A 230686-nucleotide genomic window follows, 5' to 3' on the forward strand; every position below is an offset into this window, starting at 1 on the left:
GGGGGAACCGGGAGGGGGTGTCGGCGGCTTTGTCCCCATATTCCAGGAGACACAGTATGCGCGCCATCGGCTACACCACATCGCTCCCGATCGACGATCCGCAGTCGCTCGTCGATCTCGACCTGCCCAAGCCGGAGGCGACCGGCCGCGACCTGCTCGTCGAGGTGAATGCGGTGTCGGTGAACCCGGTCGACACCAAGATCCGCCAGCGCCGCGCGGATCCCGACGGCACGCCGCAGGTGCTCGGCTGGGACGCGGCCGGGACCGTCGTTGCGGTCGGCGATGCGGTCACGGAGTTCGCGGTCGGCGATGCCGTCTTCTATGCAGGCGCGATCGACCGGCCGGGGACGAACGCCGAATATCACGTCGTCGACGACCGCATCGTCGGCCATAAGCCGCAGTCGCTCGACTGGGCGCAGGCGGCGGCGCTGCCGCTGACGTCGATCACCGCGTGGGAAACGCTGTTCGATCGGCTCGACGTGCGCAAGCCGGTGCCCGGTGCGGCGAACGCGATCCTGATCATCGGCGGTGCCGGCGGAGTCGGCTCGATCGCGATCCAGCTCGCGCGGCAGCTCACCGACCTGACCGTGATCGCCACCGCCTCGCGCGACGAAACGCGCAGCTGGGTCGAGAATCTCGGCGCGCACCACGTGATCGACCACCGCAAGCCGCTCGCCGAACAGGTCGAGGCGCTCGGCCTCGGCGCGCCGGGCTTCGTCTTCTCGACCACGCATACCGACGAGCATATCGCCGAGATCTCGACGCTGATCGCACCGCAGGGCCGGCTCGCGCTGATCGACGATCCCGAGACGCTCGATATCAGCCCGCTCAAGCAGAAGTCGATCTCGGTCCATTGGGAGCTGATGTACACGCGCTCGCTGTTCCAGACCGCGGACATGGGCGAGCAGGGCCGCATCCTCGACGAGGTCGCGCGGCTGGTGGACGCGGGGACGGTGCGGTCTACGCTGGCGGAGAATTTCGGGCGGATCGACGCGGCGAACCTGCGCAAGGCGCATGAGCGGATCGAGAGCCACACCGCCAAGGGGAAGATCGTGCTCGAGGGGTTCTGACGCCGTCGTGGGAGCGATCTCTCCCGCGTCATACCACCCCAACGGAGGCCGGGGCCCGATTGGGGAACAGCAGTAACGGCTGACAGCGCGTCATCATTGCCACCTTTCCAGTTGGGCCCCGGCCTGCGCCGGGGTGGGGCGTAAGTCGGCTTGCCGATCGCCACTACCTCACGATCCTCCCCCGCAAGGGGGAGGTGGCAGGCGCAGCCTGACGGAGGGGGCGGTAAGCGACTACGCCCGTTGCGTGTCCTCCCCCTCCGTCACCTTCGGCGACACCTCCCCCTTGCGGGGGAGGATCGTGATATCCGCTCTGGCGCTCTGGCCAGCACAATATACGCTGCGCATCATGCTCCGCCCGTTGATCCTCGCGCTCGCTCTCCTCCCCGCGGCGGCGACGAATCGCCCCCCGCCGGCCGACCCGCTCACCGCGACGATCCAAACCGAAGACGCCGACCGCTTCGCCGCCCTCTTCGCCAAGACCAAGGGCAAGCCGACCGCCGCGCAACTCAAACGTGACTATCTCGACAAGGGCAGTTTCGGGATCGGCGTCTTCACCCCCGGCCGGATCGGCGACGCAGACAGGCTCGCGCGCGCGATCGCCGCCAACCCCACCCGCTACGCGCAGGCGATCAGGACCTGCCTGCCCGCCGCCAAGGCCGCCACCGCCGATCTCCGATCGATCTATCTCGGCCTTCGCGGCGCGCTCCCCGACGCGAAACTCCCGCAGGTCTATATCGTCTTCGGCGCGGGCAATTCCGGTGGCACGGCGGGCCCCGGCGCACAGGTGCTCGGCCTCGAAGTCCTTTGCCGCCTGTCGCCGACGCCTGAGAAACTGCGCCAGACGCTGCGCCATTTCTTCGCGCACGAGACGGTGCACGCGATCCAGGAGGATGCCGGCATGACGCTGGCCCGCGATCCGTTGCTCACCGCGATCCTCGTCGAGGGCGCGGCGGACTTCATCGCCCAACTCGTCACCGGCGAGGAACCCGACGCCGCGCGCGCCGCCTGGGCGACTCCGCGCGAAGCCGAACTCTGGCGCCAGATGCAGGCCGACATCGCGCTCACCCGCAGCCTGACCGACAAGGACGACCCGGACGAGGGCTCACCCGAAGCCAAGGCCTATGCGCGCTGGATCGGCAACTACTCCACGCCGCCCGCCGGCTGGCCGCCCGAGCTCGGCTATTGGATGGGGCTGCGGATCTGGCAGCGTTATTATGCCGCCGCGCCCGACAAGCACGCCGCGCTCAGGGCGATGCTGGCGGTCCGCGATCCGCGTGCCATTCTGGCCGCCGGAACATACAAGCGCCGCGGAGGTTCCCTCTAAAGGCGACGAAATGCCGCTGCATCTTCCCGCGCCGCAACAATTACGCTATGGCGCGCGCCAACCCCGTTCCTCGTTTCAAGAGAATACATTCATGAGCCTCCGCAACGTGGCGATCATTGCGCACGTCGATCACGGCAAGACGACGCTGGTCGACCAGCTCTTCCGCCAGTCCGGCACCTTCCGCGACAACCAGCGCATCGAAGAGCGCGCAATGGATTCCAACGATCTCGAAAAGGAGCGTGGGATCACCATTCTCGCCAAGCCGACCTCGGTCGACTGGACGCCCCCGGGCGAGAGCGAGAGCATCCGCATCAACATCGTCGACACGCCCGGCCACGCCGATTTCGGCGGCGAAGTCGAGCGCATCCTGTCGATGGTCGACGGCGTCGTCCTGCTGGTCGATTCGTCGGAAGGCGCGATGCCGCAGACCAAGTTCGTCACCGGCAAGGCGCTGGCACTCGGCCTCAAGCCGATCGTCGTCGTCAACAAGGTCGACCGTAACGACGCGCGCATCCAGGAAGTGCTCGACGAAGTGTTCGATCTGTTCGTGTCGCTCGACGCGAATGACGAGCAGCTCGATTTCCCCGTGCTCTACGCATCGGGTCGCAACGGCTATGCCTCGACCGACATGGACGCGCGCGAAGGCACGCTGATCCCGATGTTCGAGACGATCGTGAAGTATGTCTCGCCGCCGGCCGTCGAAGTCGCCGGTGTGCCGTTCACCTTCCTCGTCACGCTGCTCGATCGCGATCCGTTCCTCGGCCGCGTCCTCACCGGTCGCGTCAATTCGGGTACCGTGAAGACCAACCAGCCGATCCACGCGCTGAACAACGACGGCAAGATCATCGAGACGGGTCGCGCGTCCAAGATCATGTCGTTCCGTGGTCTCGACCGCGTGCCGGTCGACGAAGCCAAGGCTGGCGACATCATATCGCTCGCAGGTCTTTCGGTTGCGACCGTGGCCGACACGATCGCCGACATCACGGTGACCGAGCCGCTGCACGCGCAGCCGATCGATCCCCCCACGCTGTCGATGCGTTTTGCCGTGAACGATTCGCCGATGGCGGGCCGTGAAGGCACCAAGGTGACGTCGCGCATGATCCGCGAGCGCCTGTTCCGCGAAGCCGAGTCGAACGTCGCCGTGAAGGTGACCGAGGCCGCCGACAAGGACAGCTTCGAAGTCGCCGGCCGCGGCGAGCTTCAGCTGGGCGTGCTGATCGAGACGATGCGCCGCGAAGGCTTCGAGCTCGGCATCTCGCGTCCGCGCGTGCTGTTCGGCGAAGACGAGAACGGCAAGAAGACCGAGCCGTACGAGACCGTCATCATCGACGTCGACGAGGAGCATTCGGGCACCGTCGTCGAGAAGATGAACACCCGTAAGGCCGAGATGACCGACATGCGTCCGTCGACCGGTGGCAAGACCCGCATCACCTTCTCGGCGCCGAGCCGCGGGATGATCGGCTATCATGGCGAGTTCCTGTCCGACACGCGCGGCACCGGGATCATGAACCGGCTGTATGAGAAGTACGGCCCGCACAAGGGGCCGATCGAGGGTCGCAAGAACGGCGTTCTGATCTCGAACGGGTCGGGCGAAGCGAACAACTACGCACTGGGTCCGCTCGAAGAGCGCGGCATCCTGTTCGTGGGTCACGGCGAGGCTCTGTATGAGGGCATGATCGTCGGCGAGAACGCCAAGCCGGACGACCTCGAGGTCAACCCGATGAAGACCAAGGCGCTGACCAACTTCCGCGCTTCGGGCGGCAAGGACGACCAGGTCCGCCTGTCCCCGCCGAAGCGCGCGACGCTGGAGCAGGCGATCGCCTACATCGACGACGACGAGATGGTCGAAGTCACGCCGAAGTCGATCCGTCTGCGCAAGCGCTTCCTCGACGCGAACGAGCGCAAGCGGGCTAGCCGCGCTAAGCAGAGCGCCTGAGGCCAGCTCGGCGAAGCCGGCTGAGCCTAAGGCGCTCGGCCGGCCTCGCTGAAGCGAGGTCCGACGACGCGGCTTCGCCGGGTCGCGCTACGTGAAATGAGAACAGGCCGGGGGGAAACCTCCGGCCTTTTTCGTTGTGTGACAGAAGTCCCGAGTAAACCCGTTCCCCCGCGAAGGCGGGGGCCCAGGATCACAAGCGATACCGCCCAAGACCCTGGACCCCCGCCTCCGCGGGGGAACAAGAGTGAGACGTGAGCGGCCATCGCGAACCCGCCGTCCCCGTCATCCTGACGAAAGTCAGGATCCAGAGCCACGAAGGTCGCCGGCCGTTACTCTGGATCCTGACTTTCGTCAGGATGACGGGGGTTATTGCGATGGCGTAGGTCGATCAGATCCGCGACAATCCGCGCTCGCCCCGCACCTTCAAGCAGCCGTAATCCGCCCGCCCCGCTCCAACATCTCGCCACTCGTAACGATCACCCGATCCCCCAGCTTCACCTGCCCGAAGATCAGCTTGGCAAACGCGGTCGGCACGCCCACGCAGCCATGCGTGGCGTACTTCCCCTCCATCAGCTTGCTGCCGTGGATCGAGATCCCGTCATTGGTCAGCCGCAACATGTACGGCATCGGCGCACCGTAGAGGTTCGACACATGATGCGCGTCCTTCTGGGTGATCTTGAAGACCCCCAGCGGCGTCGGCTTCTCGTCCGCGCCATAGATCACCGCGGCCGTCCCGATCTCGTACCCCGCACGAAAGATCGATAGGGTCTGCGCGACCAGATCGACGGTGATGACGATCGGCCCCTCGGGCACACCGGCAGTGTCCCAGTAGTAGTCGCCATGCCGAAGGGGCTCGGGCACATCCAGCACGCGCTTCACGACATAGCCGTCGTCCGGCTCGGCGACGGCAACGTCAGGGCCGGCCATGACAGACACGGGTTTCGGCACGATCGTCGGAACAGGCAGCGCGACCTGCGCCTTGACGACCTGCGCCGGTGCTTGTGTCGCGCGCACCTTCACCGGCGATCCCGACAAGGCGAGTCCGCCGATCAGCACGGCACTGCCCCCTAGAACGGCAAAGGCGATCGTTCGCGTCGTCATGGTTTTGCGCATTCCCCGATCCTAGCCGATATTCGTGAACAATGCCCAGCCGGGTGGGTGCTGGTTGAGTCCCCGCGCGGGACCGCCGCCGCCAGCTATACCGTGGGTTAACAACCCGTTCCGAACCAGTTCAGACCGAATCGTCTAGACGCTGAAACACGGTCGGACACTTATGCGTTTGTCCCACGCGGACCGGGCGTAACTAGTAACGGAGTTCGGATGATGAACGGATTTTTCAAGAAGGCAGGTTTGGGGGTAGCTCTTGCCGCGACTGCGCTGACCGCAGCCGTGCCAGCCGACGCACAGCGTTGGGGCCGGGGTTATGGTCGCGGCTATGGCGGCGGCTGGCATCACCGCGGCGGTGGCAATGCGGCGGGCGCAGCGGTTCTTGGCGGCATCCTCGGCCTGGGTGTCGGCGCAGCAATCGCGAGCAGCAACAATCGCAACCGCGGCTATTACGACGACGGCTATTATGCAGGACCGCCGCCGCGTGCCTATTACGCACCGCCGGTCCGGACCTATTACCGCGAAGATTATCGGCCGCGGTGCTGGAACGAATGGCGGGTCGATCCCTATTATGGTGACAGGGTATCGGTGCAGGTTTGTAGCTGAACCGATAAAAGTCCGAGACGATAGCGGCGTCGGGAGAAATCCCGGCGCCGCTTTTTTGTGGCGGAGCGACCGTCCTTGCCGCTAGACGCGCGACCATGACCGACACGCCAAACACACCCGAGACCGAAGCTGCCGCCACCCCGGCCGCGACCGGCGACACGCCCCCCGATCGCCTGTCGATCAATCAGCGCAGCCCGTTCTTCAAGCAGGAGCTGCTCGAGCGCGGCATCGGCATCCGCTTCAAGGACGCCGTCCGCCACGACGTCGAGGAATATTGCATCTCCGAGGGCTGGATCCGAGTCGCACTCGGGAAGAAGGTCGACCGCATGGGCAACCCGCTGACGCTGAAGCTGGTCGGCCCGGTCGAGGCCTGGTTCGAGCGCCCCGCGGCGAGCGACGCCGACGAGGGCTAAGCCTCTCGTACACGCATCCTGACATCTACCCCGTCATCCTGGGCTCGTCCCAGGATGACGGGGCGAAGTTTAAGCCGCCACGCCCTCCAACGCTTCGCTAGCCTCGAGCCACTTCGCCTCGCTGGCCTCCAGCTTGGCATTCACCTCGGCCCGACGCTTGCTGAGATCCCCCATCGACATCCGCGAGAAGCGCGGCTCGGCCGTCGCCGGATCGACCATCGCGCGGTCGATCGCGTTGCGCTCCTTGGTGAACTTGGCGGTCTGCTCCTCGACCTCGCGCAGCGTCTTGCGCAGCGCCGCGTCGTTGCTCTTGGCCTCCGCCGCGGCCTTCTTGCCCGCCTTCTTGTCGGCCTTCGACGCCGCATCGCCCTTGCCGCCGTCGCCCTTCAGGACGAACGCGATATAGTCGTCGAGGCTGCCGTCGAACTCCTTCGCCGTCCCGTCGTCGACCAGCACCAGCCGGTCGGCGGTCAGCTCGAGCATGTGACGATCATGGCTGACCAGCACGACGGCGCCGGTATAGGCGTTGAGCGCCTGCACCAGCGCCTCGCGCGCATCGACGTCCAAATGGTTGGTCGGCTCATCGAGGATCAGCAGATGCGGTGCGTCGCGCGTGATCAGCGCCAAGGCGAGCCTTGCGCGCTCGCCGCCGGAAAGCTTGCCGACTCGCGTCGTCGCCTTGTCGCCCGAGAACCCGAACCGCCCGAGCTGCGCGCGCACCGCCGCTGGCGTCGCACCCTTCATCAGGTGCGACATATGCTCGATCGGCGAATCGGTCGGATCGAGTTCCTCGACCTGATACTGGGTGAAATACCCCACCTTCATCTTGCCCGACGACGACATCTCGCCGTCCATCGGCGTCAGCTGCGCGGCCAGCAGCCGCGCGAGCGTGGTCTTGCCGTTGCCGTTGCGCCCGAGCAGCGCAACCCGGTCGTCGGGATCGAGCCGCATGTTGAGCCGCTTCAGGATCGGCACGTCGGCATAGCCGACCGTCGCCATGTCGAGCGTGATCAGCGGCGGGCGCAGCTCGGTCGGGTTGGGGAAGCCGAACGACAGCGTCGGATCGTTATAGCTCTCGGCGATCGGCTGCATCTTCGACAGCATCTTCTGGCGCGACTGCGCCTGCTTGGCGGTCGAGGCGCGCGCGCTGTTCTTGGCGATATATTCCTGCAGCTTCTCGCGCTGCACCGCCTGGTTGGCACGCGCCGCCTCGATCTGCGCCAAACGCTCGGCGCGCTGGCGCTCGAACGCGTCATAACCGCCGGGATACAGCGTGATCTTGCCGCCCTGCAGATGTAGGATGTGATCGACGACGTTGTTGAGGAAATCACGCTCGTGGCTGACGACGACGATCGTCGCCTTGTAGCCCTTGAGGAAGTCCTCGAGCCACATCACCGCTTCGAGATCGAGATGGTTCGACGGCTCGTCGAGCAGCAGCAGGTCCGGCTGCGAGAACAGCAACGCGGCAAGCGCCACGCGCATCTTCCAGCCACCCGAGAAGCTGTCGAGCGTCCGCGCCTGCATATCCTCGTCGAAGCCGAGACCGAGCAGGATCTGCGCGGCGCGTGCGGGCGCGGTGTAGGCGTCGATCGCGATCAGCCGCTCGTACACGTCGCCGAGCCTTTCGGGGTCCTCGCTCGTCTCGCTCTCGATCATCAGCGCGGCGCGCTCCAGATCGGCTTCGAGCACGGTCTCGAACGGCGTCTTCACGCCGTGCGGCGCTTCCTGCGCGAGGTAACCGATGCGGGCGCCCTTGGGCATGTCGGCCGAGCCGTCATCGGGTTCGAGCTGGCCTGCGATCACGCGCACCATCGTCGACTTGCCCGCGCCGTTGCGCCCGATCAGCCCGACGCGGCTGCCCGGCGGCAACGCGGCCGTGGCGCCATCGAGGATAACGCGTCCGCCCAGGCGCACCGTGATATTGTTCAGGTTCAGCATGCGCGTGCCGTTAGCAGATGCAGCATGGTTTTGCGAGAGTGGGGAAGGGGCGGCGCTCGTGCGCGTTTCCCCAGTCCGATGCCGTCTCGATCCTCCCCCTGGCGGGAGGGATGGAGTGGTGATCCACCCACTCCAAAGCACCACCCCGGCGAAGGCCGGGGCCCAAATGGAGAGGTCGTCGTAACGGAGTACCGCCCGCCCTCAGTGACGTTTCCCAATTGGGCGCCGGCCTCCGCCGGGGAGTGGTGTGGATGTGCTAGGTCTCGTCCGAGACGACCGCATCCAAACCCTCGCCACCGCCAACCGCGGGAGACGCCCGCCCGCCAACATGAACCCGAACGCCCGACACCAACCGAGTCTGCACGACCCCCACGCTCGCCACCGTCGACACCGAGCGGGCCACCCCCCGGTGAACCGTCACGCCATGCACCGCATCCGCCGGCGCCGCGGCCACGCCCGCATCCACGTCCGCAACGTCATCCCGATTCCCATAATGCACCGAAACCCCGGCAATCTGCGCCGCAACCGCCGTAACGCCACTTCGCGCGGCACTCCCGCCACCCCGCCAAGCCGGCTCCACCCCGGCATAGGCCTGCCGAAACGTCAGCGCCCGCTCCAGCGCCCCCTGCCAGCGATAGAAGACATGCGCCCCGACCGTCGTGATCCGCGCGAGGCTCGACGCCCACCATGGCAGGATGCTCGTGGTATGAAACGACGTCGCCGCCCCGACCGGCGCGTACACGCTCCCGCCAAGCGCCGCCGCCGCAACTGAACGCGCGCGCTCCCAGGCGCCCGGCTCCCGAGTCCGCGCCATCGACCCGTCGCAGGTAAAGCTGAACTGGCACCCCGTCCGCCGCTCCGCACCCTGATAGACGACGCCGCACACGCTGTTCGGGAAGGCACGGTCGCGCACGCGGTTGAGCACGACCTGCGCGACGGCGCGCTGGCCGTCCTCCGACTGCGATCGCGCCTCGTAATAGACCGCCGCGGTCAAACAGTCGGTCGCCCGGCTCGCATCATCGGCGGAGCGCGCGGTCAGGAAGGGCGGGGCCACGAACGGGGCTGCGGCGGCAAGCGGCGCATCAGGCGCCGTCGTCGCGATCTTCGCCGAGATGTCGTCGGGCACATGCAACGCCATCCGGCCCAGCAGCGCGCGCGCGTTGCGCTCGGGCTGGACGCGCGCGATCGCCACAGGCCGGTCCGCCGGCACGCACGACGTCGCCAGCACCAATGCGGGCAGGCTGATCAGCGCATGCGGATAAAGGCCGTAACCCGACGTCTTCATCCCCCCGCTCTACGCGCGCGGGTTTAGGGACTGGTTAACGCGGGGCGCTCTTGAAAGCTTGCACACCCGCCGAGTTCGTCATCCTGACGAAAGTCAGGATCCAGAGTAACGGGCGGGGTCCTCAATGGCTCTGGATCCTGACTTTCGTCAGGATGACGGGGGGAGGGAGCCCTAACTCAGTGAACGAACCGCGCCACCACGTCGCGATACGACCGCGACACCTTCACGCTCGCCCCCGAGTTGAGCACCAGGAAGCACTCGCCATTGGTATGCGGCTTCACCTGCTTCACCAGGTCCAGGTTCACGATCGTCGAGCGATGCACGCGCTGGAACCGGCGCGGGTCGAGCCGCTTTTCCAGATCCTTCATCGTCTCGCGCAGGATCAGCGTGTTGTCGCCGGTATAGATGCACATATAGTCGCCCGCCGCGTCGATCCGCTCGATCGTGTCGACGTCGACGCGGAAGATCTGGCCGCGATCCTTGATGTTGATGAGCTTCTCGAACCGGTTGGCCGATACCGCGTCGCCGTCGGGCATGTCGGCCGCCGCATCGGGCGCGACGTCGGCAAGCACTTCGCGCAACCGGTCGACTTCCTCGACACCGCGCTTTTCGCTCAGCCGCTGGCGGACTCGCTCGATCGTGTCGGCCAGCCGTGATTCCTCGACCGGCTTCATCAGGTAATCGACCGCCTGCGCCTCGAACGCCCGCAGCGCATGGTCCGAATAGGCGGTGACGAACACGAACAGCGGCGGCTCGACCTCCATCAACCCCTGCACGACGGAGAAGCCGTCGAAGCCCGGCATCTGGATATCGAGGAAGACGAGGTCGGGCTTGTGCGTCTTGATCGCGCGAATCGCCTCGCGGCCGTTCGAGCATTTTTCGATGATCTCGACGTCTTCATGCGCCTGGAGGCGGAGCTCGAGCCCCTGGATCGCCAGCGGTTCGTCGTCGACGAGAATGGTACGGATGGTCATGCGGCCTCTCTGTTCACGTCTTCAAGCTGATACGGAATCTCGATCTCGACCGAGAAGCCGCCAGCGGGCGTGGAGCGGGTTTCGAAACGGTGGTCGGGGCCGTATGCCTGAACCAACCTGTCTCTAATATTAGCGAGCCCCACGCCTGTGGATTGGCTTGAACCGATCCGGCCCTCGATCAAGCCCGGACCGGTATCGGATACGGCGATCTGCACGCGTTCCCCGGCGAGCCGCACTTCGACGCAGATATCGGCGCCTTCTTCCTGCGGCGTGACGGCATATTTGATCGCGTTTTCGACCAGAGGTTGCAGCAGGAGCGAGGGCAGGCGGGCGCGTTCGGCGCGCGGGTCGATGTCGAATTTGGGGCGCATCCGGTCTTCGAAGCGCATCTTCTCGATCTCGAGATACAGCTTCAGCTGGTCGACCTCCTGCGCGACGGTGACGTGCGCGGTCGGCTCGTTCGCCAGCGTATAGCGCAGGAACGACGACAACCGGCTGAGCATCGCGTTCGCCCGCTCGGTCTGTTTGAGCAGCACCAGCGTCGAGATCGAGTTCAGCGTGTTGAACAGAAAATGCGGGTTGAGCTGATAGCGCAGCATCGCCAGCTGTGCCGACGACGCCTGGTTCTCCAGATGCTCCATCTGGTCGATCTGTTGCTCGACGATCAGGTAGAAGTTGATCCCGAAATACAGCGCCGACCAGCCGAACAGCACGGTGAAGGTCACGTACACCGACCCCAGCAGCCGCGTCAGCGTGACGCCCGGCGTCGCGGTCGCAATGAACGAGAAGGTGAACGCGTCGAGCACCGCGTACAGGAACGTGGCGGCGGCCAGCGTCGCGATCGTCAGGAAGATCCCGACCAGCCGGTTCATCCGCCGATACTGGCCGTACATCGTCGAGAGCAGCAGCGTGATGCAATAGCCGACGATCGCCTCGACGATCACCGGGATCACCCCGTCGAGCGACAGCCCGTTCGAGATCGACACGACACCGCGCAGCAAGAGGTAGCCGCTCCACCCGACCGCCTGCAGGATCCAGAACGCGCGCGCCTTGTTCTCGAAGAACGGCCGCGCGGTGAAGGGCAGGCGCCGGGCCGAATTGAGGGCGGAGGGGCCGGATAACGGGGCAGGAGAATTAGCCATTGGCCCGCGGTCTTACACGCGGGCGGCGGCAGGCGCAAAAGCTGCGGCCTACGGAGCGCGACGCATTACCCCTTCTTCCCCCCTTCCATGAAAGGGGAGGGGCCGGGGGTGGGTCGGTTTCCGCAACACCGATCGCTCGCGACTCAAGCGGGCCAACCCACCCCCGACCCCTCCCTTTCAGGGAAGGGAGATGCTTCGGCGCTCCGCCTCCAACGCTTGCGCGACGCAACACCCCCCGGACCAAACGTCCACTTGCCGCGCTCGCCCGCTCGGCGCACACCGCCGCCAGCATGGCCGCCCTCCGCATTCTGACCGCGACGCATCGCCGTTGGCTGTTGCTGCTGTTCGCCTGCGCCATGCTCGTCCGCGCGCTGATCCCGACCGGCTGGATGCCGATCACCGACGCGCAAGGCTTCCACATCGTGCTCTGCTCCGGCACCGGCCCGGCGATGCTCTCGACCGGGCCCTCAGCAAAGGCGCCGATGAACCATGCCATGGCCGGCATGCATCACGAGAAATCGTCCGATCATCACAGCCAGGGCCCCGAGCACCCGTGCGCGTTCGCCGGGGTCACCCCCGCGATCGACGCGCCCACGCTCGCCGCTCCGCTGCCCCTCGTCCGCATCCGCGCAACGCCGGCCCTTGCCCGCGCGCTCGTCACGATCGGCCACGGCCTCGCCGCGCCCCCACCGCCGCAGACCGGTCCGCCCACCTTCGCCTGACGCCGCGCGCTGCCGCCAAGCAGCGCCGCCACGCCCGGAATCGAAGGATATGCAATGCCAATGCTCCACAGCGCGCGAACCCGCGGGTTCGCCTGCGCGTCGCTGATCGCGCTCGCCACCCCGGCGCGCCCCGAAGATACCAAGACCCAGCCCGACATCCTCGTCCTCGCGGCCAAACAGGCGCAATCGATCGAGAATGCCCCCGCCACGCAGGCCAGTATCGACGCCGCGACGATTGCCACCACGACCAACGCGATGAACGCCGAGGACAGCCTCAAATACCTGCCGAGCCTGCTCGTCCGCAAACGCCATATCGGCGACACGCAGGCCCCGCTCGCCACGCGCACCAGCGGCGTTGGCGCCAGCGCCCGCAGCCTGATCTACGCGGACGGTGCGCTCCTGTCGGCGCTGATCGGCAACAACAACACGAATGCCTCGCCGCGCTGGGGCCTTGTCAGCCCGCAGGAGATCGCGCGCGTCGATGTGCTCTACGGACCGTTCTCCGCCGTCTATCCGGGCAACGCGATCGGCGCGGTCGTGAATATCACCACGCGGCTGCCGGACGCGCTGGAGGCCACGATAACCGCCGGCACCAACGTCCAGCGCTACGAGCAATACGGCACGCGCGACACGCTGCCCGCCTATCAGGTCGGCGCGACGCTCGGCGACCGGTTCGGCCCGCTCAGCCTGTTCGCCAGCTACGACCACGTCACCAGCAACAGCCAGCCGGTCCTGTTCGTCACCGCCCCGCGGCCTACCACGATTAGCACCACCGGCACGCCCGTCACCGGCGGCTATGACGCCGTCAATCGCACCAACGCGCCGATCCGCGTGCTCGGCTCGAGCGGGATCGAGCATCAGCGTCAGGATCGCTTCAAGCTGAAGGCCGCGCTCGACGTCACGTCCGGCATCCGCCTGACCTATGTCGGCGCGCTGTTCCTCAACGACACCGACGCGGTCGCGCAGACCTACCTGACCGACGCGACCACCGGCCAACTCGCGTACGCCGGCAGCTTCAACATCGACGGCCGCGCCTACACGGTCGCACCGAGCGCCTTTTCCGGCGGCACCTACGCGCAGGACCAGCGCCACTGGAGCCATTCGCTCTCCGCCACCGGCACATCGAAAGCGGTCGACTGGCAGGTCACCGGCACGCTCTACGACTATGCCCGCGACGTCCAGCGCGTCCCGACCACCGCGCTTGCCCCGATGCCGACTGGTGCACAGACCGGCGGGGCAGGGACGATCGCCCGGCTCGACGGCACCGGCTGGGCGACGCTCGACGCCAAGGCCGCATGGCATGGCGGCAACCACGTCGTCAGCGCCGGCGCGCATCTCGATCGCTTCGAATTGAACAGCAACCGCTACGCAACCACCGACTGGATTTCAGGCAGCGAAGGCGCACTCAACCTCCAGTCGAAGGGCAAGACCCGCACCGCGGCGCTATGGGCGCAGGATGCATGGACGCCGATCCCCGACGTCACGCTCACGCTGGGCGGTCGCTACGAATGGTGGCGCGCCTATGACGGCCGCAACTATTCGCTGAGCCCGGCGATCGCCCGGACGCAACCCGAACTGGACGCCGCGCGCTTCTCCCCCAAGGCGTCGCTGGCGTGGACCGCGACCCCGAACTGGACCGCCCGAGCCTCGTTCGGGACGGCGTGGCGCTTTCCCACCGTCGGCGAACTCTACCAGATCGTCACCACCCCCGTCGCCGCCGTCCCCGATCCAAACCTGAAACCCGAACGCGCACGCTCCGAGGAGTTCAGCGTCGAGCATCACGACGACCGCGGCACGCTCCGCGTCTCGCTGTTCAACGAATCGATCAGGGACGCGCTGATCTCGCAGACCGGCCCGCTCAACGGCACCACGACGCTCGCCACTTTCGTCCAGAACGTCGACCGGACGCGCGCGCGGGGCGTCGAGGCCGCCGTGCAACGCACCGACATCGTGCGCGATTTCGATCTCTCCGCCAGCGTCACCTATGCCGACGCCACCACGCGGGCGAACCCCGCATTCCCCGCCTCGGTCGGCAAGCGCCTGCCGCAGGTCCCCGCATGGAAGGCGACGTTGGTCGGCACCTGGCGCCCCGCCGCCGGCGTCGCGCTCACCGCCGCCGGTCGCTACGTCAGCCGCTTCTACGGCACGCTCGACAACAGCGATGTCGTCGGCAACACCTATCAGGGCTTCTACAAATATCTCGTCGTCGATCTCCGCGCGCAGGTCCGCGTCAGCGAGCATTACACGCTCGGGCTCGGCGTCGATAATGTCGGCAACGACCGGTATTTCCTGTTCCACCCGTTCCCGCAGCGCAGCTTCCAGGCGGACCTCACATGGGCCTTGTGACCAAACCGGGCACGTCCTGGTACAACGCGGTCTGGCGCTGGCATTTCTATGCCGGGCTGTTCTGCCTGCCGTTCATCCTCTGGCTGTCGGTCACCGGCACGATCTACCTGTGGAAGCCGCAGATCGAGGCGTGGCAGGAGCGCGCCTACGACCATCTCGCCATAACCGCCGTCCGCGCGCGCCCCGACCAGATCGTCGCCACCGCCCTCGCCGCGCAGCCGGGCGCGCGCTTCGCCAAATACGAACGCCCCGAAACGCCGACCCAGGCCGTCCGCGTCCTCATCGCCAGGGACGGCGTCGACACGCGCGTCTATGTCGATCCCTACAGCCTGCGCGTCCTTGGCAGCGTCCGCGAAGACTCGCGCCTGATGAAGACGATCTCGTCCCTCCACGGCACGTTGCTCGCAGGGAAGTTCGGCAGCTGGCTCGTCGAGATCGCCGCCTGCTGGACGATCACGATGTTGCTCACCGGCCTCTATCTCTGGTGGCCGAGGGGCGCGAAGGGCCTGGCCGGTGTCCTCTACCCGCGCTGGCGCAGCGGCCGGCGCCTGTTCTGGCGCGATACGCATGCGGTCGCCGGCATTTGGGTCAGCCTTGCCGCGGTGTTCCTGATCGCCACCGGACTTCCCTGGGCCAACGCCTGGGGCAGCTATCTCGGCGCGATCCGCACCGCGACCGCCACCACCGACGGCCCGGTCGACTGGATGATCGCCGGCAAGTCCGCCGCCCAGCCCCCCGCCAAGCCAAACCCGAAGACCGACGAACACGCCGAGCACAGGGGCATGGCGATGCCCGCCGCGACGACACGGCCCGGCGATCTCGACCGCATGGTCGCGGTCGCCGGGCGGCTCCCGCTTGCCGCCCCGGTCCTGATCGCGCCGAAGCCGGGCACCGCGACCTGGACGATCGGCTCCGAGTCCGCCAACCGCCCCGAACGCACCCGCCTGACCCTCGACGGCGCCACCGGCCGCATCCTCGACCGCCGTGATTTCGCCCAACGCCACTGGATCGACCGCGCGATCGGCTACGGTATAGCCATCCACGAAGGCGCGTTCTTCGGTCTGGCGAACCAGATCCTCGGGACGCTGGTCACGACGCTGCTGGCGACGCTCGCCATATCCGGCACCATCATGTGGTGGCGCCGCCGCAAGCCCGGCACGCCCGGCGCCCCAATCAAGCTCAGCCGTCCCCGATATGGGGCCATACTGATCGCAAGCATCACCGCACTCGCCATCGCCATGCCGATGTTCGGCGCGACCTTGCTCGCGGTCCTGGCAATCGACAGCCTCCGCCCCCGCTAGAAACGAAAAAGGCCGCCGCTCCCCGAAGGAAACGGCGGCCATTTCAAGCTGCGGTATCGAAGGCTCAGAAGCCGACGATGAGCGACCCGCTGATCGCCCGCGGCGAACCGAAGTTCACGAACGCGCCGGTGCCGGCCTGCGACAGGCTGCCGCTAAAGGAGCCGACATAGAACTCGTCGAAGAGGTTGCTGACGTTCAGCTGCAAGTACGTCTTCGCCAGCCCTGCACTTGCCAGTGAGTAGCGGATGTCGAGGTCGACGACCGTATAGCCGCCAAACTTGACCGTGTTGGTATCGTTCAGGAAGCGACGACCCGTGTACTTGACCTGTGCGCCAAGATCGAGATCGCCGATGCTGCCCTGAAGACGTCCGCCGGCGAGCCAGTTCGGTGCTGCGCGCTCGTAGTTACCCGCCGTGGCGGCGAAGGTCGTTGCCCCGGTGGCGACGTTGTCCTGGATTTCCGACTTGATGTACGAACCGAAGACATAGGCCAGGACCTGCGGAACCGGACGAACCGATACGCTGGCATCAAAGCCATATTTCTTCACTTCGCCCAGATTTGTATCGACCGAGCAATCGCAATCGAGGTCATAAGCCGACACGATGCGGTTTTTATAGGTCGAGTACCAACCGGTCAGTGCTGCCTGAACGATGCTGCGCTGGTAGCGCAGGCTCAGATCGTAGCTGTTTGACGTTTCGGGCTGCGGCTTGGCTGCGGAGTTGGTCGCGGGCACGTACAGCGAGTTGTACAGCGTATCCGTACCTGGAACCGAAAGGTTCTGGGCAAAGCTTGCCGCGACGCTGACGGCTGGCGTGAGGCGGAACGTCGCGCCCACGTTCGGCAGGATCTTGTCGTACTTGTACGTCCGCACCTGCGGTGGTGCTGCACCCCGCGGTGCTCCGGTTGCCGTCGTCGTGTACGGATTGGCCGCCTGGAAGGCAGCGGCGTTGCCGCCGGCGACGCAGTTGACGTTGCCGCTGAGCGACGTGGTGTAGCAATACTGATTGAGGTCGCGCTTGTAGAACGGTGCGCTCACGCCGAGCAACAGCGTCAGCTTCTCGTCGATGAACTGGCCGCGATACTCAGCAGCGACCTTGTTCAGTGTAGCGAATGACTTGCGGTTGCGCTTTTGAAGAACGTTGCCGGCGCCATCGGTCAGCGGATTGTTGACGGGGAACACGTCGGACGGCTCGCCGCCAATATCCAGCGCACCGGTCTCGCCAGTCTGGCGATGGCGGGCCCGGTCATACGTATACGACAGACGGACGCGGTTGTTAGGGTCCAAGTCGTACGCAAGGTTGGCAACGCCGGTATAGCGGTTGGTCTGCGTCTGGCTTGGCTGCAGGACGGTCACCCGACCGGTTGGGCTGATGATGCCGTCACCGTTGAGATCCGCGTTATAATATGGGATTGGCGCGCCGGTATTGCCGATCGCCGACGGGAAGTAGCCGGTGAAGCTCTGGCCGTTTTGCGTGAATGCGCTCTCGCGGGCCGACACGGTCCCACCGCCGTTTGCCTTCACATACTGATATGCGCCGTCCAGCGACAGGATCAGACCTTCTGCCAGCGTGTAGCGCGAGTTTATGCGCGCATTGCCGTTGTTCGACGGGTTATACCGACGCTCGAACGACGTGCCGCACGTGTTCGGCGTACCGTTCAAGCTGACGTTGCAGGGAATGCCGCCGGGAATGTCGTAGAACCGCACCGACTTGTCGCTACCGAACGACGCGGCGTTCAGCGGCGAACCGCCAAAGTTGTTCCGGTTGACGTTGTAGTTGCCTGCCAGCGAGATGAAGTCGCCGTTGTTGCCGATGTCCTGACGGATCTTGGCGTTGTACTGCGATTTCTGGACGACGCCGTAGTTCGCAAATGCCGCTTCGTTGTGCGCGTTCGATGCCGCGAACCAGGCCTTGGTGCCATGGCCGGTTATGTCGCCGGTCTGGATCAGGCCGAAAATGCGCGTGTAGGGGCGGTCGCCTGCGCCGTCCGCAACGATGTTGCCGTAGCTGGCGACAGCCATGCCGCTCAGTACTTCGCTCGGGTTCAGCGTATTGATGTTGACGGTGCCACCGACTGCCGACGCGGTCGGGCTGTCGACGTCGGTCGCGCCCAGGTTGACGTTGACGTTCGAAATCAGTTCGGGGTCGACCTGCTGATTGGTATAGATAGCGTAGTTGCCCGAGTCATTCAGCGGAATGCCGTCGAACGTCTGCGAGATGCGCGACGAATCAAAACCACGGATCGTGAACGAACCGCCTGACGAACCCCAGGGGTCATTGTTCGTGAAGCTGACGCCGGGGACAAGATTGATGATCTCGTTGACCGATTGGCCCGGGCGCTGACGCTGGATCAGCTCGCTGGTGATGACGACCTTAGGCTTCGGCGAGTCAGGAATCTCAACGCCGCCGACGGCCTTGTCCTTCTTGCCGCTGACGACGATTTCGCTCGATTCATCGAACGACTGGGATCCGGTCGACTGAGCGAAGGCCGCGGCCGGAATCATGAGCGCGGCGAATGCAACGCCGCAAGCAAGCATGGTACGCATCTGAATAATGTCCCCTTAGAGCCCCTAGCTCTGGATGTCGGCTTTTCCACCGCACATCCGTGCCCCTGCACGTGGGATATTTCGGTTGTGTGACATTGGCGAGTCGGGAAGTGTCACGAACGCACTCCGTTACGCTGCGTTGCAAAAAAGCCACGCCCTGCAACCGTTTTGGCCGGGATGGAACCGATGCGACCGGGTCCTGCCCCAACCGCCTCAACTCGCGGCGACGATCTCCGCCCATTCGGCTTCGGTGATGACGCGGATGCCGAGTTCGGTGGCTTTCTTCAGCTTGGAGCCCGCGCCTGGGCCTGCGATCACCAAGCCGGTCTTGCTCGATACCGACGCCGCAACGCGTGCGCCCAACGCCTCCGCCTGTGCCTTGGCTTCGTCACGGCTGAGGGTTTCGAGGCTGCCGGTGAAGACCAGGATCTGGCCGGTCACCGGCGAATCGCGGGTTTCGTGGACGACGTCGGCGGGCTTCACTTCGCGCAACAGGTCGAACACGACTCGGCGGTTGTGCGGCTCGGCGCAGAAACCGACCAGCGCGCTCGCGACCTCGGGGCCGATTCCCGCGGTCTCGATCGCGCCGACCAGCAGCTTGTCGCGGCGGAGCACGAATTTCCGCTCAGGTTCGCCGATCACCGGCTCGATCCGGCCGCGCAGGAACACCGCGTGACGCAGCACCGTGCCCAGCGCACGGGCCGACACATAGCGTCGCGCCAGGTCACGCGCGGTGATCTCACCGACGTGGCGGATGCCGAGCGAAAACAGGAACCGGTCGAGCGGGATCGTCCGCTTGGTCTCGATCGCCGCGATCACCTTCGCCGCCCAGACCCGCCCGTCCTTCTTGCGCGCGGCGAGCTGCTCCTCGGTCAGGCGGAAGATGTCCGCGGGCGACTCGATCAGCCCGTCGTGGAAGAACGCCTCGATCAGCGTCTGGCCGAGCCCGCCAATGTCGAACGCGTGGCGCGAGGCGAAGTGGATCAGCCGCTCGACCCGCTGCGCCGGGCAGATCAGCCCGCCGGTGCAGCGATAGACGACCTCGCCCTCCTCGCGCTCGGCGGCCGATCCGCATTCGGGGCAGACATGCGGGAAGACATACGCCTCGCGTGCGGCGTCGGGGGTGAGGTTCTCGACGATCTGCGGGATCACGTCGCCGGCGCGCTGGACGAGCACGCGGTCGCCCGGCCGCACGCCGAGCCGCTCGATCTCGTCGGCATTGTGCAGCGTCGCGTTGGTCACCACGACGCCGCCGACGGTGACGGGCGACAGTCGCGCGACCGGCGTCATCGCGCCCGTCCGCCCGACCTGGATGTCGATCTTCTCCAACACCGTTTGCGCACGCTCGGCGGGAAACTTGTGCGCGATCGCCCAGCGTGGCGCCTTGGCGACCTGCCCCAGCCGCGCCTGCCAGTCGAGCCGGTCGACCTTGTAGACCACGCCGTCGATATCGAACGGCAGGTCGGCGCGCTCGGCCTCGATCCGGCGATACACGTCGAGCGCGGCGTCGGTCCCCTCGACCCGCGCGAACCCTTCGGCGATCGGGAAACCCCAGCCGCGCAACGTGTCGACGACTGCCGCCTGCGTCTCGCCCGGCACCACGCTTGCCTCGCCCCAGCCATGCGCAAGGAACCGTAGCGTCCGGCTTGCGGTGACGCTCGCATCCTTCTGGCGCAGCGATCCGGCCGCCGCATTGCGCGGATTGGCGAACTGCCGCGCCTCCTTGCCCGTCGCCTCTGCTTCGGCAAGCAACCGCGCATTGAGCGCGGCGAAGTCGTCCTTCGCCATATACACTTCGCCGCGAACCTCGAAGATCGCGGGGATGCCCTTCCTCTCTTGTTCCCCCGCGAAGGCGGGGGTCCAGTCTGGGCTCTCGCCTTCGCGGGAGAACAAGGTTTCAGGGATGTCGCTGATGGTACGGACATTGGCCGTCACATCCTCGCCGACCTGCCCATCTCCCCGCGTGAGCGCCTGCACCAGCCGCCCGTCCTCATAGCGCAGCGAACAGGACAGCCCGTCGATCTTCGGCTCCGCAGTGAGCGCGACGGGTTGGTCGTCCGCCAGCTTCAGGAACCGGCGCACGCGCGCGACGAACTCCTCGACCTCCTCGTCCGCAAACGCATTGTCGAGGCTCATCATCGCCTTGGCATGCGCGACCTTCGCGAGATGACCGGCAGGCGCCGCGCCGACCGTCCGGCTCGGCGAACCGCTTCGCACCGCCGCCGGAAACGCCGCCTCGATCGCCGCATTGCGCCGCACCAGCGCGTCGAACCCGGCATCGCTGATCTCGGGCGCGTCGTCGGTGTGATAGCGCGCATTATGATACGCGATCTGCGCGGCGAGCGTCTCCAGCTCGGCGGCGGCTTCGGTTTCGGTCGCGGGAAGATCAGGCATCGCGCCGGGTTAGGGGAGGGGCCCCGCTTTCGACAAGACCTGGATCAACATGGCGTGAACATTCGCTCCACTTAAGCGCTGACATCCCAAGACAAAATTTCCGGGACACGCCAATCATGACCGACACCAACCGCCGCGACCTCTTCAAGGGCGCCGCCGTCACCGGGCTCGCGGCCGCCGCGACGCCCGCCTTCGCGCAAGGGAAAGCCCCGCTCGCCGATCCGCAGACCCGCTTCACCTCGGCGCCATTCCCCGAACAGCGCCAGAAATGGCCCGCGCTCCAGCGCGACATGCGCCCCGTCCCCGATTGCGGCGAGGCGACCTACCGCGGCTCGGGCCGGCTCGCGGGTCGCAAGGCGCTCGTCACCGGCGGCGACTCGGGGATCGGCCGCGCGGCGGTCATCGCCTTCGCGCGCGAGGGCGCCGACGTCGCGATCAACTATTACCCGACCGAGGAACCCGACGCGCAGGACGTCGCCAAGCTGCTCCGCGCCGAGGGGCGGAAAGTCGTGCTGATCCCCGGCGACCTGACCGACGCGAAATTCTGCACCGACCTGATCGCGCGCGCCAACCGCGAGCTCGGCGGGCTCGACATCCTCGTCAACAATGCCGCCTATCAGCAGTCGAAGGCGTCGATCGCCGAGATCAGCGCCGAGCAGTTCGACCGGACGATGAAGACCAACGTCTATGCGATGTTCCACCTGTGCAAGGCGGCAATCCCGCTGATGAAGCCGGGCGCGTCGATCATCAACACGGGCTCGGTCAATTCGGTCGATCCGGGCGAGGAACTGCTCGACTACGCGACCACCAAGGGGGCGATCCTGATCTTCACCAAGGGGCTGGCGAAGCAGCTCGGCAAGAAAGGCATCCGCGTCAACATGGTCGCGCCGGGTCCGGTCTGGACGCCGCTCCAGGTCGCCGGCGGTCAGCTTTCCGGCACGATGGGCGAGTTCGGCCAGAAGACCCCGCTCGGCCGCGCGGGCCAGCCCGCTGAGCTAGCGTCGCTGTTCGTGACGCTGGCGGAGACGGGCACGAGCTTTACCAGCGGCAGCGCCTTCGCGGCAACGGGTGGCAGCGGGGTTTTGTAACGCGCCTATCGGCACCCTTCCGATCCTGCGCAGCGTGAAGGAATAGCAACCGTTCCGTTCTCCCGCGAAGGCAGGAGTCCAGGAATCACGAACGGTGTCGCGCGTAACCCTGGCCCCCCGCCTCCGCGGGGGAGCAGGAAAGCCGAGCAGGCCGGCTCCAGCCTAGCCCAACCTCAAGCCCTCTCCAGCAACCGTTCCGCCTGCGCGCGCGCCTCATCCGTAATCTGCGCCCCCGACAGCATCCGGGCGATCTCCTCGCGCCGCTCGTCCTCGGACAAGGCCCGCACGCCGGTCCGCGTGACCGTCCCGTCGCTGCTCTTGGCGATCAGCAAATGCTTGGCACCACGCGCCGCGACCTGCGGACTGTGCGTCACCACCAGCAGCTGCGTACTCAGCGCCAGTCGCGCCAAGCGCTCGCCGATCGCGCTGGCCACCGCGCCGCCGACGCCGCGGTCGATCTCGTCGAACACCATCGTCGACGCACCGCCCTCTTCCGCCAGCGCGACCTTCAGCGCGAGGATGAACCGCGACAATTCGCCGCCCGACGCGATCTTGGTCAGCGCCGCGAACGGCGCCCCCGGATTGGTCGAGATCTCGAACTCGACACGGTCCTTGCCCGCCGCCGACCAGCCCTCTTCGCCAAGCGCCGCGACGACGGTCTGGAACCGCGCCGCATCCAGCTTCAACGGCGCCAGCTCGCCGGCGACCGCCACATCGAGCCGCTTCGCCGCTGCCAACCGCCGCTTCGTCAAGGCATCGGCGGCAACATCAAACGCCTTGCGCGCAGACGCCACCCGCGCCTCGATCACCGCGATCCCGCCTTCGCCCGCATCCAGCCGCTCCAGCCGCGCGCGCATCTCGTCCGCCAGCGCCGCCAGATCGTCGGGCTGCACGCGGTGTTTGCGCGCCATCGCCCGAAGCTCGAACAGCCGCGCCTCGTCATCCTCCAGCGCCCGCGGATCATACGCCATCTCGGCGCGCGCATCGCGCAGGCTCTCTTCCGCCACCGACGCCTCGATCACCGCACGGTCGACCGCCGCCAGCGCATTGCCCAGCGCCTCGTGATCCTCCGCGATCCGCTCCAGCACGCGCGCCGCCTGGCGCAGCTTCGCCATGCCGCCGTCCTTGCCCTCGAGGAAATCGTCGATCGCCGCCAGGTCGTCGGCGATCTTCTCTGCGCGCTGCATCGACCGCCGCGTGTCCGCCAGCGTCTCCTCCTCGCCCGCGACCGGCGCCAGCGCGGTCAGCTCGGCGACCGTATGCTCGAGCCATTCGCGATCCCGCGCCGCCGTCTCGATATCCGCACGCGCTGCGGCAAGCTCCGCCTCGGCCGCACGAAATCCCGCATAGGCCTTGCCCGTAGCCCCCGGCTCGGTCCGTCCGAAGATGTCGAGCAGCGCGCGGTGACCCCGCGCATTCAGCAGCCCGCGCTCGTCATGCTGGCCGTGGATCTCGACGAGATGCGGCGCCATCTCGCGCAGCAGTCCCGCCGACGCCGGCTGGTCGTTGACGAACCCGCGACTGCCGCCATCCGCCTTGACGATGCGCTTCACGATCAACGGCTCGCCGCGCTCGATCTCCAGCCCGTTCTCGTCGAACAACAGCGCGAGAGGAGATTCGGGGGCAGGGGCATCGAACGTCGCGGTCACGACGGCTTGTGCCGCGCCATGCCGCACCAGCCCGCTATCGCCGCGTCCACCGAGCGCCAGCCCCAGCGCGTCAAGCAGGATCGACTTGCCCGCGCCAGTTTCGCCGGTGAGCACGCCGAGCCCTCCGCCGAATCCCAGATCCAGCGCTTCGATCAGCACCACGTCGCGAATGGAAAGTTCGGTCAGCATAGTAAGCCCGCCTTAGACGAACGGGCGCGCAATGCGATCCCCCTATGTTCCAACCCGACGACCCGCCGCCCTATGGTCCGACGACGCGCGTCAGCTTCCGGTGTTGGACGGCTGCCCAGCCGACCGTGGTGCGGGCGCGCGTTGTGCCGGGCCGGTCGGGGTCGAACCCGGCTCGTCCAGCTCGACCATCACCGACGGCGTACCCTTGGTCCCCACCGGCACCACCTGCTCGCCCGGCTTAAGCGGCGGCACGGCCGGAACCTGGTTCTTCTTCAGCAGGTCGTACGCATGCTGATACCAGTCGGTCCCGGGGTAATTGCGCCCCAGCACCGCGCCGGCCTTCTCGGCTTCGACGGGAACGCCGAGCGCCAGATACGTCTCGGTCAGCCGCATCAGCGCCTCGGGCGTGTGCGTGGTCTGCTGGAACTTGTCGATCACGGTGCGGAAGCGGCCGTTCGCCGCCAGCCACTGGCCGCGCGTCTCGTAGAAGCGCCCGATCTCCATCTCCTTGCCGGCGAGATGGTCGTTGACCAGATCGATCTTCAGCCGTGCATCCGACGCGTAGCGCGTGTTCGGATAGCGGCGCATCAGCTCGCCGAGCGAATCGAGTGCCTGACGCGTAATCTTCTGGTCGCGCGTCACGTCGGTGATCTGCTCGTAATAGCCGAGCGCGATCAGGTAATAGGCGTAAGGCGCATCGCGATTACCCGGATGCACCGCCAGGAAGCGCTGCGCCGAGCTGATCGACGCGGTGTAGTCCTTGGCGAGATAATAGCTGAACGCCGACATGATCTGCGCGCGGCGGGCCCAGATCGAATAGGGATGCTGGCGCTCGACCTCGTCGAACAGCTGGGCTGCTTCCTTGTAGCGTCCCTGGTCGAGCCGCTGCTTCGCCGTCGAATACAGCGTACCCACGTCGCGTGCGACATAGGGCAGATCGCCCTTGGACGCGCGACCGCTCGCACAACCGGCCATGGGGAGCGCAAGCGCGGCGATGAGCGTGACCGCGAGGGCACGAGACTGGGGGATACGCATTGGCGTTGTCCTTAGCGTATGCGGGGGTTGGCGAACAATCCCTTTCGCCAAACGCCGCATGGGGGTTCACGGGAGGCGGATCGCACGGCAAGGGTGGTGCGTTGCGAACATGCCCTTTCAGTCCGAGGATCATCCCATGCCGGCCACCCTGTTGCAGACCCACCGCGTCGAAAAGCCCTGGGGTCGCGACACGCTTTGGCCCGGGTTCGACGATCCCGCGCCCGGCTCGCCGCCGATCGGCGAGGTCTGGTTCCAGGAGCCCGGCAACACCACGCCCGACCTGCTGATCAAATACCTGTTCACGAGCGAGAAACTGTCGGTGCAGGTTCATCCGAACGACGAGCAGGCGCACGAGCGTGGCCTGCCGCGCGGCAAGGACGAATGCTGGACGATCCTGGCGGCCGAACCCGATTCAACGATCGCGGTAGGCACCAAGGAGCCGATCTCGAAGGACGTGTTGCGCCAATCGGCGATCGACGGCACGATCGAGGACAAGCTCGATTGGAAGCCGGTCAAGCCGGGTGATTTCATGTACTGCGCCTCGGATACGATTCACGCGATTGGCGGCGGCGTGACGGTGATCGAGGTTCAGCAGAACTCCGAGACGACCTATCGCCTCTACGACTACGGCAGCGACCGCGAACTCCACTTGAAGGACGGAATCGAGGTAGCCGATCCCACCCCGTACGTGCCGGTCGCGCCGCCGATCGAGATCGAGACGGGCCGCACGATCATGGTCGAGGGACCGAAGTTCGTGCTCGAACGCTGGAAAGGCGGCGACCACGTCGTCAACCTGCCCGAGGGCACGACCGGCTGGGTGATCCCGGTCACCGGCTCGGGCGATGTCGCCGGCGTGGCGTTCAAGGCTGGCGAATGCGCGACGATGACTGGCAGCGAGACGGTGTCGACCAGCGCCGACGCCGACGTGCTGTTCGCGTATCCGGGTGCCAAGCGCATCTGAGGGCACGCGCCCAAGTTTATCGCCCCGCCGCTTAATGTTCTCCCGCGAAGGCGGGAGCCAAGTCTGGGTCCCCGCCTTCGCGGGGAAACAAATTGGGTAGGCGATCCCTTGCCAAACATTGGCACCACCCCGGCGAAGGCCGGGGCCCAGTTGGGAAGGTGGCAGTTGGTTGCTGCCGACCCACGTCATAGTCGTCCCCCAACTGGGCCCCGGGTGCCGCCGGGGAGGCGCAAGCTGAATGGCTCCCGTTTCCCAAACCCACAAAACGCACCCCGTTAACCCCGACGCGCTATACCCAACCCATGCTACGCGTCCTGACCCTTTCCAGCCTGTTCCCCGACTCCACCCGCCCGAACTTCGGCGGCTTCGTCGAGCGCCAGACCTTGGGACTCGCCGCGCATCCTGACGTGGACCTGAAGGTCGTCGCTCCGATCGGCCTTCCGCCCGGACCCCTTGGCCGCTTCCGTCATTACGCGCCCCTCGCAACACTCCCCCGCCGCGAAAGCTGGAAGGGCGTCGACGTTCACCGCCCCCGCTTCACCGCGCTTCCGTTCACCCAGGGCCGCTACCACGCCGCCGCGCTGGAACGCGCGCTTGTGCCGCTGCTTGATACTCTCCGCGAAACCTTCGCCTTCGACGTGATCGACGCATCGTTCTTCTTCCCCGAAGGCCCCGCCGCAGTCGCACTGGGCAAGCGCTACGACGTGCCCGTCTCGATCAAGGCGCGCGGCTCGGACATCCACCACTGGGGCGAGGCGCCCGTCACCGCAGCGCAGGTCCGCAAAGCAGGGCAGGGCGCCGCGGGTGTGCTCGCCGTCAGCCAGGCAATGAAAGCCGACATGGTTGCGCTCGGCATGCCGGCCGAGCGGATCACCGTCCATCATACCGGTGTCGACCAAGACCGTTTCCGCCCCGCCGACGACCGTGCCGCGGCCAAGGCCAAGCTCGGCGTGCACGGTCCGCTGGTCATCGCCATTGGCGGGCTCCTGCCGCGCAAGGGCCACGACATCGTCATCGAGGCCGTCGCGGCATTACCCGGGGTTACCCTCCTGATCGCCGGGCATGGACCCGCGCGCGCCAGCCTCGAATCGTTGATCGCCCGGCTCGGCGTCGGCGACCGCATCCGTCTGTTGGGCGCGGTGCCGCACGCCGAATTGCCGCAATTGATCGCCGCCGCCGATGTTGGCGCGCTGGCTTCCAGTTCGGAAGGACTCGCCAACGTCTGGGTGGAGTCGCTGGCCTGCGGTACGCCGATCGTCATCACCAATGCCGGTGGCGCATGCGAGGTCGTGACCGCACCCGATGCCGGCCGCGTGACGATCGGCGATCCGCTGGCGTTCGCGGCCGCGATCGGCGACCTGCTGGCGGACCCGCCGCCCCCCAACGCGACGCGGGCGATGGCCGCTGGATTCACCTGGGAGAGAAATACTGCGACGCTCTACGCGCATCTGGCGGCGCTAGTCGCGGATCACCCTTCGAGAGGGTAGAGCGCCGCCACGATCCAGCGACCTTCGCCGCGCAGCACCGCCCAGGCGCGCGCGGCGGCACGGCTGTCCATCGCCTCGATCCCGAACCCGCGCGCCTCGACTGCGCGCTTGAACGCGAGGGGAGGCTGGCGCAGCGCCGAACCCGTACCCAGCAACAGGAACTCCGGTGGCGGATCGAGCGCGAGCAATGCTGCGACGTCCGCCTCACCCAGCGCCTGGAACGCCGGCGGAGCCCAGCCGTCCGCGCGCTCAGGGCTGATCGCCAGCGCCGTGTAATAGCCGTCGTCGACCTTGAACCCACCGCGACCGATGGCCGAGATCATCGGCCCATCGGTCTTCTCGCGGTCCATCCTCAACGCTCGACCTTCGGACCCACCCGCTCGGCGCCGTCCTGAACGCCGCCCTTGCGCGGTGCAGGATCGGCGCGCAGCCCCAGCGTTATCAGCAGCGACGACGACACGTAGATCGACGAGTAGGTTCCGACGACAATGCCCAGGATCATCGCCGCAGTGAACCCGCGCAGCACATGCCCGCCCAGCACCAGCATCGCGACCAGCGCCAGCAGGATCGTCACCGACGTCATCACCGTGCGCGGCAGCGTCTCGTTCACCGACAGGTCGATGATCTCGCGCATGTCCATCTTCCGGTACCGGCGCATATTCTCGCGGATACGATCGTCGATCACGATCTTGTCGTTGATCGAGTACGAGATGATCGTCAGCACCGCCGCGACGATGTTCAGGTCGACCTCGAAATAATCCCGCATCAGCGCGAAGAAGCCGAGCGTCATCAACAGATCGTGGACGATCGCGACGACGGTCGAGACGCCGAACTGCCACTCGAACCGGACCACGGCGAACAAGGCGATGCCGAGGATCGCAAGCCCGACGGCCAGCAAGCCCTTGGTGATCAGTTCGTCCGAAACCTTGCCCGAGATCGTGTCATATTTCGAAAACGTCGAGCCCGGGAATTTCGCCACGATGTCGTCCGACACCTTCTTCACCAATCGGTTGGTTGCACCTTCGTCGCCGCTTTCTGGCAATGGCAGTCGGATCGACAGCGTCCTGGGATCACTGAACGACTGGATCGACGCCTCCCCGACGCCAAGCCGATCGACCTCGGTCCGGACCGCTTCGATCGAAGGCGCCGTCGCGAAGTTCTGTTCGATCAGCACGCCGCCGACGAAATCGACGCCCATGTTCAAGCCGCGGAATGCGACAAGGCCGACCGCGAGAAGCGAGAGGATCAAAGTCAGCCCGAACGCCCATTTGCGGAGCGAAACGAACTTCAGGTTCGTGTTGTCGGGTACGAGTTTCAGCAGGCGCATGGTTGTCTCCCGCCTCAAATATTGATCGTGGTGGGGCGGTTCTTCCGCAGCCACAAGGCGACCATCATCCGGGTGAACGTGACGGCGGTGAACACCGACGTGCAGATCCCAATCAGCAACACGACCGCGAACCCCTTTACGGGGCCCGAGCCCAGCAGCAGCATGATCACGCCGGTGATGGCGTGGGTCACGTTCGCCTCGAAGATCGTCCGCGACGCTTCCTTGTAGCCGAGCTCGACCGATTGGACGACGCTACGTCCGCGTCGCCGCTCTTCGCGAATACGCTCGTTGATCAGCACGTTGGCGTCCACCGCGGTCCCGATCGTCAGCACGAAGCCGGCGATACCGGGCAAGGTCAGCGTCGCGTTCAGCATCGCCATGACGGCGACGATGACCAGGATGTTGATGACCACCGCGAGGTTCGCATACAGGCCGAACCGGCCGTAGGTGACGAACATGAACACGATCACGAGCAGCGCGGCGACGATCGATGCCAGCACGCCGGCGCGGATCGAATCCTTGCCGAGGTCGGGGCTGACGGTGCTCTCTGCGATCGTCTTCAGATTGACCGGCAGCTTGCCCGACCGCAGCGAGATCGCCAGCGCGTTCGCCGACTCGACGGTGAAGTTGCCCGAGATCGACGCGCGACCGCCAAGGATCGGCTCGTTGATGTTCGGCGCGGAGATCACCGAATTGTCGAGGATGATCGCGAACGGCTTGTTGGTATTCTCGGTCGTGACCTTGGCGAAGCGCCGACCGCCGACCGCGTCGAACGTGATCGCAACCTGCGGCGCATTGGTCTGCGGCTCGAACTCCTGGCGCGCATCGGCGAGCTGATCGCCCGAGATGATGACCGAGCGCTTCACCGCGATGAACGGAATGCCCTGCGGATTGCCCGGATACGGCAGCACCTGGCTACCGATCGGCGCAATGCCCTTGGCGAGGTCGGCCGGGTTCGCGGTCTCATCGACCAGCTTGAACTCGAGCTTGGCGGTCTTGCCGATCAGCTCCTTCAACGCCTGCGGGTTTTTCAGGCCCGGTACCTGAACCACGATCCGCGTCGCGCCCTGGCGGATGATCGTCGGCTCCTTGGTGCCGAGCGCGTCGATACGACGACGCACGACTTCGGTCGCGTCCTTCATCGCCGTGTCGATCGCCTGCGTCAGGCCGGCCTGGGTCGGCTTGAGCACGAACCGGCTCGTGTCGACGACGTTGATGTCCCACTCGCGCTGGCCGCTCATGCCCGCGCCACCACCGGTGATCGCCAGCAGGCGCTCGCGCGCCGCGTCGACCTGCGACGGATCGCGCAGCAGGAAGGTCAACTGGCCGCCGCGCGTCGAAATGTCACCGATCTCGATCCGCGGCGTGCCGTTGCGCATCGTCCCCGCCACGCTGTCGCTCATCGCCTCGATCCGCGTTGCGGCAAGGTCGGCGGTATCCGCCTCGAGCAGCAGATAGCTGCCGCCGGCGAGATCCAGCCCGAGATTGATGTGCGGATGGGGAATACTGCCCCATTTGCTCGTGGTGCTCTCGGGGAGGAAACTCGGGATCGCCAGCAGGCAGAGTGCCGCCAGCAACGCGATGATCGACCCGACCTTCCAGCGCGGAAAATCCAACATCAGTCGTTGGCCGGTTTCGTGTTCGGGCTGGTGATGTCGGTCAGCGTCGCCTTGACGACGCGCACGCGCACGTTCGGTGCGATCTCGACCTCGACGACATTATCCTCGACCTTGGTCACCTTGCCGAGAATCCCGCCGGCGGTCACGACGCTGTCGTTCTTCTTCACCGCGGCGACCGACGCCTGCAACGCCTTCATCCGCTTTTGCTGCGGGCGGATCATCAGGAAGTAGAACACGACGAACACGAGGAAGAGCGGCGCGAGGCTCAGGAACGAGGCGATCCCGCCCCCGGCCGTCGTGGCGCCGTCTGCGGCCTGGGCGTATGCTGGTGAGATGAACATCGAGTTCCGTATCTGCTGCGCCGTCGCTGGCTGAAGGCCAAGTCCGGCTTGAAGGATGGGTCGGGCCGGACGTCGCGCGTCGCGCCCGCATTGGTCCGCCCGCTATCATCGCTTGGAACCTCGCGCAACAGATCGCCACAGGATGAGACGTGGGAGTCATGCGACCGAGTACGTCTGATTGCGCCGCCGATATCGCCGCCGATATCGCCACCGCGTTCGGGGCCGTGTTCGCCGCCGTGTTCGGGCTTGCATCCGGCGCGCGCGCCGCGTAGTGCGCCCCCCTCGGGTCGCCTTGCGGCTCGTTCGGTCGGAGCGTAGCGCAGCCTGGTAGCGCACCACACTGGGGGTGTGGGGGTCGCAGGTTCGAATCCTGTCGCTCCGACCATTTTCTTACAGCGATGGAAGACGGCGTGTGCTGTCCTTCTTGTTCTCCCGCGAAGGCGGGAGCCCAGGATCACGGACGCTATAGTCTGCGGCTCTGAACTCCCGCCGCGGGGGAACTGAATCGGGGTCGGCGTGAGCCCGTTACGCCATCCCGACGAAACATCGTCGTCCCCGCGGACGCGGGGACCCATAAGCTCTGACGTTGCGGCAATACTGCGAGCTTTGCCAGTATGGATCCCCGCCTGCGCGGGGATGACGGAATCAGGGGAGGGGGCTACTATCCCGTATCGGTCCCCAGCCCCCCTTACGCCGTCTCGCTAACCGTCGCCGCATGCCCCACCGCGATCGCGCTTAAGTTCACGATCCCGCGCGCGGTCACGCTTGGCACCATCATCTGGAGCGGTTTCGCCAGCCCCAGCAGCATCGGCCCGAGCGGCGCCGACTCGGTCGATGCCGACAGCAGCGACACCGCGATGTTCGCCGCGTCGATGTTCGGCATCACCAGCAGGTTGGCCGAGCCCGTCAACGGGCTGTCGTTCACCAGCCGCCGCCGCAACGCCTCCGACAGCGCGGCATCGCCGTGCATCTCGCCGTCGAACTCGAACCCCGGCGCCATCTCCTTGAGCAACGCGTGCCCCGCGCGCATCTTCTGCGCCGACGGCGATCGCGACGCGCCGAAGCTCGAATGCGACAGCAGCGCCGCCTTCGGCTCGATCGCGAACGCGCGCACCGCTTCTGCCGCCAGCATCGTCATCTCGGCGATCTGCTCGGCGGTCGGGTCGACCGTCACATGCGTGTCGCAGAAGAACAGGCTGCCGGTCTGCAGGATCACCGCCGACATCGCATACAGCCGCGACACGCCCGGCATCCGCGGCAGCAGTGGCATGACGTACGTCATCTGCGTCCACCAGTCGCCGATGCCGCCGCACAAGGCTGCATCGACGCGGCCCTCGCGCAGCAGCATCGCCGCCGCCACGCTAGGCCGCGTCCGCAGCGCCCGCTCGGCGCTGTCGGGCGGCGTACCGCGGCGGCCGACCAGCGCGCTGTACCCGGCGAGCAACGGGTCGAACACTTCGCGGTCGGTGCCCGGATCGAGCACCTCGACATCGTTACCGATCGTCATCCGCAGCCCGCTGGCCTCGATCCGCTGGCCGATCACGTCGCGTCGCCCGATCAGCACGGGCCGGCCGATCCCCTCGTCGATCACCGTCTGCACCGCGCGCAGCGTCCGCGGGTCCTCGCCCTCGCCATACGCGATCGAGCGCCCGGCCTGCTTGGCGCGCGCGAACACCGGGCGCATCAACTGGCCCGATCGGTACACGAACACCTCGAGGTCGCGCAGATAGGCGTCGAAATCCTCGATCGGCCGCGTCGCCACGCCCGAGTCCATCGCCGCTTTGGCGACGGCGGGCGCGACATGCAGGATCAGCCGCGGATCGAACGGCTTGGGGATGATGTAGGTCGGCCCGAACACCGGCGTCGCGCCGCCGTACGCGCTGACCACGACATCCGACGCGGTCGCGCGCGCCAGCGCCGCGATCGCATCGACCGCCGCGACCTTCATCGCCTCGTTGATCTCGGTCGCGCCGACGTCGAGCGCGCCGCGGAAGATGAACGGGAAGCACAGCACGTTGTTGACCTGGTTCGGGAAATCCGAACGACCGGTCGCGATGATCGCATCGGGCCGCGTCGCATGCACCAGCGCCGGCTGGATCTCCGGCTCGGGGTTCGCGAGCGCGAGGATCAGCGGATCGGGCGCCAGCAGATGCAGCCATTCCTGCTTCAGCACACGCGGCGCCGACAGCCCGAGGAAGATGTCCGCCCCCTCCAGCACGTCCGGCAAGGTCCGCGCATTGGTCGTGCGGGCATAGCGCGCCATGTTCGGCGGCATGTTCTCGTCACGGCCGGCATGCACGACGCCGCCGATATCGGTCAGCGTGACGTTCTCGGGATTGAGCCCCATCGACACCAGCAGGTCGACCGTCGCCAGCGCCGCCGCGCCCGCGCCCGACGTCACCAGCTTCATCTGGTCCAGTCGCTTGCCGCGCAGTTCGAGCACGTTGCGGACCGCCGCGGCACACACGATCGCGGTGCCGTGCTGGTCGTCGTGGAACACCGGGATGTTCATCAGCGCGCGCAGCTTCGTCTCGATCTCGAAACACTCGGGCGCCTTGATGTCCTCGAGGTTGATCCCGCCGAACGTCGGCTCCAGCACGCGCACCGCGTCGATGAACGCCTGCGGATCGAGCTGGTCGATCTCGATGTCGAAGCAGTCGATCCCGGCGAATTTCTTGAAGAGCACCGCCTTGCCCTCCATCACCGGCTTCGACGCGAGCGCGCCGATCGCACCGAGCCCGAGCACCGCGGTGCCGTTGGTGATGACCGCGACGAGGTTGCCGCGCGCGGTATAGTCGCGCGCCTTGTCCGGATCCGCGGCGATTTCCTCGCACGCGGCGGCAACGCCCGGCGAATAGGCGAGCGCCAGATCGCGCTGCGTCGCCATCCGCTTGGTCGCCTCGACCGAGAGCTTCCCCGGCTTTGGATAGCGGTGATAATCGAGCGCGGCTTTGCGGAAATCGTCTTCCATGGTCTTCCTAACCTGTCGGCCGCGGCGGCGACCGGGTGGGCGCGCGGGCAAAGCTCGCGGCGAATGTTCAGGGGAGCGCATAGCCCTAGGCGTACCGATCCGCCAACCCCGCGCAGACGTAGCGTCCGCGTGGCCGCCAGCTGGTGCCATCGTGACTTCGCACCACAGCACCTCCCCGGCGAAGGCCGGGGCCCAGTTGGAACGTCCGACGTAACGACGCGCTGCCCTCCGTTGGCGACGTCCCCCAACTGGACCCCGGCCTCCGCCGGGGAGGTGGAGAAGGTGGGGGAGGGGTGAGGGGCCCGCCCCATAAATCCACCCCGGCGAAGGCCGGGGCCCAATTGGCAAGGCCAATGCAACGACGCGCAGTCCTCCGTTCGCGAAGTCCCCCAATTGGGCCCCGGCCTTCGCCGGGGTGGTGCGGCGGGGCGGGATCGGGCCCCACTACCCACGGTGGCGCAGTGGCGCGCACTCCAAGAATCCCCTGTCCTACAACGAACCAATATGGTTCGCTCGCTCTCTGAACCGGGCGGGAGCACCACCATGACCATCGACACCCTGATCGACACCGTCATCGACCGCGAAGGCGGCTACACCAACCACCCCGCGGACCGAGGCGGCCCCACCCGCTATGGCATCACGCAAGGCGTTGCCCGCGCCAACGGCTACGCCGACGACATGCGCGCCTTCCCCCGCGAACAGGCCGAAGACATCTACCGCCGCCTCTACTGGACCCGCCCGGGCTTCGACCAGATCGCTACCCGAGCCCCCAGGATCGCCGCAGAACTCTTCGACACCGGCGTCAACATGGGCCCCGCCGTCGCCGCCGCCTTCCTCCAGCGCGCGCTCAACGCGCTCAACCGCGGCGCCACCGATTATCCCGACATGACCCTCGACGGCCGCATCGGCCCCGCCACGCTCACCGCGCTCGACGCGTTCCTCGCCCGCCGCAAACCGGGCGGCGAAACGGTCCTGCTAAAGGCGATCGAGGCGCTCCAAGGCGAACGCTACGTCGCGCTCGCCGAGACCCGTCCCGGCAACGAGGCCTTCCTCTACGGCTGGCTCGCGAACCGCACCTGACGCGCGAACCGAAATGCTCCCAGCGTCTGCACTTTCTATACTTCACTCTGCCCGGAGATCGCGCATGACCCCGCAACCCCCTGATTTCGCCCATGATCCCGCCCCGACCGACGCTTGGGTCACCCGAGCTCGCCCGACCTTCCTCTACGTCATGTACACGCTGTTGCTCGGCGCGATCCCGGCGGGCCTGATCGCCGCGGTCCGCCCGCAGACGGCGCAGGCGATCGCCGCGGGCATGTCCGCCTATCTCAACGCGATCCCCGAACCGCTCTACGCGCTCTTCGGCACGGGCTATCTCGGCTACACGGTGGCGCGGGAATGGGGGAAGGGGCGGTGAGCCCCAAACCTTCTCCGTCATTCCCGCGGAGGCGGGAACCCATATTGGCTGACCTCGGCGATGACGCGACACGGTCGCCAGTCTGGATCCCCGCCTGCGCGGGGATGACACAGGACGGGAAGCGGGCAGAGGCGTTGCACCCCCGAAACCGCACCCTACATCGCTGGCATGAGCAACGATCCCCACGCCATGCCGGTCTGGCACGGCACCACCATCCTCTCGGTCCGGCGCGGCGGCAAGGTCGTCGTCATCGGTGACGGCCAGGTCTCGATGGGCCAGACCGTCATGAAACCCAATGCGCGCAAGGTCCGCCGCCTCGGTGACGGCAGCGTCATCGGCGGGTTCGCCGGCGCCACCGCCGACGCCTTCACGCTGTTCGAACGTCTCGAACGCAAGCTGGAGGCGCATCAGGGCCAGCTCCTGCGTGCCGCAGTCGAGCTCGCCAAGGACTGGCGCACCGACAAGTTCCTGCGCAACCTCGAGGCGATGATGATCGTCGCCGACAAGGACGTGACGCTGATTCTCACCGGCAACGGCGACGTGCTCGAACCCGAAAACGGCGTCGCCGCGATCGGCTCCGGCGGCAACTACGCTTTGGCGGCCGCCCGCGCGCTCGTCGAATACGAGACCGACGCTGAAGTCCTCTGCCGCAAGGCGATGGGTATCGCGTCCGAACTCTGCGTCTACACCAACGACCGCCTCACGGTGGAGACGATGGACAGCACGACCTGATCCCTTCTCCCCCTCCCGCAAGCGGGAGGGGGCAGGGGGTGGGCGCCCGCTCACCTCCAGCGCTACCGTTCGAGGGAAGCGCGAGCCCACCCCCAGCCCCTCCCGCCTGCGGGAGGGGAGCGAGAGAACCATGAACGACCAGCTCACCCCCAAGGCAATCGTCGCCGCCCTCGACGCCCACATCATCGGCCAGGCCGCCGCGAAACGCGCGGTCGCGGTCGCGATGCGCAACCGCTGGCGCCGCCAGCAGCTCGACGAAGACCTTCGCGACGAGGTCACGCCCAAGAACATTCTGATGATCGGACCGACCGGCTGCGGCAAGACCGAGATCAGCCGTCGTCTGGCCAAGCTCGCCGACGCCCCGTTCGTGAAGGTCGAGGCGACCAAGTTCACCGAGGTCGGCTATGTCGGCCGCGACGTCGAACAGATCGCCCGCGACCTCGTCGAGGAAGCGATCCGGCTCGAAAAGGAACGCCGCCGCATCGCGGTCAAGGACAAGGCCGAGGAGGCGGCGATGGCTCGCCTGCTCGACGCGCTGGTCGGCAAGGATTCGAGCACCGCGACGCGCGAAAGCTTCAAGCAGCGGTTTCTCGACGGGCATCTGAACAGCGCCGAGGTCGAGATCGAGGTCGAGCAGACGCCGACCACGCCGTTCGAGATCCCCGGCGGCGCGCCGCAGATGATCAATCTCGGCGAGATGATGAAGTCGTTCGGCGGCGGTCAGCAGCTCAAGCGCCGCAAGCTCACCGTCACCGCGGCGTGGGACAAGCTCGTCGAGGAAGAGGCCGACAAGCGTCTCGACCAGGACGAGGTCAGCCGCGTCGCACTCGCCGATGCGGAGGCCAACGGCATCGTCTTCCTCGACGAGATCGACAAGATCGCGGTCGCCGACGGCCGCGGCGGCTCGATCAGCCGCGAGGGCGTCCAGCGCGACCTGCTCCCGCTGATCGAGGGCACGACGGTCGCCACGAAGTACGGCCCGATGAAGACCGACCACATCCTCTTCATCGCGTCGGGCGCGTTCCACGTCGCAAAACCCAGCGACCTGCTCCCCGAATTGCAGGGCCGCCTGCCGATCCGCGTCGAGTTGAAGGGCCTCACCGAGGCCGATTTCGTCGCGATCCTGTCGGACACCAAGGCGTCGCTGCCGCTCCAGTACAAGGCGCTGATTGCCACCGAAGGCGTCGGCATCGAGTTCACCGAAGACGGCATCGCCGCGATCGCGCGCATCGCCGCCGAGGTGAATGCGGAGATCGAGAATATCGGCGCGCGCCGCCTGCAGACGGTGATGGAAAAGCTGCTCGAGGAAGTAAGCTACAACGCGGAGGACCGCGGCGGCTCGAACGTCGTGATCGACGGCGCGTACGTCGACAGCCAGCTCAAGGAAATCGCCCGCAACACCGACCTGAGCCGCTTCGTGCTCTAACCGTTTTCCTGCGAACGCAGGAATCCAGGGTAACAAAGCGCAAGGCTCGTAACCCTGGGCTCCTGCGTGCGCAGGAGAACAAAATAGAAGAGGGGGAAATCATGGACGTGACCGAAGCCATCGCCGCGCGCCGCTCCGTTCGGGGCTTCCTCGACACCCCGGTCGACCCGGCGCTCCTCCGCAACCTCGCCCTGAAAGCCGCCCGAGCAGCAACCGGCGGCAACCTCCAACCCTGGCACATCGCCATCGTCCACGGCGAACCCCTGGCCCGCCTCAAGGCGACAATGACCGAAAAGATCGCCACCGGCGCGACCGAAACCCCGGCCTACGACATCTACCCGAAAGACCTCACCGCCCCCTACAAAGACCGCCGGTTCGCGGTCGGCGAAGCGATGTACGCCCACATCGGCATCTCCCGCGACGACAAGGCCGCCCGCCGCGACTGGTTCGCCCGAAACTTCGCGTTTTTCGGCGCGCCCGCGGCCTATTTCTGCACGGTCGACAAGCGCATGGGCCCGCCGCAATGGTCGGACCTCGGCATGTACCTTCAAAACCTGATGCTGCTCGCAGTCGAGGCGGGACTCGCCACCTGCCCGCAGGAATGCTGGGCGATGTATCCGGACACCGTCGGCGCGGCGATCAGGATACCCGAAGACCGGATGCTCTTCTGCGGCATGGCGATCGGCTATGAGGACAAGAATGCCCCCGCCAACGCTCTGCGCACCGAGCGCGCGGATGAGGTGGAATGGCTGACGGCGATCGGCTAATTTAAGCCCTCACCATAAACCCGAAAACGCCACCCCAGCGAAGGCCGGGGAGGTGTGTGCGTTATGAGCGTTCACTCAAACGCCAAGCTTGTTCACCCGCGAAGGCGGGTGCCCAGACTGGGTCCCCGCCTTCGCGGGGAAACAATATTTATAGAACCACCGTCTGCGGCTTCGCGCCCCTGATCCCCGCAAGGATCATCGCTTCCCACACCGCCGGATCGCCCGCCGCCGCCATCGCCTTGTCAGGCTCGCGCAACGTCTTCAGCACCGCCAGCGCGTCAGGCAGGTAATCCGGCCACGCATCGTCGATCAGCCGAGACGCCGATTCGGCATCGCCGCCGGCGTTGCAACTGATCCGCTGCCCGGCCAGCACGCGTGCGACGCGCTCGGCAACGGGGGTAGTCGAAACGTCCATGATCGCTCTCCTCGCGGGTCAGCGTACAGCAAACCCGCGAGGCGAACGAGAGGCTTAGCGCGCCGGACCCGACCCTGCGCCACGTGCCGGACCCCGGCCACCGCCACCGGCCGGACGACCGCCGCCAGCCGGACGACCACCGCCCTGGCCACCGGGACGACCACCACCCTGGGGGCGACCGCCGCCGCCACTTTGGCCGCCACGGCTCGCACCCGCATAGTTGCGACCGTTGTTCCCCGTCGGATTGGCCGAATGCGTTGCGCGCGGACGTGCCGGATCGCGCGGACGGTCGATCCGGACTTCGGGGTCGGCACCCATCGTCTTGACGCGCGTCTGCTTGATCTGGTTCGACAGGTTGACGAAATCGGCCGGCAGCGGCTGGACCGTCACCTTCTGGCGGGTGATCCGCTCGATATCGCGCAGGTACGACTTCTCGTCATCCGCGCAGAACGCGACGGCGATGCCGCTGGCGCCCGCACGCGCGGTACGACCGATGCGGTGGACATATTGCTCGGCGACGTTGGGCAGTTCGAAGTTGATGACGTGCGAAACGCCCGAGACGTCGATGCCGCGCGCGGCGATGTCGGTCGCGATCAGGACCTTGACCTTGCCCTGCTTGAACTCGCCCAGTGCCCGCTCGCGCTGGCCCTGGCTCTTGTTGCCGTGGATCGCGTTGCTGGCGATGCCGTTGCCGGCCAGCAGCTTCACGACGCGGTCGGCGCCATGCTTGGTGCGCGTGAACACGAGCGCGCGGTCGATCGCCGGATCGGCCAGCGTGATCGTCAACAGCGCCTGCTTCTCCGACTGGTTGCAGAAGGTGACATACTGGTCGACGCGCTCGGCGGTCGTCGCGGCCGGCTTCACCGACACGGTCTTCGGGTCGAGCAGGAACTGGCTGGCCAGCTCGCGGATCGCGACCGGCATCGTCGCCGAGAAGAACAGCGTCTGGCGCTTCTTCGGCAGCATGCGGACGATCTTCTTCAGCGCGTGGATGAAGCCCAGGTCCATCATCTGGTCGGCTTCGTCGAGCACGAGGATCTCGATCATCGACAGGTTGCAGAAGCCCTGCTCGATCAGATCGATCAGGCGGCCCGGCGTGGCGACGAGGATGTCGACGCCGCGGCTGAGGTCCTGGCGGTTCTTGTTGATGCTGGTGCCGCCGAACACGGTGGTCACCGACATCTTGCTGAACTGGCCGTAGGCGCGCGCGCTGTCGGCGATCTGGCTGGCGAGTTCGCGCGTCGGTGCGAGCACCAACATGCGGCAATGCGTCGGCAGGACGCGCTTCTGGTTTTCGGTCAGACGCTGGATCGAGGGGAGCACGAACGCGGCGGTCTTGCCGGTGCCGGTCTGCGCGATGCCGAGCAGATCGCCGCCCTCGAGCAGGATCGGGATCGACTGTGCCTGGATCGGAGTCGGCTCGGTATAGCCCTTGGCTTCGAGCGCACGGACGAGCGGCTCGGCCAGGCCGAGGTTTGCAAATGACATGAATGGTCTCTCAATAGATGCCGGGCTCGCGAATCCACACAAGGACGCGCGAGGGGCGGTGGTGTTTTGACACCCCGCGTGAAAAGGGAAGCCCGTTGGAAACGACCGAGGCGGAGCCAAGACCTGTAAAGGTCCAATCACGCTGCATTACGCTTCGATGAGCGCCATCTGGCGTATCGCCGTCGAAAAGTCAACCTGAAGCAAGGTTCGGGACTCGTGGCGGGGTCAGCCGCGGATCTGGCTGAGGTGCAGATAGCGCTCGTTGAATTCCGCCGCGTCGCGCAGCCCGGGCCAGTCGACCACGCTGACCTGACGCTTTTTCCGCGCGATCAGCCCATCGGTCTCGAGCGATTTCAGCACGCGGTTGACATGCACCGGGGTCAGCCCGAGCGCGTCGCCAAGCTGTTCCTGCGTCATCGGCAACTCATAGGCCATCCCGCCGACCAGCGCCGAACTCCTGAATCGCACGGAGAATTCGCACAGCAGATGCGCCAGCCGGCTCCGCGCATTGCGCCGCCCGATGTTCAGCAGCCACTCGCGGTGGATCGACGCCTCGACCAGCGCATCGATCCACAGCGCCTGACCCGCCGTCGGGCATGATTCGACGAACAGGCGCAGCGCCGGAATTGGTACCTCGGCCAGCGTCAGGCGGGTCAGCGCCTGGATATCGTGATCGGATTCGTCGAGGAACAAATTCTGCAGATCGACGAATTCGCCGGGCATCAGGATCGACACGATCTCGCGCTCGCCATTGGGCGTCAGCTTCTGGCGATAGGCGAGGCCGTCGAGGATGAACGCGCACCGCACCGGGCGCTGACCCTCGCGCAGCATGTAGGTCGACGCGTCGATCGTCCGTACCTTGAACGGCAAGGCGGCAATCTGCGCGCGGTCTTCCGCCCGCAGCTTCATCCGCGACTCGAACTTTCGTATAACCTGTTCAGTCACGGCGGACATATCCACGTGCACTCTCCGCATCCAGGGCAGGAGCACTCGTTTCTCGCTGTCGCCCTCTCTGGGATAGCGCGTCGTTGCGTCGCGCACCTTATCCCAGGATTGAACGGACTGACAAAACCCATGTTATGAAAGATTGTTGAACGACCGATCGTTTCCGATCGCCTGCCGACCCGCATTATCCGCGGTCGCACCGGCTCATGCGTGCGGTCGGGCAGGCTCCTCGATCGTGACGACGGTAGTGAGCAGCACATGCCCCTGACCGTCTCGGACCGCGACGCGAAAGCGCGTACCATCGCGCACGATCGCTGGATGTTCGCTCAGGTAATCACCCGCGAAGATCACCGCCTGGACGCGGGCTTCCTCGTCGTTGGCCAGATCGGTGCCGTCGTCGTCGCTGACATGTTTGTGATCGTCGATGTCGAAGAAGTATCTGGGCATGCTCGACTTCCTCAACCGCTACGCACGCCCGGTATAACAGGCCGGAAATCGCCCCGCTCTTACCAAAATCAGTTTTGTCGTGTGCGGCGTGCTCGACTTGAACCGCGCGGCGGGCGTAGAATGCCTGCAAACACAAAGAGGATCCGCTGCATGAAACTGGCCAGCCTGAAGCATCCCGACGCCATCAAGGGCCGAGAGCGCGGACGAGACGGCAAGCTCGTCGTCGTCTCGAACGATCTCGCCTGGTACGCCGATGCGAGCCATATTGCGCCGACCTTGCAGGCCGCGCTCGACGACTGGGACCGCGTGTCGCTCGACCTGAAGAACCTGTCGACCGATCTCGAGCACGAGATGATCCCGATGCGGCGGTTCCACGAGCATGACGCCGAGTCGCCGCTGCCGCGGGCGTATCAATGGGCCGACGGTTCCGCCTATGTGAATCACGTCGCGCTGGTCCGCCAGGCACGCGCGGCGGAGATGCCCGACAGCTTCTGGCACGATCCGCTCATGTACCAGGGCGGCTCGGACGGATTCCTCGGGCCCCGCGATCCGATCGCACTCGGCGACGAGGCCTGGGGCTGCGACATGGAGGGCGAGGTCGTCGTCGTCACCGGCGACGTGCCGATGGGCGCGACCCGTGACGAGGCATTGGCGGCGATCCTGCTCGTCGGCCTCACCAACGACGTCAGCTTACGCAACCTGATCCCCGGCGAACTCGGCAAGGGCTTCGGCTTCTTCCAGTCCAAGCCAGCCAGCGCGTTCTCGCCCGTCTTCGTCACGCCCGATTCGCTCGGCGACTGGTGGCAGGGTGGCAAGCTGCACCGCAAGCTGATGGTCGATCTCAACGGCCAGCCGCTCGGCCGCGCCGAGGCCGGCGAGGACATGACGTTCGATTTCGGCACGCTGGTCGCGCACGCCGCCAAGACGCGCAAGCTCGGCGCGGGTACGATCGTCGGTTCGGGCACCGTCTCGAACCGCGGTCCCGACGGCGGCCCGGGCAAATCGATCGCCGAAGGCGGCGTCGGCTATTCCTGCCTCGCCGAAGTCCGCACGATCGAGACGATCACCGGTGGCAAACCCGTCACGCCGTTCCTCAAGAAAGGCGACGTCGTCCGCATCTGGGCCGAGGACGACAAGCACCACCCGATCTTCGGCGTGATCGAACAGACCGTCGAGTAAGGTCGGCCTGTGCCCCATCCTTGTTTCCCCGCGCAGGCGGGTGCCCAGACTGGGTTCCCGCCTTCGCGGGAGAACAAGGATGTGGCGGAGCGGTTGATGTAGGTGTCTGAGTTAGGCTGAAAAACTGGCCCGCTCGAAAATACCCTCGCAATCGCCGTTGAAATTTAATAACAAGCTTCGGTAAGAGTGTTCCGCGGTCACAGCGGCCTCATGGAGATGGAATGACGATGGCAAGCGAGAATCCGCGCGCCAATTTGCAGCCGCTTACGCTGCATATCCCGGAGCCGAAGTTCCGCCCCGGCGACGCGGTGGACTTCGCCGAAGTCGATGTGCCGCCCGCGGGCGAAGCGCGCCGCCCCGACACCGCGGACAAGGCGTCCGACTTCATCGATCTCGCCTACACGCTGGTCCGCGTGCTCGACGACGACGGCAACGCGGTCGGCCCCTGGGACCCCAAGCTTTCGCCCGACGTGCTGCGCCGCATGTTGCGCAGCATGGCGCTGCTCCGCGCGTTCGATGAACGCATGTTCCGCGCGCAGCGTCAGGGCAAGACCAGCTTCTATATGAAGGCGCTCGGCGAGGAGGCGGTCGCGGTCGCCGCGGCCTATGCGCTCGATTACGAGGACATGTGCTTCCCCTCGTACCGCCAGCAGGGCCTGCTGATCGCGCGGGGCTGGAGCCTCGTCGACATGATGAACCAGATCTATTCGAACACGGCCGACAGGCTTGGCGGCAAGCAGCTGCCGATCATGTATTCGGTCAAGGAAGCCGGCTTCTTCTCGATCTCCGGCAACCTCACCACGCAATATCCGCAAGCCGTCGGCTGGGCGATGGCGTCCGCCGCCAAGGGCGACACGCGGATCGCCGCAACGTGGTGCGGCGAGGGCTCGACCGCGGAGGGCGACTTCCATTCGGCCTGCACCTTTGCGGCGGTCTACCGCGCGCCGGTGATCTTCAACGTCGTCAACAACCAGTGGGCGATCTCGAGCTTCTCCGGGTTCGCCGGCGCCGAGGCGACGACCTTCGCCGCGCGCGCGGTCGGCTACGGCATCGCCGGCCTGCGCGTCGATGGTAACGATGCGCTCGCAGTCTACGCCGCGACCGAATGGGCCGCCGAACGCGCGCGGACCAACCAGGGCCCGACGCTGATCGAGCACTTCACCTACCGCGCGGAAGGCCATTCGACGTCGGACGATCCCGGCCAGTACCGCAGCGAGGGCGAGCCCAATGCCTGGCCGCTCGGCGACCCGATCAAGCGCCTCAAGGACCACCTGATCGCGATCGGTGAATGGGACGACGAGCGGCACGCCGCGCAGGACAAGGAGCTCGCCGAGCAGGTCAAGGCCGCGCAGAAGGAAGCCGAGAAGAACGGCATCCTCGGCCACGGCCTGCACCAGCCGCTCGAGTCGCTGTTCGACGGCGTGTTCGAGGAACTGCCGTGGCATCTGAAGGAGCAGCGCCAGCAGATGCTCGACGAGGAATCCGCGAGCGGCCGCCCCTGGGACCACAAGGCATGAGCGACATGATCGAAGCACCCGGCTCCGAAGCAGCGGACGGCGGCGAAACCACCCGCATGAACATGATCCAGGCGATCAACTCCGCCATGGACATCATGATGGCCCGCGATCCCGACGTCATCGTCATGGGCGAGGATGTCGGCTATTTCGGCGGCGTCTTCCGCGCGACCGCCGGGCTCCAGGCGAAACACGGCAAGACCCGCGTGTTCGACACGCCGATCACCGAATGCGGGATCATCGGCGTCGCGGTCGGGATGGGTGCCTATGGCCTGCGCCCCGTCCCCGAGATCCAGTTCGCGGACTACATCTATCCCGCCCTCGACCAGCTCGTCTCCGAGGCCGCGCGTCTGCGCTACCGTTCCGCCGGCGAGTTCACCTCGCCGATCACGGTGCGTTCGCCCTTCGGGGGCGGCATCTTCGGCGGCCAGACGCACAGCCAGTCGCCGGAGGGGCTGTTCACCCACATGTCGGGCATCAAGACGGTCATCCCGTCGACGCCCTATGACGCCAAGGGCCTGCTGATCGCCGCGATCGAGGACAACGACCCGACGCTCTTCTTCGAGCCCAAGCGCATCTACAACGGCCCGTTCGACGGCTATTGGGATCGCCCGTCGCAGAACTGGTCGAAGCACCCGGCCGGCGAAGTGCCAACGGGGTACTACAAGATCGAGCTCGGCAAGGCGAAGATCGTCCGCGCCGGTGAGGCGCTCACCATCCTCGCCTACGGCACGATGGTGCACGTCTGCACCGCGGTCGTCGCCGAGGCCGGGATCGACGCGGAGATCGTCGACCTGCGCACGCTCGTCCCGCTCGACATCGAGACGATCGAGGCGTCCGTGAAGAAGACCGGGCGCTGCATGATCGTCCACGAGGCGACCCGCACCAGCGGCTTCGGCGCGGAGCTGTCGGCGATCGTCCAGGAACGCTGTTTCTACCATCTCGAAGCGCCGATCGAGCGCGTCACCGGGTTCGACACGCCGTACCCGCACAGCCTCGAATGGGCGTATTTCCCGGGGCCGGTCCGCATCGGCGAGGCCCTGAAAAAGATCATGAAGGACGCATAATGGCGCCTTCACCCACCCCCGTTCGCTTCGAGCGCAGTCGAGAAGCCTCCGGTATCCCTCACGCAAGTTTCTCGACTTCGCTCGAAACGAACGGAATTTTTTGATGGCCCGCTTCACCTTCAAACTGCCCGACATCGGCGAAGGCATCTCCGAGGCCGAGATCGTCGCCTGGCACGTCGCCATCGGCGACCGCGTCGAGGAGGATTCGCCGATCGCCGACATGATGACCGACAAGGCCACCGTCGAGATGGAATCGCCGGTGACCGGCGTCGTCGTCGAACTGGCGGGCGAGGTCGGCGACCAGGTGTCGATCGGCGCCGCGCTGGTCGTGATCGAGACCGATGCGGTCGAGGGCGCGGGCGAAGTGGTGGTGGCTCCATTGACGTCGGCGCAGGCCGAGACGGCCGAGCAGTACGAAGCCGAAAATCCCGGTGTCGAGGAGGTGGCCGACCTCAGGCAGTCCACCACCCCGGCGGAGGCCGGGGCCCAATTGGGGGGCGCAGGTAACGAAGCGCAGTCCGATATTACGACCACCTCTCCACTTGGACCCCGGCCTTCGCCGGGGGGGATTGAGGGGCAGGGCGACGCCTCCAAAACCCACGCGCTAGCCTCCCCCGCAGTCCGCGCTCGCGCGCGTGACCTCGGCATTGATCTCGCCTCGGTAAAGACCGACGCCGACCGAGTCCGCCACGCCGATCTCGACGCCTACCTCCGCTACGGCTCGGGCGAAGGCTACCACGCCCCGCACGCCAGCCGCGCCCGCGAAGACCAGCCGATAAAAGTCATCGGCATGCGCCGCCGCATCGCCGAGAACATGGCCGCCTCGAAGCGCGCGATCCCGCACTTCACCTATGTCGACGAGATCGACGTCACCGCGCTGGAGGCGATGCGCGCCGACCTCAACGCCAACCGCGGCGGCCGCCCCAAGCTCACCATGCTGCCGCTGATGATCGTCGCGATCTGTAAAGTCATCCCCGACTTCCCGATGATGAATGCGCGCTACGACGACGAAGCCGGCGTGGTGACTCGCCACGGCAGCATCCATCTCGGCATGGCGGCACAGACCGACGCCGGGCTCACCGTCCCCGTCATCCGCGACGCCCAGGACCGCAACGTCTGGCAGCTCGCGACCGAGATCACCCGCCTCGCCGAAGCCGCCCGCGCCGGCAAGCTTGCCCCCAACGAAATGGGCGGCGGCACGATCACCGTGACGTCGCTAGGCCCCCTCGGCGGCATCGCGACCACCCCGGTCATCAACCGCCCCGAAGTCGCGATCATCGGCCCCAACAAGATCGTCGAACGCCCGGTCTTCCGTTCTGATGGAAAAGGCGGCGACGAAGTCGTCCGCGCCAAGCTGATGAACCTGTCGATCAGCTGCGACCACCGCGTCGTCGACGGCTGGGACGCAGCAAGCTTCGTCCAGGGCCTCAAGAAGTATCTCGAAACCCCGGTCCTTCTGTTCGCCGACTAAGCAGACGAAGGCCTTAAAACCCCCTCTGCCTTAGGGGAGGGGTAAGTGGCCCGCCCGGCCCTTGCCGGGTGGGATGGGTGAGGGCACGACGCAGAGCACCCGAAATTTCACTGCCCCCAATTACCACCCCGGCGAAGGCCGAGGCCCAATTGGAAAGGTGGAAATAACAGAGCGCGATGCCCCGTTATCGTCGTCCCCCATTTGGGCCCCGGCCTCCGCCGGGGCGGTGGCGATGGCAAACCTCAAACGATCTCGAACAACCCCGCGGCCCCCATGCCCCCCGCGGTGCACATCGACACGACGACATAGCGCACCCCGCGCTTGCGACCCTCGATCAGCGCATGCCCGACCAGCCGCGATCCGGTCATCCCGAACGGATGCCCGACCGCGATCGCGCCGCCATTGACGTTGTATTTCTCCGGATCGATCCCGAGGAAATCGCGGCAATACAGGCACTGCGACGCGAACGCCTCGTTCAGCTCCCACAGCCCGATATCGCCCACCGACAGCCCGGCGCGCTCCAATAACTTGGGGATCGCGAACACCGGTCCGATCCCCATCTCCGCCGGACTGCACCCCGCCGCCTGGAACCCGCGATAGATACCGAGGATATCCTTGCCCTCGGCCTCCGCCGTCCTGCGATCCATCAGCAACTGCGCCGACGCCCCGTCCGACAACTGGCTGGCATTCCCCGCCGTCACGTTCGATCCCGGCCCCGAAAACTCGCCGCCTGGCCACACCGTCTTCAGCCCGCGCAGCCCCTCCAGCGTCGTGCCCGCACGGATTCCCTCGTCCTGCGACAACGTGACGCTCTCGATTCCCGCATGCGCGCCCTGCTTGTCGAACAGCGCCTTCTCGACCGTGATCGGCACGATCTCCTCGGCAAACGCACCGCTGGCGAGCCCCGCCGCCGCGCGCTGCTGGCTCATCGCAGCATAGGTGTCCTGCGCCTCGCGGCTGATCCCGTATTTCTCCGCGACGATCTCGGCGGTCTCGATCATCGGGATATAGGCGGCGGGCTCCTTCGCGATCACGCTCGCATTGACGTAGCGCGGCGCGTCCTTGGTCACGGTGAAGCTGATCGACTCCATCCCGCCGGCAAGCGCCACGTCGGCTTCGTCGCACATGATCGTCCGCGCCGCGAGCGCCACCGCGGTCAGTCCCGATCCGCATTTCCGGTCGAGCGTGAACGCCGGCACCGACTCCGGCAGTCCGCCCGCAAAGATCGCCATCCGCCCCGCATTGCCACCCTGCGTGCCATGCTGGTTGCCGACACCCCAGAACACCTCGTCGATCCGCGCCGGATCGATCCCCGCCCGCTCGACCACCGCGTTCATTACGTGGCCCGCGAGCACCGGCGCCTCGGTCGCGTTGAAGGCGCCGCGATACGCTTTGCCGATGGCGGTACGGGCGGTCGAGACGATGGCGGCTTCACGCATGCTGGAACCTTTCGAGGATCGGGTATGTCGATCCTCTAAGCCGTTACGTGCCTTCGCGAAACCCCCGTCAGGGAACGCGCGCCAGCCACCCGCCGGTAAATCCGGCACGATCCAGCCCGCGGCGGATATGCGGGTTCTTCCGCATCGTGTTCCACACCATGCCGGTCCGCCAGTTCTCGATCATTGCCACGATCGGCCCCTGGTCGATGCCGAGATAGTCGCTGTCGACCCAGCCGACGTCGGGAACGATCCGGCCATGCTTCAACGGTTCGCCCATCTCGGTCAGCGTCGGGTTGAACGCGTCGAAGAACCCGTATTTGCCGTAGATGCCCTTGCCGTAGCGATCGTGCATCGCGGTGATCGCCGGAATGACGAGATCGGGCGCAAACACGATCGATCCGACCGCGGCGGTCGGCGCCAGCGTCCCGTCGTCGCGCGCGCCGGGGCCGCGTTCGGAATAGCTGAAGAATTCGCGTTGCCGCCCGCCGATCGTCGCCTTGAAATCGCCCGGCCCGTCGCACGCGGTCAGCCCCCAGATGTCCGGTCCATAGCCCGCGAACCCGGCGCCGTTGGTGCCGCCGTTCGCGATCGCATAGTCGCGCTGCGCGATCGTCGCGCGCTTGCTGTTCTCGAAATAATCGATCCCCTTGGTCGCGATGTACGGATCGCGGATCCCGCGGAAATCGACCCAGACATGGCTGTACTGGTGCACGAACATCGGCGGATAATGGAGGTGATCGCCCTTCCACGACGGCTCGAACTTCTCGGTCAGCGCGCCCCAGGTCGACGGCGGCAGCGGATGCGTCGGCGAACCCAGCGCGAGCAGGTACATCAGCATCCCCTCGTTGTAGATGTTCCAGTCGCTCGCGATGAACCCGCTCTCGGGACGCCAGCCCATCGACAGGAACGGCGCGCGCGGCGTGATCCAGGTCCAGTCGACCGCGCCGTAGATCTGGTCGGCCAGCGCGCGAATCCGCTGTTCCTCGGGATGATCGCCATCGAACCAGCTCTGTGCGAACAGAATCCCGCCCAGCAGCAGTGCCGTATCGATCGTCGACAATTCCGCGCGCGCGAACCGCTGCCCCTTGGTGATGCCGAGGAAGTGGTAGAAAAATCCCTTGTAGCCACTGTTGCCGGTCGGCTCGGGACCCATCGGCGCGATCGCGAAGAACTCCATCGTCGCCAGGGTGCGTTTGCGCGCCTGCTCGCGGGTCACCCAGCCATTGACCACGCCGATCGGATAGGCCGTCAGCGCGAAGCCGACCGCGGCGATCGACGAGAAGGACGGTGTCGGCCAGCGATCGAGTGCGAGCCCGGTCACCGGATTCGTCGTATCCCAGAAATACAGGAACGCGCGCTCCTGCAGATTGTCGATCAGCGGGTTGGCGGACGGTGATGGCGCCGGCACCGGTGGCGCGGCCCCCGTCATGCCCTCGATCGCCTGGACCAGCGGCCGCCCGACCGATGTGCATCCCGCGGTAAGTCCACCGAGCGTCATCGCGCTGGTGCCGAGAAACTGCCGTCGATCGAGCATTCGAACTCCTGGTCAAGGTCACCGCCATGACCGTCAAGTCTGGCGAGCGGCCGGGGGCCGCTCGCCTTTACCGCATCAGAACCTGTAACCTACCCTGAACTGCACGCGACGCGGCAGGGTCAGTGTGCTGGTGCCGATCCGCGCAGGGTCGAGCGGGTCGGTCGCCTGCCCGGTCGCGGGATCGATCGTGTTGTTGAACGAAGCGTCGAAGCCCTCGAAGTTCTTGTTGTTGAAGGCATTCAGCAGATCGACGGCGGCCTCGAACTGATCGTCCCTGCCGAACACGCGGAAGCGCTTGGCGAGCGTCAGGTTGATCTCGCAATACGCGAACAGGCCCTTGATGCAGTTCTTCTGCGGATAGCGCGCGGTGAACCGGTTGAAACCCGAATCCGCGCCGTTGGTGGCATCGGTCACCTGGAATGCCTGGCCGCTGCCAAGCGTGTTCAGCATCGAGAACTGGAAGCCGAGTGGCAGATCGACCGTGCCCGATACGACCACGCGATGGCGCTCGTCGCCGGCCCGCGGACGCCAGCCATAATCGTCCGGTGTCACCGCATCCAGGCTGAACAGGTCGCCGCCATTCTGCTCACCCTTTGAGAAGGTGTAGGCGATGTTCAGGCCCCAGCCGGACGATTTGGTGTAGTTCTTGTCCAGCGTGAAATAGATCGCCTTGTAGCGCGTATCGAGTCCGTCGAAGCCGATCAGCGCATTCGCATAGCCGAACGGCAGCAGTGGCGCGGTGTTGCAGCAGGCGCCAAGCCCGTTGGCATTACGCGTGGCGAAAATGTTGGTGTAGCCGTTGCGCCCGCGAATATAGGATCCGGTGAGCGACGTCTGGAAGATGCCGACTCTTTGGCGGATGCCGATGCTGGCCTGGTCGTTGACGGGCGGCCGCGCGTCGTTCTTCACGGCATACAGCTCGGGCAAACCCTGCGTCGAGCTGGCGGCGAGTTGCAGCAGTCCATCACGCGTCAGATAGACCGGGTCCCAGGGAACCGTCGGCAGGTTCTGGCGCGGTGCGCCATTCGTCGAAAAGCGGAATACGCCGGTCGGGTTGATCGTGCGACTAAGCTCGTCGACCGTATTGTTGAAGTTGTTGCGATCGTAATAGCGACCGACCCCGCCGAAGATGACCGTAGACTGGTCGCCTTTCACATCATACGAAAAGCCGAAGCGCGGCGCGATCGCGCCGGCGAACGGGCTGCGGTTGCTGCCGTCTGTGATGTAGTTTTCGGGGTCGAAATACGACGTGCTGGGCAGTGCCCGCAACGCATTCGCGGCATTGCCGGGCGTGCGGTATTCGTTGTTGAAGCCGTTGGTCTCGTAGTCCCAGCGGACGCCGACGTTGAGCTGGAGCTTGCTCGTCACGTTCCAGTCGTCCTGCGCATACAGCCCGATCTGCGTGTTCGACGCGAGGATCTTGCCGTTGCCGAGGCCCAGCCGAGCTTCGGCGGGAAACGCGAATGTCAGGCCGTTCTGCGGCTCGCGGCGATAGGTGTAGCGCGGCTGGATGAACGACTGGTTGTCGAACTCGATATCGGTGACCTCGACCCGCGCGCCGACCTTGAACGCATGGTTCTCGAGGCCCGTATAAGTAACGTCGTCGCGCAGGGTATAGCCCTGCTGGACTTCCCGCCGGGTCGAATCCTTGCCGCCGAAAATGATCACGCCGTCATAATCGAAGGTCGCCAGGTCAGGGTTCAGCGAGGTCGGATTGAACGTGTAGCTCAGATAGTTGGCATTGAATTCGTTGATGAAATCGCTGCCGGTATAGGTCCATTTATACAGATAGGTATCGACGACGTTGATCTTGTTCTCGGCGTTCTCGAACGACACGTTGCCACCGAAATTCTGGATATCGGTTTCCTGGCGGCGGCTGAACGACAGGTCCATCACCTGGTTGCTGTCCGGCGTCAGCGTCAGTTTGCCGAAGTAGAAATCGCCGCGGAACGGGCTGACGAACGCGCCTTCGAAATCGCTCAGTCGACGCCCCGAATTGGCCTCGAAATCGGCAACCGCCACGGCCGACCCGGTGCTGTCGACGTTGAACGCGCGGTCCTGGTCGTTGCCTTCGTAGGTGGCGAAGAAGAACAGCTTGTCCTTGATGATCGGGCCGCCCAGCGAGACGCCGTATTGCTTGCGCTTGAACGCGGGCTCGGGGCGGTCGTTGCGCTTGTCGAGAAACGCCTTCTCGGTCAGGCTCTTGTCGGTGTACTGGCCGAACACTTCGCCGTGGAATTCGTTGGTGCCCGACTTGGTCACCGCGGTGATGATCGCCGCGCCGGCCTGTTCGTACTCGGCCTTGTAGTTCTGCGTGAGGACGCGGAATTCCTGCACCGCCAACTGGCCGAAGGGATTGCCACGGCTGTTCTGCTGGCCGGCGACGCCGCCCTCGCGCAGCTTGTTCTTGAGGCTGACGCCGTCGATGAACACGTTGACCTGGCTGGCCGTGGACGCGCCCGACTGAAAGCCCTTGTTCGTCTCGCTATCATTGTATTTCACGCCGGGCGCGAGGGCCGCGAACGACAGGAAGTTGCGATCGGTCTGCGGCAGGTTGCGGATCTGCTGCTGGCTGACGTTGGTCGCGACTTCGCTGGTCTTGGTCTCGACCAGACGGCCTCCGGTGACGACGATTTCCTGGTCCTCACCCGTGGCGGGCGCAGCATCTGCCGTGGCAGCGCCCGCAGCACTGGCAGGGGCAGCGGGGGCCGGCGGAGCGAGCGTCGCGTCGACCGTCGCGGACTGGCCGATCGACACGATGACGCGCTGGACCGACGTTTCGCCGTTCGTACCGGTCACGGTGATCGTGTACTGCGCCGGCCTCAGCCCGTTCAGGATATAGCTCCCGTTCTCCGCCGAGACGGTGCGAAACGTCTGGTTGGTCCCCCCGTTCACCGCCACAACGGTTGCGCCGGCAACCGCCGCACCAGCCGCATCGCGCACCTGCCCGCGGATCGCCGCGGTCGTCGTCTGTGCCGTCGCCGCAGTCGTGAAAGCCGCAGCCGATCCGAGGATCGTCGTCGTCACCAGCGCAGCGCGCAGCGCCGCGACCATCATGGTCTTCATGTCGAAAAATCCCCTGCGTTGGATCGCGGATCGGCAAATGGCGTGGATACGATCGTGGCGGTCCTGCCCGAAGCTGGGGCAATGCCGGATCGTAGTGTTCGCGACGGTCGCGACCCCATGCCCTGGACCTCTCCGTTAACCGCTCCCAATGGAGTCGGTTGGGCAGCACGCATGTTTGCATGGCCGCCGGGAGGGAGCCTCTACGCCCGGTTTCCGATGTCTGCCAATCACTGTTCCGCATGAAGGACCGATTCGGCGACAGTCCGTGTCATTATCGCCACAATCCATGTTTGCCGGGTAGCATTTCGATTAATAACGCCGCCGTAACGACTATCGACGCCTCGGAGAATCGCGGGTTGAATATTTCCATATCAGCCGCTGCGAACGCAAGGAATTCGTAGCGGCACTGAACGCCATCTTGGCAGAGTTTCGCCAAGGAAAAATAGTTATTTTCCCGAGCGAATACCGTGTCTTATTTCATCAACACGAGCTCTTCCGCCATCGTCGGATGCAGCGCGACCGTCGCGTCGAAGTCCGCCTTGGTCAGTCCCGCCTTCACCGCCACCGCGGCAGATTGCAAAATCTCCGGGCAGTCGGGACCGATCATGTGGATACCCACCACCCGATCGGTCTCGCCATCGCAGATCATCTTGTACAGCGACCGCTCGTTGCGCCCCGCCAGCACGTTCTTCATCGGCCGGAAGTCCGACGTATAGACCTTCACCGACCCCAGCGCCTGTTTGGCCTGCGACTCGGTCATGCCGACGCCAGCCATCGGCGGATGGCTGAACACCGCGGCGGGGACGTTGGCGTAATCGACCCGCGTCGGCTTCCCACCGAAGAACGTGTCCGCGAACGCCTGCCCCTCACGGATCGCGACCGGGGTCAGCTGGATCCGGTTGGTGACGTCGCCCACCGCGAAGATCGATGCGCAACTCGACTGGTTGTCCGCATCGACGATCACCGCGCCCGCCGCGTCCATCTCGACCCCCGCACTTTCGAGTCCGAGCCCCTTGGTGTTCGGCAACCGTCCGGTCGCAAACATCACGAGGTCGACGGTGATCGGCTCATGCCCGCTCATCCGGACGGTGAGGCAACCGCTCGCATCCTTCTCGATGCTCTCGAACGCCGCGTGGAACCGGAAATCGATGCCCTTGCTCATCGAAATCTGGAGCAGCCGGTCGCGGATCGACTCGTCATACCCGCGCAGGATCACGTCGGTCCGGTTGACCAAGGTCACGTGCGACCCGAACTGGTGGAAAATGCCCGCGAACTCGTTGGCGATATAGCCCGCGCCTGCGATCAACACGCGCTTTGGCACCTCGTCGAGATGGAACACCTCGTTCGAGGTAATGCCGTGCTCGGAACCCGGGAAGTCGGGGACCAGAGGATGCGCGCCGACCGCGATCAGGATCTTCGCCGCCGTCTTCACGCTGCCATCCGCCAGCGTCACTTCGTTCGAGCCGGACACGACCGCGCGCTGGTGAATGATGTCGACATGGTTGTTCTCGAGCGTGGTCGTGTACGCGCCGTTGATCCGGTCGACCTCCTCCATCACGTTGTCGCGCAGCACGCGCCAATCGAACGCGCAATCGTCGGGCACCTGCCAGCCGAAGCGTTTCGCGTCCTTCAGATCCTCAGCAAAATGCGCGCCGTAGATCAGCAGCTTCTTCGGCACGCAGCCGCGGATGACGCAGGTCCCGCCGACCCGGTATTCCTCGGCGACCGCGACGCGTGCGCCGTGCGCGGCGGCGACGCGCGACGCACGCGTCCCGCCCGAGCCTGCACCGATGACGAAGAGGTCATAGTCGAATGTCGAGTCAGTCACGAGTCTTCCTTCATCGTCACCCCGGACTTGTTCCGGGGTCCACCGTGCCACCGGTTTGCCTGCCACTTGGGGCACGGTGGATGCCGGAACAAGCCCGGCATGACGATGAGTGTGATGCGTCGGCTTAGCGTCGGCCCGCCCGGCGCATCGGCATGGCGTCGATCGTCTGCTCCAGCGCGGCAGCGGGGAACGGCTTGTCGCTCCGCAATTTCTCGCCACCGTCCTTGCCGATCAGGATCGCGGTGAAGGCGGCGGGAAGACGGTATTTGCGGCGGATCGAAGCGGCCGTGTCGCCCGCGCCGCGGACCCGGTCGCCGATGACCTCGACGATGGTGAGGTCGCGGTCGTCACTCTTCGCCTTCCAGTTCGCGAGAATACGACGCTGCTCGGCGAGCGCCGCGTCTCCGCCGGAGGCAACAGCCACGATCAACACGCGCCGCTCCCACTTCATCTGCGCGAGGGTAGGGGAGGCGGCGAGCGCGACGGCGAGAAGGATCGACATCCCATATCAACGCGCGAGTAAAGCGACCGCTCCCCCTCAATACCACCCCGGCGAAGGCCGGGGCCCAATAGGAAAGGCTGGGGTTTAATCCACCACCGTTCACCCAATTGGGCCCCGGCCTCCGCCGGGGGGGGCGGCTGGGGCGCACTCAGCGCACGCCCCATCTCCTTACCCAAACGCGCGCTTGATCAGATCATCCGTCGAAGGATCGAACGTCTGTCCGCCCTTCTCCGCGGCCTTCGCCATTTCCTTCCCCAGCTCGACCCCGAACTGGTCGAACGAATTGATCCCCAGCAGCACGCCGTTCACGAACACCCGGTGCTCGTAAAACGCGATCAGCGCGCCCAGCGTCCGCGCATCCAGATCGTCGAGCAGCAAAGTCGACGACGGCCGATCGCCCGAATAGCTCCGCGCCGGATCCTCGACCTGCTTGCCCGCCATCAACGCCGCACCCTGTGCGAACGCGTTGAGCAACAGCGCCTTGTGATGCTCCTCGGGCAGCGTGTCGCCGGCCTCGATCGACGCGACGAACTCGACCGGCACCAGATGCGTGCCTTGGTGGAGCAGCTGGAACACCGCATGCTGCGCCTCGGTGCCGACCCCGCCCCAGGTGATCGCCGCCGACGGCCGTCCAAGCGGCTCGCCATCCGCGGTCACCGACTTGCCGTTCGACTCCATCTCCAGCTGCTGGAGATAGCTCGGCAGCAGCCGCAACCGCTCGTCATAGGCGAACGTCGCGCGCGTCTCGGCATGGCGGATCTGCGTGTAATACAGGTCGGCGAACGCCGCGAGCGCCGGCGCATTCTCGTGCAGCGCGGCGAGGCGGAAATGGCGATCCATCTCGGCCGCGCCCTCGAGCAGCTCCTCGAACCGGTCCCAGCCGAGCCCGATTGCCGCGGGAAACCCGATCGTCGACCACAGCGAATACCGCCCGCCGACGCTCTCCGAAAACGGCAGGATGCGCGTCTCGTCGACGCCCCACTCCATCGCCTTTTCGGGCGCGGCGGTCAGCGCGATCACCCGGCCGTAAGGGTCCTCGACATTATGCTCGGTCATCCATTGCAGCACCGCCTCGGCGTTCATCAGCGTCTCGGTCGTGGTGAAGGTCTTCGACGCGACCACCAGCAACGTCGCCGCCGGATCGAACTTCGCGAACACGTCCTCCAGCGCCACGCCGTCGACATTGGCGACGATCCCGACGTCGTACCGCTTGTCGTCACGCCCGAGCGAATCGACCAGCAACTGCGGCCCCAGCGCCGACCCGCCGATCCCGACATGCAGGATATGCCGCACCGGCCCCAGCGCATCCGCCTCGATCGCGTCGATCAGCGTGCGCATCCGCTGGTGGCTCGCCTGCGCGATCGCGACGCTCTCGGGCTTGCCCTCGCCGCGTTCGGCGGTGTGCTCGACCGCGCGGCCCTCGGTCACGTTGACGATCTCGCCCGAAAACATCGCCTGGCGCTTGCCGGCCAGATCCTGCGCCTTGGCCATCGCCTCGAACGCGGTGATCATGTCGGTCGTCAGATGCGTCTTCGACCAGTCGAAATGGATGCCCGCGACGTCGAGGCTCAGCTTCGAAAGCCGCTCCGAATCCTGGGCGAACAGGTCGGTCAGCGTGGTGGCGGGCAGGGCTTCGATCTTGGACCAGTCGGCGGTCATGCTACTTCTCCGAATAGACGTGCGCGCCGGTCATGCTGCAAGCGCGAGACGGCGACAACGCTCTTTCGGTAACAGGTATCCTCCGCACGCTTGACGACGCGCGCGGTCTGCGCAAACCCGCAGCCATGGCAAATGACACGAAGACCAAACCGGCGCGGTCCGAAACTGCAGAGACGTTCCGCTTCCTGCTGAAGCTGGCGGTGGTCGTGCTGATCCTGCGCAGTTTCATCTTCGCGCCGTTCAGCATCCCGTCCGAATCCATGCTGCCCCGCCTCCTGATCGGCGACTATCTCTTCGTGTCGAAATGGAATTACGGCTATTCGCGCTGGTCGCTCCCCGGCGGCGTACCGCTCATCCCAGGCCGTATCTTCGGCAGCACGCCGACGCGCGGCGACGTCGTCGTCTTCCGCGCACCCGAAGTGCTCGATCACGACGTCATCAAGCGCGTCATCGGCCTGCCCGGCGAGACCGTCCAGATGCGCCAGGGCGTCGTCTACCTCAACGGCAAGGCGATCCCGAAACTCCGCATCGCCGACTTCACGATCCCGCTCACCGCCAATTTCGACGCCGAGAAATGCGGTGCGCCGTTCGTCGATGTCGCGAACGGCGTCCAGATCTGTCGCTACCCCCGCTTCCGCGAAACGCTTCCCGGCGGCCGCAGCTACGAGGTGCTCGACCAGGCCGAACTCCCCGATCGCGACGATACCGGGCTCTACACGATCCCCGCGGGCCATATCTTCGTGATGGGCGACAACCGCGACGACAGCGGTGACAGCCGCTTCCCCGCGCCGAGCGGCATGGGCTATGTCCCGCTCGAGAATGTCGAGGGCAAGGCGGTCGTCAACTTCTTCTCGACCGACGGCAATGCCGAATGGCTCAAACCCTGGACCTGGGTCAGCGCCGCGCGCTGGAGCCGCATCGGGGAAGGCTTTTGAGCGATCTCGCCGGCTGGCTGAAGACGCTCTTCGGCCGCACACCGAACAACATCGCCCCCTATGAGCGCGCGCTGACGCACGGCAGCCAGGCCGCGGCGAACTACGAGCGACTCGAATTCCTCGGCGACCGCGTCCTCGGCCTGATCATCGCCGAGTGGCTGTACGAGCTGTTCGCGTCCGACCCCGAGGGTTCGCTGTCGAAGCGTCTTAATGCGCTCGTCACCGGCCCCGTCTGCGCCGACGTCGCCCGCGAACTCGGCGTCCGCGCGCATCTGAAGCTCGGCAAACAGGCGCGCGACGACGGCGCGAGCGACAGCGACAACGTGCTCGGCGACGTGATGGAGGCGCTGATCGGCGCCTGGTATCAGGAAGCCGGCCTCGACGCCGCGCGCGCCTTCGTCCGCGGCGCCTGGGGCGACCGCGTGCAGGCCGGCGCCAAGGCCCCCCAGCACCCCAAGTCCGCGCTCCAGGAATGGGCCGCCGCGCATAACCGCAAGCCCCCCGAATACACCGTCGTCGAGCGCTCCGGCCCCGGCCACGCGCCCAAATTCACGATCCTCGTTTCGGTCGGCAAGCTCGCCGAAGCGACCGCCATGGGATCGAGCAAACAGGAAGCCGAAACCGCGGCGGCCAAGGCGTTGCTGGAGAAGCTCAGCTAAGAAGAATGGTTCACGCGGAGACGCGGAGCCGCGGAGGGGGCTGCAAGTGGAACTCCGGTCCTGCCCCAAACGACTCCGAGTGGATCGACGGCGTATGATCGAAGCGGGCGCGATCCCCATCCACACCATCTCCGCGCCTCCGCGTCTCCGCGTGAACAAAACTGCCTTCTCGCGACGCGATGACGGACAGCCGTTTTCCCTGTACAGGTGCAAGCAACACCAGTTCGAAAAGAGCATATGTGACTGAAACGAATACCACGCCCAATACCAGGCATTGCGGCCTAGTCGCCATCGTCGGCGCCCCGAACGCGGGCAAGTCGACGCTCGTCAACGCGCTCGTCGGCCAGAAGGTCGCGATCGTCAGCCCCAAGGCGCAGACCACGCGCGCCAAGCTGATGGGCGTCTCGATCGAAGGCGACACGCAGATCCTGCTCGTCGACACCCCCGGCATCTTCGAGCCCAAGCGCCGCTTCGACCGTGCGATGGTCGCCGCCGCCTGGGGCGGCGCGGAAGGCTCCGACATCATCGCGCTGGTGGTCGACGCCAAGGGCGGGATCGGCGGCAAGGTCACGACCATCGTCGAGTCGCTGGTCGGCCGTACCGAGCCGATCTGGCTGATCCTCAACAAGGTCGATCTCGCCGACAAGACCAAGCTGCTGATCCACGCGGAAAAGCTCAACGCGCTGCTCCCCTTCGCCGAGACGTTCTTCATCAGCGCGGGCACCGGCGACGGCCTCGCGCACTTCAAGACGCAGCTCGCCAAGGCGATGCCCGAAGGCCCGTGGCATTATCCCGAAGACCAGGTCTCCGACTCGACCGAACGCGCGCTCGCGTCCGAAGTGACGCGCGAGCAGCTCTATCTCCAGCTCCACGCCGAGCTGCCCTACGCCAGCACGATCGAGACCGAGCAGTATATCGAGCGACAGGACGGCTCGCTGGAGATCCACCAGCAGATCCTCGTCGAACGCCCCACCCAGCGCGCGATCGTCCTCGGCAAGGGCGGCCAGCGCATCAAGGAAATCGGCGCGCGGGCTCGCATCGAACTCGCCAGCATCACCGGCAAGCCCGTCCACCTCTATCTGCACGTCAAGGTCAAACCCGGCTGGGACGAAGACCGCGAAACCTACCGCGACCTCGGCCTCGACTGGGTCGACTAATGCCAATCCTCCCCCGCCAGGGGGAGGTGGCGCCGAAGGCGACGGAGGGGGCGGGCACGGAGCCGGCGTTATCCTTTCCGCCCCCTCCGTCACGCTCCGCGCGGCACCTCCCCCTGGCGGGGGAGGATAAGCTTTACCCCAAAACCGCCTCAACCCACGCCGGCACCAGCACCCCAGCCGCCCCGATCCGCGTCTCCCCAAAGAACACGCTCCCCATCGAAGGCTCCAGGTTCAGCTCCAGCGTCGCGGCCCCATGATACGCCGCGGTCTGCACGAACCCCGCCGCTGGATACACCGCGCCCGAAGTCCCCACCGAAACGAACAGATCGGCCCGCGCCAACGCCGCCTCGATCCGCTCCATCTGGTACGGCATCTCCCCAAAGAACACGATGTCCGGCCGCAACGCCCCCGCACCGCAAGCCCCGCACACCGCCCCCTCCGGCAAAGCCCCGGCCCAGTCCTCCCGCGCCCCACACGCCGCACACAGCGCCGACAACAGCTCCCCATGCATATGCAGCATCCGCCCCCCACCGATTGGCGCCCCCGCGCGCTCATGCAGGTCGTCGACATTCTGCGTCACGATCAGCAGTTCGCCCTCCCAGGCCGCATCCAGCCGCGCCAGCGCCCGGTGCGCGGCATTGGGCGCGACGCCAGTCAAGGCCTCCCGCCGCAGATCATAAAACCGGTGCACCAGTTCCGGGTCCGCCGCGAGCGCCTGTGGCGTGCAGACATCCTCGACCCGATGCCCCTCCCAAAGCCCACCCGGCCCCCGAAACGTCGCAATCCCGCTCTCGGCGGAGATGCCTGCCCCGGTAAGAACGACGATGTTTTCGATCTTCTGCATCGCCACAGGATAAGCGGCGTTCGTCGCATACGAAAGTGGGCGGAACGCAGCCGAAAGCCGACGCCGAACCTGTTAACGCGACGTTCTCTCCCATTTCCGCCCGCCAGGCCTATGATAGGCCATGCGCCGTTATGAAAAGCGCCAGCGTCTGCTGGCAATCGGGCTCGCCGCGCTGGCGGGATTCGTCGATGCGCTGGGGTTTCTGAAGCTGGGTGGCCTGTTCGTATCGTTCATGAGCGGCAATTCGACGCGGCTGGCGGCGGGGCTCACCGGCGTCGTGCCGGGCAGCCTGTTCGCGGGTGCCCTGATCGCGGCGTTTGTCGGCGGGGTCATGGCCGGCGAAACCGTCGGGCGACTGGCGGGACGACGGCGGAAGCAGGCGGTACTGGCGTTCGTGCTGGTCGCGCTGGCGATCGCCGCAGCGACCGCGACGCACGATAACGACCTGGTCTTGGCGCCGCTGTTGATGGCGGTGGCAATGGGATCGGCGAACGCGGTGTTCCAGCGCGACGGCGAGGTCAGCGTGGGGGTCACCTACATGACCGGCACGCTCGTCAAGATCGGCCAGCACCTCACGGCCGCTCTCGCCGGCGGTCCCCGCTTTGCCTGGGTGCCCTATCTGTTGTTGTGGATCGGGCTGATCGGGGGCGCGGCCGCTGGCGCCGCACTGTTTCCCGCGCTGGATCTGAAAGCGCTGTGGATCGCAGTGACCCTCGCCGCGCTCCTGCTCGCCGCCGCGCTGCTGATCGGGAGTGCCGCCACGGTGGGGGCTTCGCAAGAGGAATTGCGGTAAGCGGAATGACCGGGTGGGGGAGGAAAGCGGACTGGCGGCTTTCTGGAACGTGCTGGCGATAGCCGGCATTCTGTGGCGTTGCCCCCTTTTTGCAGGAGGATCCCTCGTTATATTCACACGCTCGGCGGTCTGCTGCGATCGAGCTCCATTTTGAAGGTTCCGTCAGACCTCAAAACATAGGTGCAATGATGCCAATCTTCCTGACACTCTTTAAGCATGTCACGCCTTAAGGCGGATAGCGCATCATTGACGGATCGGTTCATGGTTCTCTCACCTTCCACCCCCTCAACAAGCTTACCGTTGCGCACGACATCGTAACGCCTCTGTATCCAGTCGTCATGAACTTCCGCTACGACCCAAACCTCGGACACAGAGGTCGCTAGCATTGGGGCAATTGCGAGGGCGATACTCTCCAGCTGACGGCTACTTTCCATTTCTGCATTCACCTCCAATGCCAGACTATATTAGCACAATCGCTTTCGCGATCTATTTTAGCGTGCTCGCCCAGTGGCCGTAACTGGACAGCTTTACCAATTCCGGCGCCCCGATTGCAACTCATGTCTGGAAAGTGCCCCGTAATCGCAATGAACGAATGGCAACTACCGGGGCCCCGAGTTACCAACCCGAGCGTCCGGGTGTGGGCGTAAGCCGTCATTCTCCGCTGTCCTACACGCCAACTCGGTGTCACGCTCACCTTTCGGCTCTTTCAAACCGTCGATCACAGCCCTGACGCCAAGCCGGTCATGCTTTGCGCGGCCTGGCCGTATGCGCCTTCCGCGAAAGCGTTCGTAGGTGTGACTTTATCGTAACCTTTGGCCGCCTCGCCCTCCTCATCGTCGCACCCAGTCTTCATAAATCGGCCGAACGCCGCTATGCCGCCAGCATCCTCCCCTTCGAAGGCGCCGCATGACCGTCATCACCGAAGCCGACCTGATCGAAAGCGTCGCCGACGCGCTCCAGTTCATCAGCTATTACCACCCGATGGATTACATCCGCGCGCTCGGCGTCGCGTACGAGGCCGAACAGAGCCCCGCCGCCAAGGATGCGATCGCGCAGATCCTGACCAACAGCCGGATGTGCGCGGAGGGCCATCGCCCGATCTGCCAGGATACCGGCATCGTCACGATCTTCGTGAAATGGGGCCAGGACTGCCGCCTCGATTCGACGCGCAGCCTGCAGGAGGTCGTCGATGAAGGCGTCCGGAAAGCCTATCTCAACCCCGAGAACAAGCTGCGCGCCTCGATCCTCGCCGACCCCGCCTTCACGCGGCGGAACACCAAGGACAACACGCCGAGCGTGATGCATGTCGAGATGGTGCCCGGCAACACCGTCTCGTTCGACGTCGCGGCCAAGGGCGGCGGCAGCGAGAACAAGTCGAAGTTCAAGATGATGAACCCGAGCGATTCGATCGTCGACTGGGTGCTGGAAATGATCCCGCAGATGGGCGCCGGCTGGTGCCCGCCCGGCATGCTCGGCATCGGCATCGGCGGCACCGCCGAAAAGTCGATGCTGCTCGCCAAGCAATCGCTGATGGGCGCGATCGACATGGCGCAGCTCAAGGAACGCGGCCCCAAGAACGACATCGAGGCGCTGCGGATCGAAATCTACGACAAGGTCAACGCGCTCGGCATCGGCGCGCAGGGGCTGGGCGGGCTGTCCACCATCCTCGACGTCAAGATCTTCGACTGGCCGACGCACGCCGCGTCGAAGCCGGTCGCGATGATCCCCAACTGCGCCGCCACCCGCCACGCGCATTTCGTGCTCGACGGCTCGGGCCCGGTCTATCTCGAAGCGCCCAAGCTCGAGGAATGGCCGGATGTGAACTGGACGCCCGACAAGGCCGCGATCCGAGTCGATCTCGACACGCTGACGCCCGAGGTCGTGCAGACGTGGAAGCATGGCGACCGCCTGCTGCTCAACGGCAAGATGCTGACCGGGCGCGACGCCGCACACAAGCGGATCGCCGACATGCTCGCCAAGGGCGAGGAACTGCCCGTCGATTTCCGCGGTCGCGTGATCTATTATGTGGGCCCCGTCGATCCGGTTGGCGACGAGGTGGTCGGCCCCGCGGGCCCCACCACCGCGACCCGCATGGACAAGTTCACGCGCATGATGCTCGACCAGGGCCTGCTCGCGATGGTCGGCAAGGCCGAGCGCGGCGCGGACGCGACCAAGGCGATCGCCGAGCGCAAGTCCGCCTATCTGATGGCGGTCGGCGGGGCTGCGTATCTCGTCGCGCGCGCGATCAAGGGCAGCAAGGTCGTCGGGTTCGAGGATCTCGGCATGGAGGCGATCTACGAATTCGAGGTCGCCGACTTTCCCGTGACCGTCGCGGTCGATTCGGCGGGCGAGAACGTCCACCAGCTCGCGCCGCTCGTCTGGCGCGAGAAGATCGCGCGCGAAGGGCTGCTTGTCGGCGCCTGAGGCGACGACGCGGAACGGACGCGCGCGGGCGGGGTTGGCTCTACAGCACAGGAGCTATGACCATGTTGAAGACGCTTACCCCGCTGATCCTCGCCGCCAGCCTCGTCTCGGCCGGCACCGCGACCGCGCAGACCACGCGCACCCCGGCCCCCTCGACCGCGCCGGCCGATCGTGGTGGCGGATTGGGCGATAGTCTGGGTGGGCTCGGGGGTGACCTGGGTGGATTGGGCGGCGGATTGGGCGGCCTGCTCGGCGGCGCGATGCCCAGCGTCGGATCGATCGGCGCCGGTAACGCTGCCGGGCTGCTCGGCTATTGCCTCAAGAACAACCTGCTCGGCCAAGGCGGTCTACAGGGCGGTGGGCAGGGCCTCGGCGGGATGCTGGGCGGCCTGACCGGCCAGTCCGCCGCGACCCCACGCACCGCCGCACCCGCGACCGGCGCGCAGTCGATCCTCCAGCGGCTGACCGGCCGACGCGACGTCCAGACCTCGCCCGGCTATGCGGCAGGGCAGGCGGGGAAGGTGCAGGCGGGCAATGGCCAGAGCCTGTCGCTCGGCAATCTGGGCGGGCAGGTGAAGACCAAGCTATGCAGCCTCGTCCTCAATCGCGCCAAGGCGTTCCTGTAAGTCGCTGTCGCACACTGCGCATCGCAAATGAAAAGAGCCCACAAATGAAAAGAGGTTGCCGGATCGTCTCCCGACGATCCGGCAACCTCCTGACATGGTCAGCGGCCGGAGAGCTCCAGCCCGGAGGACCATGCGTACCACCTAGCCTATGACATACGCGTTGACTGGGAGAGGATACTCCCCACGCATGCCGGCGGCGTTAGCGGTGCGTCCCCCGAACGAACCGAACCGAACTCACTGCTGAACCATGAGACATCGGATCACCTCCTTTCGCTTGTGGAAAAAACGCGGCCAAGCCTGACCGCACCCGCAATGTGTGGCGATTGCCGCTGCGATACAAGCCTTGTTTTTCGTAAGATTTCAGCCGATCGTCTTTGGCTGTCGTCCTGTCGGAATCAGCCGCGACAATCCTCGGTCACGCGTTCGATCTCGGCCCAGGCGGGCACCACCAGCGGTGCCGATCCGGCCTGTTGTACCACGAACCGACCACGACTGAACCCCATCGCCTCCAGCAGCGAATCGTTCGGCATCAGCGCCGCCGCGACATAGGGCGGTGTGCCACCGGTCGGCTGGACGGACAGGGCCCGCATTGCGCTGGACGTGCGGATCGTCAGCGGGGTGGCATTGGTGCCAGCGCGCGACAAATACACCCGCCGCGTGGCGGTATCGCAGCGCAGCGTCAGCGACGCGTCGGCGTTCGCTGGACCGAACAGCGCGATCGATCCACGTGCATCGCGGCGATACACCCAGGTCCCCGGCGAATACGGCCAGTCGCGCCAGTCCGCCGCGATCGGGGCAGGGCGCGGCGCGGGGAGGGGCGCCGCGACGCGTGGTGGCGGCGGGGGAGGCGGCGTTTCGGGCCGCGGCGGCGGGACGCAACCGGCGACCAGCGCGAGCAAAGTGAGGCCGGCAAGCGATCGACCGTGGCGGACGAGAGGGGAGATGACGCGCATCCCCCAGCGTATGGGGCAGCGCCGACGCACGCTCAACCCGCGACCGTGCATCAATGGCGGGAACCGGCGCACGCTGCTACCGGTTCAGCGTCCGACCATCGTTCAAGATTTTTGGAGACCCTGCATGTCCGACACCGCCGCACAGACCCCGACCCAATTGCTCGTCCAAGCGAACATCTCCGGCACGATGAAGGTCGAGAGCCGTGACGGCGACCATGTCGGTTCCGTCCACGCCTTCATGGTCCACAAGGGCACCGGCCGCGTCACGCATGCCGTGCTGAGCCTCGGCGGCTTCCTCGGCATGGGCAAGAGCTTCTACCCGCTGCCGTTCGCGCTGCTCCAGTTCGACGCGGTCCGCGACCTCTACGTCGTGACGATCGACAAGCGCGTCCTCGAAGGCGGCCCGAGCTGGTCGAACAACGCACCCGTGTTCGACCAGGCCTATGCCGACCGCGTCGCCAGCTATTACGGATCGAGCACCGAAGACCTCGTCGTCGGCTGACCCAAATGAGGCGATGCAGGTTTACCTGCGTCGTCTCGATCGGTCACCGCGACCGCGATCCCCCCATTCGCATCTTCTGGCTCTTTCCGTAGCGCGTCTTCCGCGTGCCCGGCTTGCCCTCGTTAGACCGCCCCATCACCGGCGCCTTCTGCTGGTCGACCGGCAACCCCAGTTCTTCGTTCTCCAACTGCCGAATCTCGTCACGCAGCCGCCCGGCGGTCTCGAACTCGAGATCGCTCGCAGCCTTGCGCATCTGCTTCTCCAGATCCTCGATATACGCGCGCAGATTGTGGCCGACCATGTGCGGCCGGTCCTCGTCGATCGGGATCGTCACCTGATCCTGGCTTGCCACATGCGCGATGATGTCGCCGATGTTGCGGCGGATCGTCGTCGGCGTGATGCCGTGTTCGGTGTTGTACGCGACCTGCTTTTCGCGACGCCGCGACGTCTCGTTCATCGCGCGCTCCATAGAGCCCGTGACGCGATCGGCGTACAGGATCACGCGCCCGTCGACGTTACGCGCCGCGCGCCCGATCGTCTGAATCAGCGAGGTCTCGGAGCGCAGGAATCCTTCCTTGTCCGCATCAAGGATCGCGACCAGCCCGCATTCGGGGATGTCCAACCCCTCGCGCAACAGGTTGATGCCGATCAGCACGTCGTACACGCCCAGCCTCAGGTCGCGGATCAGCTCGATACGCTCCAGCGTCTCGACGTCACTGTGCATATAGCGGACCTTGATCCCCGCCTCGTGCATATATTCGGTCAGATCCTCCGCCATCCGCTTGGTCAGCGTCGTGACCAGCGTCCGATAGCCGAGCGCAGTCGTCTTGCCGACCTCGACGATCAGGTCCTGGACCTGCTCCTCGACCGGCTTGATCTCGACCGGCGGATCGATCAGCCCGGTGGGACGAATGACCTGCTCGGCAAACACGCCGCCGGTCTGCTCCATCTCCCAACTGCCCGGCGTCGCCGAGACATAGGTCGTCGGCGGGCGCATCGCGTCCCATTCGTTGAACCTGAGCGGCCGGTTGTCGATCGCGCTCGGCAGGCGGAAGCCATATTCGGCCAGCGTCAGTTTGCGACGGTGATCGCCCCGCGACATGCCGTTGATCTGACCGATCGTGACGTGACTCTCATCGACGAACAGCAGCGCGTTGTCGGGCAGATATTCGAACAGCGTGGGCGGCGGCTCGCCCGGCATGCGGCCGGTGAGGAAGCGCGAGTAATTCTCGATCCCCGCACAGCTGCCGGTCGCCGCGATCATCTCGAGATCGAAGTTCGTCCGCTGCTCCAGACGCTGCGCCTCGAGCAGCTTGCCCTCGAGCACCAGCTCCTTCAGCCGCTCCGCCAGCTCATGCTTGATCGCCTCGCCTGCCTGCTTGAGCGTCGGGCCGGGGGTCACGTAATGCGAGTTCGCATAGACGCGCACCGAATTGAGCGACGCGACCTTCTTGCCCGTCAGCGGGTCGAACTCGGTGATCTCCTCGATATCGTCGCCGAAGAACGAGATGCGCCACGCGCTGTCCTCGTAATGCGACGGGAAGATCTCGAGCGTGTCGCCCTTCACGCGGAAGTTGCCGCGCTGGAACGCCGCGTCGTTGCGCTTGTACTGGAGCGCCACGAGCTTGCGCACGATCTCGCGCTGGTCGACCGTCGTGCCCTTTTTCAGGTCGAAGATCATCGCCGAATAGGTCTCGACCGAGCCGATGCCGTACAGGCACGAGACCGACGCGACGATGATCACGTCGTCGCGTTCGAGCAGCGCGCGGGTGGCGGAATGCCGCATCCGGTCGATCGACTCGTTGGTCGACGACTCCTTCTCGATGTACGTGTCCGACCGCGCGACATACGCCTCGGGCTGGTAATAATCGTAGTAGCTGACGAAATATTCGACCGCGTTTTCCGGGAAGAACGACTTCATCTCGCCGTACAGCTGCGCCGCCAGGATCTTGTTGGGCGCGAGGATCAACGCGGGCCGCTGCACGCGATTGATGACGCTCGCCATCGTGAAGGTCTTTCCCGAGCCTGTGACGCCGAGCAGCACCTGATCCTTCTCGCCGTCGCCGATCGCGGAAACGAGCTCGGCGATCGCGGTCGGCTGGTCGCCCGCGGGTTCATATTCGCTGACGAGCTTGAACGCCTTGCCTCCCTCGACCTTGCTCGGGCGCGCGGTGGGGCGGTGCGGGACGAAGCTCTCGCCGGTTTCGGGCTCGGCGAGACTGGTGCGGATCTGAATGGCCATCGAGGGGGAATATGGGGAACATGCAGTGAGTCGGCAACGCCTGGGATGGTCACCAAACCTGTCGCTCTCCTGCGAACGCAGGAGCTCAGAATTACGAGAGATGCCGCCCGCGACCCTGGGCTCCCGCGTTCGCAGGAGAACGCGGATGATGGCCCCGGTTTGCCTCGTCCCAAGTTTAGCTGTTGTTGACCCATGCCGCGCACGCCAATACTGCGACCGTTTCGCAAGCATTGACCCGCCAGCGCGATTCTGCGCGGCCGAAGGAATAGACGCATGACCGCCCCGATCGTCGAAGCCACGCGCGCCCCCGTGCTGATCCCCGAGACCCCCGCGTTCCTCAACGCGAAGGTACTGTGGGTGCGTCACTGGAACGAACATCTGTTCAGCTTCGCGGTCGAGCGCCCATCGACCTTCCGCTTCCGCTCGGGCGAGTTCGTTATGATCGGCCTCCCGCAGGAAACCGGCAAGCCGATCATGCGCGCCTATTCGATCGCCAGCCCACATTATTCGGAGGAGCTGGAGTTCCTGTCGATCAAGGTCGAGGACGGCCCGTTGACCTCCAAGCTCCAGCTCGTCCAGCCCGGCGACGAAGTGTATCTCGGCAAGAAGCCGACCGGCACTTTGGTGCTCGACGCGCTGCTACCCGGCAAGCGGCTCTTCATGTTCTCGACCGGCACCGGCCTCGCGCCGTTCCTCAGCCTGATGCGCGATCCCGATGTCTATGCGGCGTATGAGCAGGTCATCGTCGTGCACAGCGTGCGCCGCGTCAGCGATCTCGCCTATCACGACGAGATGGTCGGGCTGCTCGCCGAGGACCCGCTGATCGCCGACGAGGCGCAGACGCAGTTCCACTATATCCCCACCGTGACGCGCGAGCCGTTCCGCACCACACGGCGGATCGGCGCGCTGATCGAGGATGCGTCGCTCTTCGGCCACCCGGTGCGCGGCGAGCAGAAGCTCAACCCCGAGACCGATCGTGCGATGCTGTGCGGCTCGACCGAGATGATCAAGGAATTCGCGGTGATGCTCGAGGCGCACGGCTTCGAGGAGGGCGCGAATTCGAAGCCCGGCACCTTCGTGATCGAGCGCGCCTTCGTCGGCTGAGTCGCCGTCATCCTGACGAAAGTCAGGATCCAGAGCCACATAGTGCGAGCATCGTGGCTCTGGATCCTGGGTCGAGCCCAGGATGACGGATCAGGTGGCGGGCCAAGCGCATTGTCTCCGCCGCGGAACCGGTCGATATGCCTCCTCAAACACCAAGAGGAGAGACCCATGATTGGCTACGCAACGCTCGGCACCAACGATATCGACGCCGCGCTGACCTTCTACGACGCGCTGCTCGCGACCGCCGGCGGCAAGCGGCTCATGCAGATGCCCGACGAGCGCAAGCTGACTTTCTACGGCGCAGGCGCGGACAAGCCGATGCTCGTCGTCGGCAAGCCCTATGACGGCCAAGACGCGACCGCGGGCAACGGCACGATGGTCGCGCTGGCGGCGGATTCGCGCGCGCAGGTCGACGAGGTCCATGCCAAGGCGATCGAACTTGGCGGCGCGGACGAAGGCGCCCCCGGCATGCGCGGTCCAGATGAAATGGGCTTTTACGGTGCCTATTTCCGCGATCTGGACGGCAACAAGCTCTGCATCTTCAAGATGGGGTGAGGGGCGTGCACGATTGAGCGATTAACACCTCGAATGAGTTGCCACCCCGGCGAAGGCCGGGGCCCAATTGGCAAGGTGGCAGTAACGAAGCGCTGTCCACTGCCAGCAGCCTCCCCCAATTGGACCCCGGCCTCCGCCGGGGTGGTGGCCTTATCGGACGCGGCGGCTATCCGAGGCCGATACTCCGGCCTACCGCAAAGCCCGAACGTCCGCGGTATCGAGGCACTTCAGCAAAGCCGTCCGCGGCATCGGCGTCCCCGTCGCCGGCTTGGCATACCCCGCAACCTCGACCGGCCGGCCGATCGCCACCGGCGTAAACCCGCTCTGCCCGGTACACCGCATCGCCGCCGCCAGCAGCTTCGGCGGCGTGTCATACCCCTCGAACGACAGCCGGAACGTCCCCCAGTGAATTGGGATCGCGTGCGCCGCGCCCAGCCGACGGTAGACCTCGACCGCATCGACCGGCCCGATATGGCTGCCCGACTCCATCTGCCCCGCGACGAACCGGAATGCACCGATCGGGATCAGCGCCAGCCGGATCGGGCCGAGCGCCGCAGCCTCGACCGGCCACTGACCGTCGCCCATCCCGGTATCGCCCGCGAAGAACACGTTCCCGCTCGGCAGCGTCACGACGAAGCTCGACCACAAGGCGCGGTTGCGATCGGTGAACCAGCGGCTGCCCCAATGATGGTTGCGCGTCACGGTGACCGCGACACCGGGCTTGATGGCCACGCTCTGGCCCCAGTCGAGCGCGGTAGCCTTGGCGCCGGTCTGGCCGATCACGCTGTCGTTCCCCAGGCTGGTGACGATCCGCGGCCGATCGCGCTGCCAGATCCGCGCGAGCGTCGCCTTGTCGAGATGGTCGTAATGATCGTGGCTGACCAGCACGAGATCGATCTTCGGCAGCGCATCGAACGCGATCCCCGGCTCGGCGACCCGGCGCGGGCCGGTGCCGAGCGGCCCCGCCTGCTCCGCCCAGATTGGATCGGTGAGGATGTTCAGCCCCTGCGTCTGGATCAGCACGCTCGCATGCCCGACCCACGTCACGACCATCCGCTGGCCCTCGACGCGCGCGGGCGGTGCGATCCGCTGGACGGCGACCGACTTAGGCCATGCCGGCCGCCCGTCGCTGCCGGTGAAATAGCGCCAGAAAAACCCCGCGCGACCGCCGCCACGGCCTGCCGGCTGAATCTGCTGCGTGTCGGCATCGTTGTCGGGGTTGGCGAAGCGCACGCCGTCGAAATGACCGGTCGCGGGGCCACGGTAATAGATCCGATCGAGGAACTTCGGGACGATCGTCACGGCCAGCGCGACGACCACGACCGTCAGCAGCATGACACCCCCGACGATCTTCAACACCACCCGCACGTCGTTCCCCTATCCGTTGCGGGTTCGTAACGCATCGTCGCCTCCATCGTTCAGACTGCGCCATCGTTCAGACCGCTTGGCGCAAGGCCGCAACCTCGATAGCCTCGCGCCAAAGGGGAATCGCAAAAATGCATAAGGTTATCATCGGGCTGTTGCTCGCCACCGCGCTCCCGACAGCGGCGAGCGCGAAGACGGTCGCGGTCGAGGAACAGTCGATCGACCAACTCCAGGCGATGATGACCGCGGGCAAGGCGAGCAGCGTCGATCTCGTCCGCGCCTATCTCGCGCGGATCGCGGCGATGGACCGCAAAGGGCCGGCTCTGCGTGCCGTGATCGCGCTCAACCCCGATGCGCTGGCGCAGGCGAAAGCGCTCGACGCCGAACGCCAGGCGGGGCGCATCCGGGGGCCGCTCCACGGCGTGCCGGTGCTGATCAAGGACAACGTCGAGACCGCCGACGCTATGCCGACCACCGCGGGCAGCCTCGCGCTCAAGGACAATCTGACGCGTCGTGATGCGCCCGTCGTGGCGCAGCTCCGCGCGGCGGGGGCGGTGATCCTGGGGAAGACCAACCTCAGCGAATGGGCGAACATCCGCTCGACCCGGTCGATGAGCGGCTGGAGCGCGGTCGGCGGTCTGGTCAGGAACCCCTATGCGCTCGACCGCACCGCGTGCGGCTCGTCGAGCGGCTCGGGCGCAGCGGTCGCGGCAAGCTTCGCGGCGGCGGCGATCGGCACCGAGACCGACGGCTCGGTGGTGTGTCCGTCGTCGCTCAACGGGCTGGCCGGGCTGAAGCCATCGATAGGCCTCGTCAGCCGCACGCATGTCGTGCCGATCAGCCACAGCCAGGATACGCCCGGCCCGATGGCCCGCAGCGTCCGCGACGTCGCGACGCTGTTCTCGGCGATGATCGCCGCCGATCCGGCGGACGCGGCGACCGCTGGGGCAGGGGCGTACAAGCGCGACTATGCGGCCGGGCTGTCGACGAGCGCACTCTCGGGCTTGCGCATCGGCGTGATCCGGCCCGAGATGACCGCGGACCTCGCGGCGAAATACCAGGCGGCGCTCGATGTGCTGAAAGCGGCGGGCGCGGTGCTGGTCGAGGTGAAGCAACCCAAGCTCGACGGGCTCGGCGAGGCGGAACTGCTCGTGCTCCAGACCGAGCTGAAGGCCGACCTCGACACCTATCTCGCGACCACGCCCGCGGCGGTCCGCACGCGCACACTCGATCAGGTGATTGCCTTCAACACCGCGAACGCAGCGAGCGAAATGCCGTTCTTCGCGCAGGAGACGTTCGACGCGGCGGCCAAGACCAAGGGGCTCGCCGATCCCGCCTACAAAGCGGCGCGCGCGAAATCGCTGCGGTTGGCGGGCGCGGAGGGGATCGACGCGATGCTCAAGATGGCGGGCGCGACACTGCTGGTCGAGCCGAGCTACGGCGCGGCTTGGCTCAGCGACCCGGTGTACGGCGATCAATATGGCGGCCCGAGTGCGAGCGAATTGCCGGCGGTCGCGGGGTATCCCAATTTGACCGTGCCGATGGGCCTCGTCCGCGGCTTGCCCGTCGGCCTGTCGTTCATCGCGACCAAATATGGAGAAGCGGCAGTGCTCGGCGCGGGTTATGCGTATGAACAAAGGGCCAAGGCACGCAAAGCCCCGCGTTACCTGCCCTCGGCCGACGCCGGTCCCGGCTTGGAAGGAACCCGATAGACCCCCGTTCTCCCGCGAAAGCGGGAGCCCAGGAACCACAAACGATGCGCCCCGTAACCCTGGACCCCCGCCTCCGCGGGGGAACAGCTAGTGAGCCGCCCGCTTCGCGAAATTCCACTGCCACAGCATCAGCAACGGCACGACCACTGTCTCCATCGCCAGCCCGAGCACATGCCCCTGCGACGGCACGCCTACAGCCAGCAGCGAAACTCCGCGCGAGAGGCCACCGATAAAGATCAACCCGCCCAGCAACCGAAACCGCGCCCCTTTCCGCTCGATATTCGGAATACAGCTCAGAAACCCGAGGCCAGTCGCGAAGAAGATCCCCGAAATATACCGGAAATGGCTGTCCAGATCGCGCGGCACGTCGTTCAGATGCCCGAACGGCGCCGGCCCATGCAGCACGCCCTGACCGCCGACGATCAGCGGCAACAGGCACGCGACCGCAATCACGGCCTGCAACAGGCGCTTCTCGATCATGGCAGGTCCCGCAGCAATTCCGGCCGGATCCGGAAGGCCCGCAACGACATCCGGACCTCGAAGATAAAGGATACCAGCGCCGCGATCAGCAGGATCATCGCGAGGATGAAGCACAAGGCGACCGCCGTGCCGAAATGCAGCTTGGCGAGCTCGGCGATGAACAGCAGCGCGATCAGGACGCACGTCATGATCGCGCTCGACACCGCCAGGAACAGCGCGGCGTTGATGATCGTCATCCGCCGGTCGAGCAACCGCAGCTCCCAGCCGTAGCGGGTCCGCTCGGCCGCCGAAAAATTGGGGTGCATCTGCTCCAGTTTCCGCGCCCGGTCGATCACGCGAGACAGCCGTCCCGCGAGCACGTTCAGCAACTGGCCGATGCCGGCGAGCATGAACACCGGCGCGAGCGCGAGCTGGATCGTCTGGGCGATGGTCGAGATGGCGGGGATGATCGGCATGCCGCCACCATGATGGGGAATGCCGGATTGCAAAAGGGGGCGATTGCAAAACAGCATGCAATCGTAACCTTAGGGAGAGTATCGCGGACGGATGTCCAAGCCGATGCTCCTGGCCGACTTCGTGCGGCTGCCGCCCAACGTCCGCGGCGATGTGGTCGAGGGGCTTGCCGCTGCGATCGACATCGTCGCGGAGCGAGGCGCGCAGAGCCACCGTTTCCTCCGCTTCGGCTGGTACGCCGCTGCGCTCGCCGCCTATGGGGGACAGGCGCGGACGCTGGTGGTCGAGCAGGACGACGCGCCCGTCCTGACGCTTCCGTTCGTGCCGCTGGGTCCGCGCATGTTCGGGATGGCGACGATCCCCGGGTGCTACTGGCCGTTCCGCAGCTTCGGCATCGCGCTCGAAGCCGGCGAACCCGCGCTGAAGACCGCGCTGTCGACGCTGGCGAACCACGTCAACGGCCTCAGGATCGGCCCGGTCTACGATACCGATCCCGCCGCCAACACGCTGATCGCCGCTGCCCGCGCGCAAGGCTGGACCGCAATCGATCGCACGATCAGCGACAGCTGGTCGCTCGACGTACCACGCGCGAAAGACGGCCAGCCCTGGCCGCGCAACTCGACGCTACGCAAGAACCGCTTCCACGAAAAGCATCTCGCCGAGCATGGTGCGCTGGACTGGCGTTTCCTGTCGGGAGCGGACTGGCCCGCCGCGTTCGTCGCTCTCGGCACGGTCGAGCAGACGAGCTGGATCGCGCACGCCACCGATCGCACCGGCATGAAGTTCACCGCCGACGGTCATCTCGCCTTTTGGCAGGCTGCGGTCGCCGACCCAGTCCTTGCCGGGATGTTCCGCGCCGCGTTACTTACGGTCGACGATACGCCCGCCGCCTTCTCGTTCGACATCGACACCGGCGAACTGCTGTACGCGATCGCCAACAGCTACGACCCACGCTTCGCCAAGCATTCGCCGGGCAAGCTGCTTTACTGGCGTAACCTGGTCGCGGCTCAAGCGCGCGGAATCCGTCGGGTCGACTGGGGCGGCGGCGACAGCGGCTACAAGCAGGTCATCGGCGCCACGGTCGACGCGCCGATCCGCGACTGGCTGCTATTCCGCCCCGGCCTGCCCGCGCTCGCCGGGCGTCTGTTCGGCTGGGTCTGGCGCCGCAGCGCTACATCCTGAGCGCGCGGTCGTAGCCGGTGAGCTCCAGATAGCCACGCCCGCCGCGCGTTCGTACCGCTCCCTCCCAATAGACCGGCATGCCGCTGCGCCGCGTGTCGAGTTCCTGCGCGGCGAACATCGGCACCAGTCGCCACCGCTGGACGCGACCCTCGGCGCGGACGCTCAACTCCTGCGATACCGGATATACGGCGCCGGTCGCCTTGCTCCGCCACGTCGCGAACGTGCGGAACGCGACGTCACCGGGTGCGAACACCGTCGTCCGGCCGTCGGGGTGACGCAGCGATCCGCCCGCCCACACCGTCCCGCCGCCCTTGCGCCGGATACGGAACGCCATCAGCGCGGAGCCATCGTCGAAGTTGAGCCCGGTCCAGTCCCAGCCCTGTGCAGCCGGCGCGAGATAATCGGACGACCATTCGCGATCGAGCCACGCTTCGCCTGTCACCGGGACCGTCTTGCCGGCACGCGTCACCCGGCCCCGCACACGCAGATGCGGCACCGAATAATAATAGCTCGCCTCGTCGGGACGCGGCCCCTTGCGACTGTAACCGCCGCGACCCTGCGGCAGCGGGGGCTGGGTCGGCTCGAGCGACAGGTCGAGTCCGAAGTCCTGCGCCGTCACGCGCGTCGCCCAGCGCCCATCGCCCGTGCGTCGCAACCGCCAATCGCGGATCGACACATCGGCATCGCCCGTGCGCGCGCCGGCCAGTCCGAAGCCGGCCCGGGCCGCCCGCTCGCTGTGCGACAATTTGCCGGTGGCGGGATCCGACAACGCCGCATGCGCGAACAGCACCTGCCTGGCCGCGAACCGGCTTGGATTGCGTGGATCGACCGGCGGGCGGGTCCGGAAGAACGTCACCTGGAAGCCCAGATCCTTGCCGTCCGAGGTCCGCAACCACCCGGTGAAATACCACCACTCGGTGCGAAACGCGGGATGCGCGCCATGATCGGCGGGAAAGCTGAGCGTGATACCGGGCGCCACCACTGGATAGGAAACGGCCGGGGTGGCGGCAGGCGCGATCGCCGCAACCGCCGCGATCCAGCCAAGCGCAATCCAGGAACGCGACATCACCAATCCTCCCGCACCGATTGCACCGCGCTTTTCGCGGTGGCGCGCCGCCCGGCGAGGACCGCGGTCGCCGCCGCCGCACCGGTCAGCGCCGCGGCCACACCGATCAGCGTGCCGATCGGCACCAGCGTGGTCATCGTCCAGTTGAACGACTGCGGGTTGATCACGTGGATCAGCACCTGGGACAGCAGCAACCCGAGCCCGATCCCGGCCAACGCCCCGGTCAACCCGACGATCGCGCCTTCGGTCGCCAGCATCGTCGTCAATTGTCGCCGGGTCAGTCCGAGATGCCGCAACATCCCGAACTCGCGCTCGCGCGCGATCGTCTGCGCCGACATCGTCGCCGCCACGCCCGCAAGTCCGACCAGGATTGCGACCGCCTCCAACAGGTAGGTCACCGCGAAACTGCGGTCGAAGATCGTCAGCGCGAGCCGCCGCAGCGTCGCCGGTTGGCTCACCTCGACCTGATCGCGCAACCCCGGCGGCAGCTTGGCGGTCATCGCCCGCGCAACCTGAGCAGCATCCCGGCCGGGCGCGATCATCGCGGAAATCTCGTCGCGCGCGTCATCGCCGGTCAGCCGCTGGTAATCGCCCTCGTCGATCAGCACCGCCCCCGCCTGGCGCCCGTAATCGCGCCACACCCCGGCGACCACGAAGTCCGTCGGTCCGGCAATCGGTAGCGTGATGCGCTCGCCGGGGTCCCAGCCATACAGCCGTTGCGCCGGTTCGGAGACCCACACCGGCAACGCAGTCTTGGGGAGCGGCGGACCGGTCTGTATCAGCACCAGCAACGGATCGCGGCCGCCGCGTTCGGGTCGCGCGATCAGGCTCACCGGCGGCCGATCGGCGGTGATGGTCAGCGGGATCTGGCGGCTGAAGGCGAGCCGCTCGATCCCCGGCGTCGTCGCCAGTCGCGTCCGCGTGGCGGGATCGAAACTCGCGCCCGCCGTGGTGCGCAGATACAGGTCTGCGCCCAGTACTTGGTTCAGCCACTCGTCGACCGCGCCGCGAAAGCTCGTCACCATCGTCGCCATCGCGATCATCAGCGCGGTAGAGGCGACGATCCCGCACAGCGCGGTGGCGGCCTCTCCGGGCGCGCCGTGTAGATGCCGCATCGCAAGCAGTCCGGGGACGCTGCCCCGCGTTCGTCTCGCCAGCGGTGTCAGCAGCATGCGTGCGAACCACGGCACGCCGGCGACACCGCCCGCGAGCATCAGCGCCATGCCCGCAAAGCCGAACATTGGCAGGCCGCCGACCGCAGGCAGCATCGCCGCTGCTCCCCCCGCGGCCAGCAACGCGACCGCCGGCCACCACGCCACGCGCCGCCGCGGATCGAGCACGTCGCCCGCGTTCTTCAGCGCGGCGGCAGGCGCCGCGCGTGCCGCGACGCGCGCTGGCAAGGCGCTCCCCAATATCGATGCGAGCAGGCCGAGCGAAAAGAAGCCGAGCGCCGCGAGGGGCTGGATCACGACGTGCGCGGTGGCGCCGCCGAAATACCCGGCGCCCAGATCGCCGCCGAACCAGTGCAGCGCGCCCCACGCCATCGCATACCCGATGACCAGCCCCGCCGATGCGCCGACCAGCCCGATCGCGAGCCCCTCGACGACAACCGCTGCGATGATCCCGCCGCGGGGCATGCCCAGTGTCCGCAGCAACGCGAAGGCACGCTGGCGACGCACCACCGACAGCGACTGCGCCGAATAGACAAGGAACCCGCCGGTCAACAGTGCGACCAGCGCCAGCATGTCGAGATTGACCCGGTACGCGCGCGAGAGCGAGTCGCCCTGCGCGTTCTGAGTCTCGGCGGTCGACAGGATCGCGTCCGCCGGCAACATCGCCTGCAACGCCGTCTCGGCCGCAGCGCGGTCCGACAGCGCCAGATCGAGCCGATCGATCCGGCCGAGACGACCGAAGCGCCACTGCGCCGCGGCGATGTCCATCACGCCGACCGCGACCGCGGCATCGGTCGCCGGCAGGGTGCCCGCGATCCGCAGCGAAACCGACCGCCCGTTCGCCACGACAGTGACCTGGCTGCCTATTTTGCCATCGACCAGTTTGAGCGCGGCGCGCGACAGGAACAGCGTGTCTTCGTCGAAGACGGCGTCGTTGCCCGTGTCCGCACCTTGCGGGCGGGCGCCGATCAGCGAGGGCGTTACGACGGCTGCGCGGACCACGTCGACACCAAGCAGCGTCAGGCGCTTGCTACCGATCCGCGCATCTAGGCGGACGACCGGGCTTGTATCGGCGACACCGTCGATCCGTGCGACACGGGGATAAAGACGTTCGTCGAAGCCGAGCGGACTGGTCGCGCGCACCGAGAGTTCGGCCGCGCCGCTGACGCCGCGCATCGCACCGTCGAACGACGCCAGCGCGGATCCGTTGACCAGGTGGACCGCGAACCCCAGCGCGACTCCGACCGCGATCGCCACCGCGGTCATGACGAAGCGGGCAGGGTGGAATCGCCACTCGCCGGCGATCAACCAGCCCAGCGCCACCCGCGCCGACCAGAGCCGGGGCTCCAGCGGGCGAGGAGCAGCGGGGCGCGCGTCAGCGATCACGGCGCTCCACCAGTCCGTCGCGACCGAGCGTCAGCACGCGATCGGCGATCGCCGCGCTGGCGTCCGAATGCGTCACCATCACGCCTGCCGCCTTGTTGTCGTGCACGGCGTCGGCAAACAGCGACAGCACGCGCGCAGCGGTTTCGGGATCGAGATTGCCGGTCGGCTCGTCCGCCAGGATCAGCGCAGGCCGGTGGACGAGCGCACGGGCGATTGCGACGCGCTGCAACTCGCCGCCCGACAGATCACGCGCATAGCCATCGCCGCGCCCACCTAGCCCTACCGCCTCAAGCATAGCCTCCGCCCGCGTGCTGGCCGCGGCGGCGTCGGGCGAGACCAGCGTCAACGGCAACGCGACATTCTGTTGCAGCGTCAGATAGGGCAGGATGTGGAAGGCCTGGAACACGAAGCCGATCCGCTCGCGCCGCAACCGCGTCCGTGCGGTTTCGTCGAGCGTCCCCACCACCGCCCCATCGATCGCGACGCTCCCTTCGTCGGCCTCGTCGAGCCCGGCGAGGATGTTGAGCAACGTCGATTTCCCGACCCCGGACTCGCCGATGATCGCGACAAGCTCCCCCGCGCGGACATCGAGGTCGAGCCGCTGGAACAGCAACCGGGGGCCGGGGACCGATTTGTCGAGCCCGCGCACCGCGAGAAGGGTCGTACCGCTACGCATTCAGAGTTCCGCCCCTATCCGCCGACCGACCATCGCCCGTCTTGAGCGCGATCACCGGCATGTGTGGATAGCGGACGCCGACATCAATGCGGTCCGTGTTCAGACCATGCCCGTTTCAGCCGACGTCGACGGCCTTCGTAACGATGATCGTCGGTCTGGCGGCAGCGAGGTCGCGCGCGGCGAGGCCGAACGCCTTGAAGTGATCGGACGCCATATGCTGCTGAACCGCGGCGTCGTCGGCGTAGAGCTCATTGAACACGAAGCGGCGTTCGCCTTCGCTCTCTTGCCACAGCTCGTAGTGGAGCACGCCTGGCTCGGCACGTGACGCGGCGACGCAGATTTTTGCCGCCGCGACGAACGCCTCGTCCTGGCCGGGCTTGACGCTAACCAGTGCAACTACCTTGACCGCCATGTTCTCTAATCCTCGCAAAACGGATGATGCCGACGCTTTACCCCAAACATCATCCCGTGGCGATCAGTCCGGTTGCGGCCTGCAGATCGACCGAGACCAGCCGGCTGACCCCGCGTTCGATCATCGTCACGCCGAACAGCCGGTGCATCCGGCTCATCGTGACCGCGTTGTGCGTGACCACGAGGTAGCGCGTGTCGGTGTCGCGGGACATGCGGTCGAGCAGGTCGCAGAAGCGCTCGATATTGGCGTCGTCGAGCGGCGCGTCGACCTCGTCGAGGACGCAGATCGGCGCGGGGTTGGTGAGGAACAGCCCGAAGATCAGCGCGACGGCGGTGAGCGCCTGTTCGCCGCCCGACAACAAGGTGAGCGATTGCAGGCGCTTGCCGGGCGGTTGCACCATGATCTCGAGGCCCGCCTCCAGCGGATCGTCCGAGTCGATCAGTTCGAGATGCGCGCTCCCGCCATCGAACAGCGTGGTGAAGAGCCGCTGGAAATGGCCGTTCACCGCCTCGAACGCGGCGAGCAGGCGCTGGCGGCCCTCGCGGTTGAGGGTTCCGATCGAACCGCGGAGGCGGTTGACGGCCTGGCCGAGTTCGTCGCGTTCGACGGCGTTGCCGCGCGATGCGTCTTCAAGGGCGGCGAGTTCGGTTTCGGCGACGAGATTGACCGGGCCGATGCGTTCGCGGTCGGCGGTGAGGCGGTCGTGCGTCGCCGATTCGTCTGCCGGCGCGCGGACGTCGGCGACTGCGAAGCCGAGGCGTTCGGGGAGGACGGGGGCAGGGCATTGGAAGCGCTCGCCGGAGAGTTTGCCGAGGTCGAGCCGGCGCGCTTCGTGGTTTTCGGCGCGCGCGATCGCGCCGGCGCGGGCTTCGCGGGCCTGGGCGAGCGCTTCGGTGGCGGCGCGGTGCGCGTCGTCGGCGCTGCGGGCGGCGGCTTCGGCGGCGTGTTCGGTGGCGAGCAGCGCGTCGGCGGCGGTGCGGGCGTCGCGGTGTTCGGCGTCGAGCGCGGCGATCTCCGCGTCGAGCGCGGCGGGGCGGCCGGCGATCGCGGCAAGGTCCGCGTCCAGCGTTGTTTCGCGGGCGTCCATGTTGGCGATGCGCTTGGCGGCTTCCCCCGCCCGCGCGCGCCAGCTGCGGGTGTCGGCTTGGGCTGCGGACAGGCGTTCGCGGTGCGTGGCGATCGTGGAATCGAGGCCGATGCGATCGGCGCGCGCCTGTGCGACGGCGGCGCGGCCGCGTTCGGCGTCATATTGAAGCGATGCCACCTGGCGGGCGTTGGCGGTGCCGTCGGGGACGGCGGCCATTGCGGCCTCGGCGCGGGTGCGTTCGGCGTGCGCGTCGGCGACGTCGTCGGCGATGCGGTGCGCGCGGACGTCGAGGTCGGCGCGCTGCGTGGCGAGGCGTTCGAGGGCTGCGGTGGCGCGGTCTTCGTTGCGGGTCGCATCGCGGGTGTCGGTTTCGGCGCGTTGCAGAGTGGCGCGCGCGGTTTGCGACTGGCGGCGGGCGTCCGCGATCTGGTGGTCGACTGTGGCACGCGCGGTTTCGGCTTGGTCTAGCGCGGCGGCGGCGGCGGGGCGTGCGGCCTGGAGCGCGGTCAGGCGGTTGCGACGGACGAGGCGTTCGGCGGCGGCCGCGCCGGTGCCGGTCGCGGTGAAGCCGTCCCAGCGGCGCAAGGTCCCGTCGCGCGTGACGAGCCGCTGGCCGACCGCGAGCGACTGGCCGGCGTCGGTGTCGACGACGAAGACCTGGGCGAGGCGTCGTGCGAGCGCGGGGGGGGCGTCGACATGCGCCGTCAGCGGGTCGGCATCGGCGGGCGCTGCGGGGTCGTCGGCGCGGGGCGTGGCGCCCGCCCAGGCGTCGAGCGCGGTGTCGAGATCGTCGCCGAGCGCGGCGGCGAGCGCGCGCTCATAGCCGGTGGCAGCCGCGACGTGATCGAGCAACCGGTCGCGGCCGGAGCGCTGCGTGGCCTTGGTGAGTGCGGCCGTCTCGCTGTCGATCGCGGCGAGGTCCGCGCGGGCGGTGGCGCGGGCGGTTTCGGCGGCGTCGCGCGCAGCGGTGGCGGCGGCTTCGTCGACGTCGGCGCGGGCGATGGCGTGGCGGGCGGTGTCCGCGGCGGTGGCGGCGGTCCGGCGGGCTTCGGCGGCGGCGTCGCGCTCGGCGATCAGCGGCGCGGTGTCGCCGAGGGTGCGGAGCGCGGCGGCGATCTGTGCGGCGTCGCGATCGGCGCGGTCGGCGCGGGTGCGCGCGGCGGCGAGCGCGGCGCTGGCGACGCGGACCTCGGCGGCGTCGCGCGCCTGCGTAGCCAATGCTTGGGCGAGGGCGACTTCGGCATCGCGGGCGGCGCGTTCCGCGTCGGCGAGCGCCGTGTCGAGAGCGGGGGTCGCCGCGTTGGTGTCGGCGATCGCGGTGTCGAGTGCCTTGGCCTCATCGGCAAGGCGGGCGAGGGCTGCGGCGGCATCGTTCGCGAGCGAGCCTTCGCGGGCGCGGTCGTCGGCGATGCGGGCGCGGGCGTCGCTGAGGTCGGCGATCCGGCGCGCGATGGCGGTCTTTTCGGCGGTGAGCGTCGCGAGGCGGTGCGCGAGCTCGCCGACATGATCGCGTGCGGCAAGCGCGGCGGTGCGGGCGGTGGCGACGGCTTCGACCGCGCGGTGTTGGTCCTTTGCCGCGGCGCGCTCGGTGTCGGTGGCGGCGCGGACCCGTGCTTCGGCGGCGGCGGCTTCGGCCTTGGCGGCATCGGCGGCGGTGGCGGCGTCGCGCCAGCGGGCGAAGAGCGTACGCGCTTCGGCGACGCGGATCTGCGCGGAGATCACCCGGTAGCGTTCGGCGGCGCGCGCCTGTCGCTTGAGCGTCGCGGCGCGCGCGTCCTGATCCGAGATGATCTCGTCGAGCTTGGCGAGATTGGCTTCGGTCGCGCGCAGCTTGCCCTCGGCATCCTTGCGGCGGACGTGGAGCCCGGCGATTCCCGCGGCGTCCTCGAGCATCGCGCGGCGGTCGGCGGGCTTGGCGGCGATGACCGCGCCGATCCGGCCCTGGCTGACGAGCGCGGGGCTGTGCGCGCCGGTGGCGGCGTCGGCGAAGAGGAGGCCGACGTCCTTCGCGCGGACGTCGCGGCCGTCGATCCGGTAGGCGGAGCCAGCGCCGCGCTCGATCCGGCGAACGATCTCGCGTTCGTCGCCCGCCACCTCGGCGAGGATCGAGACTTCGGCGAAGTCGCGCGGCGGGCGGGTCGCGGTGCCGGCGAAGATGACGTCGTCCATGCCGGCGCCGCGGAGCGACTTGGCGCTGGCCTCGCCCATCGTCCAGCGCATCGCCTCCAGCAGGTTGGATTTGCCGCAGCCGTTCGGGCCGACGACGCCGGTCAGGCCGGGTTCGATGCGCAGGTCGGCAGGGTCGACGAAGCTCTTGAACCCGGTGATGCGGAGGCGTTTGATCTGCATTCCGGCGCCTCCCCGACGGTTAGGGTGTCGATCCTAGTCCCGGCCGCGGCGCCGGTGTTTGCCCGCGAAGGCGGGGATCCAGACTGGGCTCCCGCCTTCGCTGGCGAACAGTGAGGGTGCGCTAGGTCAACGCGCGTTGCTCCCCCCCGGCGGAGGCCGGGGCCCAATTGGGGGACGGTGCTAACGGAGGTCGCGCTTCGTTATATCCACCTTTCCAATTGGGCCCCGGCCTTCGCCGGGGTGGTGCGTCGCGCGGGGGGGGGCTTACGCCCCCGCCGCCTTCAGCGCCTTCTCCATCTGGTCCCAGCTCACGACCTGGTCGAGCTTCTTGTCGTTGATCAGGAAGGTCGGCGTGCCCGTCACGGTGCCGGCCTGCATCGCATTTTCGGTCGGCTTGGCCATCACCTCGAGCTGCTTCTGGTCGGCGAGGCAGGCGCGCGCCTTGGCTTCGGGAATGCCGCGCTGCTTGACGAAATCGATCGCGCCCATCTGCTCGGCGAGCTTGGTGGCGACCACCGTCGGCGGCTGGTTGGCGAGGCCCTGCTGCTGCGCGGGCGTCATCGCCTGGAGCTTGTCGAGAAAGGCGATCTGGTTGCCGTACATCTGTTCGAGCAGCGGGAAGAACGGCGCGACGCCGCCGCACTGGCCGAGCAACGTCAGCGCCACATCGGGTGCGCCGTGGACGAGGAAGTCGCGGAATTCGAAGCTCACCTTACCGGTCGAGACGTATTTCTCGGTCAGCGGCTTGTACGACTCGCGCGCGAACGCGCCGCAGGTCGGGCACGAGCGCGCGCCATATTCGACGAGCTTGATGGGCGCGTTCGGGTTGCCCATCAGATAGCCTTCGGAGGTCTTTACCACCGTCTCGGTCCAGTTCTGGCCGGCGGGGGCGGCGGCGGCTGCAACGGGCGCGGCGGCGGGCGCGTCGACATTGGCGGTCGAATCATTCTTCGAGCAGGCGGCGAGCGCGAGCGGCAGGACGGCGAGCGTGGTCAGGAACTTCATCGGGTTACTCCAGTGTCTCACGTGAAATAGCGGGGAATTTAGCGGGCGCCGGCCTTGCGGAGCGCGGGTTCGAGCTGCTCCCAGCCGACATGGGGCACGATCTTGCCGTTGACGTAGAAGGTCGGCGTCGAATCGATTTCCTTGGGCGCGTCGGCGGTCAGTTTGACGATGCGGTCGATCTCGGGCTGGTTGGCGAAGCACGCGTCGATCGCCGCGTCGGACAGGCCGCGTGCCTTGACGAGCGCGGTTAGGCCCGAGCCGTCGGCGTTGGCGCGGATCTGCGCGGCGGTCGGGTACATGGCGAGGCGGGCGGCGTTCCCCTGCTGATACTCGATGCCGCGTTGCAGCCATTGCGGCTGCGCGGCGAAGATCGCCGACGAGGTCGCGGCGAACCCCTTGGCGCCGGCGCAGCGCGCGAGGATCGCGGCGGCGAGATCGAGCCGGTCGCGGATGAAGCTGTGGAATTCGAGGCTGGTCGAGCCCGAGGCGATCATCTGGCGCTTCAGCACAGGCTCCGACTTCACCGAGAAATCGGCGCAGTGCGAGCAGGTGTAGCTGCCATATTCGACCAGCTTCACGCGCGCGGCGGGGTTGCCGATCAGGTACGCACCCGAGGGTAGAATACGCGCGGTCTGCGACCAGTCGCGCTTGGGGGCGGCGCCGGTGAGCAGGCACAAGGCTAGGAAAGCGAAGAGGACGCGCATCAGGTGATCCTGGGAAGGCCGTGCGTCGAGGCGACTCCGGCGGCGAGGGATTCGAGGACGGCGCGCAGTTCCGGATCGGCGATGCCCTTCAGGCTCTGGCCGAGATCGACGGGAACCGGGCGGACCGAGGGCGGCGCTTTCCGCGGCACGGGGGCGGCGACTTCGCCCTGCCGGATCGCGACCTTCACGATCGCGGCGTAACCGAAGAAGCGGTTCACGCGCTCGATGATCTCAGGGGCGATGTGCTGCATCATCGGGGCATGCGCGCCGCGGACGGTGAGGGTCAGGACACCGTCCTGCTTCTTGCCGACCGGGAAGCGGATCGATTCGGGGATGCTCGCGCCCGCCAGTTTCGCGCCGACGATGTCGGGCCAGCGGCTGACGATCGACGACTGGACGAAGCCGAATCGCCGGAACGCCGCGCCGCCGATCGCGGGCAACAGCTCGGCGACCGCGCGCGAGCGGTTTTCCCGCGGGGCGTCCGGGTCGGTCTTGCCTTTCACGCGGCGCTTGGGCGTCGCAGCTTTGGGCAGGGAAACGGGCGGCTTGCTCATCTGCGAACCCATGCCATAGGCGACGCGTGAACGCCAAGCGCTCTTCGGTCTCGACGGCCCTGCTCGACTGGTATGACGCGCATCGCCGCGATCTGCCGTGGCGGGCCAAGCCCGGCGAGGCGGTCGATCCGTACCGGGTGTGGCTGTCCGAGGTGATGTTGCAGCAGACGACGGTCGCCGCAGTGACTCCGCGGTTCCTGGCGTGGACCGAGCGGTGGCCGGATTTCGCAAGGCTGGCGGCGGCGGACGATGCCGATGTGATGGCCGCGTGGGCTGGGCTCGGCTATTATGCGCGGGCGCGCAACCTGGTGAAGGCGGCGAAGGCCGTTGTCGCCGAACATGGCGGCGTGTTTCCGGGGACCGAGGCCGAATTGCGCGCACTGCCGGGGCTGGGCGCGTATACCGCGGCGGCGGTGGCGGCGATCGCGTTCGGCGAGCGCGCGGTGGTGGTCGATGCGAATGTCGAGCGGGTGGTCGCGCGGCTGTTCGCGATCGAAACGCCGTTGCCGGCGGCGCGGCCGGCGATTCGGCGCGCGGCTGATTCGATCACGCCCGATCCCCGCGCGGGGGATTTCGCGCAGGCGATGATGGATCTGGGCTCGGGGATCTGCACGACGCGCAGTCCGAAATGCCTGCTCTGCCCGATCCGCGAGCATTGCGAGGGGTTCAGGCAGGGCGCGCCCGAGCGGTTGCCGGTCAAGGCGAAGAAGGCGGCCAAGCCGCAGCGCTTCGGCACGATCTTCTGGCTGGAGCGAGCGGGGCAGGTGCTGTTGGTGCGGCGGCCCGATACGGGGCTGCTCGGTGGGATGCGCGCGTTTCCGACGGGGCCGTGGGGCGACGGCCCACCGGGGTTCGAGGACGCGCCGGCACAGGCGGACTGGCGGATGCTGGGCGCGACCGTCGCGCACGGATTTACCCATTTCGATCTGCAACTGACGCTTGCGGTGGCGACGGTCGAGGCGCATCAACCTCGCGTTCCAGCCGGAAGCGAATGGTGGCCGATCGACGACCTGGATAGCGCCGGGCTGCCGACCGTGTTCGCCAAAGCCGGCAAAGCCATACGCAACTAGGCCAAACGGAGAGCTGCATGAAACTGGTGCACTGGATTTCGACGGGCGGCCTCGCCGCGCTGGCTGCTGCTACGGCCTACGCCCAGCAGGCGCAGCCCCGACCGCAGATATCCTCCAGCCCGCGCGTCTCAAGCGTAAAGTCTGGCGACATCGTCGTCACTGAAATGCCAGGCGATCCAGCGCGCGCCGCGTTGCCAAACGTCGAGCGCTTGTTCGATGGATATGTTCGGAACGGAGCGATGCCAGGCATCGTAGGCGCCTTTGGCTTTGGTGAACGACCGACCCTGTTCCTTGCCAGCGGCACCATAGCCGATGGCGAAAAACAACCCTTCGCCGGCCCCGACTCGCTGTGGCGGGTCTACTCCATGAGCAAGCCGATCACCGGCATGGCGGCGATGATGCTGATCGAGGATGGCAAGCTCAACCTCGACGATCCGGTCAGCAAGTATATCCCGGCGTTCAAGGACATGAAGGTCGCGACCAGCCCCGACACGTCGCTCGCCACGCGGCCGGCGACGCGGCCGATCACGATCCGCAACCTGCTGACGCATACCGCAGGGCTCGGCTACACGATCGTCACCAAGGGGCCGCTGCTGAAGGAGTATGAGCGGCTCGGTATCCTGCCGCTGTCGGTCAGCGCGGCGATGGAAGAGAAGATGCGGCCCGTGCGGCCGAAATCGCTCGAGGAATTCGCAAACCGCGTGGCCACGCTGCCGCTGATCGCGGAGCCGGGAACCAAGTGGAGCTATTCGATCGGGCTCGACGTGATGGGCCGCGTGATCGAGGTCGCGAGCGGCATGAGCTTCGAGCGGTTCGTGCAGACGCGATTGTTCGATCCGCTCAAGATGAAGTCGAGCTTCTGGCAGGTGCCGCAGAGCGAGATCGGGCGACTTGCGACCAACTACGCGTTCGTCGGCGATACGCGGACGCCGCTCGATCCGGCGGCGAACTCGGTGTTCGCGCAGAGGCCGAGCTTTCCGTACGGCGGCGCTGGCCTCGTGATGTCGGCGCGTGATTACGACCGGTTCCTGCACATGATCCAGGACGGCGGCACGCTCGACGGTGTGCGCGTGATGAGGCCCGAGACGATCGCGCTCGCGACGTCGAACCTGTTGCCCACGGGCGTGACCTATGGTGGCGTGAGCAGCGGTACCGGCGGTACGAAGGGGAGCAACATGGGCTTCGGCGCGGGCGGATCGGTGGTGCTGGAAACGACGCCGAACGGTCCGGGCAAGGGCACCTATGCCTGGGGCGGCGCGGCGGGGACGATCGCGTGGGTCGATCCGCTGAAGCATTCGCGCGGTACCGTGATGGTCAATTACTTCCCGGCAGACCGCATTCCCCTGCGCGAACAGGTGGTCGCAGCGCTCATGCAGGATGCGGCGAGGTTGCGCCGATGAGCGTGAAGGAGGCGCCGGGCTTCACCGGCGGGACGCTCGACCGGGTCGATGCGATGCGGCACGACCCGGAAGCGCTGGCGGCGGCGCGTTGCGACTGGCGCGCGCGGCTGCTGGTGCTCGACGGGTTGCTGCCGGGGGTGACCGACGACGGGCGGCTGGCGTGGACGTCGATGGTGGACTTGCCCGACGATGCCGCGCCGATCCTGCTTGGGCTGGACGAGAGCGGGCGGCCGCACTTCGCGGCATTGCTGGCGGGGATGCGCGTCGATACCGCGCCGGCGATGCGTTCGCCCGCGCTGATGGCGGTGCTGGCGTCGCTCGCGCCGGGTGAGGCGGCGACCTACGCGGGCGCGCGGAGTGTGATCGACTGGCATGTGCGGCATGGCTTTTGCGCGAAATGCGGGTCGCCGACCGACGTGTTTCGAGCCGGATGGGCGCGGAAGTGCCCGAACTGCGCGGCCGAGCATTTTCCGCGCGTCGATCCGGTGGTGATCATGATCGCCGAGCATGACGGGCGCGCGCTACTCGGGCGCGGCAAGGGGTGGCCGCCGGGGCGCTATTCGGCGCTGGCCGGGTTCCTCGAGCCGGGCGAGTCGATGGAGGAAGCGGTCGCGCGCGAGATCGTCGAGGAGGCGGGCGTCCGGGTCGGCAAGGTACGCTATATCGCGAGCCAGCCCTGGCCATTCCCGTCGTCGCTGATGATGGCGTGCGTCGCGGAGGCCGAGGACGACGCGATCACGCTCGATACCAACGAGCTGGAGGACGCGATGTGGGTGCCGCGCGAGATGGTGCGCGCGGTGCTGCGGGGGGAGGAGGGACCGTTCCTGCCGCCGCCGCCTTATGCGATTGCGTATACGTTGTTGAGGGAATGGGCGGGGGAGTAGGTCGCCCCTTCCCGTCATCCTGACGAACGTCAGGACCCAGGGTTACGAACGCCGTCCTGCTTGGCTCTGGGTCCTGACTTTCGTCAGGATGACGGAATAGAAGAGCGGACCTACGCCGCGATCTTGAGGTCCTGCATCACGTCGGCGGTGATCGACAGGCTCCGCTTTCTAGCCTCGTGATCGTAGATCGCGCTGGTCACCATGACCTCGTCCACGCCGGTCCGCGCGACGAACGCGGCGATGCCGCGGGCGACCTTGGCCGGGCTGCCGACCGCCGAGCATTGCAGGACGTGATCGAGGATCTGGTTGCCCTGCGCGCCGAGCGACTCGCGGTAGCCGGCGAGCGGCGGCTTCATCTTGCCCGGATTGCCGGTGCGCAGCGCCACGAACGACTGCTGCTGCGAACTGGCGAGCAGTTCAGCCTCGGCGTCGGTTTCGGCCGCGAACACGTTGAAGCCGGCCATCACGTGCGGCTTGGCCAAGCGCGCGGACGGGCGGAAATCGCGGCGGTAGATCGCGAGCGCGGCGTCGAGCGCGTCCGGCGCGAAATGCGAGGCGAAAGCGTAGGGCAGGCCCAGCGCGGCCGCCAATTGCGCGCCGAACGTGCTGGAGCCGAGGATCCACATGTCCACTTCCGCGCCCGCGCCGGGGGTCGCGACGATGCCGGTCTGGCCGTCGTTCGCGAAGTAGCTCTGCAGCTCCATCACGTCCTGCGGGAAGGCGTTGGCGTCGGTTTCCAGCGTGCGGCGCATCGCGCGCGCGACACGCTGGTCCGAACCGGGCGCGCGGCCGAGGCCGAGATCGATGCGGCCGGGGAACAGCGCATCGAGCGTACCGAACTGCTCGGCGATCGTCAGCGGCGCATGGTTGGGGAGCATGATGCCGCCCGAACCCACGCGGATGGTCTTCGTGGCTGCCGCGATGTGCGCGATCACGACCGCGGTCGCGGCCGACGCGATGCCGGTCATGCCGTGATGTTCGGCGACCCAGTAGCGCTGGAAGCCGATGCTTTCGGCGTGGCGCGCCAGATCGGCGGCGTTGGCGAGCGATTGGGATACGGTGCCGCCTTCGACGACGGGGACGAGATCGAGCAAGGAATAGCGTGTCATCCGTCGGATATAGGTACCGAACGGTAGCTTATCCACCCTCGATGCCGATGATCGCGCTTTTCCTTGCCAGGGTCGCAGCCCATCCGGCTTGTCGCCACGTGCCGCGATGCCTAGAGGTTCGCGCCATGCTTGCCAGCCTAAACCATGTCCGCAACTGGATCTTCGATCTCGACAACACGCTGTACCCGGCGAGCGCGAACCTGTTCGCGCAGGTCGATGCGCGGATGACCGGGTTCATCCAGGATCTGCTGGGCCTCAACCATGACGAGGCGCGGCGCGTGCAGAAGGGGTATTTCCACAATCACGGCACGACGCTGTCGGGGCTGATGACCGAACATCACGTCGACCCCCACGCGTTCCTGGAGCATGTCCACGATATCGAGATGGATGTGCTGGAGCATGACGCGCCGCTGGTCGCGGCGATCGCGAAGCTGCCGGGGCGCAAGCTCGTCTTCACCAATGGCGACACGCCGTATGCGCTGAAGATCCTAGACCGTCTCGGGCTCAGCGAGAGCTTCGAGGCGATCCACGACATCCACGCGATGGACCTGATGCCGAAGCCGCATGCGTCGGCCTATGCAGGCTTCTGTTCGGCGTTCGATCTCGATCCCAGGGAGTCGCTGTTCGCCGACGACATGACGCGCAATCTCGCGCCCGCCAAGGCGATCGGCATGACAACCGTGTGGATCGACAACGGCTCCGAACAATCGCCCGACGCCGCGCGCGATCATATCGATTTCACCGTGCCCGTGCTCGCGCCGTGGCTCGAAACCATCCTGGAGACATCATGACCTTGCAGACCATCATCGACGCCGCCTGGGACGATCGCGCCAACCTCGGGCTCGACACCAAGGGCGAAGTGCGCGACGCCGTCGAGTCCGCGCTGGCGATGCTTGATGCGGGCACTGCGCGCGTTGCCGAGCCGATCGCTGATGGCTGGCAGGTCAACCAGTGGCTCAAGAAAGCCGTGTTGCTCTCGTTCCGGCTCAACGACAATGTCGTGATCGACGGCGGTTCGGCCGGCGCGCCGGCGTTCGACAAGGTGCCGTCGAAGTTCGCGGGCTGGGGCGATGCGGAGTTTCGTTCGGCGGGCATCCGCGTCGTGCCGGGTGCGGTCGCGCGCCGCGGCAGCTTCATCGCCAAGGGCGCGATCCTGATGCCGAGCTTCGTCAACATCGGCGCCTATGTCGGTGAAGGCACGATGGTCGACGCGTGGGCGACGGTCGGCAGTTGCGCGCAGATCGGCAAGAACGTCCATCTGTCGGGCGGCGCCGGAATCGGCGGCGTGCTCGAGCCGCTCCAGGCCGACCCCGTCATCATCGGCGACGGCGCGTTCATCGGCGCACGCGCCGAAGTTGCCGAGGGCGTTCGCGTCGGCGAGGGCGCGGTGCTTTCGATGGGCGTGTACCTCGGCGCATCGACCAAGATCATCGACCGCGCGACCGGCGAAGTCTTCAAGGGCGAAGTGCCGCCCTATGCGGTGGTCGTGCCGGGCTCGATCGGCGGCGGAGACGGCAAGCCTGCGCTGTATTGCGCCGTAATCGTCAAACGGGTCGACGCACAAACCCGCTCCAAGACCAGCATCAACGACCTGCTCAGGGACTGATCGGGTCGACAATCGGACGGCCCCTGCCTATCCGGGGCGAACCATTTTCGAGGAGAAATATTTTGACCGCTGCCGCCAGCCAGGTTCTCGACCGCGTTCTCGTCCTCGAAATGGTCCGCGTGACCGAGGCGGCGGCGATCGCTGCCTCCACGCTCGTCGGGCGCGGTGACGAGAAGGCGGCGGATGCGGCCGCGGTCGAGGCGATGCGCGAGGCGCTCAACTCGCTGTACATGGACGGCACCGTCGTGATCGGCGAGGGCGAGCGCGACGAGGCGCCGATGCTGTTCATCGGCGAGAAGGTCGGCTCGGCGATCGGCAAGGGCCCGAAGATCGACATCGCGCTCGACCCTTTGGAAGGTACGACGATCTGCGCGACCGCAGGGCCGAACAGCCTCGCCGTGCTGGCGATCGCCGAAGAGGGCGGCCTGCTCAACGCGCCCGACGTCTACATGGACAAGATCGCGGTCGGGCCGGGCTATCCCGAGGGGATCATTGATCTCGACAAGACGCCGACCGAGAACATCAACGCCGTCGCCGCCGCCAAGGGTGTGCCGGCGCGCGACCTGATCGTGTGCGTACTCGATCGCCCGCGTCACGAGAAGCTGATCGCCGAACTGCGCGCGGTCGGCTGCGGGATCATGCTGATCGGTGACGGCGACGTCGCCGGCGTGATCGCGACGTCCGATCCCGATACCACGATCGACGTGTACATGGGCTCCGGCGGCGCGCCCGAGGGCGTGCTGGCCTGCGCTGCGCTGCGTTGCGTGGGGGGGCAGTTCAAGGGCCGGTTGCTGTTCCGCAACGACGACGAGCGCGGGCGTGCGGCGAAGTGGGGGATCACCGATCTCGACAAGCAATACGACCTGTCCGAGCTGGCGAAGGGCGACTGCATCTTCGCGGCGACGGGCGTGACCGACGGATCGCTGCTGGCGGGCGTGAAGCGGAAGAAGGGCAAGATGACCACCGAGAGCGTCGTGATGCGCGCGTCGTCGGGGACGGTGCGCTGGGTCAAGGGCGAGCATCGGACGGATTGATTTGGCCGGCTGGCGTATGGATGTCGCCAGCTGGCACCACCCCGGCGAAGGCCGGGGCCCAATTGGGAAACGTTGCTAACCGAGTACGGCGCTTCGTTACGCCGAACTTTCCAATTGGGCCCCGGCCTCCGCCGGGGTGGTATTCAGGACAGGCGTCAGCGCTACCCAAAAGAGTGTTTCCCCGCGGAGGCGGGGACCCAGACTGGGCTCCCGCCTTCGCGGGAGAACAAGGAAAGGAGGTGTTCGTGTGATCCTTCCGAACGCCCTCCTTCTTGCCAGCCTCATGGCGTTGCTCTGGTTTCTCAAGGGCGACCTCCTCGGCTACCGCCGCATCAAGCGTCTCCCCGACACCGCCTCGCGCCAGAAGACCTACCGCCTCTGGATCGCCAAGGCCGGGCTCGCCTTCGTCCTGCCGGCGGTGATAGGGCTGGCGCTGCTGGGTCGGCTCGATGCCCTCGTCACCATACCACCCGAGTTCGACGCGATCCGCGGGCTCCTGCCGAGCCTCGCCGGTGATAGCCGCGCGGAGATGCTCGGCCTGATCGGTGGCAGCGCGCTTGGCGGGCTGGTCATCGGCGCGGTGCTGGCGACGCGACGCAACTGGCGAATCCTCAAGACGATCGGCAATGTCGGATCGCTCCTCCCGCGCAATCGGCCGGAGATCGCGCACGCCGCCGCCATGGCGATTGCGGCCGGCGTATCCGAAGAAATCGCCTTCCGCTTGTTCCTGCCGCTGCTGATCGCGCTCATAACCGGCAACGCCTTCGTCGCGTTCGGCGTGGCGATCGCGGTGTTCGGCGCGATGCACCGCTATCAGGGGCGGGTAGGCGTGATCGCCACGTCGCTGGTCGGCGCGCTGATGGCGGCGATCTACCTGATGACCGGCGAGCTGTGGCTGGCGATGCTCCTCCACGCGCTGATCGATCTCAACTCGCTGGCGCTGCGACCGGCGCTGACCGGAGCGTGGCGCGCGGCTTGACTTCGCGAGCGCAGGTTCGTCCAATCGTCGCACGGTTTACTAAGGGAAAGTCCATGTCGCGCCACGCCCTCCTGCTTGCACTCGCGATCCCGGCCGCGATCCCGGCCGCGATCACCGCCGCGGTCCCCGGCGCGATCAACGCCGCGGTGCCCGGGGCCATCGCCGCGCAGACAGGTATGCAGGCCGCACCGCAGTCTCCGTTCACCTATCAGGAGGTGATGGTGCCGATGCGCGACGGGGCGAAGTTGCAGACCACCATCATGCGACCGCGCGGGATGACCGGGCCGCTGCCGATCCTGCTCCAGCGTACGCCGTACGGCGTGCCGGACGCGCCGTTCCCCAGCGCAGACCGCCTCGGTCCGCTGATGAAGGACGGCTATGTCTTCGTCTTCCAGTCGATGCGCGGGCGGTTCAAGTCGGACGGCGTCTTCACGCTGTCGACCGCGGTGCATCCCGGCGATCCGAAGGCGGTCGACGAGGCGACGGATGCGTACGACACGGTCGGCTGGTTGGTGAAGAACATCCCCGCGAACAACGGCAAGGTCGGAATGTGGGGCGTGTCCTACCCCGGTTTCGCCGCCGCCGTCGCGCTCGCGCATCCGCATCCCGCACTGAAGGCGGTTTCCCCGCAGGCGGCGTGGATCGATTACTGGCAGTCGGACGACCTCCACCGCAACGGCGCGCTGCGGCTGAGCTATGCGACCGATTGGGTGTCGTCGCTGCAACTCGATAAGACCAGGAATTCCGACTTCGCGTATCCGAGCGATACGTACGACTATTTCCTGAAGGCGGGCTCGGCCGAGGCGATCGACCGCAACGTCTTCAAGGGGCGCGTACCGATGTTCACCGCGCTGCTCGATCACCCCAATCACGACAGTTTCTACACGTCCCAGCGCTGGACCGACACGCTCGGCAAGACGACCGTGCCGACGCTCAACGTGGCGGGGTTCTGGGATCAGGAGGATCCGTGGGGGTCGTGGCAGATCTATGCCCGGCAGAAGCGCAACGATCCGGACAATCTCGCGCAGATGGTCGCGGGGCCGTGGCGGCATGGCGGGTGGCAGGGCATTGCGGATCATCTCGGGCCGATCCCGCTCGGTACGGCGAGCGGCACGCAGTTCCAGGAGCAGATCCAGGCGCCGTTCTTCGCCTATTGGCTGCACGGCAAGGGCGCGCGGCCCGACTTCGCGGCCAAGATGTTCCAGTCGGGCTCGAACGTCTGGAAGACCTACGCGGCGTGGCCGCCGACCGGGGCGAAGCCGACCGACTTGTATCTCCACGCGGATGGCAGCCTGTCGTTCACCGCACCGGCGGCTGGCGAAGGATGCCGCGATTACGTATCCGATCCCGCGAACCCGGTGCCGTTCCGCCGGCGACCGATGTCGGCGACCTATGCGAGTCCGGATTGGTCGTGGTGGGAGTCGGACGATCAGCGCTTCGTCGATCACCGGCCCGACGTGCTCGGCTATGTGTCGGAGCCTTTGACCAGCGACCTCACCGTGACCGGCGCACTGTCGGCGACGTTGCAGGCGTCGACGAGCGGTACGGACAGCGATTTCGTGGTGAAGCTGATCGACGTGCTGCCTGACGATACCGAGACCTTCGACAAGTCTCAGGCGAAGCCCGGCGACTATGCGAAGACGCTCAACGGGTATCAGCTGCCGATCGCGATGGAGGTACGGCGCGGACGCTTCCTGGCGAGCGACACCGCGCCGCAGCCGCTGGTACCGGGGAAGGTCGTGGCGTGGGACGTGCCGCTGCGCGATCACGATCATGTGTTCAAGACGGGGCACCGGGTCATGGTGCAGGTCCAGTCGACGTGGTTCCCGATGATCGACCGAAACCCGCAATCGTTCGTCGCGAACATAGCGCGGGCGAAACCGGGGGATTACGTGAAGGCGACGCAGAGGGTTTGCGCGGGTTCGCGAATTACGTTGCCGGTCATGCGGTAGGGGGTGCAAGATACACCACTCCGGCGAAGGCCGGGGCCCAATTGGGGGACGCCGATAATCAGGGATAGCGCTTAGTTACCGCGGCCTTACCAATTGGGCCCCGGCCTTCGCCGGGGTGGTGACTGCTGCGCCCTTAGTTCTTCATCCGCCAGCCGGTCTTGAAGATCGCGGCGATGATCGCGAGGCACAGGATCAGGAAGCCGGCGGTCACCGCCAGGCTTACCCCGACCGCGACGTCACCTTGCCCGAAGAAGCTCCAGCGGAAGCCGCTGATCAGATACACGACCGGGTTGAACAGGCTGAGCGTGCGCCACGGTTCGGGCAGCATGTCGATCGAGTAGAACGCGCCGCCTAGGAAGGTCAGCGGCGTGATCAGCAGCGCCGGCACGAAGTTCAGTTGCTCGAAGCCATCCGCCCAGACGCCGATGATGAAGCCGAACAGGCTGAACGTCACCGCGGTCAGGATCAGGAATGCGATCATCGCCATCGGATGTTCGATCCCGAGCGGCACGAAGAACGCCGCGGTCGCCAGGATGATGAGGCCGATGATCACCGACTTGGTGGTCGCCGCGCCGACATACCCGATCACCATCTCCATCGCCGATACGGGCGCGGAGAGCAGCTCGTAGACCGTGCCGGTGAATTTCGGGAAGTAGATTCCGATCGACGCGTTCGAGATGCTCTGCGTCAGCAGCGACAGCATGATCAGGCCGGGGACGATGAAGCTGCCGTAATCGACGCCGCCGACCTGTTGCATGCGGCTGCCGATCGCGCCGCCGAAGACGATGAAATACAGCGACGTGGTGAGCACGGGGGTGACGAGGCTCTGCCACAAAGTGCGCAGGCCCCGCGCCATTTCGAAGCGATAGATCGCCCAGATGCCGTGCCAGTTCAGGAACGGCGTCGTGATGGGGGACGTGGTCATGCGCGCTCTCCGACGAGATCGACGAAGATGTCTTCGAGGCTCGATTTGCTGGTTTCGAGATCCTTGAAGCCGATCCCGAGATCGCCGAGCTTGCGCAATAAAGACGGTATGCCGGTATGATCGGCCTGCGCGTCGAACACATAGCGCAGGCGCTTGCCCTCGTCCTGTAGCGACAGGTCCCAGTCCGCGAGCTCCGGCGGGATCGTCGTCATCGGATCCTGCAGCGCAATGTCCAGTTCGCGCTTGCCGAGCTTCTTCATCAGCGAGGACTTGTCGTCGACCAGCAGCAGCTTGCCCTTGTCGATGACGCCGACGCGGTCGGCCATCTCCTCGGCCTCCTCGATATAATGCGTCGTCAGGATGATCGTCGTGCCGCCTTCGCGCAGGCGGTGGACGAGCTTCCACATGTCGCGGCGCAGCGCGACGTCGACCCCCGCGGTGGGCTCGTCGAGAAACAGGATTTCGGGTTCGTGGCTCAGCGCCTTGGCGATCAGCACGCGGCGTTTCATCCCGCCCGACAGCTCGCGGATCTTCGCGTGACGCTTGTCCCAGAGCGAGAGGTCGCGCAGCACCTGTTCGATATAGTCGCTATGACCGGAGCGCCCGAACAGGCGGCGGCTGAAGGTGACGGTGGCGAGCACCGTCTCGAACATGTCGACGTTCAGTTCCTGCGGCACCAGGCCGATGCGGCTGCGCGCCTGCTTGTAGTCGTGGATCGCATCGAAGCCGGCGACGGTGATGGTCCCCGCGCTGGGCGTGACGATGCCGCAGATGATGCTGATGAGCGTGGTCTTGCCGGCGCCGTTGGGGCCGAGAAGCGCGAAGATCTCACCCTTCTTGATAGCGAGGTCGACGGGATGGAGCGCGGTTGTCCCGCTCTTGTAGGTTTTGGTGACGCCCGCGACGGACAGGATCGGTTCGGTCATAGGCACCCCTTTTTCGTGAGCCGGATGTGGGGTGCGGGGGGCAGGAATGATAGGTCTCCTGCTCCTTCTTGTTCTCCCGCGAAGGCGGGAGCCCAGGCTGGGTCCCCGCCTTCGCGGGGAAACAAGGGGGGTGAGGATGGCATCGATAGGGGGGCACCTCATTCCCGTCATTCTGGGCTTGACCCAGGATCCAGAGCCATACGCGCTCCGGTCGTGGCGCTGGGTCCTGACTTTCGTCAGGATGACGGAGTGGGTGGGTCAGCCCGCCCGCGCGGCAGCTACCGCTTTTTGCAGGTCCTCCAGCGGCAGCGCGCCCGACAGGACTCGGTCGCCGACGACCCAGCTGGGGGTGCCGGTCATGCCCAGCTTGGCAGCGGTCTCCATGTTCTTGGCGATCTCGGCGTCGGCGGTCTTGCTGAAGCCCGCTTGGTTGATATCGACTCCGGCCTTGCTCGCTGCGGCGGCGATCGTCGCGTCGCTGACCTGTCCGCCCGCGTAGAGCGCGTCGTGGAATGCGCCGAACTTGCCCTGTTGCGCCGCCGCCAGGCTCGCGCGCGCGGCGATGCGGCTCTCGGCGCTGAGGATCGGGAGTTCGCGGAAGACGACGCGGACCTTGGGATCGCTGGCGATCAGCTTGGCGATCATCGGCAGGCTCGCTCGGCAATATCCGCAATTATAGTCGAAATACTCGACCAGCGTCACGTCGCCCTTGGGGTTGCCGGCCCAGGCGCTGCCGAACGGCGTGACGATCGCGTCGCGATTGGCGGTAACGGTCTTGCCGGACTCGCGGTCGCGCAGTTTCTCCATCGCCTCCGGCAGGATCTCGGGATGCGAGAGGACGTAATCGTGGACGATCGACTCGACCTGCGCGCGCTCGACGGCACCGCCTTTGCGATCAAAACCCCAGACCGCGAGGCCTCCGATGACGGCGCTCGCGACGGCGATTGCCGGAAATGTGAACTTGCTCATTTGCGGCGCTTATACTGCTTGGGATTATCGTCCATCTCGTTCTGCGCGGCCATCGCGATATCCTGTGCGCGAATCCAGTCGGTCGTGTTCGCGGGGATGTTCGCCAGTGCATATTGCGCGCTCGCCGACGCGGTCCGCATGTCGCCGCCCATGCTGGCGCGCTCGGCGGTCGCGAGTGCGGCGCGCGCGGTGTCGCCGGTCAGTTCGTAGACGGTGCCGAGCTGCATCCAGGCGAACGGGTTCTGGTCGTCGCGGCCGACGGCGGTACGCAACACCTTGGTCGCTTCGGGGTAGTTCGCCTTGTTCTCGGTCGCGATCAGCGCGTGGCCGAAGGTCGTGGCGATCAGCGGGTTGTTGCGAGATCCCTCGGTCGCCTCGCGCAGCGGCACGAGCGCGTCGGTCGGCTTGCCGGCCTCGAGCAGGATCTGCCCCTTGATCTCGAGGAAATAGGGGTCGGTCGGCTCGGCCCTCACTAGCGCGTTAGCCTCGGCGTCGGCTTTGTCGGGGTAGCCGGCCTTGTGATAGGCATAGGCGCGGGCATAGTGCGCGTAGATCGTCTGGTCGCCCGGCGGATAGGCCTTGAGCGTCTGGTCCGCGGGCATGACGTAGCCGGCGAGCTTCGCCTTCACGCGGCGGAAGCGTTCCTCCAGCGCCGCGTCGGGCTTGTTGGCCCAGGCGGGCGAGGCTTGCAGATCGGCGGTGAGAGTCGCGACGCGCTCACCCGAGAGAGGGTGCGACTGCATGAACGGATCGATATTGGCGGTGCCATAGCGATATTCCTGCTGCTGCAGTTTCTTGAAGAAGCTGAGCATGCCGCGGCCGGAGATGTTCGATTGGCGGAGAAATTTCGCGGCGGTCGCGTCGGCGGTGGATTCCTGGACGCGGCTGAACGAGAGGTAGCTGCCCATCGCCGCCTGCTGGCCCGCGGCCATGATGCCGGCACCCGCCTCGCCGCTGCCGGCCGCCATCGCGGCGAGGCCCAGCACCATCGATAGCAGGTACATGCCCATCGCCGGCTTGGTGCCGCGATCGGCAAGGACGACGTGGCCGTCGGCGATGTGGCCGAGTTCGTGCGCGATGACGCCCTGGACTTCGTTGGCGTTGTCGGCGGCCTGGATGAGGCCTGAGTGGACGTAGACGATCTGCCCGCCGGCGACGAAGGCGTTGATCGACTCGTCGTTGATGAGGACGACCTTGACGTCCCGCGTCGACAGCCCGGCGGCCTTGACGAGCGGGTTCGACATCTCGGCGAACATCGACTCGGTCTCTGCGTCGCGGAGAATCGACTGGGCTTGCGCGGGTTGCGCCCAGAGCAGGAGGGCGGTGGTCGCGGCGGCTACGAAGCGCTTCATATTGCGCGGTATCGTCGATTGGGGGCGGGGGGGCAACCGTCGTGCGGCGGGGTGCGGTGGAGTGAGGTATGGGCGTGACCCAAGACCGTCATCCCGACGAAAGCCGGGATCTCGCTGTTTGGCGGGTGCCCCGAGCCCCGTGGGAGACCCCAGCGTTCGCTGGGCGACGGGTTATGTTGCGGCAACGGTTTTCCGGCCAGCGATACTCTTGGCACCACTCCGGCGGAGGCCGGGGTCCAGCTGGGCGACGTTGCTGATTGAGGGCAGCTCGTCGTTACTACGATCTTTCCAACTGGGCCCCGGCCTCCGCCGGGGTGGTGGCCTCCGCCGGGGTGTGGGCTTGGTTGGTGTGATGCGCTTGGTCGGTGTGGTGGGGGGATTGCCCATTTCTGATCCGCCCGGCCTTCTTGTTCTCCCGCGAAGGCGGGAGCCCAGTCTGGGTCCCCGCCTTCGCGGGGAAACAATCTTGCTTATTGGATATGCTCTCCCCCCTCAAAACGAAAACGGGCGCGGCCTTTCGGTCGCGCCCGTTCACTGGTGGTGTGCCTCCGGCGTTAGCCGAAGGTGCGCTGCCACCAGCCGCGGCGGGGGGCGCCGTCGGGGTCGTCGTTGCTGTCCGAGGTCTGCAGGTCCTGCGGCTGGACCTCGACCTGTGGCGGCGTCGTCTCGATCGGCGCAGCGAGCGCATCGCTGGTCGGTGCTGCATCGCCGGCCTCGACCACGGCTGCTTTCCGCGGGCGACCGCGCGGCTTGGCGACCTTGGCGGGTGCTTCCTCGACGGGTGCCTTCTCCGCGACCGGAGCCTCCACCGCGGCATCGCTCGCCTTGCGACGCGCGCGCTTGGGCTTTGGTGCCGAGGCTTCGATGGTCTCGGCGGGGGTCGCGTTCACCTCCTCCATCGTCGCGTCGGCAACCGCAGCGCGGCGGCGACGGCCGCCCTTGGGGGCTGCTTCGGCAACCACCGGCTCAGCCGCAACCGGCTCGGCGACAACCGGCTCCGGTGCGACCGGCGCTTCCACCTCGGCTTCGACCGCGCGTGGCTTGCGACCACGACGCGACTTCGGCGCTGCCTCGGAGACCGCCTCGGCGATATTCGTCGCAGCGGCCGCAGCGCGGGCACGCGGACGACGACGCAGCTTCGGCGCATCAGCAACCGCAGGGGTGGCAACTGCCGGGGCGGGCGCTTCGTCGAAGTCCGGCTCGGCATAGGTCGACTCGACCGGCTCGTACGGCTCCGGCTCGGGCGCCTCGGCGATCAGCTGGGCATCGTCGATGCTGCTGACGGCGACGCCGGTATCGGACCCATTGCCCTGCTCGTTGCGGCGACCGCCACGACGACCGCGACGGCCGCGACGACGACGGCCTTCGCCATCCGCGCCGTTGGCCGGCTCGGCTGCTGTCGCGCCTTCGACCACACCGCCAACTTCGACGATGTCGCCCTCGACCTCGTCGATTTCCTCGACGTTGGTGTCCGACTCCTCGAACGAACCGTCCTCATTGGTGCCTTCGACCGCACCCTCTTCACCGGGACGTGCGCGACCGCGACGCCCACGGCGACGGCGGCGCTTCTTGCCGCCTTCACCGTCGGCTTCGCGAGCCTCACGCGGCGCGCCCTGTTCGCGGCCACCCTGGCGACGCGGCTGTTCGGCCTCGGCCTCCTCAACCTCGTCCTCTTCGATCTCGTCTTCGATCTCCTCGGGGAGGTCGTCCTCGTCTTCCTCGATGATCTGGACGAACTTGGGCGGGTGCGCGGGCGGCGGGCCGCTGGCCTCGACCGTCATGTGCGCACCCTCTTCGTCCTGGCCGGGGATGATCTCGACGATCACGCCGTAGCGATCCTCGATCTCCGAGATGTCGGCCCGCTTGCGGTTGAGGATGTAGACCGCGGCCTCCTGGCTCGCGCGCAGCGTCAGCAGAGAACCGCGACCGCGCGCGGCCTCGTCCTCGATGAGACGCAGCGCGGAGATACCCGACGACGACGCGGTGCGGACCAGCCCGGTGCCTTCGCAATGCGGGCAAGGGCGCGTCGACGCTTCGAGCACGCCGGTGCGCAGCCGCTGGCGGCTCATTTCCATCAGGCCGAACGACGATATGCGGCCGATCTGGATGCGCGCGCGATCGTTCTTCAGCGCCTCCTTCATTGCCTTCTCGACCTTACGGACGTTGGAATTGTTATCCATGTCGATGAAGTCGATGACGACGAGCCCGGCCATGTCGCGCAGACGCAGCTGGCGGCCGATTTCCTGTGCGGCCTCGAGGTTGGTCGCGGTCGCGGTCTGCTCGATCGAATGCTCGCGCGTCGAGCGGCCCGAGTTGATGTCGATCGAGACGAGCGCCTCGGTCGGGTTGATGACCAGATAGCCGCCCGACTTCAGCTGGACGACGGGATGGTACATCGCCGACAGCTGATCCTCGACGCCGGCGCGCTGGAACAGCGGCACGGGATCGGCGTAATGCTTGATGCGACGCGCGTGCGTCGGCATCAGCAGGCGCATGAACTCGCGCGCCTGGCGATAGCCGTCCTCGCCCTCGACGATGACCTCTTCGATTTCCTTGTTGTAGATGTCGCGGATCGCGCGCTTGATCAGGTCGCTGTCGCCGTAAACGAGCGCGGGCGCCGACGCCTGCAGCGTGGCCTCGCGGATACCGTCCCAGAGCCGTGCGAGGTAATCGAAGTCGCGCTTGATCTCGACCTTCGAGCGCTGGAGCCCGGCGGTGCGGACGATGCAGCCCATCGAGGGCGGCAGCTGCATGTCGGCCATGATCGACTTCAGGCGCTTGCGATCGCCGGCGTTGCTGATCTTGCGCGAAATGCCGCCGCCGTGGCTCGTGTTGGGCATCAGCACGCAGTAGCGGCCGGCGAGCGACAGATACGTGGTCAGCGCCGCGCCCTTGTTGCCGCGCTCCTCCTTGACGACCTGGACGAGCAGCACCTGGCGGCGATGGATCACGTCCTGGATCTTGTAGCGGCGGCGCAGATTCATGCGACGTTCGCGCAGGTCCTCGACCGCGGCATCGTCGCTGCTCGACTTGCGCTTGCGGCGCGGGGCGTCGCCCGCTTCGCCGCCTTCGAGTTCCTCGGCGACGTCGGGATCTACCCCGCCATCGTCCTCGAAGCGCTCGATATCGTCCTCGTCGTCACCCTCGTCTTCGTCCGCGTCATAGTCGGCGCGCAGGGCTGCCTCCTCGGCGGCATGCTCGGCTTCTTCGCGGAGCAGCGCGTCGCGGTCTTCCTTGGGGATCTGGTAGTAATCGGGGTGGATTTCGCTGAACGCGAGAAAGCCGTGGCGATTGCCGCCGTAATCGATGAACGCCGCCTGGAGCGACGGCTCGACCCGCGTGACCTTGGCGAGGTAGATATTGCCTTTCAGCTGCTTGCGTTCGGCACTCTCGAAATCGAATTCCTCGATCCGGTTACCTTTGACGACGGCGATCCGGGTTTCTTCCCGGTGGCGTGCGTCGATCAGCATACGCGTTGTCATAATAGATTCTCCGCGCGCGCGCCGGGCCTGTCGGCAGCCGTCGCGCGCTTAATGGTGGTGCGGTCGGGCACGGACGCCCGGACTCGCGGATGGTGTGCGAAACTGCCTCTGCTCGACGTGCATGTCGCGGGAACTCTCCCTGCGGCGCCCGCACGACCGCGGGTCCGTCGGCGAAAGCCGGTCGGAGTGCGGGGCGGGGGGAATGCGTCATTCGAGCGTCAACCTGAAGTGCCGCGCCGGCGAAGGATCCGCTGGCGGGCGTGGAGACCAGCGCGTCGCTGGTGAAAATCCAGGCGACACACGGCTATACGACAGGACTAGCACTGCATACCCGATCTCGCAATGCGCCACATAATGTCGGCAAACCGCCCGCAAACGCGCGCACTTCGGCCCGAAACGAGGGCGGCGAGGCGCGAAATTGCCGGGTCGGCAACGCCTTGCCGGCAAATCTATGGCAAACGGCAAATTAACCGCACCCTGCAACGCGCTCTTGGGACGTGGGGGCTTACCTATCGCTGCAGTGATCGGATGTATCGATCGAAGGGGTGTAGCATGGCTTTTCGCTGGACCGGCGGCAGTTCCGCACGGCATGGACGCGGGATGTTCGCGGTAATCGCCCTCATGGCCGGCTGGCTGACGAGCGTCCCCGCCTGGGCGGCGACCGTGCAGAGCGTGTCGATCAAGGGCGGGCAGGTCGTCATCCGCTTCGACGAAGCGGTCGGCAATGCCGCCAGCCAAATTCTGACCGGGCCACAGCAGATCGCGGTGGACGTGTCGGGCCTCACGCCGGGGCGCGATTTCGCGGGGCGCGGCGTGGTGACCAGCGTGACGCAGGTGCGCCGCGACACGGGTGCCCGGATCGTGTTCGATCTGGCCGCGCCGGCGATCGTCACCGATGGCGGGTTCGACTCCGAAGGTCGCGAGCTCACGCTGGCGCTGCGCAAGGTCGACGACACCCAGTTCGTGCAGGCGGGGATTGCCGGGCCGCTCAACTTTTTCCCGTTCACGTTCGGAGCGAGTGCAAAGCCGAAATACAAGGTGTCGATCGCGGTACCGCCCAAGGCGCGGGGGATGAAACTGCCGCGCGTGCAGGGTGACGACACGCGGCCGCTGGTGGTGATCGATGCGGGGCATGGCGGCGTCGATCCGGGCGCGATCGGGCCGAACGGGCTGCGCGAGAAGGACGTGACGCTGAAGGTCGCGCGCGCCATTCGCGACGAGCTGCTCGCATCCGGGCGCGTGCGCGTGGCGCTGACGCGGGACGACGACCGGTATCTGGTGCTGCGCGAGCGCTACGGCGTGGCGCGGCGACTGAAGGGCGATTTGTTCATCTCGATCCACTGCGACAGCACCGGCTCGGAATTTGCCACCGGCGCGACTGCGTACACGCTGTCCGAGGTGGCGTCGGACAAGGAGGCCGCTCGGCTTGCCGCGCGCGAGAACAAGGCAGACGTGATCTCCGGCGTGAACCTCGGGGAGGCGCCCGCGGACGTGTCGTCGATCCTGATCGACCTGACGCAGCGCGAGACGATGAACGCCTCGGCGACGTTCGCGCGGCTGCTCGGGCGCGAGGCGAAATCGTTGATGCCGCTCAAGGCGAACTTCCACCGGATGGCGTCGCTGATGGTCCTGAAGGCGCCGGACATGCCGTCGATCCTGTTCGAGACGGGGTATATCTCGAACCCGCAGGACGCGGCATTCCTCGACAGCGCCGATGGTCGGAACCGGATCGCGGAAAGCGTGACTCGCGCGGTCGAAGTGCATTTCGCGCGGCGGATGGCGGCGCGGTAGGGGCGGGTTGGTTCGCGGGCTCGCGGACAACTATGGGAAAAGCGCTGTTCTCTCCCCCCCGTCACCCCGGACTTGTTCCGGGGGCCACCGTGACGCAAACCAACGGCCGGTAGATCAAGCGGCACGGTGGATGCCGGAACGAGTCCGGCATGACGGTGGGGGTGATCGCCCGCGCTTCCTTGTTCTCACGCCTTGGCGGGAGAACACACTAGTGACGGTCGATACGGTTTCCTCTGGCCGCGCATCATGCCACAAGCTCTCAAAATTCATTGAGGCGGACTACATGAACGACGCGACACGGGGCGTAACCGGGACGGGCGCACCCGAAACGAGCATGCGCGAACTTACCTTCCGGGGCGTCGTACTCGGCGGGATCATCACGCTGCTCTTCACGGCGGCGAACGTCTATCTCGGGCTCAAGATCGGGCTGACCTTCGCGACGTCGATCCCGGCCGCGGTGATCTCGATGGCGGTGTTGCGGGCGTTCAAGGATTCAACGATCCTCGAGAACAACATCGTCCAGACGATCGCTTCGGCGGCGGGGACGCTGGCGGCGATCATCTTCGTGCTGCCGGGCCTCGTGATGATCGGCTGGTGGCAGGGCTTTCCGTTCTTCACCACCGCGGCGATCACGATGTTCGGCGGCGTGCTCGGCGTGCTGTTCTCGGTGCCGCTGCGGCGTGCGCTCGTCGTCGACACCGTGCTGCCGTATCCCGAAGGTCGCGCCGCAGCTGAGGTGCTCAAGGTCGGCGCGGGCAGTCGTGAGGGGGGCGAGGAGAGCGCGCGCGGGCTCGGCATCATCGTCGTCAACGCGGTCGTCTCGGCCGGGTTCGCGATCCTGACGCAGACCAAGCTGGTCGCCGCCGAGGCCGCGACGTATTTCCGGGTCGGCGCGGGTGCGACCGGGATCTCGGGCGGACTGTCGTTCGCGCTGCTCGGCGCGGGGCATCTGGTCGGCATCTCGGTCGGGATGGCGATGTTCGCCGGCGTCATCATCGGCTGGTGGATCGTGCTGCCGATCCTGACGTCTGGCGGGAGCATCACGGGCACCGCAGAGGTCATCGCGACCACCGTGTTCCGCTCGGACGTGCGGTTCTTCGGCGCGGGCGTGATCGGCGTTGCGGCGATCTGGACGTTGCTCAAGATCGCCGGGCCGGTGGTCGGCGGCGTGCGCTCGGCGCTGGCGGCATCGGCGGCCAAGCGCGGCGGCGTGGTGCTGGCGCTGGAGGAGCGCGACATTCCGATCGGGATCGTCGGGATCGCGTCGCTCGCGATGCTGGTGCCGATCGGCATCCTGCTCTGGACCGTGTTGCAGGGCGGGCCGTTGGAGGCGTCGGCGGTCGGACTTATCGCGGGCAGCCTCGTGTTCATCCTGGTCATCGGCCTCGTGATCGCGGCGGTGTGCGGGTACATGGCCGGGCTGATCGGTGCGTCGAATTCGCCGGTGTCGGGGATCGGCATCCTCGCCATCCTCGCCGCCTCGATCCTGCTGGTGTCGTGGTTCGGCCGCGCGGTCGAGCCCGGCACGACGCAGGCGCTGGTTGCTTACGGGCTGATCGTGACGGGGATCGTGTTCGGGATCGCGACGATCTCGAACGACAATCTGCAGGATCTGAAGACGGGCCAGCTCGTCGGCGCGACGCCTTGGAAGCAGCAGGTCGCCTTGCTGATCGGCGTGGTGTTCGGGTCGATCGTCGTGCCGCCGGTGTTGAATTTGCTGGGCAGCACGCTCGGGTTTGCGGGCGCGCCTGGGGCAGGGCCAAATGCGCTGGCGGCACCGCAGGCGGCGCTGATCTCGGCTCTCGCGAAGGGTGTGCTCGGGGGCAATCTCAACTGGGCGATGATCGGCTATGGCGCGCTGACCGGCGTGGTCGTGATCGCGGTCGACGAATTGCTCGGCAAGGCGGGCAAGCTGCGGTTGCCGCCGCTCGGTGTCGGGCTCGGCGTATATCTGCCGATGTCGGTGACGTTGCCCGTCACGATCGGCGCGGTCGTCGGCTATATGTACGACCGCTGGGCGGACCGCGCGCGCGACCCCGAGCTGGCCAAGCGGATGGGCGTGCTGACCGCGACGGGGATGATCGTCGGCGAGTCGCTGTGGGGCGTCGGGTTTGCGGGGATCGTGTACCTTACCAACAAGGAGACGCCGCTGGCGCTGGTCGGCGACGGGTTTGCGAGCGTTGCGCTGGTGGGCGGGACTCTGTTGTTCGCGGTGCTGACGTGGGTGATGTACCGGCGGACGATGGCAGCTTCGCGGTAGGGTCTAGAGCATAGAAAGTTTGTTTCCCCGCGAAGGCGGGGATCCAGACTGGTCTCTTGCCTTCGCGGGAGAACAAGATTTAAGCGTGACCCTGGTTTTATGCGTCTCCCCGGCGGAGGCCGGGGTCCAGTTGGGGGGCGATGCTAACTGAGCGATGCGCTTCGTTACTGCGACCTTGCCAACTGGGCCCCGGCCTTCGCCGGGGTGGTGCGTTGTGATGGGGTATGGGCTAACTCTTCCCCCTCACGCCATAGCGGCGAGCATGTCCTTGATCGGCACGAAGGCAAACCCCACGGAACTATCCGCGATCCCGTACGGCATGAAGATCGTGTCGCCATGCTTCAGCGCGCCGCAGCTATAGACCACGTTGGGGACATAGCCCTCGCGGTCCTGGTCCTTGGCGGCGAGGATCGGCTGCTTGGTGCGGCCGATCACCTTCGACGGGTCGTCCTTGTCGAGCAGCACCGCGCCGATCGAATATTTGCGCATCGCACCGACGCCGTGCGTCAGCAGCAGCCAGCCCTGGTCGAGCTCGATCGGCGGGCCGCAATTGCCGATCTGGACCAGCTCCCACGGATATTCGGGCGTCAGGATCTTCTCGCCGTCGTCCCAGTCGGTCAGCGTGTCGGACTTGAGCAGAAACAGGTTCTCGCCGTCCTGCCGGCCGATCATCATATACTGGCCGTTCACCTTGCGGGGGAACAGCGCCATGCCCTTGTTGCGCGCGGCCGGGCCGGTCATCGGCACCAGATCGAACGCCCGGAAATCGCGCGTCCGCATCAGCTCGGACTGGATCACCGAGCCGTTATACGCGGTGTATGTGCCGATCCACTCATAGTCGCCGTTCTCGTGCTGGAACCGGACGATGCGCAGATCCTCGAGGCCCTTCGACTGCGCCTGCGTGATCGGGAAGATCACCGTGCCGCTGAGCGTGCTGTCGCGGTGGCGATAGACGGTGACGGGGCCCTCGGGCATCTCGTCCTCGCCACTGCCGACCGCATCGGTCGCGGTCGCGAACGGCGGCTCGGGGGCGAGCTTCATCTGGTTTTCGCAGGTGATGATGCCCTCGCGGAACGCCACCGACGAGATGTGACCTTCGCCGACCGCACGCAGCGACATGAGGATACGCATCGACCCCGGCGGCATGCCCGACTGGTCGAAATGCGGCACCGCGCTGGGGTTCATCAGCGCGGCGGCGGCATAACTGTACTCGTGGCAGAAATACGCGCCGATCAGCTGGCGCTTCTCGTCGCCGATCTCGGCGCCGTCGAGCCCGAGCATGTCCTCAATCTGGTCGTAGCGGGTCATGAACACGCGCCGCGTCTGCCAGTGACGGGCCTCGAAATCCTTCAGCACGACTTCGAGCTGCGCGCGCGCCTGGGCGGGCGACATCTCCAGCACTTCGCCGACGAGCCGCTCGGTCCGGCTCGGCGCGCCGCCATTGCCCGCCCACGCTATGTGGAACGGCCGCACGACGACACGCGAAGGGTCCGCGTGCAGCCGCAGCTGGTGGTTGAACAGATCCATCGTAGCAGTGCCCCGCGTCGTTCCACTCAGCGCATCGCGGCGAGCGGGGCTGTGAACAGTCCGCTAGGCGACGACGCGGGTCGCTCCTGCCACGCTTTGCGCTGCCTTTGATACCCCCGAAATCGCGCAACTTGCGAGTTGCAGCGCCAAAATCGACTCCGCGCCCTGATTTCGGTTGAGCCCGGTCGGCATCAGGCCGTCGTAACAGCCACCATCGGCGACGCTGGCGAGCGGCAGGTCGAGGTCGTTCGCGCCGAGGAACCAGCCATAGGCGCGCTGCGCTTCGTCATGCCAGCGCATGTCGCCGGTTGCCTCGAACGCCGCCGCGCATGCGTCGACCGTGGCCTGCGCCTCCAGCGGCTGCTGATCGAACTGCAACGGATCCGCATAAGGCCGGTTGAAGCTCTCCGACCCGACCGCGCGGAAACGGCCCTCGGGCGAAGTCTGCTTGGCGACGATCCAGTCGAGCGTGGCGAGCCCGCAATCGATCAGGTCATGCCGGTCGAGCGCTTGCCCGGCCCGGATCAGCGCCTGCGGAAGACGCGTGTTGTCATAGGCGAGAACGATCTCGAACCACTGCCATTCCGGGCGGCGTGCCTTGGCGAGCAGGTCGAGATGCACCTTGGGGAAGGCTTCGAGGATCGACAGCGACAGTTGATGGCCAGGCTTGGCCTCCAGCATCGCCGCCGCGCCGAGCATCGCGAACGCCTGCGCGCGGAGGCTGCCGAGTTCGAGCGCCATCGACGCGGTCGAATCGAACATCGCCGTCGCCCAGTCGCGGTGCTTGGCCGCCTGCGCATCGCGTGCGGTAACGCCGAGCGACCAGAGCGTGCGACCGTTCGAATCCTCCGAACCCGCATCCTCGCACCAAGTGCGATCGAAGTTCATGAAGTTGCGGAAACGGCGCGTGTCCGGGTTCCAGGCGTATTGCACGAACGACGCATAGATCGTCATCCACTTGTCGCGCGTCACCCCATCGATAACTGAGTCGAGATCGGGCAGCGCGCTCATCAGCATCAGCGCGCGGCAATTGTCGTCGATGCAATAGCCGTGGCGACGATCGGGGATCGAATAGATCGAATGCTGGAGCATGCCGGTCGAATCGCTCATCCGCTCGACCGCGGCGAAGTCAGGGATCAGCGGCTTGAGGGGCGCCGGCACCGTGGCGAGGCGAAAAGGGCGCGCCGCCACGATCGCACGGATCTCCGCCATCATCGCCTCGGCGAGCTTCGGCCAGATCATCGTCCGGCCACGCGCATAGGCGCGCTCGGCCAGACGGTTGCGATCGCGATCGTTCGACATCAGCGCGTCGATCTCGCGTGCAAACGCATCGACGTCGCCGAACGGCACGAGCACGCCGTGACCATCCGCGAGGATCTCGGTCGCATGGACATAAGGCGTCGAGATGACCGGCTTGCCGACGCCGATCGCATAGCTGAGCGTCCCCGACGTGATCTGCGCAGGGTTGGTGTAAGGCGTCACATAGACGTCCGCCGCCTGGAGATAGTCGAGGAGTTCGCCATGCTCGAGAAATGCGTCGACGAACGCGATATTGCCGGCAACGCCCTTCTCGGACGCAAGCGCCTTCAGCTTGTCGCGATACTTCTCGCCTTCATGCGCGACGAGGTTCGGATGCGTGGCACCGAGCACCACGTACAGCAGGTCGGGATGCTTCGCGATCACCGCGGGCAGCGCGTTGATGACCGTCTCGATGCCCTTGTTGGGGGCGAGCAGGCCGAACGTCAGCATGACCTTGCGGCCCTGCCAGCCGAACTTGCCCTTGAGCGCGGCAGGATCGAGCAGATCGCGATCGGGCACGCCGTGCGGAATCATGACGATCTGGCGCGAGTTGGCGCCGTAGACGCGCTGCAGGATCTCGCGGCCGCGCTCGGCCATCACCACCACGCGCGCTGCGCGGCGGAGCAGGCCTTCGAGTACGCGACGCTGGTCCGCGTTGGGCTTTTCGAGGATCGTGTGCAGCGTGACGATCACGGGCAGCGTCGTGCGATCGAGCAGCGCGAGGATATGCTCGCCGGCGGGGCCGCCGAAGATGCCATATTCGTGCTGGAGCCAGATCGCCTGCGCGCCGCTCGCCTCGATCTTGCGCGCGGTGTCGATATACGCGGACAGATCGGGCTCGGGAATCGTCCCGGTGACTTCGGCCGGATAGTCGTATTTGCCGGGGTGATCGTCCATCGCGTAGACGTCGACGGCGATCTCGGGATAGCGCGCACGCATGGCCGTGAAAACGTCGGTCGTGAAGGTGGCGAGCCCGCACTGTCTCGGCAGGAAATTGCCGATCAGCGCCAGTCGCGCGATATTCCCACCGTCCGCCGGTTTCACCATACCCTGTCCCTCGTTTGAGCGCGTAACCGGGGCATACCCAAGTCGCGTATCTATTCGAACGGTTCAGGTAGCATAAAGTTTCGCTACATACTGCAGTGCAGCATGGGATTAATGGTAATCTCCATCAATATCGCCTTATCAGCGACTTAGCCGCGCCCACGATACGAGGCGACGCCCTGGTCGGGCAGCCACAGATCGTGCGGCGGTGCACTCGACTGCCAGAACACGTCGATCGGGATCCCGCCGCGCGGATACCAGTATCCGCCGATGCGCAGCCACACCGGTTTCATCTCGTCGAACAGGCGCTCGCCGATGCCGACGGTGCAGTCCTCGTGGAAGCCGGCATGATTGCGGAAGCTGCTGAGGAACAGCTTCAGCGACTTGGATTCGACGATCGTCTCGCCCGGCACATAGTCGATCACGAGGTGCGCGAAGTCGGGCTGTCCGGTGACCGGGCAGAGCGACGTGAACTCGGGCGCCGCGAACCGCACCAGATACGTCCGGCCCGACCGGGGGTTCGGGACGTAGTCGAGCACGGCCTCTTCAGGAGAGGCGGGGAGGGCGCTGTTCTGGCCCAGATGCAATGGGTTGGCGGGTGCGGTCATGATGCGCCATGTAGGACGCGATTCGGATGACGCAAAGTGGGTGATACTTCTTCCGTCATGCCGGGCTCGTTCCGGCATCCACCCGTCCGCGGACTCCACGGGCGGCGGGTATGCGGAACGGTGGACCCCGGAACAGGTCCGGGGTGACGGAGGGTTTTGGACAATGACAATCACGACGCTCGTGCCGATCCTCGGCGACCAGCTCACGATCGACCTCGCCTCGCTGCGCGACCGCGATCCCGCGACGACGATCGTGCTGATGATGGAGGTCGCCGACGAGACGACCTATGTCCGTCACCACAAGCGCAAGATCGCCTATATCCTGTCGGCGATGCGACATCATGCCGAGGCGTTGCGCGCGGCGGGCTGGACGGTGGAATACACGCGGCTCGACGATCCCGACAATGCGGGCAGCTTCACCGGCGAGATCGCGCGCGCGGTCGAGCGGCATGACCCCGAGCGGATCGTCGTCACCGAGGGCGGCGAATGGCGCGTCATGGCAATGCTCGAAAGCTGGGAGACGCTGTTCGGCATCCCCGTCGCGATCCGCAGCGACGACCGCTTCCTGGCCAGCCATGCCGATTTCGAGACCTGGGCAGCGGAGCGCAAATCGCTGACGATGGAATGGTTCTACCGCCAGATGCGGACGCGCACCGGGCTGTTGATGACCGACGGCAAGCCCGAGGGCGATCGCTGGAACTTCGACAAGGAGAACCGCAAGCCTGCCAAGAACGACCTGCTGATGCCGCGCCCGCTGGTGTTCGCGCCGGACGCGATCACGCAAGACGTGCTGGCGCTGGTGGCCGACCGGTTCGCCGACCATCCGGGGAGTCTCGATGGGTTCGACTATGCGGTGACCGCGCCGGATGCCGAGCGTCAGGCCGCCAATTTCTTCCGCCACGCGCTGCGGCAGTTCGGCGATTACGAGGATGCGATGCTGACCGGCGAGCGGCATCTGTGGCACTCGATCCTGTCGCCCTACATCAATTCGGGGCTGCTCGATCCGCTCGATTTGTGCAGGCGGGCGGAGGCGGAATATCGCGCGGGCCGCGCGCCGCTCAACGCGGTCGAGGGCTATATCCGCCAGATCATCGGCTGGCGCGAATATATGCGCGGGATCTACTGGCGCGAGGGGCCCGACTATGTCGAGCGCAACTTCCTCGACCACCACCGCGAGCTCCCCGGCTGGTACTGGACCGGCGAGACCGACATGCATTGCCTGCGCGAAGCGATCGGCCAGACACTGGAGACCGCGCACGCCCACCATATCCAGCGGCTGATGGTGACAGGCAATTTCGCGCTGCTGATCGGCGCGGACCCGGCCAAGGTCCATAAATGGTACCTCGAGGTGTATGTCGACGCGTATGAATGGGTCGAGCTGCCCAACACGCTGGGCATGAGCCAGTTCGGCGATGGGGGGCTGCTCGGGTCCAAGCCGTATATCTCGTCGGGCGCGTATATCGACCGGATGTCCGATTATTGCGGGCAATGCCGGTACAAGGTGAAGCAGCGGATCGGGCCCGATGCGTGCCCGTTCAACGCGCTCTACTGGGATTTCCTCGCGCGACACGAGGACAAGCTCGGGCGCAACAACCGGCTCGCGATGCCGTATCGCAACTGGCACAAGCAGACCGAGGCGGACCGGGACGCGACGCGCGCGCAGGCAGCTGGATTCCTCGCCTCCCTCGACGCGAGCGGCGAGGCTGGGTACTGACTCGGAGCATACTCACGGAGGGCTTGGCATGGACGCGTTGGTGACCACCGAATGGCTGGCGAGCGAACTCGGCGCGAGCGATCTGCGGATCGTCGACGCGACCTACGCCGAGGGACGCGATGCGGCGGCGGAATATGAGGCGGCGCATATCCCCGGCGCGGTGTTCATGAACCTGGCCGAGTTGCGCGATACCGACAGCGACCTGCCCAACATGCTGCCGTCCGCCGACAAGTTCGCGAGCCGGATGCAGACGCCGGGCCTCGGCGATGGCAGCCGGATCGTGCTGTACGACACATCGCCCTGGCATACGGCGGCGCGCGCGTGGTGGATGCTGCGACTGTTCGGCGCGCACAACGTCGCGATCCTCGATGGCGGGCTCACCAAATGGCAGGCCGAGGGGCGCAAGATCGCCAGCGGCAAGGAAACGCTACGGCATCGGCATTTCACCGTGTGGGCCGATCTGAACGGCGTGCGCGATCTCGACCAGATGAAGGCGAACATCGACAGCGGCGCTGAGCAGGTGCTCGACGCCCGCTCTGCGGCGCGCTTCACCGGCGAGGAAAGCGACCCGCGGCCGAGCATCGCGGCGGGGCATATCCCGGGGGCGAGGAATCTGCCCTACGGCGCGGTGTTCGACGCCAACGGGACGTGGAAGACCGGCGATGCATTGAAGGTCGAATTCGAGAAGGCCGGAGTCGACCTGTCCAAGCCGCTCGTCACCACCTGCGGTTCGGGGATTACCGCCTCCGTGCTCGCGTTCGGCGCGCATCTGCTCGGCAACGAGGCGGCGTTGTACGATGGCAGCTGGTCCGAATGGGGCGGCGATCCGTCCACGCCTAAAGCGACAGGACCTGCATGAGCGATATCGACAAGCCGGTCGGCGATGCGACCAAGGTGGTCAACGCCGGACGCCGCCCCGAATGGACGCAGGGGATTGTCAGTCCTCCCGTCTGGCGCGCCTCGACGATCCTCTACGATTCGGTCGGCCATCTCCGCGAAAGCGCGTCACGCGATACGCATCACCGGCTGTTCTACGGGCGAAAGGGCACGCCGACGCAGTGGAGCCTCGCCGACGCGCTGACCTCGCTGGAGCCCGGCGCGGAGGGGACGTTCCTCTATTGCTCGGGCGTCGCGGCGGTCGCGGCGGCGTTGCTGTCGGTGCTGTCGCCGGGCGACGAGCTGTTGCTGGTCGACAGCGCCTATGACCCGACGCGCGGGATCGCCAACGGGCTGCTCAAGCGGTTCGGGATCACGACGCGCTATTATGACCCGCTGATCGGTGCGGGCATCGTCGACCTGATCGGCGAAAACACGCGCGCGATCTTCATGGAAAGCCCGGGCTCCTTGAGCTTCGAGGTGCAGGACGTTCCCGCGATCGTCGCCGCCGCGAAGGCTGCGGGCGTCACGACCCTGCTCGACAACACCTGGGCGACGCCGCTGTTCTTCCCCGCGATCGAACACGGCGTCGACCTCACGATTCTCGCCTGCACGAAATACGTCGTCGGCCATTCGGACGTGATGCTCGGCTCGGTCACCGCCGGCCCCGGCCATTTCAAGAAACTGCGCGAGACGAGCTTTCAGCTCGGGCAGGTGGCCAGCCCCGACGATTGCTGGCTGGGTAGCCGCGGCCTGCGGACGATGGCGATTCGCTTGGCCCAGCACCAGTCGAGCGCGCTGACGATCGCCAAATGGCTGCAATCGCGCCCCGAAGTCGCGCAGGTCCTTCACCCCGCGCTTCCGGAGTGCCCCGGCCACGACCACTTCGTCCGCGACTTCAAAGGCTCGAGCGGCCTGTTCTCGTTCGTCTTGAACGGTGGAGACGAGGCGGCACGCGCCGCGCTGATCGACGCGCTCGACCTGTTCGGCATAGGCTATAGCTGGGGCGGCTTCGAAAGCCTCGCCATCCCCGCCGACCCGCACCGCCACCGCACCGTCACCGAGCGCGCCGCCGCCGGCCCCATGGTCCGCCTCCAGATCGGCCTCGAAGACCCCGCCGACCTGATAGCCGACCTGGAGGCAGGGTTAGCGGCATTCGCAACCGTCCGAGGCTAGGGCCCGCCACGGCATATAGCTGCCGTTCAGGACCCTCGGTCTAGGAGGCTCGTCCCACGTCGATGTCCGGGAGGCGAGTGTGAACTATACGGCGTTCATCGTTCTGGCACTGGTTGCCACAGGGGTCGGCGCGCAGCCTCCGAGACAGGATTATCCCGGTTGCAACCTCGCCGAACAGCACCGCGTGACGGGCGAGATCGGGGGATCGATCATCGACGCGCGGCAAGCCCATATCTCGGTGCGTGCGAACATCCTGCAGGCCGATATCGGTACTGCTCGCAAGGCCCGTCGGCTGACGGAATCCCAGTCAGACCGACTCTGGCGGCGGGTGGATGGGGTTCGCAAGGCGGCGGACGGCTACGTCCACAGGCAGGACTTCCTGAGCGCTGCCGAACGCGCAAGCTACGACCGCGAGCTCGACCGGATCGCACGGCCCGTTTGCCGGTAACGCAGAATCGACCGTTTGCGCATCGGGATGCACTGCCTTCGCGACGCGCAACACAGCACGGTGTGTCTGTTGCGCAACATGTGTGGTGTCAAACCTGGATTGTACGCAAGATTCGCTTGTGCGTCACACCATGGACTGTCACACATTCGTCACCGCAGGAAAGACCGCACTCGGAGGCTGATGCCTCGATAGATGCGGCGTCCGCGGTTGCAGGCGGGGACATCGACTTTCCAGTATCGAAAGGGAAACGATGCGCTTCACCACACTTCTTCTCGGCGGCATCGCATTGGCCGCTGCTACCCCCGCGTTCGCACAGGACGAGGCTACCGCACCGCCTAAGGACGTTACCGTCTCGGGTTCGGTCGGGCTCGTCAGCGATTACCGCTTCCGCGGCGTATCGCAGTCGGACGAGAACCTCGCCATCCAGGGCGGCATCACCATCGCGCACAAGAGCGGCCTGTATATCGGCACCTGGGGATCGAACCTCGCCGGCTGGGGCACGTTCGGCGGCGCCAACATGGAGCTCGATCTGATCGCGGGCTACAAGGTCCCGGTCGGCGGCGGTACGCTCGACGTCGGCGCGACGTGGTACATGTACCCGTCGGGCTTCAACAACACCGACTTCATCGAACCCTATGCCAAGCTGTCGGGCACCGCCGGCCCTGTCGCGCTGACCGCGGGCGTCGCCTATGCCCCCAAGCAGCAGGCGCTCGGTCCCTGGTATAGCAGCGGTGCTTCGGTGGCGGTCGGCTATGACCGCGTGAACGCCAAGGATTCGAACCTGTATCTGTGGGGCGACGTCAGCAGCGGCGTTCCCAATACCGGGCTGACCGTGAAGGCCCATGTCGGCTATTCGAACGGCAATAAGGGCCTCGGGCCGTTCGCGACCAGCGTGTCGCCGACCGGTGAATATTGGGACTGGCTGTTCGGCGCGGATTACGTGATCCCGTCGACCCCGCTCACGCTGGGCGTGGCGTATGTCGATACCGACATCGGCAAGGGCGAGTCGGCCTACCTCCAGCCAAGCTTCAGCCGCGGCCAGGACGGCAACGGCTCGATCGCCAACGGCAAGGTGCTCGTCTCGCTGACCGCGGCGTTCTGATCCTGGGCCGAGACAGTCCGGATAGCTCCGGACTGTCTCGTCACGGGATTGCACGCCAAATCTTGTTTCCCCGCGAAGGCGGGGACCCAGACTCGGCTTCCGCCTTCGCGGGAGAACAAGGAACGTGGATAGTAACGAAAAAGGGCGGCCCCGTGAGGAGCCGCCCTTTTCGTCGGTCGGTAAACCCCGATCAGTTCGCGGACGTGCGCGCGTCCTGGCCGTCGCCCTCAGGCGCCGCGACGATATCCCGCGTCGTCGAGCCCTTGTCGACCACGGTCGTGCCCGGATCGCCGACGCTCGAGCGGATGCCCGGGTCGTCGCTGTCCGCCCCGGCATCGTTCAGCACACCGGTCTCGGCCGCACTGCGCGCCGCGGTGCCGCCGAACAGTGCGTCGAGCGTCTGGGCGTTGGCGGCGGTATCCTGCGGGCGGGCGGCGCCGGGCTGCGGCGGCACCAGCGCGAAGTCGGGCGGGATCACCAGCGGTGCCTGGCGCGCAACGGCGAACTCGTCCGGGCGCGCGCGATCGAGGCTTCGGCCTGCACCGCACCCCGAAAGGAGGGCGACGCTCGCCAGACCGGCAGCCAGGGGCACAAACTTACGCATGGGAATTCTCCACAGGGGGCTTCTCGCGCACGAGCAGCGCCCGAACAAGCAGGACGAGCACGCCGACAGTAATCGCTGCATCGGCGACATTGAAGACCAAAAACGGACGCCACTCGCCGATATGCAGGTCAGCGAAATCGACGACATAGCCGAGCCGGATCCGGTCGAGGATATTGCCGACCGCGCCGCCCAGCACAAAGCCTAGCGCGACCTGGTCGGCGGGGTTCTTCTCGCGCGTCATCCACACCCCGACGCCGACCGCGATCGCGCCGGTCAGCAGCACCAGTGCCCAGCGGGTCAGGTGACCGTCGGCGGGGAGGAGGCCAAGCGAGATGCCGATGTTGGGCACGAAACGCAGGTCGAAGAACGACGTGAGCGTCCGCGCATCGCCCAGCGAATCGATTCCGAGCGGCCCCGTGACCGCCCATTTACTGAGCTGATCGGCGAGGAAGAGCGCAATCGCCGCGCCGAAACCGGCCTTGGGGAGGTTACGCATGCGCCACGACCTTCTCGCACCGGTCGCAGAGATCGCCGTCGACCGTCACCTCGGGGAGGTGACGCCAGCAGCGGCCGCATTTGTGGAAGTCGGTGCGGGTGACCGTGACACCGTCGCCCGGCGTGACCTTGGCGACGATGAACGCCTCGGCCAGCGCGTCTGCGTCGAGCAGCATCGAGGGCACGGTGATCTCGGCCTCGAGGCTGGAGCGCACGGTCTTTTCGCGGCGCAACGGCTCGATCGCCTCGGTGACGGCCTCGCGCAACTGGCGGATCTCATGCCATTTGCTGCCAACGACGTCGTCGGCGTCGAGCGACGGCAGCGCCGGCCATTCGAGATAGTGCACCGAGCTGTCCTCGCTCGGGAAGCGCGACTGCCACACTTCCTCTGCGGTGAAGCACAGCACCGGCGCGGCGTAGCGGACCAGCGCGTGGAACAGCACGTCGAGCACCGTCCGGTACGACCGGCGCTTGATGTCGCTCGGGGCGTCGCAATAGAGCGAGTCCTTGCGGATATCGAAAAAGAACGCGGACAGGTCCTCGTTCGCGAAGTCGGTCAGCAGGCGCGTGTAGCGGTTGAACTCATACGCCTCGGCCGCCTGGCGCAGCTCGGTGTCGATCATCCGCAAGCGGTGGAGGACGTAGCGCTCCAGCTCGGGCATGTCGGCGACCGCGACGCGCTCGGAGTCGTCGAAGCCTTCGAGTGCGCCGAGCATGTAGCGGAACGTGTTGCGCAGTTTGCGATACGCATCGGAGGCGGTGGCGAGCACCTCCTTGCCGATCTTCACGTCGTCGAAATAGTCGGTCGACGCGACCCACATGCGCAGGATGTCCGCGCCGGACTCGCCGATGATCTTGAGCGGATCGACCACGTTGCCGAGCGACTTCGACATCTTCCGGCCCTGGCCGTCGAGCGCGAAGCCGTGGGTGAGGACCGCGTCATACGGCGCCCGCCCGCGTGTGCCGCAGCTTTCGAGCAGCGACGACTGGAACCAGCCGCGATGCTGGTCCGAGCCTTCGAGATACAGGTTGGCGCGGGTGCCCTCGCCGTAGCGTTCCTCGACGGTGAAGACGTGCGTGCAGCCGGAGTCGAACCAGACGTCGAGGATGTCCTTCACGACCTCGTAATCGGCGAGGTCGTAGTCGGGGCCGAGCAGCGCCTGGTGACCGTCGGCGTACCACGCGTCGGCGCCGTGTTCGCGGAAGGCGGCGATGATGCGCGCGTTGACGGCAGGGTCGTTGAGATACTGGCCGGTGGCGCGGTTCACGAACAGCGCGATCGGGACGCCCCAGGCGCGCTGGCGCGAGATCACCCAGTCGGGGCGGCCCTGCACCATCGCCGTGATCCGGTTCTCCGCGCGCGCGGGGATCCAGGTGGTCGCGGCGATCGCGTCGAGCGCGATTTCGCGGAGCGTGGCGCCGTTGCCTTCTTCTGCTCCTGCTCCCCTCCCGCTTGCGGGAGGGGTTGGGGGAGGGGAGGCGTCGAGCGCAGCATTTGCGGCACTGCCCTCCCCTAACCCCTCCCGCAAGCGGGAGGGGGACTCGGTGTCGCTCCGGTCCATCGGGATGAACCATTGCGGGGTCGCGCGGAAGATCACCTTGGCCTTCGACCGCCACGAATGCGGATAGCTGTGCTTGAAGTCGTCGCTCGCCGCCAGCAACGCGCCGGCTTCGCGCAGGTCCGAACAGATCGGGCCGTCCGCACCCACGAACTTCTTGTTGATGACCGAGCCTTGCCCGCCAAGCCACGCCCAGTCGGCGCGGTACATCCCCGCGCCGTCGACCGCGAAGACCGGGTCGAGGCCGTATTGCTTGCAGAGTTCGAAATCGTCCTCGCCGTGATCCGGCGCCATGTGGACGAGCCCGGTGCCCGCGTCGGTCGTAACGAACTCACCGGGGAGGAACGGGCGCGGCTTTGCGAAGAACCCGCCGAGGGCGTGCATCGGGTGACGCGCGGTTGCGTCGGCGAGGGCAGAACCCTTTCCGCGCCAAAGGATGGCAGCGCCACCCTCTTCCCCGTCACCCCGGCGGACGCCGGGGCCCACGTCGCCAAGGTCTCCCGCGTGGGTAAGTGGGTCCTGGCTTCCGCCGGGATGACGGGAGGGTAGGGTACGGGCAGAAAAGCTTTCGATCAGCGCCTCTGCGATCAAGAAACGACGATCGCCGTCCGCGACCAGCACATACTCGATCTCGGGCCCATAGCTCAGCGCCTGGTTCACCGGGATCGTCCACGGCGTCGTCGTCCAGATCACCGCATGCGCGCCGACCAGTTCGGGTGCGTTCGGCGCCTCGACGATCTCGAACGCGACGTCGATCTGCGTGGACACGATGTCCTCATACTCGACCTCGGCCTCGGCGAGCGCGGTCTTTTCGACCGGCGACCACATCACGGGCTTGGCGCCGCGGTACAGCTGGCCGCTCTCGGCGAACTTCAGCAGTTCGCCGACGATCGTTGCCTCGGCGTCGTACTTCATCGTCAGGTACGGATCGGCCCAGTCGCCCATCACGCCGAGCCGCGCGAACTCGTCCTTCTGCACGGCCACCCATTTCTCGGCATAGGCGCGGCATTCGGCGCGGAACTGGTCGACGGGGACGTCGTCCTTGTTCAGCTTCTTCGCGCGATACGCTTCCTCGACCTTCCACTCGATCGGCAGGCCGTGGCAGTCCCAGCCGGGGACGTAGGGCGCGTCCTTGCCCATCAGGGTCTGCGAGCGGACGATGATGTCCTTCAGCACCTTGTTCATGGCGTGACCCATGTGGATGTCGCCGTTCGCGTAGGGCGGGCCGTCGTGCAGGATGAACCGCTCGCGCCCGAGCCGCTGTTCGCGCAACCGGTCGTAGATGCCGAGCTTGGCCCAGCGCTCGAGGATCGCCGGCTCCTTGGCGGCGAGGCCCGCCTTCATCGGGAAGTCGGTCTTCGGCAGGAAGACGGTGTCGCGGTAATCGCGGGCGGGCGTGGGAGCGTCGGTCATAGGTGGGGCGGGCTGTAGCGCGTCCGGTGTTGCGCGTCACCCCGGCCGTTGTGCGCACCTATGCTACACTCCCGAGCCTCCCACTTCCGTCACCCCAGCGAAAGCTCGGGTCTCGCGCGGCAAGGGTGCGCTTTCGTTACGGGGATACCCCAGCTTTCGCTGGGGTGACGGGATCAGAGACCGAGGATCGCCCGAGCGCGCGCGCAGTCGGCGTCCATCTGCGTGATCAGCGCGTCGAGGCTGTCGAACTTCGCCTCGGGCCGGAGATAGTCGATCAGCGCGACCTCGATCGTCTGGCCGTACAGATCCTCCGAGACGTCGAAGAAATGCGGCTCCAGCAATTCCTTTGGCGGATCGAAGCTCGGGCGGATGCCGAGATTTGCCGCGCCCTTCAGCACGCGCCCGTCTTCCAGCCGGCCGGTCACCGCGTAGATTCCGTACGCCGGACGAAGGTAATTCCCCATGTCGATGTTCGCGGTTGGATAGCCGATCGTGCGGCCGACCTTGTCGCCGTGCTGCACGACGCCCTCGATTGCGAACGCCCGCGTCAGGAGGCGCGTCGCGGTGGCCATGTCGCCGGTGCGCAGCGCGTCGCGGATGCGGGTGGAGGATACCGTCTCGCCGTCGAACGCGACCGCCCCGACCGTCTCCGCGCGAAAGCCGTGCGCAGGCCCGCGCGATGCGAGCGTATGGACGGTGCCGCTCTTGGCATGGCCGAAAGTGAAGTCCTCGCCGGTCACCACGCCGCCGATCCGCAGGTTGCGTTCGAGCCGGTCGGCGATGAACTGCTCGGCGGTCAGCGCGGCAAGATCGCCGTCGAAGTGGAACACCACCATCGCATCGGCGCCGGCGTCCGCGAACAAGCGCTCGCGCTGGTCCAGCGTCGTGAGGCGGAACGGCGCGGTATCGGGGCGGAAATGGCGGACCGGATGCGGATCGAACGTCGCCACCAGCGCGGGGCGACCTTCGGCCTTGGCCCACGCGATCGCGCGCGCGACCACCGCCTGGTGACCAAGGTGAAATCCGTCGAAATTACCGAGCGCGACGATCCCGTTCGCAAGCTGCGGGGGGATGGGCGCACCGCCGTCTAGCCGCTGCATGGGGCCGGGCTATACGGGTGTGGCGAGGGCGGCGCTACACCTCTTGTTCTCCCGCGAAGGCGGGAGTCCAGTCTGGGCTCCCGCCTTCGCGGGAGAACAATCCTAGCGGCGGGTGAGGGTGACGAAGCTGTAGGCGGGCCGATCGGCTTCGGCGGGGTGATCTTCTCGCGCAATTTCGGTCCAGCCCTCAAACGCGGAGACGGTTGCGTCGCCCTCGGGTTCGGTCTGGACTTCGGTCAGTTCGATGCGGTCCGCGTGGGAGAGCAACTGCGCATAGATCTGTGCACCGCCGATCACCGCGACATCGTCGCCTGCCATTGCCAGCGCCTCGTCGACCGAGTGTGCCACCTCCGCACCCTCCGCAGTCCAGTCGCCGCGCGTGAGGACGATGTGGCGGCGGCCGGGGAGGGGTCTCGGGAAGCTCTCGAACGTCTTGCGCCCCATGACCATCGGCTTGCCCATCGTCAGCGCCTTGAAACGCTTGAGATCGGCGGGGATGCGCCACGGCAGTTGCCCGTCGCGGCCGATCACGCCGTTGCTGGCGCGGGCGAGGTAGAAGGTGATCATCGCGGCGTCATGCCGGATTCGGGGTTTGAGAGCTACAGGTACCTCCGTGCCCCCCCTCATGCCGGACTTGTTCCGGCATCCGCGGTTCCGCGATCTCCAAGCGTTCGAGTGGGCGGAACGGTGGACCCCGTAGCAAGTCCGGGGTGACGGGGGAGGAGTGCCCGCGTTGTGCGGTCTTACGCCGGCGCGGTACCGGTTAAATCAGTCCGCATGCTCCGTCACATACGCCTCGGGATCCTTGTCCACGACCTTCACCCCGTTCAGATGGTTGGCCTCGAATGCCGCGAACCGCACACCCAACTCATGCCGTTCTTCCAACGTAGCGTGCTTGCGGAAATCGGTCAGGCCCTGGCGTTCTTCCTCGGCGAGGTGATCGCTGTTCGCCTTGTTGCACTCGCCAACCGCCTCGAACCACGCGTCCGAGCCGACCGGGTGCTTGTCGACTGCCTCGCCCGTGTCGCGGATATCGTTGTGATCCTCGATCGCGTCCTCGGTCTCCTCGGCGGCCGAGTCGGCGTCGTTGCCGCCGGTGCCGATCTTCATCAACCGGGGGTAGAAGAAGCGCTCTTCCGCCTCGGCATGCGCGTCGAGCAGGTTCTTGAGGCGAGTCCAGAGCGCCGACAGCGCTTCGGTGTCCTTGGCGTCGATCGAATCGATCTGCGCGAACAGGGCGCGCTGCTGCGCGTGTTCGTCGAGGATGAGCTGGGTGATGTCCATGATAGGCCTTCCGAATAGGTTCGGACGGTCAACCGGGCGCGCTGCTGCAAGTTCCTATTGCGATTCGCTCTCTGTTCAGACCGCGACCGGCGCCTTGATATGCGGTTGCGCGACGTAGTCGTGGAGCACGAAATCCTCATATTCATAGGCATCGATCGACTCCGGCCTGCGCAGGATTTCGAGTCGCGGGAGCGGACCGGGGGAGCGCGTCAGTTGCAGTTGCGCCTGCTCGAGATGGTTCGAATAGAGGTGGCAATCGCCGCCGGTCCAGATGAACTCGCCGACCTCCAGCCCGCATTGCTGCGCGAGGATATGCGTGAGCAGCGCGTAGCTGGCGATGTTGAACGGCACGCCGAGGAAGATGTCGCCCGAGCGCTGGTAGAGCTGGAGCGAGAGCTTGCCGTTCGCAACATGCGTCTGGAACAGGCAGTGGCACGGCGCGAGCGCCATCGCGTGCAGGTCGCCCGGGTTCCACGCGCTGACGATCTGGCGGCGCGAGGCGGGGTTGGTCTTGATCTGGTCGATCAGCTCGGCGATCTGGTCGATATGGCGGCCGTCCGCGGTGATCCAATCGCGCCATTGCTTGCCGTAGACCGGGCCGAGATCGCCGGTCTCGTCCGCCCATTCATCCCAGATCGCGACCTTGCGCTCCTGCAACCAGCGGACGTTGGTGTCGCCCCGCAGGAACCACAGGAGTTCGACAATGATCGAGCGGAGGTGGAGCTTCTTCGTGGTGAGGACCGGGAAGCCCTGAGCGAGGTCGAACCGCATCTGCGCGCCGAACACGCTGAGCGTGCCGGTGCCGGTGCGGTCCATCGTCTCGACGCCGGTCGAGAGCACGCGGTCCATGAGGTCTAGATATTGGCGCATCATCGGTGCGTAGTCGGGTGTGCGGGCGGGCTCAAGCGGATGTAGTTGCGCGTGCGGTGGCCAGTGCCGCGGGGCAGGCGGGTATGTGCTGCCGTTACCCGTCCCTCGCCGCCCTATCGCCGACTTGGCCGAGGCGCGCGCCTTGTTCGCGGGATTGGGCGGGGCCGGCGTGGAGATGGTCGCGGTCGCGTATCTTGATCCGAATCGGAGGCTTCTCGGGATGCGGCATGTCGCAGGCGGGAGAGACCAGGTGGCGGTCTCGATCCGTCGAATCGCGGCGGATGCGCTGACGTTCGATGCGGTCGGAGTGGTGATGGCGCACAACCACCCCAGTGGGGATGCGACGCCGAGTGCGCGGGACCTGGCGTTTACGCGGGCGCTTGCGGCGGGGTTGCGGACGTTGGAGGTGGTGTTGCTGGATCACCTCGTGATCGCGGGGGAGCGGGTGACGAGCCTGCGGGCAATGGGGGTGGTGTGAGAGGTCGTGCTCCTCCCTGCTACCACCCCGGCGGAGGCCGGGGCCCAATTGGAAAGGTCTATGTAACGGCAGTCAGCGTTCTGTCAGCAGCGTGTGCCAATTGGACCCCGGCCTTCGCCGGGGTGGTGCATCTGGAAAGGCCATAACTAGGAACCGAAATTCACCCCAGCCGGCACGCCCGGATCGCCTCCGGCGCCGGCCTCGGCCCGGTCGCCTTGAACGTCGCCAGATACCCCCCAGCCGAGGGCATGTCGTCCATGTCCACCTGCGTATACCCGACCGCGGCGAACTCGCACTTCAACAGCGCGGGCGGCGTGCCGTGGTCCTGCGTCCGGCGGTTCGCATCGACCACCACGACCAGCCCATCGGGCTTCAACGACGGCCGCAACCGCCACAGGAACTCGTAGGGCTGCTCGATCTCGTGATACATATGGACCATCACGACCCGGTCGAAGCTCGCATCGGGCAGCTTCGGATCGTTCGCCTCGCCCAGCTTCACGCTGACGTTCGCCAGATCCTCGCGCGCGACACGTTCCGCCAGCGTGTCACGCACGCTCGCGACGATGTCCTCGGCCAGCACGCGCCCGTCCTTGCCGACGCGCGCGGCCATGCGGATCGTATAGTATCCTTCGCCCGCGCCGATATCCGCGACCGTCATGCCCTTGCGGATATCCGCCTTGTTCATGACTTCGCCGGCTTCGTTCAGCCGGTCGCGCGCCTCCTCGTTCGACCAGCGGGCCGAGACGATCGACGCGACCGGGCGGTCCGCGGCGGGGAACATCGGTTCCTTCGCCTCGCGCTTGATCAGCGGCTTGGTCCCGTCACACGCCGCGAGCAGGAAGACCGGCGACAGCATCAGGGCAAGGGCACCCCTCAGTTTCAATCGACGTCCTCCACCTCGACCGCCTCGCCGGTCACGCGCTGCGACAGGGCCGCGGCCATGAACATCTCGAGGTCGCCGTCGAGCACGTCCGACGGGCTGGTCGACACGACGCCGGTGCGCAGGTCCTTCACCATCTGGTAGGGCTGCAACACGTAGCTGCGGATCTGGTGGCCCCAGCCGATATCGGTCTTGCCGGCGTTCTCGGCGTTCGCGGCGGTTTCGCGGATTGCCAGTTCACGCTCGTACAGACGCGCGCGGAGCTGGTTGTACGCCTCAGCCTTGTTCTTGTGCTGCGATCGCTGGTTCTGGCACTGCACGACGATACCCGTCGGGATGTGCGTGATGCGCACCGCCGAATCGGTCGTGTTGATGTGCTGCCCACCCGCGCCCGACGCGCGATAGGTGTCGATGCGCAGGTCGCTCTCGTTGTATTCGACCTCGATATTGTCGTCGACGACCGGATACACCCAGACGCTCGCGAACGAGGTATGGCGCCGCGCCGCCGAGTCGTACGGGCTGATCCGGACGAGTCGGTGGACGCCGCTCTCGGTCTTGGCATAGCCGTACGCATTCTCGCCCTTGAGCAGCAGCGTGGCGGACTTGATGCCTGCCTGTTCGCCCGAATGCTGGTCGACCAGCTCGACCTTAAGCCCGTGGCGTTCGCCCCAGCGCGAATACATCCGGCTGAGCATGCCGGCCCAATCCTGGCTCTCGGTCCCGCCGGCGCCCGCGTTCACCTCGATATAGGTGTCGTTGGCATCGGCCTCGCCCGCAAGCAGCGCCTTGATCTTGTCCTTGTCGGCGCGCGCGGCGAGCTCGGCGAGTGCCTGGACGCCGTCGGCTTCCATTTCGAGGTCGCCCTCGGCCTCGGCCATCTCGATCAGCTCGGCGGTGTCGGACATCTCGCTCTCGATCGAGCGGGTCGCGCTGATCGCCTCGTCGAGACGACGACGCTCGCGCATCACCTCCTGCGCGGCCTTCGGGTCCGACCAGAGCGCCTGATCCTCGACGCGCGCGTTCAGCTCGTCGAGACGACGCAGCGCGCGGTCCCAGTCGAGGAAGCGGCGCAGCAGCGCCAGCGCGTCGTTGATGGTGTCTACGTGAGCCTGCGCTTCGGCGCGCATGATATTCTCCAAAAATTCCGTCATCCCAGCTGTCGCCGGGAAGACGATATAGGGTCTGCGCTAGTAGATTCCGCCTTGTCTTTGCAAGAAATCGCTGTCGCGCGGAGTCTCGGCCTTCTTCACCGCGGTCGTGGTCGCGGCGGCGGCGGGCGCGGCATCGGACCGTCGCGCGGCACGCCGCGGTTCGCTCTCGGGCTTGAACGCTTCCCAGATCACCGCGGGTTTCGGATCGTCGGTGTTGGGCCAGGTGCCATAGACCGGCCGCCCGCTGCCACGATCGATGCGGACCATGCGGATGCCGGGCGGTGCGCGGAACGGCAGCTTGGGTAAATTCTCATACGCCTTCACCGCGAACTGCTTGAAGATCGGTGCGGCAAGCGTGCCGCCCTGCGCCGCACCACCAAGGTTCCGCGGCGTATCATACCCTATGTAGAGCCCGCCCACGAACTGCGGCGTGCCGCCGATGAACCACACGTCGGTCGGCCCATTGTTGGTGCCGGTCTTGCCGAACATCGGTCGATCGAGATCGCGCAGCGTCACTGCGGTGCCGCGCTGGACGACGCCCTCGGTGATGTGGACCATCTGGTAGGCGGTCATCGCGTTGAGCACCTGGCGCTGGCGCGTGATCGGGCGAGGCATCGGCTTTCCGTCCCAGTCGGGCGCGTTGCAGCGGTCGCAAGGGCGCCAATTCTCCGGCCAGATCACCTTGCCATGACGGTCCTGGACGAAATCGATCAGCGAGGGCGGGCCGCCTTTGCCGTTGTTGGCGAGGATCGAATAGGCGTTGACCATGCGGCCCACCGTCGTCTCGCCAGCGCCGAGCGCGAACGAGAGGTACGGGGAGTAATCGCCGACGCCCATTTTCTTGATGGTCGCGACGACCTTGGGCATGCCCGTCTGTGCGGCGGTCCGCACGGTCATCAGGTTGCGCGATTGCTCGATGCCCCAGCGCATCGTGTGGGGACCGGCACCGCGTGAATTGCCGAAGTTGCGGAAGCATTTCTGCCCCAGCCGCGCGCCCTGATAGACGCAGAACGGCCCGTCGACGATGATCGACGCTGGCGTCATACCGTTGTCGAGCGCCGCGGAATAGACGATCGGCTTGATGGTGGAGCCCGGCTGTCGCATCGCCTGCGTCGCGCGGTTGAACGCCTGCAACCGGTCGTCGAAGCCGCCCTGCATCGCCAGCACGCGGCCGCTCGCCGGCTCCTCGACGACGAACGCGCCCGATACCTTCGGAACCGCCCTGAGCGCGAACGCGCCGCCTTCGGGTGCGACCGCGATGATGTCGCCAGTCTTGATCGCGCCGAACGCGTTGCCGCCCTTGCCGCGCACCGGCATCTGCGCGGCATAGCGCGGCAGCGTGCCGGTCTTGCCGGTGCGGAAGCCGAGGCTCCACGCGTTGCCGTCCTTGGCCGTCACGATCGCCGCGACCCAATTCTCGTAATCGAGCGCGATATTGCTGTTGAGCAACGGCTGTAGCCAGTTGTCGTCCTCGATCTCGACATGGCGGATCGGCCCGTTCCAGCCGCGCCCGCGATCGAACCGGATCAGCCCGTCGCGCAAAGCCTTCTGCGCCAGGTCCTGCAACCGCGCATCGAACGAAGTCCGCACCCACAGCCCGCCCGAATAGACGCTGTACGGGCCATCCTTCGCGTTCTCGCCGAACTTCGCCATCAGCTGGCGACGGACTTCCTCGACGAAATAGCCGCCGACGCTCTCGAACTTCGGCGTGCGACGCAGCACGGCGCCCAGCGGCTCCGCATTCGCCTGGTCATGCTGCGCGCGCGTGATGAAGCCGTTGTCGAGCATCCGGTTCAGCACGTAATTGCGCCGGATCATCGCGCGCTCGGCGTTCCGTACCGGGTCGTAATTCGACGGGCCCTTGGGCAGGATCGCGAGATACGCCATCTGCGCCAGATCGAGCTGGTCGAGTTCCTTGTCGAAATAGGCGTGAGACGCCGCCTCGACGCCGAACGCGTTACGCCCGAGCGCGATCTGGTTGAGGTAGAGTTCCAGGATCTGCGGCTTGGTCAGCGTATCCTCGATCTTGTACGCCAGCACCGCCTCGCGCAGCTTGCGCGACGGCGAATAGGCGTTGCCGATGAGCAGGTTCTTGGCGACTTGCTGCGTGATCGTCGAGCCGCCCTTGGCGCGCTTGCCGGTGCCGAGCTTGGTCACGTAATCATACACCGCACCGGCGAGGCCGGGATAGTCCACGCCGTGATGCTCGAAGAACGACTTGTCCTCGGCGGCGAGGAACGCCTTCACCAGCAGCGGCGGATATTCGGCGTAGCTCAGCTCGACGCGGCGTTCACGCGCGTAGGAATGGATCGGCTCGCCATCGATGCCGCGGACGTTGGTCGGCAGCGGCGGCTCGTAGGTGCGCAGCGTATCGACCGACGGCAGGTCGCGCATGACGACCAGCCAGAACGCGAAGATCGCGACGATGCCGAGCACGGCGAGCGCAAGCGCAGCCTTGGTCCAGCGGCTGGACCAGGCACGCGCAATGCCGCCGCGCAGCCGGTCGGTCGTGCGGCGCATCGCCGTCGTCGGGGTGTGGGAGGGATCGGAAGCCATAAATACTGGCGCCGCATCTAGCAGGTTCGCGCGCGCTTGCCAGCGGCCTTCGGTGGGGTGGTGGTTGGGAGCGGGCGGGGAGGGGGAGACCGCCCCGTTCCACACCACCCCGGCGAAGGCCGGGGCCCAATTGGGGGACGGCAGTAACCGCGGACGGTCCGTCGTTACATCCACCTTTCCAATTGGGCCCCGGCCTCCGCCGGGGTGGTAGTATCGCGAGGGCCCGGCGCGAGACTCATGCCCCTCCAGTTCCCCCGCTTCCGCGGCGGAACGGTTAGCGACCGGACGCAAAGCTGTCCCCACGGCGCACCTTGTGGCAGCAGACCTTGATGACCGCGCCACCGCTCCCGATCCTCGCAGTCTTACCCGACCTGCTCGCCACCCTCCGCGACCGGACCTCGGCGGTGCTGGTCGCCCCTCCGGGCGCGGGCAAGACCACCGCGGTCGCGCCAGCGCTCCTCGCCGAACCCTGGTGCACCGGCGAGATCCTGCTCCTCTCCCCCCGCCGCCTCGCGGCGCGCGCCGCGGCCGAACGCATGGCCTCGACCGCAGGCGAACCCGTCGGCCAGACCTACGGCTACGCGACGCGCATGGACAGCAAGCGCTCCGCCGCCACCCGGGTCACGGTCATCACCGAGGGCATCTTCGTCGCCCGCATCCAGGCCGATCCCGAATTCGCGGGCGTGTCCGCGGTGCTGTTCGACGAAGTCCACGAACGCAGCCTCGACGGCGATTTCGGTCTCGCGCTCGCGCTCGACGTCCAGGCCGGCTTCCGCCCCGACCTGCGCATCGTCGCGATGTCCGCAACACTCGACGGCGCACGGTTCGCAGCGTTGATGGATGGCGCGCCGGTGATCGAAAGCGAAGGCAGGAGCTATCCGCTGACGCTCCGGCACATCGGTCGACAGGCGGAGCTGCGGATCGAGGACTCGGTTGCGTCCGCCGTTCGGCAGGCGCTGGCCGAATCGGACGGCGGCGTGCTCGCGTTCCTCCCCGGCGTCGCGGAGATCGAACGGACCGCGGACCGGCTCGCGAACCTGCCCGACGATATTGTCCTGCACGAACTCCACGGCAGCCTCGATCCCGCAGCCCAGCGCGCCGCGATCCTGCCCGAGCCTGACGGCCGGCGAAAAATCGTGCTCGCGACCAGCATCGCCGAGACCAGCCTGACTCTCGACGGCATCCGCATCGTCGTCGACTCGGGCCTTGCGAGGCGCCCGCGCTACGACCGCGCCGCAGGGATGACCCGCCTTGTGACCGAGCGCGCGAGCCAGGCGGCGGTGACGCAGCGCGCTGGCCGTGCCGCGCGGCTCGGGCCGGGCGTGGCATATCGCCTGTGGGAGGAAGCGGCGACCGCTGGCCTGCCGCGCTACGATCCGCCCGAAATCCTCGAGGCGGACCTGTCCGCGCTGGTGCTGGCGTGCGCGCTGTGGGGCGTCGGCGATCCGCGCGACCTGCGCTGGATCGACCCGCCCCCCGCCGCCGCGATCGACGAGGCGATGGCCCGGCTGGCGACGCTGGAGGCGATCGAGGACGGCCGCCCGACGGCGCACGGGCGCGCGATCGCGACACTGCCGATGCCGCCACGCCTCGCGCATATGCTGTTGCGGGCATGGGAGCGGGGGCTGGCCTCGATCGCGTCGCAGGTCGCGGTGCTGCTCGGCGAGCGCGGCATAGGCGGACAGGACGTCGATCTCGAAACGCGGCTCCGGAGATGGAAAACGGAACGCGGAGCCAAGGCGCAAGCGGCGCGCGCAATGGCCGAGAGATGGGCCAAGCTCGCCCCCCCTCCCGCTAGCGGGAGGGGGCCGGGGGGTGGGCGCGCGCCATCCACGTCGCGCGACGTCGAGAGCGGGCGCCCACCCCCCAACCCCCTCCCGCCTACGGAAGGGGGAGCCGAAGTGTGCGTTGCGCTGGGTTTTCCCGACCGAGTCGCGCGCCGCCGCGATGCGTCCGGCGAGACCTGGGCTTCGGTCGGCGGGCGTGGGTTCAAGCTCGATCCAACCTCACCGCTCGCCCGATCCGAATGGCTCGCGGTTGCCGATACGCAGGGCTCGGCTGCCGGCGCGCGCATCCTGTCCGCGGTCGCGATCGAGCAGGCGACCGTCGAAACCCTCTTCGCCGATCGCATCGACTCGCGCCGTTCTGTCACGTTCGACCCCACGACCGGCGGCATCCAGGCGCTGCGCGAACGCCGGCTCGGGGCGATCCGCCTGTCGAGCGGCCCCGACAGCGGCGCCGACCCCGGTGCGATTCTCACGGCCTTGCTCGACGGCGTGCGCGAACACGGCCTCGCGCTGCTGGCGTGGAGCGACGGCGCGCAGGCGTTGCGCGACCGCGCGGCCTATGCCGGCGTGCCGCTCGACGATGCGACGTTGCTCGACCGCGCGGACGAGTGGCTTGCGCCCTTGCTGACCGGCAAGCGCCGACTCGACGCGATCGCCCCGGGCGCGCTCGCGGAGGCCTTGCGGAACCTGCTCGGCTGGGACGCGATGCAGACCATCACACGGCTCGCTCCGCCCGACTTCACCAGCCCGGCCGGCAGCACGCACGCGATCGATTACGCAGCGGAAGGCGGCCCGCGCGTCGAACTCAGGGTGCAGGCGCTGTTCGGGCTCGCGGTGCATCCGACGATCGGCGAGGCGCGCGTGCCGCTGGTGCTCAGCCTCACATCCCCCGCGGGTCGCCCGATCCAGACCACCCGCGATCTGCCGGGTTTCTGGGCCGGCAGCTGGACCGCGGTCGCCAAGGAAATGCGGGGGCGGTATCCCAAACACCCCTGGCCCGACGACCCCGCCGCGGCGTCTGCAACACTCCGCACGAAAAAGGCGGATGCAAGGGCCGCCGGTTCGCGATAAGGGGAGGGCTATGCCTACCGCCCGTATCTTCCAGCGCCCCAAGAACGCCATGCAGTCCGGCAAGCACCGGACCGACAGCTGGCAGCTCGAATTCGAACCCTCGGAGCCCAAGCGCCCCGACCCGCTGACCGGCTGGGCCGGCAGCGGCGACACACGCGACCAGCTGCGGTTGTTCTTCCCGACCGCCCAGGCGGCAATCGCGCATTGCGAGCGCGAGGGGCTGGGCTACACGGTCGTTCCGGCGCCGCAGAAGACGCTGAAGCTGCAGAGCTACGCGGACAACTTCAAGTAAGTTTGGCGCGCTCGGGGTGCATGTTTCGCTCCATTATGTTGAGCTGACGCGCCTATCGCCCACCCCGTCGTGCCGGACTCGTTCCGGCATCCACCGTTCCGCTCACTCGCGGACAGTCGACGACGCGGAACCGTGGACCCCGGAAGAAGTCCGGGGTGACGGAAGGGGTTGAAGATAAGCGCAAACTTAAGCGCGATCGGCGCTCTTTGCCTCCTTGTTCTCCCGCGAAGGCGGGAGCCCAGTCTGGGTCCCCGCCTTCGCGGGGAAACAATTCCTGGTTAGAGGATCGACCCCGCCAGGACCAGCAGCATCTTTGTATCGATCGCCACGCCCGCCGCGCGCTTCGCCGCTACGAATGCCGGGACGTCTACCAGCGGTACGCGGTGGACGGTGATGTTCTCGTCGCCATCGCCGCCGCCGTCCCCGACCTTGGTCAGCCCGGTCGCGCGGACCAGCGTGAAGCATTCCGAGGTCATGCCTGGCGACGAGTAGAACACGCCGAGATCCTCGATCGCATCCGCGCGGTAGCCGGTCTCCTCCTCCAGCTCGCGGCCGGCCGCCACCGCGACGCTCTCGCCCGCGGTTTCGTCACCGACCAAGCCGGCCGGCAGTTCGAGGCACGCGCGGCCCAGCGGCACGCGGAACTGCTCCACCAAAATCACGTCGCCATCGTCGATCGCGACGATCACTGCCGCCGCGATCTGGCCCTGCCGCGCGGCGAATTCCCATGTCCCCTCGGTCTGGATCGTGATGTATTTGCCGGCCCATGCGGTCGTGCTCATAGTTCGATCAGCCTGTCGGGGAGTTCGTTGAACGGCGCACCGGTCCGCGGGAAATGCTCGGCCAGCACCGCGCCGATCTGCGCGACCGCATCGGCCATGCCGTCGCCGGGACGATCGTCGCGCACGCCGGCGAGGACCGCCGCCATCGCCGCGCCCCAAAACTCGTTCGGTACGCGAGAGTGGATCGCGTCATCGGCGATGATCTCGGCCCGATGCTCGGCCAGCGACAGATACAGCAGCACCCCGGTCGAGCCCTTGGTGCGCTTTTCGGCGCCGGCGCGGAACAGCAGCAGCGCGCGTCGCCGCACCCGCCGCGCCTTGGTGGCACCGGGAGTCAGCGCCAGCCGTGCCGGCGTCCAGGCCAGCACCAGCCGCACGCCAAGAAACACCAGGGTCACGAGCACCAGCGCGATCACGTACAGCGCGCCTTGCGGTGCCTGCGCCCAAGGATTGACCAGCGCATAGATGTGGTCCGCCGCGATCGGCCAGAACGCCAGCAACGCCAGCGTCAGCAGCATCCCGAGCACCGCCCAGTGCAGCGACACGTCGTGGTAGGAATCGGACTGGCGCGCGACGATCGTGACGATCTCGCCGGTCGTCGCGGTCTCGGCCTGCGTGACCGCCGTCGTCACGCGGTCATGGTCGGTGTCGTTCAGCCGCATGTCACCATCCCCCCGATGCGCCGCCGCCGCCGCCGGATCCACCGCCGCCGCCACCGAACCCACCGCCGCCCCAGCCGCCGCCGCCGCTATCGCCGCCGCCGCCCCAGCTTCCGCCACCACCGCCGCCGCCGCGAGTCATCGCATCGGCAATGCTCCACAACACGATCGGCAACGCGCCGCTGCCGCCACCGCGGCCGCCACCGCCACCCGTGTAACGCTGTCCGCCGGCACGCCGCGAAATCATCGGGATGACGATCGCGGCCATGACGATGCCGAAGAAGATCAGCCCGATCGGCACGCCGCCGCCACCCGAGGACTTGCGGGCATGCGTCTTATCGTACTCCGCCGCCGCGGCCGTTGCCTTCGCGCGCGCCTCCGCATCGGGCAACGCGAGCAGGTCGGCCACCGCGTTCGTCCCCGCGACGATGCCTCCCGCCATGTCCCCGGCCTTGAAGCGCGGCAGGATCTGCTGGTTGATGACCACGCTGGAGAACGCATCGGTCAGTACCGGCTCGAGCCCGTAGCCGACCTCGATCCGAACCTTCCGATCGTTCGGCGCAACCAGCAGGATCGCGCCGTTATTGGCGTCCTTCAGCCCGACACCCCAGTCCCGGATCAACCGATTGCCGTAATCCTCGATCGGATAGCCTTCGAGATCGGGCACCGTCGCGACCACCAGCTGGTTGCCGGTCGTCTTCTGCAGGTCGTCGAGCCGCTTGGTCAGCGCAGCTTCCTGATCGGGCGGAATGACATTGGCCGCATCGACGACGAAGCCTGTGAACTTGGGCAAGGTCTGCGCGGTCGCGGGGGAACCGAGGGTGGCGCTACCCAGCAGCACCGCGAACGCCAGCGTGACGAGATAGCGGATCATCGCGCAGATCCCGGGATCAGCTCGCGTTGCCGAAGTTCACCGTCGGCGCGGTTTCGGCACCCGGCGTGGTCGCCGCGAACGGCACCATCGGCTTGGCACCGTAGAAGATCTTCGCGCCGACCGCGTCGGGGAAGGTGCGGATCTTGGTGTTATAGTCCTGCACCGCGCCGTTGTAATCGCGCCGCGCGATCGTGATGCGGTTCTCGGTGCCCTCGAGCTGGCTCATCAGCGTGGTGTAGTTGCCCTGGCTCTTCAGCTCGGGATACGCCTCCTGCAGGCGCTGCAGCGACAGCCCGACGGCGCCCTGGACGCGCTGATACTGTTCCATCTTCGCCGGATCGGACAGATCGGCGGCCGAGACCTGGACCGAGTTGGCGGCGGAGCGCGCCTGCGTCACCTCGACGAGGATATCCTTCTCCTGCGCGCCTGCCGCCTTTACGGTCGCGACGAGGTTGGGGATGAGGTCGGCGCGACGCTGATAATTGTTCTGGACGTCGGCCCAGCGTGCCTTGGCGTTTTCCTCGGCGGTCGGAACGCTGTTGATCCCGCACCCGGCCAGCGCCGACGCGAGCAGGATCGCGGCGGTACCGCGGACGATTGGGGCACGTGACATCGGGGCTCTCCTGAATACCTGTGTCACCCTCATAGGACAGTCGAGAGGGTTGGCGAAACCGAAATCGGTGGTTAGCGTCGCCCGGGCAACAGAGGGGGGCTGCCGTGCTCAAGGAATTCAAGACGTTCATCATGCGCGGCAACGTGCTCGACCTGGCGATCGCGGTGATCATCGGCGCGGCGTTCGGCAAGATCGTCACGTCGCTGACCGACGACGTGCTGATGCCGATCATCGGCAAGCTCTTCGGCGGTCTCGATTTCTCGAGCTATTTCTGGCGGATGGGGTCGGTGCCGGCGGGTTATGCAGGCTCGCTCAGCGATTACGCCGCGCTGAAGAAGGCGGGGGTGCCGCTGCTCGGCTATGGCGCGTTCGCGACGCAGCTGGTGAATTTCGTGATCGTCGCATTCATCATCTTCATGCTCCTGCGCGTTGTGAACCGCGCTGCGGCGATGCTGGAGCGCGAGAAGGCGACCGTCGCGGTCGCCCCCGCGCCGGAGCCGGTCGAGATTGCGCTACTTCGCGAAATCCGCGACGAGCTGAAGAAGCGGTAATGCTTGTGTCCCTCTCCTCTGCGGAGGGAGGGAGGGAGCGCGAAGCGCGGAAGGGTGAGGGGCATGAGGCTCGGGACCGCATCCCAACTCCCCCTCATCCGACGCTACCGCGCCACCTTCTCCCCGGCGGGGAGAAGGAAAGGTTCACGCCGCGACCAGGTCCTCGGCATTCGCATCCGCCAGGCTCGTCCCATCAAGGATCCGCGCAGTCTCGTCGCGAACCCGCATCATCGCGTGGCGGATCGCGCAGTCGGCTTCGCTCTTGCAGTCGGGGCAGGGGCGGTACGCGGTCCGGCTCACGCACGGCACCAGCGCGAGCGGTCCCTCGATCACCCGGATGACTTCGCCGAGCGAGATCAGGTGGCTTGGGCGCGACAGGCGATACCCGCCCATCTTGCCGCGATGGCTGTGGAGCAGTCCGGACTCGCGCAGGTCAGCGAGGATCAGCTCGAGGAACTTGCGGGGCACGTTCGCTTCGGCGGCAATCCGCGTCATCGGGATCGGTGGGCCACCGGCGGGGGCGCCGCCAAGGAATATCATCGCGCGGAGCGCGTAGCGGGAGCGCTGCGTCAACATAATGCAGATCGCTATGCACGTGCTTTGTGGCGAGTGGAAGGCGGTTTGGCACGTTGCGTGCTTCGTCCCTCAGATTTCGCAATAAAAAAGCCGCCGGGGTCGGCCTTTTCATCGCGCCGCACGTCGCCTATATCGGGTGTGCCGTCGGGGGAATCTTCTGTTGGCGGCTATGGCGATAAACCGTGGCGTGTCATAGACACAGCGGACCCGGGGGCAGTACCCGGCGACTCCACCACCGCCCTCTTCGCAAGAGGGGGACGATGACGGGGTCGAACTAGGATCGACGTGTGTTCAACGACGCTATGTTTCGCTCGGAATGGGACCACCGCAACGGCCCATACACAAGTGCCAACGATAACGAAGCACTCGCAATTGCCGCATAACTGACGGTCTAACGACCTAAGTTATACGGACGAAAGCGCGGTTCGGGCCACACCGGGCAACAGAAGTGGAAACCGGCGGTACGGGGAGCACCGAGCAACAGAAGCTCCCCACTATCCCCATAAGGTCGGCCCAATCACGCAGCCAAGCGTGCGACGAGCCGCAAAACCGGCGGGCTGAAGCCGAGCGGGCCCACCAGCAGGTTCGTCACGACCAGCACCGCGCCACCCCAATAATAGGCCGGATGCACGCGGCCCCGTGATCGCAGGTCGAAGATCATGCCCGCCACGACGTAGGCCGCCATCGACGCGAACACCGCCATCGACGCGAACACCGCGAGCGGCGCGTACCGGCCGAGCAGCGGCATCGGCAGGATCCGCCCCAACGCCGGCGACATGACCAGGATCGTCCCGCACAACATCAGCCGCTTATGCCATGCCGCCTGCCTCCGGAGCGCGATCGCCAACGCCGTCAGTACGCCGAACCCGATTGCCCCCAGTACGTCGAGTACCAGGAAAACGCCCGGCGGGAAGAACGGCGGCACGCGGTGCTGCTCGATCGCCGTGACGGTCGTCACGATGCCCAGCGCGACCATCACGGGCGCAAGGCCGGCCCCCAGCATGCCCAACTGCCGATGGAGCGTGACCGAACCCCGCACGATCAGCCAGTTCTGGAGGACGTAAAGAACAATCCACGCCAAGAAGGCCGCCGCATGCAGATGGACTTGCCTCGGTGATTCCACGAAGTTCCACTGCATCCGCGCCGCGTTCAGCGTGAAACCGAACACTATGGTAGCAGCGATTGTTATCGCCATGACCAGGAAGAACCGCCGCTCGCTGGCAAGCGTGCTACCTCTATGTTCCGGTGCCAAAGCCACCGTCCCCATCCTGCCGCCCCCGCGAGTCGATGTTCGTAGCGAGAAGGATGCGCTTAATAGCGTCGTCCAGCAAGACGTGTCGAAAGACTAAGCAGGTGCGATACTATTTGGCTGCGCCGAGTCTGGTAGCTTGCCGTTGAAGATGAACGATATGACTGGATATCTTGCGACCAAAAGTACGTGCACAGCATAAGATACTACGGATCCGACGACGATCGCCGTGAGGAACTCTGCATAGGGGGGCCACGCGACCTGCAGCAAGGCCAGTTTCGCCGCGATGATGATCGGAAAATGGAGGATGTAGATCGTGAAGGACGCATCCGCGAGCCGGCTTACGATCGGCGGCACCGTTCGGATCGCGACCGCGGATCGGAGGATCAGGACCGAGGCGGCGGGCGGGCACAGCGACATGCCGACGAGTTCGATCATGTCGCCGACGACCGCCCGCCCGATGGGATCGAGCATCGCGCTCACGCCACCGAACCAGCCCGCATAGAGTCCGCCGACCGCAGCCAGGATGATCATCGGGGTGCGGATCGACCCGGTCATGGCACGGTACAGTACCGGTGACCGTGCGAGCAGAAAGCCGAGAAGGTAGAAGGGGGCATAGCCGAGCATCAGCTGAACATGCGACAAGGCCGACGCGTACTCTATCGGTGCGTGTCCCGTCAGGACCTGACGCGTGATTATCATGAGCACACAGCAGGCGAACGCGGACGCAAGCAACAACACGGTCTGCGCCGAACCGCCGGGTCCGCGGTTGTCCGCGAGTTTGCGTTCGAGAAACCCGATCACGTCATGATGCCGATCGAGAAGATGAAACGCATAGCTCATCGGCGCATAGGCGAGCAGCGCAACCAGGAACCAGAGATGATACCAGTCGTGCGCCAGCGTAAACGGCCCATGCGTCCGATCGGCGAGGTCGCCGATCATCCAGCCGATCAGCGGGCAGATCACCAGCAAGCCGAACAACAACGGTACGCCGATCTGGATACTGCGCCGGCTCAGCCACGCCCGGGGCGATCGTCGGCGCAGCGCGTAGCCGCACAGCAGTCCCGAGATCAGCATGAAGCTGCCCATTCGAAACGCATGGGATATCAACGGGATAGCGGCAAACACGGGTAGATGTTCCAGCCCCATCGCGCTGTGCAGCACGACGCCACCAAGCATCAGGATCGCACGCCACACCGACAGGCCTTCGATCCTGGTACTGGCGACGCCGGGGTTCATGCTGGATGACGCGTCGAAAAGGTCATGCCAGTGGCGCGCGGTGCGAACAGGCGGTCGGGTCGCCACGTCGGAGGACCGACTGCAACGCGGGCCGGATCGCCCGCGTCATTCGCGCATATCCGGCTGCATTGAGGTGAATGCCGTCATCGACATAGAAAGGCCCCGGACGGTGGGCGACCAGGAAGGAGGGAACGACATCGACGAACGTCACCCCCTGTGTTTGTGCCGCGATCGTGCGGGCCGCGGTGTTGAACAGCGTCTGTTCGGGCAGGTTGCCCCAGCGGGTCGGGGACGGCTTCAACGCCACGACGATGACCGGGACATCCCCCCAGCGCCGCATCCTGAACGCCAAGAACGCGCGTAAATTGACGATGTCGTCGGCGGCGGTCGCGCCCTTCGCGATATCGTTCTCGCCAGCGTAATAAACGATGGCGCGTGGCCGAGACCAACGTGGTTCGTTGCGCAGCATCTGGAGCAACTCGGGCATCCTGGCGCCGTTGACGCCGCGGTTGCGCGCGTTCCACGGCATCATGTCCGCGCCCAACGTCCGCCATTTGTGGATCGACGAACTGCCGATGAACCATATCGCGCAACGATCGGTGCTGCCGCCGCCGGGAAGCCGCGCCGCGGCGTCGGGCATCTCGGCACGCGACTGCACGACGAACAGCCACCCCCCGAACACGCTGCCAAATACCACCAGCGCCACGCACAACTTGCCGATCACGGCCCATATCGGCTGGCGGTCCCGATCGCCGGTAGGGGTAGCCGTTACAGTCTCAAGATCGCTTCGCGCCACTACGCCTCACCCTTCGTCTCACGCCACCCTATCCAAGGGGCGTAAGCTAAAGGTTAAGGAGCGCTCATTGACCCTGCACGAGGCGATCGCGGCCGCAGATCAGCCTGCTTAGCCACCCCGACGGGCTCATCGTCGGGTGCAAGCAAGCGACTGATTTGCGCGCCGGTATAGGGTTTGCGCACGAAGTTTGCGGTCGCCGGGAGCGCTCGATCGGCGCCGTCTTCCAAACCCGACGTCACGAGGATTGCGATATCCGGTCGCCGTTCGTGAACGACGTTGGCCAGGCCAACCCCGTCGAGCGAACCCGGCATCCGGATATCGGTAAACAGCGCGCCGATGTCCGGACGCTCTTCGAGGCAGGCGAGCGCATCGGCCGCATTGCCCGCTTCCACCACCTCATACCCGGCATCTTCGAGCGCGAAGAGTGAGTGGACGCGAACGAGCGGATCGTCATCGACAACGAGAACAACGGACTTGGGGATGGCATGCATAGCGGTTCGAACAGACGACACCGACGTCCGTTCCCGAAACACGCGCGTTTGCTCCGCCAAATCGGGCAGACCCAGCGTCACACGAAAAAGGGGCCCGGTTTCCCGAGCCCCTCATCATTTACCAGTTAGGCAAAGGCTTAGTCGCGATCGCCCGTCAGGAACGCCGGCGCGAACTCAGCGGGCTTGTCACCCTCCGAACGCTCGGCGCGGGGAGCGCGCTCGCCACCCTGGCCACCGCCGTCACGACGCGGGCCGCGGCCACCGCCGTTGCCGCCTGCGTCACGGCCGCCATCGCCGTCGCGACGCGGACCACGGGGACCACGGTCACCGCCGCCGCCTTCGCCGCGCGGACCACGACCGCCACCGCCGCCGCCATCACGACCACCATCGCCATCACGACGCGGCGGACGCGGACCACGGTCACCGCCTTCGCGCGGCTCGCGGGCAGGACGCGTGTCCTCCAGCTCTTCGCCGGTCGTCTGGTCGACGACGCGCATCGACAGGCGAACCTTGCCGCGCGGATCGATCTCGAGGACCTTGACCTTGACTTCCTGGCCTTCGCTCAGGGCGTCCGAGACCTTCTCGACGCGCTCGTTCTTGATTTCGGACACGTGGACGAGACCGTCCTTGCCACCCATGAAGTTCACGAACGCACCGAAGTCCACCAGGTTGACGACCTTGCCGTCATAGACCTTGCCGACTTCGGCTTCCTCGACGAGGCCCTTGATCCACTTGATCGCAGCTTCGATCTGCGCGGGGTCGGACGACGACACCTTGATCACGCCCTCGTCGTCGATGTCGACCTTGGCGCCGGTCTGCGCGACGATCTCGCGGATCACCTTGCCGCCGGTGCCGATGACTTCACGGATCTTCGACTTCTCGATCGTGAAGGTCTCGATACGCGGTGCGTGTGCCGACAGCTCCTCACGCGTGTGGTCGAGCGCCTTGGCCATTTCGCCGAGGATGTGCGCGCGGCCTTCCTTGGCCTGTGCCAGTGCCTTGCCCATGATCTCTTCGGTGATGCCGGCGATCTTGATGTCCATCTGCATCGTGGTGATGCCCTCGGACGTGCCAGCCACCTTGAAGTCCATGTCGCCGAGGTGATCCTCGTCGCCCAGGATGTCCGACAGAACCGCGAAGTTCTTGCCCTCGAGGATCAGGCCCATTGCGATGCCCGACACCGGACGCTTGAGCGGAACGCCGGCATCCATCATCGACAGCGAACCGCCGCAGACCGTCGCCATCGACGACGAGCCGTTGCTCTCCGTGATGTCCGACAGAACGCGGATCGTGTACGGGAACTCTTCCTTCGACGGCAGCACCGGGTGCAGCGCGCGCCAGGCGAGCTTGCCGTGGCCGACTTCGCGACGACCCGGCGCACCGAAGCGACCGACTTCACCGACCGAGTAGGGCGGGAAGTTGTAGTGGAGCATGAAGTTTTCGTACGAAAGCCCGTTCAGGCCGTCGATCATCTGCTCTGCGTCGCGCGTGCCGAGCGTGGTGGTGCAGATCGACTGCGTCTCGCCGCGCGTGAACAGCGCCGAGCCATGCGTCCGCGGGAGGAAGTGGACCATCGCCTCGATCGGACGGATCTGCGTGGTGGTGCGGCCGTCGATGCGGGTGCCGTCCTTGAGGATGGCGCCGCGGACGATCTCCGCCTCCAGCTTCTTCATCAGCTTGCCGGCAGCCATCTGGTCCTGCGGGGTCGCATCGGCAAAGGCGGTCTTGCCCTTGGCGCGTGCGGCGTTCAGCAGGTCCGAACGCTTGGACTTGTCGGTCACCTTGTAGGCAGCCGCGATGTCCTTGCCGATCAGCTTCTTCAGCTTGTCCTTGGCGGTCGAGAGATCAGCCTGCTCGGCCATTTCCCACGGATCCTTTGCAGCCATCTCGGCCAGATCGATGATCAGGTTGGCGGCTTCGCGGCAGGCCTTGTGCGCGAACTGCACGGCACCGAGCATGATCTCTTCCGAAAGCTCCTTGGCTTCCGATTCGACCATCATCACGGCCTGGCCAGTGGCGGCGACGACGAGGTCGAGGTCACCCGCCTTGGCTTCGTCGAGCGTCGGGTTGAGAATGTACGCGCCATCGACATACCCGACGCGCGCTGCGCCGATCGGGCCCATGAACGGCACGCCCGAGATCGTCAGCGCCGCCGACGCCGCGACCATCGCGAGGATGTCCGGCTCGTTCTCGCCGTCATACGACAGAACCTGGCAGATCACGTTGATCTCGTTGTAGAAACCCTCTGGAAACAGGGGACGGATCGGGCGATCGATGAGACGGCTGGTCAGCGTCTCCTTTTCGGTCGCGCCGCGCTCACGCTTGAAGAAGCCGCCGGGGATGCGGCCGCTTGCGGAGAACTTCTCCTGGTAATGGACGGTGAGCGGGAAGAAATCCTGCCCTTCATTGACGGTCCGTGCAGCCGTGACGGCGCACAGAACGACGGTTTCGCCGAGCGTGGCGAGGACGGCGCCATTGGCCTGACGGGCCACGCGGCCGGTCTCGAGCGTCAGCGTCTTGCCGCCCCACTGGGCGCTTACGGTCTTGGTATCGAACATTCTTTTTCCTTCACTCCGCTCGCCAGATGCGAACGGGGCCTATGTGCGGGCTAAGCCGGCCCGCGGCGGTACGGAGCGAGTTGTCGCTCCCAAAGGGATCGGCCGAATTGCCTTTCCCTTAATTCCTTCCCGGAGAAGGCCGGGGTCCCGTTGGGGTACGCTGCGTGTCGCGCGCGCCGCCAGTGTAGAATAGTTCTGCCGGAATGCCAAAAGGGGCGACCTTTCGGCCGCCCCTTGAGATTACTTGCGAAGACCGAGCTTCGCGATCAGATCCAGGTAGCGCTGGCCGTCCTTGTGACGGAGATAATCCAGCAGCGTCCGGCGCTTGTTGACCATCATGAGAAGGCCACGACGCGAGTGGTTGTCCTTCTTGTGGGTCTTGAAATGCTCGGTCAGGTTCTTGATGCGCTCGGTCAGGATCGAGACCTGGACTTCCGGCGAACCGGTATCGCCCTCGGCGCGCGAATGCTCCTTGACGAGCTCGGTCTTGCGTTCTGCGGTAATCGTCATGAAATTCGTATCCTCGACATCACAAGTTGAAACCGCGAACGACCCGGACGTCTCCGTCCTCGACCTCGACCAGCGCGACCGGGACAGCGTCCAGCTCGGCGAAGTATTGGCCATCGTCTGCGGCGATCCCGGCCAAGATACGCCCCTGTCGGAGCGCCCCTGCCTGGTCGGGGGTGAGGGAGAGAGCCGGGATGTCGTCCAGCGCCACCCTCAAGGGCAGAAGTACATCTTCAAGCGCGGAGGCCTTAGCGAGTTCGTCCAGTTTGTCCAGCGATATCGCGGATGTCAGGTCGAACGGACCCGCCTTGGTGCGGCGCAGCATGGTGACGTGGCCGACGGTGCCGAGGGCGATCGCGATGTCGCGCGCGAGGCTGCGGATATAGGTGCCCTTCGAGACGTACGCGGTGAGCGTGACCTCCTTCAAATCCTCCCCCGCCAGGGGGAGGTGGCGCGGCGGAGCCGTGACGGAGGGGGAGGGCAGAGGAACGTCGGTTGCGTGTCCGCCCCCTCCGTCAGCCTCCGGCTGCCACCTCCCCCTGGCGGGGGAGGATTGCAGTGCGTGAATCGTCACATCCCGGCTAGCGAGCACCACCTCATGCCCGGCCCGAGCGAGATCATACGCCCGCTCCCCATCCACCTTCAGCGCCGAATAGGCCGGCGGCACCTGCGAAATCGGGCCTGTAAACTGAGCCAATACCGCCTCGACCGCCTCTAACGTCGGCCGCACGTCCGACGTGGCGATCGCCACGCCCTCCGCGTCGAGCGTGTCCGTCTGAACCCCGAACATCACCGTGAAGTCATAGATCTTGTCGCTATCGAGCATCCGCCCTGCGAGCTTTGTCGCTTCCCCGACCGCAATCGGTAAGACGCCGGTGGCGAGCGGATCGAGCGTGCCGCCATGGCCCACCTTGAACTTGCCATAGCCGCCGGACCGCAAAGCCCGCTTCACCGCCGACACGCCCTGCGTCGATCCCAGCCCCAGCGGCTTGTCGAGAATGATCCAGCCATGCATGCGTTGTGTCCTAGAGTTTGGGGTAAGGCGGGAGCGCACCCCACACGGTCCGTCATCCTGACTTTCGTCAGGATGACGGGGGAGGGGACGCTACCCCAAAGCCTCGACAAAATGCCGCCGGCACAGCGCAACATACCGGTCGTTCCCACCAATCTCGGTCTGCTGCCCCTCGGCGATTGCCCGCCCGCTGGCATCGACCCGCAGGTTCATCGTCGCTTTCCGCCCGCACCCGCAGACCGACTTGATCTCGACCAGCGAGTCGGCGATCGCCAGCAACCGCGCCGACCCCGGAAACAACGCTCCCTGAAAATCGGTCCGCAACCCGTAGGCGAGAACCGGTATCCCGACCACGTCACAGATATGCGCCAACTGATCGACCTGCGCGGCCGTCAGAAACTGCGCCTCATCCACCAGCACGCACGAGATCGCGTCCTCGCCATGCTGCCGGACCACGCAAGCCCCGATATCCGTCGCCGAATCGAACGCGATCGCCGGCGCCTCCAACCCGATTCGCGAGGTGATCGTCCCCGCCGCGAACCGGTCGTCGATCGCCGCCGTAAACAGCATCGTCCGCATGCCCCGCTCGCGGTAATTGAAGTCCGCCTGCAACAGGTTCGTCGACTTCCCCGCGTTCATCGACGCGTAGTAGAAATACAGCTTGGCCATGAGGGCAAAGAGCGGGAACCTCGGTCTATGTCCAGACCCATTCCCACCCCCGTTCGTCCTGAGTAGCTGCTGAGCTTGTCGAAGCGGCGTATCGAAGGCTGGGTTGGCGCGGGGAACCTGTGCTTCGATACTGGCCCTCGATACAGATCTTTGAGCCTACTCGGTCTCTACTCAGCACGAACGGGGGAGGCTTCGATCAATCTTCGCTCAAATCCCGCGCGATATGCGGATCGCGCAGCAGCGTATCGATGTGCGTGCCCTCGTCGAAGCTTTCGTCCGCCAGGAACTTCAGCTTGGCGGCATAGCGCGTCTGCACCCGGGTCGCGACTTCGCGCTGGAGGTAGGCGGTGTTCGTCCTGAGCGCCTTCAGCACCTTTTCCTCGTCCTTGCCGAGCAATGGCTTCACGAAGACGGTCGCGTGGCGGAGGTCGGGGGACATGCGGACCTCGGTGATCGTCACGAGGTGCTTTTCGAGCACCGGATCGTGCACGTCGCCGCGCGCGAGGATGTCCGACAGGGCATGACGCGCCTGTTCGCCGACGCGTAATGCGCGGACGGCTTTGATTTCTGGGGTATCGGTCTTCATAATATCTCCCCTCCCGCCAGCGGGAGGGGCCGGGGGTGGGCTCCCGGCCTCGGCGTCTTGCACCGTGGATGGCGGGTGCCCACCCCCCGACCCCCTCCCGCGAGCGGGAGGGGGAGCAGTATTACAGCGTGCGTTCGCGCATCTCGACTTCGAACGTCTCGAGGACGTCGCCGGCCTTGATGTCGACGAAGTTCGACGTGAACGTCACGCCGCACTCCAGACCCGCACGGACCTCGGCGACATCATCCTTGAAGCGACGCAGCGATGCGATTTCACCCTGGTAGATGATGACGTCGTTGCGCGTGATGCGCGCCTTGAGCGCCTTGCGAATATTGCCTTCGGTAACGAGCAGACCCGCCGCCTTGCCGTGCTTACCCGCCGAGAAGACCTCGCGGATATCGGCACGACCGACCACCGTCTCGAACGCTTCCGGCCCAAGCTCGCCGGCCATCCCCGCCCGGATCTCGTCGATCAGATCGTAGATCACGTCGTAGTATTTGAACGCGACCTTCTGGCGCTCGGCAATCTCGCGTGCCTTGGCGTTCGGGCGAACGTTGAAGCCGATGATCGGTGCACCGGATGCCGCCGCCAACGTGACGTCCGACTCGGTGATGCCACCGACACCCGAGCTCAGCACACGCGCCTTGATCAGGTCGGTGGAGATCTTGTTGATCGCCCCGACGATCGCCTCGACCGTCCCTTGCGTATCCGCCTTCACGACCAGCGGATATTCGATCGCCTGCTTGTCCTTCAGCGCCGAGAACATGCTCTCGAGGCTGGCGGGAACCGACGCGGTCCGCTTGTCGGTCTTCACGCTGCGACGATATTCCGCGACTTCGCGGGCGCGTGCCTCGTTCTCGACCACCTGGAACGGATCACCCGCCGACGGCACGCCCGACAAACCGAGGACCTCGACCGGCATCGCCGGACCGGCTTCCTTGATCTGCTTGCCCTTGTCGTCGACCAGCGCACGGACCTTGCCGCTCTCGCCGCCGACCACGAAGATGTCGCCGACCCGCAGCGTACCGCGGTTGACGAGGATCGTCGCGACCGGGCCGCGACCCTTGTCGAGCTTGGCCTCGATCACCGTACCCTCGGCTGCGCGATCCGGATTGGCGCGCAGTTCGAGCAGTTCGGCCTGGAGCTGGATCTTCTCGATCAACGTATCGAGACCGATCTTCTTGGTCGCGGAGACTTCGACGTCCTGGACGTCGCCGCCCATGTCCTCGACCACGATCTCCTCGCTCAGCAGGCGCTCGCGCACTTTCTGGGCATTGGCGCCTTCCTTGTCGATCTTGTTGATCGCGACGATCATCGGAACGCCAGCCGCCTTGGTGTGGGCGATCGCCTCAACCGTCTGCGGCATCAGGCCGTCGTCCGCCGCCACCACCAGGATGACGATGTCGGTGACGTCCGCGCCGCGCGCACGCATCTGCGTGAACGCCTCATGGCCCGGCGTGTCGAGGAAGGTGATCTTCGACTTGTCCTTCAGCGTGACCTGATACGCGCCGATATGCTGGGTGATGCCACCCGCTTCGCCGCGCACCACGTCGGTGCCGCGCAGGGCATCGAGCAACGACGTCTTGCCGTGATCGACGTGACCCATGATCGTGACGACCGGAGCGCGCGGCTTCAGCGTCTCCTCGGCATCGTCGATCGTGTCGTTGGCCAGATCCTGGTCGACATCGCTGACGCGCGTCAGATTGTGGCCGAACTCGGTGACGAGCAACTCGGCGGTATCCTGGTCGATCGTCTGCGTCATCGTGACGGGCATGCCCATCTTGAACAGCGCCTTGACCAGGTCGGCACCCTTCTCGGCCATGCGGTTGGCGAGTTCCTGCACGGTGATCGCCTCGGGGACGACCACGTCGCGGACCTGCTTGGCCTGCGGCTCGCGCGGACCACCGGTGCCACGACGCTCCTTCTCGCGCGCACGCTTCAGGGCGGCGAGCGAACGGGCGCGGGCGCCGTCACCATCGCCGAGCGCGCGGTTGACGGTCAGCTTGCCCGAGGTACGACGATCGTCGCCCTTGCGGTCACGCTGCTGCGGACGCGCCGGGACAGCGTCGCGACGGATGCCACCAACGGGGGCGTTCGCCCCAGTCGCGCCGGGACGCGCGGCGGTCGTGCCGGCGTTGCCCGTCGTCGCCGGCGCTGCGGCAGCGGGTGCTGCAACAGGCTTCGGCGGCGGCGGCGGACGCTCGGGACGCGCCACCGGCGAGAACCGGCGCGGGGCCGGGAACGCGGGATCGCGGGTCAGTTCGAGAACGGGCGGCGGTGCCGGCGGCGCAACAGGTGCGGGCGCAGGCTTGGGCGCCGGGGCAGGAGCCGCTGCGACAGGCGCAGGCTTTGGTGCAACGACCGGGGGTGCAACGACCGGGGCCGGGGCAGGGGCCGCGGCAACGGGCGCCTCGACCGGTGCCGGCGAAGGCGTCGGTGCGGCGACAGGAGCGGGAGCCGCTTCGACGACCGGTGCAGGTGCGGGCGCAGGCGCCTCGACCGGCTTGGGCGCAGGAGTAGCCTTGGCCTCTGCCTCGGCGCGGGCGCGATCGGCGACGCGGTTACGCTCGTCCTCGACGGCCTTGTTACGCTCGGCCTCCTGGCGACGACGCCCTTCTTCGAGCGTGTTCATGCGCTGCTCTTCCGCCTCGCGCAGCAGCTTTGCCTGACGCTCCTGCGGCGACAGATTGCTCTGCTGCTGACGCACGGGGGCAGGGGCAGGCTGCGGTGCGCGCGCCTGCGGGGCCGGTGCTGCGGGCGCAGCCGGCGCGGGCGCGGCAACCGGCGTGGCATCCGCGACCGGGCCGTCGGGATCGCCCGGACGGCGCAGCACGCGCGCACGCTTGGTTTCCACGATCACCGTATTCGATCGGCCGTGGCTGAAGCTCTGCTTCACCTGGCCGGTCTCGACCGTGCGCTTCACACCCAAGGGTGCGCGCATGCCAAGTTTCGGCTTCTCGTTGTCCGTGTCGCTCACTCAAATTCCTCAGTCATTTCCACGGCCGGGCGTTGTCCGGTCGACCCGGACGCCCCTTTAATTTGTGACGCCGATGCGCCCTGCGAGGCCGTTTCGCAAGGCACGGAAGAAGATTCGGGGCCGATAAAATGCAGCCACCGGTCAAGCGCTTCGCTCACCCGCTTCGCTGCAGCGCGGTCTGTCAGGCCAATGTGTACCACATTTTCCCGTCCCAGCGCCAACGCCAATATGGTGCGTGGCACCGGGAGTACAAACCCCCGCAAACCCGAGCCTTCTTCATCGTTGCCGATGCGCCAGGCCTGATCGAGCTTGCGGTTGCCGTCCTCGGCAGCGTCGGACGCGTGGTACAGCGTCTTTAGCTTTCCCTGTCGCGCATTCTGCTCGATCCGATCGGAACCGATGAGAACGGTACCCGAGCGCGATTCGAGACCGAGCCGGTCGAGCGCATTACGCTCCAGCGCGGCCTCGATCATCGCGGGAAGCTCTGCGGGGATCGTAAACTCGCCGGTCTTGAACCCGCGAGCCAGCGCGCCCTTCAGCTTGCCCTTCTTGATCGCGGTTTCAAGCTCGACGCGGGTGACACCGATCCACGCACCACGGCCGGGGGCCTTGGCGCGTACGTCGGGGAAGATCTGGCCGTCGGGAGACAGCGCGAGTCTCACGAGGTGCGGCCGCTCGTCGCGTTCGCCGGAAAGGATGCACTTGCGGATGGGGCCGTCGTCATCCCCCTCCCGCAAGCGGGAGGGGCTAGGGGTGGGCACGCGCTTACCCCCATCGCCGCCGTCAGCCTGAGCCGAAGCGCCGGTCTTCAACGCATGCGCCTTCGCCGAAGCGTCGCGTTTTGTCGAAGCCGGGCGCCCACCCCTCGGTCCCCTCCCGCTTGCGGGAGGGGAGGAAGGAGTAGTGTCGGTCGCGCCTAGCGTCTCATCGGGAGGGTTCCGCATGTGCGTCCTCCTGCGTCAGAGTCTTCGGGGCGTCGCGGTCGACGAGCAATTGCCCGCCGGCGCCGTAATTTTCGGTCGAGACTTCCTCGATCACGATCTGCACCGCAGCCGGGTTCTTTCCCAGCCGCTGCACGAGCGACTGGGTGACGTCGGCGACGATGCCGGCCTTCTGGTCCTTGGTGGCGGACCCCGAGATGCGGATGCTGACGAAGGGCATCAGGCCTTGTCGTCCTCGCTCTTCGCGTCCGTCGTGTCCGCAGCGTCGTCAGCCGCAGTCTCTTCAGCCGCAGTCTCTTCAGCCGCAGTCTCTTCAGCCGCAGTCTCTTCAGCCGCAGTCTCTTCAGCCGCAGTCTCTTCAACCGCAGTCTCTTCAACCGCAGTCTCTTCAACCGCAGTCTCTTCAACCGCAGTCTCTTCAACCGCAGCGGCTTCCACCGGAGTCTCGTCCGCGTCCTCAGCGCCAGCCTCGGGCGCCTCGTCCTCGAACCAGTGCGCACGCGCGGCCATGATGATCTCGTTACCCTGCTCGTCGCTCAGGCCATATTCCGCGAGGATCCCGCCCTTCGGCTCGGGGCGCTTGGGCGCATCGTCGTTGCGACGACGGGGCTCGACGCGCTTCTTCTCGACCAGCTCGTCGGTCGCCAGATCGGCGAGATCGTCGAGCGTCTTGATGCCCGCCTTGCCGAGCGTGACGAGCATCGCCTCGTTCAGATACGGCATGTCAATCAGCGCGTCCTCCACGCCGAGCGCGGTGCGCTCTTCGCGGCTGGCCGCGTCGCGACGCTCAAGCGCCTCGGTCGCGCGGTTCTGCAGCTCGCCTGCGAGATCCTCGTCGAAGCCCTCGATGCCGGCGATCTCCTCGACCTCGACATAGGCGACCTCTTCGAGGTTGGTGAACCCTTCGGCGACCAGCAGCTGTGCGAGCGTCTCGTCGACGTCGAGCTCCTTCTCGAACATCGCCGAACGCTCGACGAAGTCCTTCTGGCGCTTCTCGGAGGCATCGGCCTCGGTGAGGATGTCAATCGCCTTACCGGTGAGCTGCGACGCGAGCCGGACGTTCTGGCCACGACGGCCGATCGCCAGCGACAGCTGGTCATCGGGAACGACCACCTCAATACGCTCTTCTTCCTCGTCGATCACGACGCGGCTGACCGAGGCCGGCTGCAGCGCGTTGACGACGAAGGTCGCGATGTCGGGCGACCAGGGGATGATGTCGATCTTCTCGCCCTGCATTTCCTGCACGACGGCCTGCACGCGGCTGCCCTTCATGCCGACGCACGCGCCGACCGGATCGATCGACGAATCATGGCTGATGACGCCGATTTTCGCGCGCGAACCGGGATCGCGGGCCGCGGCCTTGATCTCGATGATGCCGTCGTAGATTTCGGGGACTTCCTGCGCGAACAGCTTCTTCATGAAGTCGGGATGCGCGCGGCTGAGGAAGATCTGCGGCCCGCGGTTTTCGCGGCGGACGTTGAGGATCAGCGAGCGGATGCGGTCGTTGACGCGCACCACTTCGCGCGGGATCTGTGCGTCGCGGCGAATGACGCCTTCCGCACGGCCCAGGTCGACGACGACATGGCCGAACTCGACGCGCTTGACGACGCCGGTGATGATCTCGCCCGCGCGGTCCTTATACTCTTCGAACTGGCGCTCGCGCTCGGCGTCGCGAACCTTCTGGAAGATGACCTGCTTGGCAGCCTGTGCGGCGATGCGGCCGAACTCGATCGGGGGCAAAGGATCGACGATGAAGTCACCGAGGGCTGCGTCCTTCTGGAGCTTCTGTGCGCCCTTGACGTCGACCTGCTTGAAATAGTCATCGACGGCCTCGACCACTTCGACGACGCGCCACAAGCGCAGATCGCCGGTGTTCGGGTCGAGCTTCGCGCGGATGTCGTTCTCGGCGCCGTAGCGCGAGCGGGCGGCGCGCTGGATCGCGTCCTCCATCGCCTCGATCACGATCGCCTTGTCGATCATCTTCTCCGACGCGACCGAATTCGCGATCGCGATCAGTTCCGCGCGGTTTGCGGTGACTGCCGTGGCCATCAATGCTGTCCTTCTTCGGTGTCGGCCTCGTGAGCGCTGGGCTCATCGGTGGGCGTGTCTTGATAGAAAACTTCGTCCGCGCCTTCGATCGAAAGCGGCGCGGTCGCGGCGATGAGTCGGTCGGTCATGACGAGCTTGGCGTCGGCCACTTGGGCGAAGTCAATCGTCATGATCTTGTGCTTGTTCACGTCGACGGTGATCTTGGTCCCCTCGACGCCCATCAGGTTGCCCGAGATCTGCTTGCGATCCTCGAACGGCTCGACGAGGCGGATGCGCGCCTCCTGGCCTTCCCAATCGGCAAAGTCCTGCAACCGCGTCAGCGGGCGATCGATACCGGGGCTCGACACTTCGAGACGATAGGCCTCCTCGCCGACCGGGTCCTTGCCCTCGGCCTCGAGCGCATCGAACTTGTCCGAGATGCGGCGCGACAGCTCGGCGCAATCCTCGATCACCAGCTGGCGGGTGTCGGGGCGTTCGGCCATCACCTGCAACGTCGGATCGGACTTGCCGCCCTGCATGCGCACGCGCACGAGGCTGAGGCCGAGCGCGGTGGCCTCGGGTTCGATCAGGTCGGTCAACAGGGCGATGTTCGCCATCGGAATTCCAGAACACAGGTGATTGCTGCCGCGGAGCAAGCCCCGCAGCCTCTTCATCTGGCGATGTAGAGAAGTGATGCGTCTATACGCGGGGTGGCGCAGGTTCGCAAGCGGGAGCAACCTTCATTGCTACGCTCGCGTTTGAACAAAGATTTCCGGGAGAAGATCATGATTCGCCACACGCTGTTCGCCACCAGTCTGCTGTCTGTTACCTTGCTCGCCTCGACCGCCTGTTCCGCACAGCCGGCCGGGGGCGGCAAGCCGTTCAACCAGGCGGTCGTTGCCGATTTCGAGTCACCCTGGGCAATGACGGTCCTGCCCGACGGACGCGCTCTCGTGACCGAGAAGGACGGCCGGATGCTGATGCTCATGATCGCGTCGAAAGAGCGGAAAAACAGCGTCACCGCCACGATGCCGGTAGAGGGTATCCCGAAGATCGACAGCGCAGGGCAGGGCGCGTTGATGGACGTGGTGCTCGCCCCCGACTTCGCCGCCAATCAGCTCGTCTATTTTTCGGGATCGATCACGGGCGCAGGCGGGAAGGGCGTCGCACTCTGGCGTGGCAAGCTTGTCGAGGATAGTCGAGGTCTGAGGCTCGAAGGCGTCGAGGAACTGTTCCGCGCGCGGCCTTTCGTCGAAGGGAACGGCCATTATTCCGGCCGCATCGCGTTCTCGCCCGACGGCAAATATCTGTTCTTCACCAATGGCGAGCGCCAGAAGTTCACGCCCGCGCAGGACCCCAAGGTTACGCTCGGCAAGGTCCTCCGCCTGACGCTCGACGGCAAACCCGCCCCCGGCAACCCGCTCGTGGCCAAGGGCTTCGCGCCGGAGATCTGGAGCTACGGCCACCGCAACCTGCTCGGCATCGCGTTCGACGCGCAGGGCAATCTTTGGGAGCAGGAGATGGGGCCAAAGGGCGGCGACGAGGTCAATCTGATCAAGCCCGGCCTCAATTACGGCTGGCCCAACGCCTCGAACGGCAGCAACTATGACGGCACCGACATCCCCGACCACAAGCCCGGCGACGGCTACGAGCCGCCCAAGGTATCGTGGAACCCGGTGATCTCGCCCGGCGGCCTCATGATCTATTCGGGCAGCATGTTCCCGCAGTGGAAGGGCGACGCGTTCATCGGCGGCCTGTCGTCGAAGTCGCTGGTGCGCGTCGATCTGAACGGCACGAATGCGGCTAAGGGCGACCAATGGGACATGCGCGCGCGCATCCGCGACGTCGAACAAGGCCCCGATGGCGCGATCTGGGTGCTGGAAGACGGTGGCGACTCGCAAGGCCGGCTGATCAAGCTGACGGCGAAGTAGGACGTATTCCCCTCCCGCTTGCGGGAGGGGTTAGGGGAGGGGGCGACGTACGTACTGGCGTCCGGCTGGTGGGGCGCGCCCCTCCCCCGACCCCTCCCGCAAGCGGAAGGGGAGTAGAAGATCAGTCTCTCACGATCAGGTAGTTCATCCGCGCGGCGGCGATCGGCTTGTCGCGTTCGTCCTGCCACGCGGTCGCCTCGACATTCGCCACCCGCGTCCCCAGCCGCGTAACCACCCCTGCCGCCCGCGTCGGCTTGTCGCGTCCACCCCGCATGAAATCGACCGTGACGTTGACCGGCTTGATCCGCCCGCCGCCCTCGGCCTCCAGCGCATGCTGCAACGCCGCGATCGCCGCCATCTCCAGCAACCCCGAGATCGCGCCGCCATGCAGGAACCCCGGTCGCCCGAGCACGTCGTCGGCGAACGGCATCATCAGCACCGGCGGCGCACCGTCCTCGCCCTCGACCGACACGCGGAGAATCTCCGCATAGGGCGGCAGGCCGATCGTCATGCCTCGATCCTTCTGTTCAGGCCCATCCCGGCGACATCGCCCACCACCATGAACGTCCCCGCGACGTGCGCGAGCGGGTCCTCGGGATCACCGTCATGCGCCTGGCCCCGCACGAACGCGATCGAGCGCGTGATCCGGTAGCATTCGCCGCGCCCGATCACCGTCTTGCCCGGCGTCGCGGGGCGCAGGTAGTCGACGCGCAGGTCGAGCGTCGCATGCGGCACGAACGCATCGCGCTTGATCCAGATCGCCAGACTCGTCGCCATGTCCATCATCGTGATGATCGGCCCCGACGCGATCACGCCGCTCGAAGAATCGCCGATGAGTTTCGCGTCATAGGGCAGCGCAAGCTCCGCCCAATCCTCGCCATGCGCGTGATAGCGCATCCCCAGCGCGGCGCCGTGCCCGCCGAACCCGCGTGTCGAAAACCATTGTGCGTCGAAACCAGCCATCGGCGAGCCTCTACACGGCCCGCGTCGCTGCGCAATGTTGCGGGTGCGGGCAGGGGCGGTTAGCGTCCTGCCAAACAGGAGAGGATCCCCAAGTGAACGACCGGGTCACGATTACCGTAGAGGGCGGCATCGCCGACGTCCGCCTCAACCGCGCGGACAAGATGAACGCGATCGATCCGGCGATGTTCGAGGGCATCGCGGCCGCGATCGACCGCCTCGCGGGAATGACCGACGTCCGCTGCGTCGTGCTGTCGGGCGAGGGCAAGGCGTTCTGCGCCGGGCTCGACATGGCGTCGATGGCAGACGGCGGGTCGGGGCTGGGGCTCGGCGAGCGGACGGCGGAAGGGGCGAACCTTCCGCAGCAGGTTGCGTGGGGCTGGCGCATGCTGCCGATGCCGGTGATCGCCGCGGTCCACGGCGTCGCATTCGGCGGCGGGTTCCAGATCCTGTCGGGCGCCGACATCCGCATCGCGCATCCCAGCGCCCGTTTCGCGATCCGCGAAACCTATTGGGGCTTGGTCCCCGACATGGCCGGCATCGCGCTGTGGCGGACGCTCGCGCGCGACGACGTGCTCCGCGAACTCACCTACACCGCCCGCGAATTCGACGGGGCGGAGGCGGTGCGGCACGGCTTCGTCACGCGGCTGTCCGAGGACCCATTCGGCGAAGCCATGATGCTCGCGCGCGAGATCGCGGCGAAGAATCCACAGACGATCCGTGGCGCCAAGACGCTCTACAACCTCGCCGCCGACGCGGATTCGGCCTCGATCCTGCTCGCGGAAACCGAAGAGCAGTTGAAGGTGATTCGCTCGCCCAACCAGATCGAGCAGGTGAAGGCGAACATGGAAAAGCGCACGGCGGTGTTTGTGGACTGACCCCGTTATTTTGACGAAAGTCAGGATAACGGGGGTGGGGCAACCAATTACTCCACCCCGGCGAAGGCCGGGGCCCAATTGGAAAGGTAGCCGTAACGGAGCGCCGCGGTCGTCACCAGCGTCCCCGAATTGGGTCCCGGCCTTCGCCGGGGGGGGAAGCAGACAGTCTCGCCGCTATTTCGCTACCTTGTCATACGGCGTGAAATCGCGGAACCGGCAGTAACCCGACGGGATCGACATACCCACCGACACCGTCCGGAATCGATCGTTCCGACACACTTGCCCGCCATACACGTCGACGATCAGCGTATCGCGCGGCCGCAGCGACGGGCACTCGCCGACCGGCCCCGTTTTCCAGATCCGCGTGCCCGACTGCCGGTACAGGATCGTCTGCGAATCGACGATCTCGGGGCCGCCGTTCCGCTGGATATCGATGCACCGCACCGGCTTGCCCGCCACCCGGTCCGCCAAGGGATCGGACTTTCCCGCCACCAAAGTCAGCGCCAGCGCCGCAAGAACGACCACGCGCATCATGGCTTGCGATACGGCACGAACTCGCCAAAGCTGCAGCTGCCGGTCGGAAAGCGCGACTGTTGGTCGAACGTCTGCGCGATATCGCCGCGGCAAAGCTGCCCGGTCGGCGTGCGCGTCACGAGAATATCGCCACGCGCGACCCCCTCGCACCCACCGACGGTATCGCTGCGATAGACCAGCCCGCTGTTGACGCGGTACAGGATCGTCGCGCCGTAGCCCGAGCTCTGCTTCTGCGGGAACTGGCTGATGCACGTCATAGGCTTGCCCGGCACCAGCCCTGCAAGCTCCTTCGCCAGCTTCTCCTGCACGCCAGCCTCACGCACCTGCGCGCGCTCGACCTCCGCTTGGGTTTGCGTGCACGCGCCGAGCAACATAGCCGGCAAAATCAAGAGTGGCAGGGTCCGCATCCGCATCGCAACGCTCCTCAAAATCCCCGCCACCCGCATACGCTTGTTATCCGCGAAATGCATCCTTCGCCGCGCGATAGCCGGCAAGCTGCTCGACCGACGTCGCCCGCAGGAACGGGTTGGTCGCGCGCTCGAGCCCGATCGTCGTGGGCACGGTGGGCTCGCCCTTCGCCCGCGCCGCATCGACCGCGACCATGCGAGCAGCGATCGCCGCATTGTCCGGCTCGGCGACCAGCGCATAGCGCCCGTTGCTCTGCGTATATTCATGCCCGCAGAACACCTCGGTCTCGTCCGGCAACACGGCGTAACGCTGCATGTTCGTGAACATGTCGGCCGGCGTCCCCTCGAACAGCCGCCCACACCCCATCGCGAACAGCGTATCCCCGGTGAAGATCGCCGCGTCGTCAGCAAAGTGGAACGCGATATGCCCCTGCGTATGGCCGGGCACGGTCATGACGGTCGCCGCATGATCGCCGATCCGCACCACGTCCCCTTCGCCGACCTGCTCGTCGAGCGTCGGGATCTTGTCCGCCTCCGCGGCGGGGCCGACGATCGACGCGCCGTACGCCTTCATCTCGGCGTTCCCGCCGGTGTGATCGGGATGCCAGTGCGTCGTCCACACCCGATCGATCCGCCAGTCGCGCATCTTGGCGGCGGCGATCACCGGCCCCGCCTCGCCCGGGTCGACGACGACCGTCTCGCCCGAGACGGTGTCGTGGATCAGCCAGCTGTAATTGTCGGACAGGACCGGAACGCGGACGATATCGAGCATCAGCTTACCACTTGCCCGTGTTCGGCATCGACGCCCAGGGCTCGGCGGGATCGAGCGCGCCATCCGCCTGCAACAGCTCGATCGAGATGTTGTCGGGGGTGCGCACGAACGCCATGTGGCCGTCGCGCGGCGGGCGATTGATCGTAACACCCGAGTCCATCAGCCGCTGGCAGGTGTCGTAGATATTGTCGACGCGGTAGGCGAGATGCCCGAAATTACGACCCTCGCCATACTCCTCGGGATCCCAATTGTGCGTCAGCTCGACCTCGGCGCTCTCGTCACCGGGGGCGGAGAGGAAGATCAGCGTGAAGCGCCCCTTCTCGCTGTCCATCCGCCGGACCTCCTTCAGCCCGAGCAGCTCGAAGAACGCGATCGTCTTCGCCGGGTCGGTCACGCGGATCATGGTGTGGAGATATTTCATGCTTGCTCCGAGGGTTGTTCGAGCCAGCAGATAGGGATGCGGGGCGGGGGGTGAAAGGGCGTCAACTGTCCGTCCACATCACGCCACCTCCCCGGCGAAGGCCGGGGCCCAGTTGGGAAGGTCGTTGTAACGAAGCGCCGTCCTATATCAGCAGCGGCCCCCAACTGGGCCCCGGCCTTCGCCGGGGAGGTTCACGCTATCGCCCGATCGGAGCGCCGGCATTAGGAGCGCTCGCACGAGGAGCGCTGCTTCCGGAGTCGAACTGCTTCAACGCGGTAACCGCACTCCGCCCAACCGGCGTATCCGGCGCCAGCCGCGCTGCCTGTCCCCACGCCGCCCGCGCGGCATCCTCGTCGCCCGCCAGCGCGGCGATATTCCCCGCCTCCAGCTGGACCGAGGCATCGTCCGCCGAGCGCCGCAGCGCCTCGCCGATATCCTTCTTCGCCCGCGCCGGATTCCCCTCGCGCCGCGCCAACGTCGCCGACAACAGCCACGCGAGCGGGTCGTCCGCCGCATTGGTCAGCGCCAGGTCGATATCGGTCCGTGCCGATTCGAGGTCACCCGTCGCGACCAGCGCGCGCGCATGATCGAGTTGCGCCTCGCCCAGCGGCAACCCGGTCAGCGTCCCCGCGGTCAGCGCCGAATCGAGCGCCGCGCGCGCCTTGGCCGGTTGCGCCGCCGCCAACCAGGCATTGCCCGCCTGCGCCCAGTAATTCGCCGCCCGCGCATCCTTGGCAAGCTGCGCCGCGCGCGCCGCCTCCTCGAACTCACCCGCCGCCAAGGGCCAGCTCTTCTCCGCCGCAAATGCGATCCCTGCGCATTCCCGCGCGAAATACCGCCCGCCCGAAATCCGCCAGCGCCCGGCCTCGGCCCGCGCCGCCGCCGGATCGGTCTGGGCCAGCGCGACACATTGCCGGAACCGCCCTTCCTGCGCATCGACGGGGCCGGCTTGAGCCGCAGCAAGGGCGAGCAGTATAATCGGGATCATAGGGCGGCGATCACATCCTCGACCGCCCGGATGATGAGGGAAATGTCGCTGTCGCGCGACAGGCGGTGATCGCCGTCCTTGACCAGCCATGTCTGCACATCGGCTGAACGCAACAACTCGGCGAGCCGCGCAGTCCGCTGCCACGGCACGTCCGGATCGCGCTGGCCCTGCACCAGCCGCACCGGGCCATCGAACGCGATCTCGCCGAACATCAGCCGGTTGGCCTCGCCAGACGACCAGAACGGGCGAGTATAGACGGTCGGATTCGGACCATAAGGGTTCTTGCGCTCGATCCGCCCGTTGGAGAGCAGCGCCATCTTCTCGTCGGTGGTGAACCCCCAATCGGTGAAATCGGGCGCCGGCGCGACGCCGACCAGCCCCTTGATCAGATCGGGCCGCAGCTTCGCCGCCAGCAGCATCAGCCACCCGCCCAGCGACGAGCCAACGAGGATCGCCGAGTCGTCAACCAGCGCGTCGATCATTGCCAGCACGTCGTCGCGCCAATCGACCAGCGTCTGGTCCTCGAACGCCCCCTCGCTCTGCCCGCACCCGCCATAATCGAACCGCAGGAACGCGCGCCCCTCGGACTTGGCCCACGCCTCGAGCGTGACGGCCTTGGTCCCCGTCATGTCCGACGCATAGCCCGACAGGAACACCAAAGTCGGACCTGTTCCGGGCGTATGGTGATAGGCGAGGCGAGGGCGCTCCTTGGCGGGAGGCGTGGCGGCGGCGGGAGCGATATCGGTCATGCCGCCACCCTTAGCCGCCCGTCAGCGCCGGAGAAAGTCGTCGAGTGCCGCCTGGAACGCGACCGGTTGATCCAGCATCACGAAATGCGCTGCATCGCCGATATCGACGAAAGTCATGTGCGGCGCGGTGGCATAGGCCTTCCGGTACAGCGCATCCGCGACCGGCTTGGTCGGCCCTACCGCATTCCACGGATAGATCAGGGTGATCGGCGCGGCGATCGACGCCATCGCGGGACGCAGGTCGGTGGTCAGGTCCTCGTACATCGCCTGCGCCGAGACGCGCGCATCCGCCTTTGCCGCCCAGTCGGCAACGCGCGTGCGCGACGCGGGCTTGAGCGCCATGCGCGCGGCGAGCGCCTCGTTCGCCGCCGGATTCACAGGCTTGCCGTACGCCGCCGCCATGCCGTCGCGCATCGCCTTTGCCTGCGGTTCGAGTGCCGCGACAGTTGCACCGGGCGCGAAGATTTCGCCGATATACGGCAGCGAATCGACGATCATCAGCTTGCCGACGTCCTCCGGGTGCGCCTTGGCCAGCATCAGCGAGACGAGTCCGCCCATCGAATGCCCGACGATGGCCGGCTTGCCGAGCTTCGACTGGGTGATCAGCGTGTGGAGATCGGCAACGATCCCGTCGAGGATGCCGGGCGACAGGTTCGCAAGCGGATCGTCGCCCCCGAAGCCGTTGACCTGCACGACATACACCCGGTGCGACGTCGCGAGCGTGGGGACGACCCCCGCCCACACCGCGCGGGGCGACGAAAGCCCCGGGATCAGGATCACGGGCGTGCCCTTGCCGACGGTCTGCACCGAGATGTGCGGCATCTGTGCCTCCACCGCTTCGGCTTTCGTCGCGGTGGTGGCCATAGCTTGCGCATGGCTCGCGACGGGATGCAGGACGATCATCAGCGTGGCGGCGGTGGCTGCAAGGCGGGCTTTGAGATGCGTGATCATGTCAGGACTCCTTCGACGGGCTGGTGAAGATATCTTCGATCGCAAGCTCGAACAGTTCGGCGATCTTGAACGCCAGCGGCAGCGACGGATCATAGCGTCCCGTCTCGATCGCATTGACGCTCTGCCGCGAGACTTCGAGCCGGTCGGCTAGGTCGCCCTGGCTCCAGTCGCGCTCGGCACGCAGGACTTTCAGGCGGTTCTTCATGCCTCGCGCGCCTTGGTCAGCGCGTTCATGCAATTGCCGAACCCGAGGCCGGCGAACCACAGCACGGCGATGTAATAGGACTCGATATGCCCGACGAGGTCGAACGCCTCGAGGAACCCCCAGATGGTCGCGATGCTCAATGCGAACCCGGTCGCGTACAGCGTCTGGCGGACCGTCAGCATCCGCACATACTCGTCGGTCTCCTCGACCAGATAGCGTCCCATCGCCGCGAACACGCCGATGATCGGCAAGGCCGGCAGGATCGCAACCAGATACGCGAACGGGCCGCTCAGCAGATGACGATTGAACCCATACACCGCGAACATCAGCGTCGCAGCGTAGATCAGCATCAGCGTGATGACGCGACGATTGTAACGGCGAATGGCGGGACGATTGGTCATGGAAAGCTTCCTTGCGAATCAGTAAAGGAAACTTGTCATGTCGCGATATAAGAGTCAACGACGCTTTACATAGCACGACGATGCTCCCCCGTCAGGGGGAGGTGGCACCGAAGGTGACGGAGGGGGAGGACACGGACCAGACATGGTCGCAGCCGCGTCCTGGGTGTGAGCTTATCGTAACCTTTGAAAAGCCAGCGGGCTCTCCCGGATCGTCAGATGATGAAATCGACCGTCTTCATCTGCGTCTGGTCCGCCGCGACCGCGCCGCGCTTCAGCACCATCTGCCGGTGCAATTCGGCGACCGTGTCACTGCCGCGCGTCTTGCACCACGCCGGTACGACCGCATGGACCAGCGCGCCGAGGCCGCCCTTGATCATCGTCACGCCGAACCGGCCTGCGACGCCGAAATGCTCGGTATAGCTCTCGCCCACGGTGGCGGGGTGGTCGAGGAACAGGCGGCGAAACATCGGCGGTCTCCTTGGCCTTCAGCGTATCATCGCACGGCCAAGGCGTCGACCATGCCGCTGGCGAGCACGCTCAGCGTGTCGTCCCGGGCGCCCATCACGACGATTCGGTCGCCGGGGCGCGCTTCGGCCACCAGTGCAGCGGCGGCGTCCGCCCGGTCGGCGACGTGGCGCGCGTCGCGCCCGCCTTCGATGATCTGCGCGACGATATCCGCGCTGGTCACCTCGCGCGTGACCGTCCCGCCATAATAGGCCGGGTCGGGCAGGATCAGGACATCGTCCTCCGCCATCCGCTCGACGAACGTCGCGACGAGTTCGCGGCCCATCACCTTGAGCGGGCCATAGCCGTGCGGCTGGAACAGCAGCAGCAACCGCCCCGGAAAGGCGTGGAGCGTGTCGAGCGTGGCGGCGATCTTGTCCGGATTATGCCCGAAATCGTCGATCACCGCGACACCGCCGGCCTCTCCCACGAAGTCGAAGCGGCGGCGCAGGCCGGTAAAGCCCGCGATCGCCTTCACCGCGTCGGCCAGCGGCACGTCCGCCGCCATCGCCGCCCCGATCGCCGCCAGCGCATTGGCGACGTTATGCCGCCCCGGCAGCGCGAGCGTCACCGGCGTCCGCACGCCGCGCGACACGAGATCGAAGCGGATCGCGAACGGCTCGGGCTTCAGGTTTTCCGCCCGCAGATCGGCCGACGCGTCGATCGCGAACGTCGTGATCTGCCCGCGCGGCAGTCGCGCCGCGAGCGCGGCGGCGTCGGGGTCGTTCGCGTTGATCACCGCGGTTTCGGCCTTGGCGACGAAGTCCCCGAACAGCACGCGCAGTTCTTCGAGCGACTTGTGATCGAGGCTGACATTGTTGAGCACCGCGATCTTCGGCGCATAGCCCGCGATCGATCCGTCGCTCTCGTCGACTTCGCTCACGAACGCCTCGCCCTCACCGACCAAGGCGCTGGCGAACGGCGCATCGGGGGTGGCGAAGTTCTTCATCACCGCGCCGTTCATCACCGTCGGATCGCGCCCGACTGCGTGCAGGATCCAGCCGATCATGCCGGTCACGGTGGACTTGCCGCTCGTCCCCGCGACACCGATTGGCAACCGGCTGTCGTTGAACAGCGACGCGAGCATCGCCGCGCGGGTCGAGCGCGTGCAGCCCAGAGCGTCGGCGGCGATCATGTCCGGCACGCTCGCCTCGATCGCGGCGGAGGCGATGACGAGCTGGTCCGCCGAGACGATCCCGCTGCCGTCCTGCTGGAACAGCGCGACGCCCTTGGCGGCGAGGTCGTCGAACTTGGCGGGGACGCGGCCCTGGTCGAGGTTGCGGTCCGAGCCGGCGACGGTCGCGCCGCGCCCTGCGAGGATCATCGCGAGCGGCATCATGCCCGACCCGCCGATGCCCACAAAGAAACAAGGTTTGCTGATATCCATCGGCCCGCGATATGGGCGGTTGGGTAACGGGGCAAGGTCGGGAACACGAACAATGCGCATCGGTGTCCTCGCCGCGTCGAGCCGGACCAATCCCGCGGCGATCGCCAAGATCACCGCCTATGCGGCCACCGCGTTCCCGGAGGTCGAGCTGGTCTTCCATCCGCAATGCCTGGAGACCGACGGCCATTTCGCGGGCTCGGACTTTCGCAGGGCCGCGGCGTTCCTGGAGTACGCCAACGACCCTGCATTCGATGCGATCTGGTTCCTGCGTGGCGGCTATGGTTCGAACCGTATCCTCGCGATGGTCATGCCCGAGCTTGGCCGCGCCGCGCGGCACAAGACATATCTCGGCTATTCCGACGTCGGCTTCCTGCTCGGCGCGCTCTATGCCCGGCGGATCGGCCGACCGGTGCACGGACCGATGGTCAGCGATATCAACCGCCACGATGGCGAGGCGACGGTGGCGCGGGCGCTCGGATGGATGGTGCGGGGGAATCGCGCCGGGCTGGAGCCGGGGCTGGATGGGCGGCCGTCGGCGGCGTTCAACCTCAGCATCCTGACCTCGCTGATCGGCACGCCGTGGCTGCCCGACCTCACCGATCACGTGCTGATCGTCGAGGAGGTGTCGGAGGCGATGTATGCGATCGACCGGATGCTGTTCAAGGTCGCCAACGCGACTCAGTTGAAGGGCATCGCCGGATTGCGGCTCGGCGCGGTGACGGCGGTGCAGGAGAACGACCCGCCCTGGGGCGAGACGCTCGACTACATGATGATCCGCTGGTCGCGCGACATGGGCGTGCCGTATCTCGGGCGTGCGGAGATCGGCCATACGCAGGCCAACCGGGTGGTGCCGTTCGGGGTGGTTTGAGGGTCTCCGCCCGTCCCTCAACCCAGCCGTTCCGTCACCCCAGCGAAAGCTGGGGTATCCCGGTTGGCGAGTGCTGTAACTCGAACCGAGAGATTCCAGCTTTCGCTGGGATGACGGGGTAGGGCGGGCCCCGGTCCTAGTTCAGCGCGTCGGGATTACAGCTCGCGGTATCGCCGCCCCTGGGGCTACGGTCCCCGCCGGATCGATCACCGTCACGCCCCCAAACCGCAGCTTCGGCTGGCCCGGCAGCGTGTAGCTTCCCGCAACCTGCTCCACCGCCCAAGCCCGCAAATTCGCAACGACTTCGACGCGCTGCAAACGGTCCCGCTCGCGCATGAACACGACGAGGTCGTCCCGGCGGTTGCAGTCGCGCGTGTCCGCCGTCGCGCACGGCGAATAGAGGATCGCCAGCGCCACGATCCCGCCGGCGGTATCGAGCACCGCCGCGCCCTTTTCCGGGCAGCTATGCGCGCGGCATGCAGTGAAGCGGTACAGTTCGCCGATCCGCGCCGGCTCCTCGGGCGGGCCGCCCAGCACCTCGATCTGCTGCGCGGCGACATCGCCGTCCTTGTAGAGATAGCTCGCCTTGCGGTTGCCGATGAAGCGTCGGACCGCAGCCGTGAACGCCGGCGACGCGACAAGCTGGTTCGTATCACGGCACGCCGCCAGCCGGGTCGGCGCGCACCGCGGCGCGGGCGTGGGGACGGGCGCAGCGGCGGCGGACAGCATCAGCAAAATACCCAACATCACCGTCTCCCAACCGTCGCCGCCATGCTGCGCGCGCCCGCCATGTCCGTCTGGAGTAGCCCTCTTCGCGGATCGCCTTATATACACGCCCATATGCACTGGGTGCCACGCGCGCTCGCACGCACCAATCCCGAGAGAAAGTCTCCCATGTCTGCAATGTTCCGAATCACGCTTCCCGACGGTTCCGTCCGCGAGGTTGCGCCCGGGACTACCCCCGCAGACGTCGCTGCGGCGATCGGGCCGGGCCTCGCTAAGGCGGCGCTCGCCGCGAAGATCGACGGGCAGGTTCGCGATCTGGGGCGGCCGTTCGAGGAGGACACCAACCTCGCGCTGGTGACCGCGCGCGACGAGGCCGACGCGCTCGAACTCGTCCGCCACGATCTCGCCCACGTCATGGCGGAGGCGGTGCAGCATCTGTTCCCCGGCACGCAGATCACCTTCGGTCCCGCCACCGACGACGGATTCTATTACGACTTCGCGCCGAAAGAGCGCCCGTTCACCGACGAGGACCTGCCCGCGATCGAGGCCGAGATGCGCGCGATCATCGCGCGCAACGAGCCGTTCGTGCGTGAGGTCTGGTCGCGTCAGCAACTGATCGACCGCTGGACCGAGCAGGGCGAGACGTTCAAGGCCGAATGGGCCGCCGAACTCCCCGAGGGCGAGGAGCTGACGATCTACCGCCAGGGCGAATGGCTCGACATGTGCCGCGGCCCGCACATGGTCTCGACCGGCAAGCTCGACCCGGCCGCGTTCAAGCTGACGCGCGTGTCGGGCGCCTATTGGCGCGGCGACCAGAAGAACGCGATGCTCAGCCGCATCTACGGCACCGGCTGGCTCAACAAGAAGCAGCTCGACCAGCATCTCTTCCGTCTCGAGGAAGCCGCCAAGCGCGATCACCGGAAGATCGGCGCGGAGATGGACCTGTTCCACCTCCAGTCCGAGGCGCAGGGCTCGGTATTCTGGCATCCCAAGGGCTATATCCTGTGGCGTCAGCTGGAGGCGTATATGCGTCGTCGGCTCGATGCCGCGGGTTATGAGGAAGTAAAGACGCCGCAGCTGATGGACGCCAAGCAGTGGGAGCAGTCCGGCCATTGGGGCAAGTACCGCGAGAACATGTTCGTGGTGCCCGACGAGATCCCGAACCCCGAGGACGAGGGCGAGATCTTCACCGGCAAGGCCGAGCTGATGGCGCTCAAGCCGATGAACTGTCCGGCGCACGTGCTGATCTTCCGTCAGGGGATCAAGTCGTACCGCGACCTGCCGCTGCGCCTCGCCGAGTTCGGCTGCTGCCACCGCAACGAGCCGCACGGCGCGCTGCACGGCATCATGCGTGTTCGCCAGTTCACGCAGGACGACGCGCATATCTTCTGCCGCGAGGACCAGCTCGTCGTCGAGGTCCAGCAATTCTGCGAGCTGCTCGACAGCGTCTACCGCGATCTCGGCTTCGAGGATTATGCGGTGAAGCTCGCGCTGCGCCCCGAGAAGCGGTTCGGTTCCGAAGAGATGTGGGACAAGGCGGAGAGCGAACTGCGCGAGGCGGTGCTCGGCTCGAGCCTGTCGGAGTCGATCAAGGCGAAGTTCGAGGAATTGCCGGGCGAGGGGGCATTCTATGCGCCGAAGCTCGAATTCCACCTGACCGACGCGATCGGGCGGACGTGGCAGGTCGGCACGATCCAGTCGGACCGCGTGCTGCCCGAACGACTCGATGCGTCCTATGTCGGCGCGGACGGCGAGCGCCATCGCCCGGTGATGCTGCACCGCGCGATCCTCGGCACGTTCGAGCGCTTCATCGGCATCCTGATCGAGCATCATGCCGGTCGCTTCCCGCTCTGGCTGGCGCCGGTCCAGGTGGTGGTCGCGACGATCGTCTCGGACGCCGACGACTATGCCGAGCAGGTTGCTGCCGATCTCCGCAAGGCGGGGCTTCGCGTCGAGACCGACCTGCGCAACGAGAAGATCAACTACAAGGTGCGCGAGCATTCGCTGGCGAAGGTGCCGCTACTGTTCGTGGTCGGCAAGCGCGAGGCGGACGAGGGCACCGTTGCGATCCGGCGTCTCGGCAGCCAGGGCCAGGAGATGATGGCGCTCGCCGATGCCGCGGCGCGGGTTGCGGATGAGGCACGCGCTCCCGATATGTAAACTAGACGGGGCTGGCTTTCCGAGCGCGTGGTTTTGCGCTATATGCCAGCCCAAATACTTTGTCAGAAACTTCAGGAGCAACCCCCATACGTCCTCCCACGATACGCCGGCCGATGCAGACGCCCGCGATGAACGGTCCGCGATTCAACGAATTCATCCAGAGCCAGAAGGTCCGCGTGATCGATCACGAGGGCGAGAACCTTGGCGTCATGTTCACGCGCGAAGCGATGGAGCAGGCGGCCGAGCATGGCCTCGACCTGGTCGAGGTATCGCCCAACGCTGATCCGCCCGTCGCTAAGTTCCTCGATGTCGGCAAGTTCAAGTACGAGGCGCAGAAGAAGGCCAACCTCGCACGCAAGTCGCAGAAGACGCAGGAGATCAAGGAGATCAAGATGCGTCCGAACATCGACGACCATGACTACGACACGAAGATGAAGAAGGTGAACGACTTCATCGGCGAGGGCGACAAGGTCAAGATCACGCTGCGTTTCCGTGGCCGCGAGCTGAGCCACGGCCAGCTGGGCATGAACCTGTTGAAGCGCGTGCAGGACGACGTCGCGGAGATCGCCAAGATCGAGGCGTATCCGCGCATGGAAGGCCGTCAGATGCTGATGGTTCTCGCTCCGAAGTAACGGCCAAGCGGCTCGCTCCGTTTGACGCGCAGTGAAAGGCTGGTCGGTCCCGAGGGATTGGCCGGCCTTTTTCATGTCGTGCGATGATCGTCGATTCGGCGGCTCAGTGCGAAATGGGTGGCCAATCCCTTGTGCGCCTCCGGGTGGCTGCAGTTCGTGGCAAGAGTTACGATTCCGGCGGGCGACGGCCGGCTCGGACACATGGGAGCGCTAGCAGTCCGATTCACAGAATCGTTGCGATTTGAAACTAGGGTTTGCTGCCTGTCACTCTGTGACGATTTGGAGACACACTATTCAAAAATCTCTTTCCGTATGCGGAAATTACTAGACGTTCGACGCTATATATCTCTACCTAACGTCCAAACCATAAGTTCGAAAACATTCGGACACGTCCAGGGAGAGAATGCCGATGCGTATGACCGCATATCTGTTGTCCGCCGTTGCGACGGCTGCGATCGTCACACCGGCGTTCGCCCAGCAGGCGACCTCCACCGTCGAAGCGCAGGCGACGCCGTCGCAGGGGACTGCCAACGCCTCGGTCGCGGGCCAGACCAACGGCGCAACCGACGCCGATACGACGCGCGCAGCCAGCGCTGCCGCCGACGAAGGCGGGAACGCGAGCGACATCGTCATCACCGCAACCCGCCGCTCCGAGCGCCTGTCGAACGTACCGATCGCGGTATCCGCGGTCGGGCAGGAGGCGTTGCAGAATTCGGGCGGTAGCGACATCCGCTCGCTCAACCAGCTCGCACCATCGCTGCTGATCTCGTCGACCGGCAACGAATCGAACGCGTCCGCGCGTATTCGTGGCATCGGTACGGTCGGTGACAACCCCGGGCTCGAAAGCTCGGTCGCGGTGTTCATCGACGGCGTCTATCGCAGCCGCACGGGCGTCGGCCTCAACGAACTCGGCGAAATCGACCGGGTCGAGGTTCTCCGCGGCCCGCAGGGCACGCTGTTCGGTCGCAACGCGTCGGCGGGTCTCATCAACATCATCACCCGCTCGCCGGAATTCGACTGGCACGGCAACGCCGAAGCGACCTACGGCAATTACGACCAGAAGCGCCTAGCTGCCGGCATCACCGGTCCGCTGATTGGTGACCAGCTTGCCTTCCGTGTCGACGGCGTGTTCGTGAAGCGCGACGGTTTCTACAAGAACGTCACGGCGGCCAACGGCAGCGAAAGCCGCATCAACGATCGCGATCGCTATTTCGTTCGCGGGCAGCTTCTGTTCAAGCCGACCGATCGCCTGAGCTTCCGCCTGATCGGCGACTATTCGCATCGTAAGGAAAGCTGCTGCGGCGCGGTGTATTACAGCCAGGTCGAGACGACCGATCCGACGGCCAATGCCGCTGGCGTCGCGCCGTTCTTCGCGACGGTCAACACCGATGGCGCGGTGGTCAACAATGCCACCAACCGGATTACCGAGATCCTGCGCCGGCAGGGTGCCGTGTTCCCGCTGGCCGGCAATACGGCCAATCCGTACAGCCGTGAGGTGGCGGTGACGCCCGGTCAGACCTACCGGAACACCACGAAGGATTATGGCGGCTCGCTGCAGGCCGACTGGGATCTGGGCGGCGCGACCTTTACCTCGATCACATCGTATCGTGAGTATAAGTCGGGCAATGCTAGCGACATCGACTATACGAACATCGATCTGACCAACCGTGCCGACGACGGCAACGCCTATCGCCAGTTCAAGACCTTTACGCAGGAAGCGCGCCTCCAGGGCTCGCTGTTCAACGAAAAGCTCGACTGGTTGGTCGGTGGTTTCTACTCGAACGAGAAGCTAAAGCTCGTCGACAACGCGAAGTTCGGTGCGCAGTACGGTCAGTTCGCAGCCTGCCGCCTCGTCGCGACGGTCAGCCCTGTCACCGCGCTGCAAAACCAGAACAACCCGGGCTGCATGAGCGCACTCGGACGGGCGACAATCGCTGGCGCCTTTGGTCCAGCAGGGGGCCTGATCACGTCGGCGCTCGACCGGCTGACTGGCGGTCCGGGCCTGGGCGGCGGCGTCAACAATGTGGGTGATTCGGGCACGGTCTACCGGCAGAAGAGCGAGAATTACGCCTTCTTCACGCACAACATCCTTCACCTGACCGACACGCTCTCGCTTACCGGTGGCCTGCGCTACACACACGAGCAGAAGGATTTCCGCGCCAAGTTCAACAACAACAATAGCGTCTGCCCGATCCAGCAGGCAGCGCTCGCGCCGTTGACGCAGACGCAGAGCGGCGTGACGGCGTTCGCGCAGGGTATCGTGACGCTCACCTGCACGGGCAATTCGAGCACGGCGTTGAACGGGTTGAATCTCAACGACAGCTTCGGCGACGGCGAATTCACCGGCACGGCGGTCCTCTCTTGGAAGCCGTTCACAAAGCTGCTGACCTACGCATCCTATGCCAAGGGCTACAAGGCTGGCGGCTACAATCTCGATCGCTCGGATCTGGGCGGCGTCAACGGCGTATTGTCCGGGCGTACCAATGCCGACGCTGCGGGCTTGCAGTTCAACGCGGAGAAGGTGAACAACTACGAGATCGGCGCGAAGTTCAACACGCGTCGCTTTACCCTGAACGTCGCTGCGTTCCGTCAGGAATTCACCGATTTCCAGCTCAACACGTTCAACGGCTCGATCTTCGTCGTGCAGAATATCCAGGGGTGCAAGGACAACCTCAACGGGCTCGACAGCGATAACGGCTTCAACCCCGTCACCGGTGCACAGACCGGCACCTGCGCCCCGAACCGGTCGACCAAAGCGGGCGTGATCTCGCAGGGTGTCGAGCTCGAAGCGACGATGTCGCCGATCAAGCAGGTCACCTTCACCGCGGGCTACACCTATGCCGACACGTTTGCCCGCAAGAACCTGGTCGGCAGCTCGACCACCGGCGAGGCGCTCGACCGTTCGCTCTTCCTGCTGCCGGGCAGCCAGTTGTCGAATGCGCCGAAGAACGTCGTCACCACGTCGTTCGCCTGGACGCCGGATATCGGTTCGAACGGCCTGTCGGGCTTGTTCTACGTCGATAGCCGCCTGTCGTCCGACTACAACACCGGGTCGGATCTGGCCCCGGAGAAGAAGCAGGATGGCTTTGCGGTGGTCAACGCCCGCGTCGGTCTGCGCGGCAAGGACCAGATCTGGGCGCTGGAGTTCTGGGCACAGAATGTGTTCAACAAGAACTACATCCAGGTTGCGTTCAACACGCCGTTCCAGGGTGCAGGCTCCTCAGCCAACGTCGCTGCGTATGGCGGCACCGGCAACGCGCTCTACTCGGCGTTCCTGGCCGAGCCACGCACCTACGGCCTGACGCTCCGCTCGCGCTTCTGATCGGATAGCCTCAAGTGAAAAGCCGGCTCGCAGGTTTCTGCGGGCCGGCTTTTTCGTGTTCCTCTCCCGTCATTCCCGCGGAGGCGGGAACCCATACTGGCTGACCTAGCGGCGAAACCGCGAACGTTTGAGAATCTGGATCCCCGCCTGCGCGGGGATGACGAGATAGGGGTAGCGGCTACGCCGCCAGGTCGATCTCTTCGCCCGCCGCCGCCGCCAGCAACCGGCGTTCCAGCGTCTTCAACCGGGCCGGCTGCGTAATCCTGTCCCCCGTCAGGTCAGTGATGTAGAACGTATCCACCGCGCGCTCGCCGTACGTCGCGACATGTGCGGAGTGAATCGTCACCTTCGACTGGAACAGCGCGTTGGCGAGCTGGTTGAGCAGCGCCGGCCGATCTCGCGCGTTCACCTCGACGACGGTGAACCGATTCGACGCCTTGTTGTCGACCAGCGCATTGGGGACGATGTCGAACGCCTCCGCGCGCGTCCGGGGCAAAGCCTTCGCCACCAGTCGGTCGGCAAGCTTGCCGCGGTTGGCCAGCGCATCCTCGATCGCCGTCTTCAACCGTGACACCTGTTCGGTTCCATCGAAGGGGCGCCCAAATGGATCCTGCACCAGGAAGTTGTCGACCGCCATGCCGTCGCGCGTGGTGTGGATTCGCGCATCGATGATGTTGCCGCCGGCGACGTGGATCGCGCCGGCGATGCGGTAGAATAGCCCCGGATGATCGGCCGCGTAGATCGTCACCAGGGTAGCGCCGCGGCCTGGATAGACGTGCGCGTCGATCGCAAGCTGCGCGTCGCCGGTGGTCGCGAGGAAGCGGGCATTGTGCGCGAGCACGTCCTCGGGTTCGGCGATCCAATACGCTTCGGGCAGTCGGTGGACCAGCGTCGCGAACGTCGCCTCGTCCCAGCCGAGCGCATCGCGCAGATGCTCCTGCTTGGCCGCGATGCGTTCGGCACGGCCCTTCTGCTTGTGGCCAAGGCGCAGCACCTCTTCGGCAGACTCGTACAGATCGCCGAGCAACTGGCGTTTCCAGCCGTTCCAGACGCCTGGTCCCACCGCGCGGATGTCGACGATCGTCAGTGTGAGCAGCAGGCGGAGACGTTCCGGGCTCTGCACCACATCGCAGAAATCGAGGATCGTCTTGAAGTCGCTGAGGTCCCGCTTGAACGCGGTTGCCGACATCAGCAAATGCCAGCGCACCAGCCACGCGACCGTCTCGGTCTCTGCGGGCGTCAGCCCGAAGCGCGGGCACAGCCGCTGCGCCACCTCCGCGCCGAGGATCGAATGATCGCCGCCGCGGCCCTTGGCGATATCGTGGAGCAGGACCGCGACATACAGCGCGCGCCGCGAGACGATCTGTTCGAAGATCGCGCTGGCGAGCGGATGATCCTCCTTCAGCACGCCGTTCTCGATCCGCGCGAGCAGGCCGATCGCACGGATGGTGTGCTCGTCGACGGTGTAGTGGTGATACATGTCGAACTGCATCTGCGCGACGACGCGCGCAAAATCGGGCACGAACCGGCCAAACACGCCCGCCTCGTTCATCCAGCGCAGCACGAGCTCGGGATCGCGCGGGGAGGTCAGCACGTCGAGGAAGAGGGCGTTGGCGGTCGGGCTGTTGCGAACGTCGTCGACCAGCTTCGCGTCGCGAGCGGCGGCGCGCATCGCGAGCGGATGGATCTCGACGCCGTGCTTGTCGGCGAGCTGGAAGATCTCGATCAGGCGTTCGGGATCGGCCTGGAAGAAGTCGTCGCTCGGCAGCGCCAACCGCCCGCGGTCGAGCACGAAGCCGTTCAGCTTGCGCGGCGACCGACGGATCGTCGGCAGGCCGAAACGCCGTCCCCGCGCCGCGAACTTCTCGTCGAGGTGCGCAAGGAAAACACCGCTGAGCGTGCCCACCGTCTTCGCCTGCAGGAAGTAGAACTGCATGAACCGCTCGACCTTCGACTTTCCCGGTCGGTCGGAGAAGCGCATCCGGTCCGCAATTTCGCGTTGCAGGTCGAAGGTCAGGCGGTCCTCGGCGCGGCCGGTGATGCTGTGCAGGTGGCAGCGCACGGCTTGGAAGAAATTGTCGGCGCGGTGGAACAGGCGATATTCCGCCTTGGTGAACAGCCCGACGCCGACCAGTTCGGCGGCGCGCTGCACGTCGTAGATGTACTTGCCGATCCAGAAGAGCGCGTGGAGATCGCGCAGGCCGCCCTTGCCCTCCTTGACGTTGGGCTCGACGACGTAGCGCGTGTCGCCCATTTTCCGATGCCGTGCGTCGCGTTCGGCAAGCTTATCGGCGATGAAGGTCCGCGCGGTGTCCGCCTGGACCTCGGTCTTGAAGCGGTGCGAGGCCTGTTCGTAGAGGTCGGGATCGCCGCAGACGTAGCGCGCCTCGAGCAGCGCGGTGCGGACCGTCACGTCGGCCTTGGCCTGGCGAACCATCTCGTCGAGCGAGCGGCTGGACTGGCCGAGCTTCAATCCGAGGTCCCACAGTGCATAGAGCATCGATTCGATCACGCGCTCGGCCCAGGGCGTCTGCTTGCCGGGCGTGAGGAAGCCGATATCGACGTCCGAATGCGGCGCCATTTCCGCGCGGCCATAGCCGCCGACAGCGATGATCGTCAGCCGCTCGCCGATCGTCGGATTGGGCAGCGGGTAGAGGCGTTGCGTGGTGAAATCGAACAGGATGCGGAGCAACTGGTCGATCAGATAGGCCTGTGCACCGGATGCTTCGAGCCCGCGCGACGGATGTTCGACGAGACGGCGTTCGACCTCGACCCGGCCCTTTTCGAGCGCGGCCTTCAGCAGCAGTGTCGCGTCGCGACGTAGCGCGCTCGGGTCGACACCTTCCAAGGCAGCGATGGTTTCGGCGACGGCGCGGCGATCGATAATCGTGCGACGGTTCGGGAGGTGGTCGAAGCGGCCTGTCATGTCGCCCCAGATAGGGGCGGGGGCGGGCCGCGTCATCAGGATTGCGCAAACCGCCCGCGAAACGTAACCGGACGCGCGAGTGGAGGACGAAAATGAGCGAACCATTGCGCGTGGCCCTTGCGGGGCTGGGGACTGTCGGCGGCGGGGTGATCCGGTTGTTGGATGCGAACCGGGAGTTGATCGCGCGTCGTGCCGGTCGCGAGATCGAGATCGTTGCAGTATCCGCGCGCGACCGCGGCAAGGATCGCGGCGTCGATCTGTCGCGCTTTGCGTGGGTCGACGACACGACCGCGTTGGCGAAACAGCCGGGCGCCGATGTCGTGGTCGAACTGATCGGCGGCTCGGACGGCCCGGCGCTGACCTTGGCGCGCAGCACGCTGGCGGCGGGGCGCAGCTTCGTCACCGCGAACAAGGCGATGATTGCGCATCATGGGCTCGAACTTGCGCAGGCCGCCGAGACCGCCGGCGTTGCGCTAAAGTTCGAGGCAGCGGTCGCGGGCGGCATCCCCGTGATCAAGGGCCTGCGTGAGGGCGCGGCGGCAAACGAGATCGCCCGTGTCTACGGGATCCTCAACGGGACCTGCAATTTCATCTTGTCGAAGATGGAATCGGAAGGCCGCGATTTCGCCGAGGTGCTCGCCGAGGCGCAGGCTTTGGGGTTCGCCGAGTCCGATCCGAGCTTCGACATCGACGGCGTGGACGCGGCGCACAAGCTGTCGATCCTGGCGGCGGTCGCATTCGGAACGCAGCCGGCGTTCGACGACGTCGCGATCAGCGGCATTCGTCACCTGCTCGGCGCGGATATCGCCGAGGCGGCGGCGCTCGGCTATCGCGTGCGGCTGCTCGGGCTGGCCGAGGCGGGGGCGGCCGGGCTGTTCCAGCGTGTCCATCCGCATCTTGTGCCGATCGATCACCCGCTGGCGCACGTCACCGGGTCGCTCAACGCGGTCGTGGCGGAGGGTAATTTCGTCGGCCGGTTGCTGTTCCAGGGTGCCGGCGCAGGCGACGGCCCGACCGCGAGCGCGGTGGTCGCCGACCTGATCGACATCGCCCGGGGCGAGTTCGGTCCGCCGTTCGCGATGCCGGTGATGTCGCTCACGGCCGCGTCGAAAGCGGACAGCGGCGAGCGGCGTGGGCGCGCGTATCTGCGCTTCACCGTGGCGGACCGGGTCGGCGTGCTGGCCGAGATCGCCGCGGCGATGCGGGATGCGGGCGTCTCGATCGAGAGTCTGATCCAGCGTGGCGCGATCGCCGATGGCAGCGTGCTGGTGGCAATCGTGACGCATGAGAGCCCAGAGCGCTCGATCGCGCAGGCGCTGGAGAAACTGCGGGGATCGCAGAGTCTCGTGGGGCAACCGATGTGGATGCATATTCTGGATTGAGGTCCGGGCAACCCCAGAGGTTACCACCCCCGCGGAGGCCGGGGCCCAATTGGCAAGGCCGTGGTAACGACGCGCGCCCTTCGTTGGCAGCGTTCCCCAATTGGGCCCCGACCTTCGTCGGGGTGCGGTTGCCGCATCGTATTGCTACGGTTTCTGCCCCCTCTTGTTCTCCCGTGAAAGGCGGGAGCCCAGCCTGGGTCCCCGCCTTCGCGGGGAAACATGAAGAGCAGACGCGCTGCGTTACCTTACTTCGCCGGCTCATCCAGTACGATCGGCATGCGGTTCGACGTATCCGGCTTCTTCCGAAACTTCCGCGCCACGTCTCGCACCAGCGCCATCGGATCCTTGCCCTCGCCATTCTCGCAGCAGCTATGCGGATCGATCAGCGCGCCGATGCCGCGGATCAGGACGACCGGGACCGTCAGCAAATCCACGCCCGTGCAGCCGCCGGGCGGGCAGGGCCGCCCGGCATTGTCCAGCGCGGCGCGCGGATCGCCGGTCGGCTGGCGTGGGCGATCCTGGGGCGGGCGTTCGCCGGGGAGGGGCAGGCGCTGCTCGGGCGTGCCCTTGCCGCCGCAGACGACGATCTCGGTCGGGCTCGAACCGGGGCATGCCGGCGGGTTCAGGATCGACCAGCTTTGCGGCGGCGGTGCCACGATCGGTGTAGTCGGGGTGGCGGCTTGCAACAGGATCGACAGCAGAATCATGGCGCCCCCAAAGCCTTAGTTGACGGTACCGACGGGACCGTCGAGGTCGATCGGCACGCGCCCGGTCTTGTCAGGCTTCTTGGCGAGCGCGCTTTTGATCAGCCCGACCGCGGCCTTGGCGATCGGGGCGATCGGTGGGCCGAACCCGACCTGGCATCCGCGCTGGCTCGCGGCGCACGGCGTGGACTCCAGATTGAGCGCGCGGACCGCGCTGAGTTTCGGGTTGGAGGCGACCGCGTGATCGGGCGGCCCGCGGTCGTCGCGCATCGGCAGACGCGGGCTGTTCTTGGCGGTCGCCCCGCAAACGATGATCTCATTGCCGTCCTGCGATGCGGAGGCGCAGGGATCGACCAAAATCGAGAAACGCTCGGCACGCGGCGTTTGCGTCGCAGGTGCGGGAGCAGTCGCCTGGGCGAGAATCAGCAACGTGGCGGTTATGAGCATCACAGCATCACGGCGCAGGTGGGCGCATGCCGCTAGCGGTCACGTCCCCCGAGCCTTCGCCAGGACCAAACCCGACAGTAGCGCGAACCCCTGCACTGCCCCCGCCTATCAGAAAGGGACCCATGTCTTCCATCGGCGTGCGCGCATGGACCAAGGTCGCGCGCTGTTCCGCCACCATATCCCGGCGATCGACGGTCCGCGTCTCGAAGGGCACGCGGTAACGATCGGCCTTGCGCATGCCGCAGATCGTGATGTCTGTTTCGTTAGCGCTGGGCTGGCACCGTTGCTCCGCGGCCATTCGTGACTTCGCGGTAGTCATCAGCGGATCCTCGACGAGTATCGACAGCAGCATAGCGAGCATGATCGCCTCCGGGCAAAGCCAGATACAGAATGACGAGGTTGGCCGCGCGCGGCAAGCACCATTCGGCGACGGTTAGTCGCCGGACGCCGCTTCGACCTTGGCGACGCCGAGCCGCGGGATGTCGATGGCCGGACAGCGGTCCATGACGACCTGGAGTCCAGCGGCCTCGGCACGCGCCGCCGCCGCCTCGTTGACGACGCCGAGCTGCATCCACACCGCCTTCGCGCCCGCCGCGATCGCTTGGTCGACCGCGTCGCCGGCCGCAGCCGAATTACGGAAGATGTCGACGATGTCGATCGGGTCGCCGAGCTGCGACAGGTCGCGGAAGACGAACTCGCCGTGGATATGCTCGCCGGTGATCTGCGGATTGACCGGGATCACGCGGTAGCCGTGCGCCTGAAGCTTGGCCATCACGCCATAGGAGGGACGGTCGGGGCGATCGGACGCGCCAATCATCGCGATGGTCCGCGCGCTTTCGAGCAAGCTCTTGATATCGGCATCGGCGGTCAACGGCATCGATGCCTCCTGTCGGGGGAAACCTGGTCCGCTCGTACCGCAACCCTACGCGTCGGGTACGACCGGTAATCAGATAACGTCGAGCGGGCCTGCCGGTTTCACAGTTTTCCGAGCCATGCGACGACCTGAGCCGCAATCGGCATGAATACACTGTCGTCCGGACTCGCGGCCGGCGGTGTGCCTGCATCGGAAGCGGTGCGGATCGAGATCGTCAGCGGCACGCGGCCGAGAAACGGAATGCCCAGTTCGCGTGCCGCTGCCTCCGCGCCGCCATTGCCGAACGGGTCGGACGCTTCGCCGCAATGCGGGCAGATATAGCCGGCCATGTTCTCGACGAGACCGATGATGGGGATGCCGGCCTTCTCGAACAGGTCGATCGCCCGGCGCGCGTCGATCAGCGCCAGATCCTGCGGAGTCGAGACGATCACCGCGCCGGCAGGACGGTATTTCTGGACCATCGTCAGCTGCACGTCGCCGGTGCCGGGCGGGAGATCGAGCACGAGCGTGTCGGTCAGGCCCCAGTCCGCTTCGACGAGTTGCCCGAGCGCGCCCGCCGCCATCGGCCCGCGCCAGGCGATGGCCTTGCCCGGCTCGACGAGCTGCCCCATCGACAGCAGCGGCACGCCGTACGGGGTCGGGACGGGGTCGAGCACCTTGTCCTTGGCGGTCGGGCGTGTGCCCTCGACGTTCATCAGGCGGGGCTGGGACGGACCGTAGATATCGGCGTCGACCAGCCCTACGCGGCGACCGGCGCGCGACATGGCGATGGCGAGATTGGCGGCAAGCGTCGATTTGCCGACGCCGCCCTTGCCGCTGGCGACCGCGATCAGCCGGCGGGTCGAGCGTTCGGCCGTCACCGCGATCCGCACTTCTGTCACGCCGGGTTGCGTCGCGGCCATCCGCACGGTCGCCTCCAGCGCGTCGCGCGCCTGCGGGTCGAGCCCGGTCGCATCGATGATGATGCCGGCTCGTGTCCCCTCGAGCCGGACCGTCGCCCGCTTGCCCGCCACTGCGGCAACCGCCGCCTTTACCGCTTCGATATCAATCATCGTGGCCAGATAGGGCCGCTAAGGGCGCTTGGCACTGTTTTTCCGCCGCCGCACACCTATAAAGGTTGGTATGACGATCTTCTCGCGCTGGTTCCGGCGCCCCGATATCCTCGCGACCGAAACACCGAAAGGCCCTTGGGGCGGTTCGGGCGACGACGGTAACCCTGGTCCACGCAACCCCTGGGCCTTGCCGCCCGGCGGTCGCAAACCCGCGGCCAAGCCGACCGCGCTCGACGAGTTCCTGCGCAAGGCGCGCGGCTCGGGCGGCGGGGGCGGCGGCAATGGCGGCTTCGGCGGCCTGCCGTCTGGCGCCAACGCCCGCGCGCTCTGGGCGATCGGCGTCGCGATCATCGCGGTCGTCTGGATCCTGTTCACCTCGGTGCATCAGATCGGCCCGCAGCAGCGCGGCGTGGTCACGTATTTCGGCAAATATGCCGGTACGCTCGATCCGGGCATCCGCCTGACGATGCCCGCACCGATCGCCAATGTGATGGTGGTCGACGTGCAGAAGATCCGCACCGACAACTTCCCCGTAGGTGAGGGCGAGAACCTGACGCTGACCGGCGACCAGAACATCATCGACCTCGCATACTCGGTACGCTGGGACATCGCCGATCCGCGTGATTACGTGTTCCAGCTTGCCGAGCCGAACGAGACCGTCCGTGCCGCCGCCGAGAGCGCGATGCGCGCGGTGGTCGCTACCACGACGCTCGACCAGGCGATCGGTACGGGCCGCACCGTGATCGAACAGCGTGTCGCGGACATGACGCAGCAGATCCTGGACGACTACAAGTCCGGCGTCCGCATCCAGGGCGTCGCGATCAAGCAGGCCGCTGCGCCCGCCCGGATCGTCGAGGACTTCAACGCGGTTACCGCCGCGCAGCAGGAGGCGATCGCTAACCTCAACCAGTCGCGCTCGTACGCGCAGCAGGTCGTTGCGCGCGCGCAGGGCGAGGCCGCGTCGTTCGACAAGGTGTATGAGCAGTACAAGCTCGCTCCCGTGGTGACCCGCCGCCGCATGTATTACGAGACGATGGAGGCGGTGCTCGCAAAGAGCGATAAGACGATCGTCGAGACGCCGGGCGGTGTCGTGCCGTATCTGCCGCTGTCGAACGCCAAACGCCTGCCCAACCCCGAGGTCGCGCAGCCTGCCGCTGCCGCCGCGGCACCCCAAGCTCAGCCTGGAGCTGCCCAGTGAACGCCGTGAGTTTCCGCAACCCGATCGTCGCCGGGATCGTCGCGCTGCTGCTGGTGATCGTCGCCGCGGCAACCTTCGCGATCGTGCCCGAGACCAAGCAGGCGGTGATCCTGCGATTCGGCCAGCCGATCCGTACGGTGAACGCCTGGCAGCCCAACACCGCGTTCGGCCAGACCGGCGCCGGCCTGATCGCGCGTATCCCGTTCGTCGACCGGATCGTCTGGATCGACAAGCGCGTGCAGGATCTGGAGCTCGACAACACGCTGGTGCTGTCGACCGATCAGCTCCGCCTGGAGGTGGATGCCTATGCGCGCTACCGGATCGTCGATCCGCGCAAGATGCGGAACGCGGTCGGCAGCGAGGACCGGATCCCCGATCAGCTTCGCCCGATCCTCGGGTCGGCGCTGCGCAACGAGCTCGGCAAGCGGCGCTTCGTCGAATTGTTGAGCCCCGAGCGCTCGGAACTGATGGATAACATCCAGAAGGGCCTCCAGCGCGTTGCCAGCCAGTACGGTGTCGAGATCGTCGACGTCCGTATCAAGCAGGCGAATCTGCCGGTCGGCTTGCCGCTCGAAAGCGCGCTCAAGCGGATGTCGAGCGCACGCCAGCAGGAGGCAATCACGATCCGTGCCGAGGGCCAGAAGCAGGCGCAGATCGTCCGTGCGCAGGCCGATGCGGACTCGGCGAAGATTTATGCCGAGAGCTTCGGCAAGGATGCCGATTTCTACGACTTCTACCGCGCGATGCAGTCGTATCGCCACACGTTTGGCGCGGATGGCGGGCAGGCTCCGGAAGGGTCGACCTCGATCATTCTTTCGCCGAGCAACAGTTATCTGAAGCAATTCGAGGGCCGCGGGCGTTGAGCCTGCGGAACCTTTGAACGCCTGTTCATATTCAAGCATTGTTCAGAACGGCGTACCTACGAGGTACCTGTTTCGATTGATGAAACGAGAGGACAACATCTAGTGCGTTACGCCTACGCCATTACCAGTGCTCTTCTCCTCGGCGGCGCGACCGCGACGCTCGCGCTCCAGCCCAGCGGTGCGCAGGTCGCGCAGAACGAACCCGGTGCGATCCAGGCCGTGTCGCCGAAACCCGGCGCGCCGATGAGCTTCGCCGACATGGTCGCGCGGCTCCAGCCCGCGGTCGTCAACATCTCGACCAAGCAGACGATCGTCCAGAAGCAGCAGGCCAATCCGTTCGCGGGTACGCCGTTCGGCGAGCTGTTCGGCGGCATGGGCGGCGGCGCTCCAGGCGCTCCCCCGGTCAAGCGCGAGGGCGCCTCGCTCGGCTCGGGCTTCCTGATCTCGCCGGATGGCTATGTCGTCACGAACAACCACGTGATCTCGCCGGGTGCGCAGGGCGCGACGGTCGATTCGATCACGGTCACGCTCAGCGACAAGAAGGAATATGTCGCCAAGGTCATCGGCAAGGATCAGGAATCGGATCTCGCGCTGCTGAAGATCGATGCGGCCAACTTGCCGTTCGTGAAGTTCGGCGATTCGAACGGCGCACGCGTCGGTGACTGGGTCGTCGCGATCGGCGAGCCGTTCGGCCTCGGCGGCACCGTGACCGCGGGTATCGTCTCGGCGATCAACCGCGTCACCGGCCAGGGCGGCGCGTATGACCGCTTCATCCAGACCGATGCCTCGATCAACCAGGGAAACTCGGGCGGCCCGATGTTCGACCTCAACGGCAACGTGATCGGCGTGAACTCGCAGATCTTCAGCCAGTCGGGCGGGAATATCGGTATCGGGTTCGCGATCCCCGCGGCGGTCGCCAAGCCGATCATCGCCACCTTCATGAAGGGCGGCACGATCGAGCGCGGCTATATCGGCGTGCAGTTGCAGCCAGGCGGCACGATCAACGAGGATACCGCAGCGGCGCTCGGCATCCCCAAGAACCAGGGCGAGTTGATCAACGACGTGACCGCAGGCGGCCCGGCGGCGAAGGCCGGCGTGCGCGCGGGCGACGTCGTGACCAAGGTCAACGGCCAGGCGGTTACGGTCGACCAGTCGCTGTCGTACCTCGTCTCGAACGTGAAGCCCGGCCAGACCGCGCGTCTCGATATCCTGCGCAACGGCAAGCCGACGACCGCCAACGTGGTCGTCGTACCGCGTCCGAGCCCGGACAAGCTCGCTGAGACGCTGGGTGGTGACGCACAGGGCTTCGGTGGCAATGATAGCGATGACGGTGACGATTCCGGCACCGCGGCACCGACGGCGGCCGCGGCGCTCGGGATCGGCGTACAGCCGCTGACCCCGGCGATCGCACAGGCGGTCGGCGTCGAGCCCGGCACGCAGGGCGTCGTCATCGCCGTGGTCGCGCAGACCAGCGATGCGTATGGCAAGCTCAAGCGCGGCGACGTCATCATGTCGGTCAACGGCACGCCGGTCCGTACCGCGGCCGACGTCCAGACCGCTGTGACCACTGCGAAGTCGGCAGGGCGCCCGCAGGTCTTGTTGCAGGTCAAGCGGGCCCGTGGTCCCGCGCAGTTCCTGCCGGTCAAGATCAAGTAAGACACGACTGACCCGACCGTTCGAAAGGACCGTCGCTCTCCCGAGCGGCGGTCCTTTTTCTTTGCATCGCGCAGGGTTAGGGTCAGCACCGGATACAGAGGACGAGAACCATGAGCGACGGCATCTTCATCGGCGCAAGCGTGGACGGCAAACCGCAGACGCTCGAATTGAAGCGCGCCAACCGCCACGGCCTGATCGCGGGCGCTACCGGTACCGGCAAGACGGTGACGTTGCAGGGGATCATCGAAGGCTTCTCGGCGAACGGCGTGCCGTGCTTCGTCGCCGACGTGAAGGGCGACCTGTCTGGCCTCGCGATGGCCGGCTCGCCGACCGCCAAGACGCATGCGAGCTTCGCCGGGCGGGCCAAGGCGATCGGCGACGAGGGCTGGGCCTATGCGGACAATCCGGTGCAGTTCTGGGACCTGTTCGGCGAGCAGGGCCACCCGATCCGCACCACGATCAGCGAAATGGGGCCGCTGCTGCTGTCGCGGCTGATGGACCTGAACGAGGTGCAGGAGGGCGTACTGACGATCGCCTTCCACGTCGCGGACAAGGAAGGGCTGCTGCTGATCGACCTCGACGATCTGCAGGCGATGCTGACCGAATGCGCTGGCCGGGCGGATGAGCTGACGGTGACGTACGGCAACGTGTCGAAGCAGTCGATCGGCGCGATCCAGCGCTCGCTGCTCCAGTTGCGCACCCAAGGCGCGGAGAATTTCTTCGGTGAGCCCGCGCTTGAGATGAACGACTTCATCGGCGTCGACGATCGTGGCAGGGGCATCGTCAACATCCTCGCCGCGGACAGACTGATGGCCTCGCCGAAGCTGTATGCGACGTTCCTGTTGTGGCTGATGAGCGAGCTGTTCGAGCATCTCCCCGAGGTCGGCGATCCCGACAAGCCGGTGCTGTGCTTCTTCTTCGACGAGGCGCACCTGCTGTTCGACGAGGCGCCAAAAGCGTTGCTGGAAAAGATCGAACAGGTCGTCCGGCTGATCCGCTCGAAGGGCGTCGGCGTCTATTTCATCACGCAGAACCCGATCGACATTCCCGACACCGTCGCGGGCCAGCTCGGCAACCGCGTCCAGCATGCATTGCGTGCGTTTACGCCGCGCGACCAGGCGGCGGTGCGCTCTGCGGCGGAGACTTTCCGTGCGAACCCCGGCGTCGATGTCGCCACGATCATCACCGAGCTGAAGGTCGGCGAGGCGCTGGTGTCGTTGTTGCAGGCCGACGGGTCGCCGACCCCGGTCGAGCGTACGCTGATCAAGCCGCCCGCGTCGCGCGTCGGGCCGATCACGCCCGCCGAGCGGAAAGTCATGATCGAAACCGATGCGGTCGGCGCGAAATACGATACGCTGGTCGACCGCGAGTCGGCGGAGGAATTGCTGGCCGCCAAGACGCAGGAGGCGAGTGCCGCTGCGGCCGAGGCTAAGGCTACGACCGAAGCCGAGAAGGCTGCGGCCGCACAGGCGAAGATGGACGCCAAGGCGGCCAAGGAGGCGGAACGGGCGCGGATTGCCGACCAGCGCGAGGCGGATCGGCAACAGCGCGACGCCGACCGCGAGGCGGCGAACTCGCCCTGGACCAAGATGGCCTCGTCGGCGACGCGCGCGGCCAGCTCTTCGATCGGGCGGCAGGTGGCGAACGAGATCGGCAAACAGGTGTTCGGGACGAAGTCGCGGCGGTCGTCTTCGGGTGGCGGTCTGGTGGGCACGGTGTTGCGCGGGGTTTTAGGCGGGCTGTTCCGGGGGTAAGCTCCGAGCAAGAGTGTTCTCCCGCGAAGGCGGGAGCCCAGACTGGGTCCCCGCCTTCGCGGGGACACATGGAGGCAGATGATGAGCTTGGATTTTGAGAGCACCACCGACTGGGCCGCCATCGGCGAGGACAGTCTCGACGACGCGATCACGCTCCGCCGCGCGATCCATGCCGATCCCGAAGTCGGCCTCCACTGCCCGCGCACCTCGGACAAGGTGAAGGCCGCGCTCGCCGGCCTCCCGCTCGAGATTCGCGAAGGTACGTCGACCACCGGCTTCGTCGCGATCCTGCGCGGCGGGCGCGGCGGCACCGCCGGTGGCAACGGGCGCACGGTCCTGCTGCGCGGCGACATGGACGCGCTGCCGATGCAGGAGGAGACCGGCCTGCCGTTCGCCTCGAAGATCGACGGCGCGATGCACGCCTGCGGCCATGATTCGCATACCGCGATGCTCGTCGGCGCGGCCAAGGCGCTGTGCGCGCGTCGCGACGAGCTCCCCGGCACCGTCGTCTTCATGTTCCAGCCCGGCGAGGAGGGGCATCACGGCGCGCGGCACATGATCGCCGACGGCCTGCTCGATGCGCCGCTGCCCGAGGCCGGGTTCGCGCTGCACATCTCGCCCAACATGCCGATGGGCCATGTCGTCAGCCGCGCCGGCACGCTCATGGCGTCGACGGACACGTTGCGCGCGACGATCACCGGCCGCGGTGGGCATGCCGCGATGCCGCACGACTGCCTCGACCCGCTGCCGATCGCCTGCGAGATCGTTACCGCGCTTCAGACCTATGTCGCGCGGCAGGTCGCGGTCACCGACCCCGCCGTGCTCTCGATCACCAAGCTCAACGCAGGCTCCGCGCACAACGTAATCCCGTCGACGGTCGAGATGCTCGGCACGATGCGCACGCTGTCGGAGCGGACGCGCGAGCAGGTCCGCGCGGCGTTCATCCGGATGGTCGAGGGCATCGCCGCGGCGCATGGCGCAGTCGGAACGCCGACGATCGAGGAAGGCTATCCGGTCACCGTCAACGACGAGCGGGCAACCGACCTGATGAAGGCGTGCGCCACCGCGATCGGTGGCGAGGGCGCGTATCAGGTGATGCCGCCGATGATGGGCGCAGAGGACTTCTCGTACGTCCTCCAGAAGCTCCCCGGCGCGATGGCGTTCATCGGCGCGGCGCCCGAGGGCAGCGATCCGCGCACCAACCCGCCGCTCCACAACACGAAGATGACGATCGACGAGCGGGTGATGGCGCACGGCATCGCGATGCACTGCGCGGTTGCGGAGCGGTTTTTGGCGAACGGGTTCGACTGACCGGCGGTCGCTGCGGTCTGCGTGGAACGTCTGGACGTAGCGGTTTAGGGCGAGCCGCTCGCGGCTGGACAGTCCGCGCAGTCCCGAAGGTTACGATAAAGTCACACTAAGACGATGTCAGGGCCTGCGTCCGGATAGCGCACTGGAACCCGGTCTCGGCCACCCCATGCTGCACTGCAGCACGGGGACATCAGCCCCTTTGGCGCGTGTTGCCCGCATAGTTGGCCACCGCCGCCGCGGCCGCTTGGATCAATTTCTGGCGTTCGGGCATCGGGCGTGTCGTATCCCCGATCATCACCGCGATCGCATAGCGGCGCCCATCCGGCGCGGTCAGCAGTCCGACGTCGTTAAAGCCGGCATTGCGCCGACCGAGATCCTGCCCCGTCCCGGTCTTGTGGGCGATCTCCCAGCCGCCCGGCAACGCCGCGCGAAGCCGGGCTCGGCCCGTGACGGAGCGCCCCATCGTATCGAGCAAAATCTTGGTCGAGGTTTCCGACAACAGATCTCCCTTAGCCAGCCGCGCAATCGCATCGGCGATCGCGATTGGCGCGGCGCCATCGGGCGGATTGCGGACATAGGCGTTCAGTGCAGCTTCACGCACCGCGGGCGACAAGCGATTGCGTGCGGTCATAAAACCGCCATTGACCGCATAGGACGGCTGCCAGACCAGTCCCGCCGTACCGCTCTGCAACAGCCGCTCGCCCGGCCCGAACCGGATCGCGCCCAACTGTTTCCGCGCGATCATCGAGCGCACCGCGGGCGGCCCGCCGACCCGCGTGAGCAGCCGGTCGTTCGCGGTATTGTCGCTATGCGTCAGCGCACGGGTCAGCAGTGCGCCGACCGTCGTGCGATACCCATCGCCCTTCACCAGCATCGCGATCGGCTGGTGGAACAGCGTCAGGTCCTGCGGGCGGACGACGATTGGTTCGTCGAGGCGGATCTTACCCTGGTCGCGCAGATCCATGACGGTGAGCGCGACCCACAGCTTGCTGACCGATTGCTGCGGCAGCAACTGGCGCCCTCCGGCCTCGACCGTCCAGCCATCGTCGACCGCGCGCACCGCAATGCCGGCCTTGCCCTGGAAGCCGCTTTGCAGTTCGGAAATCGCGTTGACCAGGCTGGCGGGCGCGGGGCGCGAGGTCCGCGGCAGCGGCGGCGGCACCGGGATCGAGACGAGCCCTCCAGCCTGCTGCATCGGAGTGACCGCCGGCGGCCCCGGGCGCGACGCCGATCCGCATCCGGTGAGCGCAACGCCGAACAGGGTGGTTGCCAGAAGACGCTTGAACGCACTCGCCGATGTCATGATGGATTGAACGCCCTGCACTGGAGCAGCGACCCTTATCCGTTGATCCGGCCCGGGAAACAGGGCCCGCGCCCCACTGCGACGAAGCGCGCCGAGGGTGCGCCAAGCCGCCAGCATGTCAGGGAACGAGAACCGTATCGACCGCGTCGGGCAGCGTTTCGGGATAATCGAGCGTGAAATGCAGCCCTCGGCTTTCATGCCGGTGCAGCGCGGATCGCACGATCAGCTCAGCGGTCTGGAGCAGGTTGCGCAGTTCGATCAGGTCGGGGGTGACGCGGAAATGCTGGTAATATTCCGCCACCTCGTCGTTGAGCAATTCGATGCGGTGCTTGGCGCGTTCGAGCCGCTTGGTGGTGCGGACGATGCCGACATAATTCCACATGAAGCGGCGGATTTCGGTCCAGGTCTGCTTGATCACTACCTCTTCGTCCGAATCCGTAACGCGGCTTTCGTCCCACGGGCGGATCGGCGGGGGCGAGGGCAGATTGTCCCAGTTCGCCGCGATATTGTCCGCCGCCGCTTCGCCGAACACGAAGCATTCGAGCAGCGAGTTGGACGCGAGGCGGTTGGCGCCGTGCAGGCCGGACTCGGTGCACTCGCCCGCCGCATACAGGCCGGGGAGGTCGGTCTTGCCGTGCTCGTCCACGACGATGCCGCCGCAGGTGTAATGCTGCGCCGGGACGACAGGGATCGGCTGCGTCGTCATGTCGATGCCGACCGTCAGCAGCTTCTCGTGGATGTTGGGGAAGTGATGGCGGATGAATTCGGCGGGCATGTGGCTGATGTCGAGATGGACATAGTCGAGGCCGTAGCGCTTGATCTCGGCATCGATCGCGCGCGCGACGATATCGCGGGGCGCGAGTTCCATCCGTGCGGGGTCGTAATAGGTCATGAAGCGCTTGCCGGTCGACGGGTTGATCAACCGCCCGCCTTCGCCGCGAACCGCCTCGGTGATCAGGAAGTTCTTGACCTCCAGATTGTAGAGGCAGGTCGGGTGGAACTGCATCATTTCCATGTTGGAGACGCGAGCGCCCGCGCGCCACGCCATCGCGATGCCGTCACCGGTCGCGCCGCGGGGTGCTGTCGAGAACAGGTACGTGCGTCCCGCTCCGCCGGTCGCCAGAATGGTAGCCCGTGCCGTGTAGAGCGCGACCCGCTCGGTCTTGCGGTCGACCGCGTAGACACCCCAGACGTTGCCCGCGCCGGAATAGCGTTGTTCGTGACGGCCGGTTGCGAGGTCGATCGCGATCTGGTCGGGGACGAGGGTAATGTTCGGATGTGCCTCGGCTGCTTTCTGTAACGCCTCCTGCACCGCCCAGCCGGTCGCGTCGGCGACGTGGACGATGCGCCGATGGCTGTGGCCGCCCTCGCGCGTCAGATGCAGCGCATTTCCCTCGGTTTCGAACGGGACGCCAAGGTGCGTCAGGCGCTCGATCGCGGCGGGGGCGCCTTCGACGACCATCTCGACGATCGCGCGGTCATTGAGGCCGGCACCCGCGACCATCGTGTCCTCAACATGGTTCTCGAACGTGTCGCCGGGTTCGAGCACGGCGGCGATCCCGCCCTGTGCCCAGGCGGTCGAGCCTTCGTTGAGCGCGCCCTTGGCCAGCACGGTGACCTTGAAGCGGTCCGCCAGATTCAGTGCCGCGGTCAGCCCTGCCGCACCCGAACCGACGATCAGGATGTCGCTCTTCATGCGTTGGCGGCGCGCGTGAGGCTGAGGAAGACGTCCTCCAGATCGGGCTCCTTGGTCGAGACGTCGACGATGCCGAACCCACCGGCCTGGATCGCGGCGAGGACTTCGCCGGCGTTCACGCGGTCCTTTTTATACGTGATTTCCAGCGTGCGCGTGCCCATCAGCGTGATCTTCTGGAAGCAGGCGTTGGCGGGGATATCGGTGACGTCGCGGTCGACGGTGACGGCGACGATCTTTTCCTGCGCCTTGCCGACCAGTTCGCGCGTGGGTTCGTTGGCGATCAGGCGGCCGTTGTTGATGATCGCGATGCGGTCGCAGAGCTCTTCGGCTTCCTCGAGATAGTGCGTCGTCAGCACCACGGTCACGCCGGCCGCGTTGAGGCTGCGGACATAGGTCCAGAGTTGCTGGCGCAGCTCGATGTCCACGCCCGCGGTCGGCTCGTCGAGGACGAGGACCGGGGGCGAGTGGACCATCGCCTTGGCGACCATCAGGCGCCGCTTCATGCCGCCGGACAGCGTGCGGGCATAGGCGTGCGCCTTGTCCTCAAGGTGCACGGCGCGGAGCAGTTCCATCGTGCGGCGCTTCGCCTTGGGGACGCCGTAGAGGCCGGCCTGGATTTCGAGCGTCTCGAACGGCGAGAAGAACGGGTCGAACAGGATTTCCTGGTTGACGATGCCGATCGATGCCTTGGCGTTGCGGGGGTGTTGGTCGGTGTCGAAACCCCAGATCGTAGCGCTGCCGTCGGTCTTGTTGACGAGGCCCGCCAAGATATTGATCAGCGTTGATTTGCCGGCGCCGTTGGGGCCGAGCAGGCCGAAGATCTGGCCGCGGGGGACATCGAACGTCACTCCGTCGAGCGCGCGCTTGCCGCCCGCGTATGTCTTGCAGAGATTCGAGATGGCGATCGCGGCTTCGGTCATGGCTGCGGCATAGCGGGGCGGGGAGGGCGGGTCATCCCCTGACGCTGCTGGCCCTGACGCTGCAAGAAGATTTTGTTCGCGCGGAGTCGCGGAGGTGTAGCGCTTGTCGCGCAGCGACTTTCTCAATCATATCCGGCGCGGCAGAGAGTGCCGGCAGTGATGTCTCCCGGCCGAAAGGCTGGATGCAGCACCTCCGCGTCTCCGCGCGAACCCATTCTTCCTTCTTTCCACCCGGACCGCACAGGCAAGAAGAAGCAATTGCCCGCCCGCTGCACCCTTGCTATCGACCGCGCATGCATCCGCCGCTCGAAACCACCCGCGTCACCCACGCCCGCGTCGCCTGCGATGGCGCCACCGACATTCCCGGCGGTGCGGCGCTCGGCCACCCCCGCGTCTGGTTGCAGATCGACGAGACGGGATACGTCGATTGCGGCTATTGCGACCGGCGCTTCATCCTCGTCGGCGGCGCGGCCGATGGCGCGGACCAGGCGACCTTGCGCGATCACGGGGATGGCGCGGGGCGCTAAGCCCCTTATATCTATCGGATGACGATAGCAGCAGACCCCCGTTCGTTCCTCTACCGCGATACGCTCGACCCCGAGCAGGCGCAGGCGCTGACCGCCAAGGCGCTTGGCAAGGCCGATGATGGTGAACTGTACCTGCAATATCGCAAGGCCGAGGCGTTCGGGTTCGACGACGGCAGGCTGAAGACTGCGTCCTACGATACGAGTTCGGGCTTCGGCCTGCGCGCGGTGTCGGGCGAGATGACCGCGTTCGCGCATTCCAACGAGATGACGCCCGCCGCGATCCGTCGCGCCGCCGAGACGATGGCGCTGATCGAACCGGGCGTCGCGGCAAAGGCCGGTCCGCCGCAGGGCACCAACCAGCGCCGTTATACCGCCGCCGATCCGCTCGACCTCGTGCCGTTCGCAGACAAGGTGAACCTTTGCCAGGCGATCGACGCCGCGGCGCGCGCGCTCGATCCGCGTGTCGCGCAGGTCTCGGTGAGCCTTTCGGGCACGTGGTCGGTGGTCGAGATTGTCCGCGCCGACGGCTTCGTCGCGACCGACGTGCGCCCGCTGGTCCGGCTTAACGTGTCGATCGTCGCCGAGCAGAACGGGCGTCGGGAAACGGGCAGCTACGGTATCGGTGGCCGGTATCTCTACAACGACCTGTTCGAGCCCGCGACGTACAACCGCGCGATCGACGAGGCTCTGTCGCAGGCGCTCGTCAACCTCGACTCGATCGCGGCTCCGGCCGGCGAGATGACCGTGCTGCTCGGTAACGGCTGGCCCGGCATCCTGCTTCATGAGGCGATCGGTCACGGGCTCGAGGGCGATTTCAACCGCAAGGGCACGTCGGCCTTCTCCGGCCGCATCGGCGAACGCGTCGCGGCCGAGGGCGTGACCGTGGTCGACGATGGATCGCTCCAGGATCGCCGCGGGTCGCTGACGATCGACGACGAGGGTACGCCGACGCGCGAGACCGTGCTGATCGAGGACGGCATCCTCAAAGGGTATATGCAGGACCGACTCAACGCGCGGCTGATGGGCGTCGAGGCGACCGGTAATGGTCGTCGCGAGAGCTACGCGCATGCCCCGATGCCGCGCATGACCAATACCTTCATGAAGGCGGGCAACGACGACCCCGCCGAGCTGCTGAGCCGCGTGAAGAAGGGTATCTTCGCCAAGGCGTTCGGCGGCGGGCAGGTCGATATCGTGTCGGGCAAGTTCGTGTTCAGCTGCACCGAGGCGTATCTGATCGAGGACGGCAAGCTGGGCGCACCGATCAAGGGCGCGACGCTGATCGGCGACGGGCCGAGCTCGCTGACCAAGGTGCGCGGCATCGGCAACGACTTCGCGCTCGACGAGGGGATCGGCATCTGCGGCAAGGGCGGGCAGTCGGTGCCGGCGGGCGTCGGGCAGCCGACGTTGCTGGTTGATGGGCTGACGGTTGGCGGGACGGCGGCTTAGAAGCCGGAGATCAGCATATCGAGTGCGGCCTTGATCTCGAACTGCTCTGCATCGAGTGAGGTAATCGTGTCTTCGATATCGCGGACATCAATTGCGCGCGCCAGCGGTGTGACCATGGTCAGGACTTCGCCATCGATGGTGAAGCTCGGCGTCAGCCTTTTGAAAATGACGGTTTCGACGGCGCGGAGCGGCACAACGAAGCGGGTTCGCAGGTCAGATAGCAGGTCCGATTGGCAGTCGATCGCCAACACGTTGCCGCGAATGCGATAGACGTCGAACTGTGCCAATCAGAGCGACCGGAGATGGGCAAGCGGATCGCCATACTTCTCGTACCAGCGGTTCCAGCCTTCGATCGCCTCGCGATTGTCTTCCTTCCAGCGCCGTTCCTGTTCGGCTTTCGTCGCCTGCCTGATGGCCTGTTCGCTGATTTGAGAGAGGTTGAGTCCGACCTCGCGTGCCGCCGCCACGATACCGGTGTCCAGCGATACATTGACCGATTTGCGCTTGCCGGTAGCAACTGAGTCGTGTTTCATGCGCACACGCTATGCGCGTGAATGGCGCACGTCAATTCGGAGCCGATCGATGGAATTCTTCTCCGCGCTCACAGACGACCACCGCGCGTTCGTCGCTCGACAACCGGTGTTCTTCGTCGCGACGGCGGCGGAGGGCGCACGGATCAACCTCAGTCCGAAGGGGATGGACAGTTTCCGTGTGCTCGACGCGAAGACGGTCGCGTATCTCGACGTCGGAGGCTCCGGGAACGAGACCAACGCGCATCTCGCGGCCAATGGGCGCATCACGATCATGTTCTGCGCGTTCGACCAGCCGGCGTTGATCTTCCGCATTTATGGCAAGGGGCGCGCAGTGCTGCCGCAGGACGACGGCTGGGCGGAATTGTATGCCCAGTTCACGCACCTGCCGGGCACGCGGCAGATCTTCGTGATCGATGTCGACGAGGTGCAGACGAGTTGCGGCTGGGGTGTGCCGTTCATGACGCTGGAGCGTGAACGCCCGACGTTGTCGAAATATCACGCGGCGCATGCGGGGACCGAGCGGCTCGCGAAATGGGCCGGGCGGACCAGGAGTATCGATGGGCTGCCGGTGCGCGTCGCGACCGTGTTGCCGGATGAGAAGACGTCCGCGTGAGTCTCGTCGAACTCGGGCGGTACGACCGGAACGAGGCCTTCATCATCGTCGGACGGCTGGAGAGCGAGGGCATCCCCGCTGTCGCGTTCGATGGTGGCATGTCGATCGGCGACGGGAGTTCGCTTCTCATTCCGGTGCGGGTGATGGTCCATGAGGACGATTTCGCGGCCGCGCGGGACATTCTTCCGGATTGATCCTTCGTCACGCCGGGTTCGTTCCGGCATCCACGGTTCCGCTTGCTCGATGCGTTTGAGTGCGCGGAACCGTGGACCCCGGACCAGGTCCGGGGTGACGGTGTTCTACCGCGCCGCGCTGACCTGCCAGATCACGTTGCCGACGTCGTCGGCCACCAGCAGGCCACCGGTCTTGTCGGTGATCACGCCGACCGGACGGCCCTGCGCGTCGCCGTCCTTGTTCAGGAACCCGCCGAGCACGTCGATCGGCTTCGTGTTCGCCGCGGGGAACCCCGTGTCGCCGAACGGGATGTAGACGACCTTGTAGCCCGACACCGGCTTGCGGTTCCACGAGCCGTGCTCGCCGACGAACGCACCGTTGGTGAAGCGGTCGCCGAGCTTGGCATCCGCCGCGAAGGTCAGCCCGAGCGCTGCGACGTGCGGTCCGAGCGCATAATCGGGGCGCTTCGAATATTGCTGCAGCGCCGGGTTCTTCGGTTCGACGCGGCTGTCGGGATAGCCGCCCCAATAATACCAGGGCCAGCCGAAATTATCGCCGAACTCGACCTGCGTCAGGTAATCCGGCGCGAGGTCGGAGCCGAGCTGATCGCGTTCGTTGACGACGGTCCACAGACCGCCCGACTGGGGGTTGATCGCCATGCCGTTCGGGTTGCGCAGGCCTGCGGCATAGATCCGCCAGTTCTTGTCCTTCGGCCAGACCTGCAGGATGTTGGCGCGGTACTTCTCGGCGTCCATACCGTTCTCGGCGATGTTCGACGACGAACCGACGCCGACATAGAGGCTCTTGCCGTCGGCCGCAGCGATGACGTTGCGTGCCCAGTGGTTGCCGCCCGGATTGAGCTTGATGACGAGTTCGGGCTTGGCGGTGATCTTCGTCGCGCCGTCGGTATAGGGCACGCGGACCAGCGCGTCGGTGTTGCCGACGTAGAGCTGGCCGTCGAGCAATGTCATGCCGAACGGCGAGTTGAGCCCGGTCATGAACACCGACTTCGTTTCCGCTACGCCGTCGCCGTTCGCGTCGCGCAGCAGCGTGATGCGGTTGGCCGACGGCACGCCGGCGCCGGCGCGGCCCATCAGCACCTTCATCACCCAGCCGGTGATCCCGCCACCTTCGCGGGGCGGCGAGTTCGTCTCGGCGACAAGCACGTCGCCGTTTGGCAGGCGGTACATCCAGCGCGGATGATCGAGGCCGGTCGCGAACGGTTTCACCGCGAGCCCGGCAGCAGGCGTCGGCATCGCGCCGTTCTGCCAGCCGACGACCTTGGCGACCTTGACGGTCGGGATCGTCTGGATGCGGGGGTCGGTGATCTTGGGCAGCTTGCCGGCGACCTGATCGATCGACAATTTGGCCGTGTCGGGCCAGGCGAGATAGGTGACGCCCGCGGCGATCACGAGCAGGATCAGGCCCAGGACGATGAGGATGTGTTTGCGCATCGGCAGAGGATAGTCGCACACCCGGTGCGGCGGAAGATGCAAAAGCGGTCCCGGGCCGCAGCATTTCAGCGGTCGTCAACACCTTGAAGTTAAGTGCTCTGCATGATCTTTCCGCATTTATCGATCGATCGTCGCGCGACGCGCATCGCGGTCGCCGTGCCGCTCGCGGTATTTGCCGGGTATGGCCTGCTATCCTTTCCCGGGCTTTGGGCGAGCTGGCAGGTTTCGTCGATCGCTCCGCTGTTCGTCACGGCGTGGATCGTGGCCGCCATACTGCCGCTCATGCTGCTGCGTCATGCGCGCCCAGCCGTGACGGTTTCGACGATGGCGGCGCTGGCGATCGCGCTGCGGATCGCGGTCGTGGTGGTAGCGGATGGGCGGATTCCGCTGGGCGACGCGCGCAACTACGTCGTTCTCGCCCAACATCTTATCGAGGGGCGCGGACTGGTCATCGTCGACCATTATATGGGTGTCGAGGTGCGCGCGCTGTATCCGCCTGTCTACCCGATCCTGCTGGCAGGGTGGGGCGCGACGATCGGGTTTTCCACCGCCTCGCTGACGCTGTTGGCGACCATCGTGGACCTGGCAACGGCGGGAGCGATGGTCCTCCTCGCGCGCATGCTGGGCAATCGATCAGCAGGAATCGCGGCGGCATGGCTGTACCTGATCTGGCCTTCGGTTCTGCTGTCCGCGCCACTGGCACAAAAGGAAGGCGTGTGTGCCCTGCTAGCAGTGTTGCTCGCGATCCAGTGGATCCGGCTTGCTGCAAAGCACGACGCTGGCGCGGCCCGCTGGTACGCGGCGGTGGCCCTTGGCGTGACGGCCGGGGTGCTCACGCTGACCCAACCGGGCCAAGCGCCGCTCGTCATGCTGTTCGGGCTGGTTTCGGCGGCCGTGTGTGGATGGCGGCGCGCGGTCGTGGCGGGGCTTCGTGCGGTCCCGTTCGCGATTCTCGTGATCCTGCTGCCGTGGTGGATACGCAATGCGCTGATCTTTGGCGCCTTCGTTCCCCTGACCAGCGCGGGCGGCTATGGCTTGTGGATCGGCAATAACCCGGACGCTACCGGTCACTGGATGCCGCCGCCGCCGCAATTATACGGCATGCCTGAGATCGCGTTCGGCAAAGCCGCCGCCGCGCTCGCGATCGACTGGATCGTCCAGCACCCGGCAGATTTCTTGCGTAACACCTTGGCGAAGGCCGTGCGAGGTTGGGGCGTGGCGGAAAGCGGCGCGTCGCGGATCGCAGGGCTGCGGCCGGCTATCGTCCCGGTGATCGCACCGCTCGCTTTGGCCGTGTCGCAGGTGGCGCATCTGGGATTGCTGGCCGGCGCAGCGCGTTCGGCGTGGAGACGGCAAACGCCCGGCACGGCGGTGATGCTACTGCTCGTGGCGGCTTGCGTGGTGCAGACGCTGGTGTTCGGGGTCTGGTTCGAATTCGACGAGCGACACCGCGATTTCGCGACACCGTTTCTATTGTTGCTGGCTACGTTCGGGTTTGCAGATCGGCGCGCGGGACCGGTCGGAGAGAGACTCGTCCGGATGAGGCTCGAATAGTAAAAGGGCCGCCGACATTGCTGCCGGCGGCCCCTTCATCACCCGGACGTCGCTTTACGAGATCGCGGCGTCCTGGTCGGCGCGGACCTTGGCGAGGTCGAAGCGGTCGGCGTTCATCACCTTGTTCCAGACCTTGACGAAGGCCGATGCGAACTTCTCGCTCGCGTCGTCCGCCGCATAGACTTCGGCCAGGGCCCGCAACTGCGAGTTCGAGCCGAAGACCAGGTCGACGCGGCTGCCCGTCCAGAGGGTCTCGCCGGTCTTGCGATCGCGCGCTTCGAACACGCCCTCGCTGGTCGCCGTCCACTTTGCCGTGAAGCTCGTCCGCAGCAGGTTGCGGAAGAAGTCGTTGGTCAGCGTCTCGGGACGATCGGTGAACACGCCGAGCTTCGAGTCGCTGTTGTTGCCCCCCAGTACGCGCAGGCCCCCGATCAACACCGTCATCTCCGGCGCAGTCAGACCCATCAGATGCGCGCGGTCGACCATCAGTTCCTCGGCCGAATAGGTCGAGGTCTCGCCCACATAGTTGCGGAACGCATCGGTGCGTGGCTCGAGCGGGGCGAACGACGGGACGTCCGTCTGCTCCTGCGACGCGTCGGTGCGGCCCGGCGTGAACGGCACGGTCAGGTCATGACCCGCCTTCTTTGCGGCCGCCTCGATGCCCGCGTTGCCGCCGAGCACGATCAGGTCGGCAAGCGACACGGTCTTGCCGCCGGTGGTGAAGTCGCGCTGGATACCCTCGAACGTCGAGAGCGCCTTGGCGAGTTCCGCGGGCTCGTTGACTGCCCAATCCTTCTGCGGCGCGAGACGGATGCGCGCACCGTTTGCGCCGCCGCGCTTGTCGGTACCGCGATAGGTCGAGGCCGACGCGAACGCCGTCTTTACCAGCCGCGAAATCGACAGGCCGGAGTCGAGGATCTTCGCCTTCAGCGCCGCGATATCGGCATCGGACAGCGGCTCGCCTTCGGCTGCGGGCACGGGATCCTGCCAGATGCGCGGCTCGGCCGGAACCTCGGGGCCGAGCAGCAGCGGGTAAGGACCCATGTCGCGGTGCGTCAGCTTGTACCACGCCTCCGCGAACGCCTTGGCGAACTCGTCGGGGTTCTCATGGAAGCGGCGAGAGATCTTCTCGTACGCCGGGTCCACGCGCAGCGCGATGTCGCTGGTCAGCATCGTCGGGCGATGCTTCTTGGTGGCGTCATGCGCGTCGGGCACGTCCTCGGCCGCACCGATGGCGACCCACTGGTGTGCGCCGGCCGGGCTTTTGGTCAGCTCCCATTCGTGGCCGAACAGGTTCTCAAAATACAGGTTGGTCCACTTGGTGGGCTCCTGCGTCCAGGTGACTTCAAGGCCGCTGGTGATCGTGTCGCCCGCATTGCCCTTGCCGTAGCTGTTCGCCCAGCCAAGACCCTGCATCTCGATGCTCGCGCCTTCCGGCTCGGGCCCGATATACGGGTCGGGCTCGGCAGCACCGTGCGTCTTGCCGAAGGTATGGCCGCCGGCGATCAGCGCGACGGTCTCCTCATCACCCATCGCCATGCGCGCGAACGTCTCGCGAATGTCGCGGGCCGAGCCCATCGGATCGGGGTTGCCGTTGGGGCCCTCGGGATTGACGTAGATGAGGCCCATCTGGACCGCGGCGAGCGGGTGCGCGAGGTCACGGTCGCCAGAATAGCGCTCATCGGCGAGCCATTCGCGCTCGGCGCCCCAGTTCACGTCGGTCGCTGGCTCCCACACGTCGATGCGGCCGCCGGCGAACCCTGCGGTCTGGAAGCCCATCGATTCGAGTGCGCAATTGCCGGTGAGGACGAGCAGATCGGCCCAGGACAGGCTGCGGCCGTACTTCTCCTTGATCGGCCACAGCAGCATGCGCGCCTTGTCGAGGTTGGCGTTGTCCGGCCAGGAATTGAGCGGCGCGAACCGCTGCTGGCCGGCACCTGCACCGCCGCGGCCGTCACCGATGCGGTAGGTGCCGGCGCTATGCCATGCCATGCGGATGAAGAGCGGGCCGTAATGGCCGAAATCTGCGGGCCACCACTCCTGCGAGTCGGTCATCAGCGCGAAGATATCGGCCTTCACCGCGGCGAGATCGAGCGCCTTGAACGCTTCGGCATAATCGAAGTCGTCGCCCATGGGGTCGCCCGCGGGTGGGTTCTGATGGAGGACGGAGACGTTGAGTTGGTTCGGCCACCACGTCCGGTTGGACATCTCGAACAGGACGGCGGGGCCATCCATCTTGCCGGGTTCGTTGGTGGCCTGGTGCGACGAGCCGCCATGCATCGGGCATTGCCCAGCAGCAGATGCAGCGTTGGGTGCTTCGGTGGTCATACCATCTCCATTTCAGCGTATTTTGCGTTGCACATGGTATGCCACTCGCGGACTGATTGGGGAAATAGATTGCGTCGTCCGCAGTGATCGGGTGGGTGATATCTGCGGTAGGTGGCCGAGGGAGGGCGATCCTAAGATAATAGTAGGAAGGCTAGGACCTTACCGTCACCTTGGCCCAAGACCGTCACGCCAGCGAAAGCTGGGGTCTCCCCGTATGGCGGGCGATGTGGCCGACACGATAATATCCCAGCTTTCGCTGGGATGACGGGACGGGGAGTGGAATGACGGGCAGGGGCCGGAATTACGGCAATTAGCTGGGATTACAGAGGAGCTAAAAGACGCCTGTCCGCAGCCGTCAGCCCTCAGTCGTCATCCTCGACCGGCACGACCGGCGGATGCAGGCGGAGGCGGTTGACGCGGCGTTCGTCGGCTTCGGTGACTTCGAGCTTCCAGCCGCTCGGGTGATCGACGCATTCGCCGATCTGGGGAACGTGGCCGGCGAGCAGCGCCGCGAGCCCGCCGAGCGTGTCGATGTCGCCATCCACCTCTGCGAGTCGCGGGTCGATCAGTTCCGCGGCGTCCTCCAGTTCGGCGCGCGCGTCGACATCCCACGCGCCGCCGTCGATCGGCGTCATCAACACCTGCGGCACGTCGTCATGTTCGTCCTCGATATCGCCGACGATCTCCTCGATCAGATCCTCGATCGTCACCAGGCCTTCGGTGCCCGAATATTCGTCGATCACGATCGTCAGGTGGACATGCTTCTGCCGCATGTCGGCGAGCAGATCGAGCGCACCGCGCGACATCGGCGCATACAGCGGCTCGCGGATCAACCCGGCGAGAGTCGCGGGATGCTCGGCGCCGGTCGCGAGGATGTTGAAGACGTCCTTGATGTGGACCATCCCGATGATCGTATCGAGGTTGTCGCGGTAGACCGGCAGGCGGCTATGGCCCGCCTCGGCGAACAGCTTGACCAGATCGGTGAACGGCGTGCCTTCCTCGACCGCTATGATGTCGGCGCGCGGCACACCGACGTCGCCCGCATCGCGCTCGCTGAAATGCAGCAGGTTGCGAACCATCTGGCGCTCGAGCGGCGTCAGGTCACCCTTCGCGTCCGGGGCGGGATCGCCCTCGTGCCGGTCGATCGCATCCTCGAGCTGGTCGCGCAGCGATTCGTCGGAGGTACCAAAGATCAGGCTTTTCAGCCCACGCCAGATTCTGTCGGTACTATCGCCGTTTCCGGCATTGGGGCCATCGGCCATCGTGGTCGTCAGTCCTCTGTGATGAGATAGGGGTCGTGCAGCCCGAGCGCGGCGAGCGCGTCGCGTTCGATCTGCTCCATGCCCTCGGCCTCGTTGTCGTCGATATGGTCATAGCCTAGCAGATGCAGCGTGCCGTGCACCATCAGATGCATCGCATGATCCTCGACCGAGATACCGCGCTCTGCCGCCTCGGCCACGCAGACGCCGTGCGCGAGGATGATGTCACCGAGCAGCACCTCGCCGTCGTCGGAATTCTGGCTCATCGTGTTCAGCAGATCGGGCTGGACCATCGGGAAGGACAGGACGTTGGTCGGCTTGTCCTTCTGGCGATATTGCTTGTTGAGCGTGTGGACCTCGTCGTCGGAGGCAAGCCGGATCGAGATCTCGACGGTTGCCGAACTGGTCAGGAGTTCGCCGTTGGGCGTCCGCTCGATCGCCGCCGTCGCTGCGCGCAGGGCGAGCGCATCCCAGTCCTGCTCAGGCCATGGGGCGTCGGAAGAGAGCGCGATTTCTAGCATGCGTATCCTTCAGGCAAGGTCGGTTTGGGCAAAATCATTACCCTTGTAGAGAAGTTCCGCGCCATTGGTTTTCGCGCAGGCATAGGCGAAGCAATCGCCCATGTTGAGCTTGGCGGGGTGCCGGCCTTTGCCGTAGCGCGCTGCCGCGACAACCGCCTCCCGGCTCTCACCTTCTCCGATCGGAACCATGCGAAGTCCGGCCTCCTCGGCAAAGCTCGAGACGGCGTCGGCCGCCTGCTGGGGGCTGATCGTCTTCAGTTTCGCGATGGCCTGCGCCGCCTCCCACGCACCGACCGCACAATAGTAACGGTCGTTATGCGACTCGATGGCATCGGCGAAATCGTCGGCCTCCGGTTCACCGTAGATGATCGCAACGATGGCCGAGGCGTCGACGAAGATGGTCAATCGTCATCCTCGTCGTTCAACGAGTCGTAAAAGGCCTTGTCGGCTACAAACCCCGTCGGCTGGCCCAGCGGATGCGCAGCGCGCCATTGGCGCATACGTTCGCGCAGACTCGCTACGGGACTTTCCGGTTCCAACTCCGCCTTGCGCCGACGCAGTAGGTCGCGAACGATCTCGGTCTTGGTGACGCCAAGGCGCGACGCGAGTTCAGACGCGAGTTCGGCAGTTTCACTATCTTTGATGTAAAGTGATGCCATCATCATGCTCCTGGGATATCCTGGATATACTCCAGGATATCCCAGGTATCAAGCATCGCTGCCTTCGTAGGCAGCCACGACACGGCCGACGATGGGATGGCGGACGACGTCGCCGACGGTGAAGCGGCACATCGAGATGCTCTCGACGCCTTCCAGCCGCGTGACGGCATCCGCGAGCCCCGACGCGGAGACGCCGCCGGGGATGTCGACCTGCTTGGGATCGCCGCAGATCACCATTCGGCTGTTCTGGCCGAAGCGGGTGAGGAACATCTTCATCTGCGCCGGCGTGGTGTTCTGCGCCTCGTCGAGGATCACGAACGCGTCGGCCAACGTCCGGCCGCGCATGAACGCGATCGGCGCGACCTCGATCTCGCCGCTCGCAATGCGGCGTTCGACCTGCTCGGCGGGGAGGCAGTCGTAGAGCGCGTCGTAGAGCGGCCGCAGATACGGATCGACCTTCTCCTTCATGTCGCCGGGGAGGAAGCCGAGGCGCTCGCCCGCCTCAACGGCGGGGCGCGACAGGATCAGCCGCTGGACGCTGCCGGTGATGAGTTGCTGCACCGCCTGCGCGACGGCGACATAGGTCTTGCCCGTTCCTGCCGGCCCGAGCGCGAAGATCATGTCGTTGTTGGCGAGCTCGCGCATGTAGTGCGCCTGCGCCGGCGTGCGCGGGACGATCGTCTTCTTGCGCGTCCGGATCATGATCGGCGGCGCGGCGCCACCGCCCGCATCGGCGCGGATGATCCCTTCGAGCACAGGTTCGTCGGCCATCGCGATCGAGGCGTCGACGAGGCCGGTATCGACGTCCTCGCCGCGCTGGATCCGGGCATAGAGATCGTGGAGCACGTCGCGCGCCTTGGCGACCTGTTCGGCGGTGCCCTCGAGCCCGATCTTGTTCCCGCGGGCAGTGATGTAGACACCGAGGCGGTTTTCGAGCGCGACGAGGTTCTGGTCGTATTGGCCGAACAGTCGGACAAGCAATTGGGGCTTGTCGAAGAGAAGCTCGACTCGGGCGCGGTCACCGGACTGCGCGGGAACGGGTTTACGGCTCATACGGTCCTTTCGGGGGCGTCAAAGGTTACGCCTGGAAGCGTCGAATCGTAACCTTTGAAAGGAAGATGAGGGGCGGGGCGGCGACCTTCAACCGGCGCCGAGGCGGCGGTGGTGGAAAGCATGGGATCGCGCGGGCGCAACTGCATCGCCGACGAGTGTGGCAGGGGATTCGCGTGTAGGACAGGGGAATCTTTTGCGGGTGCGCGAGGCGGCTGGGTGGCGTTGCGTCAAAGCCTCGGGGGGATACGCGGTCACCAGCCATACCAGCCCCTGCGCCTCCCCGGCGAAGGCCGGGGCCCAACTGGAAAGATCGATGTAACGGAGGATTGTCCTTCGTTATCTCCGTTTCCCAATTGGGCCCCGGCCTTCGCCGGGGTGGTAGACATAAAGCGGACTAAGCCGCCTCGCGCACGCGCTCCACGCCGGTCAGTGAATTCGGCCCGGCCGCCGCGAGCGTCACTTCGACCAGGTCGCCGATCGCGTGGTCGCCGATCAGGTGGACCGATTGCAGCCAGGGGGACTTGCCGATCAGCTGGCCGGACAGTTTGCCGGTGCGCTCCAGCAGGACCGAGCAAGCGCGACCGACGGTGGCGGCGTTGAACGCGTGCTGGTCGCGGTTGAGCGCGGCCTGGAGGCGCTGGAGGCGTTCGTCCATGACCGATTCCGGGACCTGTTCGACGATCGAGGCCGCGGGGGTGCCGGGGCGGGGGCTGTATTTGAAGCTGTACGCCTGCGCATAGCCGACCGCGTCTACCAGGCTCAGCGTGTCCTCGAACTCGGCGTCGGTCTCGCCGGGGAAGCCGACGATGAAGTCGCCCGACAGCGCGATGTCGGGGCGCACCGCGCGGACGCGGTCGAGCAGGCGGAGGTAGGAGTCGCGGGTGTGCGACCGGTTCATCGCCTTCAGCACGCGGTCGCTGCCGCTTTGCACAGGCAAATGGAGGAACGGCATCAGGCTCTCGATATCGCGGTGCGCGTCGATCAGGCCCTGCGTCATGTCGTTGGGGTGGCTGGTCGTGTAGCGGATGCGCGCGAGGCCGGGGATCTTGTCCAGGTCTCTGATCAGGTCGTGGAGGCCGCGCATGTCTTCGCTCCAGGCGTTCACGTTCTGGCCGAGCAGCGTGATTTCGCGCGCGCCGGCGTCGACCAGTGCCTTCGCCTCGTCGACGATCGCGGCGAACGGCCGGCTGATCTCGGCGCCGCGGGTGTAGGGGACGACGCAATAGGTGCAGAACTTGTCGCACCCTTCCTGCACGGTCAGGAACGCCGACGGGGCGACCTTCCGCCGGGCGGGGAGCGCGCCGAACTTCGACAGCAGCGGCATGTCGGTGTCGAGCGAGGGCGTGCCGGCGGCCGCCTTCGCGACGAGGTCCGGCAGGTTGTGATACGCTTGCGGGCCGACGACGATGTCGACCTTGGCGCGGGTGAAGATCTCCTCCCCCTCGGCCTGCGCGACGCAGCCCGCAACCGCGATCATCGGCGTCTTGCCGGACTTGCGGCGCTGATCCTTCCGCAGGCGCCCGATGTCCGAATAGACCTTTTCGGTGGCGCGTTCGCGGATGTGGCAGGTGTTGAGGACGACGACGTCGGCGTCGACCGCATCGGCCTGGGTGAGGCCTTGGGCGGCCATCAGCTCGGCCATGCGCTCGCCGTCGTAGACGTTCATCTGGCAGCCGAACGACTTGACGTGGAAGGTTTTCGGGGGGGACATGCGGGGGCGTGTAGCGGATTTGTGGGGGTTGGGGGAGGGGGCGTTGTTCGATGCCGACCGGTTCGGTGTGCCTCTACCGTTCAGTACGCCGCCTTATATGGGAGCTCCTCCCCGGCCGAGGCCGGGGTGGGGTCAGTTGGTGTGGTAAAGGCAGCACCCCCCTCCTTGTTCTCCCGCGAAGGCGGGAGCCCAGTCTGGGTCCCCGCCTTCGCGGGGAAACATTCTTTGCTCGTGGGTTAGAGGGCTTCCATGCGGCGTCGCGCTTCCGCGGCGATGGCTTTTCGGTCGCCGTATTCCGCGGGATCGAAGGGTTCGGCGAAGTGCAGCGTCGCCACGAACGTCCCCTGCCGCCTCAGGACTCGCGCAGCGTGGTGTTGGCCGGGTTCGTCGCCCACCCAAGCGAGTTCTCCGGTCGCGGCGCCGTAGTCGATGCGGACCGGCTGGACCTTAACGCCGGGCGGTGGCGGATCGAGCGCGGCCAGCAACGCCGCCTTGAACGGGAGCAGAGTCACGCCGTCGCCTGTCGTGCCCTCGGGGAACAGCGTCACCGGCCAGTCCTGCGCGAGCGCGTCGCGGATCTGCGCGATCTGCGCGGTCACCGCCATGCGGTCGGCGCGGCTGACGAAGATGGTGTGGTTGAGCGTGCAGAGCCAGCCGACCAGCGGCGCGCCACGGAGCTCGGACTTGGCGACGAAAGCGCTGCCGGTCGCGCCGGACAGGAGCAGGATGTCGATCCAGCTCAGATGGTTCGAGACGAAGACGACGTCGTGACGCAGCGGCGTACCGACTACACGGACGCGGGCCCCGACGATCCGCGCCACCAGTCCCAGGAACCGCGGCGGCCAAGGCGACTTGCGCCCGACCAAGCGCCACGCGCCGTGCACAGGAAGCGCAATACCCAGCGCAAGCAGCAGCGCCGCCAGCCGCGCGCCGAGGCGGATCCGGGCGATCGGATCAATCCTTGCGGGTGAGCGCGACGCCGTAGAGTTCCATCCGGTGATCGACGAGGCGGAAGCCAAGCTTCTCGGCGATCGCCTTCTGCAGCTGCTCGAGCTCGGGGTCGACGAACTCGATGACCTTGCCGCTTTCGACGTCGATCAGGTGATCGTGATGCGCCTCGGGTGCGGGCTCGTAGCGCGCGCGGCCGTCGCCGAAATCGTGGCGATCGAGGATGCCGGCTTCCTCGAACAGGCGGACTGTACGATACACCGTCGCGATCGAGATGCCGGGGTCGATCTGCGACGCGCGCTCATAGACCTTCTCGACGTCGGGATGGTCGTCCGCCTCGGACAGCACGCGCGCGATGACGCGGCGCTGCTCGGTGATGCGCAAACCCTTCTCGTTGCAGAGTGCTTCCAGATCGATCTTGCGCGCCATGTGTCATTCCCTCGTTGCGTGGCATGTAGGGCGTTCGCGCTGTTGCGAAAAGGGATAGTGACTCGCAATAAGACTTAAGCGTTGATAACTCGGGAATATGTATGTGCGTCATACGCGACGCCGGTCTTGCCGCGGTAATAGGCGCGGCGCTCGCCGACCTTGGTGAAACCGTGTGCGCCGTACATCTTGACCGCGTCATTGCCGGCGCGAACCTCGAGGTGGAGCTTGGCGATATTGCCGGCCGAGCAGTCGGCGATCGCCGCGCGGATCAGCGCGGTGCCGACGCCGCGGCGGCGCTGATCGGGGGCGACCGCGATCAGCAGCAATTCGGCTTCGTCGGCGACCGAGCGCGTCATCGTGAAGCCGGCGGGGAAGTCGTCGACGAACGCGAGCGTCAGGTGGACGCCGGTGAGCGCGAGCACGCCGAGGCACTGGCTGCGCGTCCACGCCTCGCCGTAGCGCGGGTCGAACGCTTCGGTCATCAACGCGTCGACGATCGCGAGATCGCGTGCGTCGCCGGTGCGCAGCGTGACCACGCGGGTCGCGACCTGGCGGGTGGCCATTATTTCGGGACCGAGGGTTTGGCGTCGGGTGCGCGACCGTAGATCGGCGTCGGCGGTAACGCGGTCAGCGTCGCGGGCAGCAGGATCGCGAAGGCCGCGTCGGGGAGCGCTTCGCCAAGGTCCAGTCCGTCGGCCAGCACAGCCAGCCAGCGCACGCCGTTACCGACCGCGCGTCGTCCCGCCAGCGCGGCGAGCGCGGCATCGGGCTTCAGCGACACCATGTCGGTGCACGGCGACAGATCGGCGGAGAAGGCCTGCATGAAGACTTCGCCATGCCCCCCTTCCATGACGACCGCAATATCGTCGGTTAAACGGTCTGCGAAACCGGCGGCGGCGATGAGGGGGAGCGAGGAGAAGCCGGCGATCTCCGCACCCCAGCCGAGCGCGAGCCCGCGCGCGGCGGCGATGCCGACGCGGACGCCGGTGAAGCTGCCCGGGCCACAATCGACGAGGACCCGCGCGGCACGGCCGCCTTCGGGCAGGTCGGCGATCATCGGGATGAGGCGTTCGGCGTGGCCTCGGCCGACGACCTCATGCGCGTGCGCGATAATAGCGCCGTCCTCGACGAGCGCGACCGAGCAGGCTGCGGTGGATGTTTCGATTATCAGCGTGCGCATTGTCTATTCCGTCACATCCCGACCCGCGTCACCCCGGCGAAAGCTGGGGTCTCCCGGTTGGCGAATGTCGTGGCCAGAACCGGGATACCCCAGCTTTGGCTGGGGTGACGGTGTTTGACTAGCGCGGTTGGCTAGCGCGCTCAGGCGATGCTGTTGAACTTCGCGAAGTCCGGGCGCGGCGAGCGGCCGTAGATCGTCGCGGGATCGCCGTGGCCGAGCGTCGTGATGAAGTTGGTCCGCACCGCGGGCGTGTCGTGGAAGAACGCCGCGTCGACCTTGCCCGCGTCAAAGCCCGACATCGGCCCGGTATCGAGCCCGAGCATCCGCGCGGCGATGATGAAATACGCGCCCTGCAGCGACGAATTACGGAACGCCGAGGCCTCGCGCAGTTCGGCATTGCCGTCGAACCAGGACTTTGCGTCCGCATGCGGGAACAGCTCGGGGAGGTGTTCGTGGAAATTGGTGTCCATGCCGATGATCACCGACACGGGGGCCTTCAGGATCTTGGGCGCGTTCTGCGCACTGCACGCCTCGGCGAGCTTCTGCTTCGACTCGTCGCTAACGCACCAGATTAGCCGCGCGGGCAGCTGGTTGGCCGATGTCGGCCCCCATTTCATCAGGTCCCAGATCGCGTGCAGGTCGCTCTCGGCGACGGGCTCGTCGGTGTAGCCGTTATAGGTGCGCGCGTCGCGGAAGACGGTGTCGAGGACGGAGTCGTCGAGTTTCTGGCGCATCAGACGGCTCTCACTTCGGTGACTTCGGGGACGTAGTATTTCAGCAGCTGCTCGATGCCGTTCTTGAGCGTCGCGCTCGACGACGGGCAGCCGGCGCAGGCGCCCTGAAGCTGGAGGAACACCTTCCCCTTGTCGAAGCCGCGATAGACGATGTCGCCGCCGTCGTTCGCGACCGCCGGGCGAACGCGCGTGTCGATAAGTTCGCGGATCTGCGCGACGATCTCGGCATCGGCGGGGTCGTCGGTGAGGATCGCCTCCTCGCTTGGCACCGAGAAGCCGGCGCTTGCGGGGCGGAACAGCGGCATCGCTGCGGAGAAATGATCGAGCAGGATCGCGAGCACGTCGGGCTTCAGGTCCGACCAGGCGGTGCCCGGCGCGGCGGTGACCGAGACGAAATCGCGGCCGAAGAACACGCCGGTCACGTCACCCAGGCCGAAGATCGCGTCGGCGAGCGAACTGGCCTCCGCTTCCTCAGGGGTGGCGAAGTCGCGCGTGCCGGCCTCCATGACGGTGCGTCCCGGCAGGAACTTCAGCGTCGAGGGGTTCGGGGTGGATTCCGTTTCGATGAGCATGGAGGACATGTGGCCCGGCGGGGGCGGGGGATCAAGCGTGGAACGGGAAACGGTTTCTTTCCGGCGGTGTGTTCCCTTCTGACTTCTGTCCCCCCTCCCTTATGAAGGGAGGGGGCAAGAATTAGGAGGCTCAGACGTCGAGCTGTTTCACCGCGGCGTTCCAGCTGCCGATGTTGCGGACCGCGTCCTGGACGAAGGCGGAGCGGCGGACCACGGTCAGGAACAGGTCGGCTATCCACTTGCCGGGGTTGCGCAGCGGGCGCTCGAACTGGATGAGCAATACCACGCGAGTCCCGCACGTGTCGTTCCACACCTCGTGCTGGTAGGTGTCGTCGAACACCAAAGTCTCGCCCTCCGCCCAGCGCACGACGCGGTCGTGGACTCGCATCCGGACGTCGCCGTCGCGCGGGACGATCAGGCCAAGGTGGCAGGTGATCAGGCCCTTGGTCACGCCGCGATGCTCGGGAATGTGCGTGCCCGGCGCAAGGATCGAGAAGAACGCGCTGTTCAGGCCGGGGATGCGCGCGACCGCGGCGGCGGTGTGCGGGCAGCGCGCGAGGCTCTCCTCGATCGGATAGCCATAGCCGTAGAGAAAGAACGAGCGCCACTTGTCGACCTCGGCGATCGAGCGGTGGTCGGGCGAGATCGTCGCGAGGCTGGGCGACGCCTCGCCTTTCAGCGCGACATGCACGGCCTCGTCGCGGATCGCGGCCCAGTTCTCGCGCAGCGCCGCGGTCCAGGCGAAATCGCGGACGTCGAGCACCGGATCGTTGGCGACCAGCGAAGACGACGCGATCATCCGGTCGAACACGCCGCGCAGATGCTTGCCGATGCGGATGATCAGCGGGCGGTTGGCGTCCGCCACCATCGGCGCACCGGGCCGGGGCGCGCCGGAGATGACATTCAGATCGGGCACCCGCGCGCTGCGGCGTACTGCCGGCTCGCCCGAATCCCGCCACAATGAAGTCTGCCCCAGTTCGTGGCCCAGTTCGGCTTCGACCGTCATCTCTACCCTGTATTCTGGCGCGTCGTGGCACCGATCTCTTTGTTCGGACACGATATACCGCCAGTGTTGGACGAAATGATGGCAGCCGCGCCCCCCCCTACAGTGCGACGCTGGCGATGCGCGCGCAGGGACGCTACAGATGCGTCATGGTATCCTTATCGCGCTTGTTTCGCGCTCCCGTCCTGCTCCCCGTCCTGCTCGGCCTCGCTATCCCGGCGAGCGGACAGATGGCGACCCAGCAGGCCGCCTCCACCCCCACCAGCACGGGGGCGAAGGAAGCGCCGACGCTTCCCGAGCTGACCGGGATCGATACGACCGCATGGCTCTACAAGGGCAGTGACCTTACCCGCGATCCCGAGTGGAAGTTCGGCACGCTGCCCAACGGCATGCGGTTCGCCGTGCGCAAGAACGGCGTTCCCCCCGGCCAGGTTTCGGTGCGCGTGCGGATCGATGCGGGCTCGCTGAACGAGACCGACAGCGAGCGTGGATTCGCGCATTTCATCGAGCATCTCTCGTTCCGCGGCTCGGAATATGTGCCCGACGGCGAGGCTAAGCGCGTGTGGCAGCGGTTCGGCGCGACCTTCGGCTCGGACACCAACGCGCAGACCACGCCGACCTCGACCACGTTCAAGCTCGACCTTCCTTCGGCCACCCAGGCGGGGCTCGACGAGAGCCTGAAGATCATGGCCGGCATGATGGAAAAGCCGACGATCACCGACGCCTCGGTCGCCGCCGAACGTCCGATCGTGCTGGCAGAACAGCGCGAGCAGCCGGGTCCGCAGGTGCGCTTCGGCGATGCGATTCGCGCGACGTTCTTCGCCGGGCAACCGCTCGCGGACCGTTCGCCGATCGGCAACATCAAGACGCTGGAGGCCGCCACCGGCGCCACGGTGAAGGCGTTCCACGATCGCTGGTATCGGCCGGAGAACACCGTCGTCATCATCTCGGGCGACATGGACCCGGCGCTGTTCGGGCGGTTGATCGTCAAGAACTTCGCCGACTGGAAGGGCATCGGCCCGGTCGTGCCCGCCCCCGATTTCGGCAAGCCCGATCCGAAGGCGCCGGTCTCCGCGACGGTCGCCGAGCCGGCGATTCCGGCGGTGGTTACGCTCGGCGTGGTCCGTCCGTGGGAGTATAAGGACGACACCGCGATCATGAACCAGAAGCGGCTGGTCGACGTGCTTGCGACGCGGTTGATCAGTCGCCGTCTGGAGACGCGGGCGCGGGCGGGCGGCAGTTTCCTCCAGGCTGGCGTGTCGATCGACGACGTGTCGCGCTCGGCGAACCTGACCAGCGTCAACATCGTGCCGATCGGGACCGACTGGGAGGCGGCGTTGAAGGACGTGCGCGCGGTGATCGCCGACGCGCAGACCAATCCGCCGAGCCAGGCCGAGGTCAACCGCGAATATGCCGATTTCGACACGATCATGCGGACCAGCGTCGAAACCGCGCGGGTCGAGGCGGGCTCGAAGCAGGCCGACGACATGGTCGGCGCGCTCGACATCCGCGAGACCGTGGCGGGGCCGGAAACCTCGTACAAGATTTTGCAGGACGCCAAGGCGAAGGGCATGTTCACGCCCGCCACGCTGCTCGCCTCGAGCAAGGCGATCTTCGAGGGCACCGCGACGCGGGCGCTCGTGAATACGCAGACGCCCGATGCGGGCGCCGCAAACAAGCTGGCGACCGCGTTGAAGGCGGATGTCTCGGGCCTCGCGGGCAAGCGTCGCGCGCAGGCATCGGTGGATTTTTCGAAGCTGCCGTCGCTCGGCAAGCCCGGGACGGTCGCGAGCCGCGAGAAGATCACCGCGTTCGATATGGAGCAGGTGAACTTCGCGAACGGGACGCGCGTGTTGCTGTTCCCCAATGCGGGCGAGACCGGACGCGTCTATGTCCGCGTGCGCTTCGGCGGCGGCTATACCGCGATCCCGTCGAACCGGCCGACTCCGGCCTGGGCGGGTGATCTCGCACTGGTCGCGGGCGGCATCGGCAAGCTCGACCAGGGCGATCTCGACCAGCTGACCGCGGGGCGCAGGATCGGGCTTGATTTCGGGATCGACGACGATGCCTTCACGCTGAACGCGATTACCTCGCCGGCCGATTATTCGGACCAGCTGCGGTTGATGGCGGCCAAGCTCGCCTTCCCCGCCTGGGATCCGGCACCGGTCGCCCGTGCTCGAGTCGCCGCGCTGGCGGGTTTCGCCGGTTATGATTCGTCGCCCGACGGCGTGCTGTCGCGTGACCTCGAAGGCCTGCTCCGCGCCGGCGATCCGCGCTGGGGAACGCCGCCCAAGGCGACCGTCGAGGCGCTCAACGCGAAGGACTTCCGCGCGTTCTGGGAGCCGATCCTGAAGACCGGGCCGATCGAAGTGTCGATCTTCGGCGATGTGAAGACCGAGGAAGCGATCGCCGCGGTCGCCAAGTCATTCGGGGCGATGAAGCCGCGGACGGCGGTATCTACGGTCGGTGCCCCGGTCGGTTTCCCCGCGCACAATACGACGCCGGTGATGCGCGCGCATACCGGCCCGGAAAACCAGGCGGCGGCGGTGATCGCCTGGCCGACCGGCGGCGGCATCGACGACATCGTCGAGGCACGGCGTCTCGACGTGCTGGCGCAGGTGTTCAGCGACCGGCTGTTCGAGCGGCTGCGGCAGGCGGCGGGTGCGAGCTACAGCCCGAACGTGTCGAGCCAGTGGCCGGTCGGGATGAACACCGGCGGCCGGATGGTCGCGATCGGCCAGGTCGCGCCGGAGAAGGTGTCGTTCTTCTTCCAGATCGCCCGGCAGATCGCCGCCGAACTGGTGTCGACGCCGATCGCCGCGGACGAACTCGACCGCATCAAGAAGCCGATGGGGCAATATATCCTGCGCGCCTCGACCGGGAACCAGTTCTGGTTGCAGCAGCTTGGCGGCGCGACGTTCGATCCGCGCCGGATCGCGGCAACGCAGCGGATCGCAAGCGACCTGGTGGCAACGACCCCCGTCGAGCTGCAGGCGACCGCGGCGAAGTATCTGCGGCCCGAGAAGGATTGGACGATGGCGGTGGTGCCGGCGAAGAAGTGATCTTCTACCCCTCTCCCTTCAGGGGAGAGGGAAGGAGGAGCCTCTTGGCGACGGATGGGTGAGGGCACGTGCTTTGAGCCAGCCGCGTGCCCTCACCCTCCCACCCGGCTGCGCCGTGCGGGCCCCTCCCTCTCCCCCAAGGGGAGAGGGGTTAGGCGTAAAGGGCGTCTAGCCGCTCGCCGTACACCTGCTTCAACACGTGGCGCCGGATCTTCAGGCTCGGCGTCAGCTGCTCGTTCTCGATCGTGAACGGGCTATCTGCCAGCACGAAGCGACGGATGCGTTCGGTTACCGTGAGATCCTTGTTCACGCGCTCTACCGCCGCCCCCAGCGCAGTCCGGAACTCGCTGTTCTCCGCGAGCCGCGCGAAGCTGCACGCGTCGCCGTTGCCTGCGCACCATTCCTGCGTCCACTCCGGGTCGGGCACGATCAGCGCAACCATGTAGGGGCGACGGTCGCCGACGATCATCGCCTGGACGATCTCGGGCTGGAGCGTCAGCATCCCCTCGACCTTCTGGGGGGCGACGTTCTCGCCCTTGTCGTTGATGATCAGGTCCTTCTTGCGGTCGGTGATGCGGATGCGGCCCTTTTCGTCGAGCTCGCCGACGTCGCCGGTGTGAAGCCAGCCGTCCTTCAGGACCTTCGCGGTCTCGGCGTCGTTGCGCCAATAGCCGTGCATGACGAGTTCGCCGCGGACCAGGATCTCGCCGTCCTCGCCGATCCGGATTTCGGTGTCGTTGAGCGCCGGACCGACCGAATCCATGCGGACGCCGGCCTTGGGGCGGTTGCACGAGATGACCGGCGCGGCTTCGGTCTGGCCATAGCCTTGCAGGAACGTCAGCCCGAGCGCTTCGAAGAACAGCCCGACCTCGGGATTGAGCGGCGCGCCGCCCGAGATCATCGCCTTCAGCCGGCCGCCGAATTTCTTCGAGATCTTCGGCTTGAACAGAGTCGCGACCACCGCCTGCATCGGCCGGTCGATCAGGCGGAGGCGGCCGGCATAGCGTTTGCCACCGATGTCGAGGGCGCGGGCCAGCAGGTAGGCCGACGCGCCGCCCTGTTTCTCGATCGTCTTCGAGATGCGCGTGCGCAGGACCTCGAACAGGCGGGGGACGACGAACATGATCGTCGGGCGCGTCTCCTCGATGTTCGCGGCGAGCTTTTCGAGACCCTCGGCGTAATAGATCTGGCCGCCTAGCGAGATCGGGAAATGCTGGCCGCCGGTGTGTTCATACGCGTGGCTGAGCGGCAGGAACGACAGGAACACCTCGTCGTCCCAGCCGAAATCCTCCGAGATGACGGAGGCGCAGCCTGCGCAATTGTGGAGGATCGCGCCGTGGTGCTGCATCACGCCGCGCGGCGCGCCGCCGGTGCCGCTCGTGTAGATGATGCAGGCAAGGTCTTCGCGCGCGAAGTTGGCGCGGGCGGCGGCGGCATCGGGTGCGGTCGGGTGCGCGGCGATGAGTGCGTGCCAGTTGTGGAAGTCGATCGCGGCGGGGACCTTCATGTCCTCGAGGCCGATCACGATCTGCGCCTGGTTCGAGCGCACGACGGCGGGCAACAGCGTCTTGGCGAGCTTGGCGGTGGAGATGATGATCGCGCAGGCGCCGGCATTCTCGATGATGTGGAGATGATCGCGCTCGGTATTGGTGACGTAGGTCGGTACCGTGATGCACCCCGCCGCCATGATCGCGAGGTCGCTCAGGCACCATTCCGGCCGGTTCTCGCTGACCAGCATGACGCGATCGCCGCGTTTGAGGCCGATCGCGGTGAGCGCGGTGGCGAGGGCCGCGACCTGGCGGGCGGCGTCGGCCCAGCTGGTGGCGACCCAGGTGCCGCTCGTCTTGGTCCACAGGAACGGCGCGTCACCTTTCTCCGCGGCGCGCGTGAAGAACATCGTGACGAGGTTCGGGAAGCGTTCGAGCTGGCGGGCCATTGTCTCTCCTGAACTGCTTTGCGAGCGTTTTGCCCTGGCGGGGATGCTCGATCTTTGGGGTGGTATAGCTCGTTGGCGTCGCACGCTCCAAGCATGTTTCCCCGCGAAGGCGGGGACCCAGACTGGGCTCCCGCCTTCGCGGGAGAACAAGGAAGTGAAGTTTTGTCGTTACTCCGGCGCGCGCTGGAGAGCGCCGACGCGTTGGATCTGCGTGACCGTTCCGTCCTCTGAAATCGCCACGCCTTCGCTGCGCGGGTCCGCGGCGCCGACCCATTTGCCGCCCACCCGTTCGATGGCATTCGCCTTGAGCCCGAGTGCTGCGACCTGAACCGTTTCGCCGAGCGCCTGCAACGCAGGGACCATCGCTTCACGCTCTGTGCCCTTCTCCGCGGCGGCAACATGGCCTGGCGCGTACAGCAACCCGAGCGCGATGGAGTCCTGCGCGCTCAGTTTCCAGTCGACCACGCCGATGATCGCCTTGGCCACCTGCGCGATGATCGTCGAGCCGCCCGCCGCGCCGACCGCGAGACGGACCTTGCCGTCGGGGCCGTAGACGATCGTCGGCGCCATCGAGCTGCGCGGTCGCTTGCCGCCCTCGACCCGGTTGGCGACGAGCGCGCCGTTCTTCACGGGCACGATGTCGAAATCGGTGAGCTGGTTGTTGAGCACGGTGCCGTCGACCGTCAGGCCGGAGCCGAAATAGCCCTCGACCGTGGTCGTGACCTCGACGACGTTGCCGCGCGCATCGACGACCGCGAGATCGGTGGTGCCGGGGACTTCGCTGACCGGCGCGCGGATGCGGGCGGGGGCGCCGGGGGGCGTGCCGGGCGCGACGCTCGCCATCGTCGTCGCAGGCGAGATCAGCGCCGAGCGCTTTGCGAGGTAGGCGGGGTCGAGCATGCCCTTGATCGGCACGCGCACGAAGTCGGGATCGCCGACGTACAGGTCGCGGTCCGCATAAGCGAGGCGCGAGGATTCGGCGAAGAGGTGCCAGGCCTGCGCGCTGTCCTTGCCGAGCTTGCCCATGTCGAAGCGTTCGAGCTGCTTCAGGATCATCAGCACGGTGACGCCGCCGGACGAGGGCGGGCCCATCCCGCAGACCCGGTAGACGCGGTATCTGATGCAGACCGGCGGGCGGTTTTTCGCGTCGTAGCTGGCGAGATCGCCGGTCGTCATCTTCGACGGGTTGCGCGCGGCGGTGTTGACCGCGGTAACGATCTTCTGCGCCTGCGGGCCGACGTAGAAGCTGTCGGGGCCTTGGCGAGCGATCCGCTGGAGGAGCGCGGCCTGCGCGGGATTTTTGATGGTCCCGCCGACCGCGATCGGCGAGCCGTCCGGGGCGGAGAAGAGCTTGCGCGTCTCGGGCGTGATGTGGCCGCCATACGCCTTCATGCCGTTGACAAGGCGGGGGGTGGCCCGGAAGCCTTCGGTGGCGATGCGGATGGCAGGCTCGAACAGCCGCGCCCAAGGGAGCTTGCCCGAGGTGCGGTGCGCGAGCGCCATGCCGCGGAGCGCACCGGGAATGCCGACGCTGCGCCCGCCGGGGACCGCGTCGCGGTGGCTCAGCGGGGTGCCGTCCGGCGCGTAGAACCAGCGTGCGTCGGCGGCGGCGGGGGCCTCTTCGCGCGCATCGATCGTGCTGAGCGCGCCGCCGGCTGCGTGGCTCACCCAGAAGCTGCCGCCACCGATCCCGGAGCTCTGCGGCTCGACGACGTTGAGCGCCAGCATCGTCGCGATCGCAGCGTCGGTCGCACTGCCGCCCGCGCGGAGGATTTCGACGCCGGCGGCGGCGGCGCGCGGGTCGGCGGCGCTGACCATGCCCTGGTCTTTTGCCGGGGCGGGGGTCGGTTGGCGTGCTTCCACAGCGGCGGTTGGGACGAGGAGGGCGAGCGCGAGGAGGGAAGTCTTCATTGCAACCGAGCCTAGCGCGGTTCGGGTATGAGGCAAGTGGTCACCGCAAAGGCGTATCATGCCCGTCACGACGCCCGACCCTGCAATCTTCCCCCGCCAGGGGAGGTGGCGCCGCAGGCGTCGCAGGGGGAGGACACGGCGCCTCGGTGATCGCTTTCCGCCCCCTCCGTCTGGCAAGCGCCAGCCACCTCCCCCTGGCGGGGGAGGATAATTATGCGTCGACGCCCACCGCGTCGGCGACGCAGGCGAAACCGTCGCGCTTCAGTAGCGCGTCCAGTTCGCGGAGCATGCGGGCAGGCAGGCCCGGTCCCTCGTAAACCAGCGCGGTGTAGAGCTGGACGAGGCTCGCGCCGGCGCGGAGGCGGGCATAGGCTTCGGCGCCGCTGTCTACGCCGCCGACCGAGATCAGCGGGATCGCGGCGCCGGTTGCCTTGCGGAAATCGGTAAGGCGTTGCCGGCCGAGCGGGGCTAGCGGCGCGCCGGAGAGGCCGCCGGTTTCCTTCGCGTTGGCGGAGCGCAGACCGGGCCGCGAGATCGTCGTGTTGTTGACGATCAGCGCGTCGATGCGGTTGTCGAGCGCGGCGCGGGCGATGTCGTCGATGTCGGCGGGGTCGAGATCGGGGGCGACCTTCAGGAAGATCGGTGTGTCGCCCTTCGCCGCGGTGCAGGCGGCGAGCAGGTCGCGTAACGCCGCGCCGTGCTGGAGATCGCGCAGGCCGGGCGTGTTGGGGGAGCTGATGTTGATCGTGACGTAGTCGGCGTGCGGCGCGGCGCGGGCGATGCCGTGGACGTAATCCGCGGTGCGATCGGTGGCGTCCTTGTTCGCGCCGACGTTGATGCCAAGAACCTTGTTTCCCCGCGAAGGCGGGGACCGCGTCTGGGCACCCGCCTTCGCGGGTGAACAAGCTCGGGAGAGAGCCGCGTCCAGCCCGCCATTGTTGAAGCCCAGCCGGTTAATCACCGCGCGGTCTTCCGGAAGGCGAAAGATGCGCGGCTTGGGATTGCCCGGTTGCGGCAGCGGCGTGAGCGTGCCGATCTCGACGCTGCCGAAGCCCAGCCCGAAGAAGCCGGCGATCGCGTGACCGTCCTTGTCGACGCCTGCCGCAAGGCCAAGCGGGTTGGGGAAGGTGATCCCCGCCACCGTCGTCGCGAGACGCGGGGCGCTCGGGGCGAGCGGCATGCCGGCTTTACCCCACGCGCCGAGCGCGGCGATGGTGAGGCCGTGCGCGCGTTCGGCGTCGAGGCGGAACAGGATCGGGTGGTAGAAGGCCATGGCTCGTCCTTGCTTCCCTTCCTGGCAGGGAAGGGCTGGGGGTGGGTCGGTTCGTTGGCTGGCGCCACCTGACGTCAGCAGCCTACCCACCCCCGACCCCTCCCTTCCAGCGAGGGGGGAAGTCAAGCTTTCGGGGCGTGCACGATGCACAAAACCGGCCTTCAGTTGCGAGTCGTTAGCACCGCTCGCCGGGTTGACGATGCACGGCACAACGCCCATTTGACCAATCGGATCATATCGGTCCGATTGGACTCCGAAGCCACCATGCGTCTTTCCAGCCTTGCCGACTATGCGGTCGTGATGATGAGCGCCGCCGCGCGTCATTGCGGCGGCGTGGCACGGCTGAACGCAACGCTGCTGAGCGAGGAGACCGGTGTGCCGCTGCCGACCGTGCAGAAGCTGGTCAGCCGGCTGTCCGCCGCCGGGCTGATCGAGAGCACGCGCGGCACCGGTGGCGGCTTCCGCCTGTCGCGGCCGCCCTCGTCGATCTCGCTCGCCGACATCATCGAGGCGGTCGAGGGCCAGATTGCGCTGACCGCGTGCGTCGATGGCGCCGCGCAGGATTGCTGCATCGACCAGACCTGCAAGGTTAAGCCGCACTGGAACGCCGTCAACGGCGCGGTCCGCGGCGCGCTTGCGGGCGTGTCGCTCGCCAGTCTTTCGCAGGTGCCGGCATGAAGAATACATCGCGCGCAGCGCCTTACCCCTTCCTCCGCGCCTCCGCGTCTCCGCGTGAATCAATTTTGTTCACGCGGAGCCGCGGAGGCGCGGAGTTTTTAGAGAGCCGCGTTGCGGCGGAGATGAACTAATGGCTACCCGGAACGCAGAGGCCTATGCCGCCGCGAACAAGACGTACGAGTGGGGCTTCTCCTCGGACATCGAACAGGAATTCGCGCCCAAGGGTCTGTCTGAAGACACGGTGCGCTTCATTTCCGCCAAGAAGGGCGAGCCGCAGTGGATGCTCGACTGGCGTCTGAAGGCGTTCGCCCTGTGGCAGACGATGGACGCGCCCGACTGGTCGAAGCTCAACGTGCCCCCGATCGATTACCAGGACGCCTATTACTACGCGGAGCCCAAGGCGAAGCCCAAGCTGGGGAGCCTCGACGAGGTCGATCCCGAGATTCTGCGCGTCTATGAAAAGCTCGGCATCCCGATCGGCGAGCAGAAGATGCTGGCGGGCGTGGTCGAGGATCCGCTGAACGAGGACGGCACGCCCAAGCGCCGCGTCGCGGTCGATGCGGTGTTCGACAGCGTCTCGGTCGCGACCACGTTCCGCAAGGAGCTCGAGGCCGCAGGCGTGATCTTCCGGTCGATCTCCGAGGCGATCAAGGAATATCCCGATCTCGTGCGGAAGTGGCTCGGCAAGGTCGTGCCGCAGCGTGACAATTACTTCGCGACGCTGAACTCGGCGGTCTTCTCCGACGGCACGTTCGTCTACATCCCGGAGGGCGTGCGTTGCCCGATGGAGCTGTCGACCTATTTCCGGATCAACGCCGAGAATACCGGGCAGTTCGAACGCACGCTGATCGTCGCCGACAAGGGCTCGTACGTCTCGTATCTCGAAGGCTGCACCGCGCCGATGCGCGACGAGAATCAGCTGCACGCGGCGGTCGTCGAACTCGTCGTACTCGACGATGCCGAGATCAAATATTCGACCGTGCAGAACTGGTATCCGGGCGACGAGAACGGCGTCGGCGGGATCTACAATTTCGTCACCAAGCGCGCTTTGTGCCAGGGCAAGAACTCGAAGGTCAGCTGGACGCAGGTCGAGACCGGCAGCGCGATCACGTGGAAATATCCGTCGTGCGTGCTGGCGGGCGATGGCTCGGTCGGCGAATTCTATTCGGTCGCGGTGACGAACAATCGCCAGCAGGCCGATACCGGCACGAAGATGATCCATCTCGGCAAGAACACCCGCTCGACGATCGTGTCGAAGGGGATTTCGGCGGGGCGGTCGGACAACACCTATCGCGGGCTGGTGCGCGTCGCGCCGACCGCAGAGGGCGTGCGCAACTTCACGCAGTGCGACAGCTTGCTGCTCGGCGACCAGTGCGGCGCGCATACCGTGCCGTATATCGAGGTCCGTAACCCCTCCGCGCAGATCGAGCATGAGGCGACGACGTCGAAGATCTCCGAGGATCAGCTCTTCTACGCGATGTCGCGCGGGCTGGATGCGGAGGCGGCTGTGGCGCTGATCGTGAATGGGTTTGCGCGGGAGGTGTTGCAGCAGCTACCGATGGAGTTCGCGGTGGAAGCGCAGAAGCTGCTGGGGATCTCGCTCGAAGGCAGCGTGGGGTGATAATTTCTGCCTTATTCCTCGTTATGATGCCGGCGTCGGACGTCGACCCTGAGAAAATCAGTGCGTATGTCGATTGTCTCTACAAGACGGGAGGTCGACCGACGGCCAAGTCGGCCGATCGACATGTCGCCGTCGCAACCCAGTTGAAAAAATGCGCGCGATTGCGCCAAGCGGGTGTCCTAACGCTGCCCTTTTACAAACCTCGGTTCGACATGATCGACGCGAACTTCAGAAAGTCGAATACGAATGCTGAAAATTGAAAACCTTCACGCCGAGATCGACGGCAAGGAAATCCTTAAGGGCCTTTCGCTCACCGTGAACGCGGGCGAAGTGCACGCGATCATGGGGCCGAACGGCGCGGGCAAATCGACGCTGGGCTATGTGCTTGGCGGGCGGCCCGGTTACGAGGTCACGTCGGGGTCGGTGACGTTCGACGGCGTCGACCTGCTCGAGCTCGAGGCGCATGAGCGCGCCGCGGCGGGCGTGTTCCTCGGCTTCCAGTATCCGGTCGAGATCCCCGGCGTGTCGAACGTCCAGTTCCTGCGCGAGGCTTTGAACGCCCAGCGTGCGACGCGGGACGAGAAGGCGCTATCGGGCGGCGAGTTCCTGAAGCTCGCGCGTGCGCAGGCGGATCTGCTCGGCATGGATTACGACATGCTCAAGCGGCCGGTGAATGTCGGCTTTTCGGGTGGCGAGAAGAAGCGCAACGAGATGGTCCAGATGGGCATCGTCAACCCGAAGTTCGCGATCCTCGACGAGACGGATTCGGGGCTCGACATCGATGCGCTGCGCGTCGTCGGCGACGGCATCAACCGCATCATGCGCGCGCCCGACAAGGCGGTGCTGCTGATCACGCACTACCAGCGGCTGCTCGATTATGTAGAGCCGGACTTCGTCCACGTCCTCGCCGATGGCCACATCGTCCGCTCGGGCGGCAAGGAACTCGCGCAGCAGCTCGAGAACGAAGGCTATGTGGGGATTGCCGCATGACGTCCGCTCGCGCCGCAGGCAGTAAGAATTTGGTTCACGCGGAGACGCGGAGACGCGGAGGTGTCGTCGCCTCAGCAGCGCTCCCGCGTGCTTTCTCCGGGCGTGATCTGAGAGCCCGTGCGGGCAAGCCCAATCTTCTTCTCCGCGTCTCCGCGTCTCCGCGTGAACCCCTCTTCCTTGCAGCGGGTGCACGATGAGCGCGGTTATGGAACTTCCCTCCACCCGCGAGGAGGCATGGCGCTGGGGTGATCCGGCGGCGATTGCGGCGGCGGCGGAGTTGCCGCGCGGCGTTGCGGTGGCGGGCGAGTGGTTCCTCGATCTGCCGGGCGCGCGGGCGGTGTTCGTCGATGGCGTGCTCGATGCGGCGCGGAGCTATCTTCGCCATGTGACGATCGCGCAGGTCGAGGGGGGCGAGCATGTGCTTGGCCGCCGGACCACCGGGACCGGCTGGTCGGTGCGCGTCGGGGCGGGGGCTTCGGTCGAGCTTCTCCAGATCGTCCACATCGCGACCGGCGGCGAGAATCAGCTTCCGGCCGAGATCGTGCTGGCCGATGGCGCGAGCGCGTCGGTGGTCGAGACGTATGTCGGCGCCGGCTGGTCGAACCGGTCGACGCGGATGACGCTCGGCAAGGCGGCCAAGCTGACCCGCGCAGTGCGGTTGTTGCAGAGCGACGGCTTCGTATCGTTGCGTGACGAGGCCGAGATCGGTGCGGGCGCGAGCCTGATCGTCACGGTCCTCGGCGCGGGCGATGCCGGGACGCGGATCGATGGTGCGCTGACGGTGTCGGGTGATGACGCCTTCGCCGAATATGGCGGCGCGCTGCTGACCCGGCGCGACCAGCGGCAGGAATGCGCGGTGTCGGTGCGGCATGCTGCGTTGAACGGGCAGAGCAAGCAGATCTGGCGCGCGGTCGCCGCGGACACGTCGACGGCGAGCCTTGCGGCGCGCGTCGAGGTCGCGCGCGACGCGCAGAAGACCGACGGCGTGCAGTCGCTCCGCGGATTGCTGCTCAAGCGCACCGCGACGGTCAATCTGAAGCCCGAGCTGGAGATCTTCGCCGACGACGTGAAGTGCGCGCACGGCGCGACGGTCGGCGAACTCGACCAGCGTGCGCTGTTCTACATGCAGAGCCGCGGCATACCGCATGCCAAGGCACAGGCGCTGCTCACGCGCGCGTTCGTGGGCGATGCGTTCGCGCAGATCGCGGACGAGACGGTGCGTGAGGCGTTCGTGGCGGACGCGGATGCGTGGCTGGAGCGGGCGTTGTGACGCTGACGCTTGAAACGCGCCCGCTCGATCGTGTCGCGGACTTCCCCGCGATCCCCGAAGGCTGGGCGTATCTCGACACCGCCGCAACCGCGCAGAAGCCGCAGGTTGTGGTCGATGCGATAACCCGCGCCTACGGCGAGACCTACGCCACCGTACACCGCGGCGTGTACCAGCGCTCGGCCGACATGACCGTCGCGTATGAAGAGGCGCGCAAATCGGTCGCACGGTTCATCGGCGCGGGTTCGCCCGACGAGATCGTCTTCGTCCGCGGCGCGACCGAGGCGATCAATCTCGTCGCGCAATGCTGGGCCGGCGAGCAGTTGAAGGCGGGCGACCGCATCCTGCTGTCGTTGCTGGAGCATCATTCGAACATCGTGCCGTGGCAGATGGTCGCCGAGCGCGTCGGTGCGGCGATCGACGTGATCCCTCTGACCCCCGATCACCGCATCGATCTCGACGCGATGGAGGCGATGATCACGCCGGCGCACAAGCTGGTCGCGCTCGGCCATGTCTCGAACGTGTTCGGCTCGGTGCTCGATGCGAAGCGCGCGACGGAGATCGCGCATGCGGTCGGTGCCAAGATCCTGCTCGACGGCTGCCAGTCGGTGCCGCGGATCGCGGTCGACGTGCAGGCGATCGGCTGCGATTTCTACGTGTTCTCCGGGCACAAGCTGTACGGCCCGACCGGGATCGGCGTGCTTTGGGCCAAGCCCGAGCTGCTCGACGCGATGCCACCCTACCAAGGTGGCGGGTCGATGATCGACAAGGTGTCGTTCGCCAAGACCACCTATGCGCCGCCGCCGGGACGGTTCGAGGCGGGGACGCCGCATATCGTCGGCGCGCTCGGGCTGCATGCCGCGATCGACTATGTCGAGAGCATCGGGCTTGCCGCGATCCATGCGCACGAGACCGCGCTGGTGACCGCGACCCGCGAGGCGCTGTCCGGGATCAATTCGGTGCGGCTGTACGGCCCCGAGGACTCCGCGGGGATCGTCTCCTTCACGATCGAGGGGGTTCATCCGCACGACATCGGCACCATATTGGACGAAGAGCGAGTCGCGATCCGTGCCGGCCATCACTGCGCACAGCCGCTGATGGAGGCGCTGGGCGTCGAGGCGACGGCGCGGGCGAGCTTTGGTGTGTATAACGGTCCTGCCGACGTGGATGCGCTGGTGCGCGGGATCGAACGAGTAACGAGGATTTTTGGATGAGCGACGGATTTCGCATCGAGGAAGTGGACGCGGTCGAGGCCCCGCCCAAGGCGCGTGTCGTGCTGGATACGGACACGGATGCGGAGCGGAAGCGCGATTATCTCGCCGGGTTCCTTGCGCAGAAGCCGCAGGCCGATGCCGCGGGCGAGCCCGGTGGCGCGATGTACGAGGCGATCATCGATGCGCTAAAGGAGATCTACGATCCCGAGATCCCGGTGAACATCTATGACCTCGGTCTGATCTACGGCGTCGAAGTGACCGAGGACGGGCATGCGGTGGTGTCGATGACGCTGACCACGCCCAACTGCCCGGTCGCCGAGTCGATGCCGATGGAGGTCGAGATGCGCGTCGGTGCGGTGCCGGGGGTCGGCATCGCCGAGGTCAACCTCGTCTGGGATCCGCCTTGGGATCCGCAGAAGATGTCCGACGAGGCGAAGCTCGAACTGGGCATGCTGTAGGCGTCTTCCCCTCCCGCAAGCGGGAGGGGGCAGGGGGTGGGCTCGCGCTCACCTCGCGAGTGACGGTTTGAGTGGCTGGCCGGGAGCCCACCCCCGGCCCCTCCCGCTTGCGGGAGAGGGGAAGGAAGGACGACGATCATGGCGACGACATTGCGCGCACGACCCGCGGCTCTGAATCTCACCGCGACCGCGCATACGCGGATCGCGGACCTGATGGCGCGCGCGCCGGCGGACGCGATCGGGGTTAAGCTTTCGACGCCGAAGCGCGGCTGTTCGGGCCTCGCCTACTCGGTCGACTATGTCACCGAGGCCAAACCGTTCGACGAGCGCATCGAGACGCCCGGCGGCATTTTGTTCGTCGATGGCGGGTCGATCCTGTATCTGATCGGCTCGACGATGGACTGGGTCGAGGACGACTTCACCGCCGGCTTCGTATTCCAGAATCCCAACGCCAAGGGCGCCTGTGGGTGCGGCGAAAGCTTCACCGTTTAAAGGGCTGCCGCGCGCTTAACCTAAGCGTGTTTCCCCGCGAAGGCGGGGACCCAGACCGGACTCCCGCCTTCGCGGGAGAACAAGGGAGCGGAGTGGCCGTCTTGCGAGACGACGCCCGCCTTCCGTCACCCCGGACTAGTTCCGGGGTCCATGGTCCCGCGAAATCATATCTCTCGAGTGCGCGGATCAGTGGATGCCGGAACGAGCCCGGCATGACGGGGAGAGGGAGCCGCCGCGCTAACGCGGTGCGCAGTAAGTGCCCCCCACCTTGCCCTACGCTCCCGTCCTGTGCCACTCCCCGCGCCAACAAAGGGGATATCCGTGGCCAGTCTGTTTCGCCGAAAAATCGTCACCGAGCAGCCTCCCGAGCATCAGCTCGCGCGGACGTTGTCGTGGCCGCATCTCATCGCGATGGGTGTCGGCGGCATCGTCGGCACCGGCATCCTGACACTGATCGGCGTCGGCGCCGGGCTCGCTGGGCCCGCAGTGATCCTGTCGTTCGTCATCGCCGGCGGGATCTGCGCGTGCGCCGCGCTCGCCTATGCCGAGATGGCAACGATGATCCCCGCCTCGGGCAGCGCCTATACCTATAGCTATGTCGTACTGGGCGAGATCGTCGCCTGGGTGATCGGCTGGTCGCTGATCCTCGAATATTCGCTGGTCGTGTCGACCGTCGCGGTCGGCTGGTCGGGCTATGCCGCGCCATTGCTGCGTGCTGCGTTCGGCTTTCCCGAAGCGCTGATGCAAAGCCCCGAGCTTGGCGGCATCCTCAACATTCCCGCGATCCTGATCATCATCGTCGTGGCCGGCGTTCTGTCGTTCGGCACGCGCGAGAGCGCAACGCTGAACGCGGTGCTGGTGGGCGTGAAGATGATCGCGCTTGCGGTTTTCGTGTTCATCACGCTGCACTATTTCAACAGCGCGAACCTGCATCCGTTCATGCCCTATGGCTTCCCCAAGGCGGTCGCGGCGGACGGCGTCGAGCGCGGCGTGATGGCGGCGGCGGCGATCATCTTCTTCGCCTTTTACGGCTTCGACGCGATCTCGACCGCGGCGGAGGAAACCAAGAATCCCGGCCGTGATCTGGCGATCGGCATCATCGGATCGATGGTCATGTCGATCGCGATCTACATCCTCGTCGCGGTCGCCGCGGTCGGTGCGCTGTCCTATGCCGCGTTCGCCAAGAGCGCCGAACCGCTCGCGCTCATCCTGCGCGAGGTGGGGCGGCCCGGCTTTGCGACCTTCCTCGGCGCGTCGGCGGTCATCGCGCTGCCGACCGTGCTGCTCGCGTTCCTGTTCGGCCAGAGCCGCATCTTCTTCACGATGGCGCGCGACGGATTGTTGCCCGCGTCGCTCGCCAAGGTGTCGAAGCGCGGCGCGCCGGTGCGGATCACCTGGATCACCGCGGCGATTGTCTCGGTGATCGCCGGGCTGTTGCCGCTCGCCGAGATCGCCGCGCTCGCCAATGCCGGCACGCTCGCCGCCTTCGTCGCGGTGTGCACGAGCATGCTCGTGATGCGCCGCCGCGCGCCCGATGCGATCAGGACGTTCCGCGCTCCCGCCGCAACGCTGGTGGGCGTGATCGGCATTCTCGGCTGCCTGTATTTGTTCTTCAGCCTGCCCTCCAAGACGCAGCTCTATTTCGGGGCCTGGAACCTGCTCGGGCTGGTGATCTACTTCGCCTATGCGCGACCGAGAGCGCATGCCGAATGACCGGCTGGACGATCGGGATCATTGGCGGCTCCGGCCTCTACGCGGTCGACGGGATCGAGGACGGCCGCTGGCAGACGGTCGAAACGCCCTGGGGTGGGCCGTCCGACGCGATCTACACAGGCCGCGTCGGTCACGTGAACGTCGCGTTCCTGCCGCGCCACGGCCGGGGACATCGCATCGCACCGTCCGACCTCAACGCCCGCGCGAACATCGACGCGTTGAAGCGGCTCGGCGTCACCGACGTGCTCGCGGTGTCGTCGGTCGGCTCGCTTGTGGAAGCTAGGCCACCCGGCAGCTTCACCGTCGTCGACCAGTTCATCGATCGCACCAAGGGCCGCATCTCGAGCTTCTTCGGTGCCGGCCTCGTCGCGCATGTCTCGATGGCCGACCCGGTCTGCCCGCGTCTGTCGCGCTATGTCGCAGACGCCGCGAGTGAGGCCGGCGCGCAGGTCGACGACCGCGGTACCTATCTCGCGATAGAAGGCCCGCAATTCTCCACGCGCGCGGAAAGCCTGCTCTACCGGCAATGGGGCTGCGACGTGATCGGCATGACGGCGATGCCCGAGGCGAAACTCGCGCGCGAGGCGGAGCTTCCCTACGCACTGGTCGGCATGGTGACCGATTACGACTGCTGGCGCGCGGACGAGGCCGGCGTCGACGTCGCGCAGGTGATCGCGCAACTTGGCGCCAACGCGGCCAAGGCGCGCGCGATGGTGATGGCGCTGCTGCGCGCGTTGCCGGCTGAGCGTGACGCCTCGCCGATCGACACGTGTCTGGATAGCGCGATCATCACCGTGCGGGATGCTCGTGATCCGGCGTTGGTGGCGAAGCTGGGTGCGGTGGCGGGGCGGGCGCTCGGACTTTGACCCCAATCCTCCCCCGCCAGGGGGAGGTGTCGCCGAAGGTGACGGAGGGGGAGGATACGCAACAGCGGTTTGCCCTATCCTCCCCCTCCGTCAGGCTGGCGCCTGCCACCTCCCCCTGGCGGGGGAGGATTGGGACGGAAGCGCACCAGCATCGTTAGGTGAAAAGTTCGTCATTCGCCCTGTTCGACACATCACTGCAACATATCGAGCCGAAGGAGGGTGCGTCGCCGCTCCCTCTCCCCCTGTGGACGGCGACTTGACCGGGTCTCCCCTGTCCCGGTCTTCTCCCTGAACTACGGGGCGACCTTCACGGTCGCCCCGCCTTTTTGTTATGGGCAGGTCGGGGCGCGCGCGGCGCGCAGTAGCAGTTTTGGATATCACCGTCCCGCAATCCTCCCCCGCGAGGGCGAGGTGGCAGGCACTTGCCTGTCGGAGGGGGAGGTAAGGGAAACCTCCGTTCCGTGTCCTCCCCCTCCGTCGCCTTTGGCGCCACCTCCCCCTTGCGGGGGAGGATCGACAGGGAGGTAGGTTAGGCTTGGGCGTCGTCCCGGATCGCTCCGGAACGACGTAGGAGTCTTACGCGGCCAGCTTGCGCAGGACGTACTGCAGGATGCCGCCGTTGAGGAAATATTCCAGCTCGTTGACGGTATCGATCCGGCACTTGGTCTCGAACGTCTCGCTCGTGCCGTCGGCGCGGGTCATCTTGACCGTCACGTCCTGGCGCGGGCGGATGCTCGCCACGTCGAGAATCGTGAACGTCTCCGAGCCGTCGAGGCCGAGCGTCTTGCGATCGGTGCCCTCGGCGAACTGCAGCGGCAGCACGCCCATGCCGACCAGGTTCGAACGGTGGATACGCTCGAAGCTCTCGGTGATGACCGCGCGGACGCCGAGCAGGTTGGTGCCCTTGGCCGCCCAGTCGCGCGACGAGCCGGTGCCATATTCCTTGCCCGCGACGATCACGAGCGGTGTGCCGTCCTGCTTGAAGCGCATCGCGGCGTCGTAGATCGCCATGACCTCGCCGTCATACTTCGACATGCCGCCTTCGACGCCGGGGACCATCTCGTTCTTGATGCGGATGTTGGCGAAGGTGCCGCGCATCATCACGTCATGGTTGCCGCGACGTGCGCCATAGCTGTTGAAGTCGGCCTTGCTGACCTGATGCTCCTGAAGGAAGCGGCCGGCGGGGCTGTCCGCCTTGATCGAGCCTGCGGGCGAGATGTGATCGGTGGTGATCGAATCGCCGAGGATCGCGAGCGGCTTGGCGTCGATGATGTCCTGCACCGGCGACGGCGTCATGCTGAGACCGTCGAAGTATGGCGGGTTGGCGACATAGGTCGAACCAGCGCGCCAGGCGTAGGTGTCCGAACCCGTGACGTCGATCTCGCGCCACTTCGAATCGCCCGCATAGACATCGCCGTAGCGCGCACCGAACATCGACGCGTCGATATTGGCGTCCATCGTGCTGCGGACTTCCTCGTTGGTCGGCCAGATGTCGCGCAGATACACGTCCTGGCCGTTGGAGCCCTGACCCAGCGGCGTCTCGATCATGTCGGTCGTGACGGTGCCCTTGATCGCATAGGCGACGACGAGCGGCGGCGAGGCGAGGAAGTTTGCGCGGACGTCGGGCGAGACGCGGCCTTCGAAGTTGCGGTTGCCCGAGAGGACCGAGGCCGCGACGAGGTCGTTCTCGTTGATCGCCGACGAGATCGCCGGCGCGAGCGGCCCCGAATTGCCGATGCAGGTCGTGCAGCCATAGCCGACGAGGTTGAAGCCGAGTGCGTTCAGGTCCGCGGTCAGCCCGGCCTTGTCGAGATAGTCGGTGACGACCTGCGAACCGGGAGCCAGCGACGTCTTCACCCAGGGCTTCGACTTCAGGCCGAGGGCGTTGGCCTTGCGCGCGACGAGGCCGGCGGCGACCAGCACCGACGGGTTCGACGTGTTGGTGCAGCTGGTGATCGCGGCGATCACGACGTCGCCGTCGCCGATGTCATGCTCACGACCCTCGACCGCGACGCGCGCGGGCTGCTCCTTGTGGTACAGCTTGTGGAGGTCGCTGTTGAACACCTCGTCGACCTTGTTGAGGCTGACGCGGTCCTGCGGGCGCTTCGGGCCGGCGAGCGAGGCGACGACGGTGCCCATGTCGAGCTCGAGCGTGTCGGTGAAGACGGGGTCTTCTGCATTCTCGTCGCGCCAGAAGCCGTTGGCCTTGGCGTACGCCTCGACCAGCTCGACATTCTCGTCCGAGCGCGCGGTGAGGCGCATGTAATCGAGCGTCTTGTCGTCGATCGGGAAGAAGCCGCAGGTCGCGCCATATTCCGGCGCCATGTTGGCGATCGTCGCGCGATCGGCGAGCGTCATCGACGACAGGCCGGGGCCGAAGAACTCGACGAAGCGGCCGACCACGCCCTTGGCGCGCAGCATCTGGGTGACGGTGAGCACGAGATCCGTCGCGGTGATGCCCTCGTTCAGCTTGCCGAGCAGCTTGAAGCCGACGACTTCGGGGATCAGCATCGACACGGGCTGGCCGAGCATCGCGGCCTCGGCCTCGATCCCGCCGACGCCCCAGCCGAGCACGCCGAGACCGTTGATCATCGTCGTGTGGCTGTCGGTGCCGACCAGCGTATCGGGATACGCGATCATGGTGCCGTCACCATGGTCACCCGACGACGCCGACGACCAGACAGCCTGGCCGATATATTCGAGGTTCACCTGGTGGCAGATGCCGGTGCCGGGGGGGACGACCTGGAAATTGTCGAGCGCCTTGCTGCCCCACTTCAGGAACTCGTAGCGCTCGATGTTGCGCTCATATTCGAGGTCGACATTCTCGCCGAACGCCTGAGGCGTGCCGAACTCGTCGACCATCACCGAGTGATCGATGACAAGATGGACGGGGACCTGCGGGTTGATCTTCTCGGGGTTGCCGCCGAGCTTGGTCATCGCGTCGCGCATCGCGGCGAGATCGACGACGCACGGCACGCCGGTGAAATCCTGCATCAGCACGCGGGCGGGGCGATACTGGATCTCGCGGTCGCTGCGACGCTCCTTCTGCCAGTCGACGATCGCCTGGATGTCGTCGCGCGTGACCGTCACGCCGTCCTCGAAGCGCAGCAGATTCTCGAGCAGCACCTTCATCGAGAAGGGCAGGCGGCTGATGTCGCCAAGCTGTTCGGACGCCTTGGCGAGGCTGTAATAGTCGTACGACTTGCCGCCGGTCGACAGGCTGGTGCGGGTCTTGAGGGTATCCTGGCCAATGGCAGTCATAGGGGTCCTTCCCGTGGGCGTCGGGCCACCGGGCGCCGAGGGGAAAGCAGCCATATAGGCCACGCGGGCGCGTCGGGAACCGAGCGAAAAATGCTGTTACCGATGGGGCCTTAGCAAGGGGGAAGGCATCGGGGAAGGGTGCGGGAGGCGGGCAATGCGCTAATCTTCCCGGCAATCTTCCCGGCAATCTTCCCGGGGGGCTTCACGGCGGGCAGCGGGTGACTGGCGCGATCGCTATTCGGCGTCAACTGGGGCCGTCGGTCTGGTGGATGGCGCTGGCGCCGCGGAGGAAAACTTCCACGCGATCCAGCGCCGCCGGCGTCAGCGCTATGGAGCTTCCCGCCGCATAGGGTTCGATTTGTTCATCGGCGACGAGATGCGCAAGCCAGCGCTGTCCCACGCCCGGTGGCGTGCCAGTTGCCGCGATGAGCTCGCCTTCGGACAGGCAGTCTTCATTCGCGTGCGCGACCAACAGGCGCAGCATCATATTCCAGGCATGCCCGTCGAAGATCTCGCTGGGAAAGACCTCGGTACCCAGGCAGCGCACGCGGACGAGATTCTTGGCCGTCTGCGCCAAATTGTTTCGCGCCAACGTGTTTTTCGCCGATTCGGTTTGGATGGCCACAACAGACGTTGGGCGCGGCAAAGCGGTGGTGCCAAAGTAAAAACCTACTAGCTCGCGACTGATTCAAGATAAGATCTTCAATCTTAACCTTGTGAATTGCGGTTTCCTGCCAGGCTGGCACACAGGCGACATGACCGAGAAACAGGACGATAGCGGCGCATTGCGCGAGGCAATTGCGCAAGCGTTGCTGATCGCCGACGATCGATTGGATCATCTCGTCGGCGCGCTGTTGGCCCAATGTCTGGATCAACTCGAGCGAAAGAGCGTTCGCGACAATTGATCCGGCAGCGTGCGCAGGTGTTGCGCTGCTGTTCGAGTCGCGGGATCGGCCGCGCCACCCTTAAAGACGATGTCTCGTCACTATGCAAACTGCCGGACGGTGCCTTTGATCGGCATAGACCGTCCGAAGAATGCTTGAAGGGCAATTGACTGCCTGGGCAATGGTTGCCATGGCAATGATATGGCTTTCTACACCAAGACTGCGTTCGGGCCGGATTGTTCGCTCGGCTATCTCGCGCGTCGTATCCATCAGATCGGGCAGGGCCTGATCGAGCCCGTCTTCGCTGCGGAAGGCATGTCGGCGACGCAGTGGTCTGCGCTCATGTCGATGCTGGCGGGCCGCTCTTCGACATGCGCCGACCTCGCGCGCGATCTGTCGCACGACAAGGGGGCAACGACCCGGCTGGTCGACGCGATGGAGCAACGTGGCTGGGTAACGCGGTCGCGCGCGAACGACGACCGCCGGGTACTCAATCTCGAAATCACGCCGGACGGGGAAGCCGCGGCGATCCGGTGTCGCGACCGCATCATCACGTACTGGAACGTCCTGCTGACGGACTGGGACCGCGCTGAAATCGAAAAGCTGATCGAACTGATGCAGAAACTCCGCACCACGCTGGACGATGCTATGACCGAAGGACTTCGCCCATGACGTCGGAAACTATGACGGCGGGGACGATCAGCATGCGCTCGGCGCTCGCGCCTTTGACGGTGGCGGCAATGCTCGCGGGATGCGCTATCCCAGCCTCCAAGGGCATCGTCGAGCCGGTCTCGACCACCGCGCTCGGGCTGTCGACGGACGCGGCGCCGGTGATCGCGGCCGATTGGTGGCGCGGGTTCGGCGACCGCCAGCTCGACCGGCTGGTCAGCGATGCGGTGGCGGGCAATCCGTCGCTCGACGCCGCCCTCGCACGCGTGTCGCAAGCGCAGGCGGTGTTGTCGACCAACCGCGCCGAGAACGGCCCCAATGTCACGCTCGATGCGCAGGAACAATATGCGCGGTTGAGCGGGCGGTACACGATCCCGCCGCCCTTTGCGGGGTCGACCCGGTTCGTCGGAACGGTTGCGGCCAACCTGTCGTGGAACCTCGACCTGTTCGGGCGGCAAAAGGCCGCGATCGCGGGCGCACGCGCGTCGGTGCGCGCGGCGGCGCTCGACGTGGCGGCGGCACGGCTGGCGCTCTCGGGGGCGGTGGTGCAGACCTATATCGACCTCGAACGTGCCGAGGCGCAGGCGGGGATCGCGACGCGGACGATCGCCACGCGCGAGAATACGCTGCGGCTGGTCAACGTGCGGATCCGCAACAAGCTCGGCAGCAAGCTGGATGCGCAGGCGGCGACGACGCTGCTGGCGCAGGCGCGGCAGGCGCTGGTGCGCGCGCAGGTGGCGCAGGTGCTTGCGAAGAACGCGCTGGCGGCGCTTGCCGGGCGCGGGGTGGATTATCCGGCGACGATCGGCGCGACCGCGTTGAAGCTCGATGCCGTGCTGCCGTTGCCGAGCACGGTGCCGGCCGATCTGCTCGCGCGGCGGGCGGATATCGGTGCAGCGCAGGCCCGGATCGAAGCGGCGGCGGCGGGGCGTCAGGTGGCACGGCGCGCCTTTTATCCGAACGTGAACCTGGCGGGGTTGGCGGGGTTCCAGGCGGTCGGGCTCGGCAATCTGGTGTCGCTCGATGCCGGGACGGTGGGCGTCGGGCCGGCGATCCACCTGCCGATCTTCGACAATGGCCGGCTGAAGGCCGATCTGGCGGGCGCCACCGCGGCGCTCGATCTGGCGACCGCCGATTACAACGACCGGGTCGTCGGTGCGGTACGCGAGGCGGCGGATGCGGTGGCGCGGATCTCAGCGCTGGACGCCGACCGACAACGACAACGCGAGGTGGTGCGCGGCTATGCCGAGACCGGGCGGTTGAACGCCATTCGCGTGTCGAGCGGGCTCGATAGCCGGCTCGACCTCGTCGACAACGACGTGCGGTTGCTCGCTGCCGAACAGGCAGATGCCGATCTCGCCGCCAATGCCGCGCAACAGCGTGTCCAGCTGGTGCTGGCGCTGGGTGGCGGTTTCGATTTTCAGGATGTGACACGATGACCGATACGCAGACCGATCCGGCACCCGCACCCGCAACTCCTCCCGCGCCCGCCGGTAATCCGCGGGCACGCAAGCGGGCGCTGACGATCCTCGGCGTCGTCGTCGTGATCGGCGCGATCGTGTGGGCG

General features: G+C 66.5%; 202 protein-coding genes, 1 tRNA gene, 1 other RNA gene and 1 pseudogene (1 of these 205 only partly in view). 83 read left to right on the plus strand and 122 right to left on the minus strand.

From position 1 onward, the window contains the following. The first annotated feature begins 56 nt into the window (after positions 1-56). The 3 genes from EQZ23_RS08490 to typA all read left to right on the plus strand — a co-directional run bounded on the left by EQZ23_RS08490 (position 57) and on the right by typA (position 4330). Positions 57-1070 (plus strand): zinc-binding alcohol dehydrogenase family protein, encoded by a 1014-nt coding sequence (locus EQZ23_RS08490; RefSeq protein ID WP_128454021.1) that lies wholly within the window; start codon positions 57-59, stop codon positions 1068-1070. 298 nt (positions 1071-1368) lie between these two features. After that, positions 1369-2394, plus strand: coding sequence for a DUF2268 domain-containing protein (locus EQZ23_RS08500; RefSeq protein ID WP_240663427.1), 1026 nt, complete (start codon positions 1369-1371; stop codon positions 2392-2394). 91 nt (positions 2395-2485) lie between these two features. Further along, positions 2486-4330, plus strand: coding sequence for a translational GTPase TypA (gene typA, locus EQZ23_RS08505; protein ID WP_128454022.1), 1845 nt, complete (start codon positions 2486-2488; stop codon positions 4328-4330). 423 nt (positions 4331-4753) lie between these two features. On the opposite strand, the gene EQZ23_RS08510 is transcribed toward typA, so the two are convergent. Beyond that, the gene (locus tag EQZ23_RS08510) at positions 4754-5443 is read right to left on the minus strand and encodes a L,D-transpeptidase family protein (protein ID WP_128454023.1); all 690 of its coding nucleotides are present in this window, start codon (positions 5441-5443) and stop codon (positions 4754-4756) included. Between the two features lie 210 nt (positions 5444-5653). Between EQZ23_RS08510 and EQZ23_RS08515 the strand changes: the two genes are divergently transcribed. Both EQZ23_RS08515 and EQZ23_RS08520 read left to right on the plus strand, forming a co-directional pair. Then, positions 5654-6043 (plus strand): hypothetical protein, encoded by a 390-nt coding sequence (locus EQZ23_RS08515; RefSeq protein WP_128454024.1) that lies wholly within the window; start codon positions 5654-5656, stop codon positions 6041-6043. Between the two features lie 95 nt (positions 6044-6138). Further along, positions 6139-6456 carry a DUF3297 family protein gene (locus tag EQZ23_RS08520; protein ID WP_128454025.1) on the plus strand — a complete coding sequence of 106 codons (318 nt, stop codon included), beginning with the start codon at positions 6139-6141 and terminating at the stop codon, positions 6454-6456. A 69-nt stretch (positions 6457-6525) separates the two neighbouring features. Here the strand turns inward: EQZ23_RS08520 and EQZ23_RS08525 are convergent, their stop codons facing one another. From EQZ23_RS08525 to EQZ23_RS08540, 4 genes are all read right to left on the minus strand, one after another. Further along, the gene (locus EQZ23_RS08525; RefSeq protein WP_128454026.1) at positions 6526-8394 is read right to left on the minus strand and encodes an ABC-F family ATP-binding cassette domain-containing protein; all 1869 of its coding nucleotides are present in this window, start codon (positions 8392-8394) and stop codon (positions 6526-6528) included. Positions 8395-8650: 256 nt separating this feature from the next. Beyond that, a complete protein-coding gene (locus EQZ23_RS08530) occupies positions 8651-9679 on the minus strand; it encodes a cell wall hydrolase (protein ID WP_128454027.1) in 1029 nt (342 codons plus the stop codon). 176 nt (positions 9680-9855) lie between these two features. Then, positions 9856-10653: a LytTR family DNA-binding domain-containing protein gene (locus EQZ23_RS08535; protein ID WP_031393111.1), complete on the minus strand. Its 798-nt coding sequence runs from the start codon at positions 10651-10653 to the stop codon at positions 9856-9858. After that, a complete protein-coding gene (locus EQZ23_RS08540; protein WP_128454028.1) occupies positions 10650-11795 on the minus strand; it encodes a histidine kinase in 1146 nt (381 codons plus the stop codon). Before EQZ23_RS08540 ends, EQZ23_RS08535 begins: the two co-directional genes overlap by 4 nt. 290 nt (positions 11796-12085) lie before the next feature. On the opposite strand from EQZ23_RS08540, the gene EQZ23_RS08545 reads away from it, so the two are divergent. Genes EQZ23_RS08545 through EQZ23_RS08555 form a run of 3 tightly spaced genes read left to right on the plus strand, consistent with a single transcriptional unit; the run spans position 12086 to position 16164 of the window. Further along, positions 12086-12517, plus strand: a complete 432-nt coding sequence (locus EQZ23_RS08545; RefSeq protein ID WP_128454029.1) for a DUF2946 family protein — start codon at positions 12086-12088, stop codon at positions 12515-12517. A gap of 54 nt (positions 12518-12571) precedes the next feature. Then, entirely contained in the window at positions 12572-14863 is a 2292-nt protein-coding gene (locus tag EQZ23_RS08550; RefSeq protein WP_128454030.1) for a TonB-dependent receptor, read from the plus strand. Further along, entirely contained in the window at positions 14851-16164 is a 1314-nt protein-coding gene (locus EQZ23_RS08555; protein WP_128454031.1) for a PepSY domain-containing protein, read from the plus strand. The genes EQZ23_RS08550 and EQZ23_RS08555 overlap by 13 nt, the downstream gene beginning before the upstream one ends. 64 nt (positions 16165-16228) lie before the next feature. Here EQZ23_RS08555 and EQZ23_RS08560 read toward each other — a convergent pair whose 3' ends face one another. Together EQZ23_RS08560 and ligA are read right to left on the minus strand one after the other, a co-directional pair. Then, positions 16229-18709: a TonB-dependent receptor gene (locus EQZ23_RS08560; RefSeq protein WP_128454032.1), complete on the minus strand. Its 2481-nt coding sequence runs from the start codon at positions 18707-18709 to the stop codon at positions 16229-16231. A gap of 213 nt (positions 18710-18922) precedes the next feature. Then, entirely contained in the window at positions 18923-21103 is a 2181-nt protein-coding gene (gene ligA / locus EQZ23_RS08565) for an NAD-dependent DNA ligase LigA (protein ID WP_128454033.1), read from the minus strand. A gap of 116 nt (positions 21104-21219) precedes the next feature. On the opposite strand from ligA, the gene EQZ23_RS08570 reads away from it, so the two are divergent. Then, a complete protein-coding gene (locus EQZ23_RS08570; RefSeq protein WP_128454034.1) occupies positions 21220-22191 on the plus strand; it encodes an SDR family oxidoreductase in 972 nt (323 codons plus the stop codon). A gap of 173 nt (positions 22192-22364) precedes the next feature. Here EQZ23_RS08570 and recN read toward each other — a convergent pair whose 3' ends face one another. Then, on the minus strand, positions 22365-24029 hold the full coding sequence (gene recN, locus EQZ23_RS08575) for a DNA repair protein RecN (protein WP_128454035.1): 1665 nt from the start codon (positions 24027-24029) through the stop codon (positions 22365-22367). 90 nt (positions 24030-24119) lie between these two features. Then, the gene (locus tag EQZ23_RS08580; RefSeq protein WP_128454036.1) at positions 24120-25064 is read right to left on the minus strand and encodes an outer membrane protein assembly factor BamD; all 945 of its coding nucleotides are present in this window, start codon (positions 25062-25064) and stop codon (positions 24120-24122) included. Between the two features lie 136 nt (positions 25065-25200). Between EQZ23_RS08580 and EQZ23_RS08585 the strand changes: the two genes are divergently transcribed. Both EQZ23_RS08585 and EQZ23_RS08590 read left to right on the plus strand, forming a co-directional pair. Beyond that, a complete protein-coding gene (locus tag EQZ23_RS08585; protein ID WP_128454037.1) occupies positions 25201-26025 on the plus strand; it encodes a class I mannose-6-phosphate isomerase in 825 nt (274 codons plus the stop codon). A 302-nt stretch (positions 26026-26327) separates the two neighbouring features. Next, entirely contained in the window at positions 26328-27512 is a 1185-nt protein-coding gene (locus tag EQZ23_RS08590; protein WP_128454038.1) for a glycosyltransferase, read from the plus strand. On the opposite strand, the gene EQZ23_RS08595 is transcribed toward EQZ23_RS08590, so the two are convergent. Genes EQZ23_RS08595 through yajC form a run of 4 tightly spaced genes read right to left on the minus strand, consistent with a single transcriptional unit; the run spans position 27494 to position 30799 of the window. Then, the gene (locus EQZ23_RS08595) at positions 27494-27862 is read right to left on the minus strand and encodes an MTH938/NDUFAF3 family protein (RefSeq protein ID WP_128454693.1); all 369 of its coding nucleotides are present in this window, start codon (positions 27860-27862) and stop codon (positions 27494-27496) included. The genes EQZ23_RS08590 and EQZ23_RS08595 overlap by 19 nt on opposite strands. A gap of 2 nt (positions 27863-27864) precedes the next feature. Then, the gene (gene secF, locus EQZ23_RS08600; RefSeq protein ID WP_128454039.1) at positions 27865-28839 is read right to left on the minus strand and encodes a protein translocase subunit SecF; all 975 of its coding nucleotides are present in this window, start codon (positions 28837-28839) and stop codon (positions 27865-27867) included. Positions 28840-28853: 14 nt separating this feature from the next. After that, complete coding sequence (gene secD / locus EQZ23_RS08605; protein ID WP_128454040.1) at positions 28854-30458, minus strand: protein translocase subunit SecD; 1605 nt, start codon at positions 30456-30458, stop codon at positions 28854-28856. Beyond that, on the minus strand, positions 30458-30799 hold the full coding sequence (gene yajC, locus EQZ23_RS08610) for a preprotein translocase subunit YajC (RefSeq protein WP_128454041.1): 342 nt from the start codon (positions 30797-30799) through the stop codon (positions 30458-30460). The genes secD and yajC overlap by 1 nt, the downstream gene beginning before the upstream one ends. Before the next feature lie 308 nt (positions 30800-31107). Here yajC and EQZ23_RS08615 point away from each other — a divergent pair. Continuing rightward, a tRNA-Pro gene (locus EQZ23_RS08615) sits at positions 31108-31184 on the plus strand. Positions 31185-31487: 303 nt separating this feature from the next. On the opposite strand, the gene EQZ23_RS08620 is transcribed toward EQZ23_RS08615, so the two are convergent. Continuing rightward, a complete protein-coding gene (locus EQZ23_RS08620; RefSeq protein WP_128454042.1) occupies positions 31488-33770 on the minus strand; it encodes an NADP-dependent malic enzyme in 2283 nt (760 codons plus the stop codon). 543 nt (positions 33771-34313) lie between these two features. On the opposite strand from EQZ23_RS08620, the gene EQZ23_RS08625 reads away from it, so the two are divergent. The 5 genes and pseudogenes from EQZ23_RS08625 (at position 34314) to EQZ23_RS08645 (ending at position 38112) form a co-directional block, all read left to right on the plus strand. Beyond that, the gene (locus EQZ23_RS08625) at positions 34314-34850 is read left to right on the plus strand and encodes an N-acetylmuramidase (RefSeq protein WP_128454043.1); all 537 of its coding nucleotides are present in this window, start codon (positions 34314-34316) and stop codon (positions 34848-34850) included. A gap of 109 nt (positions 34851-34959) precedes the next feature. Continuing rightward, positions 34960-35187 (plus strand): annotated as a pseudogene (locus EQZ23_RS08630) (3TM-type holin); the annotation flags it as partial. Positions 35188-35376: 189 nt separating this feature from the next. Beyond that, the gene (gene hslV, locus EQZ23_RS08635) at positions 35377-35919 is read left to right on the plus strand and encodes an ATP-dependent protease subunit HslV (RefSeq protein WP_128454694.1); all 543 of its coding nucleotides are present in this window, start codon (positions 35377-35379) and stop codon (positions 35917-35919) included. Positions 35920-36049: 130 nt separating this feature from the next. Beyond that, positions 36050-37345, plus strand: a complete 1296-nt coding sequence (gene hslU, locus EQZ23_RS08640; RefSeq protein ID WP_128454045.1) for an ATP-dependent protease ATPase subunit HslU — start codon at positions 36050-36052, stop codon at positions 37343-37345. A gap of 101 nt (positions 37346-37446) precedes the next feature. Then, positions 37447-38112: a nitroreductase gene (locus tag EQZ23_RS08645; protein WP_128454046.1), complete on the plus strand. Its 666-nt coding sequence runs from the start codon at positions 37447-37449 to the stop codon at positions 38110-38112. Between the two features lie 148 nt (positions 38113-38260). Here EQZ23_RS08645 and EQZ23_RS08650 read toward each other — a convergent pair whose 3' ends face one another. The 4 genes from EQZ23_RS08650 to EQZ23_RS08665 all read right to left on the minus strand — a co-directional run bounded on the left by EQZ23_RS08650 (position 38261) and on the right by EQZ23_RS08665 (position 41407). Continuing rightward, a complete protein-coding gene (locus tag EQZ23_RS08650; protein ID WP_128454047.1) occupies positions 38261-38527 on the minus strand; it encodes a hypothetical protein in 267 nt (88 codons plus the stop codon). A gap of 54 nt (positions 38528-38581) precedes the next feature. Then, the gene (locus tag EQZ23_RS08655; protein WP_128454048.1) at positions 38582-40015 is read right to left on the minus strand and encodes a DEAD/DEAH box helicase; all 1434 of its coding nucleotides are present in this window, start codon (positions 40013-40015) and stop codon (positions 38582-38584) included. A gap of 225 nt (positions 40016-40240) precedes the next feature. Beyond that, entirely contained in the window at positions 40241-40969 is a 729-nt protein-coding gene (locus tag EQZ23_RS08660) for a Crp/Fnr family transcriptional regulator (RefSeq protein WP_128454695.1), read from the minus strand. A gap of 195 nt (positions 40970-41164) precedes the next feature. Then, positions 41165-41407 carry a hypothetical protein gene (locus EQZ23_RS08665; RefSeq protein ID WP_128454049.1) on the minus strand — a complete coding sequence of 81 codons (243 nt, stop codon included), beginning with the start codon at positions 41405-41407 and terminating at the stop codon, positions 41165-41167. A gap of 150 nt (positions 41408-41557) precedes the next feature. Here EQZ23_RS08665 and EQZ23_RS08670 point away from each other — a divergent pair, with 150 nt between their 5' ends. The 4 genes from EQZ23_RS08670 to EQZ23_RS08685 all read left to right on the plus strand — a co-directional run bounded on the left by EQZ23_RS08670 (position 41558) and on the right by EQZ23_RS08685 (position 46638). Then, complete coding sequence (locus EQZ23_RS08670; RefSeq protein ID WP_128454050.1) at positions 41558-42586, plus strand: fumarylacetoacetate hydrolase family protein; 1029 nt, start codon at positions 41558-41560, stop codon at positions 42584-42586. Between the two features lie 227 nt (positions 42587-42813). Beyond that, on the plus strand, positions 42814-44103 hold the full coding sequence (locus tag EQZ23_RS08675) for a thiamine pyrophosphate-dependent enzyme (RefSeq protein WP_128454697.1): 1290 nt from the start codon (positions 42814-42816) through the stop codon (positions 44101-44103). A gap of 56 nt (positions 44104-44159) precedes the next feature. Then, entirely contained in the window at positions 44160-45167 is a 1008-nt protein-coding gene (locus EQZ23_RS08680) for an alpha-ketoacid dehydrogenase subunit beta (protein WP_128454696.1), read from the plus strand. Between the two features lie 103 nt (positions 45168-45270). Next, complete coding sequence (locus EQZ23_RS08685) at positions 45271-46638, plus strand: dihydrolipoamide acetyltransferase family protein (RefSeq protein WP_128454051.1); 1368 nt, start codon at positions 45271-45273, stop codon at positions 46636-46638. Positions 46639-46880: 242 nt separating this feature from the next. Here the strand turns inward: EQZ23_RS08685 and EQZ23_RS08690 are convergent, their stop codons facing one another. The 6 genes from EQZ23_RS08690 to pgi form a co-directional block, all read right to left on the minus strand. Then, complete coding sequence (locus tag EQZ23_RS08690) at positions 46881-48077, minus strand: thiolase family protein (RefSeq protein WP_128454052.1); 1197 nt, start codon at positions 48075-48077, stop codon at positions 46881-46883. A gap of 67 nt (positions 48078-48144) precedes the next feature. After that, positions 48145-49611 carry a glucoamylase family protein gene (locus EQZ23_RS08695; protein WP_128454053.1) on the minus strand — a complete coding sequence of 489 codons (1467 nt, stop codon included), beginning with the start codon at positions 49609-49611 and terminating at the stop codon, positions 48145-48147. Positions 49612-49686: 75 nt separating this feature from the next. Beyond that, on the minus strand, positions 49687-52677 hold the full coding sequence (locus EQZ23_RS08700) for a carboxypeptidase regulatory-like domain-containing protein (protein WP_128454054.1): 2991 nt from the start codon (positions 52675-52677) through the stop codon (positions 49687-49689). A 472-nt stretch (positions 52678-53149) separates the two neighbouring features. Continuing rightward, entirely contained in the window at positions 53150-54505 is a 1356-nt protein-coding gene (gorA, locus tag EQZ23_RS08705; RefSeq protein WP_128454055.1) for a glutathione-disulfide reductase, read from the minus strand. A 124-nt stretch (positions 54506-54629) separates the two neighbouring features. Further along, positions 54630-55007, minus strand: coding sequence for a DUF4174 domain-containing protein (locus EQZ23_RS08710; protein ID WP_128454056.1), 378 nt, complete (start codon positions 55005-55007; stop codon positions 54630-54632). 168 nt (positions 55008-55175) lie between these two features. Further along, the gene (gene pgi, locus EQZ23_RS08715) at positions 55176-56666 is read right to left on the minus strand and encodes a glucose-6-phosphate isomerase (RefSeq protein ID WP_128454057.1); all 1491 of its coding nucleotides are present in this window, start codon (positions 56664-56666) and stop codon (positions 55176-55178) included. Positions 56667-56791: 125 nt separating this feature from the next. Between pgi and lepB the strand changes: the two genes are divergently transcribed. The 3 genes from lepB (at position 56792) to era (ending at position 59417) form a co-directional block, all read left to right on the plus strand. Then, positions 56792-57601, plus strand: a complete 810-nt coding sequence (gene lepB / locus EQZ23_RS08720; protein ID WP_128454058.1) for a signal peptidase I — start codon at positions 56792-56794, stop codon at positions 57599-57601. Beyond that, on the plus strand, positions 57598-58260 hold the full coding sequence (gene rnc / locus EQZ23_RS08725; protein WP_240663430.1) for a ribonuclease III: 663 nt from the start codon (positions 57598-57600) through the stop codon (positions 58258-58260). Before lepB ends, rnc begins: the two co-directional genes overlap by 4 nt. A gap of 239 nt (positions 58261-58499) precedes the next feature. Then, on the plus strand, positions 58500-59417 hold the full coding sequence (gene era, locus EQZ23_RS08730; protein WP_240663432.1) for a GTPase Era: 918 nt from the start codon (positions 58500-58502) through the stop codon (positions 59415-59417). A gap of 133 nt (positions 59418-59550) precedes the next feature. On the opposite strand, the gene EQZ23_RS08735 is transcribed toward era, so the two are convergent. Next, on the minus strand, positions 59551-60261 hold the full coding sequence (locus EQZ23_RS08735; RefSeq protein ID WP_128454061.1) for an NAD-dependent deacylase: 711 nt from the start codon (positions 60259-60261) through the stop codon (positions 59551-59553). A 121-nt stretch (positions 60262-60382) separates the two neighbouring features. On the opposite strand from EQZ23_RS08735, the gene EQZ23_RS08740 reads away from it, so the two are divergent. The 3 genes from EQZ23_RS08740 (at position 60383) to EQZ23_RS08750 (ending at position 64104) form a co-directional block, all read left to right on the plus strand. Further along, positions 60383-61054, plus strand: coding sequence for a YoaK family protein (locus EQZ23_RS08740; protein ID WP_128454062.1), 672 nt, complete (start codon positions 60383-60385; stop codon positions 61052-61054). 906 nt (positions 61055-61960) lie between these two features. Continuing rightward, entirely contained in the window at positions 61961-63478 is a 1518-nt protein-coding gene (locus tag EQZ23_RS08745; RefSeq protein WP_128454063.1) for a fumarate hydratase, read from the plus strand. 62 nt (positions 63479-63540) lie between these two features. Continuing rightward, a complete protein-coding gene (locus tag EQZ23_RS08750) occupies positions 63541-64104 on the plus strand; it encodes a DUF2501 domain-containing protein (RefSeq protein ID WP_128454064.1) in 564 nt (187 codons plus the stop codon). A gap of 395 nt (positions 64105-64499) precedes the next feature. Here EQZ23_RS08750 and EQZ23_RS08755 read toward each other — a convergent pair whose 3' ends face one another. Then, on the minus strand, positions 64500-65057 hold the full coding sequence (locus EQZ23_RS08755) for a hypothetical protein (RefSeq protein ID WP_128454065.1): 558 nt from the start codon (positions 65055-65057) through the stop codon (positions 64500-64502). Between the two features lie 124 nt (positions 65058-65181). On the opposite strand from EQZ23_RS08755, the gene EQZ23_RS08760 reads away from it, so the two are divergent. Beyond that, positions 65182-65559, plus strand: coding sequence for a PRC-barrel domain-containing protein (locus EQZ23_RS08760; RefSeq protein WP_128454066.1), 378 nt, complete (start codon positions 65182-65184; stop codon positions 65557-65559). Positions 65560-65602: 43 nt separating this feature from the next. Here the strand turns inward: EQZ23_RS08760 and uvrB are convergent, their stop codons facing one another. After that, positions 65603-67801: an excinuclease ABC subunit UvrB gene (gene uvrB / locus EQZ23_RS08765; RefSeq protein WP_128454067.1), complete on the minus strand. Its 2199-nt coding sequence runs from the start codon at positions 67799-67801 to the stop codon at positions 65603-65605. A gap of 273 nt (positions 67802-68074) precedes the next feature. Between uvrB and EQZ23_RS08770 the strand changes: the two genes are divergently transcribed. Beyond that, positions 68075-68905, plus strand: a complete 831-nt coding sequence (locus tag EQZ23_RS08770; protein ID WP_128454068.1) for a ferredoxin--NADP reductase — start codon at positions 68075-68077, stop codon at positions 68903-68905. 168 nt (positions 68906-69073) lie between these two features. Further along, positions 69074-69460 (plus strand): VOC family protein, encoded by a 387-nt coding sequence (locus EQZ23_RS08775; protein ID WP_128454069.1) that lies wholly within the window; start codon positions 69074-69076, stop codon positions 69458-69460. 189 nt (positions 69461-69649) lie between these two features. On the opposite strand, the gene EQZ23_RS08780 is transcribed toward EQZ23_RS08775, so the two are convergent. After that, positions 69650-70819 carry an MBL fold metallo-hydrolase gene (locus EQZ23_RS08780; protein WP_164913442.1) on the minus strand — a complete coding sequence of 390 codons (1170 nt, stop codon included), beginning with the start codon at positions 70817-70819 and terminating at the stop codon, positions 69650-69652. A 137-nt stretch (positions 70820-70956) separates the two neighbouring features. Here EQZ23_RS08780 and EQZ23_RS08785 point away from each other — a divergent pair, with 137 nt between their 5' ends. Next, the gene (locus EQZ23_RS08785) at positions 70957-72537 is read left to right on the plus strand and encodes an amidase (protein ID WP_128454070.1); all 1581 of its coding nucleotides are present in this window, start codon (positions 70957-70959) and stop codon (positions 72535-72537) included. An 87-nt stretch (positions 72538-72624) separates the two neighbouring features. Here the strand turns inward: EQZ23_RS08785 and EQZ23_RS08790 are convergent, their stop codons facing one another. Both EQZ23_RS08790 and EQZ23_RS08795 read right to left on the minus strand, forming a co-directional pair. Next, complete coding sequence (locus EQZ23_RS08790; protein ID WP_128454071.1) at positions 72625-73017, minus strand: DUF4345 domain-containing protein; 393 nt, start codon at positions 73015-73017, stop codon at positions 72625-72627. After that, positions 73014-73472: a DUF2721 domain-containing protein gene (locus tag EQZ23_RS08795; RefSeq protein WP_128454072.1), complete on the minus strand. Its 459-nt coding sequence runs from the start codon at positions 73470-73472 to the stop codon at positions 73014-73016. The genes EQZ23_RS08790 and EQZ23_RS08795 overlap by 4 nt, the downstream gene beginning before the upstream one ends. Before the next feature lie 91 nt (positions 73473-73563). Between EQZ23_RS08795 and EQZ23_RS08800 the strand changes: the two genes are divergently transcribed. Further along, on the plus strand, positions 73564-74652 hold the full coding sequence (locus EQZ23_RS08800) for a GNAT family N-acetyltransferase (protein WP_128454073.1): 1089 nt from the start codon (positions 73564-73566) through the stop codon (positions 74650-74652). On the opposite strand, the gene EQZ23_RS08805 is transcribed toward EQZ23_RS08800, so the two are convergent. The 8 genes from EQZ23_RS08805 to EQZ23_RS08840 all read right to left on the minus strand — a co-directional run bounded on the left by EQZ23_RS08805 (position 74642) and on the right by EQZ23_RS08840 (position 85063). Further along, positions 74642-75718, minus strand: a complete 1077-nt coding sequence (locus EQZ23_RS08805) for a carotenoid 1,2-hydratase (protein WP_128454074.1) — start codon at positions 75716-75718, stop codon at positions 74642-74644. The two genes, EQZ23_RS08800 and EQZ23_RS08805, sit on opposite strands and share 11 nt — an antisense overlap. Continuing rightward, positions 75718-78276 (minus strand): FtsX-like permease family protein, encoded by a 2559-nt coding sequence (locus tag EQZ23_RS08810; RefSeq protein ID WP_240663434.1) that lies wholly within the window; start codon positions 78274-78276, stop codon positions 75718-75720. The genes EQZ23_RS08805 and EQZ23_RS08810 overlap by 1 nt, the downstream gene beginning before the upstream one ends. After that, the gene (locus tag EQZ23_RS08815) at positions 78266-78952 is read right to left on the minus strand and encodes an ABC transporter ATP-binding protein (protein ID WP_128454075.1); all 687 of its coding nucleotides are present in this window, start codon (positions 78950-78952) and stop codon (positions 78266-78268) included. Before EQZ23_RS08815 ends, EQZ23_RS08810 begins: the two co-directional genes overlap by 11 nt. 115 nt (positions 78953-79067) lie before the next feature. After that, the gene (locus tag EQZ23_RS08820) at positions 79068-79364 is read right to left on the minus strand and encodes a putative quinol monooxygenase (RefSeq protein WP_128454076.1); all 297 of its coding nucleotides are present in this window, start codon (positions 79362-79364) and stop codon (positions 79068-79070) included. Between the two features lie 49 nt (positions 79365-79413). After that, positions 79414-82800 carry an AAA family ATPase gene (locus EQZ23_RS08825; RefSeq protein WP_128454077.1) on the minus strand — a complete coding sequence of 1129 codons (3387 nt, stop codon included), beginning with the start codon at positions 82798-82800 and terminating at the stop codon, positions 79414-79416. A 264-nt stretch (positions 82801-83064) separates the two neighbouring features. After that, on the minus strand, positions 83065-83805 hold the full coding sequence (locus tag EQZ23_RS08830) for a thioredoxin domain-containing protein (RefSeq protein ID WP_128454078.1): 741 nt from the start codon (positions 83803-83805) through the stop codon (positions 83065-83067). A gap of 38 nt (positions 83806-83843) precedes the next feature. Continuing rightward, the gene (locus EQZ23_RS08835) at positions 83844-84509 is read right to left on the minus strand and encodes a thioredoxin domain-containing protein (RefSeq protein WP_128454079.1); all 666 of its coding nucleotides are present in this window, start codon (positions 84507-84509) and stop codon (positions 83844-83846) included. Beyond that, a complete protein-coding gene (locus tag EQZ23_RS08840) occupies positions 84509-85063 on the minus strand; it encodes a DciA family protein (RefSeq protein WP_128454080.1) in 555 nt (184 codons plus the stop codon). Before EQZ23_RS08840 ends, EQZ23_RS08835 begins: the two co-directional genes overlap by 1 nt. 59 nt (positions 85064-85122) lie before the next feature. Here EQZ23_RS08840 and EQZ23_RS08845 point away from each other — a divergent pair, with 59 nt between their 5' ends. Further along, a complete protein-coding gene (locus EQZ23_RS08845; protein ID WP_128454700.1) occupies positions 85123-86133 on the plus strand; it encodes an A/G-specific adenine glycosylase in 1011 nt (336 codons plus the stop codon). 128 nt (positions 86134-86261) lie between these two features. On the opposite strand, the gene EQZ23_RS20565 is transcribed toward EQZ23_RS08845, so the two are convergent. Further along, positions 86262-86459, minus strand: coding sequence for a hypothetical protein (locus tag EQZ23_RS20565; protein WP_346427825.1), 198 nt, complete (start codon positions 86457-86459; stop codon positions 86262-86264). Between EQZ23_RS20565 and EQZ23_RS08850 the strand changes: the two genes are divergently transcribed. Together EQZ23_RS08850 and nudC are read left to right on the plus strand one after the other, a co-directional pair. Further along, entirely contained in the window at positions 86373-87533 is a 1161-nt protein-coding gene (locus EQZ23_RS08850; protein ID WP_346427817.1) for a serine hydrolase domain-containing protein, read from the plus strand. The genes EQZ23_RS20565 and EQZ23_RS08850 overlap by 87 nt on opposite strands. Further along, complete coding sequence (gene nudC, locus EQZ23_RS08855) at positions 87530-88417, plus strand: NAD(+) diphosphatase (RefSeq protein ID WP_128454082.1); 888 nt, start codon at positions 87530-87532, stop codon at positions 88415-88417. Before EQZ23_RS08850 ends, nudC begins: the two co-directional genes overlap by 4 nt. A 110-nt stretch (positions 88418-88527) precedes the next feature. Here nudC and EQZ23_RS08860 read toward each other — a convergent pair whose 3' ends face one another. Next, on the minus strand, positions 88528-89526 hold the full coding sequence (locus tag EQZ23_RS08860; RefSeq protein WP_128454083.1) for an LLM class flavin-dependent oxidoreductase: 999 nt from the start codon (positions 89524-89526) through the stop codon (positions 88528-88530). Positions 89527-89651: 125 nt separating this feature from the next. Here EQZ23_RS08860 and EQZ23_RS08865 point away from each other — a divergent pair, with 125 nt between their 5' ends. The 5 genes from EQZ23_RS08865 (at position 89652) to EQZ23_RS08885 (ending at position 95097) form a co-directional block, all read left to right on the plus strand. Continuing rightward, a complete protein-coding gene (locus EQZ23_RS08865) occupies positions 89652-90317 on the plus strand; it encodes a pyrimidine 5'-nucleotidase (RefSeq protein ID WP_128454084.1) in 666 nt (221 codons plus the stop codon). Beyond that, entirely contained in the window at positions 90314-91132 is an 819-nt protein-coding gene (gene dapD, locus EQZ23_RS08870; protein WP_128454085.1) for a 2,3,4,5-tetrahydropyridine-2,6-dicarboxylate N-succinyltransferase, read from the plus strand. The genes EQZ23_RS08865 and dapD overlap by 4 nt, the downstream gene beginning before the upstream one ends. A 62-nt stretch (positions 91133-91194) precedes the next feature. After that, positions 91195-92166, plus strand: coding sequence for a class II fructose-bisphosphatase (glpX, locus tag EQZ23_RS08875; protein ID WP_128454086.1), 972 nt, complete (start codon positions 91195-91197; stop codon positions 92164-92166). A gap of 247 nt (positions 92167-92413) precedes the next feature. Further along, positions 92414-93145 carry a CPBP family intramembrane glutamic endopeptidase gene (locus EQZ23_RS08880; RefSeq protein WP_128454087.1) on the plus strand — a complete coding sequence of 244 codons (732 nt, stop codon included), beginning with the start codon at positions 92414-92416 and terminating at the stop codon, positions 93143-93145. Between the two features lie 53 nt (positions 93146-93198). Further along, positions 93199-95097 carry a CocE/NonD family hydrolase gene (locus tag EQZ23_RS08885; protein ID WP_164913412.1) on the plus strand — a complete coding sequence of 633 codons (1899 nt, stop codon included), beginning with the start codon at positions 93199-93201 and terminating at the stop codon, positions 95095-95097. Between the two features lie 133 nt (positions 95098-95230). On the opposite strand, the gene EQZ23_RS08890 is transcribed toward EQZ23_RS08885, so the two are convergent. The 5 genes from EQZ23_RS08890 to EQZ23_RS08915 form a co-directional block, all read right to left on the minus strand. Next, complete coding sequence (locus EQZ23_RS08890; protein WP_128454088.1) at positions 95231-96022, minus strand: ABC transporter permease; 792 nt, start codon at positions 96020-96022, stop codon at positions 95231-95233. Next, positions 96019-96948, minus strand: a complete 930-nt coding sequence (locus EQZ23_RS08895; RefSeq protein WP_128454089.1) for an ABC transporter ATP-binding protein — start codon at positions 96946-96948, stop codon at positions 96019-96021. The genes EQZ23_RS08890 and EQZ23_RS08895 overlap by 4 nt, the downstream gene beginning before the upstream one ends. Before the next feature lie 258 nt (positions 96949-97206). Then, on the minus strand, positions 97207-97917 hold the full coding sequence (locus EQZ23_RS08900) for a DsbA family protein (RefSeq protein ID WP_128454090.1): 711 nt from the start codon (positions 97915-97917) through the stop codon (positions 97207-97209). Further along, on the minus strand, positions 97914-99269 hold the full coding sequence (locus EQZ23_RS08905; protein WP_128454091.1) for a M48 family metalloprotease: 1356 nt from the start codon (positions 99267-99269) through the stop codon (positions 97914-97916). Before EQZ23_RS08905 ends, EQZ23_RS08900 begins: the two co-directional genes overlap by 4 nt. 554 nt (positions 99270-99823) lie before the next feature. Beyond that, positions 99824-102751 (minus strand): Rne/Rng family ribonuclease, encoded by a 2928-nt coding sequence (locus tag EQZ23_RS08915; protein WP_240663435.1) that lies wholly within the window; start codon positions 102749-102751, stop codon positions 99824-99826. 552 nt (positions 102752-103303) lie between these two features. Here EQZ23_RS08915 and EQZ23_RS08920 point away from each other — a divergent pair. Next, a complete protein-coding gene (locus EQZ23_RS08920) occupies positions 103304-104542 on the plus strand; it encodes an N-acetylmuramoyl-L-alanine amidase (RefSeq protein WP_240663437.1) in 1239 nt (412 codons plus the stop codon). A 334-nt stretch (positions 104543-104876) separates the two neighbouring features. Beyond that, positions 104877-106802 carry an oligopeptide transporter, OPT family gene (locus EQZ23_RS08925; protein ID WP_206364208.1) on the plus strand — a complete coding sequence of 642 codons (1926 nt, stop codon included), beginning with the start codon at positions 104877-104879 and terminating at the stop codon, positions 106800-106802. A gap of 243 nt (positions 106803-107045) precedes the next feature. On the opposite strand, the gene EQZ23_RS08930 is transcribed toward EQZ23_RS08925, so the two are convergent. The 3 genes from EQZ23_RS08930 to queF all read right to left on the minus strand — a co-directional run bounded on the left by EQZ23_RS08930 (position 107046) and on the right by queF (position 111280). Then, a complete protein-coding gene (locus EQZ23_RS08930) occupies positions 107046-108329 on the minus strand; it encodes a glycoside hydrolase family 130 protein (RefSeq protein WP_128454093.1) in 1284 nt (427 codons plus the stop codon). Positions 108330-108392: 63 nt separating this feature from the next. Continuing rightward, entirely contained in the window at positions 108393-110675 is a 2283-nt protein-coding gene (locus EQZ23_RS08935; protein WP_128454094.1) for a glycosyltransferase family 4 protein, read from the minus strand. A 146-nt stretch (positions 110676-110821) separates the two neighbouring features. Next, on the minus strand, positions 110822-111280 hold the full coding sequence (gene queF, locus EQZ23_RS08940) for a preQ(1) synthase (RefSeq protein ID WP_128454095.1): 459 nt from the start codon (positions 111278-111280) through the stop codon (positions 110822-110824). A gap of 163 nt (positions 111281-111443) precedes the next feature. Between queF and EQZ23_RS08945 the strand changes: the two genes are divergently transcribed. From EQZ23_RS08945 to EQZ23_RS08965, 5 genes are all read left to right on the plus strand, one after another. Further along, complete coding sequence (locus EQZ23_RS08945; RefSeq protein WP_128454096.1) at positions 111444-112994, plus strand: cryptochrome/photolyase family protein; 1551 nt, start codon at positions 111444-111446, stop codon at positions 112992-112994. 28 nt (positions 112995-113022) lie between these two features. Further along, positions 113023-113853, plus strand: a complete 831-nt coding sequence (locus EQZ23_RS08950; protein ID WP_128454097.1) for a sulfurtransferase — start codon at positions 113023-113025, stop codon at positions 113851-113853. Next, positions 113850-115046, plus strand: a complete 1197-nt coding sequence (gene metC, locus EQZ23_RS08955) for a cystathionine beta-lyase (protein ID WP_128454098.1) — start codon at positions 113850-113852, stop codon at positions 115044-115046. Before EQZ23_RS08950 ends, metC begins: the two co-directional genes overlap by 4 nt. Before the next feature lie 79 nt (positions 115047-115125). Continuing rightward, a complete protein-coding gene (locus tag EQZ23_RS08960; protein WP_206364209.1) occupies positions 115126-115494 on the plus strand; it encodes a hypothetical protein in 369 nt (122 codons plus the stop codon). Between the two features lie 250 nt (positions 115495-115744). After that, a complete protein-coding gene (locus tag EQZ23_RS08965) occupies positions 115745-116596 on the plus strand; it encodes a TorF family putative porin (RefSeq protein ID WP_128454099.1) in 852 nt (283 codons plus the stop codon). 190 nt (positions 116597-116786) lie between these two features. On the opposite strand, the gene EQZ23_RS08970 is transcribed toward EQZ23_RS08965, so the two are convergent. The 7 genes from EQZ23_RS08970 to EQZ23_RS09000 all read right to left on the minus strand — a co-directional run bounded on the left by EQZ23_RS08970 (position 116787) and on the right by EQZ23_RS09000 (position 123921). Continuing rightward, on the minus strand, positions 116787-117200 hold the full coding sequence (locus tag EQZ23_RS08970) for a DUF3035 domain-containing protein (RefSeq protein ID WP_128454100.1): 414 nt from the start codon (positions 117198-117200) through the stop codon (positions 116787-116789). Further along, positions 117193-117696: a signal peptidase II gene (gene lspA, locus EQZ23_RS08975; RefSeq protein ID WP_128454101.1), complete on the minus strand. Its 504-nt coding sequence runs from the start codon at positions 117694-117696 to the stop codon at positions 117193-117195. The genes EQZ23_RS08970 and lspA overlap by 8 nt, the downstream gene beginning before the upstream one ends. After that, positions 117689-120667, minus strand: coding sequence for an isoleucine--tRNA ligase (locus tag EQZ23_RS08980; protein ID WP_128454102.1), 2979 nt, complete (start codon positions 120665-120667; stop codon positions 117689-117691). Before EQZ23_RS08980 ends, lspA begins: the two co-directional genes overlap by 8 nt. Positions 120668-120840: 173 nt before the next feature. Continuing rightward, positions 120841-121767, minus strand: a complete 927-nt coding sequence (locus EQZ23_RS08985) for a bifunctional riboflavin kinase/FAD synthetase (protein WP_128454103.1) — start codon at positions 121765-121767, stop codon at positions 120841-120843. Between the two features lie 102 nt (positions 121768-121869). After that, positions 121870-122334, minus strand: coding sequence for a dihydrofolate reductase (locus tag EQZ23_RS08990; protein ID WP_128454104.1), 465 nt, complete (start codon positions 122332-122334; stop codon positions 121870-121872). 201 nt (positions 122335-122535) lie between these two features. After that, a complete protein-coding gene (locus tag EQZ23_RS08995) occupies positions 122536-123051 on the minus strand; it encodes a hemerythrin domain-containing protein (protein ID WP_128454105.1) in 516 nt (171 codons plus the stop codon). A gap of 75 nt (positions 123052-123126) precedes the next feature. Next, entirely contained in the window at positions 123127-123921 is a 795-nt protein-coding gene (locus EQZ23_RS09000) for a thymidylate synthase (protein ID WP_128454106.1), read from the minus strand. Between the two features lie 124 nt (positions 123922-124045). On the opposite strand from EQZ23_RS09000, the gene EQZ23_RS09005 reads away from it, so the two are divergent. Then, positions 124046-124399: a JAB domain-containing protein gene (locus tag EQZ23_RS09005; protein WP_240663439.1), complete on the plus strand. Its 354-nt coding sequence runs from the start codon at positions 124046-124048 to the stop codon at positions 124397-124399. Between the two features lie 160 nt (positions 124400-124559). On the opposite strand, the gene EQZ23_RS09010 is transcribed toward EQZ23_RS09005, so the two are convergent. Genes EQZ23_RS09010 through EQZ23_RS09020 form a run of 3 tightly spaced genes read right to left on the minus strand, consistent with a single transcriptional unit; the run spans position 124560 to position 128950 of the window. Further along, positions 124560-125255 (minus strand): methyltransferase domain-containing protein, encoded by a 696-nt coding sequence (locus EQZ23_RS09010; RefSeq protein WP_128454706.1) that lies wholly within the window; start codon positions 125253-125255, stop codon positions 124560-124562. A 23-nt stretch (positions 125256-125278) separates the two neighbouring features. Further along, the gene (gene prfB / locus EQZ23_RS09015; protein ID WP_128454707.1) at positions 125279-126406 is read right to left on the minus strand and encodes a peptide chain release factor 2; all 1128 of its coding nucleotides are present in this window, start codon (positions 126404-126406) and stop codon (positions 125279-125281) included. A 60-nt stretch (positions 126407-126466) separates the two neighbouring features. After that, positions 126467-128950 carry a transglycosylase domain-containing protein gene (locus EQZ23_RS09020; protein ID WP_128454107.1) on the minus strand — a complete coding sequence of 828 codons (2484 nt, stop codon included), beginning with the start codon at positions 128948-128950 and terminating at the stop codon, positions 126467-126469. Between the two features lie 365 nt (positions 128951-129315). Here EQZ23_RS09020 and hrpB point away from each other — a divergent pair, with 365 nt between their 5' ends. Then, the gene (gene hrpB / locus EQZ23_RS09025) at positions 129316-131844 is read left to right on the plus strand and encodes an ATP-dependent helicase HrpB (RefSeq protein WP_128454108.1); all 2529 of its coding nucleotides are present in this window, start codon (positions 129316-129318) and stop codon (positions 131842-131844) included. A 10-nt stretch (positions 131845-131854) separates the two neighbouring features. Further along, positions 131855-132136 (plus strand): ETC complex I subunit, encoded by a 282-nt coding sequence (locus EQZ23_RS09030; RefSeq protein WP_128454109.1) that lies wholly within the window; start codon positions 131855-131857, stop codon positions 132134-132136. 278 nt (positions 132137-132414) lie between these two features. On the opposite strand, the gene EQZ23_RS09035 is transcribed toward EQZ23_RS09030, so the two are convergent. From EQZ23_RS09035 to EQZ23_RS09050, 4 genes are read right to left on the minus strand one after another with little or no spacing between them, the layout of a single operon-like run. Further along, positions 132415-132918 carry an NUDIX hydrolase gene (locus tag EQZ23_RS09035; protein WP_128454110.1) on the minus strand — a complete coding sequence of 168 codons (504 nt, stop codon included), beginning with the start codon at positions 132916-132918 and terminating at the stop codon, positions 132415-132417. After that, positions 132915-133580 carry a hypothetical protein gene (locus EQZ23_RS09040; RefSeq protein WP_128454111.1) on the minus strand — a complete coding sequence of 222 codons (666 nt, stop codon included), beginning with the start codon at positions 133578-133580 and terminating at the stop codon, positions 132915-132917. Before EQZ23_RS09040 ends, EQZ23_RS09035 begins: the two co-directional genes overlap by 4 nt. Position 133581: 1 nt before the next feature. Next, positions 133582-134451, minus strand: a complete 870-nt coding sequence (locus EQZ23_RS09045) for a TPM domain-containing protein (RefSeq protein WP_128454112.1) — start codon at positions 134449-134451, stop codon at positions 133582-133584. A gap of 16 nt (positions 134452-134467) precedes the next feature. Then, a complete protein-coding gene (locus EQZ23_RS09050) occupies positions 134468-135064 on the minus strand; it encodes a LemA family protein (RefSeq protein WP_128454113.1) in 597 nt (198 codons plus the stop codon). Positions 135065-135168: 104 nt separating this feature from the next. On the opposite strand from EQZ23_RS09050, the gene mscL reads away from it, so the two are divergent. Continuing rightward, on the plus strand, positions 135169-135615 hold the full coding sequence (mscL, locus tag EQZ23_RS09055) for a large conductance mechanosensitive channel protein MscL (protein WP_128454114.1): 447 nt from the start codon (positions 135169-135171) through the stop codon (positions 135613-135615). A gap of 144 nt (positions 135616-135759) precedes the next feature. Here the strand turns inward: mscL and EQZ23_RS09060 are convergent, their stop codons facing one another. Beyond that, positions 135760-136191 carry an Rrf2 family transcriptional regulator gene (locus tag EQZ23_RS09060; RefSeq protein ID WP_128454115.1) on the minus strand — a complete coding sequence of 144 codons (432 nt, stop codon included), beginning with the start codon at positions 136189-136191 and terminating at the stop codon, positions 135760-135762. A gap of 101 nt (positions 136192-136292) precedes the next feature. Between EQZ23_RS09060 and ssrA the strand changes: the two genes are divergently transcribed. Continuing rightward, positions 136293-136648, plus strand: a transfer-messenger RNA (tmRNA) gene (gene ssrA, locus EQZ23_RS09065). Between the two features lie 60 nt (positions 136649-136708). On the opposite strand, the gene EQZ23_RS09070 is transcribed toward ssrA, so the two are convergent. The 14 genes from EQZ23_RS09070 to rimP all read right to left on the minus strand — a co-directional run bounded on the left by EQZ23_RS09070 (position 136709) and on the right by rimP (position 151861). Continuing rightward, a complete protein-coding gene (locus tag EQZ23_RS09070; protein ID WP_128454116.1) occupies positions 136709-137449 on the minus strand; it encodes a hypothetical protein in 741 nt (246 codons plus the stop codon). 87 nt (positions 137450-137536) lie between these two features. Continuing rightward, the gene (locus tag EQZ23_RS09075) at positions 137537-138679 is read right to left on the minus strand and encodes an acyltransferase family protein (RefSeq protein WP_128454117.1); all 1143 of its coding nucleotides are present in this window, start codon (positions 138677-138679) and stop codon (positions 137537-137539) included. Positions 138680-138701: 22 nt separating this feature from the next. Further along, entirely contained in the window at positions 138702-139403 is a 702-nt protein-coding gene (locus EQZ23_RS09080; RefSeq protein WP_128454118.1) for a GDSL-type esterase/lipase family protein, read from the minus strand. 125 nt (positions 139404-139528) lie between these two features. Then, a complete protein-coding gene (locus EQZ23_RS09085; RefSeq protein ID WP_128454119.1) occupies positions 139529-139966 on the minus strand; it encodes a response regulator in 438 nt (145 codons plus the stop codon). Positions 139967-140103: 137 nt separating this feature from the next. Next, complete coding sequence (gene pnp, locus EQZ23_RS09090) at positions 140104-142524, minus strand: polyribonucleotide nucleotidyltransferase (RefSeq protein WP_128454120.1); 2421 nt, start codon at positions 142522-142524, stop codon at positions 140104-140106. A 240-nt stretch (positions 142525-142764) separates the two neighbouring features. Further along, positions 142765-143034, minus strand: a complete 270-nt coding sequence (gene rpsO / locus EQZ23_RS09095; RefSeq protein WP_128454121.1) for a 30S ribosomal protein S15 — start codon at positions 143032-143034, stop codon at positions 142765-142767. A 19-nt stretch (positions 143035-143053) separates the two neighbouring features. Further along, positions 143054-144046: a tRNA pseudouridine(55) synthase TruB gene (gene truB, locus EQZ23_RS09100; RefSeq protein ID WP_128454122.1), complete on the minus strand. Its 993-nt coding sequence runs from the start codon at positions 144044-144046 to the stop codon at positions 143054-143056. 90 nt (positions 144047-144136) lie between these two features. Further along, complete coding sequence (locus EQZ23_RS09105; protein ID WP_128454123.1) at positions 144137-144712, minus strand: thymidine kinase; 576 nt, start codon at positions 144710-144712, stop codon at positions 144137-144139. Positions 144713-144908: 196 nt separating this feature from the next. Continuing rightward, entirely contained in the window at positions 144909-145301 is a 393-nt protein-coding gene (gene rbfA / locus EQZ23_RS09110) for a 30S ribosome-binding factor RbfA (protein ID WP_206364240.1), read from the minus strand. A gap of 118 nt (positions 145302-145419) precedes the next feature. Then, entirely contained in the window at positions 145420-148275 is a 2856-nt protein-coding gene (infB, locus tag EQZ23_RS09115) for a translation initiation factor IF-2 (protein ID WP_128454125.1), read from the minus strand. Then, complete coding sequence (locus EQZ23_RS09120) at positions 148272-149036, minus strand: DUF448 domain-containing protein (RefSeq protein ID WP_240663538.1); 765 nt, start codon at positions 149034-149036, stop codon at positions 148272-148274. The genes infB and EQZ23_RS09120 overlap by 4 nt, the downstream gene beginning before the upstream one ends. Positions 149037-149199: 163 nt before the next feature. Next, positions 149200-149436: a 4-oxalocrotonate tautomerase family protein gene (locus EQZ23_RS09125; RefSeq protein WP_128454127.1), complete on the minus strand. Its 237-nt coding sequence runs from the start codon at positions 149434-149436 to the stop codon at positions 149200-149202. After that, the gene (gene nusA, locus EQZ23_RS09130) at positions 149436-151265 is read right to left on the minus strand and encodes a transcription termination factor NusA (protein ID WP_240663441.1); all 1830 of its coding nucleotides are present in this window, start codon (positions 151263-151265) and stop codon (positions 149436-149438) included. Before nusA ends, EQZ23_RS09125 begins: the two co-directional genes overlap by 1 nt. Beyond that, on the minus strand, positions 151265-151861 hold the full coding sequence (gene rimP, locus EQZ23_RS09135) for a ribosome maturation protein RimP (protein ID WP_128454128.1): 597 nt from the start codon (positions 151859-151861) through the stop codon (positions 151265-151267). The genes nusA and rimP overlap by 1 nt, the downstream gene beginning before the upstream one ends. A gap of 168 nt (positions 151862-152029) precedes the next feature. Here rimP and EQZ23_RS09140 point away from each other — a divergent pair, with 168 nt between their 5' ends. Beyond that, positions 152030-153175: a PQQ-dependent sugar dehydrogenase gene (locus tag EQZ23_RS09140; RefSeq protein WP_128454129.1), complete on the plus strand. Its 1146-nt coding sequence runs from the start codon at positions 152030-152032 to the stop codon at positions 153173-153175. Between the two features lie 121 nt (positions 153176-153296). On the opposite strand, the gene EQZ23_RS09150 is transcribed toward EQZ23_RS09140, so the two are convergent. Both EQZ23_RS09150 and EQZ23_RS09155 read right to left on the minus strand, forming a co-directional pair. Then, on the minus strand, positions 153297-153686 hold the full coding sequence (locus tag EQZ23_RS09150; protein ID WP_128454130.1) for a PaaI family thioesterase: 390 nt from the start codon (positions 153684-153686) through the stop codon (positions 153297-153299). Next, positions 153683-154138 carry a PaaI family thioesterase gene (locus tag EQZ23_RS09155; RefSeq protein ID WP_128454131.1) on the minus strand — a complete coding sequence of 152 codons (456 nt, stop codon included), beginning with the start codon at positions 154136-154138 and terminating at the stop codon, positions 153683-153685. Before EQZ23_RS09155 ends, EQZ23_RS09150 begins: the two co-directional genes overlap by 4 nt. Before the next feature lie 92 nt (positions 154139-154230). On the opposite strand from EQZ23_RS09155, the gene EQZ23_RS09160 reads away from it, so the two are divergent. Beyond that, positions 154231-155013, plus strand: coding sequence for a crotonase/enoyl-CoA hydratase family protein (locus EQZ23_RS09160; protein WP_128454132.1), 783 nt, complete (start codon positions 154231-154233; stop codon positions 155011-155013). 174 nt (positions 155014-155187) lie between these two features. On the opposite strand, the gene EQZ23_RS09165 is transcribed toward EQZ23_RS09160, so the two are convergent. The 11 genes from EQZ23_RS09165 to EQZ23_RS09215 form a co-directional block, all read right to left on the minus strand. Beyond that, entirely contained in the window at positions 155188-155544 is a 357-nt protein-coding gene (locus EQZ23_RS09165; protein ID WP_128454133.1) for a hypothetical protein, read from the minus strand. Beyond that, entirely contained in the window at positions 155544-155960 is a 417-nt protein-coding gene (locus EQZ23_RS09170) for a hypothetical protein (protein ID WP_240663443.1), read from the minus strand. The genes EQZ23_RS09165 and EQZ23_RS09170 overlap by 1 nt, the downstream gene beginning before the upstream one ends. Before the next feature lie 40 nt (positions 155961-156000). Further along, on the minus strand, positions 156001-156726 hold the full coding sequence (gene gloB, locus EQZ23_RS09175; protein WP_128454134.1) for a hydroxyacylglutathione hydrolase: 726 nt from the start codon (positions 156724-156726) through the stop codon (positions 156001-156003). A 4-nt stretch (positions 156727-156730) separates the two neighbouring features. Beyond that, on the minus strand, positions 156731-157147 hold the full coding sequence (locus EQZ23_RS09180; RefSeq protein WP_128454135.1) for a VOC family protein: 417 nt from the start codon (positions 157145-157147) through the stop codon (positions 156731-156733). Positions 157148-157343: 196 nt separating this feature from the next. Then, positions 157344-158135 (minus strand): hypothetical protein, encoded by a 792-nt coding sequence (locus EQZ23_RS09185; RefSeq protein ID WP_128454136.1) that lies wholly within the window; start codon positions 158133-158135, stop codon positions 157344-157346. After that, positions 158132-158884 (minus strand): alpha/beta hydrolase, encoded by a 753-nt coding sequence (locus EQZ23_RS09190; RefSeq protein WP_128454137.1) that lies wholly within the window; start codon positions 158882-158884, stop codon positions 158132-158134. Before EQZ23_RS09190 ends, EQZ23_RS09185 begins: the two co-directional genes overlap by 4 nt. 21 nt (positions 158885-158905) lie before the next feature. After that, positions 158906-159835, minus strand: coding sequence for an alpha/beta hydrolase (locus EQZ23_RS09195; RefSeq protein ID WP_128454138.1), 930 nt, complete (start codon positions 159833-159835; stop codon positions 158906-158908). 1 nt (position 159836) lies between these two features. Continuing rightward, on the minus strand, positions 159837-160040 hold the full coding sequence (locus tag EQZ23_RS09200) for a helix-turn-helix transcriptional regulator (RefSeq protein ID WP_128454139.1): 204 nt from the start codon (positions 160038-160040) through the stop codon (positions 159837-159839). Next, positions 160037-160441: a hypothetical protein gene (locus EQZ23_RS09205; RefSeq protein ID WP_128454140.1), complete on the minus strand. Its 405-nt coding sequence runs from the start codon at positions 160439-160441 to the stop codon at positions 160037-160039. Before EQZ23_RS09205 ends, EQZ23_RS09200 begins: the two co-directional genes overlap by 4 nt. 212 nt (positions 160442-160653) lie before the next feature. Then, positions 160654-160908 carry a DUF6356 family protein gene (locus EQZ23_RS09210; RefSeq protein WP_128454141.1) on the minus strand — a complete coding sequence of 85 codons (255 nt, stop codon included), beginning with the start codon at positions 160906-160908 and terminating at the stop codon, positions 160654-160656. A gap of 26 nt (positions 160909-160934) precedes the next feature. Next, positions 160935-162332: a Mur ligase family protein gene (locus tag EQZ23_RS09215; protein ID WP_128454142.1), complete on the minus strand. Its 1398-nt coding sequence runs from the start codon at positions 162330-162332 to the stop codon at positions 160935-160937. Between the two features lie 52 nt (positions 162333-162384). Here EQZ23_RS09215 and EQZ23_RS09220 point away from each other — a divergent pair, with 52 nt between their 5' ends. Continuing rightward, positions 162385-163200, plus strand: coding sequence for an LD-carboxypeptidase (locus EQZ23_RS09220; RefSeq protein ID WP_128454143.1), 816 nt, complete (start codon positions 162385-162387; stop codon positions 163198-163200). A 141-nt stretch (positions 163201-163341) separates the two neighbouring features. Here the strand turns inward: EQZ23_RS09220 and EQZ23_RS09225 are convergent, their stop codons facing one another. Further along, the gene (locus EQZ23_RS09225; protein WP_128454144.1) at positions 163342-163947 is read right to left on the minus strand and encodes a hypothetical protein; all 606 of its coding nucleotides are present in this window, start codon (positions 163945-163947) and stop codon (positions 163342-163344) included. A 147-nt stretch (positions 163948-164094) separates the two neighbouring features. On the opposite strand from EQZ23_RS09225, the gene thrS reads away from it, so the two are divergent. The 3 genes from thrS (at position 164095) to EQZ23_RS09240 (ending at position 170040) form a co-directional block, all read left to right on the plus strand. Beyond that, the gene (thrS, locus tag EQZ23_RS09230) at positions 164095-166086 is read left to right on the plus strand and encodes a threonine--tRNA ligase (protein WP_128454145.1); all 1992 of its coding nucleotides are present in this window, start codon (positions 164095-164097) and stop codon (positions 166084-166086) included. Positions 166087-166199: 113 nt separating this feature from the next. Beyond that, a complete protein-coding gene (infC, locus tag EQZ23_RS09235; RefSeq protein WP_128454146.1) occupies positions 166200-166718 on the plus strand; it encodes a translation initiation factor IF-3 in 519 nt (172 codons plus the stop codon). 409 nt (positions 166719-167127) lie between these two features. Continuing rightward, a complete protein-coding gene (locus tag EQZ23_RS09240; protein ID WP_128454147.1) occupies positions 167128-170040 on the plus strand; it encodes a TonB-dependent receptor in 2913 nt (970 codons plus the stop codon). 178 nt (positions 170041-170218) lie between these two features. Here the strand turns inward: EQZ23_RS09240 and EQZ23_RS09245 are convergent, their stop codons facing one another. Beyond that, positions 170219-172966, minus strand: a complete 2748-nt coding sequence (locus tag EQZ23_RS09245) for a [protein-PII] uridylyltransferase (RefSeq protein ID WP_128454148.1) — start codon at positions 172964-172966, stop codon at positions 170219-170221. A 92-nt stretch (positions 172967-173058) separates the two neighbouring features. Here EQZ23_RS09245 and EQZ23_RS09250 point away from each other — a divergent pair, with 92 nt between their 5' ends. Next, complete coding sequence (locus EQZ23_RS09250) at positions 173059-174348, plus strand: homoserine dehydrogenase (protein ID WP_128454149.1); 1290 nt, start codon at positions 173059-173061, stop codon at positions 174346-174348. Between the two features lie 245 nt (positions 174349-174593). Here the strand turns inward: EQZ23_RS09250 and EQZ23_RS09255 are convergent, their stop codons facing one another. The 5 genes from EQZ23_RS09255 to EQZ23_RS09275 all read right to left on the minus strand — a co-directional run bounded on the left by EQZ23_RS09255 (position 174594) and on the right by EQZ23_RS09275 (position 177425). Next, on the minus strand, positions 174594-175055 hold the full coding sequence (locus tag EQZ23_RS09255) for a hypothetical protein (RefSeq protein ID WP_128454150.1): 462 nt from the start codon (positions 175053-175055) through the stop codon (positions 174594-174596). 15 nt (positions 175056-175070) lie between these two features. Continuing rightward, the gene (locus tag EQZ23_RS09260) at positions 175071-175499 is read right to left on the minus strand and encodes a hypothetical protein (protein ID WP_128454151.1); all 429 of its coding nucleotides are present in this window, start codon (positions 175497-175499) and stop codon (positions 175071-175073) included. Between the two features lie 7 nt (positions 175500-175506). After that, entirely contained in the window at positions 175507-175860 is a 354-nt protein-coding gene (locus EQZ23_RS09265) for a hypothetical protein (protein WP_128454152.1), read from the minus strand. 72 nt (positions 175861-175932) lie between these two features. Further along, entirely contained in the window at positions 175933-176376 is a 444-nt protein-coding gene (locus EQZ23_RS09270) for a CoA-binding protein (RefSeq protein WP_128454153.1), read from the minus strand. A 98-nt stretch (positions 176377-176474) separates the two neighbouring features. Then, positions 176475-177425 carry an Mrp/NBP35 family ATP-binding protein gene (locus EQZ23_RS09275; protein WP_128454154.1) on the minus strand — a complete coding sequence of 317 codons (951 nt, stop codon included), beginning with the start codon at positions 177423-177425 and terminating at the stop codon, positions 176475-176477. Positions 177426-177495: 70 nt separating this feature from the next. On the opposite strand from EQZ23_RS09275, the gene EQZ23_RS09280 reads away from it, so the two are divergent. The 5 genes from EQZ23_RS09280 to EQZ23_RS09300 all read left to right on the plus strand — a co-directional run bounded on the left by EQZ23_RS09280 (position 177496) and on the right by EQZ23_RS09300 (position 184207). After that, positions 177496-178623 (plus strand): protease modulator HflK, encoded by a 1128-nt coding sequence (locus tag EQZ23_RS09280; RefSeq protein ID WP_128454155.1) that lies wholly within the window; start codon positions 177496-177498, stop codon positions 178621-178623. After that, positions 178620-179486, plus strand: a complete 867-nt coding sequence (locus EQZ23_RS09285) for a protease modulator HflC (RefSeq protein WP_206364210.1) — start codon at positions 178620-178622, stop codon at positions 179484-179486. The genes EQZ23_RS09280 and EQZ23_RS09285 overlap by 4 nt, the downstream gene beginning before the upstream one ends. Positions 179487-179588: 102 nt before the next feature. Next, positions 179589-181142, plus strand: a complete 1554-nt coding sequence (locus EQZ23_RS09290; RefSeq protein WP_128454156.1) for a Do family serine endopeptidase — start codon at positions 179589-179591, stop codon at positions 181140-181142. A 110-nt stretch (positions 181143-181252) separates the two neighbouring features. After that, the gene (locus EQZ23_RS09295; protein ID WP_128454157.1) at positions 181253-182896 is read left to right on the plus strand and encodes a helicase HerA-like domain-containing protein; all 1644 of its coding nucleotides are present in this window, start codon (positions 181253-181255) and stop codon (positions 182894-182896) included. 81 nt (positions 182897-182977) lie between these two features. Further along, positions 182978-184207, plus strand: a complete 1230-nt coding sequence (locus EQZ23_RS09300; protein ID WP_128454158.1) for a M20 family metallopeptidase — start codon at positions 182978-182980, stop codon at positions 184205-184207. A 190-nt stretch (positions 184208-184397) separates the two neighbouring features. Here EQZ23_RS09300 and EQZ23_RS09305 read toward each other — a convergent pair whose 3' ends face one another. From EQZ23_RS09305 to EQZ23_RS09315, 3 genes are all read right to left on the minus strand, one after another. Beyond that, entirely contained in the window at positions 184398-185510 is a 1113-nt protein-coding gene (locus EQZ23_RS09305) for a serine hydrolase (RefSeq protein WP_128454159.1), read from the minus strand. A gap of 118 nt (positions 185511-185628) precedes the next feature. Beyond that, complete coding sequence (gene nadB, locus EQZ23_RS09310; protein WP_128454160.1) at positions 185629-187206, minus strand: L-aspartate oxidase; 1578 nt, start codon at positions 187204-187206, stop codon at positions 185629-185631. Continuing rightward, positions 187203-188126, minus strand: coding sequence for an ABC transporter ATP-binding protein (locus EQZ23_RS09315; RefSeq protein ID WP_128454161.1), 924 nt, complete (start codon positions 188124-188126; stop codon positions 187203-187205). The genes nadB and EQZ23_RS09315 overlap by 4 nt, the downstream gene beginning before the upstream one ends. A gap of 293 nt (positions 188127-188419) precedes the next feature. Here EQZ23_RS09315 and EQZ23_RS09320 point away from each other — a divergent pair, with 293 nt between their 5' ends. Beyond that, positions 188420-188653 (plus strand): zinc-finger domain-containing protein, encoded by a 234-nt coding sequence (locus tag EQZ23_RS09320; protein ID WP_093398825.1) that lies wholly within the window; start codon positions 188420-188422, stop codon positions 188651-188653. Positions 188654-188671: 18 nt separating this feature from the next. Further along, positions 188672-190099 (plus strand): metalloprotease TldD, encoded by a 1428-nt coding sequence (tldD, locus tag EQZ23_RS09325; protein ID WP_128454162.1) that lies wholly within the window; start codon positions 188672-188674, stop codon positions 190097-190099. Here the strand turns inward: tldD and EQZ23_RS09330 are convergent. Next, entirely contained in the window at positions 190096-190386 is a 291-nt protein-coding gene (locus EQZ23_RS09330; RefSeq protein ID WP_128454163.1) for a CcdB family protein, read from the minus strand. The two genes, tldD and EQZ23_RS09330, sit on opposite strands and share 4 nt — an antisense overlap. Next, positions 190387-190632 carry a type II toxin-antitoxin system CcdA family antitoxin gene (locus tag EQZ23_RS09335; RefSeq protein ID WP_128454164.1) on the minus strand — a complete coding sequence of 82 codons (246 nt, stop codon included), beginning with the start codon at positions 190630-190632 and terminating at the stop codon, positions 190387-190389. It lies immediately after the preceding gene. A 49-nt stretch (positions 190633-190681) separates the two neighbouring features. Between EQZ23_RS09335 and EQZ23_RS09340 the strand changes: the two genes are divergently transcribed. Together EQZ23_RS09340 and EQZ23_RS09345 are read left to right on the plus strand one after the other, a co-directional pair. Next, a complete protein-coding gene (locus EQZ23_RS09340) occupies positions 190682-191245 on the plus strand; it encodes a pyridoxamine 5'-phosphate oxidase family protein (RefSeq protein ID WP_128454165.1) in 564 nt (187 codons plus the stop codon). Beyond that, a complete protein-coding gene (locus tag EQZ23_RS09345; RefSeq protein WP_128454166.1) occupies positions 191242-191439 on the plus strand; it encodes a DUF2007 domain-containing protein in 198 nt (65 codons plus the stop codon). The genes EQZ23_RS09340 and EQZ23_RS09345 overlap by 4 nt, the downstream gene beginning before the upstream one ends. Positions 191440-191544: 105 nt before the next feature. Here EQZ23_RS09345 and EQZ23_RS09350 read toward each other — a convergent pair whose 3' ends face one another. Beyond that, positions 191545-192873, minus strand: a complete 1329-nt coding sequence (locus EQZ23_RS09350) for a sorbosone dehydrogenase family protein (protein WP_128454167.1) — start codon at positions 192871-192873, stop codon at positions 191545-191547. A 156-nt stretch (positions 192874-193029) separates the two neighbouring features. On the opposite strand from EQZ23_RS09350, the gene EQZ23_RS09355 reads away from it, so the two are divergent. Continuing rightward, positions 193030-194427 carry a glycosyltransferase gene (locus EQZ23_RS09355; RefSeq protein WP_128454168.1) on the plus strand — a complete coding sequence of 466 codons (1398 nt, stop codon included), beginning with the start codon at positions 193030-193032 and terminating at the stop codon, positions 194425-194427. A 54-nt stretch (positions 194428-194481) separates the two neighbouring features. Here EQZ23_RS09355 and katG read toward each other — a convergent pair whose 3' ends face one another. The 14 genes from katG to EQZ23_RS09425 all read right to left on the minus strand — a co-directional run bounded on the left by katG (position 194482) and on the right by EQZ23_RS09425 (position 206827). Beyond that, positions 194482-196662, minus strand: coding sequence for a catalase/peroxidase HPI (katG, locus tag EQZ23_RS09360; protein WP_240663539.1), 2181 nt, complete (start codon positions 196660-196662; stop codon positions 194482-194484). A 455-nt stretch (positions 196663-197117) separates the two neighbouring features. After that, entirely contained in the window at positions 197118-198017 is a 900-nt protein-coding gene (locus tag EQZ23_RS09365) for a hemolysin family protein (RefSeq protein WP_128454169.1), read from the minus strand. A gap of 8 nt (positions 198018-198025) precedes the next feature. Next, on the minus strand, positions 198026-198535 hold the full coding sequence (ybeY, locus tag EQZ23_RS09370; RefSeq protein ID WP_128454170.1) for an rRNA maturation RNase YbeY: 510 nt from the start codon (positions 198533-198535) through the stop codon (positions 198026-198028). Positions 198536-198544: 9 nt separating this feature from the next. Continuing rightward, positions 198545-198940, minus strand: coding sequence for a type II toxin-antitoxin system VapC family toxin (locus tag EQZ23_RS09375; RefSeq protein ID WP_128454171.1), 396 nt, complete (start codon positions 198938-198940; stop codon positions 198545-198547). After that, positions 198937-199194 (minus strand): type II toxin-antitoxin system VapB family antitoxin, encoded by a 258-nt coding sequence (locus EQZ23_RS09380; protein WP_128454172.1) that lies wholly within the window; start codon positions 199192-199194, stop codon positions 198937-198939. The genes EQZ23_RS09375 and EQZ23_RS09380 overlap by 4 nt, the downstream gene beginning before the upstream one ends. A 48-nt stretch (positions 199195-199242) precedes the next feature. Next, positions 199243-200247, minus strand: a complete 1005-nt coding sequence (locus EQZ23_RS09385) for a PhoH family protein (protein ID WP_128454173.1) — start codon at positions 200245-200247, stop codon at positions 199243-199245. Positions 200248-200641: 394 nt separating this feature from the next. Then, positions 200642-201958 (minus strand): tRNA (N6-isopentenyl adenosine(37)-C2)-methylthiotransferase MiaB, encoded by a 1317-nt coding sequence (miaB, locus tag EQZ23_RS09390; RefSeq protein WP_128454174.1) that lies wholly within the window; start codon positions 201956-201958, stop codon positions 200642-200644. Positions 201959-202194: 236 nt separating this feature from the next. Next, positions 202195-202977 (minus strand): lysophospholipid acyltransferase family protein, encoded by a 783-nt coding sequence (locus EQZ23_RS09395; protein ID WP_240663446.1) that lies wholly within the window; start codon positions 202975-202977, stop codon positions 202195-202197. Beyond that, positions 202913-203335: a Fur family transcriptional regulator gene (locus EQZ23_RS09400; protein ID WP_128454175.1), complete on the minus strand. Its 423-nt coding sequence runs from the start codon at positions 203333-203335 to the stop codon at positions 202913-202915. The genes EQZ23_RS09395 and EQZ23_RS09400 overlap by 65 nt, the downstream gene beginning before the upstream one ends. A 74-nt stretch (positions 203336-203409) precedes the next feature. Further along, positions 203410-203898 carry a GNAT family N-acetyltransferase gene (locus tag EQZ23_RS09405; RefSeq protein ID WP_128454176.1) on the minus strand — a complete coding sequence of 163 codons (489 nt, stop codon included), beginning with the start codon at positions 203896-203898 and terminating at the stop codon, positions 203410-203412. Further along, positions 203898-204515 (minus strand): tRNA (adenosine(37)-N6)-threonylcarbamoyltransferase complex dimerization subunit type 1 TsaB, encoded by a 618-nt coding sequence (gene tsaB, locus EQZ23_RS09410; protein WP_128454177.1) that lies wholly within the window; start codon positions 204513-204515, stop codon positions 203898-203900. The genes EQZ23_RS09405 and tsaB overlap by 1 nt, the downstream gene beginning before the upstream one ends. Positions 204516-204655: 140 nt before the next feature. Next, complete coding sequence (locus tag EQZ23_RS09415) at positions 204656-205249, minus strand: malonic semialdehyde reductase (RefSeq protein WP_128454178.1); 594 nt, start codon at positions 205247-205249, stop codon at positions 204656-204658. Further along, on the minus strand, positions 205249-205821 hold the full coding sequence (locus EQZ23_RS09420; protein WP_128454179.1) for a NifU family protein: 573 nt from the start codon (positions 205819-205821) through the stop codon (positions 205249-205251). Before EQZ23_RS09420 ends, EQZ23_RS09415 begins: the two co-directional genes overlap by 1 nt. A 130-nt stretch (positions 205822-205951) precedes the next feature. Next, on the minus strand, positions 205952-206827 hold the full coding sequence (locus EQZ23_RS09425) for an aspartyl/asparaginyl beta-hydroxylase domain-containing protein (protein WP_240663448.1): 876 nt from the start codon (positions 206825-206827) through the stop codon (positions 205952-205954). A 146-nt stretch (positions 206828-206973) separates the two neighbouring features. On the opposite strand from EQZ23_RS09425, the gene EQZ23_RS09430 reads away from it, so the two are divergent. Next, the gene (locus tag EQZ23_RS09430; protein WP_128454180.1) at positions 206974-209886 is read left to right on the plus strand and encodes a M16 family metallopeptidase; all 2913 of its coding nucleotides are present in this window, start codon (positions 206974-206976) and stop codon (positions 209884-209886) included. Positions 209887-210037: 151 nt separating this feature from the next. Here EQZ23_RS09430 and EQZ23_RS09435 read toward each other — a convergent pair whose 3' ends face one another. From EQZ23_RS09435 to EQZ23_RS09445, 3 genes are all read right to left on the minus strand, one after another. After that, positions 210038-211822, minus strand: a complete 1785-nt coding sequence (locus EQZ23_RS09435) for an AMP-dependent synthetase/ligase (protein ID WP_128454181.1) — start codon at positions 211820-211822, stop codon at positions 210038-210040. Positions 211823-211990: 168 nt separating this feature from the next. After that, positions 211991-213733 (minus strand): gamma-glutamyltransferase, encoded by a 1743-nt coding sequence (gene ggt / locus EQZ23_RS09440; RefSeq protein ID WP_206364211.1) that lies wholly within the window; start codon positions 213731-213733, stop codon positions 211991-211993. A gap of 211 nt (positions 213734-213944) precedes the next feature. Further along, positions 213945-215006, minus strand: a complete 1062-nt coding sequence (locus EQZ23_RS09445) for a quinone-dependent dihydroorotate dehydrogenase (protein WP_128454182.1) — start codon at positions 215004-215006, stop codon at positions 213945-213947. A 264-nt stretch (positions 215007-215270) separates the two neighbouring features. On the opposite strand from EQZ23_RS09445, the gene EQZ23_RS09450 reads away from it, so the two are divergent. The 9 genes from EQZ23_RS09450 (at position 215271) to mtnP (ending at position 224305) form a co-directional block, all read left to right on the plus strand. After that, a complete protein-coding gene (locus EQZ23_RS09450; RefSeq protein ID WP_128454183.1) occupies positions 215271-215684 on the plus strand; it encodes an SUF system Fe-S cluster assembly regulator in 414 nt (137 codons plus the stop codon). A gap of 130 nt (positions 215685-215814) precedes the next feature. Continuing rightward, positions 215815-217305 carry a Fe-S cluster assembly protein SufB gene (gene sufB / locus EQZ23_RS09455; protein ID WP_056418516.1) on the plus strand — a complete coding sequence of 497 codons (1491 nt, stop codon included), beginning with the start codon at positions 215815-215817 and terminating at the stop codon, positions 217303-217305. Between the two features lie 246 nt (positions 217306-217551). Continuing rightward, positions 217552-218295 carry a Fe-S cluster assembly ATPase SufC gene (gene sufC / locus EQZ23_RS09460; protein ID WP_128454184.1) on the plus strand — a complete coding sequence of 248 codons (744 nt, stop codon included), beginning with the start codon at positions 217552-217554 and terminating at the stop codon, positions 218293-218295. Positions 218296-218500: 205 nt separating this feature from the next. Next, complete coding sequence (locus EQZ23_RS09465) at positions 218501-219565, plus strand: SufD family Fe-S cluster assembly protein (protein ID WP_240663450.1); 1065 nt, start codon at positions 218501-218503, stop codon at positions 219563-219565. After that, complete coding sequence (locus tag EQZ23_RS09470; protein ID WP_240663452.1) at positions 219562-220776, plus strand: cysteine desulfurase; 1215 nt, start codon at positions 219562-219564, stop codon at positions 220774-220776. The genes EQZ23_RS09465 and EQZ23_RS09470 overlap by 4 nt, the downstream gene beginning before the upstream one ends. After that, the gene (locus EQZ23_RS09475; RefSeq protein WP_128454186.1) at positions 220773-221234 is read left to right on the plus strand and encodes an SUF system Fe-S cluster assembly protein; all 462 of its coding nucleotides are present in this window, start codon (positions 220773-220775) and stop codon (positions 221232-221234) included. The genes EQZ23_RS09470 and EQZ23_RS09475 overlap by 4 nt, the downstream gene beginning before the upstream one ends. A gap of 138 nt (positions 221235-221372) precedes the next feature. After that, positions 221373-221726 (plus strand): iron-sulfur cluster assembly accessory protein, encoded by a 354-nt coding sequence (locus EQZ23_RS09480; RefSeq protein WP_128454187.1) that lies wholly within the window; start codon positions 221373-221375, stop codon positions 221724-221726. A 321-nt stretch (positions 221727-222047) separates the two neighbouring features. Next, positions 222048-223439 (plus strand): amino acid permease, encoded by a 1392-nt coding sequence (locus EQZ23_RS09485; RefSeq protein WP_128454188.1) that lies wholly within the window; start codon positions 222048-222050, stop codon positions 223437-223439. Beyond that, the gene (mtnP, locus tag EQZ23_RS09490; protein WP_128454189.1) at positions 223436-224305 is read left to right on the plus strand and encodes an S-methyl-5'-thioadenosine phosphorylase; all 870 of its coding nucleotides are present in this window, start codon (positions 223436-223438) and stop codon (positions 224303-224305) included. Before EQZ23_RS09485 ends, mtnP begins: the two co-directional genes overlap by 4 nt. A gap of 576 nt (positions 224306-224881) precedes the next feature. On the opposite strand, the gene acnA is transcribed toward mtnP, so the two are convergent. Next, positions 224882-227566, minus strand: coding sequence for an aconitate hydratase AcnA (gene acnA, locus EQZ23_RS09495; RefSeq protein ID WP_128454190.1), 2685 nt, complete (start codon positions 227564-227566; stop codon positions 224882-224884). Positions 227567-227810: 244 nt separating this feature from the next. Continuing rightward, entirely contained in the window at positions 227811-228191 is a 381-nt protein-coding gene (locus tag EQZ23_RS09500; protein ID WP_128454191.1) for a hypothetical protein, read from the minus strand. Between the two features lie 130 nt (positions 228192-228321). Between EQZ23_RS09500 and EQZ23_RS19785 the strand changes: the two genes are divergently transcribed. From EQZ23_RS19785 to EQZ23_RS09515, 4 genes are all read left to right on the plus strand, one after another. Beyond that, complete coding sequence (locus EQZ23_RS19785) at positions 228322-228471, plus strand: hypothetical protein (RefSeq protein WP_164913413.1); 150 nt, start codon at positions 228322-228324, stop codon at positions 228469-228471. A gap of 180 nt (positions 228472-228651) precedes the next feature. After that, complete coding sequence (locus EQZ23_RS09505) at positions 228652-229122, plus strand: MarR family transcriptional regulator (RefSeq protein ID WP_128454192.1); 471 nt, start codon at positions 228652-228654, stop codon at positions 229120-229122. Beyond that, the gene (locus EQZ23_RS09510; protein WP_346427818.1) at positions 229119-230558 is read left to right on the plus strand and encodes an efflux transporter outer membrane subunit; all 1440 of its coding nucleotides are present in this window, start codon (positions 229119-229121) and stop codon (positions 230556-230558) included. Before EQZ23_RS09505 ends, EQZ23_RS09510 begins: the two co-directional genes overlap by 4 nt. Next, positions 230555-230686 carry the start of an efflux RND transporter periplasmic adaptor subunit gene (locus EQZ23_RS09515; protein WP_128454193.1) on the plus strand. Its footprint extends 1047 nt past the window's final position, so 132 of the gene's 1179 nt are visible here — the first part of the coding sequence; it begins with the start codon at positions 230555-230557; its stop codon lies off the right edge, out of view. The genes EQZ23_RS09510 and EQZ23_RS09515 overlap by 4 nt, the downstream gene beginning before the upstream one ends.

The sequence above is a fragment of the Sphingomonas sp. UV9 genome, assembly GCF_004101245.1.
Classification (GTDB): Bacteria; Pseudomonadota; Alphaproteobacteria; order Sphingomonadales; family Sphingomonadaceae; genus Sphingomonas.

Excerpts from the sequence above, each read along its gene's own strand:
- EQZ23_RS09000 (WP_128454106.1), bottom strand. The coding sequence starts at position 123,921 with ATGCGCCAATATCTAGACCTCATGGACCGCGTGCTCTCGACCGGCGTC.
- EQZ23_RS08840 (WP_128454080.1), bottom strand. The coding sequence starts at position 85,063 with ATGAGCAAGCCGCCCGTTTCCCTGCCCAAAGCTGCGACGCCCAAGCGC.
- EQZ23_RS08860 (WP_128454083.1), bottom strand. The coding sequence starts at position 89,526 with ATGACACGCTATTCCTTGCTCGATCTCGTCCCCGTCGTCGAAGGCGGC.
- EQZ23_RS08490 (WP_128454021.1), top strand. The coding sequence starts at position 57 with ATGCGCGCCATCGGCTACACCACATCGCTCCCGATCGACGATCCGCAG.
- EQZ23_RS09275 (WP_128454154.1), bottom strand. The coding sequence starts at position 177,425 with ATGATTGATATCGAAGCGGTAAAGGCGGCGGTTGCCGCAGTGGCGGGC.
- EQZ23_RS08760 (WP_128454066.1), top strand. The coding sequence starts at position 65,182 with ATGTCCGACACCGCCGCACAGACCCCGACCCAATTGCTCGTCCAAGCG.
- EQZ23_RS08820 (WP_128454076.1), bottom strand. The coding sequence starts at position 79,364 with ATGGCGGTCAAGGTAGTTGCACTGGTTAGCGTCAAGCCCGGCCAGGAC.
- EQZ23_RS08515 (WP_128454024.1), top strand. The coding sequence starts at position 5,654 with ATGAACGGATTTTTCAAGAAGGCAGGTTTGGGGGTAGCTCTTGCCGCG.
- EQZ23_RS08985 (WP_128454103.1), bottom strand. The coding sequence starts at position 121,767 with ATGCAGCGGCTAGACGGCGGTGCGCCCATCCCCCCGCAGCTTGCGAAC.
- EQZ23_RS08930 (WP_128454093.1), bottom strand. The coding sequence starts at position 108,329 with ATGGATCTGTTCAACCACCAGCTGCGGCTGCACGCGGACCCTTCGCGT.
- nudC (WP_128454082.1), top strand. The coding sequence starts at position 87,530 with ATGAGCGTGAAGGAGGCGCCGGGCTTCACCGGCGGGACGCTCGACCGG.
- EQZ23_RS08815 (WP_128454075.1), bottom strand. The coding sequence starts at position 78,952 with ATGCGTAGCGGTACGACCCTTCTCGCGGTGCGCGGGCTCGACAAATCG.
- recN (WP_128454035.1), bottom strand. The coding sequence starts at position 24,029 with ATGCTGACCGAACTTTCCATTCGCGACGTGGTGCTGATCGAAGCGCTG.
- sufB (WP_056418516.1), top strand. The coding sequence starts at position 215,815 with ATGGCTACCCGGAACGCAGAGGCCTATGCCGCCGCGAACAAGACGTAC.
- EQZ23_RS09220 (WP_128454143.1), top strand. The coding sequence starts at position 162,385 with ATGCGCATCGGTGTCCTCGCCGCGTCGAGCCGGACCAATCCCGCGGCG.
- EQZ23_RS08750 (WP_128454064.1), top strand. The coding sequence starts at position 63,541 with ATGTTGAAGACGCTTACCCCGCTGATCCTCGCCGCCAGCCTCGTCTCG.
- EQZ23_RS08830 (WP_128454078.1), bottom strand. The coding sequence starts at position 83,805 with ATGAAGTTCCTGACCACGCTCGCCGTCCTGCCGCTCGCGCTCGCCGCC.
- EQZ23_RS09420 (WP_128454179.1), bottom strand. The coding sequence starts at position 205,821 with ATGCTCATCGAAACGGAATCCACCCCGAACCCCTCGACGCTGAAGTTC.
- EQZ23_RS08745 (WP_128454063.1), top strand. The coding sequence starts at position 61,961 with ATGACCGTCATCACCGAAGCCGACCTGATCGAAAGCGTCGCCGACGCG.
- EQZ23_RS09210 (WP_128454141.1), bottom strand. The coding sequence starts at position 160,908 with ATGTTTCGCCGCCTGTTCCTCGACCACCCCGCCACCGTGGGCGAGAGC.
- EQZ23_RS08510 (WP_128454023.1), bottom strand. The coding sequence starts at position 5,443 with ATGCGCAAAACCATGACGACGCGAACGATCGCCTTTGCCGTTCTAGGG.
- tldD (WP_128454162.1), top strand. The coding sequence starts at position 188,672 with ATGACGATAGCAGCAGACCCCCGTTCGTTCCTCTACCGCGATACGCTC.
- EQZ23_RS09300 (WP_128454158.1), top strand. The coding sequence starts at position 182,978 with ATGAGCTTGGATTTTGAGAGCACCACCGACTGGGCCGCCATCGGCGAG.
- EQZ23_RS08850 (WP_346427817.1), top strand. The coding sequence starts at position 86,373 with ATGCCAGGCATCGTAGGCGCCTTTGGCTTTGGTGAACGACCGACCCTG.
- EQZ23_RS09190 (WP_128454137.1), bottom strand. The coding sequence starts at position 158,884 with ATGACCGATATCGCTCCCGCCGCCGCCACGCCTCCCGCCAAGGAGCGC.
- EQZ23_RS08690 (WP_128454052.1), bottom strand. The coding sequence starts at position 48,077 with ATGCGTGAAGCCGCCATCGTCTCGACCGCCCGTACCGCCATCGGCAAA.
- EQZ23_RS09480 (WP_128454187.1), top strand. The coding sequence starts at position 221,373 with ATGGCGACGACATTGCGCGCACGACCCGCGGCTCTGAATCTCACCGCG.
- EQZ23_RS08655 (WP_128454048.1), bottom strand. The coding sequence starts at position 40,015 with ATGTCATTTGCAAACCTCGGCCTGGCCGAGCCGCTCGTCCGTGCGCTC.
- EQZ23_RS19785 (WP_164913413.1), top strand. The coding sequence starts at position 228,322 with ATGACCGAGAAACAGGACGATAGCGGCGCATTGCGCGAGGCAATTGCG.
- yajC (WP_128454041.1), bottom strand. The coding sequence starts at position 30,799 with ATGTTCATCTCACCAGCATACGCCCAGGCCGCAGACGGCGCCACGACG.
- miaB (WP_128454174.1), bottom strand. The coding sequence starts at position 201,958 with ATGTCCCCCCCGAAAACCTTCCACGTCAAGTCGTTCGGCTGCCAGATG.
- EQZ23_RS08770 (WP_128454068.1), top strand. The coding sequence starts at position 68,075 with ATGACCGCCCCGATCGTCGAAGCCACGCGCGCCCCCGTGCTGATCCCC.
- EQZ23_RS08915 (WP_240663435.1), bottom strand. The coding sequence starts at position 102,751 with ATGACAACGCGTATGCTGATCGACGCACGCCACCGGGAAGAAACCCGG.
- hslU (WP_128454045.1), top strand. The coding sequence starts at position 36,050 with ATGAACGACCAGCTCACCCCCAAGGCAATCGTCGCCGCCCTCGACGCC.
- lepB (WP_128454058.1), top strand. The coding sequence starts at position 56,792 with ATGGCAAATGACACGAAGACCAAACCGGCGCGGTCCGAAACTGCAGAG.
- EQZ23_RS08865 (WP_128454084.1), top strand. The coding sequence starts at position 89,652 with ATGCTTGCCAGCCTAAACCATGTCCGCAACTGGATCTTCGATCTCGAC.
- EQZ23_RS09445 (WP_128454182.1), bottom strand. The coding sequence starts at position 215,006 with ATGGCCTTCTACCACCCGATCCTGTTCCGCCTCGACGCCGAACGCGCG.
- EQZ23_RS08650 (WP_128454047.1), bottom strand. The coding sequence starts at position 38,527 with ATGGACGTTTCGACTACCCCCGTTGCCGAGCGCGTCGCACGCGTGCTG.
- EQZ23_RS09260 (WP_128454151.1), bottom strand. The coding sequence starts at position 175,499 with ATGCTCATAACCGCCACGTTGCTGATTCTCGCCCAGGCGACTGCTCCC.
- EQZ23_RS08785 (WP_128454070.1), top strand. The coding sequence starts at position 70,957 with ATGCATAAGGTTATCATCGGGCTGTTGCTCGCCACCGCGCTCCCGACA.
- EQZ23_RS08885 (WP_164913412.1), top strand. The coding sequence starts at position 93,199 with ATGTCGCGCCACGCCCTCCTGCTTGCACTCGCGATCCCGGCCGCGATC.
- EQZ23_RS09185 (WP_128454136.1), bottom strand. The coding sequence starts at position 158,135 with ATGATCCCGATTATACTGCTCGCCCTTGCTGCGGCTCAAGCCGGCCCC.
- EQZ23_RS09200 (WP_128454139.1), bottom strand. The coding sequence starts at position 160,040 with ATGAAGAACCGCCTGAAAGTCCTGCGTGCCGAGCGCGACTGGAGCCAG.
- EQZ23_RS09205 (WP_128454140.1), bottom strand. The coding sequence starts at position 160,441 with ATGACCAATCGTCCCGCCATTCGCCGTTACAATCGTCGCGTCATCACG.
- EQZ23_RS08670 (WP_128454050.1), top strand. The coding sequence starts at position 41,558 with ATGAAACTGGCCAGCCTGAAGCATCCCGACGCCATCAAGGGCCGAGAG.
- EQZ23_RS08990 (WP_128454104.1), bottom strand. The coding sequence starts at position 122,334 with ATGATCACCTTCTACCTCGCCCGCGCCAGCAACGGCGTGATCGGCCGC.
- EQZ23_RS08970 (WP_128454100.1), bottom strand. The coding sequence starts at position 117,200 with ATGCGTAAGTTTGTGCCCCTGGCTGCCGGTCTGGCGAGCGTCGCCCTC.
- EQZ23_RS08700 (WP_128454054.1), bottom strand. The coding sequence starts at position 52,677 with ATGAAGACCATGATGGTCGCGGCGCTGCGCGCTGCGCTGGTGACGACG.
- EQZ23_RS08800 (WP_128454073.1), top strand. The coding sequence starts at position 73,564 with ATGTCCAAGCCGATGCTCCTGGCCGACTTCGTGCGGCTGCCGCCCAAC.
- EQZ23_RS08965 (WP_128454099.1), top strand. The coding sequence starts at position 115,745 with ATGCGCTTCACCACACTTCTTCTCGGCGGCATCGCATTGGCCGCTGCT.
- queF (WP_128454095.1), bottom strand. The coding sequence starts at position 111,280 with ATGACCGCACCCGCCAACCCATTGCATCTGGGCCAGAACAGCGCCCTC.
- EQZ23_RS09435 (WP_128454181.1), bottom strand. The coding sequence starts at position 211,822 with ATGGCCCGCCAGCTCGAACGCTTCCCGAACCTCGTCACGATGTTCTTC.
- ybeY (WP_128454170.1), bottom strand. The coding sequence starts at position 198,535 with ATGCTAGAAATCGCGCTCTCTTCCGACGCCCCATGGCCTGAGCAGGAC.
- EQZ23_RS09140 (WP_128454129.1), top strand. The coding sequence starts at position 152,030 with ATGATTCGCCACACGCTGTTCGCCACCAGTCTGCTGTCTGTTACCTTG.
- EQZ23_RS09315 (WP_128454161.1), bottom strand. The coding sequence starts at position 188,126 with ATGACCGAAGCCGCGATCGCCATCTCGAATCTCTGCAAGACATACGCG.
- EQZ23_RS09430 (WP_128454180.1), top strand. The coding sequence starts at position 206,974 with ATGGTATCCTTATCGCGCTTGTTTCGCGCTCCCGTCCTGCTCCCCGTC.
- EQZ23_RS09265 (WP_128454152.1), bottom strand. The coding sequence starts at position 175,860 with ATGCTCGCTATGCTGCTGTCGATACTCGTCGAGGATCCGCTGATGACT.
- EQZ23_RS08555 (WP_128454031.1), top strand. The coding sequence starts at position 14,851 with ATGGGCCTTGTGACCAAACCGGGCACGTCCTGGTACAACGCGGTCTGG.
- EQZ23_RS09105 (WP_128454123.1), bottom strand. The coding sequence starts at position 144,712 with ATGGCCAAGCTGTATTTCTACTACGCGTCGATGAACGCGGGGAAGTCG.
- EQZ23_RS08980 (WP_128454102.1), bottom strand. The coding sequence starts at position 120,667 with ATGACCGACGCTCCCACGCCCGCCCGCGATTACCGCGACACCGTCTTC.
- EQZ23_RS09245 (WP_128454148.1), bottom strand. The coding sequence starts at position 172,966 with ATGACAGGCCGCTTCGACCACCTCCCGAACCGTCGCACGATTATCGAT.
- EQZ23_RS09010 (WP_128454706.1), bottom strand. The coding sequence starts at position 125,255 with ATGCTGTCGCCGGTCTTCCTGCTCGCGGCGTGTGACGGGACCAAGCCG.
- EQZ23_RS09020 (WP_128454107.1), bottom strand. The coding sequence starts at position 128,950 with ATGCGCCGCACGACCGACCGGCTGCGCGGCGGCATTGCGCGTGCCTGG.
- EQZ23_RS08665 (WP_128454049.1), bottom strand. The coding sequence starts at position 41,407 with ATGCCCAGATACTTCTTCGACATCGACGATCACAAACATGTCAGCGAC.
- EQZ23_RS09195 (WP_128454138.1), bottom strand. The coding sequence starts at position 159,835 with ATGATCACGCATCTCAAAGCCCGCCTTGCAGCCACCGCCGCCACGCTG.
- EQZ23_RS08905 (WP_128454091.1), bottom strand. The coding sequence starts at position 99,269 with ATGAAGCGCTTCGTAGCCGCCGCGACCACCGCCCTCCTGCTCTGGGCG.
- EQZ23_RS09240 (WP_128454147.1), top strand. The coding sequence starts at position 167,128 with ATGCGTATGACCGCATATCTGTTGTCCGCCGTTGCGACGGCTGCGATC.
- EQZ23_RS09335 (WP_128454164.1), bottom strand. The coding sequence starts at position 190,632 with ATGAAACACGACTCAGTTGCTACCGGCAAGCGCAAATCGGTCAATGTA.
- EQZ23_RS08890 (WP_128454088.1), bottom strand. The coding sequence starts at position 96,022 with ATGACCACGTCCCCCATCACGACGCCGTTCCTGAACTGGCACGGCATC.
- ligA (WP_128454033.1), bottom strand. The coding sequence starts at position 21,103 with ATGCCTGATCTTCCCGCGACCGAAACCGAAGCCGCCGCCGAGCTGGAG.
- EQZ23_RS08710 (WP_128454056.1), bottom strand. The coding sequence starts at position 55,007 with ATGTCGATCCTTCTCGCCGTCGCGCTCGCCGCCTCCCCTACCCTCGCG.
- EQZ23_RS09340 (WP_128454165.1), top strand. The coding sequence starts at position 190,682 with ATGGAATTCTTCTCCGCGCTCACAGACGACCACCGCGCGTTCGTCGCT.
- katG (WP_240663539.1), bottom strand. The coding sequence starts at position 196,662 with ATGGATGGCCCCGCCGTCCTGTTCGAGATGTCCAACCGGACGTGGTGG.
- infC (WP_128454146.1), top strand. The coding sequence starts at position 166,200 with ATGCAGACGCCCGCGATGAACGGTCCGCGATTCAACGAATTCATCCAG.
- EQZ23_RS08805 (WP_128454074.1), bottom strand. The coding sequence starts at position 75,718 with ATGTCGCGTTCCTGGATTGCGCTTGGCTGGATCGCGGCGGTTGCGGCG.
- EQZ23_RS09040 (WP_128454111.1), bottom strand. The coding sequence starts at position 133,580 with ATGCGGCTGAACGACACCGACCATGACCGCGTGACGACGGCGGTCACG.
- EQZ23_RS09295 (WP_128454157.1), top strand. The coding sequence starts at position 181,253 with ATGAGCGACGGCATCTTCATCGGCGCAAGCGTGGACGGCAAACCGCAG.
- EQZ23_RS08590 (WP_128454038.1), top strand. The coding sequence starts at position 26,328 with ATGCTACGCGTCCTGACCCTTTCCAGCCTGTTCCCCGACTCCACCCGC.
- EQZ23_RS09035 (WP_128454110.1), bottom strand. The coding sequence starts at position 132,918 with ATGAGCACGACCGCATGGGCCGGCAAATACATCACGATCCAGACCGAG.
- EQZ23_RS09060 (WP_128454115.1), bottom strand. The coding sequence starts at position 136,191 with ATGTTGACGCAGCGCTCCCGCTACGCGCTCCGCGCGATGATATTCCTT.
- EQZ23_RS09350 (WP_128454167.1), bottom strand. The coding sequence starts at position 192,873 with ATGCGCAAACACATCCTCATCGTCCTGGGCCTGATCCTGCTCGTGATC.
- EQZ23_RS08775 (WP_128454069.1), top strand. The coding sequence starts at position 69,074 with ATGATTGGCTACGCAACGCTCGGCACCAACGATATCGACGCCGCGCTG.
- EQZ23_RS08530 (WP_128454027.1), bottom strand. The coding sequence starts at position 9,679 with ATGAAGACGTCGGGTTACGGCCTTTATCCGCATGCGCTGATCAGCCTG.
- EQZ23_RS08825 (WP_128454077.1), bottom strand. The coding sequence starts at position 82,800 with ATGCAGATCAAACGCCTCCGCATCACCGGGTTCAAGAGCTTCGTCGAC.
- EQZ23_RS09045 (WP_128454112.1), bottom strand. The coding sequence starts at position 134,451 with ATGATCCGCTATCTCGTCACGCTGGCGTTCGCGGTGCTGCTGGGTAGC.
- typA (WP_128454022.1), top strand. The coding sequence starts at position 2,486 with ATGAGCCTCCGCAACGTGGCGATCATTGCGCACGTCGATCACGGCAAG.
- EQZ23_RS08560 (WP_128454032.1), bottom strand. The coding sequence starts at position 18,709 with ATGCGTACCATGCTTGCTTGCGGCGTTGCATTCGCCGCGCTCATGATT.
- EQZ23_RS09225 (WP_128454144.1), bottom strand. The coding sequence starts at position 163,947 with ATGTTGGGTATTTTGCTGATGCTGTCCGCCGCCGCTGCGCCCGTCCCC.
- EQZ23_RS09180 (WP_128454135.1), bottom strand. The coding sequence starts at position 157,147 with ATGAAATATCTCCACACCATGATCCGCGTGACCGACCCGGCGAAGACG.
- pgi (WP_128454057.1), bottom strand. The coding sequence starts at position 56,666 with ATGACCGCCGACTGGTCCAAGATCGAAGCCCTGCCCGCCACCACGCTG.
- EQZ23_RS09400 (WP_128454175.1), bottom strand. The coding sequence starts at position 203,335 with ATGGCGCGCAAGATCGATCTGGAAGCACTCTGCAACGAGAAGGGTTTG.
- sufC (WP_128454184.1), top strand. The coding sequence starts at position 217,552 with ATGCTGAAAATTGAAAACCTTCACGCCGAGATCGACGGCAAGGAAATC.
- prfB (WP_128454707.1), bottom strand. The coding sequence starts at position 126,406 with ATGCGCGCCGAAGCGCAGGCTCACGTAGACACCATCAACGACGCGCTG.
- EQZ23_RS08645 (WP_128454046.1), top strand. The coding sequence starts at position 37,447 with ATGGACGTGACCGAAGCCATCGCCGCGCGCCGCTCCGTTCGGGGCTTC.
- EQZ23_RS08570 (WP_128454034.1), top strand. The coding sequence starts at position 21,220 with ATGACCGACACCAACCGCCGCGACCTCTTCAAGGGCGCCGCCGTCACC.
- nadB (WP_128454160.1), bottom strand. The coding sequence starts at position 187,206 with ATGAAGAGCGACATCCTGATCGTCGGTTCGGGTGCGGCAGGGCTGACC.
- EQZ23_RS09465 (WP_240663450.1), top strand. The coding sequence starts at position 218,501 with ATGGAACTTCCCTCCACCCGCGAGGAGGCATGGCGCTGGGGTGATCCG.
- EQZ23_RS08735 (WP_128454061.1), bottom strand. The coding sequence starts at position 60,261 with ATGCAGAAGATCGAAAACATCGTCGTTCTTACCGGGGCAGGCATCTCC.
- mtnP (WP_128454189.1), top strand. The coding sequence starts at position 223,436 with ATGACCGGCTGGACGATCGGGATCATTGGCGGCTCCGGCCTCTACGCG.
- EQZ23_RS08790 (WP_128454071.1), bottom strand. The coding sequence starts at position 73,017 with ATGATCGAGAAGCGCCTGTTGCAGGCCGTGATTGCGGTCGCGTGCCTG.
- EQZ23_RS08920 (WP_240663437.1), top strand. The coding sequence starts at position 103,304 with ATGGCTTTTCGCTGGACCGGCGGCAGTTCCGCACGGCATGGACGCGGG.
- EQZ23_RS08540 (WP_128454028.1), bottom strand. The coding sequence starts at position 11,795 with ATGGCTAATTCTCCTGCCCCGTTATCCGGCCCCTCCGCCCTCAATTCG.
- EQZ23_RS09215 (WP_128454142.1), bottom strand. The coding sequence starts at position 162,332 with ATGGATATCAGCAAACCTTGTTTCTTTGTGGGCATCGGCGGGTCGGGC.
- EQZ23_RS09320 (WP_093398825.1), top strand. The coding sequence starts at position 188,420 with ATGCATCCGCCGCTCGAAACCACCCGCGTCACCCACGCCCGCGTCGCC.
- uvrB (WP_128454067.1), bottom strand. The coding sequence starts at position 67,801 with ATGGCCATTCAGATCCGCACCAGTCTCGCCGAGCCCGAAACCGGCGAG.
- thrS (WP_128454145.1), top strand. The coding sequence starts at position 164,095 with ATGTCTGCAATGTTCCGAATCACGCTTCCCGACGGTTCCGTCCGCGAG.
- truB (WP_128454122.1), bottom strand. The coding sequence starts at position 144,046 with ATGCATGGCTGGATCATTCTCGACAAGCCGCTGGGGCTGGGATCGACG.
- EQZ23_RS08925 (WP_206364208.1), top strand. The coding sequence starts at position 104,877 with ATGCGCGAACTTACCTTCCGGGGCGTCGTACTCGGCGGGATCATCACG.
- secD (WP_128454040.1), bottom strand. The coding sequence starts at position 30,458 with ATGTTGGATTTTCCGCGCTGGAAGGTCGGGTCGATCATCGCGTTGCTG.
- EQZ23_RS09165 (WP_128454133.1), bottom strand. The coding sequence starts at position 155,544 with ATGCGCGTGGTCGTTCTTGCGGCGCTGGCGCTGACTTTGGTGGCGGGA.
- dapD (WP_128454085.1), top strand. The coding sequence starts at position 90,314 with ATGACCTTGCAGACCATCATCGACGCCGCCTGGGACGATCGCGCCAAC.
- EQZ23_RS08935 (WP_128454094.1), bottom strand. The coding sequence starts at position 110,675 with ATGGTGAAACCGGCGGACGGTGGGAATATCGCGCGACTGGCGCTGATC.
- EQZ23_RS08795 (WP_128454072.1), bottom strand. The coding sequence starts at position 73,472 with ATGCCGATCATCCCCGCCATCTCGACCATCGCCCAGACGATCCAGCTC.
- EQZ23_RS08660 (WP_128454695.1), bottom strand. The coding sequence starts at position 40,969 with ATGTCCGCCGTGACTGAACAGGTTATACGAAAGTTCGAGTCGCGGATG.
- EQZ23_RS08625 (WP_128454043.1), top strand. The coding sequence starts at position 34,314 with ATGACCATCGACACCCTGATCGACACCGTCATCGACCGCGAAGGCGGC.
- EQZ23_RS08685 (WP_128454051.1), top strand. The coding sequence starts at position 45,271 with ATGGCCCGCTTCACCTTCAAACTGCCCGACATCGGCGAAGGCATCTCC.
- tsaB (WP_128454177.1), bottom strand. The coding sequence starts at position 204,515 with ATGCGCACGCTGATAATCGAAACATCCACCGCAGCCTGCTCGGTCGCG.
- EQZ23_RS08835 (WP_128454079.1), bottom strand. The coding sequence starts at position 84,509 with ATGCGCGTCCTCTTCGCTTTCCTAGCCTTGTGCCTGCTCACCGGCGCC.
- acnA (WP_128454190.1), bottom strand. The coding sequence starts at position 227,566 with ATGACTGCCATTGGCCAGGATACCCTCAAGACCCGCACCAGCCTGTCG.
- EQZ23_RS09270 (WP_128454153.1), bottom strand. The coding sequence starts at position 176,376 with ATGCCGTTGACCGCCGATGCCGATATCAAGAGCTTGCTCGAAAGCGCG.
- EQZ23_RS09450 (WP_128454183.1), top strand. The coding sequence starts at position 215,271 with ATGCGTCTTTCCAGCCTTGCCGACTATGCGGTCGTGATGATGAGCGCC.
- EQZ23_RS08595 (WP_128454693.1), bottom strand. The coding sequence starts at position 27,862 with ATGGACCGCGAGAAGACCGATGGGCCGATGATCTCGGCCATCGGTCGC.
- nusA (WP_240663441.1), bottom strand. The coding sequence starts at position 151,265 with ATGGCCACGGCAGTCACCGCAAACCGCGCGGAACTGATCGCGATCGCG.
- EQZ23_RS08545 (WP_128454029.1), top strand. The coding sequence starts at position 12,086 with ATGGCCGCCCTCCGCATTCTGACCGCGACGCATCGCCGTTGGCTGTTG.
- EQZ23_RS08995 (WP_128454105.1), bottom strand. The coding sequence starts at position 123,051 with ATGGACATCACCCAGCTCATCCTCGACGAACACGCGCAGCAGCGCGCC.
- EQZ23_RS09170 (WP_240663443.1), bottom strand. The coding sequence starts at position 155,960 with ATGCGGATGCGGACCCTGCCACTCTTGATTTTGCCGGCTATGTTGCTC.
- EQZ23_RS09505 (WP_128454192.1), top strand. The coding sequence starts at position 228,652 with ATGGCTTTCTACACCAAGACTGCGTTCGGGCCGGATTGTTCGCTCGGC.
- metC (WP_128454098.1), top strand. The coding sequence starts at position 113,850 with ATGAGCGATATCGACAAGCCGGTCGGCGATGCGACCAAGGTGGTCAAC.
- EQZ23_RS08585 (WP_128454037.1), top strand. The coding sequence starts at position 25,201 with ATGCCGGCCACCCTGTTGCAGACCCACCGCGTCGAAAAGCCCTGGGGT.
- EQZ23_RS09405 (WP_128454176.1), bottom strand. The coding sequence starts at position 203,898 with ATGGCCACCCGCCAGGTCGCGACCCGCGTGGTCACGCTGCGCACCGGC.
- ggt (WP_206364211.1), bottom strand. The coding sequence starts at position 213,733 with ATGAAGACTTCCCTCCTCGCGCTCGCCCTCCTCGTCCCAACCGCCGCT.
- EQZ23_RS08520 (WP_128454025.1), top strand. The coding sequence starts at position 6,139 with ATGACCGACACGCCAAACACACCCGAGACCGAAGCTGCCGCCACCCCG.
- EQZ23_RS09475 (WP_128454186.1), top strand. The coding sequence starts at position 220,773 with ATGAGCGACGGATTTCGCATCGAGGAAGTGGACGCGGTCGAGGCCCCG.
- EQZ23_RS08695 (WP_128454053.1), bottom strand. The coding sequence starts at position 49,611 with ATGCTCGATCGACGGCAGTTTCTCGGCACCAGCGCGATGACGCTCGGT.
- EQZ23_RS09085 (WP_128454119.1), bottom strand. The coding sequence starts at position 139,966 with ATGCATGCCATCCCCAAGTCCGTTGTTCTCGTTGTCGATGACGATCCG.
- EQZ23_RS08620 (WP_128454042.1), bottom strand. The coding sequence starts at position 33,770 with ATGGAAGACGATTTCCGCAAAGCCGCGCTCGATTATCACCGCTATCCA.
- EQZ23_RS08900 (WP_128454090.1), bottom strand. The coding sequence starts at position 97,917 with ATGAGCAAGTTCACATTTCCGGCAATCGCCGTCGCGAGCGCCGTCATC.
- secF (WP_128454039.1), bottom strand. The coding sequence starts at position 28,839 with ATGCGCCTGCTGAAACTCGTACCCGACAACACGAACCTGAAGTTCGTT.
- rimP (WP_128454128.1), bottom strand. The coding sequence starts at position 151,861 with ATGGCGAACATCGCCCTGTTGACCGACCTGATCGAACCCGAGGCCACC.
- EQZ23_RS09380 (WP_128454172.1), bottom strand. The coding sequence starts at position 199,194 with ATGGCATCACTTTACATCAAAGATAGTGAAACTGCCGAACTCGCGTCT.
- EQZ23_RS09155 (WP_128454131.1), bottom strand. The coding sequence starts at position 154,138 with ATGGCTGGTTTCGACGCACAATGGTTTTCGACACGCGGGTTCGGCGGG.
- hrpB (WP_128454108.1), top strand. The coding sequence starts at position 129,316 with ATGACCGCGCCACCGCTCCCGATCCTCGCAGTCTTACCCGACCTGCTC.
- EQZ23_RS09280 (WP_128454155.1), top strand. The coding sequence starts at position 177,496 with ATGACGATCTTCTCGCGCTGGTTCCGGCGCCCCGATATCCTCGCGACC.
- EQZ23_RS09255 (WP_128454150.1), bottom strand. The coding sequence starts at position 175,055 with ATGATTCTGCTGTCGATCCTGTTGCAAGCCGCCACCCCGACTACACCG.
- EQZ23_RS08550 (WP_128454030.1), top strand. The coding sequence starts at position 12,572 with ATGCCAATGCTCCACAGCGCGCGAACCCGCGGGTTCGCCTGCGCGTCG.
- EQZ23_RS09305 (WP_128454159.1), bottom strand. The coding sequence starts at position 185,510 with ATGACATCGGCGAGTGCGTTCAAGCGTCTTCTGGCAACCACCCTGTTC.
- gloB (WP_128454134.1), bottom strand. The coding sequence starts at position 156,726 with ATGCTCGATATCGTCCGCGTTCCGGTCCTGTCCGACAATTACAGCTGG.
- EQZ23_RS09075 (WP_128454117.1), bottom strand. The coding sequence starts at position 138,679 with ATGAACCCCGGCGTCGCCAGTACCAGGATCGAAGGCCTGTCGGTGTGG.
- EQZ23_RS08755 (WP_128454065.1), bottom strand. The coding sequence starts at position 65,057 with ATGCGCGTCATCTCCCCTCTCGTCCGCCACGGTCGATCGCTTGCCGGC.
- EQZ23_RS08680 (WP_128454696.1), top strand. The coding sequence starts at position 44,160 with ATGAACATGATCCAGGCGATCAACTCCGCCATGGACATCATGATGGCC.
- EQZ23_RS09250 (WP_128454149.1), top strand. The coding sequence starts at position 173,059 with ATGAGCGAACCATTGCGCGTGGCCCTTGCGGGGCTGGGGACTGTCGGC.
- EQZ23_RS08740 (WP_128454062.1), top strand. The coding sequence starts at position 60,383 with ATGCGCCGTTATGAAAAGCGCCAGCGTCTGCTGGCAATCGGGCTCGCC.
- lspA (WP_128454101.1), bottom strand. The coding sequence starts at position 117,696 with ATGCGTAACCTCCCCAAGGCCGGTTTCGGCGCGGCGATTGCGCTCTTC.
- EQZ23_RS08535 (WP_031393111.1), bottom strand. The coding sequence starts at position 10,653 with ATGACCATCCGTACCATTCTCGTCGACGACGAACCGCTGGCGATCCAG.
- EQZ23_RS09385 (WP_128454173.1), bottom strand. The coding sequence starts at position 200,247 with ATGAGCCGTAAACCCGTTCCCGCGCAGTCCGGTGACCGCGCCCGAGTC.
- rpsO (WP_128454121.1), bottom strand. The coding sequence starts at position 143,034 with ATGACGATTACCGCAGAACGCAAGACCGAGCTCGTCAAGGAGCATTCG.
- EQZ23_RS09510 (WP_346427818.1), top strand. The coding sequence starts at position 229,119 with ATGACGTCGGAAACTATGACGGCGGGGACGATCAGCATGCGCTCGGCG.
- hslV (WP_128454694.1), top strand. The coding sequence starts at position 35,377 with ATGCCGGTCTGGCACGGCACCACCATCCTCTCGGTCCGGCGCGGCGGC.
- EQZ23_RS09125 (WP_128454127.1), bottom strand. The coding sequence starts at position 149,436 with ATGCCCTTCGTCAGCATCCGCATCTCGGGGTCCGCCACCAAGGACCAG.
- EQZ23_RS09030 (WP_128454109.1), top strand. The coding sequence starts at position 131,855 with ATGCCTACCGCCCGTATCTTCCAGCGCCCCAAGAACGCCATGCAGTCC.
- EQZ23_RS08525 (WP_128454026.1), bottom strand. The coding sequence starts at position 8,394 with ATGCTGAACCTGAACAATATCACGGTGCGCCTGGGCGGACGCGTTATC.
- EQZ23_RS09150 (WP_128454130.1), bottom strand. The coding sequence starts at position 153,686 with ATGACGATCGGCCTGCCGCCCTATGCGGAGATTCTCCGCGTGTCGGTC.
- EQZ23_RS08675 (WP_128454697.1), top strand. The coding sequence starts at position 42,814 with ATGGCAAGCGAGAATCCGCGCGCCAATTTGCAGCCGCTTACGCTGCAT.
- EQZ23_RS08580 (WP_128454036.1), bottom strand. The coding sequence starts at position 25,064 with ATGCGTATCCCCCAGTCTCGTGCCCTCGCGGTCACGCTCATCGCCGCG.
- EQZ23_RS08895 (WP_128454089.1), bottom strand. The coding sequence starts at position 96,948 with ATGACCGAACCGATCCTGTCCGTCGCGGGCGTCACCAAAACCTACAAG.
- pnp (WP_128454120.1), bottom strand. The coding sequence starts at position 142,524 with ATGTTCGATACCAAGACCGTAAGCGCCCAGTGGGGCGGCAAGACGCTG.
- EQZ23_RS09415 (WP_128454178.1), bottom strand. The coding sequence starts at position 205,249 with ATGCGCCAGAAACTCGACGACTCCGTCCTCGACACCGTCTTCCGCGAC.
- EQZ23_RS08950 (WP_128454097.1), top strand. The coding sequence starts at position 113,023 with ATGGACGCGTTGGTGACCACCGAATGGCTGGCGAGCGAACTCGGCGCG.
- EQZ23_RS09365 (WP_128454169.1), bottom strand. The coding sequence starts at position 198,017 with ATGGCCGATGGCCCCAATGCCGGAAACGGCGATAGTACCGACAGAATC.
- EQZ23_RS09425 (WP_240663448.1), bottom strand. The coding sequence starts at position 206,827 with ATGACGGTCGAAGCCGAACTGGGCCACGAACTGGGGCAGACTTCATTG.
- EQZ23_RS09050 (WP_128454113.1), bottom strand. The coding sequence starts at position 135,064 with ATGTCACGTGCCCCAATCGTCCGCGGTACCGCCGCGATCCTGCTCGCG.
- EQZ23_RS08945 (WP_128454096.1), top strand. The coding sequence starts at position 111,444 with ATGACAATCACGACGCTCGTGCCGATCCTCGGCGACCAGCTCACGATC.